General features: G+C 66.5%; 195 protein-coding genes, 1 other RNA gene, 1 pseudogene and 3 riboswitches (2 of these 200 cut by a window edge). Of the genes and pseudogenes, 70 read left to right on the top strand and 127 right to left on the bottom strand.

The window, feature by feature from the left end:
* Both dusB and AC13F7_RS16480 read left to right on the top strand, forming a co-directional pair.
* Positions 1-325, top strand: partial view of a tRNA dihydrouridine synthase DusB gene (gene dusB, locus AC13F7_RS16485; protein ID WP_481468715.1) — the final stretch only. 668 nt of this gene lie to the left of the window's left edge; 325 of the gene's 993 nt are visible here — the last part of the coding sequence; the start codon falls outside the window, past its left edge; the stop codon is at positions 323-325.
* A 9-nt stretch (positions 326-334) separates the two neighbouring features.
* The gene (locus AC13F7_RS16480; RefSeq protein WP_481468713.1) at positions 335-1,162 is read left to right on the top strand and encodes a methyltransferase domain-containing protein; all 828 of its coding nucleotides are present in this window, start codon (positions 335-337) and stop codon (positions 1,160-1,162) included.
* A 13-nt stretch (positions 1,163-1,175) separates the two neighbouring features.
* Here the strand turns inward: AC13F7_RS16480 and AC13F7_RS16475 are convergent, their stop codons facing one another.
* From AC13F7_RS16475 to AC13F7_RS16465, 3 genes are read right to left on the bottom strand one after another with little or no spacing between them, the layout of a single operon-like run.
* Positions 1,176-1,616 carry a hypothetical protein gene (locus AC13F7_RS16475; RefSeq protein ID WP_483002188.1) on the bottom strand — a complete coding sequence of 147 codons (441 nt, stop codon included), beginning with the start codon at positions 1,614-1,616 and terminating at the stop codon, positions 1,176-1,178.
* Entirely contained in the window at positions 1,613-2,689 is a 1,077-nt protein-coding gene (locus tag AC13F7_RS16470; RefSeq protein ID WP_483002186.1) for a metal-dependent hydrolase, read from the bottom strand. The genes AC13F7_RS16475 and AC13F7_RS16470 overlap by 4 nt, the downstream gene beginning before the upstream one ends.
* Before the next feature lie 47 nt (positions 2,690-2,736).
* A complete protein-coding gene (locus tag AC13F7_RS16465; RefSeq protein ID WP_483002184.1) occupies positions 2,737-3,579 on the bottom strand; it encodes a UDP-2,3-diacylglucosamine diphosphatase in 843 nt (280 codons plus the stop codon).
* A 357-nt stretch (positions 3,580-3,936) separates the two neighbouring features.
* On the opposite strand from AC13F7_RS16465, the gene metK reads away from it, so the two are divergent.
* The 3 genes from metK (at position 3,937) to AC13F7_RS16450 (ending at position 7,095) form a co-directional block, all read left to right on the top strand.
* Positions 3,937-5,148 (top strand): methionine adenosyltransferase, encoded by a 1,212-nt coding sequence (gene metK, locus AC13F7_RS16460; RefSeq protein WP_019182462.1) that lies wholly within the window; start codon positions 3,937-3,939, stop codon positions 5,146-5,148.
* Positions 5,149-5,300: 152 nt separating this feature from the next.
* Positions 5,301-6,515, top strand: coding sequence for a DUF1444 domain-containing protein (locus AC13F7_RS16455; protein ID WP_483002182.1), 1,215 nt, complete (start codon positions 5,301-5,303; stop codon positions 6,513-6,515).
* 61 nt (positions 6,516-6,576) lie between these two features.
* Positions 6,577-7,095 (top strand): acyl-CoA thioesterase, encoded by a 519-nt coding sequence (locus AC13F7_RS16450; protein ID WP_481468705.1) that lies wholly within the window; start codon positions 6,577-6,579, stop codon positions 7,093-7,095.
* A gap of 42 nt (positions 7,096-7,137) precedes the next feature.
* On the opposite strand, the gene ppc is transcribed toward AC13F7_RS16450, so the two are convergent.
* A complete protein-coding gene (ppc, locus tag AC13F7_RS16445; RefSeq protein WP_483002180.1) occupies positions 7,138-9,849 on the bottom strand; it encodes a phosphoenolpyruvate carboxylase in 2,712 nt (903 codons plus the stop codon).
* 191 nt (positions 9,850-10,040) lie between these two features.
* Positions 10,041-12,575, bottom strand: coding sequence for a S9 family peptidase (locus AC13F7_RS16440; RefSeq protein WP_483002178.1), 2,535 nt, complete (start codon positions 12,573-12,575; stop codon positions 10,041-10,043).
* A 126-nt stretch (positions 12,576-12,701) separates the two neighbouring features.
* Positions 12,702-12,791, top strand: a riboswitch (S-adenosyl-L-homocysteine riboswitch).
* 35 nt (positions 12,792-12,826) lie between these two features.
* Between AC13F7_RS16440 and ahcY the strand changes: the two genes are divergently transcribed.
* Positions 12,827-14,272: an adenosylhomocysteinase gene (ahcY, locus tag AC13F7_RS16435; protein WP_483002176.1), complete on the top strand. Its 1,446-nt coding sequence runs from the start codon at positions 12,827-12,829 to the stop codon at positions 14,270-14,272.
* A 75-nt stretch (positions 14,273-14,347) separates the two neighbouring features.
* Here ahcY and AC13F7_RS16430 read toward each other — a convergent pair whose 3' ends face one another.
* Positions 14,348-15,175, bottom strand: a complete 828-nt coding sequence (locus tag AC13F7_RS16430; protein WP_483002174.1) for a tetratricopeptide repeat protein — start codon at positions 15,173-15,175, stop codon at positions 14,348-14,350.
* Positions 15,176-15,267: 92 nt separating this feature from the next.
* Between AC13F7_RS16430 and ybaK the strand changes: the two genes are divergently transcribed.
* On the top strand, positions 15,268-15,741 hold the full coding sequence (gene ybaK / locus AC13F7_RS16425) for a Cys-tRNA(Pro) deacylase (RefSeq protein WP_483002172.1): 474 nt from the start codon (positions 15,268-15,270) through the stop codon (positions 15,739-15,741).
* Positions 15,741-16,256, top strand: a complete 516-nt coding sequence (locus AC13F7_RS16420; RefSeq protein WP_483002170.1) for a hypothetical protein — start codon at positions 15,741-15,743, stop codon at positions 16,254-16,256. Before ybaK ends, AC13F7_RS16420 begins: the two co-directional genes overlap by 1 nt.
* Before the next feature lie 19 nt (positions 16,257-16,275).
* On the opposite strand, the gene AC13F7_RS16415 is transcribed toward AC13F7_RS16420, so the two are convergent.
* From AC13F7_RS16415 to AC13F7_RS16395, 5 genes are all read right to left on the bottom strand, one after another.
* The gene (locus tag AC13F7_RS16415; RefSeq protein WP_481468691.1) at positions 16,276-16,833 is read right to left on the bottom strand and encodes a DUF3228 family protein; all 558 of its coding nucleotides are present in this window, start codon (positions 16,831-16,833) and stop codon (positions 16,276-16,278) included.
* A 54-nt stretch (positions 16,834-16,887) separates the two neighbouring features.
* Positions 16,888-17,637, bottom strand: coding sequence for a LytR/AlgR family response regulator transcription factor (locus tag AC13F7_RS16410; protein WP_483002168.1), 750 nt, complete (start codon positions 17,635-17,637; stop codon positions 16,888-16,890).
* Entirely contained in the window at positions 17,634-18,704 is a 1,071-nt protein-coding gene (locus AC13F7_RS16405; protein WP_483002166.1) for a sensor histidine kinase, read from the bottom strand. Before AC13F7_RS16405 ends, AC13F7_RS16410 begins: the two co-directional genes overlap by 4 nt.
* Positions 18,705-18,724: 20 nt before the next feature.
* Positions 18,725-19,645, bottom strand: a complete 921-nt coding sequence (locus AC13F7_RS16400) for an alpha/beta fold hydrolase (RefSeq protein ID WP_483002164.1) — start codon at positions 19,643-19,645, stop codon at positions 18,725-18,727.
* A gap of 121 nt (positions 19,646-19,766) precedes the next feature.
* Positions 19,767-20,657, bottom strand: coding sequence for a TIGR01777 family oxidoreductase (locus AC13F7_RS16395; protein WP_483002162.1), 891 nt, complete (start codon positions 20,655-20,657; stop codon positions 19,767-19,769).
* 124 nt (positions 20,658-20,781) lie between these two features.
* Here AC13F7_RS16395 and metF point away from each other — a divergent pair, with 124 nt between their 5' ends.
* Both metF and AC13F7_RS16385 read left to right on the top strand, forming a co-directional pair.
* Entirely contained in the window at positions 20,782-21,609 is an 828-nt protein-coding gene (gene metF / locus AC13F7_RS16390) for a methylenetetrahydrofolate reductase [NAD(P)H] (protein ID WP_483002160.1), read from the top strand.
* A gap of 50 nt (positions 21,610-21,659) precedes the next feature.
* Positions 21,660-22,226: a hypothetical protein gene (locus AC13F7_RS16385; RefSeq protein ID WP_483002158.1), complete on the top strand. Its 567-nt coding sequence runs from the start codon at positions 21,660-21,662 to the stop codon at positions 22,224-22,226.
* Here AC13F7_RS16385 and AC13F7_RS16380 read toward each other — a convergent pair.
* From AC13F7_RS16380 to AC13F7_RS16370, 3 genes are all read right to left on the bottom strand, one after another.
* Entirely contained in the window at positions 22,216-23,175 is a 960-nt protein-coding gene (locus AC13F7_RS16380) for a Nudix family hydrolase (protein WP_483002156.1), read from the bottom strand. The genes AC13F7_RS16385 and AC13F7_RS16380 overlap by 11 nt on opposite strands.
* A 499-nt stretch (positions 23,176-23,674) precedes the next feature.
* Positions 23,675-26,407 carry a preprotein translocase subunit SecA gene (gene secA / locus AC13F7_RS16375; RefSeq protein WP_481468678.1) on the bottom strand — a complete coding sequence of 911 codons (2,733 nt, stop codon included), beginning with the start codon at positions 26,405-26,407 and terminating at the stop codon, positions 23,675-23,677.
* A 168-nt stretch (positions 26,408-26,575) separates the two neighbouring features.
* The gene (locus tag AC13F7_RS16370; RefSeq protein ID WP_019182479.1) at positions 26,576-27,526 is read right to left on the bottom strand and encodes a M23 family metallopeptidase; all 951 of its coding nucleotides are present in this window, start codon (positions 27,524-27,526) and stop codon (positions 26,576-26,578) included.
* Between the two features lie 12 nt (positions 27,527-27,538).
* On the opposite strand from AC13F7_RS16370, the gene AC13F7_RS16365 reads away from it, so the two are divergent.
* A complete protein-coding gene (locus AC13F7_RS16365; protein WP_026069663.1) occupies positions 27,539-27,979 on the top strand; it encodes a DciA family protein in 441 nt (146 codons plus the stop codon).
* A gap of 296 nt (positions 27,980-28,275) precedes the next feature.
* Here AC13F7_RS16365 and lpxC read toward each other — a convergent pair whose 3' ends face one another.
* The 15 genes from lpxC to mraZ all read right to left on the bottom strand — a co-directional run bounded on the left by lpxC (position 28,276) and on the right by mraZ (position 45,265).
* Positions 28,276-29,187, bottom strand: coding sequence for a UDP-3-O-acyl-N-acetylglucosamine deacetylase (lpxC, locus tag AC13F7_RS16360; protein WP_123728351.1), 912 nt, complete (start codon positions 29,185-29,187; stop codon positions 28,276-28,278).
* A 216-nt stretch (positions 29,188-29,403) separates the two neighbouring features.
* Positions 29,404-30,636, bottom strand: a complete 1,233-nt coding sequence (ftsZ, locus tag AC13F7_RS16355) for a cell division protein FtsZ (protein WP_481468676.1) — start codon at positions 30,634-30,636, stop codon at positions 29,404-29,406.
* A 291-nt stretch (positions 30,637-30,927) separates the two neighbouring features.
* A complete protein-coding gene (gene ftsA, locus AC13F7_RS16350) occupies positions 30,928-32,163 on the bottom strand; it encodes a cell division protein FtsA (RefSeq protein ID WP_481468675.1) in 1,236 nt (411 codons plus the stop codon).
* A complete protein-coding gene (locus AC13F7_RS16345) occupies positions 32,160-32,921 on the bottom strand; it encodes a cell division protein FtsQ/DivIB (RefSeq protein ID WP_481468674.1) in 762 nt (253 codons plus the stop codon). The genes ftsA and AC13F7_RS16345 overlap by 4 nt, the downstream gene beginning before the upstream one ends.
* Positions 32,918-33,901 (bottom strand): D-alanine--D-alanine ligase, encoded by a 984-nt coding sequence (locus AC13F7_RS16340; protein WP_483002152.1) that lies wholly within the window; start codon positions 33,899-33,901, stop codon positions 32,918-32,920. The genes AC13F7_RS16345 and AC13F7_RS16340 overlap by 4 nt, the downstream gene beginning before the upstream one ends.
* Positions 33,898-35,334, bottom strand: a complete 1,437-nt coding sequence (gene murC, locus AC13F7_RS16335; RefSeq protein ID WP_481468671.1) for a UDP-N-acetylmuramate--L-alanine ligase — start codon at positions 35,332-35,334, stop codon at positions 33,898-33,900. The genes AC13F7_RS16340 and murC overlap by 4 nt, the downstream gene beginning before the upstream one ends.
* Positions 35,335-35,371: 37 nt before the next feature.
* Positions 35,372-36,466: an undecaprenyldiphospho-muramoylpentapeptide beta-N-acetylglucosaminyltransferase gene (murG, locus tag AC13F7_RS16330; RefSeq protein ID WP_483002150.1), complete on the bottom strand. Its 1,095-nt coding sequence runs from the start codon at positions 36,464-36,466 to the stop codon at positions 35,372-35,374.
* A complete protein-coding gene (gene ftsW, locus AC13F7_RS16325; protein ID WP_483002148.1) occupies positions 36,463-37,791 on the bottom strand; it encodes a putative lipid II flippase FtsW in 1,329 nt (442 codons plus the stop codon). The genes murG and ftsW overlap by 4 nt, the downstream gene beginning before the upstream one ends.
* A complete protein-coding gene (mraY, locus tag AC13F7_RS16320; RefSeq protein WP_088433957.1) occupies positions 37,791-38,876 on the bottom strand; it encodes a phospho-N-acetylmuramoyl-pentapeptide-transferase in 1,086 nt (361 codons plus the stop codon). The genes ftsW and mraY overlap by 1 nt, the downstream gene beginning before the upstream one ends.
* A complete protein-coding gene (locus AC13F7_RS16315; protein ID WP_483002146.1) occupies positions 38,866-40,260 on the bottom strand; it encodes a UDP-N-acetylmuramoyl-tripeptide--D-alanyl-D-alanine ligase in 1,395 nt (464 codons plus the stop codon). Before AC13F7_RS16315 ends, mraY begins: the two co-directional genes overlap by 11 nt.
* The gene (locus AC13F7_RS16310) at positions 40,257-41,738 is read right to left on the bottom strand and encodes a UDP-N-acetylmuramoyl-L-alanyl-D-glutamate--2,6-diaminopimelate ligase (RefSeq protein ID WP_483002144.1); all 1,482 of its coding nucleotides are present in this window, start codon (positions 41,736-41,738) and stop codon (positions 40,257-40,259) included. Before AC13F7_RS16310 ends, AC13F7_RS16315 begins: the two co-directional genes overlap by 4 nt.
* Positions 41,735-43,579 (bottom strand): peptidoglycan D,D-transpeptidase FtsI family protein, encoded by a 1,845-nt coding sequence (locus tag AC13F7_RS16305; protein ID WP_481468663.1) that lies wholly within the window; start codon positions 43,577-43,579, stop codon positions 41,735-41,737. Before AC13F7_RS16305 ends, AC13F7_RS16310 begins: the two co-directional genes overlap by 4 nt.
* On the bottom strand, positions 43,576-43,839 hold the full coding sequence (gene ftsL, locus AC13F7_RS16300) for a cell division protein FtsL (protein ID WP_019182492.1): 264 nt from the start codon (positions 43,837-43,839) through the stop codon (positions 43,576-43,578). Before ftsL ends, AC13F7_RS16305 begins: the two co-directional genes overlap by 4 nt.
* On the bottom strand, positions 43,836-44,804 hold the full coding sequence (rsmH, locus tag AC13F7_RS16295) for a 16S rRNA (cytosine(1402)-N(4))-methyltransferase RsmH (RefSeq protein WP_265309631.1): 969 nt from the start codon (positions 44,802-44,804) through the stop codon (positions 43,836-43,838). Before rsmH ends, ftsL begins: the two co-directional genes overlap by 4 nt.
* 14 nt (positions 44,805-44,818) lie before the next feature.
* A complete protein-coding gene (mraZ, locus tag AC13F7_RS16290; protein WP_019182494.1) occupies positions 44,819-45,265 on the bottom strand; it encodes a division/cell wall cluster transcriptional repressor MraZ in 447 nt (148 codons plus the stop codon).
* 324 nt (positions 45,266-45,589) lie between these two features.
* Here mraZ and AC13F7_RS16285 point away from each other — a divergent pair, with 324 nt between their 5' ends.
* Positions 45,590-46,351: an NRDE family protein gene (locus AC13F7_RS16285; protein WP_483002141.1), complete on the top strand. Its 762-nt coding sequence runs from the start codon at positions 45,590-45,592 to the stop codon at positions 46,349-46,351.
* A gap of 178 nt (positions 46,352-46,529) precedes the next feature.
* Here AC13F7_RS16285 and rnpB read toward each other — a convergent pair.
* Positions 46,530-46,880, bottom strand: an RNA gene (gene rnpB, locus AC13F7_RS16280) — RNase P RNA component class A.
* Between the two features lie 38 nt (positions 46,881-46,918).
* Complete coding sequence (rsmI, locus tag AC13F7_RS16275) at positions 46,919-47,740, bottom strand: 16S rRNA (cytidine(1402)-2'-O)-methyltransferase (protein WP_483002139.1); 822 nt, start codon at positions 47,738-47,740, stop codon at positions 46,919-46,921.
* Positions 47,741-47,819: 79 nt separating this feature from the next.
* On the opposite strand from rsmI, the gene AC13F7_RS16270 reads away from it, so the two are divergent.
* The 4 genes from AC13F7_RS16270 to AC13F7_RS16255 are packed head-to-tail and all read left to right on the top strand — an operon-like array spanning position 47,820 to position 51,839.
* Complete coding sequence (locus AC13F7_RS16270) at positions 47,820-49,541, top strand: penicillin-binding protein activator (RefSeq protein WP_483002137.1); 1,722 nt, start codon at positions 47,820-47,822, stop codon at positions 49,539-49,541.
* The gene (locus tag AC13F7_RS16265) at positions 49,490-49,915 is read left to right on the top strand and encodes a YraN family protein (protein ID WP_483002135.1); all 426 of its coding nucleotides are present in this window, start codon (positions 49,490-49,492) and stop codon (positions 49,913-49,915) included. The genes AC13F7_RS16270 and AC13F7_RS16265 overlap by 52 nt, the downstream gene beginning before the upstream one ends.
* Complete coding sequence (locus AC13F7_RS16260; protein ID WP_483002133.1) at positions 49,915-50,451, top strand: metal-dependent hydrolase; 537 nt, start codon at positions 49,915-49,917, stop codon at positions 50,449-50,451. Before AC13F7_RS16265 ends, AC13F7_RS16260 begins: the two co-directional genes overlap by 1 nt.
* A 2-nt stretch (positions 50,452-50,453) precedes the next feature.
* Positions 50,454-51,839, top strand: a complete 1,386-nt coding sequence (locus AC13F7_RS16255; RefSeq protein WP_483002131.1) for an FAD-binding oxidoreductase — start codon at positions 50,454-50,456, stop codon at positions 51,837-51,839.
* A gap of 6 nt (positions 51,840-51,845) precedes the next feature.
* Here the strand turns inward: AC13F7_RS16255 and thiL are convergent, their stop codons facing one another.
* The 10 genes from thiL to glyA form a co-directional block, all read right to left on the bottom strand.
* The gene (gene thiL / locus AC13F7_RS16250; protein ID WP_483002129.1) at positions 51,846-52,820 is read right to left on the bottom strand and encodes a thiamine-phosphate kinase; all 975 of its coding nucleotides are present in this window, start codon (positions 52,818-52,820) and stop codon (positions 51,846-51,848) included.
* 8 nt (positions 52,821-52,828) lie between these two features.
* Positions 52,829-53,308 (bottom strand): transcription antitermination factor NusB, encoded by a 480-nt coding sequence (gene nusB, locus AC13F7_RS16245; RefSeq protein WP_481468653.1) that lies wholly within the window; start codon positions 53,306-53,308, stop codon positions 52,829-52,831.
* A complete protein-coding gene (ribH, locus tag AC13F7_RS16240; protein ID WP_483002127.1) occupies positions 53,305-53,772 on the bottom strand; it encodes a 6,7-dimethyl-8-ribityllumazine synthase in 468 nt (155 codons plus the stop codon). The genes nusB and ribH overlap by 4 nt, the downstream gene beginning before the upstream one ends.
* A 132-nt stretch (positions 53,773-53,904) precedes the next feature.
* Complete coding sequence (ribB, locus tag AC13F7_RS16235; RefSeq protein WP_481468650.1) at positions 53,905-55,002, bottom strand: 3,4-dihydroxy-2-butanone-4-phosphate synthase; 1,098 nt, start codon at positions 55,000-55,002, stop codon at positions 53,905-53,907.
* Positions 54,999-55,601 (bottom strand): riboflavin synthase, encoded by a 603-nt coding sequence (locus AC13F7_RS16230; protein ID WP_483002125.1) that lies wholly within the window; start codon positions 55,599-55,601, stop codon positions 54,999-55,001. The genes ribB and AC13F7_RS16230 overlap by 4 nt, the downstream gene beginning before the upstream one ends.
* 75 nt (positions 55,602-55,676) lie before the next feature.
* Positions 55,677-55,821, bottom strand: a riboswitch (FMN riboswitch).
* A 189-nt stretch (positions 55,822-56,010) separates the two neighbouring features.
* Positions 56,011-57,093, bottom strand: coding sequence for a bifunctional diaminohydroxyphosphoribosylaminopyrimidine deaminase/5-amino-6-(5-phosphoribosylamino)uracil reductase RibD (gene ribD, locus AC13F7_RS16225; protein WP_483002123.1), 1,083 nt, complete (start codon positions 57,091-57,093; stop codon positions 56,011-56,013).
* Positions 57,094-57,163: 70 nt separating this feature from the next.
* Complete coding sequence (nrdR, locus tag AC13F7_RS16220; protein WP_019182518.1) at positions 57,164-57,685, bottom strand: transcriptional regulator NrdR; 522 nt, start codon at positions 57,683-57,685, stop codon at positions 57,164-57,166.
* Between the two features lie 107 nt (positions 57,686-57,792).
* Entirely contained in the window at positions 57,793-58,236 is a 444-nt protein-coding gene (locus tag AC13F7_RS16215; RefSeq protein ID WP_483002121.1) for a hypothetical protein, read from the bottom strand.
* 4 nt (positions 58,237-58,240) lie between these two features.
* Positions 58,241-58,666, bottom strand: coding sequence for a hypothetical protein (locus AC13F7_RS16210; RefSeq protein WP_481468642.1), 426 nt, complete (start codon positions 58,664-58,666; stop codon positions 58,241-58,243).
* A gap of 1 nt (position 58,667) precedes the next feature.
* Positions 58,668-59,921 carry a serine hydroxymethyltransferase gene (gene glyA / locus AC13F7_RS16205; RefSeq protein WP_481468641.1) on the bottom strand — a complete coding sequence of 418 codons (1,254 nt, stop codon included), beginning with the start codon at positions 59,919-59,921 and terminating at the stop codon, positions 58,668-58,670.
* 235 nt (positions 59,922-60,156) lie between these two features.
* Here glyA and AC13F7_RS16200 point away from each other — a divergent pair, with 235 nt between their 5' ends.
* On the top strand, positions 60,157-63,687 hold the full coding sequence (locus AC13F7_RS16200) for an autotransporter domain-containing protein (protein ID WP_483002119.1): 3,531 nt from the start codon (positions 60,157-60,159) through the stop codon (positions 63,685-63,687).
* Positions 63,688-63,827: 140 nt separating this feature from the next.
* On the opposite strand, the gene AC13F7_RS16195 is transcribed toward AC13F7_RS16200, so the two are convergent.
* Positions 63,828-64,304, bottom strand: coding sequence for an RcnB family protein (locus AC13F7_RS16195; protein WP_121042664.1), 477 nt, complete (start codon positions 64,302-64,304; stop codon positions 63,828-63,830).
* 235 nt (positions 64,305-64,539) lie between these two features.
* Between AC13F7_RS16195 and ettA the strand changes: the two genes are divergently transcribed.
* Positions 64,540-66,204 (top strand): energy-dependent translational throttle protein EttA, encoded by a 1,665-nt coding sequence (gene ettA, locus AC13F7_RS16190; protein WP_088433936.1) that lies wholly within the window; start codon positions 64,540-64,542, stop codon positions 66,202-66,204.
* 92 nt (positions 66,205-66,296) lie between these two features.
* On the top strand, positions 66,297-67,613 hold the full coding sequence (locus tag AC13F7_RS16185; protein WP_483002116.1) for an NCS2 family permease: 1,317 nt from the start codon (positions 66,297-66,299) through the stop codon (positions 67,611-67,613).
* Positions 67,614-67,650: 37 nt separating this feature from the next.
* On the opposite strand, the gene bcsZ (AC13F7_RS16180) is transcribed toward AC13F7_RS16185, so the two are convergent.
* The 24 genes from bcsZ (AC13F7_RS16180) to purL all read right to left on the bottom strand — a co-directional run bounded on the left by bcsZ (AC13F7_RS16180) (position 67,651) and on the right by purL (position 108,143).
* Positions 67,651-68,769 carry a cellulose synthase complex periplasmic endoglucanase BcsZ gene (bcsZ, locus tag AC13F7_RS16180; protein WP_481468771.1) on the bottom strand — a complete coding sequence of 373 codons (1,119 nt, stop codon included), beginning with the start codon at positions 68,767-68,769 and terminating at the stop codon, positions 67,651-67,653.
* 127 nt (positions 68,770-68,896) lie between these two features.
* Positions 68,897-73,378 (bottom strand): cellulose biosynthesis protein BcsC, encoded by a 4,482-nt coding sequence (locus tag AC13F7_RS16175; protein ID WP_483002114.1) that lies wholly within the window; start codon positions 73,376-73,378, stop codon positions 68,897-68,899.
* The gene (bcsZ, locus tag AC13F7_RS16170; RefSeq protein ID WP_481468632.1) at positions 73,360-74,523 is read right to left on the bottom strand and encodes a cellulose synthase complex periplasmic endoglucanase BcsZ; all 1,164 of its coding nucleotides are present in this window, start codon (positions 74,521-74,523) and stop codon (positions 73,360-73,362) included. Before bcsZ (AC13F7_RS16170) ends, AC13F7_RS16175 begins: the two co-directional genes overlap by 19 nt.
* 2 nt (positions 74,524-74,525) lie before the next feature.
* A complete protein-coding gene (bcsB, locus tag AC13F7_RS16165; protein ID WP_483002112.1) occupies positions 74,526-76,865 on the bottom strand; it encodes a cellulose biosynthesis cyclic di-GMP-binding regulatory protein BcsB in 2,340 nt (779 codons plus the stop codon).
* Positions 76,862-79,012: a UDP-forming cellulose synthase catalytic subunit gene (gene bcsA / locus AC13F7_RS16160; RefSeq protein ID WP_483002110.1), complete on the bottom strand. Its 2,151-nt coding sequence runs from the start codon at positions 79,010-79,012 to the stop codon at positions 76,862-76,864. The genes bcsB and bcsA overlap by 4 nt, the downstream gene beginning before the upstream one ends.
* A 99-nt stretch (positions 79,013-79,111) precedes the next feature.
* Positions 79,112-79,486: a hypothetical protein gene (locus tag AC13F7_RS16155; protein ID WP_483002108.1), complete on the bottom strand. Its 375-nt coding sequence runs from the start codon at positions 79,484-79,486 to the stop codon at positions 79,112-79,114.
* A gap of 26 nt (positions 79,487-79,512) precedes the next feature.
* Positions 79,513-79,971: a cellulose biosynthesis protein BcsD gene (gene bcsD, locus AC13F7_RS16150; RefSeq protein WP_483002106.1), complete on the bottom strand. Its 459-nt coding sequence runs from the start codon at positions 79,969-79,971 to the stop codon at positions 79,513-79,515.
* 233 nt (positions 79,972-80,204) lie between these two features.
* Positions 80,205-81,383, bottom strand: coding sequence for a nicotinate phosphoribosyltransferase (pncB, locus tag AC13F7_RS16145; RefSeq protein WP_483002104.1), 1,179 nt, complete (start codon positions 81,381-81,383; stop codon positions 80,205-80,207).
* A 111-nt stretch (positions 81,384-81,494) separates the two neighbouring features.
* Positions 81,495-82,331 (bottom strand): glycosyltransferase family 2 protein, encoded by an 837-nt coding sequence (locus AC13F7_RS16140; RefSeq protein WP_483002102.1) that lies wholly within the window; start codon positions 82,329-82,331, stop codon positions 81,495-81,497.
* Positions 82,328-83,194: a glycosyltransferase family 2 protein gene (locus tag AC13F7_RS16135; protein WP_483002100.1), complete on the bottom strand. Its 867-nt coding sequence runs from the start codon at positions 83,192-83,194 to the stop codon at positions 82,328-82,330. The genes AC13F7_RS16140 and AC13F7_RS16135 overlap by 4 nt, the downstream gene beginning before the upstream one ends.
* Before the next feature lie 112 nt (positions 83,195-83,306).
* Positions 83,307-85,508 (bottom strand): type II secretion system secretin GspD, encoded by a 2,202-nt coding sequence (gene gspD, locus AC13F7_RS16130; protein ID WP_483002098.1) that lies wholly within the window; start codon positions 85,506-85,508, stop codon positions 83,307-83,309.
* 9 nt (positions 85,509-85,517) lie between these two features.
* Positions 85,518-86,309 (bottom strand): hypothetical protein, encoded by a 792-nt coding sequence (locus AC13F7_RS16125; protein WP_483002096.1) that lies wholly within the window; start codon positions 86,307-86,309, stop codon positions 85,518-85,520.
* Positions 86,299-87,042 (bottom strand): type II secretion system protein GspM, encoded by a 744-nt coding sequence (gene gspM / locus AC13F7_RS16120; protein WP_483002094.1) that lies wholly within the window; start codon positions 87,040-87,042, stop codon positions 86,299-86,301. Before gspM ends, AC13F7_RS16125 begins: the two co-directional genes overlap by 11 nt.
* A complete protein-coding gene (locus AC13F7_RS16115; RefSeq protein WP_483002092.1) occupies positions 87,017-88,165 on the bottom strand; it encodes a PilN domain-containing protein in 1,149 nt (382 codons plus the stop codon). The genes gspM and AC13F7_RS16115 overlap by 26 nt, the downstream gene beginning before the upstream one ends.
* Positions 88,162-89,025: a type II secretion system minor pseudopilin gene (locus tag AC13F7_RS16110; RefSeq protein WP_483002090.1), complete on the bottom strand. Its 864-nt coding sequence runs from the start codon at positions 89,023-89,025 to the stop codon at positions 88,162-88,164. The genes AC13F7_RS16115 and AC13F7_RS16110 overlap by 4 nt, the downstream gene beginning before the upstream one ends.
* Positions 89,022-89,660, bottom strand: coding sequence for a type II secretion system protein J (locus AC13F7_RS16105; RefSeq protein WP_483002088.1), 639 nt, complete (start codon positions 89,658-89,660; stop codon positions 89,022-89,024). The genes AC13F7_RS16110 and AC13F7_RS16105 overlap by 4 nt, the downstream gene beginning before the upstream one ends.
* The gene (gene xpsI, locus AC13F7_RS16100) at positions 89,657-90,073 is read right to left on the bottom strand and encodes a type II secretion system protein XpsI (RefSeq protein ID WP_483002086.1); all 417 of its coding nucleotides are present in this window, start codon (positions 90,071-90,073) and stop codon (positions 89,657-89,659) included. The genes AC13F7_RS16105 and xpsI overlap by 4 nt, the downstream gene beginning before the upstream one ends.
* Complete coding sequence (gene xpsH / locus AC13F7_RS16095) at positions 90,070-90,531, bottom strand: type II secretion system protein XpsH (protein WP_483002084.1); 462 nt, start codon at positions 90,529-90,531, stop codon at positions 90,070-90,072. Before xpsH ends, xpsI begins: the two co-directional genes overlap by 4 nt.
* 48 nt (positions 90,532-90,579) lie before the next feature.
* A complete protein-coding gene (gspG, locus tag AC13F7_RS16090) occupies positions 90,580-91,011 on the bottom strand; it encodes a type II secretion system major pseudopilin GspG (RefSeq protein ID WP_313209244.1) in 432 nt (143 codons plus the stop codon).
* Between the two features lie 48 nt (positions 91,012-91,059).
* Positions 91,060-92,280, bottom strand: a complete 1,221-nt coding sequence (gene xpsF / locus AC13F7_RS16085) for a type II secretion system protein XpsF (protein WP_483002082.1) — start codon at positions 92,278-92,280, stop codon at positions 91,060-91,062.
* A gap of 37 nt (positions 92,281-92,317) precedes the next feature.
* Positions 92,318-94,045: a type II secretion system ATPase GspE gene (gene gspE, locus AC13F7_RS16080; RefSeq protein WP_481468609.1), complete on the bottom strand. Its 1,728-nt coding sequence runs from the start codon at positions 94,043-94,045 to the stop codon at positions 92,318-92,320.
* Between the two features lie 126 nt (positions 94,046-94,171).
* On the bottom strand, positions 94,172-96,025 hold the full coding sequence (locus AC13F7_RS16075; RefSeq protein ID WP_483002080.1) for a S8 family peptidase: 1,854 nt from the start codon (positions 96,023-96,025) through the stop codon (positions 94,172-94,174).
* Between the two features lie 157 nt (positions 96,026-96,182).
* On the bottom strand, positions 96,183-103,808 hold the full coding sequence (locus AC13F7_RS16070) for an ESPR-type extended signal peptide-containing protein (protein ID WP_483002078.1): 7,626 nt from the start codon (positions 103,806-103,808) through the stop codon (positions 96,183-96,185).
* 450 nt (positions 103,809-104,258) lie between these two features.
* A complete protein-coding gene (purL, locus tag AC13F7_RS16065) occupies positions 104,259-108,143 on the bottom strand; it encodes a phosphoribosylformylglycinamidine synthase (protein WP_483002076.1) in 3,885 nt (1,294 codons plus the stop codon).
* Between the two features lie 293 nt (positions 108,144-108,436).
* Between purL and AC13F7_RS16060 the strand changes: the two genes are divergently transcribed.
* The gene (locus AC13F7_RS16060) at positions 108,437-110,545 is read left to right on the top strand and encodes a glycosyl hydrolase family 18 protein (RefSeq protein ID WP_483002074.1); all 2,109 of its coding nucleotides are present in this window, start codon (positions 108,437-108,439) and stop codon (positions 110,543-110,545) included.
* 100 nt (positions 110,546-110,645) lie between these two features.
* Here AC13F7_RS16060 and AC13F7_RS16055 read toward each other — a convergent pair whose 3' ends face one another.
* Positions 110,646-111,425: a thioredoxin fold domain-containing protein gene (locus tag AC13F7_RS16055; protein ID WP_483002072.1), complete on the bottom strand. Its 780-nt coding sequence runs from the start codon at positions 111,423-111,425 to the stop codon at positions 110,646-110,648.
* 105 nt (positions 111,426-111,530) lie between these two features.
* Positions 111,531-112,508 (bottom strand): site-specific tyrosine recombinase XerD, encoded by a 978-nt coding sequence (xerD, locus tag AC13F7_RS16050; protein WP_483002070.1) that lies wholly within the window; start codon positions 112,506-112,508, stop codon positions 111,531-111,533.
* A 70-nt stretch (positions 112,509-112,578) separates the two neighbouring features.
* Between xerD and AC13F7_RS16045 the strand changes: the two genes are divergently transcribed.
* The gene (locus AC13F7_RS16045) at positions 112,579-113,055 is read left to right on the top strand and encodes an RDD family protein (RefSeq protein WP_483002069.1); all 477 of its coding nucleotides are present in this window, start codon (positions 112,579-112,581) and stop codon (positions 113,053-113,055) included.
* Between the two features lie 685 nt (positions 113,056-113,740).
* On the opposite strand, the gene lptG is transcribed toward AC13F7_RS16045, so the two are convergent.
* Entirely contained in the window at positions 113,741-114,850 is a 1,110-nt protein-coding gene (gene lptG, locus AC13F7_RS16040; RefSeq protein WP_481470292.1) for an LPS export ABC transporter permease LptG, read from the bottom strand.
* The gene (lptF, locus tag AC13F7_RS16035) at positions 114,847-115,926 is read right to left on the bottom strand and encodes an LPS export ABC transporter permease LptF (protein ID WP_483002067.1); all 1,080 of its coding nucleotides are present in this window, start codon (positions 115,924-115,926) and stop codon (positions 114,847-114,849) included. Before lptF ends, lptG begins: the two co-directional genes overlap by 4 nt.
* Before the next feature lie 104 nt (positions 115,927-116,030).
* Between lptF and AC13F7_RS16030 the strand changes: the two genes are divergently transcribed.
* The 5 genes from AC13F7_RS16030 (at position 116,031) to AC13F7_RS16010 (ending at position 121,987) form a co-directional block, all read left to right on the top strand.
* On the top strand, positions 116,031-117,509 hold the full coding sequence (locus AC13F7_RS16030) for a leucyl aminopeptidase (RefSeq protein WP_481470290.1): 1,479 nt from the start codon (positions 116,031-116,033) through the stop codon (positions 117,507-117,509).
* 85 nt (positions 117,510-117,594) lie between these two features.
* Positions 117,595-118,020, top strand: a complete 426-nt coding sequence (locus tag AC13F7_RS16025; RefSeq protein WP_019182556.1) for a DNA polymerase III subunit chi — start codon at positions 117,595-117,597, stop codon at positions 118,018-118,020.
* A 45-nt stretch (positions 118,021-118,065) separates the two neighbouring features.
* Positions 118,066-118,254 (top strand): YqaE/Pmp3 family membrane protein, encoded by a 189-nt coding sequence (locus AC13F7_RS16020; RefSeq protein WP_088432079.1) that lies wholly within the window; start codon positions 118,066-118,068, stop codon positions 118,252-118,254.
* Between the two features lie 43 nt (positions 118,255-118,297).
* Entirely contained in the window at positions 118,298-121,066 is a 2,769-nt protein-coding gene (locus AC13F7_RS16015) for a valine--tRNA ligase (protein ID WP_483002064.1), read from the top strand.
* 96 nt (positions 121,067-121,162) lie between these two features.
* Positions 121,163-121,987, top strand: coding sequence for an EamA family transporter (locus AC13F7_RS16010; protein ID WP_483002062.1), 825 nt, complete (start codon positions 121,163-121,165; stop codon positions 121,985-121,987).
* A 69-nt stretch (positions 121,988-122,056) separates the two neighbouring features.
* Here AC13F7_RS16010 and rimI read toward each other — a convergent pair whose 3' ends face one another.
* From rimI to pssA, 3 genes are read right to left on the bottom strand one after another with little or no spacing between them, the layout of a single operon-like run.
* A complete protein-coding gene (rimI, locus tag AC13F7_RS16005) occupies positions 122,057-122,554 on the bottom strand; it encodes a ribosomal protein S18-alanine N-acetyltransferase (RefSeq protein WP_481470287.1) in 498 nt (165 codons plus the stop codon).
* The gene (locus tag AC13F7_RS16000; RefSeq protein ID WP_483002059.1) at positions 122,551-123,033 is read right to left on the bottom strand and encodes a hypothetical protein; all 483 of its coding nucleotides are present in this window, start codon (positions 123,031-123,033) and stop codon (positions 122,551-122,553) included. The genes rimI and AC13F7_RS16000 overlap by 4 nt, the downstream gene beginning before the upstream one ends.
* Positions 123,030-123,809 carry a CDP-diacylglycerol--serine O-phosphatidyltransferase gene (pssA, locus tag AC13F7_RS15995; protein ID WP_123731220.1) on the bottom strand — a complete coding sequence of 260 codons (780 nt, stop codon included), beginning with the start codon at positions 123,807-123,809 and terminating at the stop codon, positions 123,030-123,032. Before pssA ends, AC13F7_RS16000 begins: the two co-directional genes overlap by 4 nt.
* Before the next feature lie 73 nt (positions 123,810-123,882).
* On the opposite strand from pssA, the gene AC13F7_RS15990 reads away from it, so the two are divergent.
* The 3 genes and pseudogenes from AC13F7_RS15990 to AC13F7_RS15980 all read left to right on the top strand — a co-directional run.
* Complete coding sequence (locus AC13F7_RS15990; protein ID WP_483002057.1) at positions 123,883-124,257, top strand: DUF4124 domain-containing protein; 375 nt, start codon at positions 123,883-123,885, stop codon at positions 124,255-124,257.
* Positions 124,258-124,355: 98 nt separating this feature from the next.
* Entirely contained in the window at positions 124,356-126,047 is a 1,692-nt protein-coding gene (locus tag AC13F7_RS15985; protein WP_481470284.1) for a proline--tRNA ligase, read from the top strand.
* A 152-nt stretch (positions 126,048-126,199) separates the two neighbouring features.
* Positions 126,200-126,574: pseudogene (locus AC13F7_RS15980) on the top strand (H-NS histone family protein); the annotation flags it as partial.
* 90 nt (positions 126,575-126,664) lie between these two features.
* Here the strand turns inward: AC13F7_RS15980 and AC13F7_RS15975 are convergent.
* Positions 126,665-127,924 carry a threonine/serine exporter family protein gene (locus tag AC13F7_RS15975; protein ID WP_481470283.1) on the bottom strand — a complete coding sequence of 420 codons (1,260 nt, stop codon included), beginning with the start codon at positions 127,922-127,924 and terminating at the stop codon, positions 126,665-126,667.
* A gap of 121 nt (positions 127,925-128,045) precedes the next feature.
* On the opposite strand from AC13F7_RS15975, the gene AC13F7_RS15970 reads away from it, so the two are divergent.
* From AC13F7_RS15970 to AC13F7_RS15955, 4 genes are read left to right on the top strand one after another with little or no spacing between them, the layout of a single operon-like run.
* A complete protein-coding gene (locus tag AC13F7_RS15970) occupies positions 128,046-129,197 on the top strand; it encodes an ABC transporter permease (protein ID WP_481470282.1) in 1,152 nt (383 codons plus the stop codon).
* Positions 129,198-129,200: 3 nt separating this feature from the next.
* On the top strand, positions 129,201-130,031 hold the full coding sequence (locus tag AC13F7_RS15965; protein WP_481470281.1) for an ABC transporter ATP-binding protein: 831 nt from the start codon (positions 129,201-129,203) through the stop codon (positions 130,029-130,031).
* 3 nt (positions 130,032-130,034) lie between these two features.
* The gene (locus AC13F7_RS15960) at positions 130,035-130,961 is read left to right on the top strand and encodes an MlaD family protein (RefSeq protein WP_019182569.1); all 927 of its coding nucleotides are present in this window, start codon (positions 130,035-130,037) and stop codon (positions 130,959-130,961) included.
* The gene (locus tag AC13F7_RS15955; protein ID WP_483002054.1) at positions 130,958-131,617 is read left to right on the top strand and encodes an ABC-type transport auxiliary lipoprotein family protein; all 660 of its coding nucleotides are present in this window, start codon (positions 130,958-130,960) and stop codon (positions 131,615-131,617) included. The genes AC13F7_RS15960 and AC13F7_RS15955 overlap by 4 nt, the downstream gene beginning before the upstream one ends.
* Here AC13F7_RS15955 and AC13F7_RS15950 read toward each other — a convergent pair.
* The 9 genes from AC13F7_RS15950 to AC13F7_RS15910 all read right to left on the bottom strand — a co-directional run bounded on the left by AC13F7_RS15950 (position 131,595) and on the right by AC13F7_RS15910 (position 138,476).
* Positions 131,595-132,185 (bottom strand): alpha-ketoglutarate-dependent dioxygenase AlkB family protein, encoded by a 591-nt coding sequence (locus AC13F7_RS15950; protein WP_483002052.1) that lies wholly within the window; start codon positions 132,183-132,185, stop codon positions 131,595-131,597. The genes AC13F7_RS15955 and AC13F7_RS15950 overlap by 23 nt on opposite strands.
* A 60-nt stretch (positions 132,186-132,245) precedes the next feature.
* On the bottom strand, positions 132,246-132,878 hold the full coding sequence (locus tag AC13F7_RS15945; RefSeq protein ID WP_483002050.1) for a CoA transferase subunit B: 633 nt from the start codon (positions 132,876-132,878) through the stop codon (positions 132,246-132,248).
* Position 132,879: 1 nt separating this feature from the next.
* A complete protein-coding gene (locus AC13F7_RS15940) occupies positions 132,880-133,602 on the bottom strand; it encodes a CoA transferase subunit A (protein WP_483002048.1) in 723 nt (240 codons plus the stop codon).
* A gap of 130 nt (positions 133,603-133,732) precedes the next feature.
* Positions 133,733-134,941 carry a hypothetical protein gene (locus tag AC13F7_RS15935; protein WP_483002046.1) on the bottom strand — a complete coding sequence of 403 codons (1,209 nt, stop codon included), beginning with the start codon at positions 134,939-134,941 and terminating at the stop codon, positions 133,733-133,735.
* Positions 134,916-135,281, bottom strand: a complete 366-nt coding sequence (locus tag AC13F7_RS15930) for a hypothetical protein (protein WP_483002044.1) — start codon at positions 135,279-135,281, stop codon at positions 134,916-134,918. The genes AC13F7_RS15935 and AC13F7_RS15930 overlap by 26 nt, the downstream gene beginning before the upstream one ends.
* Positions 135,282-135,574: 293 nt before the next feature.
* Positions 135,575-136,174: a hypothetical protein gene (locus AC13F7_RS15925; RefSeq protein WP_483002042.1), complete on the bottom strand. Its 600-nt coding sequence runs from the start codon at positions 136,172-136,174 to the stop codon at positions 135,575-135,577.
* Complete coding sequence (locus tag AC13F7_RS15920; protein ID WP_259261773.1) at positions 136,171-136,572, bottom strand: GtrA family protein; 402 nt, start codon at positions 136,570-136,572, stop codon at positions 136,171-136,173. The genes AC13F7_RS15925 and AC13F7_RS15920 overlap by 4 nt, the downstream gene beginning before the upstream one ends.
* Positions 136,550-137,494, bottom strand: a complete 945-nt coding sequence (locus tag AC13F7_RS15915; RefSeq protein WP_483002040.1) for a glycosyltransferase — start codon at positions 137,492-137,494, stop codon at positions 136,550-136,552. The genes AC13F7_RS15920 and AC13F7_RS15915 overlap by 23 nt, the downstream gene beginning before the upstream one ends.
* A gap of 10 nt (positions 137,495-137,504) precedes the next feature.
* On the bottom strand, positions 137,505-138,476 hold the full coding sequence (locus AC13F7_RS15910) for a UDP-glucuronic acid decarboxylase family protein (RefSeq protein ID WP_483002038.1): 972 nt from the start codon (positions 138,474-138,476) through the stop codon (positions 137,505-137,507).
* A gap of 219 nt (positions 138,477-138,695) precedes the next feature.
* Between AC13F7_RS15910 and AC13F7_RS15905 the strand changes: the two genes are divergently transcribed.
* Positions 138,696-139,007: a hypothetical protein gene (locus AC13F7_RS15905; protein WP_483002036.1), complete on the top strand. Its 312-nt coding sequence runs from the start codon at positions 138,696-138,698 to the stop codon at positions 139,005-139,007.
* A 31-nt stretch (positions 139,008-139,038) separates the two neighbouring features.
* The gene (locus AC13F7_RS15900) at positions 139,039-140,388 is read left to right on the top strand and encodes a phosphohexomutase domain-containing protein (RefSeq protein WP_483002034.1); all 1,350 of its coding nucleotides are present in this window, start codon (positions 139,039-139,041) and stop codon (positions 140,386-140,388) included.
* Between the two features lie 79 nt (positions 140,389-140,467).
* On the opposite strand, the gene AC13F7_RS15895 is transcribed toward AC13F7_RS15900, so the two are convergent.
* The 5 genes from AC13F7_RS15895 to rfbB all read right to left on the bottom strand — a co-directional run bounded on the left by AC13F7_RS15895 (position 140,468) and on the right by rfbB (position 145,557).
* Positions 140,468-141,925, bottom strand: coding sequence for a hypothetical protein (locus tag AC13F7_RS15895; protein ID WP_483002032.1), 1,458 nt, complete (start codon positions 141,923-141,925; stop codon positions 140,468-140,470).
* A gap of 195 nt (positions 141,926-142,120) precedes the next feature.
* Complete coding sequence (rfbD, locus tag AC13F7_RS15890) at positions 142,121-143,032, bottom strand: dTDP-4-dehydrorhamnose reductase (protein WP_483002030.1); 912 nt, start codon at positions 143,030-143,032, stop codon at positions 142,121-142,123.
* Positions 143,029-143,586 carry a dTDP-4-dehydrorhamnose 3,5-epimerase gene (rfbC, locus tag AC13F7_RS15885; protein WP_483002028.1) on the bottom strand — a complete coding sequence of 186 codons (558 nt, stop codon included), beginning with the start codon at positions 143,584-143,586 and terminating at the stop codon, positions 143,029-143,031. The genes rfbD and rfbC overlap by 4 nt, the downstream gene beginning before the upstream one ends.
* Complete coding sequence (gene rfbA / locus AC13F7_RS15880; protein ID WP_259261766.1) at positions 143,583-144,470, bottom strand: glucose-1-phosphate thymidylyltransferase RfbA; 888 nt, start codon at positions 144,468-144,470, stop codon at positions 143,583-143,585. The genes rfbC and rfbA overlap by 4 nt, the downstream gene beginning before the upstream one ends.
* Before the next feature lie 31 nt (positions 144,471-144,501).
* Complete coding sequence (rfbB, locus tag AC13F7_RS15875; RefSeq protein WP_483002026.1) at positions 144,502-145,557, bottom strand: dTDP-glucose 4,6-dehydratase; 1,056 nt, start codon at positions 145,555-145,557, stop codon at positions 144,502-144,504.
* A 260-nt stretch (positions 145,558-145,817) separates the two neighbouring features.
* Between rfbB and AC13F7_RS15870 the strand changes: the two genes are divergently transcribed.
* From AC13F7_RS15870 to AC13F7_RS15830, 9 genes are all read left to right on the top strand, one after another.
* Positions 145,818-146,564: an electron transfer flavoprotein subunit beta/FixA family protein gene (locus tag AC13F7_RS15870; protein ID WP_353086853.1), complete on the top strand. Its 747-nt coding sequence runs from the start codon at positions 145,818-145,820 to the stop codon at positions 146,562-146,564.
* A complete protein-coding gene (locus AC13F7_RS15865; RefSeq protein WP_483002024.1) occupies positions 146,564-147,502 on the top strand; it encodes an electron transfer flavoprotein subunit alpha/FixB family protein in 939 nt (312 codons plus the stop codon). The genes AC13F7_RS15870 and AC13F7_RS15865 overlap by 1 nt, the downstream gene beginning before the upstream one ends.
* 139 nt (positions 147,503-147,641) lie before the next feature.
* Complete coding sequence (locus AC13F7_RS15860) at positions 147,642-149,000, top strand: phosphohexomutase domain-containing protein (RefSeq protein WP_483002022.1); 1,359 nt, start codon at positions 147,642-147,644, stop codon at positions 148,998-149,000.
* 14 nt (positions 149,001-149,014) lie between these two features.
* Entirely contained in the window at positions 149,015-150,424 is a 1,410-nt protein-coding gene (locus AC13F7_RS15855; RefSeq protein WP_483002020.1) for a mannose-1-phosphate guanylyltransferase/mannose-6-phosphate isomerase, read from the top strand.
* 37 nt (positions 150,425-150,461) lie between these two features.
* Entirely contained in the window at positions 150,462-151,565 is a 1,104-nt protein-coding gene (locus AC13F7_RS15850; protein ID WP_483002018.1) for a DegT/DnrJ/EryC1/StrS family aminotransferase, read from the top strand.
* On the top strand, positions 151,550-152,518 hold the full coding sequence (locus tag AC13F7_RS15845) for a glycosyltransferase family 2 protein (protein ID WP_483002016.1): 969 nt from the start codon (positions 151,550-151,552) through the stop codon (positions 152,516-152,518). The genes AC13F7_RS15850 and AC13F7_RS15845 overlap by 16 nt, the downstream gene beginning before the upstream one ends.
* Complete coding sequence (locus AC13F7_RS15840; protein ID WP_483002329.1) at positions 152,515-153,444, top strand: WxcM-like domain-containing protein; 930 nt, start codon at positions 152,515-152,517, stop codon at positions 153,442-153,444. Before AC13F7_RS15845 ends, AC13F7_RS15840 begins: the two co-directional genes overlap by 4 nt.
* A 49-nt stretch (positions 153,445-153,493) precedes the next feature.
* Positions 153,494-153,856, top strand: coding sequence for a GtrA family protein (locus tag AC13F7_RS15835; protein ID WP_483002014.1), 363 nt, complete (start codon positions 153,494-153,496; stop codon positions 153,854-153,856).
* On the top strand, positions 153,853-155,682 hold the full coding sequence (locus AC13F7_RS15830; protein ID WP_483002012.1) for a sugar translocase: 1,830 nt from the start codon (positions 153,853-153,855) through the stop codon (positions 155,680-155,682). The genes AC13F7_RS15835 and AC13F7_RS15830 overlap by 4 nt, the downstream gene beginning before the upstream one ends.
* A 47-nt stretch (positions 155,683-155,729) precedes the next feature.
* Here AC13F7_RS15830 and AC13F7_RS15825 read toward each other — a convergent pair whose 3' ends face one another.
* The 12 genes from AC13F7_RS15825 to AC13F7_RS15770 form a co-directional block, all read right to left on the bottom strand.
* Positions 155,730-156,665 carry an NAD-dependent epimerase/dehydratase family protein gene (locus AC13F7_RS15825; protein ID WP_483002010.1) on the bottom strand — a complete coding sequence of 312 codons (936 nt, stop codon included), beginning with the start codon at positions 156,663-156,665 and terminating at the stop codon, positions 155,730-155,732.
* Positions 156,649-157,689 (bottom strand): GDP-mannose 4,6-dehydratase, encoded by a 1,041-nt coding sequence (gmd, locus tag AC13F7_RS15820; RefSeq protein WP_483002008.1) that lies wholly within the window; start codon positions 157,687-157,689, stop codon positions 156,649-156,651. The genes AC13F7_RS15825 and gmd overlap by 17 nt, the downstream gene beginning before the upstream one ends.
* A 95-nt stretch (positions 157,690-157,784) precedes the next feature.
* The gene (locus AC13F7_RS15815; RefSeq protein ID WP_483002006.1) at positions 157,785-160,301 is read right to left on the bottom strand and encodes a glycosyltransferase family 4 protein; all 2,517 of its coding nucleotides are present in this window, start codon (positions 160,299-160,301) and stop codon (positions 157,785-157,787) included.
* The gene (locus tag AC13F7_RS15810) at positions 160,301-162,472 is read right to left on the bottom strand and encodes a methyltransferase domain-containing protein (protein ID WP_483002004.1); all 2,172 of its coding nucleotides are present in this window, start codon (positions 162,470-162,472) and stop codon (positions 160,301-160,303) included. The genes AC13F7_RS15815 and AC13F7_RS15810 overlap by 1 nt, the downstream gene beginning before the upstream one ends.
* Before the next feature lie 8 nt (positions 162,473-162,480).
* Entirely contained in the window at positions 162,481-163,809 is a 1,329-nt protein-coding gene (locus tag AC13F7_RS15805; RefSeq protein ID WP_483002002.1) for an ABC transporter ATP-binding protein, read from the bottom strand.
* Positions 163,806-164,591, bottom strand: a complete 786-nt coding sequence (locus AC13F7_RS15800) for an ABC transporter permease (RefSeq protein WP_429000580.1) — start codon at positions 164,589-164,591, stop codon at positions 163,806-163,808. The genes AC13F7_RS15805 and AC13F7_RS15800 overlap by 4 nt, the downstream gene beginning before the upstream one ends.
* Before the next feature lies 1 nt (position 164,592).
* Positions 164,593-166,002: a glycosyltransferase family 4 protein gene (locus tag AC13F7_RS15795; RefSeq protein WP_483002000.1), complete on the bottom strand. Its 1,410-nt coding sequence runs from the start codon at positions 166,000-166,002 to the stop codon at positions 164,593-164,595.
* 15 nt (positions 166,003-166,017) lie between these two features.
* Positions 166,018-167,199 carry a cystathionine gamma-synthase gene (locus AC13F7_RS15790; protein ID WP_483001998.1) on the bottom strand — a complete coding sequence of 394 codons (1,182 nt, stop codon included), beginning with the start codon at positions 167,197-167,199 and terminating at the stop codon, positions 166,018-166,020.
* A 119-nt stretch (positions 167,200-167,318) separates the two neighbouring features.
* Positions 167,319-168,689, bottom strand: coding sequence for a pyridoxal-phosphate dependent enzyme (locus AC13F7_RS15785; protein ID WP_102788976.1), 1,371 nt, complete (start codon positions 168,687-168,689; stop codon positions 167,319-167,321).
* Positions 168,690-168,840: 151 nt separating this feature from the next.
* Positions 168,841-169,059 (bottom strand): HP1242/YdcH family protein, encoded by a 219-nt coding sequence (locus AC13F7_RS15780; protein ID WP_123731256.1) that lies wholly within the window; start codon positions 169,057-169,059, stop codon positions 168,841-168,843.
* A 367-nt stretch (positions 169,060-169,426) separates the two neighbouring features.
* Positions 169,427-170,308, bottom strand: coding sequence for a hypothetical protein (locus tag AC13F7_RS15775; RefSeq protein WP_483002327.1), 882 nt, complete (start codon positions 170,306-170,308; stop codon positions 169,427-169,429).
* A 14-nt stretch (positions 170,309-170,322) separates the two neighbouring features.
* The gene (locus AC13F7_RS15770; protein ID WP_183073797.1) at positions 170,323-170,706 is read right to left on the bottom strand and encodes a DUF4398 domain-containing protein; all 384 of its coding nucleotides are present in this window, start codon (positions 170,704-170,706) and stop codon (positions 170,323-170,325) included.
* Positions 170,707-170,803: 97 nt separating this feature from the next.
* Between AC13F7_RS15770 and AC13F7_RS15765 the strand changes: the two genes are divergently transcribed.
* Positions 170,804-171,931: a PilT/PilU family type 4a pilus ATPase gene (locus AC13F7_RS15765; protein WP_123731257.1), complete on the top strand. Its 1,128-nt coding sequence runs from the start codon at positions 170,804-170,806 to the stop codon at positions 171,929-171,931.
* A 68-nt stretch (positions 171,932-171,999) separates the two neighbouring features.
* Here AC13F7_RS15765 and maiA read toward each other — a convergent pair whose 3' ends face one another.
* Both maiA and AC13F7_RS15755 read right to left on the bottom strand, forming a co-directional pair.
* Positions 172,000-172,653, bottom strand: coding sequence for a maleylacetoacetate isomerase (gene maiA / locus AC13F7_RS15760; RefSeq protein ID WP_483001995.1), 654 nt, complete (start codon positions 172,651-172,653; stop codon positions 172,000-172,002).
* Between the two features lie 20 nt (positions 172,654-172,673).
* Complete coding sequence (locus AC13F7_RS15755) at positions 172,674-173,663, bottom strand: fumarylacetoacetate hydrolase family protein (protein ID WP_483001993.1); 990 nt, start codon at positions 173,661-173,663, stop codon at positions 172,674-172,676.
* 445 nt (positions 173,664-174,108) lie between these two features.
* On the opposite strand from AC13F7_RS15755, the gene AC13F7_RS15750 reads away from it, so the two are divergent.
* On the top strand, positions 174,109-175,509 hold the full coding sequence (locus AC13F7_RS15750; protein ID WP_481470251.1) for a DEAD/DEAH box helicase: 1,401 nt from the start codon (positions 174,109-174,111) through the stop codon (positions 175,507-175,509).
* A 121-nt stretch (positions 175,510-175,630) separates the two neighbouring features.
* On the opposite strand, the gene AC13F7_RS15745 is transcribed toward AC13F7_RS15750, so the two are convergent.
* From AC13F7_RS15745 to AC13F7_RS15730, 4 genes are all read right to left on the bottom strand, one after another.
* Entirely contained in the window at positions 175,631-177,937 is a 2,307-nt protein-coding gene (locus AC13F7_RS15745) for a TonB-dependent hemoglobin/transferrin/lactoferrin family receptor (protein WP_483001991.1), read from the bottom strand.
* Between the two features lie 177 nt (positions 177,938-178,114).
* The gene (locus AC13F7_RS15740) at positions 178,115-178,966 is read right to left on the bottom strand and encodes an EF-hand domain-containing protein (RefSeq protein WP_483001989.1); all 852 of its coding nucleotides are present in this window, start codon (positions 178,964-178,966) and stop codon (positions 178,115-178,117) included.
* Between the two features lie 226 nt (positions 178,967-179,192).
* On the bottom strand, positions 179,193-181,775 hold the full coding sequence (locus tag AC13F7_RS15735) for a M14 family zinc carboxypeptidase (RefSeq protein ID WP_483001987.1): 2,583 nt from the start codon (positions 181,773-181,775) through the stop codon (positions 179,193-179,195).
* Positions 181,776-181,847: 72 nt separating this feature from the next.
* On the bottom strand, positions 181,848-184,493 hold the full coding sequence (locus tag AC13F7_RS15730) for a TonB-dependent receptor (protein ID WP_483002325.1): 2,646 nt from the start codon (positions 184,491-184,493) through the stop codon (positions 181,848-181,850).
* Between the two features lie 187 nt (positions 184,494-184,680).
* Between AC13F7_RS15730 and queD the strand changes: the two genes are divergently transcribed.
* A complete protein-coding gene (queD, locus tag AC13F7_RS15725) occupies positions 184,681-185,034 on the top strand; it encodes a 6-carboxytetrahydropterin synthase QueD (protein ID WP_483001985.1) in 354 nt (117 codons plus the stop codon).
* 198 nt (positions 185,035-185,232) lie between these two features.
* Complete coding sequence (locus tag AC13F7_RS15720; protein ID WP_483001983.1) at positions 185,233-185,598, top strand: phasin family protein; 366 nt, start codon at positions 185,233-185,235, stop codon at positions 185,596-185,598.
* Between the two features lie 93 nt (positions 185,599-185,691).
* Here the strand turns inward: AC13F7_RS15720 and AC13F7_RS15715 are convergent, their stop codons facing one another.
* Positions 185,692-187,158 (bottom strand): sensor histidine kinase, encoded by a 1,467-nt coding sequence (locus AC13F7_RS15715; RefSeq protein ID WP_481468572.1) that lies wholly within the window; start codon positions 187,156-187,158, stop codon positions 185,692-185,694.
* Positions 187,155-187,877: a response regulator transcription factor gene (locus tag AC13F7_RS15710; RefSeq protein ID WP_481468570.1), complete on the bottom strand. Its 723-nt coding sequence runs from the start codon at positions 187,875-187,877 to the stop codon at positions 187,155-187,157. The genes AC13F7_RS15715 and AC13F7_RS15710 overlap by 4 nt, the downstream gene beginning before the upstream one ends.
* Before the next feature lie 146 nt (positions 187,878-188,023).
* On the opposite strand from AC13F7_RS15710, the gene msrB (AC13F7_RS15705) reads away from it, so the two are divergent.
* The 4 genes from msrB (AC13F7_RS15705) to AC13F7_RS15690 all read left to right on the top strand — a co-directional run bounded on the left by msrB (AC13F7_RS15705) (position 188,024) and on the right by AC13F7_RS15690 (position 192,668).
* Positions 188,024-188,530, top strand: a complete 507-nt coding sequence (gene msrB, locus AC13F7_RS15705; protein WP_481468568.1) for a peptide-methionine (R)-S-oxide reductase MsrB — start codon at positions 188,024-188,026, stop codon at positions 188,528-188,530.
* A 36-nt stretch (positions 188,531-188,566) separates the two neighbouring features.
* Complete coding sequence (locus AC13F7_RS15700) at positions 188,567-190,327, top strand: cytochrome c biogenesis protein DipZ (protein ID WP_483001980.1); 1,761 nt, start codon at positions 188,567-188,569, stop codon at positions 190,325-190,327.
* Positions 190,328-190,338: 11 nt separating this feature from the next.
* On the top strand, positions 190,339-191,082 hold the full coding sequence (msrA, locus tag AC13F7_RS15695) for a peptide-methionine (S)-S-oxide reductase MsrA (RefSeq protein ID WP_483001978.1): 744 nt from the start codon (positions 190,339-190,341) through the stop codon (positions 191,080-191,082).
* Positions 191,083-191,237: 155 nt separating this feature from the next.
* Positions 191,238-192,668: an aminotransferase-like domain-containing protein gene (locus tag AC13F7_RS15690; protein ID WP_483001976.1), complete on the top strand. Its 1,431-nt coding sequence runs from the start codon at positions 191,238-191,240 to the stop codon at positions 192,666-192,668.
* A 3-nt stretch (positions 192,669-192,671) separates the two neighbouring features.
* Here the strand turns inward: AC13F7_RS15690 and bioD are convergent, their stop codons facing one another.
* Positions 192,672-193,355: a dethiobiotin synthase gene (bioD, locus tag AC13F7_RS15685; RefSeq protein ID WP_483001974.1), complete on the bottom strand. Its 684-nt coding sequence runs from the start codon at positions 193,353-193,355 to the stop codon at positions 192,672-192,674.
* A 121-nt stretch (positions 193,356-193,476) separates the two neighbouring features.
* On the opposite strand from bioD, the gene AC13F7_RS15680 reads away from it, so the two are divergent.
* Both AC13F7_RS15680 and AC13F7_RS15675 read left to right on the top strand, forming a co-directional pair.
* Positions 193,477-193,959 (top strand): GAF domain-containing protein, encoded by a 483-nt coding sequence (locus AC13F7_RS15680; RefSeq protein ID WP_259261731.1) that lies wholly within the window; start codon positions 193,477-193,479, stop codon positions 193,957-193,959.
* Entirely contained in the window at positions 193,956-194,327 is a 372-nt protein-coding gene (locus AC13F7_RS15675) for a TfoX/Sxy family protein (protein WP_481468559.1), read from the top strand. Before AC13F7_RS15680 ends, AC13F7_RS15675 begins: the two co-directional genes overlap by 4 nt.
* Before the next feature lie 37 nt (positions 194,328-194,364).
* Here the strand turns inward: AC13F7_RS15675 and AC13F7_RS15670 are convergent, their stop codons facing one another.
* On the bottom strand, positions 194,365-194,943 hold the full coding sequence (locus AC13F7_RS15670) for a histidine phosphatase family protein (protein WP_483001971.1): 579 nt from the start codon (positions 194,941-194,943) through the stop codon (positions 194,365-194,367).
* Between the two features lie 152 nt (positions 194,944-195,095).
* Positions 195,096-195,327: riboswitch (cobalamin riboswitch) on the top strand.
* Between the two features lie 124 nt (positions 195,328-195,451).
* Here AC13F7_RS15670 and btuB point away from each other — a divergent pair.
* Entirely contained in the window at positions 195,452-197,293 is a 1,842-nt protein-coding gene (gene btuB / locus AC13F7_RS15665; RefSeq protein ID WP_483001969.1) for a TonB-dependent vitamin B12 receptor, read from the top strand.
* Positions 197,294-197,402: 109 nt separating this feature from the next.
* Here btuB and gph read toward each other — a convergent pair whose 3' ends face one another.
* A complete protein-coding gene (gene gph / locus AC13F7_RS15660) occupies positions 197,403-198,053 on the bottom strand; it encodes a phosphoglycolate phosphatase (RefSeq protein ID WP_483002323.1) in 651 nt (216 codons plus the stop codon).
* Positions 198,054-198,137: 84 nt separating this feature from the next.
* Positions 198,138-199,040 (bottom strand): LysR family transcriptional regulator, encoded by a 903-nt coding sequence (locus AC13F7_RS15655; RefSeq protein ID WP_481468551.1) that lies wholly within the window; start codon positions 199,038-199,040, stop codon positions 198,138-198,140.
* Positions 199,041-199,135: 95 nt separating this feature from the next.
* On the opposite strand from AC13F7_RS15655, the gene AC13F7_RS15650 reads away from it, so the two are divergent.
* Together AC13F7_RS15650 and AC13F7_RS15645 are read left to right on the top strand one after the other, a co-directional pair.
* On the top strand, positions 199,136-199,774 hold the full coding sequence (locus tag AC13F7_RS15650) for an NAD(P)-dependent oxidoreductase (protein WP_483001967.1): 639 nt from the start codon (positions 199,136-199,138) through the stop codon (positions 199,772-199,774).
* A gap of 51 nt (positions 199,775-199,825) precedes the next feature.
* Positions 199,826-200,749: an MBL fold metallo-hydrolase gene (locus AC13F7_RS15645; protein WP_483001965.1), complete on the top strand. Its 924-nt coding sequence runs from the start codon at positions 199,826-199,828 to the stop codon at positions 200,747-200,749.
* A 296-nt stretch (positions 200,750-201,045) separates the two neighbouring features.
* Here AC13F7_RS15645 and dinB read toward each other — a convergent pair whose 3' ends face one another.
* On the bottom strand, positions 201,046-202,128 hold the full coding sequence (dinB, locus tag AC13F7_RS15640; RefSeq protein WP_483001963.1) for a DNA polymerase IV: 1,083 nt from the start codon (positions 202,126-202,128) through the stop codon (positions 201,046-201,048).
* Positions 202,129-202,358: 230 nt separating this feature from the next.
* Here dinB and fabA point away from each other — a divergent pair, with 230 nt between their 5' ends.
* Both fabA and fabB read left to right on the top strand, forming a co-directional pair.
* The gene (gene fabA / locus AC13F7_RS15635; protein ID WP_070471641.1) at positions 202,359-202,874 is read left to right on the top strand and encodes a 3-hydroxyacyl-[acyl-carrier-protein] dehydratase FabA; all 516 of its coding nucleotides are present in this window, start codon (positions 202,359-202,361) and stop codon (positions 202,872-202,874) included.
* Positions 202,874-204,082, top strand: coding sequence for a beta-ketoacyl-ACP synthase I (gene fabB, locus AC13F7_RS15630; protein ID WP_481468543.1), 1,209 nt, complete (start codon positions 202,874-202,876; stop codon positions 204,080-204,082). The genes fabA and fabB overlap by 1 nt, the downstream gene beginning before the upstream one ends.
* 79 nt (positions 204,083-204,161) lie before the next feature.
* Here the strand turns inward: fabB and AC13F7_RS15625 are convergent, their stop codons facing one another.
* From AC13F7_RS15625 to AC13F7_RS15615, 3 genes are read right to left on the bottom strand one after another with little or no spacing between them, the layout of a single operon-like run.
* Entirely contained in the window at positions 204,162-204,854 is a 693-nt protein-coding gene (locus tag AC13F7_RS15625) for an HAD family hydrolase (protein ID WP_483001960.1), read from the bottom strand.
* Positions 204,851-205,555, bottom strand: coding sequence for a pseudouridine synthase (locus AC13F7_RS15620; protein ID WP_483001958.1), 705 nt, complete (start codon positions 205,553-205,555; stop codon positions 204,851-204,853). Before AC13F7_RS15620 ends, AC13F7_RS15625 begins: the two co-directional genes overlap by 4 nt.
* Positions 205,552-206,673 carry a class I SAM-dependent methyltransferase gene (locus tag AC13F7_RS15615; protein WP_483001956.1) on the bottom strand — a complete coding sequence of 374 codons (1,122 nt, stop codon included), beginning with the start codon at positions 206,671-206,673 and terminating at the stop codon, positions 205,552-205,554. The genes AC13F7_RS15620 and AC13F7_RS15615 overlap by 4 nt, the downstream gene beginning before the upstream one ends.
* A gap of 143 nt (positions 206,674-206,816) precedes the next feature.
* Between AC13F7_RS15615 and AC13F7_RS15610 the strand changes: the two genes are divergently transcribed.
* On the top strand, positions 206,817-207,080 hold the full coding sequence (locus AC13F7_RS15610) for a hypothetical protein (protein ID WP_483001954.1): 264 nt from the start codon (positions 206,817-206,819) through the stop codon (positions 207,078-207,080).
* An 18-nt stretch (positions 207,081-207,098) separates the two neighbouring features.
* Here the strand turns inward: AC13F7_RS15610 and AC13F7_RS15605 are convergent, their stop codons facing one another.
* A complete protein-coding gene (locus tag AC13F7_RS15605) occupies positions 207,099-207,389 on the bottom strand; it encodes a DUF3247 family protein (RefSeq protein WP_483001952.1) in 291 nt (96 codons plus the stop codon).
* A gap of 68 nt (positions 207,390-207,457) precedes the next feature.
* A complete protein-coding gene (locus AC13F7_RS15600) occupies positions 207,458-209,446 on the bottom strand; it encodes a hybrid sensor histidine kinase/response regulator (RefSeq protein WP_481468597.1) in 1,989 nt (662 codons plus the stop codon).
* A gap of 237 nt (positions 209,447-209,683) precedes the next feature.
* Between AC13F7_RS15600 and AC13F7_RS15595 the strand changes: the two genes are divergently transcribed.
* A complete protein-coding gene (locus tag AC13F7_RS15595) occupies positions 209,684-210,250 on the top strand; it encodes a DUF3016 domain-containing protein (RefSeq protein WP_483001949.1) in 567 nt (188 codons plus the stop codon).
* Between the two features lie 8 nt (positions 210,251-210,258).
* On the opposite strand, the gene alr is transcribed toward AC13F7_RS15595, so the two are convergent.
* On the bottom strand, positions 210,259-211,332 hold the full coding sequence (gene alr, locus AC13F7_RS15590; protein WP_483001947.1) for an alanine racemase: 1,074 nt from the start codon (positions 211,330-211,332) through the stop codon (positions 210,259-210,261).
* Positions 211,311-212,621, bottom strand: a complete 1,311-nt coding sequence (locus AC13F7_RS15585) for a D-amino acid dehydrogenase (protein ID WP_481468527.1) — start codon at positions 212,619-212,621, stop codon at positions 211,311-211,313. The genes alr and AC13F7_RS15585 overlap by 22 nt, the downstream gene beginning before the upstream one ends.
* Positions 212,622-212,770: 149 nt before the next feature.
* On the opposite strand from AC13F7_RS15585, the gene AC13F7_RS15580 reads away from it, so the two are divergent.
* Complete coding sequence (locus AC13F7_RS15580) at positions 212,771-213,250, top strand: Lrp/AsnC ligand binding domain-containing protein (RefSeq protein WP_123731291.1); 480 nt, start codon at positions 212,771-212,773, stop codon at positions 213,248-213,250.
* Between the two features lie 72 nt (positions 213,251-213,322).
* Here the strand turns inward: AC13F7_RS15580 and AC13F7_RS15575 are convergent, their stop codons facing one another.
* Both AC13F7_RS15575 and AC13F7_RS15570 read right to left on the bottom strand, forming a co-directional pair.
* A complete protein-coding gene (locus AC13F7_RS15575) occupies positions 213,323-213,493 on the bottom strand; it encodes a lana protein (protein WP_481468525.1) in 171 nt (56 codons plus the stop codon).
* Positions 213,494-213,664: 171 nt separating this feature from the next.
* A complete protein-coding gene (locus tag AC13F7_RS15570) occupies positions 213,665-214,087 on the bottom strand; it encodes a classical arabinogalactan protein 4 (RefSeq protein ID WP_483001945.1) in 423 nt (140 codons plus the stop codon).
* Positions 214,088-214,214: 127 nt separating this feature from the next.
* Here AC13F7_RS15570 and msrB (AC13F7_RS15565) point away from each other — a divergent pair, with 127 nt between their 5' ends.
* The 5 genes from msrB (AC13F7_RS15565) (at position 214,215) to AC13F7_RS15545 (ending at position 217,484) form a co-directional block, all read left to right on the top strand.
* Positions 214,215-214,682: a peptide-methionine (R)-S-oxide reductase MsrB gene (gene msrB / locus AC13F7_RS15565; protein ID WP_483001943.1), complete on the top strand. Its 468-nt coding sequence runs from the start codon at positions 214,215-214,217 to the stop codon at positions 214,680-214,682.
* Between the two features lie 91 nt (positions 214,683-214,773).
* Positions 214,774-215,628, top strand: a complete 855-nt coding sequence (motA, locus tag AC13F7_RS15560; RefSeq protein ID WP_346473149.1) for a flagellar motor stator protein MotA — start codon at positions 214,774-214,776, stop codon at positions 215,626-215,628.
* 9 nt (positions 215,629-215,637) lie between these two features.
* Positions 215,638-216,582, top strand: a complete 945-nt coding sequence (gene motB, locus AC13F7_RS15555; RefSeq protein WP_481468519.1) for a flagellar motor protein MotB — start codon at positions 215,638-215,640, stop codon at positions 216,580-216,582.
* Between the two features lie 102 nt (positions 216,583-216,684).
* A complete protein-coding gene (locus AC13F7_RS15550) occupies positions 216,685-217,194 on the top strand; it encodes a hypothetical protein (RefSeq protein WP_483001941.1) in 510 nt (169 codons plus the stop codon).
* Between the two features lie 14 nt (positions 217,195-217,208).
* Positions 217,209-217,484 (top strand): DUF4031 domain-containing protein, encoded by a 276-nt coding sequence (locus AC13F7_RS15545; protein WP_259261711.1) that lies wholly within the window; start codon positions 217,209-217,211, stop codon positions 217,482-217,484.
* Between the two features lie 48 nt (positions 217,485-217,532).
* On the opposite strand, the gene AC13F7_RS15540 is transcribed toward AC13F7_RS15545, so the two are convergent.
* Positions 217,533-218,075 carry a DUF6630 family protein gene (locus AC13F7_RS15540; protein ID WP_346473153.1) on the bottom strand — a complete coding sequence of 181 codons (543 nt, stop codon included), beginning with the start codon at positions 218,073-218,075 and terminating at the stop codon, positions 217,533-217,535.
* Between the two features lie 136 nt (positions 218,076-218,211).
* Here AC13F7_RS15540 and AC13F7_RS15535 point away from each other — a divergent pair, with 136 nt between their 5' ends.
* On the top strand, positions 218,212-218,463 hold the full coding sequence (locus tag AC13F7_RS15535; protein WP_483001939.1) for a DUF3297 family protein: 252 nt from the start codon (positions 218,212-218,214) through the stop codon (positions 218,461-218,463).
* Positions 218,464-218,548: 85 nt separating this feature from the next.
* On the opposite strand, the gene AC13F7_RS15530 is transcribed toward AC13F7_RS15535, so the two are convergent.
* Both AC13F7_RS15530 and AC13F7_RS15525 read right to left on the bottom strand, forming a co-directional pair.
* Positions 218,549-220,192, bottom strand: a complete 1,644-nt coding sequence (locus AC13F7_RS15530; protein ID WP_481468511.1) for a Na+/H+ antiporter — start codon at positions 220,190-220,192, stop codon at positions 218,549-218,551.
* Positions 220,193-220,323: 131 nt separating this feature from the next.
* Positions 220,324-221,133: a dioxygenase family protein gene (locus AC13F7_RS15525; RefSeq protein ID WP_481468510.1), complete on the bottom strand. Its 810-nt coding sequence runs from the start codon at positions 221,131-221,133 to the stop codon at positions 220,324-220,326.
* A gap of 99 nt (positions 221,134-221,232) precedes the next feature.
* On the opposite strand from AC13F7_RS15525, the gene AC13F7_RS15520 reads away from it, so the two are divergent.
* Entirely contained in the window at positions 221,233-222,117 is an 885-nt protein-coding gene (locus tag AC13F7_RS15520; protein WP_346473156.1) for a LysR family transcriptional regulator, read from the top strand.
* A gap of 19 nt (positions 222,118-222,136) precedes the next feature.
* Here AC13F7_RS15520 and AC13F7_RS15515 read toward each other — a convergent pair whose 3' ends face one another.
* On the bottom strand, positions 222,137-225,061 hold the full coding sequence (locus tag AC13F7_RS15515; RefSeq protein ID WP_483001936.1) for a bifunctional diguanylate cyclase/phosphodiesterase: 2,925 nt from the start codon (positions 225,059-225,061) through the stop codon (positions 222,137-222,139).
* A gap of 325 nt (positions 225,062-225,386) precedes the next feature.
* On the opposite strand from AC13F7_RS15515, the gene AC13F7_RS15510 reads away from it, so the two are divergent.
* Positions 225,387-227,507, top strand: coding sequence for a M13 family metallopeptidase (locus AC13F7_RS15510; protein ID WP_483001934.1), 2,121 nt, complete (start codon positions 225,387-225,389; stop codon positions 227,505-227,507).
* An 884-nt stretch (positions 227,508-228,391) separates the two neighbouring features.
* On the opposite strand, the gene AC13F7_RS15505 is transcribed toward AC13F7_RS15510, so the two are convergent.
* Positions 228,392-228,775, bottom strand: partial view of an oxygenase MpaB family protein gene (locus AC13F7_RS15505; RefSeq protein WP_483001932.1) — the 3' portion only. 534 nt of this gene lie beyond the right edge of the window; only the last 384 of its 918 coding nucleotides appear in the window; its start codon lies beyond the right edge, outside the window — the gene reads right to left on this strand; the stop codon is at positions 228,392-228,394.

Below are 228,775 nucleotides of genomic sequence, written 5' to 3'. Positions count from 1 at the left end.
TGGTCGCGCCGCCCAGGGCCGCCCGTGGATCTTCCGCGAGGTGGCGCATTACCTTGCCACCGGCGAGCTGCTGGCGCCGCCGTCGGTCGCCGAGGTACGCGACCTGCTGCTGGGCCACCTGCATGCGCTGCATGATTTCTATGGCGAACAGCAGGGCGTGCGCATCGCGCGCAAGCACCTGGGCTGGTACGCCAAGGATCGGCCGGAAAACGCGGCCTTCCGTGCGGTGGTCAACCGCGCCGAGGATGCCGCCAGCCAGGTCGCCCTGACCACCGAATATTTCGACGCCCTCGCCGCCGGCGAGTCGTTGTCGTCCGCTGCCTGAGCCTGCGCCATGACCCCACCCATCACTGCACCGACCTATCTCCACGGCTTCTCCGATACCGAGCAGCACCGCCTGGTCACCCAGTCGCGCCTGTTTGAATCGAGCATCTTCAGCGGTATCGACTACGGCGGCGCCAAGCGGCTGCTGGAAGTTGGCAGCGGCGTCGGTGCGCAGACGGACATCCTGCTGCGGCGGTTCCCGGAACTGCACGTCACCGGCGTGGACCTGAGCGAGGCACAGCTGGCCACCGCTGCCACCAACCTGGCCAAGACCCCGTGGTGCCGCGAGCGCTACACGCTGCTGCAGGCCGATGCCGGCAACCTGCCGTTCGGCGCGCGCGAGTTCGACTCGGCCTTTCTGTGCTGGGTGCTGGAGCATGTGCCCTCACCGGCGCGGGTGCTCAACGAAGTGCGCCGCGTGCTGGTGCCGGGCTCGCCGGTGTACGTCACCGAAGTGATGAACGCCTCGTTCCTGCTCGATCCGTACTCGCCGCATATCTGGCGCTACTGGATGGCCTTCAACGATTTCCAGTACGACCACGGGGGCGATCCGTTCGTCGGCGCCAAGCTCGGCAACCTGCTGCTGGCCGGCGGCTTCCGCGACGTGCACACCGAGATCAAGACCATCCATCTGGACAACCGCGAACCGGCGCGCCGCAAGACGATGATCGCGTTCTGGGAGCAGTTGCTGTTGTCGGCCGCCGATCCGCTGCTGGAGGCCGGCCTGGTCGACCAGGAGACGGTGGACGGCATGCGCCGCGAGTTCAGTCTGGTCCAGAATGACCCGAATGCGGTGTTCTTCTTCTCCTTCGTGCAGGCACGCGCGACGGTGTATTGATCGCGGCGCGGCGCTAGCGCGTCGCCCAGGCGATCACGGTCACCACGACCGCTGCCGCGAGCAACAGCCAGATGCCCAGTCCGCCCCGGTCCCCCGGGGCCACCGTGCTGCCACCGGCGGTGTTGCGGGCCCCTTCGCGCGGGCGTGCGGTGGGTGTGGTGCCCACTTCCAGGGTACCGGTGGCCGGCCGCTGACTGCGCTCGGTGAGCTTGTTCTGCATGCGTCGCGCGCGCTCGGGGTCGACCTTGCGCAGCTCGTCCAACAGCACCTGCTGCTGGCGTTCGCGGTCCGGCTGCGCCTTGGCCTTGCGCAGGATCTCGCGCAGCGGCACCGCCGGCTGCTCGGCGGAGCGGCCCGGGGTCACATCCAGCAACAGCGCGCGGTACTCCGGCGGCACATCGGCCAGCCGCGTGTAGCGCGTGCCATTGATCTCCATTTCAAACCGTTCGGTCACGGTGCCTCCGTCCAACCTGCCTTCGGTGCGATCACGTCGGTGCTCGGCGGCGCATGCCAGATGCGCTGCCACAGGGCCGCGAACCGGCGCTTCAGGATCGTCCTGCCCTGCTCCCCTTCATACGCCGGGCGCAGCTGTCGCGGCGTGATCGCAGCCCAGCCCTCGCCCTCGGCCCGCGCAACCGCGAAGGTGAAGGTGTAGTCCGGCTCCAGGCCCATGCGCAGATCGCTGAGCCGCAGTTCGCCATCCACTACCTGGGCGCGCATGAAGCCCCGGTTGAACCAGTTCAGGCGCTGCACGGCCGGCAGCGCCGCCGCCTGGCGCAGGGCCTGTACGTTGGAAGGATGACCTTCAAAGGTCATCGGGCCATGGTCGGCGATCAGCGAGCGTTCGCCGATCACGTAGCCGTTGGGCGTCATCGCCACCACCTGCCAGAGCAGTGTGTTGAACGGCATCGCCACCGAGAAGCGCGGCGCATCGTCCAGCCCCATCGCCGCCAGCGCGCGGTCGGCTTCGCGATCGACGGTGTGCTTGGCCAGCAACGACCAGCCCAGGTAACCACTGCTTAGCACCAGCCCGGCCACCAGCGCCTTCTGCGCCAACGGGCGCGCCCGCGCAAACCACGCCACCACGCAGGCGAGCAGCAGCCACACGGTGTACAGCGGGTCGATGATGAAGACGCTGGCCCACATCGTGGGATGCGGGGTGAACGGCCACCACAGCTGGGTACCGTAAACGGTGAAAGCATCCAGCAGCGGATGGGTGATCAGCGCCAGCAGGATCGCCCAGAACCAGCGCCCCGGTGCCTGCGCCACGCGGCCGTGGCCGAACCGCTTGAAGAGCCACCAGATCAGTGCGGCCACCCACGGCAGCACCAGCAGCGAATGGCTGTAGCTGCGGTGTTCGACCATCAGCGCCACGGGATCGGCAGCAGTGAAGGCCAGCACCAGCGCATCCAGGTCCGGCAGGGTGCCGAGCGCGGCACCGGCCAACAGGGCAGCGCGGCGATGGCCGGCCGGGGCGATGGCGGCGGCCACTGCGCCGCCGAGAACGATCTGGGTAAAGGAGTCCATCGGCCGATGCTAGCAGCCGGGACTGGCCCTGCGCCCATGCCGTTTGCTCAGGCCGCTCTGGCCAGTGCGGCGTTGCCGGACAGCACCACCAGGGTCTGCCCGGTGTGGTCCAGCAGCCTCAGGCTGCCGTCCGGATCCTCGGCCAGCACGGTCAGGCTTTCCACCCAGTCGCCGTCGTTGGCATAGATCAGCCCGTCACGTTCGACCAGCGCGGCACGGTGGATATGCCCGCAGACGATGCCATCCAGGCCGCGCCGGCGCACATCCTCAAGCCCGGCCTGGACAAAGCGTTCGATGTAGCGCTCGGCCGCGCCGCTGCGCTTCTTGAGGAACTCCGACAGCGACCAGTAGCGCTGGCCGAGCCGCCGCCGCGCGGCATTGAGCAGGTGGTTGCCGGTGAGGATGCGGTAGTACAGCCAGTCCCCGAACTTCTCCTGCAGACCTCCGAAGTGGGTGACACCGTCGTAGTCATCGCCATGCACGACCAGCAGCCGCCGCCCGTCCGCGGTCACATGGATCGCCCGCCGGCGCACCTGCATGGCCGGCAGCATCAGCCCGCAGACCTTGCGCAGCGAGGCATCGTGGTTGCCCGGGATGTAGATGATCTCGGTGCCGGTGCGCTGCAGCGCATGCAGCGCCTGGATCACCTCGCTGTGGGCCGGCCGCCACGCGGCCCGGCGGTGTGCCATCCACCACAGGTCGATGATGTCGCCCACCAGATACAGGCGTTCGCAACGCAGCCCGGTCAGGAAACGAGCCAGTTCGGCGGCATGGCAGTGGCGCGAGCCCAGGTGGACATCGGAAAGGAAGACCGCCCGCCGATGGGGCGCCAGGGTGGTCACGGGCCGCGTGGCGGCCTCCCGCGCGTCGCGCTGCTCGAATGCGTGCATGGCGTGCTCCTCAGGTCCGGCGGCCGGATGCGCCGAAGCCTGCACGGTCTTGGCGACAGTCCGATGGCGATTTGACGACGGGGCGGTGACGCTCGCCGACCGGGAGGCCCCCCCCGACCCGCGTGAGCGTGCGCACGGCGCGCGCCTGTCGGAACCTTGTGCGTTGCGGGCGTCCATTTGTCACGCTGGTGGAACACTGGGCGGCGACGCTGCGGCGCAATCCCGTCACACAGGGCCCTGCGACGGGCACGCGAGCTTAACCACCGGCAACCCGTGCTGACGCACAATGCAAGCGCGTGACTTGCCGTGTATCATTCGCGGCCATCTTTCCATCCGAATCAAAGGATATTACGCCTGATGTCCAGCTACCTGTTCACCTCCGAATCGGTCTCCGAAGGCCATCCGGACAAGATTGCCGACCAGATCTCCGATGCGGTGCTGGACGCGATCCTGACCCAGGACAAGCGTGCGCGCGTGGCCTGCGAAACCATGGTCAAGACTGGCGTGGCCATCGTCGCCGGTGAAATCACCACCAGCGCCTGGATCGACCTGGAAGCCTTGACCCGCAAGGTGATCCTGGACATCGGCTACGACAGCTCCGACGTCGGCTTCGACGGCGCGACCTGCGGCGTGCTGAACCTGATCGGCAAGCAGTCGCCGCACATCGCCCAGGGCGTGGACCGCAAGAAGCCCGAAGAAATGGGCGCTGGCGACCAGGGCCTGATGTTCGGCTATGCCACCAACGAGACCGACAGCTACATGCCGGCCGCGATCCACCTGTCGCACCGCCTGGTCGAGCAGCAGGCCAAGATCCGCAAGAAGAAGAACTCCCCGCTGTCCTGGCTGCGCCCGGATGCCAAGAGCCAGGTCACCCTGCGCTATGAGAACGGCGCCGTCTCGGCCATCGACGCGGTGGTGCTGTCGACCCAGCACGCCCCGGGCGTGAAGCAGAAGGACCTCATCGAGGCCGTCCGCGAAGAGATCATCAAGCCGGTGCTGCCGGCCAAGTGGCTGCACAAGGGCACCAAGTTCCACATCAACCCGACCGGCAAGTTCGAGATCGGCGGCCCGGTGGGCGACTGTGGCCTGACCGGCCGCAAGATCATCGTCGACACCTACGGCGGCTGGGCCCGTCACGGTGGTGGTGCGTTCTCGGGCAAGGATCCGTCCAAGGTCGACCGTTCGGCGGCTTACGCGGCCCGTTACGTCGCCAAGAACGTCGTTGCCGCCGGCCTGGCCGACCGTTGCGAAGTGCAGGTCTCCTACGCCATCGGCGTGGCCGAGCCGACCTCGATCTCGGTCACCACCTTCGGCACCGGCAAGATCAGCGATGACAAGATCGAGAAGCTGATCCGCAAGCATTTCGACCTGCGCCCGTACGGCATCATCCAGATGCTGGACCTGATCCACCCGATGTACCAGCAGACCGCGGCGTACGGCCACTTCGGCCGCAAGGCCAAGGAGTTCAGCTACACCAACGGTGCTGGCGAACAGGTCAACGCGACCGCCTTCTCCTGGGAGAAGACCGATCGCGCCGCCGCCCTGCGCGCGGATGCGAAGTTGAAGTAAGCGGTCGCATCGGGCTCCGCCCGACGTCGATTGGAGAACGGGCCGCACCAGCGGCCCGTTTTCTTTTTTGGACTGCGGAAATGTCAGGTCACGGGTTGCCTGTACTGCCCCGGCGGGCGAGGATGCACGAACACAGGACAAGGAAGGTCACGATGTTTTCAGCACTGATGGACAGGCTGTTCAAGGACAAACCCGGCAACGAAGCATTTGCCGAGCGTTTCATTGCTACCGCACACCGCCATGGCATGACGGCCCCCATGACCTATGAGGCGGATCTGTTCCGCATCCGCGTGGGTGACGGCTCGTATTTTCACCTCTTCAACGCCCACCGCGCCTATCTTGATGCGAAGCGCGGCAAGCAGCAGGAGGCGCTGGACATGTTCGTGCGCAGCCTGCGTCCCGTGGACGACGGTGACGCAGGGTGGAATGCGCTGCGTCCACAGCTCCGCCCGATCCTCCGCAGCATCTCCCAGCTGGAGCAGGTGCGGTTGCACGCAATCGAAACGACGGGCTGGGAGGCCCCGAACACCCTCCAGTTCCGCAGGATCACGGAGGAATGCGTGGAACTGCTTGCGGTGGATCATCCCGAGCACACCCTGACCAAACAGGATGGCCCTGACCCCGCTTGGGGGGTGTCTCTGCATGAGGCGCTCGATACCGCACGCAGCAACCTGCGCGGCATTGAACAGGTGCCCTTCCTGCCACTGGCCCCGGGCCTGTTCCACGCCGCCTGGCAAGACGGCTACGACAGCAGTCGCGCCCTGCTGCCCGAACTGGTCAACCGGATCCCGATCACGGGGCGACCGGTGTTCATGCTACCCACACGCGATCTGTTCATGGTCGCCGGAGAACGGGATCTGGACGCGCAGGCCCGGATGTTCGACCTGGCCAGCGATGCAGTGGCGGCAGGGCGCGCCATTTCATGGGAACTGCTCTGCTACGACGATGAAGGCCGCATCCAGGCATTCACGCCGGCGTCGGACCTGCTCCGCGCCAAGCAGGCCCGCCTGCGGTACGCATTCCGGCAGGATGCCTACCAGATGCAGCAGCAGCTCCTGCGACGTGTGCATGAGGCACAGGACGAAGATGTGCACGTTGCCAGTTATCTGGTGAAAGAGCAGGACGGCGAGCTCACGTCTTTCTGCAGTTGGGGAAACGTGGCGCTCGCATCACTCCCGCAGACTGACATGATCGGATTCGTAATACCCGACGCGGAATCCCCCCGGGTCATGTTCGTCGCATGGGAAGCTGCCATGCCGGTGATTGGCCACCTGCTGGAGCCGGATCTCCGGCACCTGCATCCGCCACGCTACCTCACCCTCGGCTACCCTTCGGCAGACCTCCTGGAGCGCCTTGCCGTCCAATAGCAACCGACAGGGGGGCAGCCCCTCGCTGACGCTGTTCCAGTCGTGGGGATACACTCCAGCCATGCCCGAATTCAAATCCAACCAGCTCTCCATGACGGTGCTGATGTCACCGGACATGGCCAATTTCTCCGGCAAGGTGCACGGCGGTGCGGTGTTGCGCCTGCTGGACCAGGTCGCCTACGCGTGCGCCAGCCGCTATGCCGGCAGCTACGTGGTCACCCTGTCGGTGGACCAGGTGATGTTCCGCCAGCCGATCGCGGTCGGCGAGCTGGTCACCTTCCTGGCCTCGGTGAACTACACCGGCACCTCCTCGATGGAGATCGGCGTGAAGGTGGTGGCCGAGGACATCCTCAAGCGCAGCGTGCGCCACGCCAACAGCTGCTTCTTCACCATGGTCGCGGTGGATGACGATGGCAAACCGACGCCGGTGCCGCCGCTGGTGCTGGAGACCGCCGACGAACGCCGCCGGCATGCCGCCGCGTTGATCCGCCGCCAGCTGCGCGAGGAGATGGAGCAGCGCCATCTGGAGCTGCTGGCATCCAATCCGCCCGCACCGGGTGATCTGGTCGAGCGGATCTGAGCCCTGCGCCATGACCCACGGTCATGGCCTACCCGTGATGGCCTATCCGGTGTTCTGTACGCCCTGCGACACACCGTTCACGCACGCCACCAGCGCGCGCAGCACATCGTCGTCTTCGCCCCCGCTCTCCCGCCAGCGGCGCAGCAGGTCCACCTGCAGCACGCTGATCGGATCGATGTAGGGATTGCGCAGGCGGATCGACAGCGCCAGGCGCTGGTCGTGCTGCAGCAGTGTGTCCTGCCCGGTGAGTGCCAGAATCCACTGTGAGGTGAGCTCAAGCTCGCCCTGGATCTGCGGGAAGAAGCGCCCGTGCAACGCACCGGACAGCTGCGAGAACTGTTCGGCGATGGTCAGGTCGCCCTTGGACAGCACCATGGCGATGTCGTCCAGGAACGTGCTGAAGAACGGCCAGTCGCGCGCCATCTCCTTCAGGAGGCCTTCGTGACCGGCATCGACCGCCGCCTGGAGGCCACTGCCGACACCATACCAGCCCGGAATCACGGCACGCGCCTGGCTCCACGCGAACACCCACGGGATCGCGCGCAGGTTGGTCAGTGCGGCATCTTCGCCCAGCCGACGCGAAGGGCGTGAACCCAAGGTCATCCGCTCGATCACGTCGATCGGCGTGGCCAGGCGGAAGTACTGCATGAAGTCTTTCTGGCCGACGAAAGCGCGGTACGCCTCCGCACTCTTCTGCGCGATCAGGTCCATCACCGGGCGCCACTGTTCCTCGCGCGGTTCCGCTGGGCGCGGGCGCAGGCTGGAGCGCAGCACCGCACCGGTGGACTGCTCCAGCGAACGCAGCGCCAGTGCACGGATGCCGTACTTGCGATGGATCACTTCACCCTGCTCGGTCACGCGCAGACGGCCATCGATGCTGCCACGCGGCGAGGCATCCACCGCGTGCGTGGTCTTGCCACCCCCGCGGCTGATCGAGCCACCACGGCCGTGGAAGAAGGTCAGCCGGATGTCGTTCTCGGCAGCGACGTCCAGCAGTTCCACCTGGGCGCGCTGCAGGCCCCAGCGCGAGGCCGCGATACCGCCGTCCTTCCCGCTGTCCGAATAGCCGAGCATCACCATCTGCACATCACCGCGCGAGGCCAGGTGCGTGCGGTAGACCGGGTCGGCCAGCAGATCGCGCAGGGTGTCGGTACCGCGCTTGAGGTCATCCACGGTTTCGAACAACGGCGCGATGTCCAGCGGCACCGCGCCGGCGTCATCCACCAGGCCGCCGCGACGCGCCAGCGCGAGCACGGCGAGCACATCGCTGCGGTCGTGCGCCATTGAAATGATGTAACTGCCCAGCGCGTCGGCACCGTGCCGGTGGCGTGCATCGGCCAGCGCCGCGAACACCGCGTCCAGGCGCTCACCGCCTTCTTCGTTGCTCGCCGGCAGCCCCTGCTCGCCACTGGCGAACGGGGCCAGGCGCGCGGCGCGGGTGACCGCATCGGCGCCGTCCCAGGCATCCTGTCCATCCAGCACGCTGGCCAACGCCCGGCCGTGCACGCTCGATTCCTGACGTACATCCAACCTCGCCAGATGGAAGCCAAAGGTACGCACCCGCCACAGCAGGCGACGCACCGCGAAGCCGCCGGCGTGGTCGCCCTTGTTGTCGTGCAGGCTGCGCAGGATCAGCTCGATGTCGTCGGTGAGTTCCTGCGGCGACGCGTAGGCACCTTCCGCATCGTCCATCGTCGCCTGCACGCGTGCGCGCATGCGGTCGTTGAGCAGGCGGTACGGCATGTCGGCATGTCGCGGCCGCGAGGTGACGTTGGGCAGCAGCACCTTGTACTGCTCCACACGTGCCTGCAGCGCATCGCTGACCGCCACCCGCTCGGTGGACTGGCTGAGCAGGCTGGCCAGCTGCAGCAGGTCTTTCTGGTAGCGGCCGAGTACGGCCTGGCGCTGCGCATCGAGCGTGTTGCGGATGGTGTTGGCGTCCACGTTCGGATTGCCATCCATGTCACCGCCCACCCACGTGCCGAAGCGCAGCAGGCGCGGCAGCGGCAGTTCCTCGCCGTAGGTATCCAGCAGCGCCTGCTGCAGCGATTCGTACAGCACCGGAATCACCCGGTACAGCACCTGCACCAGATAGAAGCCGACGTGCTCCCGCTCGTCGTCCACGGTCGGGCGTACGGGCGAGGAATCGGTGGTCTGCCACGACGCCGTCAGAGCCATGCGGAAACGGGCAGCGTCGGCGGCGGCTTCACCCGGCGTGCGCTGGCCGTCGAGGTTGTCGACCAGGCTGGCAACCATCAACTGTTCTTTTTCCAGCAGCGCGCGGCGGACGGCTTCGGTCGGATGCGCGGTGAACACCGGCTCGATATCGATGCGCGGCAGCCACTCGGCAAGCTCGGCCAGGGTTACGCCCTGCGCTTTGAGATTGACCAGTGCATCCTGCAGGCCATCCGGCTGCGGCGTGGCCGTACCGGCACGCTGGTAGTCACGGCGACGGCGAATGCGGTGCACGCGCTCGGCGATGTTCACCACCTGGAAGTAGGTGCTGAAGGCACGCACCATCGCTTCGGCGCGCGCCGGCGGCAGGCCGGTCAGGACGTCGTTGAGATCGGACAGCGGGGCGTCGCTTTCGCGGCGGGCGATGGCGCGCGTGCGCACCTGTTCCACATCGTCGAAAAACTGCGTGGAGACCTGCTCGGCGAGCAGGTCGCCGACCAGTGCGCCGAGTCGGCGTACATCGTCACGCAGGGGAATATCGGGAGTGGCAAAAACGATGCTGCTACGGTACTCGTTCATCTGCGACGCACTGGCCTCGGGAACGGAATCCGCTCAAGCCTAACCCACAATCGCGTCGTTGCTGCGTCGCGCAAATAGTTACATCTGGTAATGCCGGCAAGGGGCCGGCATTACCGATTGTTCCGTACCGGCCAACGGCCGTTACCTACCGGGTGTTGTCAGGTGCCGGCCAGCGGCCAGCACCTGCAGGCTCAGCGCTTCTGCTTGACCGGCTTACCCTCGCCCACGGTCTGTTCCAGCCAGCGCTCGCTCTCGGCCAGCATGGTCATGATCGATTCGCGTGCACGGTAAGCGTGCGATTCGTTGGGCAGCATCACCAGGCGCGAGGTGCCGCCCAGTCCCTTCACCGCGGCGAACATGCGCTCGCTCTGGATGGGGAACGTACCGGAGTTGTTGTCGTCCACGCCGTGGATGAAGAGGATCGGGTCCTTGATCTTGTCGGCGTAGTTGAACGGCGACATCTTCTGGTAGACGTCCTGCGCCTGCCAGTAGTTGCGCTCTTCGGCCTGGAAGCCGAACGGGGTCAGCGTGCGGTTGTACGCACCGCTGCGCGCGATGCCGGCCTTGAACAGGCGGGTATGCGCGAGCAGGTTGGCGGTCATGAACGCACCGTAGGAGTGGCCACCGATCGCGATGTGCTCACGATCGGTCACACCACGCCGCACCACTTCATTCACGGCCGCCTCGGCATTGGCGATCAGCTGCGGCAGGTAGGTGTCGTTCGGTTCCTTGTCGCCCTCCCCGATGATCGGCATCGAGGGGCTGACCAGCACTGCGTAGCCCTTGGCCAGGAACGCCTGCGGCCCCCAGTAGCTGATCGCGTTGAAACGATACGGCGAATCCGTCACCTGGCTGGCGGCCTCGGCGGTCTTGAACTCGCCCGGATAGGCCCACATCAGCAGCGGCAACGGACCGTCCTTCTTCGCGTTGTAGCCCGGCGGCAGCATCAGCGTGGCGGTCAGGTCAACGCCATCGTTGCGCTTGTAGCGGATCTGCTCCTTGCTCACCCCACGCAGCTGCGGCAGCGGGTGCTGGAAGTGGGTCAACGCCTTCGGTGCCGCGGAGGCATCGGCCAGCGACTGCACGTAGAAGTTGGCCGGCTCGTCGGGCGATTCACGGGTCAGCAGCAGCGAGGTGCCTTCCTGGTCGAGCAGCGCCACCGGCGCGGCGTAGGACGGCGCCTGCGAGTGGAACAGGCGGGTGGTCTGCTTGCTGTCCAGATCGAAGCGATCCACGAACGGACGGTCGCCTTCCGGCGAGGCGCCTGCCCCGTACAGGAAGATGCTGCGGCCATCGGCGCTGACCTGTAGGCGCGAGCGACCGTTGACGTCGCGCACCAGGCCCGGGCGGCCCGGGTCGTTGTAACGGTCCTGGGAGGAGCGCGCCGACAACAGCTCGGCTGCCTTCTCCGGCTGGTCCGGCGCGATCCGCCACTGTTTGACCTCGCGGTTCTTCCACCACGATTCGTTGAGCAGCGCCAGATCGCCACGGCCCCACTGGATGCCCGCATAACGGCTGCCCAGCTGCGCCAGCGTCACTGGCGGCTTATCGAAGGGCGCCGCCTGCATCAGCACCGCATCGCGCACCTTGGCCTCGCGGTTCGGGTCGCCGCCGTCCTGCGCTTCGGCCCAGACCAGGGTCGCCGGCGCATCGGCGCGCCAGTCGATCCGGCGCACGCCGGTGGCCACCGCATCGTTGCCGGTCGGCAGGCCTTCCTTCAACGGCAGGTCGGCGACGGTGTGTTCGAGCCTGCCGTCTAGCGCGGACAGCACTTCGATGCGACGCGCGAACGCGCTGGCCGGCACCAGATAGGAGTACGGACGCACAACGCGCTCGCTCAGCAGGTAGCGCCCATCCGGCGAGAGCGTCATATCCCAGTACACCCCACTGGTGGACAGCGGCGTGTTCACGCCGTTGAGGGCGACCTTGGCCGGCTGCGCGCTGGCGTAGTAATCGAAGAGGCGGGCATCGGCCTCGTTCTTGAGCATGTCCTGGTAGGTACGGATCGTGCGCACACCGGCGTCGGCCTCGGTCTGCTGGATCGCCGGACCGGTCGGAATGCCGCCGGCGGCCGGTGCCGCGCCCTGGCCCTTGAGCTGCTGCATCACCAGCAGCCCCCGGCTGTCGGGCTGCCAGCTGTAGCCGTCGCCCATCACCGTGTTCAGATCACCGACCAGGCGGCGCGCCGAGCCGGCGTCGACATCGACGATCCACAGTTCATTGGTCCCGGTGGCGGCGTGCACCTGGTTGAAGGCGATGTACTTCTGGTCCGGCGACCAGGCAAAGGTGGCGATCGACAACGGCTGCGGCAGCCCGCTGATCTGGCGCTCCTTGCCGTCGGCCACGCTCATCAGCCACAGCTTGTCGGCGAAGCTGAAACGGCTGGCCGAATGCGTGGCCGGGTTGATGCGCAGGCCGGCCAGCTTCAGTTCGGGCTGGGCGACGTCGTTGATCGACGGCAGCGGCGGCGTCTGCAGCAGCGCGGCCAGGTCACGGCGCGGGGACAGGCTCAGGGTCGGGGCACGCGGCGCATCGACCACGGCCTGCAGGGCGGGCGATGGCAGCTGGTAGCCGCCCTGGTCGCCCTTGGCGGCGGCCACGGTCTGCGCGTTGGTCTTGGCGGCCGGGGCGGCGGCCAGCGCCAACGGCGGCACCGCCAGCAGGGCCAGACCGAGGATCAGGGTATGGCGCCACTGTGGAGCGCGTCGACCGGGGGTGCGTGTCATGTTCTGTGCCTGTGCGGATACAAACCCCCGACCTTAACAGCCGAGCGCCGATCGCCCCCCTGCCGATGGTTGGGGGCAGGCACCGATTCATGCCAATGCAACTGGCCGCGATATAATGGGTCACCCTCCACCGAGGGGCGCTGCGACCGTTCCGGATCTTGTCCGGGGGCGGCCAGGCTCGGTGGCCAGGATTGGTTCCAACGGCGCCCGGCGAACACGAGTATCGACTCGTCATTACACCGGAGCTTTGAATGAACGCTGTTGCCAAGACCTTCTCCACCGAAGGCGATTACAAGATTGCCGACATCTCCCTGGCCGATTGGGGCCGCAAGGAGCTGGACATCGCCGAGCATGAAATGCCGGGCCTGATGTCGATCCGCCGCAAGCATGCCGCCACCCTGCCGCTGAAGGGCGTGCGCGTGACCGGCTCGCTGCACATGACCATCCAGACCGCGGTGCTGATCGAGACCCTGAAGGACATCGGCGCCGACGTGCGCTGGGCCTCGTGCAACATCTTCTCGACCCAGGACCATGCCGCCGCGGCGATCGCCGCATCGGGCACCCCGGTGTTTGCCTGGAAGGGTGAAACCCTGGAAGAGTACTGGGACTGCACCCTGGACGCGCTGACCTTCACCCTGCCCGACGGCACCCTGACCGGCCCGGAGCTGGTGGTGGACGACGGCGGCGATGTCACCCTGCTGATCCACAAGGGCTATGAGCTCGAAAACGGCAGCACCTGGGTCGATGAAAAGGCCGCCTCGCACGAAGAGCAGGTCATCAAGAACCTGCTCAAGCGCGTGGCCAAGGAGCGCCCGGGCTACTGGGGCCGCGTGGTCAAGGATTGGAAGGGCGTCTCCGAAGAGACCACCACCGGCGTGCACCGCCTGTACCAGCTGGCCCAGGCCGGCACCCTGCTGATCCCGGCGATCAACGTCAACGACTCGGTCACCAAGAGCAAGTTCGACAACCTGTACGGTTGCCGCGAGTCGCTGGCCGACGGCCTCAAGCGCGCGATGGACGTGATGCTGGCCGGCAAGGTCGCCGTGGTCTGCGGCTACGGCGACGTGGGCAAGGGCTGCGCCGCTTCGCTGCGTGCCTACGGCGCGCGCGTGGTGGTCACCGAGATCGATCCGATCTGCGCCCTGCAGGCGGCGATGGAAGGCTTCGAGGTCAACACCATCGAATCCACCCTGGGCCGTGGCGACATCTACGTCACCACCACCGGCAACAAGGACATCATCCGCATCGAGCACCTGAGCGCGATGAAGGACCAGGCCATCGTCTGCAACATCGGCCACTTCGACAACGAGATCCAGGTCGATGCGCTGAACGCACTGGCCGGCGTGCAGAAGATCAACATCAAGCCGCAGGTCGACAAGTACATCTTCGACAACGGCAATGCGATCTTCCTGCTGGCTGACGGCCGCCTGGTGAACCTGGGCTGCGCCACCGGCCACCCGAGCTTCGTGATGTCCAACTCGTTCGCCAACCAGACGCTCGCGCAGATCGACCTGTGGGCGAACAAGGACAGCTACGAGAAGAAGGTGTACCTGCTGCCGAAGAAGCTGGACGAGGAAGTGGCGCGTCTGCATCTGGAAAAGATCGGCGTGAAGCTGACCACCCTGAGCCAGGAGCAGGCCGACTACATTGGCGTGGCGGTGGACGGCCCGTTCAAGCCGGAGCATTACCGCTACTGATCGGCATGCCGGTCCAGTTGCGTTGAAAACAGACGGGCGCCGGAAGGCGCCCGTTTTTTTGTGGCGCGATGCCCTTCAGTCCTGGCTGAAACCCCTGCGGTCGTCGTTGAGGACGGCCTGGCACTGCCCGGCGAAGTCCGCTTGCCAGCGCGACAGCATGAACCCGTCGCGTTCCTGAAAAGAGACCGTTTCGCCAGCCAGCACGTAGCAGCGGTTCTGCGACAGTCGCAGCGCCGTCAGGGTGTCACCGGCAGCCCAGCATTCATCGATGCAGGCCTGCATCAGCGCGTAATCCGGATTGGTCTTGGCGCCGCCGAAGGCGAAGCCCATCCGCTGCACCATCGCGATCACCGGGTCAGTGCTGGCCGGGGCAGCGCGCAGGATGCGCAGCACGCCGGCCTCGGGAATGCCAAACGCCCAGTTGGCCAGCACCGCCGAACGTGCCGCATCGATCGCCGCATCGCGCTGCCCCTGCCGCATGTACTGGCTTGCCAGCAGCGCCCAGCCCTGCTGAAGCTCCGGGAACGCGGTGCAGGCTGCGCGCAGCAGTTCAATGGCCTGCTCGACCTCCGCTGCCAGCACCTGCGCGCGCGCCTGCTCCAACCGCTCGGTGGGCGAACCGGGATCTTCGACCTCATGCTCGCCATACTCGCCTTCGTTCAGCTCCAGCCAGCGAGAGAACACCTGCACCGAGGAATGACGCAGTTCCATACGCCATTCGTCATGGAACATCTCGCAGACGAAGGGCGCATCTCCCTCGCGCCCCAACGGCCAATACAGCCCGAAACAATCGCCATTGCCGAGCGCGCCTTCCGCGATCGACACAAACCCCTGAGGAGGATACGGTCCGCGCGCCACATCACCATCGAAGCTGAGCGCGTTGAATTGGCCAGAGAGGCGCATGGGAACTTTCCAGACGGGAACGCCGCCATTATCGCAGCGACCGCAGTAGCTTCGGTCAAGGCAGCGGGTCCGCACCGCGCTAGGATGCCCCCATGACCCCCGCCATCAACCTGCTGAAGAAGTCCGGCATCGCGCACAGCGTGCTGTCCTATCACCATGACGCCGCCTCCGAATCCTACGGTGGCGAAGCGGTGCAGCAGCTCGGGCTGGATCCGGCGCAGGTGTTCAAGACGCTGCTGGCAAGCACCGAGACGCACGAGTTGCTGGTGGCGATCGTCCCGGTGAGCGGCACCCTGGACCTCAAGGCACTCGCCGCAGCGGCCGGCTGCCGGAAGTGCGGGATGGCCAACGCCCAGGCGGCGCAGCGCGCGACCGGGTACCTGGTCGGGGGCATCAGCCCGCTGGGGCAGAAGAAAAAACACCGCACCTTCCTGGATGCGAGCGCGCGGACACTGCCGATCGTGCACGTCAGTGCCGGGCGTCGTGGACTGGAGGTGGCGCTGGCACCGGCCGATCTGCTGCAGCTTACTGGCGGATGCTATGCCGCCATCGGCAAGGCACGGTGATGCGCTGGCCTTTCAACCGGGACCCATCCGTCCCCACCGAGGGACCTGGCGCGCAGCACCTGCAGGCGCTGCTGTCTTCAGCGCCTGACCGCATCTACAGCGCGGCCTGCGCCATCGCCCAGCTCCGTGATCCGGCCGAACTGGACGCGCTTTCGCCGTGGGTCGAGCGGATCGAGCGCGCCACCGCGCACATCGCGCTGGGTGGCGCTCTGTTCGCCAATAACCATCACCTGCAGTTCGCCCTGCGCCGGCTGCGCTTCTGGCGGGAGCGGGCCGGCTGCCTGTGTGCGCTTTACCCGCACTACCCGTTCTTCGATCCGCGTCGGGAAGCCACGCGCGGGCATGTGGTCATCGATGCCGTGGGGGAAGCCGAGGACGGCTGGGGCGAGGCGCATGCCGTCACCTGCGTGGACTGTGCAACGCACTGGTTGGCCACCGACCGCGAGTATCACTACCCTTGGTGGGAGTGGAAACTGGGGACTTCAACCTTTGAGGCAACCCCAACGCATGCGTGATTTCATCGCCGCTGCACGCTCAGGGACGCCAGTTGGCGTTGCTGTCCCAGAACACCACCGCACGCTGATACGCTTCGCGATCCAGCGGCACACCCGAGCCCCCCTCTTCCACGCCCAGCGCGTTGCGCATCATGGTGATCGGCGCCATCGGCACTTCCTCCGGTTCGGCGGTGTAGATGCAGCCCACGATACCCCAGTCCGCCTTGATGGGTGAGCCTTCCCTGGCCAACTGCTCAGCGCTGTACAGGATCACCACCAGGTAGTTCGCGCGCGGTGATTCCACGCCTTCGAACCAGCGCACCAGCACCGGCAATTCATCGCGGTTGCGCGCCTCGTAGCCGCTGCGCAGCTGATGGCGGTTGGCCTCGGTGATCGGCACGGTCAGGCAGCGCGTAGAGGTCCAGTTTTCGTACACATGCAGCTTGCAGAACGGCGCGTAGCCATCGAGCACCTTGAACGGCGCGTGCGTATTGAGGTGCTGCTCGAACTGTTCGGCGCTGCAGTCCTGGATGGTGTTGCCGCGCGGCACGCGCGGGAACAGGCGGGGCCGAGCGAACGCAGTGAGGACGATGGACATGGGCACAATCAGGCGGTGGAGATCGTGCACAGGGTAACGCGTGCGGCGCGTGCCCTACAGCGCCAGCCGCTCACGCAACTCACGGGCCTGCCGCCGGGACACCTCCACCCGGCTGCCGTCATCGAGGGTCAAGTCATAGCCGTCACTCATCGAGGGCTCGATCGCACGCACGCGGCGCAGGTTGACCAGGGTGTTGCGGTTGGCGCGGAAGAACAGCGCCGGCGACAGGCGGGCTTCCATCGTGCTCAGGCTGCGCGCCAGCACCGCGTTCTGGTCGCGGAACCACAGCCGTGCGTAGTTGCCGTCGACCACCACCTTGCGGATCTCACCCAGCGCCACGAACCAGCAACGCTCGCCATCGCGCAGGAACACCTGATCCTCCGTGCCCAGCGGATCGCGTGGGCCGCTCGCCGTTGCGGCCGTCGCGACTGCGGCCCGGGGAGAGAGTCGTTCTCGACCGCGTTCGAGCGCGGCCCGCAGACGGTCCGCTTCCACCGGCTTGACCAGGTAGTCAAGTGCATTGGTTTCAAAGGCACGCACCGCGTATTGATCGTAGGCGGTGACGAACACCACCATCGGCACCGTGTCCAGTCCCTCAAGCACATCGAAGCCCTCGCCCGAGGGCATCTGGACATCGAGCAACACCAGATCGGGCTGCTCGCGCAGGATCGCCTCGCGTGCAGCGGGCACGTCGTCAGCCTCGCCGACACACGCCACCCACGGAATCGCTGCCAGCAGGGTGCGCAGCTCACTGCGTGCCAGCCGCGCATCGTCCACGATCAACACGCGTAGTGAAGCGCTCATTGCTGTACCTCCAGGTGGGCCAGCATGCGCTCGCCCTGTCGCTCCAGCCGGAACGTGCCCCGGCTGGATGAGGAGGGCGCCGCGTCGATGCCCAGCTGCGCCCGCAGATAGGCCAGCCCGATGCCATGGCCTTCGGTCGTGGTCTGAGGCGCGGCCGGATTGCCCACTTCCAGCCGCAGCACGCCGCACTCGCACTGCGCGCGCACCTGCAGCTCGCCGCCGCCGGGGTAAACCGCGATGCCATGCTTGATCGCATTCTCCACCAGCAACTGCAGCGCCATCGGCGGCAGCCGCGCGGACAGCGCGGCCGGATCGATGTCGGTGTGTACCCGCAGGCGGCCCTCGTAGTGGATCGCTTCCACCGCCAGGTAGTCCTGCACTACGCGCCATTCCTCGGCCAGGGTGACCCAGCCCCCGTCGGTATGCACCAGGGCGTGGCGCAGCGTGCTGGACAGATGGGTGACCATGTCGCGTGCACGCGCCGGGTCTTCATTGATCAGCGCACGCAGGTTGTTGAGCGCATTGAACACAAAGTGGGGATTGAGCCGCGCACGCAGCGCCTGGTGCTCCAGCGTCGCCCGCTGCGCTTCGGCGCGCAGCTGGGCCATCTCGCTGTGCCGGGCACGCTGCAGCGCGCGGCGGCCGGTCCACAGCGCGCACCACACGCTCAGCACGATGGCGGTATTGAACCAGTAGCCGAAGACAGCGGCCGGGCGATAGTTCGCACGCTGTCCCGGCAGCTGCACCCAGTCCCAGGCCAACGCGGGCAACAGCGCGGCAGCGGTGAGCACTTGGGCGACCGCCGCCACGATCACCACCGCGAGCAGCAGCCGCCACGTCAATCCCAGCAGATCGCGCTGCAACCAGTCATGCCGCAACGCATAGCCGCGGATGAATGCGCTGCCCACCCACAGGGAAAGCGTCACCATCACAGAGATCAGGACGATGCCGGACCAGTGCCCTCCGTAGGTGAACCCGAGCAGCAGGCTCACGCCAAGGTAGACCAACCACACCGCGCTGTTGCGCCACCAGAAACCGGTATCGCGTGCTGCCCGCTTCTCGCTCATCGTCTCCACGCCGGTCTCGATCAGGGCGCTGCAGGCAGATCAAGGAAGCCCCGGATCTGCGACTGCAGCCAGCGCGGATCATCCCACATCAGGAAGTGGTGGCCGGCGCGGCTCATCTCGATCCGCACGCCGGGCAGCGCGGCGTACTGCGTGGCGAATACCTGCCGCGTGCTGGCTTCGGTAGCGCCGAAGGGTTGATAGGCCGCCCACGCGCCCAGCACCAGCACCGGCGAGGTGATGCCGGCGATCGGTTGGCGCAGGTCGGTCATCGTCATGGAATACATCGCGTTCGCGGTGGTGGCACGGTCACTGTCGCGTCCCCACTGCTTCAAGGTCGCCACATGCTCGGGGGCGTGCGCCATGTTGGCGACCGCAGCGTCGGTCTGCGCCGCGTACTGCGTGGCGTCGGCGGCGAGCATGCCGGCCCGCATCTGCTCGGCCATCGGCTTGAGCGTGGGCGGCGTCGCGGCCGGATTCTGCACGGCACCGAAGTACGGCAAGGCATCCACGATCACCAGGGGCCCGATCTTGTGCGGCGCCGCGATCGCCATCTGCAGCGCCAGCACACCACCGAGGCTGTGGCCGATCACGGCCGGATGATCGAGCTTGCGGTCCGCGCTGTAGGCCAGCAGGCGATCGCGCATCGCGCTCAGAAAATCATCGCTGGCCACCGCAGGCGCACCGGCAAAGCCCGGCAGCTGGATCAGGTGGCATTGCACCTGCGGCTGCAGCGCGGCGCAGGTCTCGCGCCAGACGTCGGCACCGCTGTTGAGGCCCGGGATCATCAGTACCGGCCGGCCGCTGCCGATCACCTCGACCTGCAGATCCTGGAAACGCACGGTGGCCGCATGGGCCGGGCTGACCAAGGTGGCCCATGCGGTCAGCGCGAGCGCAGCCAACGGGGCGATGGAGTAGATGCGGCGGGGACGGGCGGTCGACATGGCAGGCTCCTTCTGGGTGAGCATGGAGACTGCCGCAGGGTGTCGTCGCCGGGGCGATTACATGAGCAGCGGCCGCAGACCGGCAATGAGCGGTCGGCAGCGGCGGATCAACATCCGCGCCTCAGCGATCCGGCGCGCTCACGATGGCCTGCAAGGCCGCCGGCAGCGATGGATACTGGAAAACAAACCCCTCCGCCAGGGCGTGCACCGGCTGCACGTTCTGCCCGGTCAGCAGCAGCCCGCTCATTTCCCCGAAGCCCAGCTTCAACGCGAACGCCGGAGTGGTCAGCCGAGCCGGACGGTGGAGCACCTCGCCCAACGTGGTGGCGAAGGTGCGGTTGGTGACCGTGCCGGGTGCCGTGCCGTTGTAGGCGCCGCGTGCCTGATCGCGAGTGAGCAGCCACAGAATCATGCCGACCAGATCCTCGCGATGGATCCAGCTCATCCACTGCCGACCATCGCCCATCGGCCCGCCGAGCCCCATCCGGAACGGCGGCAGCATCTTCTGCAGTGCGCCGCCCTCACGTTCGAGCACGATGCCGGTCCGCAGCACGCAGGTGCGCACGCCGAGGTCCTCGGCCTTGAGCGCTTCGGCCTCCCAGTGCCGGCACAGCATCGCCGCGAAGTCGTGCCCCGGGGAGGCCGTCTCATCCAACGGCGCGCTGTCGCGCGGGCCGTACCAGCCGATCGCCGAGCCGGACACCAGCACCCGGGGGCGCTCAGGCAACCCGACCATCCAGGCCAGCAGCGCCTGCGTGGTGCCGATCCGGGAATCGCGCAATGCCTGCTTGCGTTCATCGGTCCAGCGGCCGTCCATCAACGGCTCGCCGGCCAGGTTGACCACCGCCTGGACCGGGCCAACCTCGTCCAGCGCCGCAACGCTGCGTACGCCCGGCTGCGGGTTCCGGCCGGGCCGACGGGTCAGGACGATGGGGTCGTGGCCCTCGGCCAGCAGGCGCGTGCACAGGCTGCGCCCGATGAAGCCGGTGCCACCGGTGACGAGAATCTGCATGGCGGTTGCTCCTTGAGGTAGCCATCACTGTAAGCCCGGGGATGTGCACGGCGCATGCGACGCACTTCACATTCATCGCGATGAAGAGATATGATTGAGCCACACCCGCCGACGCGCCCCGCCCATGACCGCCATCAGCTTCGAGTTCTATCCGCCCAAGACCGACGAGCAGCGCGCCCAGCTGGACCGGACCGCGGCCAGGCTGAAGGTGTTCGCGCCGGAGTACGTGTCATGTACGTTCGGTGCCGGCGGCTCCACGCTCAGCTACACCTCCGAGACCGTCCGTCACCTCAAGCAGCACCATGGCTTCGATGCGGCCCCGCACCTGTCCTGCGTCGGTGGCAGCCGCGAGGAGATCCGCGAACTGCTCAAGCTGTACCGCGCGATCGGTTGCCGCCGCATCGTCGCCCTGCGCGGTGACCTGCCCTCGGGCATGGGCCACCCCGGTGACCTGCGGTATGCCTCCGACCTGATCAGCTTCATCCGCGCCGAGCATGGCGATGCGTTCCGCATCGAGGTGGGCGCGTATCCGGAGACCCATCCGCAGGCCAACGACGCGCTGCTGGACCTGAAGCACTTCAAGACCAAGATCGACGCCGGCGCCGATGCGGCGATCACCCAGTACTTCTTCAACGCCGACGCCTACTTCCACTTCGTGGATGCGGTACGCAAGCTGGGCGTCACCGTACCGATTGTGCCGGGCATCATGCCGATCTCCAATTTCAGCCAGCTGCGGCGCTTCTCCGAGCAGTGCGGTGCCGAGATACCGCGCTGGATCGGCAAGCGCATGCAGGCCTACGGTGACGATGCCGAATCGGTCCGCGCGTTCGGTGCCGAGGTGGTGGCCAGCCTGTGCGAACGCCTGGTCGCGGGCGGTGCGCCGGGCCTGCACTTCTACACCCTCAACCTGGCCAAGCCCACCACCCAGGTGCTGAAACTGCTGCGCGGCTGAGGCCGCCACGCATCGCTTGCAGATAACGCCCACGCCGCTACGCTGCTGCGATGAAACCGCTCGTGTGGCTCCTGCTGTGTGCGCTGTGCCTGCCCTCGCCGCCCGCGCTGGCGCAGGCGCCGCAGCGCGTGAACCGCTGCACCACTGCCCAGGGCGAAACCGTCTTCACCGACCGCCGCTGCGATGCACTGGGTGCCACCGCGCGATTGCCCCCGCGCACCGCGAGCGTCGGCAACACCGGCATCTACCGCGCCGGCTGCGCGCGCCGGCTCAGTGAACTGACCGGGCAGATCCGCGACGCGGTCAGCGCACAGGACGTCAACCGGCTGTCCTCGATCTACCTCTGGAGCAATGTCTCCAACGCCACCGCCAACCACATCATCGGCCGCCTGGAATCGGTGGTTCAGCGCCCGCTGATCGACATCGCGCCGGTCTACCCGGACAGCGCGCCTGTGATGGAGGACCCGGCGCTTGCCGCTGCAGGTACCGTGGAGGCCCCCCCGCGACCCCGCCCGATCGGCCTGCGCATCGAGCAGACCCTCGGCAGCACCGCCACCCCGGCCAGGACCGTATTCGGCCTGCGCCGTCAGTACGGCTGCTTCTGGATCACGCTGTAGCGGGCCACAGCGACCGGATCGCCGCGATGCCCTGCGCGCCGTGGCGACGCGCCTGCGCGATATCAGCGGGCGCCATGCCGCCGAGCGCATACAGCGGCAACGACACCTGCTCGCGCAGCGCCTCGAACGCCTCCCAGCCCAGCGGTGCCGCTCCGGGATGGCTGGCCGTCGCCTGCACCGGCCCCAGCACGGCGAAATCGCAGCCCAATCGCTGCGCCGCCTGCAGCTGTTCCAGATCGTGGCAGGAGGCCGCGACCAGCTGACCGGCGGCCAGCGGCCGCGCATCCAGCCCCAGCAGCTGCTCACTGCCCAGATGCACGCCGACCCCCAACCGAGCGGCCAGCTCGATATCCCGATTCACCAGCCACTGCGTGCGCGGCCCGTGCTGCTGGATCACCCGCTCGGCCAGCGCCACCCGTGCCGGGCTGGACGGCGTGCGCAGCTGTACCCGGCGCACCCCGCTTTCCAGTGCCTGCGCCAGGCGCCCCAACCAGGCCTGGTGGACGCGGTCCTCCTCACCCTCCGGCTCCGGCGTGATCAGATACCGGTCCGGCTGCCGCAGCGCCGCCACCACCGGCAGATCGGCCGGCGGCATCGAATACCGGTGCAGCTTGTCCGGTGCTACCCAGGTGATGGCCTGTCCCTCACGGCCCCGCGGCGAGCCCTTCCAGCTCTGGATCCGGCGCACCTCCAGCCGGAGCCGCTTGTCCGGGTAGATCTGCGGGACGTCCATGATCCACTCACCGATCTCCGCCTCGATCCCCAGCTCTTCGCGCAGCTCCCGCACCAGCGCCTCTTCGGAGGTCTCGCCGGGCTCCCGCTTGCCGCCCGGGAATTCCCACAGGCCGGCCATATCGCGGTTCTCGGTACGACGGTTGAGCAGAATGCGGCCACGGGCATCGGTGATGACGCCGGCCACGACATGGATCGAACGAAGGGGAGATGACATACCCGGAGGATGCCCAAAGCGGGCCGGGTGACGCAATGCCCCTGCCGGTAGTTGTGGAGGCGCAGTGCGGACCGTGGTGTGTCTCCGTTCGCGTCTGCCGCGAGCGTGAGGGCCCCGCAGCGACCGATAGGCCCCTCGGCAAATGTCCCCCGGCCGCCGCCTGGCGGCGACGGCCTCCTCCTTGATTTTGCCCAGGGGCCTATCGGTCGCTACGGCGCTCGCGCGTGGTGGGTTCGCAAAGCGGCCCTTGATCTGCCCACCGCTACCGCAACCTGCTGCCACGAGGCGACCGGGCTGCTCCGGGAAGGACCGTCACCCGCATGGATGCGGGTGTCGAGCCTACAAGGAGGTATTTACGGCGCGTCCTGGACGGGGCTGCCCGGTCGCCTCACGCCATGAACATTCGAGGCGCCACGCCGTTGGCGAAGAACCAAAAAAAGCCCCGCACAGGGCGGGGCTTTTTCAGCACTTCCAATCACTCGATCAGTCGATCAACTAATCAGCTCAGCTGACCATGGCAGTGCTTGTACTTCTTGCCGCTGCCGCACGGGCACGGATCGTTGCGGCCGACCTTCGGCTCATCGCGGCTGACCTGCGGCACGCCATTCTGCGCCGCCTCCACCTGCGCGGCCTCTTCGTCCGCACCGTAACCGCCCGCGTCCTGGTGCTGGAACTGCGACTGCAGCAGACGCGCTTCGGCCTGCTGGCGCTCGGCCTGCTCCAGGGCAGCCACTTCCTCTTCGCTGCGGATGCGCACGCGCGCCAGCAAGGTCACCACTTCGCGCTTCACGTTCTCCAGCATCTCCGAGAACAGCTCGAACGCTTCCTTCTTGTATTCCTGCTTCGGCTGCTTCTGCGCATAACCACGCAGGTAGATGCCCTGGCGCAGGTAATCCATGCGCGCCAGATGCTCCTTCCAGCTCTGATCCAGCACGGTCAGCATCACGTGCTTCTCCAGCGCGCGCATGGTCTCGTCGCCCACGCCGGCTTCCTTCGCCGCGAAGTGCTCGTCCACCTTGGCCTGCACCTTCTCGGCGATGCCCTCGGCGTCCAGCTCCTCGTGCGACTTGACCAGCTCGGTCAGCGACATGTCGATGCCGAAGTCCGAGGCCAGCGTGGCTTCCAGACCCTGCAGGTCCCACTGCTCGTCGATCGAGTTCGGCGGCACGAAGCGCGCCACCACGTCGAAGATCACATCGCCACGGATGCCATCCACGTTGTCCTTCACCGACTCGGCGTCCAGCAGCTCATCGCGCTGGCTGTAGATCACCTTGCGCTGATCGTTGTTGACGTCGTCGAAGTCCAGCAGGTTCTTGCGGATATCGAAGTTGTGCGCTTCGACCTTGCGCTGCGCCTTCTCGATCTGGCGGCTGACCAGACGATCTTCGATGACGTCGTCTTCCTTCATGCCCATCATGCGCATCGCCTTCTGGACCCAGTCCGAGGCGAAGATGCGCATCAGGTTGTCTTCCAGCGACAGGTAGAAACGGGACGAACCCGGATCGCCCTGGCGGCCCGAGCGGCCACGCAGCTGGTTATCGATACGGCGCGACTCATGGCGCTCGGTGCCGACGATGTGCAGGCCACCGGCTGCCTTGACTGCATCATGGCGGACCTGCCACTCGGCCTTGACCTGGGCGCGCTGTTCCGGCGTCGCCTCTTCGCCCAGCTCGTGCAGCTGCGCTTCCAGCGAACCGCCCAGCACGATGTCGGTACCACGACCGGCCATGTTGGTGGCGATGGTCACCGCGCCCGGCATGCCGGCGTTGGCGATGATGGTCGCTTCGCGGTCATGCTGCTTGGCGTTGAGCACTTCGTGGTGCACACCGGCCTTGGTCAGGTGCTCGGACAGCATTTCCGAGGTTTCGATCGAGGTGGTACCCACCAGCACCGGCTGGCCGCGCTCGTTGCAGGCCTGGATATCGGCCAGCACCGCGTTGAACTTGCCGTTGCGGTTGAGGAACACCTGGTCCGAACCGTCCTTGCGGATGGTCGGGCGGTTGGTCGGGATCACCACCACTTCCAGGTTGTAGATGCTCTGGAATTCGTAGGCTTCCGTATCGGCCGTACCGGTCATGCCGGACAGCTTCTTGTACATGCGGAACAGGTTCTGGAAGGTGATGCTGGCCAGCGTCTGGTTCTCGCGCTGGACCGGCACGCCTTCCTTCGCTTCCACGGCCTGGTGCAGGCCATCGGACCAGCGGCGGCCGGCCAGGGTGCGGCCGGTGAATTCATCGACGATCACCACTTCGCCATCGCGCACGATGTAATCCACGTCGCGCTGGTAGATGGCATGCGCGCGCAGGGCGGCGTTGAGGTGATGCACCACGGTCAGGTTCTGCGCGGCGTACAGGCCTTCGGTCTCGGCATTGAGGATGCCGGCTTCGACCAGCAGCGCCTCGGCATGCTCCATGCCCGCCTCGGACAGATGGACCTGCTTGCCCTTCTCGTCGACCCAGAAATCGCCCTCGCCTTCCTCGGCTTCCTGCTTGATCAGGTGCGGGACAATGCGGTTGACGCGGATGTACAGCTCCGGGGAATCATCGGCCGGGCCGGAAATGATCAGCGGCGTACGGGCTTCATCGATCAGGATCGAGTCGACTTCATCGACGATGGCGTAGTGCAGGCCGCGCTGGTGGCGATCTGCGCGCGACAGCGCCATGTTGTCGCGCAGGTAATCGAAGCCGAATTCGTTGTTGGTGCCGTAGGTGATGTCGCTGGCATATGCCTCGCGCTTGTCGCCGTGCGGCATGCCCGGGTAAACCACGCCCACGCTCAGGCCCAGCCAGTTGTAGAGCTTGCCCATCTGCGCCGAGTCACGGCGGGCCAGGTAGTCATTCACGGTGACCACGTGGACGCCCTTGCCTTCCAGCGCATTGAGGTAGACCGGCAGCGTGGCGACCAGGGTCTTGCCTTCACCGGTGCGCATTTCGGCGATCTTGCCCAGGTGCAGGACCATGCCACCGATCAGCTGCACGTCGTAGTGGCGCATGCCCAGAACGCGGCGGCTGGCTTCGCGGCAGACCGCGAAGGCTTCCGGCAGCACCTTGTCCAGGGCTTCACCGTCAGCGATGCGCTGCTTGAATTCCGGGGTCTTGGCCTTGAGCTGCTCGTCGGAGAGCTTTTCGATTTCCGGCTCCAACGCATTGACCTTGGCGACGATGCGGTTGAGCTGGCGCAGCTGTCGTTCATTACGACTGCCGAAGACGCGGGTAAGCAGGCTGTTGATCATTGAAGGAACCGGTTGGAATGAGACGCCCCAACGGCGGCGCTTTCCCCGGGGGATGCGCACGCCGCAAACGAAACAGGGCGCACCGCGCCCTGTCTATGGCAACACCCATTGTAGCTTGGGACGGGGGTCCGGCGTTTCAAGCACCCCCGTTCAAGTTCGTTACCGTGATCAGCCCCGCGAAACGCGGCCGACCGGGGTGTTGCCGCCATCACCAAGGAACTTGCGCGGATTGACCACCTGGCCGCGTTCCCAGACCTCGAAGTGCACGTGGGCACCGGTGGAACGGCCCGTGGAACCGGCCTTGGCCACTTCCTGGCCGGCCCGGACCAGATCGCCCGGCTTCACCACCAAGCGCGAATTGTGCGCATAGCGGGTCACATAGCCGTTGCCATGGTCCACATCGACCACGTTGCCGTACCCGCCCTTCACGCCGGCGAAGCTGACCACGCCGTCGGCCACCGACATCACCGGGTCACCGACCTTGGCGTGGAAATCCATGCCCTTGTGGGTGGCCGCACCGCGACCGAACGGATCGCTGCGGGTGCCGAAGTTGGAGGTGATGTAGGTGTTGCGGATCGGCATGCGCGAAGGCACGGCGTTCTGTTCGAGCTGGTGGTCGAACATCAGCGATTCCATCACCGACAGCTGGCGGCCTGAAGCAGCAAAGCGCTGCTCCAGCACCTGTAAGTCGGCGTTGACCGCACTGACCGGGATGTCCTGGGTCGGGCCGGGCTCGCCTTCACCGAGGCCGGGGGTCTCGTTGAAGTCGAATTCGCCGTCTTCCAGCTTGCCCATCTGGGTGAGTCGTTCGCCCAGGGCATTGAGACGGGTCGCCTGTGCCTGCAGCTCGCCCATCCGCGCTGCCAGCGCGTTGACCTGGGTCTGAGCGTCCTTCTGGGCCTGCGCCAGCTCGCGTTCCTGCTGTGCGACCTTGGCGTGGAGCCGGGAATCGTTGAACATGCTGCCACCGATACCGGCACCGAAGCCGATCAGGCAGCCCACCCCCAGCACACTGCCCAGCAGGGCACGGGGGGAATCTTCGAAGTAGAAACGCAAACGCGCCAGCGGCGTCTTGGCCTGTCCTTCACGCGTTTTGATTACGATCTTTTTGAATGCCATCAGTGAGTTTTCATGTCTGAGCCGAAATCCAGTGCCCGTTCCCCATCCACACCGAAGCCGGCGCTGGATGCGGTCATGGCGGACAAAGCCGGTAACCCGCTGCGTCGTGCCTTGTGGCTCGACGCGCTGGACCGTCAATTGCGCCCCCATTTGCCGCCTGCACTGGCCACCCGTTGCCGGCTGGCGAATGTAAACGGCGAGCACCTCGTTTTTCTCGTCGAATCTCCCGTGTGGCACGCCAAGGTCCGGCTTGCCGAAGCACAGTTGATCGACGCGGCCCGGTCCATCGGGCTGAAGGTCACCAAGGTGACCGTCAAAACAGCATCTGCCCCTCCCCCACGCTCCCCAGCGATCGATAACAGGAATGGCCCCCACGCTGTTTCAGCCGCCACGCACAAAGGGCTACGCGACGCGTTGGCCTGTCTCCGCGATGTGGATTCGTCCAAATCGTGAAGCCATCGGGGCATCCCGCCCCTTCCCGGCCGCGTCACGATCACGTGAACTTTGGCTGGGAGCCGGTCTGCACTGTAGCGGCGGAACCGCCGCCAGTCGTTAGTGTTTTATTAAATTAACGTTAAATCCGGCAGAAACCTTGATGAGGTTCACAAATCTGTGCGCTGTGCACCCCCACGGTTCATTGACGTCAAGATCACATGGCTCTCAGCGCGTCTAAACCCCAGAAAACAGAAACGGCGCCATGGGCGCCGTTCTATTTTGTTTAAAATCAATTACTTGCGCAATTACAGGGCTCAGGCGTACGCCGGCAGACCGTAGACGACCGGTGCCTCGACCGCGGGCGAGTCATAGCTGACCCACTCCCAGGCACTGGCATCGGCCAGCAGCGCGCGCACCAGCTTGTTGTTGAGCGCGTGGCCCGACTTGAAGCCCTCATACGCGCCCAGCACCTGGCCGCCGGCCAGATACAGATCGCCGATCGCATCGAGGATCTTGTGGCGCACGAACTCATCGGCGTAGCGCAGGCCGTCGTCGTTGAGCACGCGGAACTCGTCGAGCACGATGGCGTTGTCCATCGAGCCGCCCAGGCCGAGGTTGCGCTCGCGCATGTACTCCAGATCCCGCATGAAGCCGAAGGTCCGGGCACGCGAGATTTCCCGGGTGTAGGCCTGGGTCGAGAATTCGATCTCGGCCCGCGATTGCTTGGCCGGGATCATCGGGTGGTTGAACTGGATGGTGAAACCGAGCTTGTAGCCTTCGTACGGTTCGAAGCGGGCGACCTTGTCGCCATCGGTGACTTCCACCGTCTTGAGAATGCGGATGAAGCGTTTCGGCGCGTCCTGCTCGGCGATGCCTGCCGACTGCAGCAGGAAGACGAACGGGCCGGAGGAACCGTCCATGATCGGCAGCTCGGCCGAGGACAGTTCCACGATGATGTTGTCCACACCCAGGCCGGCCAGAGCCGACATCAGGTGTTCGACGGTCTGGATCTTCGCCTCGTGATAGGTCAAGCCGGTGCACAGGGTGACTTCGGTGACCAGGTCCGCACGCGCAGGCACTTCCACCACCGGGTCCAGATCGACGCGACGGAAGACGATGCCGTGGTTGACCGGGGCCGGGCGCAGGGTCATGTAGACCTTGTCACCGCTGTGAAGGCCGACGCCGGTGGCGCGGATCGTGTTCTTGAGGGTGCGTTGCGGAATCATCGGGGGGCAGGACCAGAAAGCGCGCGGTCAGCGCGACTGTGACAAACAAGAATAACACGCACTACCGCTGTCCCTTCCGTGAACCGTGGTGCGTCGACAGCACTGCCCGGACGTGCGCGATGCACGACGGCGGTCAGACTGCCGGGCCGATCCTGGCCCGGCAGCATGGGACATGGAGGTGCTTACCGGGGAGGACAAGGCCCCGGCACGCGTTGCTCAGTCCGCCTGGCGGCGCAGGAACGCCGGGATGTCCAGGTAGTCGTTCGGCAGTTCAGCAGCAGCCGGGCCCGATGCGCTGGGGGCGGTCGGCGCCACGGTGTCGGCGCTCGGACGACGCAGGCCCATGCCCATGCCCATCCCGCCCACGGCCTTGGAGACCGCATCGCCGCCATTGTCGAACTCGCCGAACTCCGGCTGGCCGGTGGTGGCATTGCGGACCAGCTTGATCGGTGCGCGCTCGCCCGGACGCTGGGTCTTGGCGGCCACGGCACGGTTCAGGCCGGTGGCGACCACGGTCACGCGGACTTCGTCCTGCATGTCCGGATCCAGCACGGTGCCCACGACCACGGTGGCATCTTCGGAGGCGAAGCCATCGATGGTGCGGCCGATCTCGTCGAACTCGGCCATCGTGAAGTCGGCGCCGGCGGTGATGTTGACCAGGATGCCGTTGGCACCGGCCAGGTTCACATCGTCCAGCAGCGGGTTCTGGATGGCCGCTTCGGCCGCGGCCTGGGCGCGGTCATCGCCACGCGCGGTGCCGGTGCCCATCATTGCCAGGCCCATTTCGGACATGACGGTGCGCACGTCGGCGAAGTCGACGTTGATCAGGCCCGGGCGCACGATCAGGTCGGCGATGCCCTGCACGGCGCCCTGGAGGACGTCGTTGGCGGCACGGAAGGCCTGGATCATGGTGGCGTTGCGGCCCAGCACGGTGATCAGCTTTTCGTTCGGGATGGTGATCAGCGAGTCGCAGTGCTGGCTCAGTTCTTCGATGCCCTTCAGCGCGACCTGCATGCGGCGACGGCCTTCGAACGGGAACGGCTTGGTGACCACGGCGACGGTCAGAATGCCCATCTCCTTGGCCAGCTGCGCCACGACCGGGGCTGCACCGGTGCCGGTGCCACCGCCCATGCCGGCGGTGATGAACACCATGTCCGCACCCTGCAGGGCGTCCATGATGCGCTCGCGGTCTTCCAGCGCGGCCTGGCGGCCGACTTCCGGATTCGCGCCTGCGCCCAGGCCCTTGGTGACGTTGGTGCCCAGCTGCAGCTGCAGCTTGGCACCGCAATTCTTGATGGCCTGCGAGTCGGTGTTGGCGGTGATGAATTCCACGCCGTCCACACTGGTGCTGACCATGTGCGCCACGGCGTTACCGCCGCCGCCGCCCACGCCGATCACCTTGATCACCGCATTGGGTGCCATCTTTTCAATCAGTTCGAAATGCGCCATGTCCGTGTCCTCGTGTTGCCGTTTACGCGGGACGGGGGCTTCGGAGAATCCTTCTCCTGTCCTCCCCACCCGTCGTGCCGGCGAGTTGTAGTTGGTATGTCGGGCTGGATAGAGCCAACCGCGACGGTGGTGCCTGCTTCAATGGTCGGCCAGGTGGCCGGGTAACGCGGTTGCTGTGTACGTCGTGATGCGGTCTGTTGCGGTGTGCTGCGGTGTTGCGTGGACGGTGTGTGGATTTTTCGGGAACTGCTTATCGCTTATTGCATGTGTACTGCGTGTTGCGGTCCGCGATCAGAACTCGCCGCGGAACCAGGTTCTGAGTTTCTTGAACATGCTGCCGGCGCGGCCGGTGGGCAGCGACGGGCGACGCGGGTGTTCGATCTGGCTGCCCATCAGCAGCAGGCCCACGCCGGTGGCATGCACCGGATTGCCGACCACTTCGCCCAGCCCGGTGACGTGCTGCGGAATGCCCACGCGTACCGGCATCTGCAGCATTTCCTCGGCCAGTTCGACCACGCCTTCCATCTTCGAGGCGCCACCGGTGAGCACCATGCCGGCGCGCACCAGTTCTTCGAAACCCGAGCGGCGCAGTTCGGCCTGCACCATCTCGAAGATCTCTTCGTAGCGGCCCTGCACTGCCTGGGCGAGTGCGTGGCGCGGCATCCGGCGCGGCGGACGATCGCCGACGCTGGGCACCTGGATGCTTTCCTCGGCGGTGGCCAGCTGGGCCAGCGCGCAGGCATAGCGCACCTTGATCTGCTCGGCTTCCGGCGTCGGCGTGCGCAGCATGTGCGCGATGTCGTTGGTGACGTGGTCACCGGCGATCGGCAGCGAGGCGGTGTGGCAGATCGCGCCCTGCACGAACACGGCCAGGTCGGTGGTTCCGGCGCCCATGTCAACCAGCACCACGCCCAGCTCGCGCTCGTCGGCGGTCAGCACCGCCACGCTGGAGGCCAGCGAGGACAGCACCAGATCATCGACCTGCAGGCCGCAGCGCTGCACGCACTTGGAGATGTTGGCCGCCGCCGACTGTGCGCACACCACCAGGTGGGCATGCACCTCCAGGCGCACGCCGGTCATGCCGACCGGATTGCGGATGCCTTCCTGCGAATCGTCCAGCACGTACTCGCGCGGGATCGCATGCAGGATCTTCTGGTCGGCCGGAATCGCCACCGCCTTGGCCGCATCCAGCACGCGATCCAGATCGCCCCAGGTCACCTCGCCGTCGCGGATCGGTACGATGCCGGGCGAGTTCTTGCACTGCACATGGTTGCCGGAGATCGAGGCGTACACCGAGCGGATCTCGCAGCCGGCCATCAGCTCGGCCTCTTCGACGGCGCGCTGGATGGACTGCACGGTCGATTCGATATCCACCACCACGCCCCGCTTGAGACCGCGCGATTCGTGCGAGCCGATGCCGATGACCTCGATCGGATTGCCCGGCGAGTATTCGCCGACCAGCGCCACCACCTTGGAGGTGCCGATATCCAGACCGACGATCAGTGATTTGTCACCCTTGCGATTCATGTCCTTTCCTGCGTCCTGTGCGCCACATTGGCCGTTTCGGCCGGGGCGGCCGGCGCGGCCGGAGCCGGGGTACCCCAGCTCAGCGTGAAACCATTGGTGTATCGGAGGTCGGCGCGCTCGATCGGCGCCGCTTGATTGGCCAGCTGCGGCAGTACGCGCACGAAGCGCTGCAGGCGCGAGCGGGCATCATCGCGGCCAACGACCACTTCGGTGCCGTTGCTCAGCACCAGCGACCAGCTGCCGCGTGCATCCATGGTGACCCGCTTGACGTCTACCCCGGCCGGCGCGAACAGCGCGCGCGCATCGTTGTAGAGCGCCACCACTTCTTCGGTCTGGCTGTCAGGACCATCCAGGTCGGGCAGCTCCAGGTCCTGCAGCTTCTTCGGCGTAGCGAACAGCTTGCCCTGCTCGGAGAGCAGGCGGTCGTTGCCCCAGCGCGCGAACGGCTTGTGCTCGACCAGGGTGATTTCCAGCACGTCCGGCCACTGCTTGCGGACCTGCGCGCTTTCCACCCACGGCAGTGTTTCGATGGCGTCCTGTGCATCCTGCAGCTTGACCGCGAAGAAGCCGGACTTCGCATACGGCAGCACGACCTGCTGCAGCTGCTCGGCCGGCACCCGCTTGAACTCACCGTGCACACGCAGCTTGGCCAACGGCCACCGCTCGGCACCGACCCAGCCGTTGAGCACCGCCACCACGGGCAGTGCCACGACCGACAGGGCCAGCAACCAGACGAAGATGCGCAGCACCGCGTTCATGCGTGACGGTTCTCCTGCGCTGCGTGCGCCGGCAGGGTCTGTTCCAGCACGCGCCAGACCAGCTCTTCAAAGCCGATTCCGGCCTGGCTGGCCGACTTGGGCACCAGCGAATGGCTGGTCATGCCCGGTGCGGTGTTCACTTCCAGCAGATAGAAACGGCCGGTGCTGCGGTCACGCATCACGTCCACCCGACCCCAACCACGGCAACCGGCGGCGCGGAACGCAGCCAGTGCGAGGCGGCGGATCTCGATTTCATCCTCGCCCTCCAGGCCCGGGCACAGGTACTGGGTGTCCTCGGCGATGTACTTGGCGTTGTAGTCGTACCACTGGCCCTTGGGCACGATGCGGATCGACGGCAGCGCCTGGTCACCCAGGATCGCCACGGTCAACTCGTCGCCGACCACCATCTGCTCCATCAGCAGCTGGCCGTCGTAACGCACCGCCAGCGCGACCGCGTCATCCAGGTCGGCCTCTTCGGTGACGCGGCTGATGCCAACGCTGGAGCCTTCATTGGCCGGCTTGACCACCACCGGCAGGCCGAGCCCGGCCGCGGCGGCGTGGACATCGGAGGCCTGGTCCAGCGCGATGAAGCGCGGGGTCGGCAGGCCGTGCGACAGCCACACCTGCTTGGTGCGGATCTTGTCCATGCTCAGCGCCGAGCCGAGCACGTCCGAGCCGGTGTACGGCACACCGAAGGCTTCCATCAAGCCCTGCACGATGCCATCTTCGCCACCGCCGTTATGGCCGTGGAGGATGTTGAAGACGCGATCGAAGCGCTTCTCGACCAGCGCCAGCGCCAGGGCCGGGATGCCGTCGACCGCGATCGCATCGACGCCGCGCGCGCGCAGCGCTTCGATCACGTTGCGGCCCGAATCCAGCGAGACGTTGCGCTCGCTGGAGGTACCGCCGAGCAGCACGGCGACGCGGCCGAACATGGCCGGATCGGTGAGGCGCAGCGGGGGGAAGGTCAGCGTGTTCATGCGGCCGGCGTCTCCTGGAAACCTTCGCCGGCAATCTGCTGGGCGATGTAGCCGATGTCGCCGGCGCCCATCATCAGCAGCAGGTCACCGTCCTGCAGGACATCGGGCAGCACGTGGGCCAGTTCGCCGGCATTGCCGACCACCACCGGCTCGCTGCGGCCGCGCGCGCGGATGGCACGGGCCAGCGAACGCGAATCGGCACCCGGGATCGGCGCTTCGCCGGCCGGGTAGACCTCGCTCAGCACCAGCGCGTCCACTTCGGAGAGGACCGCGGCGAAGGCATCGAACTGATCACGGGTACGGCTGTAACGGTGCGGCTGGAAGGCCACCACCAGGCGCTGGCTCGGCCAGCCACCGCGGGCGGCGGCGAACACGGCCGCCAGCTCACGCGGGTGGTGACCGTAGTCGTCGATCACGCGGACCTTGGCACCGGTATGCGTGGTGACGATGCCCAGGTCGTTGAAGCGGCGGCCGATACCGGCAAAGCTCTCCAGCGCACGCGCGATCGCGTCCGGGGCCACGCCCAGCTGCCAGCCCACGGCCGCGGCGGCCAGTGCGTTGAGCACGTTGTGCGCACCGGGCAGGGCCAGCGTCACCGGGTGGCTGCTGCCTTCGGGCAGGCGCAGGGTGAAGCGCATGCGCGGGCCATCCTGGACCACATCCTCGGCACGCACGTCGGCGTTGCTGCTCATGCCATAGCTCATGACATGGCGCGGCGTCTGCGCGGCCAGCGCGGCCACTTCCGGATCGTCGATGCACAGCACCGCCAGGCCATAGAACGGCAGGCGCTGCAGGAACTCGGCGAACGCAGCCTGGACACGGGCGAAATCGTTGCCGTAGTTCTCAAGGTGGTCCGAATCGATATTGGTGATCACCGACACCAGCGGGTTCAGGCGCAGGAAGCTGCCATCGCTCTCGTCGGCTTCAGCCACCAGCCACTGGCCACCGCCGAGCTTGGCGTTGGCACCGGCGGCGAGCAGCTGGCCACCGATCACGAAGGTCGGGTCCAGCCCACCTTCGCTCAGCACGGCAGCGGTCAGGCTGGTGGTGGTGGTCTTGCCGTGCGTGCCGGCCACGGCGATGCCGCGGCGGAAGCGCATCAGTTCGGCGAGCATCGCCGCGCGCGGCATGATCGGGATGCGCTGGCTGCGCGCTTCCATCAATTCCGGGTTGTCATCCCGGATCGCGCTGGAGACGACCACGCAATCGGTGCCGAGCACGTTGGCGGCCGAGTGGCCGCGCATCACGCGCGCACCCAGGCCGGCCAGGCGACGGGTCGCGGTGTTGTCGGCGTTGTCCGAACCGGACACTTCATAGCCCAGCGTCAGCATCACTTCGGCGATGCCGCTCATGCCAGTGCCGCCGATGCCGACGAAGTGCACGCGCGGGAACGCGCGTACCAGGTCGTTGGTGTCGTGGAGGCGGCGGATCATGCGTGGCCTCGCGCCAGGCTGGCGCGCGTAGCGGTGTTCATTTGGATTCCTCGAGAATGATGTCGGCGATGCGCTCGGCGGCATCGACCTTGGCCAGGGCACGCGCGGCCTTGGCCATCTGCATGCGTCGGGCGGAATGTTCGGACAAATCGCGCAATACGCCTTCCACCTGTGTCGCCAGCGTTTCATCCTGCTTCAGCAACACAGCGGCGCCGCGTTCGACCAGATACTGCGCATTGCGGGTCTGGTGATCGTCGACGGCGGCTGCGAACGGCACCAGCACGCTGCCCACGCCGACCGCGCACAGCTCGGCCAGGGTGGAGGCGCCGGAGCGGCACACCACCAGATCAGCCCAGGCGAAGGCCTCGGCCATATCGGCAATGAAGGGTTCCACGCTGGCCTGCACGCCGGCATCGGCATACGCCTGCAGCGCTTCGGCGTGCAGCTTCTCGCCACTCTGGTGGCGTACCTGCACGGGCATCCCGGTGCCCAGCGCAGCCAGTGCCTTGGGCACCGCGTTGTTGAGCGCGCGCGCGCCCTGGCTGCCACCGAGCACCAGCAGGCGCAACGGGCCCTGACGGTTGGCCAGGCGCAGCTCCGGCGGGGTGATCGCGGCGATCTCGGCACGGACCGGATTGCCGACCGCTTCCTCGCGCTGGGCGAAGCTGCCCGGGAACCCGGTCAGGACGCGGCGTGCGAAGGGCGACAGCACGCGATTGGTCATGCCCGGCGCGCGGTTCTGTTCGTGCACCAGCAACGGCAATCCATGCAGGCGCGCGGCGATACCGCCCGGGCCGGAGGCGAAGCCACCAAAGGCGATCACCGCACGCGGCTGACGATCGCGGATCAGGAAACCGGCCGCACGGATCGCACGCAGCAGCCGCAGCGGCGCGCCGATCAGGGCCAGCTTGCCCTTGCCGCGCAGGCCGCTGATGGCCAGCGTATCGATGTGGATATCGTGCTGCGGCACCAGCCGCGTTTCCATCGCGCCGTCGGCACCGAGCCAGGTGACCGGCACGCCGCGCTCGCGCAGCACCTTGGCCACGGCCAGGCCGGGGAAGATGTGCCCGCCGGTGCCGCCGGCCATGATCATGACCGGGCGCTGGGACGGATCGAGGCGAGGTGTGCTCATCCCATCCTCCCCAGCGTCGGTTCAATGCGCTGCTGCATGCGGCTGGTGCCACGGGTGGCGCTGTTACGCGGGGCGGTATCGCGGGCAGCGCCGTCCTGCATGGCCGCGGCGATGGCACTGGCGGTGTCGGCCCTGGGGACATCACCCGGCAGCGGCCCATCCTGGTCGGCGCCCATGCGCACGGCCTGGCGGCGCTCGGCGCGGTCCAGTTCGTAGGAGACGCGCAGCAGCAGGCCCATTGCCACGCAGGTCATCAGCACGCTCGAGCCGCCCGAGGAAATCAGCGGCAGGGTCAGGCCCTTGGTCGGCAGGATGCCGAGGTTGACCCCGATCGAGACGAAGCTCTGCATGCTGATCCACAGGCCGATGCCGAAGGCGATGTAGCCGGAGAAGTGGCGCTTCATTTCCACGCAGCGCATGCCCAGCCAGAAGGTGCGGCCGACCAGCAGCGCATACAGCGAAATGATCAGGCAGGTGCCAAGGAAGCCCAGCTCCTCGGCGGTGACCGAGAAGATGAAGTCGGTATGCGCTTCTGGCAGGTAATACAGCTTCTGCACCGAATTGCCCAGGCCCACGCCGGTCCACTCGCCGCGGCCCACGGCCATCAGCGCGTTGGACAGCTGGTAGCCGTCGCCCTGCTGATCGGCCCACGGATCCAGGAAGGAGGTGATGCGGCGCATCCGGTACGGCTCGATGATCGCCAGCGCGCTCATACCGACCATGCCGATGATCACCGGCATGGACATGCGCGGCATGTTGACCCCGCCCAACACCAGCATGCCGGCAGTGATCGCCAGCAGCAGGGTGGAGGAGCCGAAGTCCGGCTGCAGCAGCAGCAGCACCACCAGCGCGCCAGCCACGCCGAGCGGCTTGAGCATTGCCGGCCAAGTGGCATTGACCTCATCGCGGAAGCGGACCAGATAGCTGGACAGCCACACGATGTAGAGCACCTTGACCGCTTCGACGGTCTGGAACTTGGAGATCCCCAGATTGATCCAGCGGCGGGCACCGTTGACGCTGCTGCCCAGGCCGGGGATGAACACCACCACCAGCAGCGCAAAGCAGCCCAGCAGCAGGATCTGGTTGTACTGCTCGATGCTCTTGAGCTCGGTGCGCATGGCGATGATCGCCAGCCCGATGCCCACCGCCAGGAAGATCAGGTGGCGGTTGAGGTAGTAGAACGGGCTGCTCATCAACGCGATTGAGCTCGACGCGACCATCACCACGCCCAGCCCGGTGAGCGTGATGATCGCGCCCAGCAGCCACTTGTCGAAGTGGCCTCCGATGGCTTCCAGGCGGGTGGCTTGGCGCGACAGGTCGTTCATCAGCGGACCTTCAACGTGGCCAGGCCGATCAGGACCAGCACGACCGAGATGATCCAGAAGCGCACGATCACGCGCGGCTCCGGCCAGCCCTTCAATTCGAAGTGGTGGTGGATCGGTGCCATGCGGAACACGCGCTTGCCGGTCAGCTTGAACGAAGCGACCTGGATCATCACCGACAGCGTCTCGATCACGAACACACCGCCCATCACCACCAGCACCAGTTCCTGCCGGGTGATCACCGCGATCGTGCCCAGCACCGCACCCAGCGCAAGCGCGCCGATGTCGCCCATGAAGACCATGGCCGGATAGGTGTTGAACCAGAGGAAGCCCAGGCCTGCACCGGCGATCGCCGCGCAGATGATGACCAGCTCACCGGCACCTGGGATCTGCGGGATCTGCAGGTAGCTGGAGAACACCACGTTGCCCGAGGCATAGGCGAACACGCCCAGCGCGCAGGCGACCAGCACGGTCGGCATGATCGCCAGCCCGTCCAGGCCGTCGGTCAGGTTGACCGCGTTGGAGAAGCCGACGATCCAGAAGTACGCGATGGCCACGAAGCTGATGCCGGCCAGCGGCAGCGCGATGGACTTGAACATCGGGATGTAGAACGTCATCGCCGCCGGGACATCGGCGGTGTAGAACAGGAACAGACCGGCAGCCAGACCAAAGATCGACTGCAGCAGGTACTTCCAGCGCGACTTCAGGCCGTTCGGATCACGCCGGACGATCTTGATCCAGTCGTCGTACCAGCCGATCGCGCCGAAGCACAGCATCACCGCCAGCACCAGCCAGACATAACGATTGCGCAGGTCGGCCCACAGCAGCACCGACAGCGTGATCGTCAGCAGGATCAGCGAGCCGCCCATGGTCGGCGTGCCGGCCTTGGCGAAATGGGTCTGCGGGCCATCCGTACGGATCGGCTGGCCGCCCTTGAACTGGGCCAGCTTGCGGATCATCGCCGGGCCGAGCCACAGCGACAGGAACAGGGCGGTGAGCGCCGCGAGGATGCCGCGCAGGGTCAGATAGCCGAACAGCCCGAACAGGCTCTCCAACTGCTGCAGCCATCGGGCCAGTTCAAGCAACATGGGGGGTTTCCTCTCCTTGCGCGAGCAGCGCTTTGACGATCGTGTCCATGGCGCTGCCACGTGAGCCCTTGACCAGGCAGCGCACGCCGGCATGCAGTTCGCTGGCGAGCGCGGCGGCCAGCGCCTGGTGACTCTGGAACGCCTGGCCGCCTTCACCGAAGGCGGTCGAAGCGGCGGCGCTCAGCGGGCCGAGCGTGTACAGCCGCTTCAGGCCGGCCTCGCGAGCGCGGCGGCCGGCCTGGGCATGCAGGGCTTCACCGTCCGGGCCGAGCTCTCGCATGTCACCCAGCACCAGCCAGCCTTCTTCCTTCGTGCCGGCCAAGGCATCGATGGCAGCGGCCAGCGAACCTGGGTTGGCGTTGTAACTGTCATCGATCAGCACCGCGCCGTTGGGCAGCTGGTGCGCGATCTGGCGGCCCGGGACCGGCTCGGCGCGGGCCAGGCCGGCGGCGATCTGCGCCACCGCAATGCCCGCCGCCAGCGCCAGCGAGGCAGCGGCCAGCGCGTTGCTGATGTTGTGCCGGCCCGGCAGGCCCAGCGTGATCTCGGCATCGCCCGCGGGCGTGGACAGCACGAACTGGCTGCCTTGCGCGGCCGGACGGATTGCGCGCGCGGTGACGTCGGCGGTGTGCTCCAGGCCGTAACGCAGCACGCGGCAGCGCGGCGGCTGGCCGACGATGTGCTGTTCAAACCAGATCCCGAAGGCGTCATCGGCATTGATCACGGCCACGCCATCGGAAGGCAGCGCCGCGTAGATCGCGCCCTTGGTGGTGGCCACGCCCTGCAGGCTGCCCATGCGCTCCAGATGCGCCGGCGCGATGTTGTTCACCAGCGCGTAGTGCGGGCGCACGATCTCGGTGAGGTAGGCGATGTCGCCCGGCTTGCCGGCGCCCATCTCGTAGACGGCGTAGTCGGCATCTTCCGGCGCGTCGAGCACCGCCAGCGGCAGGCCGATCTCGTTGTTGCGGTTGCCCGGGTTGGCATAGACCACCTTGCCGTTATCACGTGCCACCTGTTCCAGGATCGCCAGCAGCAGGCTCTTGACGCTGGTCTTGCCGTTGCTGCCGGTGATCGCGAAGACCGCGGTATCGCGGTCGCGCTGCATGCCGGCGGCGATGCGACCGAGGGCGTGTTCGCTGTCGGCGACGACGATCTGTGGCAGCGCCACATCCAGCAGGCGCTCGACCAGCATCGCCGAGGCACCGCGCGCCAAGGCGTCGGCGGCGAAGTCATGGCCATCGAAGCGCTCGCCACGCAGGGCCACGTACAGGCTGCCCGGGGCCAGCGTGCGGGTGTCATTGCTGATGGCATCGATGGCGGTGTCTTCGCCATGGATCTCGCCACCGGCCCAGTGGGCGATCAGCGACAGCGGGGTGCGCTTCATGGTGCATCCTCCGCGCGCGCGGCCAGCACACGGCCAGCGACTTCAGTGTCGTCGAACGCGTGCTTGACCCCGTGGATCTCCTGGTAGGGCTCGTGGCCCTTGCCGGCGATCAACACGATGTCGCCCGCGCCGGCCTGGCCGATCGCGGTGGCGATTGCGGCGGCGCGGTCGCGCTGCACGGTGACGGCAGCGGGTGCCGCGAATCCCTTGAGGATGTCGGCCACGATCACGTCGCCGTCTTCGCCGCGCGGATTGTCGTCGGTGACGATGATCACGTCGGCATGGCGTTCTGCGATGGCGGCCATCTGCGGGCGCTTGCCGGTGTCGCGCTCGCCACCACAGCCGAACACGCAGACCAGGCGCCCGGCCAGATGGCCCTGCACGCTGGTCAACGCCTGTTCCAGCGCATCCGGGGTGTGGGCGTAATCGACCACGACGGTGGGCAGGCCACTCTCGCCGCCCAGGCGGTTCATGCGCCCGGCGATCGGCTGCAGCTGCGAGAGCAGCGCGGCGATCGCGGCCGGGGTGTGATCCAGCGCATAGAGCGCACCGGCCACGGCCAGCAGGTTGTCCACGTTGAAGCGGCCGAGCAGCGGCGACTGCACCGGATGGCGCTGACCGTCCACGACCAGATCGAAGGCGATGCCGCGGCCGTCCAGGGTGAGCGAATCGGCGCGCAGGGTGGCCTGTGCGGCACCGCGCGAACTCACACCGATCGGGCGCACGGTCTCGCCGACGGTGCGCAGCAGTTCACTGCCGAAGCTGTCATCGAGATTGACCACGGCGGCCTTGAGCCCGTCGCGGTGGAACAGCTTGGCCTTGGCCGCGCCGTACTGCGCCATGTCGCCGTGATAGTCGAGATGGTCGCGGGTGAGATTGGTGAACACCGCCACGTCGTAATGGACCGCGTCCACGCGGCCCTGGTCGAGCGCGTGCGAGCTGACTTCCATCGCCACGGCCTGGGCACCGCCGTCGCGCAGCTGTGCCAGCACCTCATGCATCTGCAGCACCAGGGGTGTGGTGAAGCCGGTCGGCACGACATCGCCATAAAGTCCGACGCCCAGCGTGCCGATACTTCCACTGCGGGTGCCGAGCAGGTGCCAGGCCTGGGCCAGCAACTGCACGGTGGAGGTTTTGCCGTTGGTGCCTGTCACGCCCACCATGGTCATCGCGCGCGAGGGGTGGCCGTGGAACTGGTCGGCCATCGCACCCAAGCGGTGGCGCAGGCCGGGCACGGCAATCGCATCGGCCGGCGCCGGCAACTCGGCCGGGGCCGGCGGGTCGAACAGGATTGCCCCGGCGCCATTGGCGCGGGCCTGATCGACAAAGCCCAGCCCGTGCGCGCCGAAGCCGGCGATCGCCACGAAGGCATTGCCCGGGCGCACCGCGCGGCTGTCCAGCACCAGGCCGGTGATGGTCGGGTCGTGGCTCAGCGCCATATCGGGAAGCAACTGCGACAGCAACATCATCTGGCTCATTGCGTGCCTCCCTGCGCGGGCGGCACTGTGGCGTGCGCGCTGGGCAGCGCGGCATCGAATTCTGCGGCGGCATCGGGCGCGATCACCGTTTCCGGCGGCGGCGTCGGCAACGACGAGGCGGTATGCCCCAGCTTTCCGGACTGCTGGGCGGCCAGCCACGACTCGATGTCATCCGGCGGCACGTCCATCAGGCGCAGCGCGCCCTCCATGACGTTGTGGAACACCGGTGCGGACACCAGGCCGCCGTAGTACTTGCCGGCCTGCGGGTCGTTGATGACGATCACCGTGGCAAAGCGCGGGTTGGTGGCCGGCACCACGCCGGCGAACAGCGCGTTGTAATGCCCGCGCTCGTACCCGCCCGGCCCGGCCTTGCGGGCGGTACCGGTCTTGCCGGCCACGTGATAGCCCAACACGGCTGCCTGCTTGGCGCCGCCCTGGGTGACCACGGTTTCCATCATCGCCACCACTTCCTTGGCGATGTTCTCATCGATGATCTGCTTGCCTTCGTTGCGCTGGCCCTTGACGAAGGTCGGCGCGATCAGCTTGCCGCCGTTGCCCAGCGCCGAGTAGGCGGTCGCGATCTGCAGCGGCGTGACATTCAGGCCGTAGCCGTAGGACATGGTGGTCTTGGACGAACCGCTCCAGCGCGCCGGGCGCGGCAGCACGCCGGCCGATTCACCGGGGAAGCCACTGTGCGGGGCGACGCCATAGCCGAAGCTGTGGATGTGGTCGTAGAAGACCTGGTCCGGCATCTTGGCCGCGATCTTGGCCGCGCCGATGTTCGAGCTGCGGGTGATTACGCCGGTGACGTTGAGCACGCCGTTGTTGCGCGGCACATCCTTGATGGTGAACCGGCCCACGGCCATGTAGCCCGGGTTGGTATCCACCGTGGTGTCCTTGGTGACCACGCCGGACTGCAGCGCCGAGGCGATGGTCAACGGCTTCATGGTCGAGCCGGGCTCGACCAGGTCGGTCACCGCGCGGTTGCGGCGGGTATCCGGTGCGGCGCCACCGACGGCGTTGGGGTTGTAGGTGGGCAGGTTGACCATGGCGAGCACTTCGCCGGTCGCCACATCCATGATCACCATCGAACCGCCGGCCGCCTTGTTGGCGATCAGCGCGTTGCGCAGCTCCTTGAACGCCAGGAACTGGATGCGGCGGTCGATGCTGAGGGTGAGGTCCTTGCCCGGCTCGGCGGCGCGCAGCAGATCGCTCTCCACCGTGTCGCCCTTGCGGTTGCGGATCACGCGCTTGGCGCCGGCCTTGCCGCGCAGCCATTCGTCGAAGGCCAGCTCCAGCCCCTCCTGGCCGCGGTCGTCGATGTTGGTGAAGCCGAGCACGTGCGCCATCGCCTCACCCTGCGGGTAGAAGCGGCGGAACTCGCGCTGCGAGGCCACGCCCGGAATCTTCAACGCGACCACTTTTTCCGCGTCGTCCGGATTGATCCGGCGGCGCAGGTACATGAATTCCTTGTCGGCCTTCTGCGAGAGCTTGGAGGTCAGCTCATCCAGCGGCATGCCCAGCGCGGTCGCCAGCTCGGGGATGCGGTCCGGCGAACGCAGCAGTTCCTGCGGGTTGACCCAGATCGAGGCGACCGGGGTGGACACCGCCACCGGTTCGCCATTGCGGTCGGTGATCATGCCGCGCGAGGTATTGATCGGCAGTTCGCGCAGGTAACGCGCTTCGCCCTGGCGCTGGTAGAACTCGCTGTTGATGATCTGCACATATGCAGCGCGACCGACCAGCGAGACCGAGCACAGGCCGAGCGCCAGCCCCACCCACTTCAGGCGCTGGCGGAGGTTGAAGCTGTTGCGCGCACGGTTGCGACCGGACTTGTTCATGGCCGGATCACCACGACATCGGCCGCTTCCGGGAACTTCATACCCAGGCGCTCGCGGGCGACGCGGTCGACCCGGGTTGCCTCGGCGAGGGTGGCCTGCTCAAGCTGCAGGCGACCGAACTCGATGTTGATCTCATCGCGCGCACGCTCGACCCGGGACAGCTCCACGAAGGTCTGGCGGTGGCGATGGCGCATGAACACCACCCCGATCGCCGAGGCGACGGTGCAGGCCAGCAGCACGATCAACAGCAGGCGGCTCATCCAGCCACCTCACGTTTTTCGGCGACACGCAGCACGGCGCTGCGCGAGCGCGGATTGACCGCCAGCTCGTCGTCGTCGGCCTTGATGGCGCCGCCGTGCAGGTCCAGCGTCGGCACGAACGCGGCCAGCTCGGGCAACCGGCGGTTGCTCGGCGGTGCCTTGGCGTAGCGGTTCATGAACTGTTTGACGATGCGGTCTTCCAGCGAATGGAAGCTGATCACCGCCAGCCGGCCACCGGGCTTGAGGCGTGCCAGTGCCGCGTCCAGGCCGGCTTCGAGATCGGCCAGTTCACGGTTGATATGGATGCGGATCGCCTGGAAGCTGCGCGTGGCCGGGTGGATCTTGTCCTTGCCACGCGGCATCACCGAGGCGATCAACTCGGCCAGTTCGGCGGTGCGGGTGAAGGGCTGCTTGTCGCGGCGGGCGACGATGGCCTTGGCGATGCGACGGCCCTGGCGCTCTTCGCCATAGGTCCACAGTACGTCCATCAGCTCGCGCTCTTCAACGCGGTTGAGCCACTGGGCAGCGCTTTCGCCGCTGTCCGGATCCATGCGCATGTCCAGCGGGCCATCCTTGCCGAAGCTGAAACCGCGCTCGGCGACATCCAGCTGGGGCGAGGACACACCCAGATCGAACAGCACGCCATCCAGGCCCTCGGCGGTGGCCTCCCAGTGCAGCAGATCGGCGAAGCTGCCGCGGAAAATCGAGACGCGCGGGTCCGGCGCGAAATCGCGCTCGGCTACCGCAATCGCCTCCGGATCCTTGTCCATGACCAGCAGCCGGCCTCCAGGACCGAGTTGCTCGAGCACGCCGCGGGCGTGACCGCCACGACCGAACGTGCCATCGAGATACACGCCGTTTTCGATCACCTTCAGGCCATCCAGGACCTGCGTGTACAGGACCGGCAGGTGGCCTGCCGGCGACTGCGACACCGGAAGGTGACCGGTCTGCGCTGCTCCGCGCATCCGGGCACCCCGGCTCACAACTTCAGGTCGAGCAACCCATCGCCGAGATCCTCGTCAGACAACGTCTGCTGGATCAACGCGCGATGAGCCTGCTCGCTCCACAATTCGAATTTGTCGCCCATACCGAGCAGCACCGCCTTCTTTTCAATGCCAACGGCACCACGGTGGCTGGCGGGAATACTGATGCGGCCGTTGCCGTCCAGCTCCAGATGCGCGGCCGAACCGACCAGCTTCTGTTGCAGGAGGCGCACGACGCGCTGTGTGTTGGGCTTGGACATGACGTCGTCACGGACGCGTTCCCATTCCTGTTCGGCGTACAGCCACAGACAGCCGGACTCGAACGGGTTGTAGGTCAGGACCAGACGGTTGTTGCTCACACGCGCGACAAGGTCGCGATGCGCGGTCGGAACCGCCATGCGCCCTTTGTCGTCAACAGTGATGGCCGTCTCGCCTTGAAACACGACGTTTTCACCTTTCCTTCGCTTGGTGAAACATTGAACCACGAAAAACCACAAAAAACCCGGTTTCCCCTCTGATGCCCACCTTAGCAGTGCCGATTGGGTTGTCAACAACTTTGCGAAGAGGAAATCACTTTGAACATCAAGGGCTTGCAGCAATGTTTAGAGACTTGTTCAAGGCTTATCCACAAGTTGCTGTTTCGTCTCATTTTTTGAGATTTCGCCGAAGTTCAGGCCTGTGGAGGCCGCGTGAAACATCGCCCCGTATTCAGTCCGGACCGGGCCGCCATCGCCTCCGCCCTGCGCAGAACCGGCACAATGTGAGGCATGTGTCTGCTCGCCCTCGCCTGGAAAACCCACCCCCGCTGGCAGTTGGTGATGGCCGGTAACCGCGATGAGTTCCACATGCGGCCCACGGCTGCGCTCAGCCGCTGGCCCGCGCCTGAGGACGGCATCGCCGCCGGCCGTGACCTGCGCTCGGGCGGAACCTGGGCCGGGATCGGCCCGGACGGGCGGATGGCGGTGGTGACCAATGTGCGCGACCCGCAAGCCCGGCAGACCGGCCCCTCCCGCGGGGCGCTGGTAGCCGACTATCTGCGTGAGGCCGCGCCGGCCGCACTGTTCGCGGACGAGCTCGCTCGGCGGGCAGTGGAATTCGCCCCCTTCAATCTATTACTGGCCGATCGCGACAGTTGCCAGTTCCTGGGCAACCACCCCCTGCACCGCCAGTCACTGGCGCCGGGCATCCATGGCATGTCCAACGGTCCGCTGGATGCGCCGTGGCCGAAAACCGTGGCATTGAACGCCGCCCTGCGCACATGGGTGGACCTCGGCAATGACGACCTGGCTCCGCTATGGGACGCCCTGCGCGACGAGACCCGCGCCGACGATAGCGCGCTGCCGGAGACCGGCATCGGCTTGGCGCGCGAGCGCTGGCTGTCATCCGCCTTCATCCGCAGCCCCGAGTACGGCACCCGCGCCAGCACGATCATCGCGCTGGACGCCAACGGCCACGGCTTCATCACCGAGCGGCGGTTCGATGCGGAGGGTGTCTGTGTGGGTGAAACGACGTTGACGGCGCAAGGCTGAGCCGCCCCGGGACAGCACCGTGATCACCGGGCACCCAAAGCCCAGAACAATCAGGCGGAGTAACAGCCCCTTCAGTAAGCGGGCGCACCGTCAGGCGCGGGGAATTGGAGGCTGGTAGCCGGGGCCCCAAGGTTTGCGCTGCAAACCTTGGGGCTTTTTTCGCGAATCGCGAAAAAAGCGGCGGAGCCGGCCGATAAGCCGGGTTTTGTCGTGGACAGTCATTCTTCTAGGCGATGCGTCACCGCAGCGCTCAAGCAACCTACCCGGACCCGACGCGGGCCACGCCATTAGGTCCCTATTTGGTCTTGCTCCAGGTGGGGTTTGCCGTGCCGGTCTGTTACCAGACTCGCGGTGCGCTCTTACCGCACCATTTCACCCTTACCGGCTTCCCGAAGGAAACGTAGGCGGTATCTTTCTGTTGCACTTTCCGTCGGCTTGCGCCGCCCAGGCGTTACCTGGCACCTTGCCCTGTGGAGCCCGGACTTTCCTCGGCATCCGCAAGGGATGACGCGACTGTCTGGCCGACTCCGCCACGCGCATTGTCCCACAAAACAAGGACCATCGCGGTTACCCGCCGTACAACGCCTTGCGCGGGGCACCGGTGATTTCCGCCGCCAGCTTGGCCGCGGTCGAGGGCGGCAGGTGCTCGCTCAGCTTGGCGTACAGACGCCGGCCCTGGACCAACTGAGCCTCCTCATCGTCGGCCGCGCCCTGCACCATCACCACGAACTCGCCCTTGCGCTGGTTGTCGTCCGCCTCGACCTGCTGCAGCAGCGAGGCCAGGTCGCCATCCAGCACGGTCTCGAACAGCTTGGTCAGCTCGCGCGCCAGCACCGCGGGGCGCTCCGGCCCGAAGGCCGCGATCATGTCCGCCAGCGAGTCGGTGATCCGGTGCGAGGATTCATAGAACACCAGCGTGCGGGTTTCACCGGCCAGCGCGTTGAGGCGCTCACGGCGACCGGAGGCCTTGGCCGGCAGGAAGCCTTCGAAGGTGAAGCGGTCGCTGGGCAGGCCGGCCACGCTGAGCGCGGCGATCGCGGCACAGGCACCGGGGATCGGGCTGACCTTGATCCCGGCGTCGCGCGCCGCGCGCACCAGGCGATAGCCCGGGTCGCTGACCAGCGGCGTACCGGCATCACTGACCAGGGCCAGCGATTCGCCCGCCAGCAGGCGCGCCACGATCCGCTTCGACAACGCTTCTTCATTGTGGTCATGCAGCGCCACCAACGGCTGCTGGATGCCGAAGTGGGCCAGCAGCTGGCCGCTGCGGCGGGTGTCCTCGGCGCAGATCGCGGCCACCGAACGCAGCACGTCCTGCGCGCGCGGGGTCAGATCGGCGAGGTTGCCGATCGGGGTGGCAACGACATACAGCGTGGGGACAGCACTCATCAGCGGCTCTTCCGTGGTCAAGGGTAGAATCGTACCGTTCCCCGGCCACGGCCGCTGCCCCCATCGAATGGACCTGATCATGAACAAGCCCGTCGTACGGATCTCCGCCCTTTCGTTGTCGCTGATGCTGCTTGCCGGCTGCGCCACGACCAGCTTCACCACTGCGCCGGAATCACCGGCCCAGAGCCAGGCCCTGGCGCTGATCGAGCAGGGCAAGCCGCGCGATGCGGCGGTCCAGCTGGAAGCGCTGGCCAACACCCTGCGCGGCAGCGCCCGCAGCGCCGCGCTGGCCGATGCCGCCTTCGCCTGGCACGAAGCCGGCGATGCCACCCGCGCCCGCACGCTGCTGGCCCAGGTCACTGCGCGCCAGCTCAGCGGCGCCAGCCTGCAGCGGTATCAGCTGACCACCGCCGAGCTGGCCTTGGCCGACAAGCAGCCGGCGCAGGCGCTGGCCGCGCTGAAAGAACCGGCCGACGCGGTCATCCCGTCATTGCGCACCCGCTGGCAGCTGGCGCGCGCCAACGCATTGCAGGCCACCGGCGACAATCTCGGGGCCGCGCTGGAGCGCGCCCGTGCGCACGCCGCGCTGACCGGCAAGGCGCGTACCGACAATCAGCAGGCCATCGCCGGCCTGCTCGGCACGCTGGACGACACCACCCTGCGCACCCGCGCGGCGGCGCTGCCGGCCAACGAGCCCCTGTACAACTTCGCCGGCCGTGCGCTGATCGCCCGTGGCCTGCCGCTGCCGCGTCCGTTTGATCGCGAAGGCGCCTCACAGTTCGATACCAGCAAGCGCCCGCCGGCGATGAGCGATGGCTATCGTCCACCCGTGAAGATGGCCGTGCTGCTGCCGCTCAGTGGCCGCCTGGCCACCGCTGCGCAGCCGGTCCGCGATGGTCTGCTCAGCGGCTACTACGGTGAAACCCGCCGTCGCCCGGACATCCAGTTCATCGATACCGCCGGCACCGCGGCCGGTGCCGTGGCCGCCTACGACAAGGCAGTCACCGCCGGTGCCGACTTCATCGTCGGCCCGCTGGGGCGCGACGAAGTGGATGCCGTGTTCGGCCGCCGCGAGCTGCCGGTGCCGGTGCTCGCCCTGAACCGCGGCAAGGACACCCCACCGGCCGGCAGCGCCGGTTTCTCGCTGGCTCCGGAAGACGACGGCATCATCGCCGCCGAATACCTGCGCGGCCGCGAGCGCAGCAAGGTGCTGGTGATCCACAGCAACGACGACAACGGTCGCCGCGCCGCCGCCGCTTTCCGCGAGCGCTTCGCGCAGCGCGGTGGCCAGGTGGTGGCGACGATCGGCGTGAGCGATACGGTCGGCGACATCGGCGCGCAGGTGCGTGCGGCCGGCGCCATCGACGGTGTGTTGCTGGCAGTGAAGGCACCGCAGGCGCGTGCACTGACCCCGCAGCTGGCGCTGGCCGGTGCCGGTGGCGCGAGCCGCGTCGGCACCTCGCAGCTGACCGTCGGTACCGGCAAGCCGGAAGAGGACATGGCGCTGGACGGCATCGTCTACCCGAACGAAGCGTGGAACGTGCGCGGCGTGCCCGGCCTGCCGGCCGCTTCCACCGCCGGGCAGATGCTGCCCTCGGCGCGTGGCGCCTCCGGTCGCCTGTTCGCGTTCGGCTTCGATGCGTGGAAGATCAGCGCCTACCTGGACAAAGTTGCGACCGAAGGCGGCCTGGCCGGCGCTACCGGCACCCTGTTCCTGGACAGCAACGGCAATGTGCTGCGGGTGCCGGCATGGTCGACCTTCAGCGGTGGCCGGCCGATGCCCATCGCCACCAGCAATTAAGTCGCGTGCCGACCGGGCGCGCGGTGCGTGGCGCGGCGGTGGAAGCCGCCGCGCAGCAACACCTCCGGGAGGCCGGGCTGCGCCCGGTCACCACCAATGCGCGTTATCGCCGCGGTGAGATCGACCTGATCATGCGCGACGGCGATGTCGTCGTGTTCGTGGAAGTCCGCTACCGCGCGGACGCCCGCTTCGGCGGCGGCGCGGCCTCGGTGGACCGCCGCAAGCGACGCAAGCTGGTGATCGCCGCGCAGCTGTTCCTGCAATCGCATCCCTGGCTGGCCGAGCAGCCATGCCGCTTCGATGTCGTCGAAGCCGCCGGCGAGCCCCCGCAGCTGAACTGGCTGCGCGACGCGTTCCGGCTGGAAGACTGCTGATGCCTTCCATCTTCACCCACGCGGCCATTCCGCTGGCGCTGTGGTGCGCCGCGGATCGCGGCCGGATCTCCACGCCATTGCTGGCCGCCGGGGTGGTCGCGGCCATGCTGCCGGATGCGGACGTACTCGCGTTCGCATTGCACATTCCGTATGCCGACAGCTTCGGCCATCGGGGCGCCAGTCATTCGATGGTGTTCGCCGTACTGATGGCAGTGGTCGCCGCGCTGCTGCATCGGCGCCTGCGCGCCACGGCGGTGCAGGCGGCCGCGTTCGTCGGTCTTTGCGCGCTGTCGCATCCACTGCTGGATGCGCTCACCTCCGGCGGGCTTGGCGTCGCGTTGTGGTGGCCATGGAGCGGCGAACGCTACTTCGCCCCGTGGCGCCCGATCCGCGTCTCGCCCTTCGCGCCGCAGTTCTTCAGCGCACGCGGGATGGCGACCGTCCTTTCCGAACTGCGTTGGGTCTGGCTGCCACTGGCGCTGGCTGTGGTCGGCTGGCGAGCGATCCAACGTGCCCCTGCTGATTCCCGGACCTGATGATGACCCCTGCCCTGCCCCCTGCGTTCATTGCCACCCTGCATGCCCTGCTCGGCGAAGACGGTTGGCGAACGGATGACAGCGCACGCAACGCGCATGCCCAGGACAACTCGTGGCGGCACACGCTGCCGGCCGGTGTCGCCTTCCCGCGCGATCGCGAGCAGGTCGTCGCCCTGGTCCGCGCCTGCCGCGAGCACCGCATCGCGTTGGTCGCGCGTGGCGCAGGCACCGGCACCACGGGTGCGGCAGTGCCGATCGAAGGCAGCATCGTGCTCTCGTTCGCGCGGATGAACCGCATCCTTGCCATCCAGCCCGGCGACCGCTGCGCGGTGGTCGAGCCGGGCGTGCTCAATGGCGACCTGCAGCAGGCACTGATGCCACATGGCCTGTTCTGGCCACCGGACCCTTCCAGCGCGGAGATCTGCAGCATCGGCGGCAACCTGGCCTGCAATGCCGGCGGCCCGCGCGCGGTGAAGTACGGCACCAGCCGCGACAACGTGCTTGGCCTGGTGGCGGTCACCGGTGCCGGTGAACTGATCACCTGCGGCGGCCCATACACCAAGGACGCCACCGGCTACGACCTGACCCATCTACTGGTCGGCAGCGAAGGGACGCTGGCGCTGATCGTGGAAGCAACGTTGAAGCTGACCCCGCTGCCGGTGACGCAGGCGGGGCTGCGCGTGCTGTACCGCGATGCGGATGCTGCCGCGCAGGCGGTGTCGCGCCTGATGGCCCAGCCGGTGGTGCCCACCCGCCTGGAATTCATGGATGCGCGCAGCCTGGAGCTGCTGCGCCGCAATGGCGCCGAGGTGCCCGAGGCCGGCGCGATGCTGCTGGTGGAGGCTGATGGCGACCACGATACCCTGCCCTACCTGCTGCAGGCCCTGGCGGCGGCCGCCGAAGGCGACGGTCTGATCGCACTGGATGTGGCGATGGAAGGCAGCGCGCGCGAAACCCTGTGGGCCGCGCGCAAGGCGCTGTCACCGGCGCTGCGCAGCATCGCCCCGGGCAAGATCAACGAAGACGTGGTGGTGCCGGTCTCGCGCATTCCCGCGCTGGTCGCCGGGGTGCAGGCACTATCGGCGGAGTTCGATCTGCCCATCGTCACTTTCGGCCATGCCGGCAACGGCAACCTGCACGTCAACATCCTCTACCACCCGGACGATGCCGGCGAGAACGCACGCGCGCATGCGGCGCTGCCGCGCGTGTTCGCGCTGACGCTGGCACTGGGCGGCACACTGTCCGGCGAACACGGCATCGGCCTGGCCAAGCGCGATTTCATGGCACAGGCATTCACCCCGGCCACGCTGGCGGCGATGCGCGCGATCAAGGCCGCGCTGGATCCGGACGGGATTCTCAACCCGGGCAAGGTACTGCCGCCGGGGTGATGAGCGTCAGCGACGTTCGGAGAAGTGCTCGTAACCACCGTCGGTGGCGTCCGCATCGGCGCAGTGCACGCCCTCCCCTTCGACGATCCGGCCGATCCGGGTCAGCGGCAAACCCAGTGACGCCGACAAGGCATGGATCGCCTCGCGCTGCGACGGCGCGACGGTGAAGCACAGCTCGTAATCGTCGCCGCCACGCAGCGCGCAGTCGCGGGCACCCTCGCGCCCCAGCTGCTCGCGCAGCGCCGACGAGATCGGCAATGCATCGGCCTCGACTTCCGCGCGCACACCGCTGCGTGCCGCGATGTGGCCCAGGTCGGACAGCAGGCCATCGGAGATATCCACGGCCGCATGCGCGTAGGCCCGCAGGCGCAGGCCGAGCGTGACCCGCGGGATCGGACGCAGCAGGCGCTCGCGCAGCGTTTCGTCATCGCTGAGCAGCGTGGCCACCGCCACTTTCAAGCGGTTCTGCTGCCACAGGCGCAGCGCACCGGCGGCATCGCCCAGGGTGCCACTGACCCAGATGTCATCCCCGACCTGCGCACGATCGCGACGCAGGGCCTGGCCAGGCGCCACCTGCCCCATCGCGGTGACCGACAGCGACAGCGGACCGCGTGTGGTGTCGCCGCCAACCAGCACGATGTCGTGTTCGTCGGCCAGGGCGAAGAAGCCATCGGCGAAGGCTTCGATCCAGTCCGGGTCGGCCGTGGGCAGCGACAGCGCCAACGTGCACCACGCCGGACGGGCACCCATCGCGGCGAGATCGGAGAGGTTGACCGCGAGGGTTTTCCAGCCGATGTCGTAGGCCGGGGTTTCGGCCGGGAAATGCACGCCGCTGTTGAGCGTATCGGCGGTGATCACCAGCTGTTCGCCTGCACGCGGCTGCAACAACGCGGCGTCATCGCCGATGCCGAGCACGACATCGGCGCGCGCGGTGGTGCGCGCGCGGATGCGATCGATCAGATCAAATTCGGCAAGGGACATGGGGCGGATCAGCCCCCGTTTTCGACCTTGCGCCACTCGGCCGAAGCACGGTCCAGCACGCCATTGACGTAGGTGTGGCCATGCTCGGAGCCGAAGCGCTTGGCCGACTCGATCGCTTCGTTGATCACGACGCGGTACGGCACGTCCAGGCGGTAACGCATTTCGTAGGCGGCCACGCGCAGCGCGGCGCGTTCGATCGCGTCCACTTCTTCGATGCCGCGGTCCAGGTACGGGTCCAGCGCCGCGTCCAGGTCCTTGCGGTTGTCCAGCACGCCATGCACCAGCGCTTCGAAATAGGCCAGATCGGCAATTTCGCGGGCCTGTTCGTGGGCGAACTGGGCGATCACGCTCTGCGCGTTACCACCGGAGATCTGCCACGCATAGATCGCCTGCAGGGCACGACGACGCGCGCGCGAGCGCAGCACGGGGTCGACGCCATCACGGCGGACGGGTTTACCGGAGGGCTTGCCCGGGTTTGACTTGTTCATGGCAGCTGCTCCAGAAGATTGACCATTTCCAACGCCGACAGTGCGGCTTCCTCACCCTTGTTGCCGTGGCTGCCACCGGCGCGGGCCTCGGCATCCTCGACCCGTTCCACCGCCAGCACGCCATTGAGCACCGGCACGCCGAAGTCCAGCTGCACACGCATCAGGCCTTCGGCGCAGCGGTCGGCCACGTGTTCGTAATGGCGGGTATCGCCGCGGATCACACAGCCCAGGGTGATGATCGCGGCATGCTGATGGGCGGCGGCCAGGCGTGCAGCGACCAGCGGCAGTTCCCACGCGCCAGGCACGCGGATCACATCGATGGCGGACTCGTCGATCCCGTTGCCGGCCAGGCTCTTGCGCGCGCCGGCCACCAGCACGTCGGTGATGCGGGCATTCCAGCGGCTGGCGAGGATGGCGAAACGGGCCGTTTCGGGGGTGCGAAGGTCGCCTTCGTAGTGACTCATGTTCGGCGGGGGATCCAAAAGGTTGATTAGTTTAACGCGCGCGGGCGCCCTACGCGGTCCACGCGGCCTCAATGAGGGCTGGGAACGCCGCGTGATCGCCGGGCAGTGCCCGGCGCCACGCGGCGGATCCGGTCACGGCGTGACCGTCTCGACCACTTCCAGGCCATACCCGGCCAGGCCTACCTGGCGGCGGGGGGTGCCCAGCACGCGCAGCTTGCCCAGGCCCAGGTCGGACAGGATCTGCGCCCCGGCACCATTGCGGCGCCACTGCCCTACATCCTTGTCCTTGCCGGGGGTGACCGGGGCCGGCTGCTGGCGCAGGCGGGCCAGCAGGCTGTTGGTGTCGCGCGGCGCGGACAGCACCACCATCACGCCCCGCTCGGCGGCGGCGATCGCGCGCAGGGCATCGGTGGAGGCCACGCCGAAATCATCGCGGCGCCAGTGCAGCAGATCGGCCAGCGGGTTCTCGACCTGCACGCGGACCAGGGTCGGCTCGGCATCCGGGGTGCCGCGGACCAGCGCGAAGTGCAGGTCGTGGGCGATCCGGTCGCGGTAGGTGACCAGCGTGAACGGGCCGAACTCGGTCTCGATCTCGCGTTCGTCCACGCGCTCGACGGTTTTTTCAGTCGCCAGGCGATAGGCGATCAGGTCGGCGATCGAGCCCATCTTCAATCCGTGCTCGCGGGCGAACACTTCCAGCTCCGGCCGGCGCGCCATGCTGCCGTCCGGGTTGAGGATCTCCACCAGTACGCCGGCCGGCTCCAGGCCCGCCAGCATCGCCAGATCGACACCGGCCTCGGTATGCCCGGCGCGGGTCAGCACGCCGCCCGGCTGGGCGATCAGCGGGAAGATGTGGCCCGGCTGATGCAGGTCGGCCGGCTTGGCATCGGGCTTCACCGCGGTGCGGATGGTGTGCGCACGGTCGTAGGCCGAGATGCCGGTGGTGACGCCTTCGGCGGCCTCGATGCTGACCGTGAAGTTGGTCTGGAACTGCGCGGTATTGGCCTGCACCATCGGCGCCAGGCCCAGATCGGCGGCGCGCTCGCGGGTGAGCGGCAGGCACACCAGGCCACGGCCATGGGTGACCATGAAGTTGATGTCCGAGGGCTTGACCAGCTCGGCGGCCATGATCAGGTCGCCTTCGTTCTCGCGGTCTTCGTCATCGACGATGACAACCATGCGGCCGAGGCGGATGTCCTCGAGGATCTCCGGAATGGGGGCGAAATTCATGCGCGTGCTCCTGCACCCAACAAACGTTCGACGTAACGGGCGACCAGATCAATTTCAAGATTGACCGCACTGCCCACGGCCGTCGCAGCGAAGGCGGTGTTGGCGACGGTATGCGGGATGAGGGCGACTTCGAAGCCCTGCTCGTCCACCTCGTTGACGGTCAGGCTGACCCCATCCACGCAGATCGAGCCCTTCTTGGCGATGTAGCGCAGCAGCGCCGTCGGCGCGGCGAAGCGCCAGCGCTGGGCGCGGGCGTCGTCGTGCACCGACAGCACCTGCCCGAGGCCGTCAACATGGCCGCTGACCAGATGGCCGCCAAGGCGGTCGGTCGGGCGCATCGCGCGTTCAAGATTGATGACCGCGCCGTCGGTCAGTTGACCCAGCGTGGTCAGGCCCAGCGTCTCGGTGGAGGCGTCGGCCTGGAAGCTCGTCGCGTCATAGGCGATGACAGTGAGGCAGACCCCGTTGATGGCGATGCTCTCGCCCATCTGCACGTTCTCGAACGGCAGGGTGCCCACGTCAAAGGTAAAGCGGACATCGCCGCCAAGGGGGTCGCGTGCGGCCAGACGGCCGACGCCTTCGATGATTCCAGTAAACAAGGAACGTTCTCCGCGGAAAGTGAGCGAAAAACGCCGCAAGGCATATAGGTGCACGCCGAGCGCAAGGCCCGGCCGCACCGTCTTCTTTCATCCGGACTATACCGTCGGCTCCGGCATCGGACCGGATCTGCTGACCTTCCCGGGGACCGGGAAGCGCTCGCGGGCTCGTGCTTGCGCACCTACCGCCGGTGGGGAATCGCACCCCGCCCTGAAGACGTTTGTGTACCGGCGAACCGGCCCGGCTAGTGTAACAGGGCACCCTGACTGGGGGCTTTAAGTTAAATAAGTGTTAAGCTTCACCCCTCAGCACCATTCCCATGAACGGTGGGGAGATGCACATCGCTTACTGATCGGGCTGCGGCGTCCGCGCTGCGCCCTGATCGAACGGGTCCCGCAAGGGACCCGTTTTTTATAGGCGCAGCAGCGAACGCAGGTCGCTGCCCACGTGCCGCTGGTCTACCACGCGCATGCGGCGCTGCTGGTCCATCGCATGGATACCCAGCCCAGACAGCAGCGGCAGGCCGTGTTCACCGAGCAGCGTCGGAGCCTGATAGAGCAGCAGTTCGTCGACCCAGCCACCGGCCAGCAGCGCGCCGGCCAAGGTCGCGCCGGCCTCGGTATGCACTTCATTGATGCCGCGCTCGGCCAGCAGGGCCAGCACTGCGCCCAGATCCAGCCGACCGTCATGGCTGGGTACGCTGGCGAACTCGGCATCGGCGGCATCCGGCGGGCTGACCGCGGCGTCATGCACGTACAGGGTAGGCGCCCCGCCCTCGCGCACCCGCGCACATTCAAGCGAGCGCAGCCGCGCATCGAGTACCACCCGCAACGGCGGCAATACCTCGGTATCGGCCAGCCGCACGGTCAACATCGGGTCATCGGCCGACACGGTCGCCGCGCCGGTGAGAATCGCACCCGCACGCGCACGCCAGTGCTGCACATCTTCGCGGGCGGCCGCACCGGTGATCCACTTGGAGCTGCCATCGGCCATCGCGGTACGGCCGTCCAGACTGGCCGCAAGCTTCACCCGCACCCAGGGGCGCCCGCGTTCGATGCGTGACAGGAACCCGTGGTTGAGTTCGCGTGCCTGGGCGGCCATCAGGCCTTCGGCCACCTCGATACCCGCCTCGCGCAGCAGCACGAAACCGCCGCCGTCGACCTTCGGGAAGGGATCGCGCATCGCCGCGACCACACGGCTCACGCCGGCATCGATCAGGGCCAGGGCGCATGGCGGTGTCCGGCCATGATGCGCGCAGGGTTCCAGGGTGACGTAGGCGGTGGCATCGCGCGCCTGTTCACCGGCCTGGCGCAGTGCGAAGACTTCCGCATGCGGACCGCCGGTACGCTGGTGCCAGCCCTCGCCGACCACCACCTCGTCGCGTGCGATGACACAACCCACCATCGGGTTGGGCCGCGCGGTGTACGCGGCGCGCTCGGCCAGGCGCAGCGCATGCGCCATGTGCTGGTGGTCGAGAGCGGTAAATTCGGTCATGGCGGTGAGCATCTGGCGGCAGGCAGCCGCGATGGTAGCTCAGCCGTGGTGGCCGCGATGCGGCGCAGGCTCAGCCTTTCTTTTTCTTGGTCAGCGCGATCACATCGCCGAGCAGCTGCAGCTGTTCAGTGCTGGACGGCAGCTCGCGCTCCAGCTTCTCGATTTCCTCGCGGAAATCGGCAACGTCTTCGAAGCTGCGGTATACCGAGGCAAACCGCACGTAGCCGACATGGTCGAGCTTGCGCAGCTCGTTCATCACGAACTCGCCGACCTTGATCGACGGAATCTCGCGCTCACCGCAGATACGCGCCTGCTGCATCACCGCGCGCACCGCCAACTCGATCTTGTCTTCGGGCACCGGGCGCTTCTGCAGCGCGCGATCGAAGCCGCTACGGACCTTGCGAGCGTCGAAGGCCTCGCGGCTGCCGTCGCTTTTCACGATCGCCGGCAGTTTCAGTTCGATGGTTTCCAGGGTGCTGAAGCGCTCGTTGCAGGCCTCGCACTCGCGGCGACGCCGGATCGTCGCGCCGTCTTCGGAGACGCGCGAGTCGATTACACGGGTGTCGGCATGCTGGCAGAACGGACAGTACATGGAACGCCTTACATCGGGAAAACGTCATGCCGTGGTCACGGCAGCGTCGCAACGGTACCTGAGAGGGACCGGCTACAGCAAATGGACGGGGGAGAGTCCAGCCCTGTCTAGGCGGACTGCCGACGCAACCACAGCAGGTGCGCCGCACAGGAGAACAGCGGGAGGCCTGCCATCACGAGCAGGGCGGCCGCTGGCGCGGGCCCATCGGACAGATGAATGTGGAAGATCGACCGCACCAGACCCGCCCAGGCAATGCCGGTTGCCACGAGCGCGGCCAGCAGACCAGCCCACCACATCGGTGATGCCGCCCGGAGTGCGTCCGCGCCGCCCTGCCACCAGCGCCGGGCAAGGGCGAGCCATATCATGATGATGAGACTTGCCGTGCCAAACCAGGCCGCTGCCCAGCCCGGCGCGTCGCCCGGCCCGCCGTACTGGTGGAGGACGTCACGCAGGCACAGCCCCACCCCCACAAACACCGCCACGGCATGAGGCAGTCCAAACACGCCCACGTGCAGCAGCATCCCTCGCCGCTGTCTGCGATGGATCTCCATCCGGTCAGGTGCCTTGGGTACGCCGCAGCTGCAGCAGCATGACGGCAGGCAGCAACAGCGGCGGCCCCGCCAGCAGCAGCACCAGCGCCGTTGGACTGGCGGCGGCCTGCCAGACCGCCATACCGACGACTGCCACGGCGGCCAGTGCTCCAAGACCCAATGCCGCCCACGGCCAAGGCCCGCTGTCGCGCAGGCCGGTGCGTCCCGCTCGAAGATAACGGCCGCTCAACCACAGCCAGCCGATGACCCCGATCAGGCCCGCACTGCCCCAGCCCCCGATCAACAGGCGCGAGGCGCGATCGAGATAGGCCGGTTCGACGAACGCGACCCAGACCCCGATGGCGGCGAAGGTGCCGCCGCCGGCCATCCCTACGATGCCGCAGATCAGGGCCAGCACGGCGTAGGTACGCCGTTGCCGGCCCTCGTCCATATCAGCCGTAGACCGGGTACTTGCGGCACTGCGCGCTGACCGCGTCGCGGACGCGGGCGATCACCGCCTCGTCAGCCGGGGCGTCGAGCACATCGGCGATCCAGTTGGCCAGGTCCACGCAGTCCTGTTCCAAGTAACCGCGCGTGGTCACCGCCGGGGTGCCCAGGCGCAGGCCCGAGGTCACGAACGGCGAACGCGGGTCGTTCGGCACGGAGTTCTTGTTGACGGTGATGTGGGCCAGGCCGAGCGCGGCTTCGGCGTCCTTGCCCGAGACATCCTTGCCGATCATGTCGACCAGCATCAGGTGGTTCTGGGTGCCGCCGGAGACGATCTTGTAGCCACGCGCGATCAGCGTGTTGGCCATCGCCTGGGCGTTCTTGACCACCTGCTGCTGGTAGGCCTTGAAGCCCGGCTCCAGCGCTTCCTTGAAGGCCACGGCCTTGCCGGCGATGACGTGCATCAGCGGACCGCCCTGGATGCCCGGGAACACGATGGACTGCAGCTTCTTCTGCAGTTCTTCGCTGGCCCCCTTGGCGATGATGATGCCGCCGCGCGGGCCGCGCAGGGTCTTGTGGGTGGTGGAGGTGACCACGTGGGCGTGCGGCAGCGGGCTCGGGTAGACGCCGGCGGCGACCAGGCCGGCCACGTGTGCCATGTCCACGAACAGGTAGGCACCGACCTTGTCGGCGATCGCGCGGAAACGCGCCCAGTCGATGACCTGCGAGTAGGCCGAGAAGCCGGCGACGACCATCTTCGGCTTGTGCTCCAGCGCCAGACGCTCGACCTCGTCATAGTCGATCAGGCCCGCTTCGTCCACGCCGTACTGGATGGCGTTGAACAGCTTGCCCGAGGCGTTGACCTTGGCGCCGTGGGTGAGGTGACCACCATGGGCCAGGCTCATGCCCAGAATGGTGTCGCCCGGCTGCAGCAGCGCGAAGTAGACGGCCTGGTTGGCCTGCGAGCCGCTATGCGGCTGCACGTTGGCGTAGTCGGCGTCGAACAGCTGCTTGAGGCGGTCGATGGCCAGCTGCTCGGCGATGTCCACGTATTCGCAGCCACCGTAGTAGCGCTTGCCCGGGTAGCCCTCGGCGTACTTGTTGGTCAGCTGGCTGCCCTGGGCTTCCATCACCGCCGGGCTGGTGTAGTTCTCGCTGGCAATCAGCTCGACATGGTCTTCCTGGCGCTGGGTTTCGGCGGCAATGGCCTTGGCCAGTTCGGGATCGTAGGTTTCGATGCGGACGTCACGCGGGAACATCGCTTACTCCAGGACAGGGGATGAGGGAACGACAGCCCTTCATTGTAAGGCCGAGATCGGCGGCTGGCCCCTGCCGAAGGCGGGGTGGATCCATTCTCCAATGACGGCCAACAAGCTGAACTGCGACCGCGTTCCTTGAATTGTTCATTTTTTGTGATTTCAGACCCTAAAGACGTTCAGCCAGCGGCCGTTATTCCCAATTCAGGGAATCGTCTCACTCAAACAGGGGTTGGCTGTGAATCATGTGTATCGCGTGGTCTTCAATCACGCGCTGAAGTGCGTGCAGGTGGTGTCCGAATTCGCCCGTGGCGGCCGCAGCAGCGCGGGCACCGACCGCCGCCGCGCACCGCGCCTGGCCCCGCTGTTCACCGGTATCGCGCTGGCCTGCATGGCGCCGGCGGCACTGGCGATCAATTCGATCTGGATAGGTCCGCCGGGCAGCGAGTGGAACGTCGGCAGCAGTTGGATCAACGGCGTCCCGATCGACCGCGGCATCGATACGCCCAACGACACAGCCTACGTCAACAGTGGCGGCGTGCGGATCACCGGCACCCTTGTGCCCGATGCCGACGAAGTGCACATCGGCAACACCGGCGCCGGGCGGCTGGATATCTTCGCGGGCGGCAGACTGGACACCAACACCCTGTACATGGGCACCGAGGTGGGCTCGCTGGGCGTGGCGACGATCAATGGCGTGGGCTCGCAGTGGAACGCCCGCTACAGCATCGGCGTGGGCCACTACGGCACGGGCGAGCTGTCGATCCTCAATGGCGGCAGCATGACCATCGACCGCGAAAGCTACATCGCCTCGATGGGCGGCAGCACCGGCTTGGTACGGATCGTAGGGGCTGGCAGCACGTGGAACACCGGCGACACCCTGTACGCCGGCCAGGCCGGCACTGGCACCGTGGAAGTCACGGCGGGCGGCCTGCTCAACGCACGCGGCACCCTGGTCGGCAACCTGTTCGGCAGCGTGGGCCAGGTCACGGTGAGCGGCACCGGCAGCCACTGGGAGAACGCCGGTCTGCTCTACATCGGTCAACTGGGCAAGGGCACGGTCACCGTCTCTGACGGCGCCACGGTGGAAACGCACGGTCTAACGATCCTGGGCAACCAGGCCCTGTCGGCCAGCAATCGTTCGCGCGGCGACCTGATCGTGACCGGCAGCGGCTCCACCTTCAACACCAGCAGCGGCGCGATAATGGTCGGCAACGCCGGTGTAGGCGCCATCGAGATCCGGGACGGAGGCGCGGGCCAGTTCGGTGGGGTGACCTTCGGCCAGACCTCGTCGGGTGTCGGAACGGCCTTGATCACCGATGCGGGGTCGACTTGGGAAAGTGGGTCACTGGTTCTGGGCATGAACGGTTACGGCCGTTTCGACCTGCGCGATGTTGCCACTGCAACGGTGCGCGGCAACATCTCGCTGGGTGAGGGCAACTTCGGTGCCGGCTATCTGCTGGTGGGTACGGACGCCACGCTGGACATGACCAGCGCCACGCCGGCCACCATCACCACCGGCAGCAACGGCACCGGGTGGGTGGAACTCAACGGCGGGACGCTTCGCGCCAGCACCGCGCTGCGCGTGGACAGCGCAGTGCAGATCGGTGCAGATTCTGTCCTGGATGCCCGCCAGGCGGTGCTGGTGCGGGGCACGATCAGCGGCAGCGGCCGGCTGCGCAAGGACGGCGGCGGCACGTTGAATCTGGCCAACGTCGACAACAGCGCGTGGACCGGTGGCCTGCAGGTCGACAACGGCACGGTCTGGGCGGCCGGCAGCCAGTCGCTGGGTCGTGGCTGGCTGGGCATGGCCGATGGCACCTCGCTGGGCCTGTTCGATGGCATAAACCTTACCAACGCGGTGCAGATGCTGGGCGACGTCACGGTGATGGTCGCCAGCGGTGAGAGCGCCACCCTGTCCGGCGGCGTGAGCGGCGACGCCACCACCCAGCTGATAAAGCGCGATGCGGGCACCTTGACCCTAGGCGGCGGTACGGTCGGGCTGACCCGCGTCGAAGCGGGCACCCTGCGCGTCACCGGCAATGCCTTGAACGGCGGCAACGTCGAGATCGGTAGCGCCGGTACGTTCGCCATCGATACCACCCGCGTGCTGCAGTACGCCGGCCAGTTCAGCGGCGGCGGCACCCTGCGCCAGGGTCGTCACTTCCTGACCTTGACCGGCGACAGCAGCGCCTTCATCGGCAACACGGTGGTTGATGGCGGCATGCTGGCGGTTGAAGGTGCACTGGGTGGCCAGCTGCAGATGACCAACAACGCCCTGCTGGCCGGCAACGGCAGCCTGGGCAGCGTGCAGCTGCTGGGCGGCAGCGTGCTGTCGCCGGGCAGCCGCGTGGCCGGCAGCATCGGCCGGTTGTCGATCAGCGGCGACCTGCTGTTCGATGCGAGCGCCACCTTCCAGGTGGATGTGGCCGCCAATGGCAGCAGTGACTACGTCGGTGTAGGCGGCAAGGCCACGCTGGGTAACGCCGGCACGGTCGCCGTCGCGGCCGCAGGCGACTGGGCACCGTCCACCCGCTACACCCTGATGACCGCCGATGCCGGCGTGGTGGGCACGTTCGCGGGGGTGACCAGCAATCTCGCCTTCCTCGACCCGGCGCTGAGCTACGACGCCAATCATGTGTACCTGACCATGGCGCGCAACGACATCGCCCTGCCAGAGGTGGAGCTCGCGTTCCCGGAGGTGGTGCTCAACACCAACCAGAAGCAGGTGGCCGGCGCGGTGGAAGCGCTGGGCGATGGCAATGCCGTGTACGACGCAGTGGTGCGCCTGGAAGTACCGCAGGTGGTGCCGGCCTTCGACAGCCTGTCCGGTGAAGTGCATGCGGCCACCCGTGGCGCGCTGCTGCAGAACCGCTTCCTGCACGATGGCATCGACCGCCACCTGGATGGCCGCGCGATGAGCGGCGACATCGCCCCGGGCGTCAGCGTGTGGCTGGCCGGTAGCGGTGGCCAGCTGCGCACCGACGCGTCGGCCGAAAACGCGGCATCGCGCGTCCAGCAGCAAGGGCTGATGGCCGGTGCCGGCTGGCAGGTGGGCGAAGCGCTGGAACTGGGTGTGGCCGCTGGTCAGCAGCAGTTGGACAACCGCCTGCGCGAGCGTGCGGCCGTGGCCGAGACCGACGCCACCGAGTACGGCGTGTACGCCCACTACCGCTGGCAGGGCCTGAGCCTGCGCGGCGGCGTCACCCGCGCCGACTACCGCACCGACACCACCCGCACCGCGCAGATCGGCACGGCCTTCAGCGAGCAGCTGCTGGCCCGCGAAGATGCCACCGGCACCACCGCGTTCGTGCGTGCCGGCTGGAGCTTCGGTGGTCCGCGCCTGCAGCTGACCCCGGAAATCGAGCTGGCCCAGGTGCGGCTGAAGAGCGATGGCAGCCAGGAACGCGGTGGCGACAGTGCACTGCGCCTGGCCTCGGGCGACAGCGACTACCGCACCGGGCTTGCCGCGTTGAAGGCGGACTGGGACATCAGCGGTGGCCTGCAGGACCGCGCGGTACTCAGCGCACGCGTGGGCTGGCAGTACGCCGACGGTGACCGCCTGCCGACCACCACCGCCCGCTTCGTCGGTGGATCGCAGGACTTCACCATCGCCGGTGCGCCGTTGGCACGCAGCAGTGTGCTGGCGCAGCTGGGGGTGGCGGTGAGCCCGAGCGCCAACAGCCGCGTGTCGCTGCAGGTACAGGGCCGTGACGGTGATGGCCAGCGTGATGTGGGGGCGCAGCTGGACTGGTCGGTGGCGTTCTAAACGCCCTCTTCGGAAAATGGTGCAGCCACCCATGGGGTGGCTCTACCGGATCCAACGAAGAAGCGCGCCCTGGGGCGCGCTTCTTCGTTTGGGCCGCGTCAGCCACGCAGGGCGTGGCTCTACCGCATTGTTCCGGGCCCTTACCGGTTGATTACGTAGTCCGCAATGATCCCGGTGGCGATTGCCACCAGCAGCAGGTTGCCGCGATCATCGCGGATCCACTGGTGGTCCCGCGGCGGGCGGCGCACCGAGTAGCGGCTGTAGTCATTGACCACGTAGACCGGGCCGCCATAGTACTCACGGTAGCGGTGACCACGCGCCCAGCCGTAGGAGCCATACCCCGGCGCCGGACGATAGACCACACGCGGCGGCGGCGGGCCCGGACGGTAGTAACCACGGTTGTCGTAGCGATGATCGTAACGGCGGTCGTGGCGAACCTCGCGACGGTCATGACGATCGTGACGGTCATGGCGATCGTGGCGGTTGTCGCGGCGGTCATCACGCCACTCGCGGCGGTCGTGACCGCGGCCACGATGGTCATCGGCGAAGGCCGGAGCCACGGTGCCCAAGGCCAGCAGCGAGGCAACGGCCCCGACCACAAATCGATTCATGCGCATGACTGGCCTCGCTTGGTGGGTTGATGTCTCCATGATGCGCACCGCGTCTGAACGGTCTCCGGCTGGAAACGGTTTCCAATTCAAGGGCTTTGACCCCGCATTCAGGCGGCGGCAAGGCCCAGACCCGGGGTCTCCCGGCGGCCCTGATCGCTTCCGGCTATAATTGCCCCATCCTTTTCTTCTTCTGTTCCTGTTCCGTCCGGAACGGGCGCAGGGTTGCGCCTTCGGAGAGCTCATGTCCTCGCAATACATCTACACCATGAACCGCGTCAGCAAGGTGGTCCCGCCCAAGCGGCAGATCATCAAGGACATCTCGCTGTCGTTCTTCCCCGGTGCCAAGATCGGCCTGCTGGGCCTGAACGGCGCCGGCAAGTCCACGGTGCTCAAGATCATGGCCGGCGTGGATACCGATTTCGAGGGCGAAGCCCGCCCGCAGGCCGGCATCAAGGTCGGCTACCTGGCCCAGGAACCGGAGCTGGACCCGACCAAGACCGTGCGTGAAGCGGTCGAGGAAGGCGTCGGCGAAGTGCTGCAGGCGCAGGCGCAGTTGGACGCCGTCTACCTGGCCTATGCCGAGGAAGGCGCCGACTTCGACAAGCTGGCCAAGGAACAGGAGCGCCTGGAGGCGATCCTGGCCGCCGGCGATGCACATACCCTGGAAAATCAGCTGGACGTGGCCGCCGATGCGCTGCGCCTGCCGCCGTGGGATGCGGTGATCGGCAAGCTGTCCGGTGGTGAAAAGCGCCGCGTGGCGCTGTGCCGCCTGCTGCTGCAGAAGCCGGACATGCTGCTGCTCGACGAACCGACCAACCATCTGGACGCCGAGTCCGTGGAATGGCTGGAACAGTTCCTGGCGCGCTACACCGGCACCGTCGTGGCGGTCACCCATGATCGCTACTTCCTGGACAACGCCGCCGAGTGGATCCTGGAACTGGATCGCGGCCGCGGCATTCCGTGGAAGGGCAACTACACCGACTGGCTGATGCAGAAGGACGAGCGCCTGAAGCAGGAAGACAACCAGGAAAAGTCCCGCCAGAAGGCGATCCAGAAGGAACTGGAGTGGTCGCGCCAGAACGCCAAGGGTGGCCGCACCAAGGGCAAGGCCCGTCTGGCCCGCCTGGAAGAGCTGCAGTCGGTGGATTACCAGAAGCGCAACGAAACCAATGAAATCTTCATCCCGCCGGGCGAGCGCCTGGGCGCCTCGGTGATGGAGTTCAAGAACGTCTCCAAGAAGTTCGGCGATCGTCTGCTGTTCGACGAGCTCAGCTTCCTGGTGCCGGGCGGCGCGATCGTCGGCATCATCGGCCCCAACGGTGCCGGTAAGTCGACCCTGTTCAAGATGATCACCGGCCAGGAAAAGCCGGATTCGGGCGAGATCACCGTCGGCCCGACCGTCAAGCTGTCCTATGTGGATCAGAGCCGCGACGCGCTGGAAGGCAACCACAACGTCTTCCAGGAAATCGCCGGCGGCCTGGACATCCTCAACATCAACGGCATCGAGATCCAGTCGCGCGCCTACATCGGCCGCTTCAACTTCAAGGGCCAGGATCAGCAGAAGCTGGTCGGTTCGCTGTCCGGTGGTGAGCGTGGCCGCCTGCACATGGCCAAGACCCTGCTGCAGGGTGGCAACGTGCTGCTGCTCGATGAACCGTCCAACGATCTGGACATCGAAACCCTGCGTGCGCTGGAAGATGCGCTGCTGGAGTTCCCGGGCAACACCTTCGTGATTTCGCATGACCGCTGGTTCCTGGATCGCATCGCGACCCACATCCTGGCGTTCGAAGGCAACTCGCACGTGGAGTTCTTCCAGGGCAACTACCGCGAGTACGAAGAAGACAAGCGCCGCCGCATGGGCGACGACGCCGCGCCGAAGCGCCTGCGCTTCAAGGCGCTGAAATAAGAAAGGAAAAACGGCCGCGCACTGCGCGGCCGTTTTGCATTCCGCTAGGTCACGACCGTTGGTCGTGACACCTTTCGCCACGAGATTCCCCCATGTCCCTCCCCGAGCGCCTTTTCCAGCTGCAGCAGCACGGCACCTCCGTGCGCACCGAAGTGCTGGCCGGCCTGACCACCTTCCTGACGATGTCCTACATCGTCTTCGTCAACCCGGACATTCTGGGTACCACCGGCATGGACCCGGGTGCCGTGTTCGTCGCCACCTGCCTGGCCGCCGCACTGGGCTCGCTGGTGATGGCGTTCGCGGCCAACTTCCCGGTCGGCATGGCCCCGGGCATGGGCTTGAATGCGTTCTTCGCCTTCACCGTGGTCGGTGCCGCCGGCCTGCCCTGGCAGCAGGCGCTGGCCGCCGTCTTCATTTCCGGGCTGGTGTTCCTGGTGCTGTCGCTGACCGGCGTGCGCGCGTGGCTGGTGGCGGGCATCCCGCCCTCGCTGCGTGCGGCGATCGTGGCCGGCATCGGCCTGTTCCTGGCGATCATCGCGCTGCAGAAATCCGGCGTGATCATCGCCAATACCGACACCTTGGTCGCACTGGGGCCGCTCAACACGGCGCCGCCGCTGTTGGCGCTGGCCGGCTTCCTGTTGATCGCCATTCTGGAAGCCCGCAAGGTGCGCGGCGCGATCCTGATCGGGATCCTGGCCGTGACCGGTGCCGCCTGGCTGCTTGGTGATGTGCAGTTCCACGGCCTGATCTCGCTGCCCCCGAGTCTGGCGCCGACCTTCCTGCAGTTGGACCTGCCCGGCCTGCTGCACCACGACGGCGGCGCGCCGATCGCGGTGTTGCTGCAGGTGGTGCTGGTGTTCGTGCTGGTGGAGGTGTTCGATGCCACCGGCACGTTGTATGGCGTGGTCGGGCGTGCGGGACTGCTGAAACTGCCCGGCGCGCAGAAGCGCTTCGGGCGCGCGTTGCTGGCCGACAGCACGGCAATCGTGGCCGGCTCGCTGCTCGGCACCAGCAGCACCACCGCCTTCGCTGAAAGCGCGTCGGGCGTGCAGGCCGGTGGCCGCACCGGCCTGACCGCGTTGGTCGTGGCCGCGCTGTTCCTGGCCGCCCTGTTGTTCTCGCCGCTGGCGGCGATGGTGCCCGGCTACGCCACCGCCCCTGCCCTGCTCTTCGTGGCCGGGCTGATGCTGCGTGAGCTGGTCGATGTGGACTGGGGCGATCTGACCGAATCGGTGCCGGCCGCGCTGTGTGCGTTGGCGATGCCGTTCACCTATTCCATTGCCAATGGCCTGGCCTTCGGCTTCATCGCCTACGCGGTGCTCAAGGCCGGCACCGGGCGCTGGCGCGAGGTGCACCCGGCGGTGTGGCTGGTGGCCGGGCTGTTCGTGCTGCGTTACGCACTGGAATGAGGGTGCGCCTACCGACGCGCGGTCGCCAGGCGGCGGATCAGGCCCAGGCCGGCCGCAATTGGCCGTCGGCGGCGAAGCGGTAGCGACCCTCGTACCAGCCCAGCGCAAACAGGCTGAGCACCTGCTCGTAGTAGCGCGGCGGTGCGGCACGCTGCTGCTCCGGTGTGGGCAGGGCAGCCGCCATCGCCTTTGCCCGGTCCGCTTCGCCCTGCGCCTGCAGGTACGGCACCAACGCCGCCTCGAAACCGTAATTGCCCGTGCCTTCGCGCGTCCCGGTCAGCGTGTTGACCTTCTCCGGGATCGGCTGCCCTTCGCGCAGCGCGCTCAGCGGTCCGTGCAGCGCCTCCAGCACCGGGCGGAAGCTGGGATCGTTCACCGCGGTCATGCCGGCCCACAGATAGCAGCGGATGGCGTCGTAGCTGCCGACCGGCCCCTTGTCCGGGTCGGCGATGAAACCGCCGTTGCGCCACGCCGTCCAGTCCGGCGCGAAGCCGTGCGGCGCCGTGTCGCGCAGCAGTCGCACACTGTTGCCGATCACGGTGGTCCACGGCCCGGTCGGGTCCAGTGCAGCGAACCGGCGCAGCAGCGGCAACGGGACGTAGCTGGGATTGAAACGCCAGGTGTCTTCGGTCGCAAAGCCGTTCGGCCCCGGCATCAGCATCGTGCCCAGGCCCGGCACATTCACCACTTCCTGCGCCAGGATCGCGGCCAGCATCGCCTCGGCGGTCTGCCGCAGCGCGGGCCGTTTCCACAACCGGGCCGCTTCGTGCAGGGTGTAGGCGAGCCACACATCCGAGTCGCTGGCCGGGTTGTCGTCCAGCACCTTCCAGGCGCCGGCAGCATCGCGCCCCCACAGCCAGGCCGGCAGGCGCTGGGCCATGCTGCCGCCGGCGAGGTTGTCCTCGGTCCAGCGCAGGAGGCGATCGAACAGCGGCTGATCGTTGTCCACCAGCGCAAAGAACAGCGCGTAGGACTGGCCTTCGGAGGTCGAGCGCTGGTCGGCGTTGTTGTGGTCGACCATGCGCCCGTCCGGGGTCACGCTGGAGGCGCGCATCACCTGCCACGCCGTCCACGGGCCGGGGCCACGTGCCGGACCATTGGCCGAACAGGCCAGCAGCGGGGTCACGGCCAGCGCCTGCAGCAGGCGGCGGCGCATCGGGTGGAACGCTCGGGAATCAGTCACGGCACATCAGCCTCTTCGCAGCAGGAACCCGCCAAGCCTGCGGGACGCCCGCGGCCAGGTAAAGCCTGGCAGCGGGCCGGTCATCAGCGCATGACGGCGATCATTCACCCGAGGCGTACGGCGAGCGCAGCGGCTGCGGCTGCTTGCCCAGCCCGGCACCGAGGCGGTCGAGCAGGAAACGCAGGTACAGGCTGGTGCCGAACTGCCGGTAGTCACGCGCGTTGTTGAACTCCATCCGCCCGCCCAGGAACAGCTGCGAAGACAGCTGCCATTCGGCGGCGGCGCTGAGGTTGTAGGACACGCCGGTCTTGGTCTGGCCGGTGTAGACCGGATCGACATACTCCGTGGTCAGCCCCAGCAGCGCGGCCATCGAGGCGGCCTCGTAGGCAGCCTGCTGCATGGCCGGATCGGTCGGGAAGTACGGCGCGGCCTCTTCCTTGAAGTGCTGCACACCGACGCTGGTATCCAGCTGCCAGGCCACGCGGCCGCTGGAAGTACGACCGTTCCAGTGCACCGGGAAGCCGACATCCACGTAGCGCTGCGGGCTGAAGTAGCCACCATGGCCGTAGGTGAAGCCGCTGAGGTTGCGGTCGTATTGCATCGCGGTCAGGTTCAGGCCGGCGGTCAGCGACTGGTTGGTGGTTTCCAGCGCGTGTACGTACACGCCCACGCCGACTTCCTGGCGATCGTTGTCGGCCACGTTCTCGCCTTCCAGGCGGTGCCACGACGCACTGGCGTAGCCGCCCAACTGACCGTTGTCGACGGTCGCGGCGAGCTTGGCGCCGCTGGCGGTCACCCCGCCCCAGCGCAGCCCGTTGCGCCCGTCTTCCACACCGGCGAACGACAGCAGGCTGTCGGTCACGGCGCGGCGCGATGCTTCGCCGGACCAGGTCAGCGCATCGCCGATCTGACCGCGGTAGCCGATGCCACCGACGATCTGGGTGTCATCGAAGCCGATCGGCGTGCTGCCGACATCGGCGCGGAAGCCACCACGTTCGTAACCCACCGAGACGCCGGCACCGCTGGCATCCTGCGAACTCATGCGGCGCGCACCGGCAGCGTTGGCCACCATCGCGTACAGGGTGTCCTGGAAGGCTTGCGGGGTCTGTGATCCACCCCCGCCCTGGGACAGGGTCTTGAGCTGGGCCTGCTCGGCCGCCGTCAGGCCGCGCACGAGGCCGGCGTTGCCCAGCACCTGGGTGGCAATGTCGCTGATCGGCGTGTTGGCCAGATCGCGGCTGAGGATGTAGCTGGGCAGCGGATCGGCGAACAGCAGCGCGCGCGCAGCCGCCGCACGTTCGGCCTGGGTAAGCGAACCATCGGTCTGGTTGAACAGCTCCTGGTAACGGCCGTTGTCCAGGGCGCGGTCGTAGATCAGATTGCGGGTGGCATTGCTCTCGCCACGCGTCAGCAGCGTCTGGTACAGCGACGAGCCGACCAGGTCATCGACCGGTGTGCGGTCGGCGGCCAATGCCCCGGCCAAGGCGGCCTGCGGGCCACCGCCGAAGCGGCTGGCACTGGTGTATTCGGGATCCGGGCGACCGGCATCGAGCACGGTCGGGGTGACCGTGACCTTGAGCTTGCCATCGCCGACCGCGAACTGCCCTTCCAGCGGCACCTGCAGATCATCGAGCTGGCCCATGCCGGCTTCACCCGCGCGGGTGCGGTACGCCGCGCCGACCGCCAGGCTGCTGCTGTTCTCGGCCTTGAGCGCACGCAGCTCATCGAGCACACCGTTGCCCGTGGTGGCCGGCGGCAGCGGGCCAAGCGCGGTGTTGCGCGAGGCGCGCGGCGCGCTTGCCTGGCTGGGCACCTGGCGCGAGCCGGGCACCGGCAACGGCAGGGCGACGCCGCCACTGGCCGCGGCGGTGGCCATGACCGGCTCCGGCAGGCCATCGGCATCGATCACCGGGGTCACGCTGGCCGGGCCCAGGCTCATGCCCATCGCCGGCCCGGCGTCCATCGGCAGCGGTTCGGCAGCCAGGCGTGCGGTGGCGGCCGGCAACGGCAGGCCACCGTCGCGCAGCGCCGCGGTACGGGTGACACCGCCACGGTTGAGCCCGGCGAACGGGTTGAAACTGCCACCGCCTGCCAGCATCGCGGTGCTGGCCTGCGGATAGCCATTGTCGAGCTGGCCACTGCCCTTCGCGGCGGCGGCCAGCGATGCGCGGAAGTAGCTTTCGGCGCGGCGGTTCTTGCCGGCCGCGCGATACACGCGCCCTGCCGCCGCCAACACATCCGGCGATTCCGGCGCCTGCTTCAGCGCGCGCTCCAGATACTGTTCGGCCAGGTCCATATCGCGCATCGCCGCGGCACTGCCAGCCGCGGCGACCATCGCATCCAGATCGCCCGGCGCCAACTGCAGCTGCTGCTGATACAGCGCCAAGGCCTGGCCGTTGTCGCCCGCGGCGGCATACAGCCGTGCCAGCGCAGCGATGTTGCGCGGGTCCTGCGGGCGCTCGGCCAAGGCCGGGGCGAGCACCGCATAAGCACCTTCCAGATTGCCCAGCTCACGCAGCGCATCGACCTGGCGCAGCACGTAACCGCTGCGCAGATCGTTCAAGCGGGTCTGCTGGCTGGCCGAGAGTGGCACATCGGCGAGCTGGCGCAGGATCGCGGCGACTTCGCCATCGCGCCCGGCGCGCAGCAGCACCGAGGCATATTCCAGGCGGTTGTCGACGCTGGGCGAACCGCCTTCGATCAGACGCTGGGCGAGCACGAGGGCGCGTTGCTGGCTGCCGATGTCGGCGTAGGCACCGGCCAACGCGGCCACGATGGATGGATTCTTGACCCGGTCGCCGAGTGCAGCTTCGGCGCGGGCCAGCAACAGCTGCGCCTCGCCGCTGCGCTGGCGCTGCATGAGCGAACGCGCCTGGGCAGCCTGCACCTGCACCCACGCGGTGTCGTGCAACGCGGTCATTTCCGAATCACGCGACGCGGTGGGAATGCGTTCGAGCAACGCGTAGGCACGCGGCCAGTCACTGTTTTCCTGGGCGAACAGGGCCTGCGCATACAGCGAGGTCGCCGAGCTGTCGTCCAGCGCGCGCAGGCCTTCGATCACCCCGTTGGCCTGGTCCGGACGACCCGCGCGCGTGTACAGGCGCGCCAGCTCCAGCCGCAGCCACGGATCGCGCGGCTGCACCAACAAGGCGTCTTCGAGTTCGATCTGCGCCATCTCGATGCTGCCTTCGGCCAAGGCCTGCTGCGCACGGGCGCGGGCCAGGTTGGCACGCAGCACGGACTGGCCGCCGGCGCTTTCCTGCTGGGCCGGGGTCAGCCGGTCGAACAGTGCGGCCGCTTCATCGGCGCGGCCAAGACGGCCAAGCAGGCCGACCAGGCCCTGCAACGCACCGGCATTGCCGGCATCCAGCTCCAGTGCCTTGCGGTAGCTGCGTTCGGCCGCAGCCGGATCGCTCCCGCTCTGCAGATCGGCAAGCGCAACGTAACCCGCAGGCTCCTTCGGCTGCAGCGCGATCACCTGCTGCACACGGGCGATGGCATCGCTGCTGGGCTGGCGACGCACGTCCTGCAGGGTCAGCCAGTAGCGCGCGGCATCGGCCGCGCTGCGCCACTTGCCGTTGATCGCAGCGGCCGGACGCAGCAGTTCATTGGCTTCGCCGAAACGTTCCTGACGCAGACGTACCGAACCCAGCCCACCGAGTGCCTCGGCATCGCGTGGCCGCGCGCGCAGTACCTGCGCAAAGCGTGCTTCGGCCTGGGCCAGATTGTTGCTGTCCAGCGCGCGGAAGCCTTCGCCGAGCAGGCGCTGGTTCGGGTCCTGCGGCACGGGACGGTTGGCCACGGCCTGCTCGCGCAGCTGCGCCTGCTTGGCCGCCACTTCACGATCATTCGGCACCACGTCCAGGAAGGCCTGGTACAGCCCGGCATCGGCGGTGGTGGCGTTGAGCCACAGCAACGCCTGGCGCCAGGCTGCACGCGCGGGGCCGGCGGTGTCGGTGGCCTGGCTGAGTGTCCGCAGCTGGGCGATGCCCTCGCGGCGGGTCGGCTCGCGGTAGGTCAGCACCTGGGCCAGCGCGAGCTTGGCCGGGTTGTTGTTGCCGGTGGCGATACGGCGCAGGCCATCGCGCGCGCGCGTCCAGCCTTCCGGCGTACCGGCCAGTACCTGGTAGTACTCCAGCGCCAGATCATTGGGCGGACCGCCCGCACCGAAGGCCTCGTCATAGGCACGTACCGCTTCGACATAGCGACCGGCCGCCGCCGCGCGCCGTGCGGTCTGCAGCTGGTTGCCACCGCCGCCACCGCCGAGCGCCATGCGCAGGCGCGTGGTCTGCGCCGAGGATGGGTGGCGTGCCTGCAGCTGCTGCAGCCGCTTCTGCGCCTCGGCGCGGCGGCCCTGGTTGAGGTCGATCAGGCCCAGGCCCAGCAAGGCGTCGGCCTGGTTGGGGTCGGTCGCCAGCAGCTTGCGCCATGCATCGGCGGCCAGATCCTCACGGCCCTGGTCCTGCCAGTAGTTGCCCTGGCTGACCAGTTGCTGCGTCGAGGACGCGTTCTGCGCGAAGGCCGGCACGGTCAACACACACAGGCCAACCAGGCAAAGAGGTGTCAGGGTCTTGCGGAACATGGCGAACTCCACGCGGGCAGCAGTCGCCCATCGGCAGAAAAACGGTAGCGGCGATCCATCCAGCCCTTGCCGAACAGCACCAGGGCACGATCGTAATAATTGAGGGTGCCGGCGGCGGGAATCCGCGCCAACTGTGCCTTGGCCAATGCAGGTTGGCCAAGCGCGCTGAGATACGGCAGCAAGGCGGCAGCAAAGCCGGGCGACGGCGCCCCGCTGCCCACGCCCAGGCGCGTGTCGATCTTCTCGGCGAAGCCGGTCTGCGCGCGCAGCATCGACACCGGGCCGGACAGGCCATCGAGCAGCGTGCGGCGCAGCGGGTCGGCCGGATCGGTCATGCCCGCCCAGAGGTAGCAGCGGATCGCATCGTAGCTGCCCGTGCCGCCCTTGGCCGGGTCGACCACGAAGGCCTTGCCGTTCCAGGCGATCCAGTCCGGCGCGAACCCGACCGGCGCGCTGGCGCGCATCATCGCCACGCTGCGCTCTGCCAGTCGCGCCCACGGACCGCGCGCATCGACGGCGGCGAAGCGGCGCAGCACGAACAGCGGCAGGTAACTGGGATTGAGCGTCCAGCGGTCGGCCTGGACGAAGCCGCGGTTGCCCGGCAGCAGCATCGGCCCGAAGCCGGGCAGCTCGACGATTTCGGCCGTGCGCATCAGCGCGAGCGTCTGCCGCCCGGCCTCGACCAGGCCCGGACGCTTCCACAGGCGGCCGGCTTCCAGCAGCGCATAGGCGATCCACAACTCACCATCGGAGGCGGTGTTGGGGTCGAGCACGCGGAACTGTCCATCGGCCGCCTTGCCCCACAACCAGGCCGGCAGATTGAGATCGGCGCGGCCGCGGCAGAGGTGGCGGCGGGTCCAGGCAAGAATGCGGTCGAACAGTACCGGATCGTTGTCGACCAGCGCGAAGAACAACCCGTAGGACTGCGATTCGGAGGTGCTGCGCAGGTCCGTATTGAGGTGATCGACCACGCGCCCATCCGGCTCGACATGCCGATCGACGAACGCACGCCACTCGCGCCACGGCGTACCGCAGGCCTGCGCCAGCGCATCCAGCGGCAGCACGGCGGCCGCACCTGCCGCCGCGAGCACCTGCAGGAAGCGGCGGCGGGTGGGCGCCACCGCTGGGACGGACAGGTCGCGCATGTTCAGCCGGACACCTTGACGCGTGCGTTGGCATTGCGCTTGAGCAGCCAGCGCGCGATCAGCGCCAGCAACAGGCAGGCCAGGCCCACGAAGCCAGCCAGCAACAGCGGGCTCTGCGAGAAGTACCAGCGCAGCCAGGTCAGCGGCGGCAGGTGGCCGACGTAGTAACTCTGGTTGCCGGCCAGGCTGCGTACCTTGTCTTTCTGCAGCAGCACCACGCTGCCCTGGAAATCGCGCAGACGGTCCGGATCGAACCACGCTTCGAACAGGCGATTGACCTGGGCCGGATCATCGGCCATCACCGCGATCACGCTGCGGCCCTTGCGCAAGGGGGACTCAAAGCCCATCAGCACCACATCGCCGGCATCCGGGCGCACCGACACTTCGGCCGTGGTCGGCAGGTCGGTACGGCGTGCATCCGGAGACAGGAACGAGGGCATGCGCTCGAACACCCAATCCGAGAGCTGGAAGCGGCGCGACTGCCCCGCCTCGCCAATCGGCAGGTGCGCGGCCCATTCGCCGAACAGCGGCTGGCTGCGGCGCGAGCCCAGCACGACCAGATCCTGGTCGGCATGTTCGCCCACTTGGCCCGCCGCGATGATGCGGTTGCGCAGTGCCGGGTAGCCGGTCGAGGCCCCCATGCGGCCGAGCAGCGTCAACACATTGCCGACGTCATCGGCGGTGGGGTTGTCGGGCAGCACCAGCACGGTCTCGGACAGATCGGCCAGGCGCGTGAACGGATAGCCGGCGTTGCCGAAGGCCGCCAGGTTGGGCATCGCCATGTAATGGTCGAAGCCGCTCAGGTCGATGCTGGTGTCGCCATCGATGGCCGCGGAGACGTCCGGGAACGTGTTCTTGCACTCGGCCGCCTGCGGGCGATCGAAGAAGAAGTGGAAGCGCAGCTGGCTGTTGGACGAGAACGGGCCGGTCGGCAGCATCACTTTCTGCTGGATCGGCATCACGCCCGGCGCCTTGATCTTGTTCCACAGCATATCCGACACCGAGCGCGGTGCCGGGCGGCCGTTCAAGGGCAGCGTGGTGACGAAGGCATCGTTGATGCTGATGTTCAGCGCCGACTTGTTCGCCCCTTCCGGCAGCGTGTAGCGGTAACGCAGGTCCAGCGGGATGCCGTCACGACGCCACACGAACAGATCCGGCGGCAACTGCAGGCCGATGCGGATCAGGTCCGGGTGGTAGCCGACCACGTTCAATTCGCTGGTCTGCTGGACCAGCTCGGACACGCGTACCGGGCGATCGCTGGGGATCCAGTTCGGCGCGTCGTACGGCTTGCGCGGCGCGATTTCCTTGAAATCCCCGATGCTGGCGGTCGGACCGGACAGCGGGGTGCCCAGGGTGAGCGCGGTGGCAGCGATGCGCAGTTCACCATCATCGCGACCGAGCACCAGCAGCAGCTTGCCGTTGGCATCGTTCGGGTTGGCGATCACGGCCAGGGTCGGCCCGCTGATGTCGGGCAGCACCAAGCCGGCCGGCGGGTTGCGCGGGGTGGCCACCACCACCGCGTTGCCTTCCAGCGGTACGGTGTCGATCGAAGCCGGGAACAGCGCACCGCGATAGCCGGCCAGCGCACCGAACCACGAGGAGACAATGCCGGCCGACTGCAGCAGCCCCTGCCCCGGCTGACCGGTGAACACGAACGGCAGCTCCAGCCGGTTGGTATCGCGTGCATCGAAGAACGGCACCGGCAGCAGCGACAGATCATTGGTCAGCTGCAGCGGCGCCCAGCCCAGTTCCAGGTAGCTGCCGGCGTCGATGTTGGCCCACAGACTGGTGTGGTCCGGGTCCTCGCATTCGCGCGTGTAGTGGCCGATCAACTGCAGGTTGATGCGGTTGTAGTCGATGATCATGCGCGGATCGATATCGATGTCGCGCTCGATCATCCGCCCGGCCTGCTCGACCGGGGTCGGCAGGGTTGCCACGGTCACGTCGTTGACGGTGACCTTCAGGTGCGACAGGTCGGGCAGCAGCGCTGGCGAATAGCTGTACTTCAAATGCAGCGAGGCGCGATCGACCACCTGGTCGTTGCGGACCGAAAACGGCACGCCCGCGGTGCCCTGGATGCCACGCAGGGTGATCTCGTAATCGATGCCCAGCTGCTTGAGCGTGGAGCGGCTCTGCCGCGAACCGGCGGCCGGCGCAGCGGGCGGCACGGGCACTGCCGGGGCGGCATCGGCGGGTGCGGCGACCGGTGCGGCCGTTGCCGGTACCGGCGGATCCTGCGCGTAGACCGCGCCACACAGCAGGGTCAGGGTGAACGCCACCGCTGCGGCGGACGGACGCGGCATGCGCACCGGGCGGAACAGGGAACGGTGACGACGGGTCATGCGGAATCTCCGGTGCGCGGCGGGGTGGGGCCATCCTTGCGGCCTCCCGCAAGAACGAAACTGCCCAGGCGGTGGAAGCCGCGCATGCTGGCCTTGAGGACGTCGGTGGTGGAACGCAGGAACGTGTCGCGGTCATGCCGACCCCACAGCTTCACCCAGATGTCGGCACGAGCGAAGGTGGAGGTGACCAGCCAGCGTTCCTGCTCCAGGGTCAGCTCGCCGAACTGGATGCTGATGCCCTGGTCGTCGCGATCGTGCCGCACTTCGGCCGGCAGACGCTCGCTGCGCTGGCGGTGAGCCAGTTCGACCTCGACCTGCGTGCCCGGCTGCACCGGCTGGGACTGGTCCAGCCGCAGCGCCATGCCCCCGGTGGAGAAGTTCAGCGTGCGGCACGGCAGCGCCTGGCCATCGGGCAGGTGCAGCACGGCCCGCATGTTCAGCGGCACGCGGTGCGAGCGGCGGATCTGGCGCTGTTCGCTGGAGGTGGCGATGACCGCGCCCAGCATGATCATGTTGTAGACGGTCCAGCCCAGGTTCAACCAGATCGTATTGACCTCGCCACTGGTATCGGCCATCACCATCCGCACGATGCCGGCGACCACGCCCAGCAGGTTCAGCAACAGCAGCAGCAGATACGGGCGGGCGATCTGCGCATCGAAGTAGCTGCGCTGGACCAGGCCGCCCTTGGCGGTCACGTTGAACTTGCCCAGCTTGGGATTGATCACCGCCATCAGCGTCGGGCGCAGGATGTACCAGGCCAGCGTGGTCTCGTAGACCTCGTTCCACAGCAGATGGCGATGCTTGCCCTGCACGCGCAGGTTGGTCATGTTGGCCATCACGATGTGGGGCAGCGCGTAGGCCAGGATCATCAGCGCCGAGGCGTGGATGACGTGGGCGCCGAAGAACAGGAAGGCCAGCGGTGCGGTCAGGAAGATGATCCGCGGCAGGCCGTAGAAGAAGTGCAGCATCGCATTGGTGTAGCAGATGCGCTGCATCAGGCTCAGCCCCTTGGCGAACATGGGGTTGTCCACCCGCAGGATCTGCGCCATGCCACGGGCCCAGCGGATGCGCTGGCCGACGTGCGCCGACAGGCTCTCGGTGGCCAGGCCGGCCGCCTGCGGCACCGGGATGTAGGCACTGCGATAGCCGGCGCGGTGCAGACGGATCGCGGTGTGCGCATCCTCGGTGACGGTTTCGATGGCCACGCCCCCCACTTCCTCCAGCGGGCCGCGCTTGATCACGGCGCAGGAACCGCAGAAGAAGGTCGCGTTCCACTGGTCGTTGCCATCCTGCAGCAGGCCGTAGAACAGCTCACCCTCATTGGGCACGCGCCCGAAGTTGCCCAGGTTGCGCTCGAACGGATCGGCCGAGAAGAAATAGTGGGGCGTCTGCACCACAGCCATCTTCTCGTCGAACAGGAACCAGCCCATCGACATCTGCAGGAACGAGCGGGTCGGCATGTGGTCGCAATCGAAGATCGCGACGTACTCGCCGCTGGTCTTCTTCAAGGCCGCATTGATGTTGCCGGCCTTGGCGTGGTTGTTGTTGGTGCGGGTGATGTACTTCACCCCGACCTCTTCGCAGAATTCGCGGAATTCCTCGCGGCGGCCGTCATCGAGCAGGTAGATGTTGAGCTTGTCGGCCGGCCAGTCCAGCACGGTGGCGGCCAGCACGGTGGTGCGCACCACCGACAGCGGCTCGTTGTAGGTCGGGATGAGCACATCCACGGTCGGCCACAGCGACTGGTCTTCGGGCAACGGCATCGGTTTGCGATGCAACGGCCAGGCCACCTGGAAGTAGCCGAGCACCAGCACGATGAACGAGTACACCTCCGCTGCCACCAGGCCCAGGCCCAGGGTGAGGTCGACGAAGCTGCTCATGCCCATGGTGTCGGTCAGGCGCCAGTACATGTAGCGCGTGGACATCACCAGCGACAGGCCCATCAACACCAGCGGGATCAACCGGCTCTCGCGATCGCGCAGGCACAGGGCGATCAGGAACACCACGGCCGAGAACAGGAACTGCTGACCGATCTCCATGGGTACGGTGATCACGAAGGCCAGCAGCATGGCGCCGCCGACCACCAGCGCAAGCAGCGCCAAGCGGGCCAGAACGGCATCCCCTCTCGGGGTGGAAGTTTTGCTCATGATGTTCCCCAACACGGCCGCACGCAGCGGCATCCCCTTGCATCAGCCGGCACTCCCGCCCCACCCTGAAGGGCGCGGCGAACGATCACCGGCTACGTTTCACGCCCCGCGCAGCCGGCTCAGCGGACTGTGCCCCGGCGAAGCACTGCGGGCGCCGGCCAGACGCTGGAACAGCTGCTCAAGCGGTGTGCTCTGGGCCGGTGTGCTCTGGGACGGTGTGGCCACGACCGGTGTTTCGACCGCGGTGGTCTCGACCGGCGCGAACACCGGTGCGGCGCTGACCACCGGCGTCAGGGTGGCAGCCGGAATCGGCGGCACCTCGGCGCGCGGTCGTGCCGGCGCACTGACCCGGGTCTGGCTGTGGGAAAAATCCTGGTAGGCGCGCGTGTCATCGCGTCCGCCGAGGCGGTTGAACAGGCCAGCCACGTCGTCGTCGTGGCTCTCCGTATCGGCAGGTTTCAGAAGCTTGCTCATGGCACCATCGAAAAGGGGAGAGAGATTCAGAACACACGCGACAGCGTGTAGGTCGCTACATCCGGGGTGTCGCTCTGCAGGTACCGGACATCCAGTACCGATACCATCCCGGCGGCACGGAACCATTGCCGGTACACACCTTCCAGAAAACCAGTATCCCACCCGACGCGGCCGCCGAGTAACGCCGACAACGGCGAGGCGGCATGGTGAATGTGAACCTGTTCTGGCAATTCCTCAAACGCCACCTGCCCCCACTCGGCAGAGGACCAGACCGCGTTGGCGGCACCCTGCAGTTCCTCCAGGGTCGCTACCGCCGGCAGCGCATGGGCACGGCCGAAGCGCTCACCAATCCGCGCCATCAACCGCGCAAGTTCGGCATCGGGCAACGCACTGTCGAACTCTTCGCAGAGCGCCAGCAGGAAGCCGCGCCACTGCCGGGAGCAGGCATGGGTGCGGTAGTAATCGAGTGGTGCTGATGAATTCATCCGGGAAGCCTAGACGAACCACGATGCGGAGGCGTTATACGGGACAATTACCGGCATCGATGTCGGTCAAAAGTGTGAACTGCGCCTCATATTATTGTGGCACATCTGGCTTTCCTGCATAGCGAGCGCGCCGCGTCGCTTCCTGACGCGCAGCGTCACCTGTCCCGGCCGGGCTGAACGGAATCGGGGTTGACGGGTGTCCGGCGGCAGCCATTGCCGCGCCGGTGCACTGCTCAGCCCTCGGCGGGCAGCTCGAAGACCTGGCGCAGATACGCCAGATAGCCCGGGTCGTCGCACATGCTCTTGCCGGGTGAATCACTCAGTTTGGCGACCGGCTGGCCGTTGCAGCGGACCATCTTGATGACGATGTTGAGCGGGGTCGGGCCCAGATCATTGGTCAGGTGCGTGCCGACCCCGAAGGCCACCTGGCAGCGGCCGCGGAAGTAATCGAACAGCTGCATCACCTTTTCGATGTTCAGCCCGTCACTGAAGACCAGCACCTTGCTGCGTGGATCCACCCGGCGGCTTTCGAAGTGCGCCAGCATGCGGTCGCCCCAGCTGAAGGGATCACCGGAATCGTGGCGGACACCATCGAACAGCTTGCAGAAGTACATGTCGAAGTCGCGCAGGAAGGCCTCCAACCCAACCACATCCGACAGCGCGATGCCCAGATCGCCGCGGTACTCGCGCGCCCAGGATTCAAGCGCGGCCACCTGCGAATCGCGCAGCCGGGGCCCCAGCGCCTGGAACGCCTGCAGGTACTCATGGGCCATCGTGCCGTGCGGGGTCATGCCGTACAGCCGGGCGAAGTGCACGTTGCTGGTGCCCACGAACTGCGCACCCAGCGCATCGCGCAGCATCGGCAGCATCCGCCCATGCCACTCGCGCGAATACCGGCGGCGGCTGCCGTAGTCGGCGATCCGGCACAGCTCGAAGCCAGGGGTATCGCGCAGCAGCGCGGTCTTGGCCTGCAGGCGGCGCTCGCCCTCGCTGAAATCCGAGTCGGTGGTGTTGCGGAACCAGACTTCGTTGATGATCGCCAGCAGCGGCACTTCGAACAGGATGGTGTGCAGCCACGGCCCTGTGATGTCCAGATCGACCTCACCGGGCACGGTGGTCGAGGGGCGCAGCGCGATGTACTTGCGGTCCAGGTGGAACAGACCGAGGAAATCGGCGAAGTCCGGTTTGACGAAGCGCAGGCCGCGCACGTAGTCCAGCTCTTCGGCACTGAAGCGCAGGCTGCACAGGTGATCGATCTCAGCGTTGATCTGGTCGATGAACTGCGCCAGGTCGATGCCCGGGGTCCGGCACTTGAACCGGTACTGCACCTGCGCGCCGGGGTACTGATGCAGCACCGCCTGCATCATGGTGAACTTGTACAGGTCGGTGTCGAGCAGGGACTGGATGATCATGCCGACGATTATGCGCCTGACGTCGTGTACCGACCAACGTCGCGCACCTGCGCAGGCAGTGAGCGTTCACGGCGTCTGTTGGCCGCCGCGGGAGAATCGGCGTCGAGGCACTTACCGGCGACGCAGCAGGCGCGGCACCTGCACCAGGGCATGCGCCCAGATCGCCCCCCACACCGCGCAGCGCACCGGAAAGGCACGTTGCGGGGCCTCGAACTTCCGGAAGTAACGCCACAGACCGCGATGCTTGTGCCATTCCACGAAGAACGGCCGCGAGCGGCTGGAGACACCGCGCACGTGGGTGACCTGCAGGTCGTTGGCGATCGCGATGACTGCGCCGGCCTCGCGCGCACGGCGGCACAGGTCCAGATCCTCGGCGTGCAGGCGATAGCCGGCATCCCAGCCACCGATCCGGTCGAACAGGGCGCGCGGCATCAGCAGCAGCGCACCGGACAGGGCCGGCACGCTCTGCAGCGGCTGGCTGCGGTCGGCCGGGATGGCCAGCTTGCCGCCCTGGCCCGGGTTGCGCAGCATCGCGGCGAAGTCCGGATCGCGGCGGCGCACCGCATCGTCTGGCCGGCCATCCTCATCCACCTGCTCGACCCCCAGCAGGCAGTCGCCGAGCGGCAGCGCGCGTTCGCGCAGCAGGGCCAGGGTCTCGGGGCCAACCATCAGGTCCGGGTTGATGAAGGCCAGCCACGGCGCCTGGCTGTCGGCCACGCCCTGGTTGTTGGCCGCAGCGAAGCCGGGGTTGTCCGGGTTGGCGATGAAGCGCACCCGCGGATCGGCGCTGGCATGGCGCTGCACGATCTCCAGGGTGCCGTCGGTGGAGTCGTTGTCGACCACCCGGATCTCGGCGATGTCGCGCGCCTCGCGCAGGCGCAGCAGGCAGGCGTCCAGCGTGCTGGCGCTCTGGTAGCTGACGATGATGGCGGCGATGGCAGGGCTCAAACGGGCGACTCCGGGGCGGCAATGACAGGCGGCGCGAACAGATCGCCCTGCGCCCTGGGCATTATCGCCTGCCGGTGATGCTGCTGCAGGTCGTGGCGCGCCTGCTGCAGTGGATCGGCCATCAGGAAACCCGCCAAGCGCGGGGGCCAGGCCGGCCAGCGCGTCGCCAACGCCTCCATGTCACCCTCGCCGGTCACGCCTTCAGCCACGCGGGCGACGAAGGCGGTCTCGCACAGCGCGTTGCGCCAACCGAGCCCGGCCATGCGCAGGCTGAGGTCGATCAGCGCCGCATTCCACGACGCGTAGCTGTGCATGTCCAGCCCGCCGGCCTTGCGCCGGGCATTGCCGCGCAACAGCACCGCATGGGTCACCGCCGAGGGCAGTTCGGGATGCAACGGCGGCATCACCGCGCAGGCCTGTGCCAGCGGGGCCAGATCAAGGTCGTCGGGCAGCGGATTGATCTCGCCCAGGCGCGGCCAGGCGGCCGTCTCACCAGCATTGCACCACGGGGTGGCCGAGCCGATCGAGGCATCGCGGGCCAGGCAGGCCTCCAGCTGCTGCAACCAGCCCGGTGCGGGGATCGCATCCGGGGCAAGCACCACGACGTCGGCGCCGGTACACGCTGCAAGCATTTCATCCAGATGCGCGACTTCGCCGATCGCCCGGGCGCGGCGGGTGTACTCGGCCTGCAGTGGGGTCTGTGCGAGCCAGTGCTCGATCACGGCCTGGGCACGCGGCCCGGCCTGGCCATCGTCGGCCAGCCAGATCGCCGTTCCCGGCGTGGTGCCGGCATCGAGCGCGGCCAGGCAGCGGTCCAGCGCGGCATCGTCGACCCCGATCGGCAGCAGGATGACCGTGCTCATGCGGACCTCTGCGTGTCGTCTTGGCCGTGTCGCTGTCTCATCGCGGGCTCCCCTGGGCGCGGCCAGCGTAACAAGATCGGCCCCCGCGGTGACAGCGCGGGCCTGGCATCGCTCAGCGCTTGGCCTTGGGCTCGGGGAACGGCTCCATCGCACGGAACCGGCTGCTGTATTCGTCGGTCAGGTTCCGCGACTCCTGCGCATTGCGCACGATGGTCGGGGTGAGCAGCACGATCACTTCGGAGCGTTCCGAGCGCTTGGTCTTGCTGCCGAACAGCGCACCGATCACCGGAATCCTGCTGAGCCCGGGAACACCGCTGGCGCCATCGTCGTCGGAGTTGGTGATCAGCCCGGCCAACATGATGGTGTCACCGCTCTGCACCGCCGCTTCGGTGGAAATCTTGCGGGTATTGATCGGCGGGTTGCAGGTGGTGCGGGTCGGGTCGCAGCCGCTCGGAATCGCCCCGGCCGAACTGACCTCCTGGACGATGTCCAGGAACACCACGCCATCGCGGGTGATGCGCGGCCGCACCTTGAGGATCACGCCGGTATCCAGGTACTGGACCTGGCTGTAGGTGTTGTCGCCGCCGACGCCGGTGTTGACCGAGACCGAGTTGATCGGAATCTGGGTACCGACGTTGAGGGTGGCTTCGGCGTTGTTACGCACGAACAACGACGGGGTCTGCAGCAGGCGCAGGTTGCTGACCTTGTCCAGCGCGCTGACCACCGCAGCGGCGTTCTTGCCGAGGAAGGTCCAGCCCACGCCACCATCGCCGACCGTGCCGGAGATGCTGCCCCAGATCGAGCGGCCAAGCGCGCTGGGCAGGTCGATGCCGCTCTCGGTCTTGCCGGTGGCCACCGCCTGCTCGAAGAACCAGTTCACGCCATAGCTGAGATCGCCGGTCAGCGCGACCTCGGCCACCTGCGCTTCGATGTGGACCTGCATCGGCATTACGTCGAGCTTTTCGATCACTTCGCGGATCGAGCGCCAGGCCTGCGGGGTGGAGCGCACCAGCAAAGTGTTGGTTTCCTCCACCGCCGAAACGCCGACGGTATCGCCCTGCACTTCCAGGCTGAAACTGGCGTTGCCGGACTGACGCTGCGGCAGGTTCATCGTGCCATCGCCCAACCCACCGCGGTTGCTGCCGTTGCTGCTGCCGGTGTTGGAGAAATTGCTGTTGTTGTTGCTGTTGCCATCGCGGCTGCCGAGGTCCATCGGCGACGCGCCCGGCGCCAGCGAGCTGCTGCCGCGACCGCTGCGGCCATTCTCGTTGGCGAATGCTTCGGCCAAGCGCTCGGCCAGGTCCTTGGCCTTGACGTAGCGCAGCTCGTAGGAGAACAGCCGCGCATTGCCACCGGCGGTATCGATGCGGTCCAGCCACTGCTGGATCTGGTCGAGGTAACGCGCCTGCGGGGTGATCACCAGTACCGCGTTGGCATTCTCCAGCGGCAGGAAGCGGAACATGCCGGCACTGGGGGTCTTGCTCTCCTCGCCGAACACCTTCTCCAGATCGGCGGCCACCTGCTCGGCCTTGCCCGACTGGATCGGGAACACGCCCACGGACATGCCCGAGAGCCAGTCCACGTCAAATATCTCGACAGTGCGCAGGTAGTTCTCCAGTTCGCTGCGGGTGCCGCCAAGGGTGATCACGTTGCGGCCGTTGTCGACGTTGACGATGGCGTTCGGGCGCGCGTACGGCTCCAGCACTTTCTTCATCTCGGTGGCCGAGATGTACTGCAGCGGTACCACGCGCACTTCGAAGCCGCGCGCATTGGCCGGCGAAGCGGTGCTCGGCGAGACCGTGCCGGCCAGCGCCTGATCGGCGGCCACGATGTTGTAGCGGCCCGCGCTGTAGACCATGCGCGCGTTGTTCCAGCCCAGCACCATTTCCAGCAGGTTCAAGGCCTGCGCAGAGGACACCGGCTTGGGTGTGGCCAGGGTCACGGTGCCCTGCACGCCCGGCGCGATCACGTAGTTCTGCCCGAGGAAATCGCCCAGGATCGCCTTGACCACCGCATGCACCGATTCGCCTTCGAAATTGAAGGTGGCGTTGCCGGTGGAGGCATTGCCCAGCGAGGGCTGCGGCGCGGCGGCGGCGCTGCGGTTGATCATGGTGCCGGTGCCACGGCGGATCACGGCTTGTGGGGCGCCGGTGCCGGCCAACGGTTCGGCATCGACCCCATCGCGGGACCCATCACCGGCGACCACCTGATGACTGTCGAGCACCGCATCGCGGCGTACCTCCGGCGCGGGCACGGTGGTGCAGCCCACCAACAGGGCGACGAGGAAAGACACGGGGAAAAGGCGCAGGGTCATGCTGTCACTCTAAGGGTTGTGGCCGGAGCCGCCCGCGGGCGGTTGCTGCGACTGCTGTTGCTGTTGCTGCTGCAATTGCTGGCGGCGCGCCTGGATGCGCTCGCGGATCGCCTTCATCTGGTCCTCGCTGGGCCCCTGCGCGTTCTGTGCGGGGGCGGCCGCGTTCAACGATGTGCCGGACGGCGGCGCAGCCGTTGCATTCGGCAGCTGCGGCGCCGGCATCGGTGCCACCACGCCATTGTTCGGCCGCGCAGCAGCGCCGGCAGGCGGAACCGTCGTGAGCTGCGTAGTGCCCAGCACGGTGGGCGGTTCGCCACCCTGCCCGTTGAACACCTGCAGTTCCAGTGTCTGGGTCCCGCCTGGGCCACTGACGGTGGCGCGGCGCGGTTCCAGCGCGAGCAGTTGCCAGCCGTTCACCGCCTCACCGTTCAAGCGCAGCCGCAGCGACTGGCGCTGGTCGGTGGTCAGGATCGCCATGGCGAACTCAGACGTGAGCAGCACGCCGGTCAGCGATACGCTGCTGGCGGTGCCCTGTTCGGTGCCGCCGAGCAGATACGGACGCGGTTGGCGGTCTTCGGCGAACAGCGGCCGCGCGCCGATCTGTGCGTAGGTACTGGCCGAGGCCATGCGCTCCGGCGCGGCAGGCGCCAGGCCGGGCAACGGCGCGGAGCCGATATCGCCATCGGTCGCCAGCGCGATGCGGCCGCCCAGCCCGAACAGCGTCGCGATCCAGATCGCCAGCGCCCACAGCGCGATGCCCCCCAGCCACCAGGTGCGCAGGCCGGCTGCCTCAAGCTTCATGCTCGACCTCCTCGGCCGCGTCCGGTGCCGGCGCGGGTTCTGCTGCATCGATAGGCGCGGCCTCACCTGGGTCGCCGTTCTGACCAGCGTCCTGTCCCGCCGGCAGCGGAAGAGCGGGGGGCACCGCCGCACCGGGCTCCAGCGCGGCGCCCGGGCGCAGATAGCCGACCAGTTCGAACGACACGTCCAGCCCGGTGCCGGTTTCACTCGGCGATTGCTGGAAGCGCTGCGCCAGCAGATTGAGGTTGTCCACGAACAAGCGCGGCGTGCCGGTCTCCAGCGTGTGCAGCACCGCGGCCATCTCCGGCACACCGCAGCGCAGCCGCACCTGCAGCGCCACGCGCGGGAACGCTGGTTCGCGGCTGGCATCGGGCAGCGGGGTGCGGTTGCTGATCGTGCAGCTGCGGTTGCCCGGGCTGGCCGACGCCACGGCATCCTGCAGGCGGCTGGACAGCGCCGCGGCGGCAGATTCGGCGGTGGCCTCGCGCAGGAAGCCGGGGCGGCCCTCGAGCGCGGTCTGGACCTCGCCCAGTCGGGTGGCGATCTGGCCGCGCTGCGCCAATTGCGCCTCTACGCGCTGCTGGCGTTCCTGCACGGCGGCGATGTCGGCGTTGATCGCCAGCAGTGGACGGGTCAACCACGGATGCACCAGCAGCAGGTAGGCCACGGCGATCACCGCCAGCAGCAGACCCAGCGCCAGCCAGCGATCACGGCGTGTCGGCTGTGCTGCCATCGGCAACCTCCTTCGCAGGCGGCGTCGCGCCGGGCAGCGGCTGCAGTTCGGCCGTCAGCGTGAACCGGTCGCGGCCGCTGGTTGCCCCATCAGCCTGCAGCACGCCGGTCAGGTTGACCTTGCGCCACAGCGGCGAGTCCTGCAGCAACGGCACCAGTTGCGAGGCTTCGCGGCTGAGCCCGATCAGCTGCAGCGTATTGCCTTCGATCGACATTTTTTCCAGATAGGTGCCATCGGGCAACAGGCGGGTGAGTTCGTTCCAGATCTCCACCGTGCTGGCATGCTCGGCGCGCTTGCCCTCCAGGAATGCGGCGCCCTCCACCAGGCTCTGAAGCTGTTGCCGCTCGGCGGCGACCTGGCGGGCGTCACGCGCGGCGGCATCGACCTGCTCGCGCAGCGCATCCGCTGCCGCCTGCCGATTCTCAAGCACCTGATGCCCGGCCAGCGCGAGCAACACCACCGCGCTGATCGCCAGGATCCAGTTCCAGCGTGCCATGGGATCGCGATACGGCTGACGCTGTGCGACCGGCAGCAGATTGACGTCCAGCGGCTGGCCCTCGGCGTCGACGGCATCCACGCCGGCCACGGCCTGGGCCCATGGCCCGGCCTGCTGCGCCCAGTGCTCCAGTTGCTGGCGGGGGATCACCACCAGTTCCACCTGCAGCTGGCCATCCGGCAACGCGCCCAGATCACGCACGTCATAGCTGACCTGGCTGGCATCGAACGGGGTTTGCCGATCGATTTCGAAGCCGACCACATCGCGCAGTCGCTCGGCCGCCGCCGCCGGCAACCGCAGCGGGCGACGCAACACGCTGCCGGCAGGCAGCAGCCAATGCCGCGGCAGGCTGCGCAGACGTGCATCCAACAGCTTGTCCAGCGCGGCCGGCGACACCGGCCACGGCAGTTCGGCAATCGCCTCGAGCTGTTCGCCGGTCTGGCGCTGAACGTGCAGCACCTCACCCTCGCGCTTGAGCAGCAGCCGTGAGCGGGACCAGCCCATCGCCCATTGCCAACGCACCGGCAGCCAGGCCAGCAAGGATTGCCGCCACCAGCGCAGGCTGCTGCCCACGCCAGGCGACAAACGCCCGCGGGCCCGCACCAGACTGTCACGCCATGCCGTCATCTTGCTGCCATTCCCTGTTCCCAGCGAAGTACTGTGTATGCCGTTCCCGGCGTGCCTGCCGAGCCCATCCTCACCACGGCGCGCAGTACCGATATCCGGCCGCGTTCGTCCGTGGCGCGACTCTCGATACTATAGGTGCCGCTACCACCTGCAAGCGGTGCGACCGGTAATCCCGCGTCATCTGCGGTCGCCGCACGCTCGCGCTCGGCCAGCAGACGCTCCGCATCCAGCCCCAGCGCGGTCAACACCGGTCCGGCGGCAAAGCGCGGGTCGGGCCGCGCCTGGCGGCTGTACAGGGTCAGCATCGGCTCGATCCGCGCATACAGCTCGGCCTCCATGCCGAGCACGCGCTGCAGCTCGCCGACCGTCTCAAAGCGCGCGTTGCGTGCGCCATACGGCAGGCCAGCGGCGATGTAATCGGGCGTCTCGGCGCCCCCCCCGGGCTGTTTGAGGCTGTCGGCGTCGCGCCAGTCGACGATGGCGCCGGCCAGCTGCTGGGCGTGCCCAGGCTCTTCCCCCATCGCGCGCAGGAACGCAGTGAGGAAGTTGGCATCGGCCAGGTTCAGATTCACTTTGCCGTTCTCATCGAGGATCGCCAGATCGATCCGGCGGTCATCGAAGGTCCAACGGTAGCGGCGGCCGTCGGCCACCCAGGCCGGCTGGCTGGCGCGCGGCTGCAGACGATGCAGGGCGTACTCCAGGCCCGCGCGCGCGTACTCCTGGCCGATGGCATCGTCGCCGATCACCCGCTGCTGCATGTGCTCCACGCGCGCGCTCAGCGCGAATGCACCGATCACCGCCGTGAGCAGAGCGATCAACCATAGCACCAGCACCAGCGCCGCACCGCGCGCGCGCCTCATGGGCGATCTCCGCGCGGCGGCGGCAATGCCGCGATCATCGGCGGCCATGCTGGCCCCTGCAGCGGGATGATCTCGATCGAGACCAGCAGTGGCAGTCGGCGGGTGTCATCCCAGCGGTCCAGCCAGTCGGTCAACTGGCCCGTGCGCGGATCGGTGCCGCGATAGCGGAAGCGCACCTCGCGCAGTTGGTCGGCCAGCATCTCCGGCGGTCGCGGCGGGTCTTCTTCAATTGCGTCACCGTTCTGCAGCAGGGTCAGTTCCACCTCCAACTGTTCTTCCCCACCCGCGCGACGGACCTGCAGCTCATGCGCATAGGGCCCCCCGCGGCCCAGGTACCCCGGCAGATCGGAGACGAACAGCATCCGCTGCGGCTCGCCGACGAAATACACCGGGTCGCGGGTGGGATCGGGGGGGGAGGTGGCGATGACCAATGCGGTGGACAGGCGACGGCGCAGGAAGCCCTCGACCGCGCGCATGCGTTCGTTCTGGGCAGCCATGCGCTCGCCGCGCTGGCTGATCGCCATCGCCGAGCGCACGGTGGCGAAGGCCAGTGCCAGCCCGCCGACCAGCAGCGCGGTCGCCAGCAGGATCTCGATCAGCGTGAAGCCGCCGGCGCGGCGTGGGCGCAGCGTCATCGCGGTGCGCCCGCTACCGGCGGCAACAAGCGCAGGCTGCGCCACTGCAGCTGCTCGCCATTGCCTTCGCCCCAGCGCACCTGCAGCGTGATCTGCGCCAGGATCGGGCCGCCAACGTCGGTGGTCACCGGCGCGGTGGTGGTACGCGGCTCCGCGTAAGGCTCCACCTGCAATCGCCAGCGGTACTTGCCCTGCTCCCACTCGCCCTGGGTGCTGCCTTCCTGCAGCGGCGTCTCCACCCCGGTACTGGCCAGCAGCGACTGCGCATACAGCGTGGCCCGGCTGCGCACATCGGCCTGGCCGACCTGACGCGCGGCTCCGGACAGACTGCCCAGCAGCAGCGTCAACGCCAACGCCAGCAGCGCGAACGCGATGATCACCTCCAGCAGCGAATAGCCACGCTGACGCCTCATCGGCCCTCCCGGCGCGGCCCGGCACGGACTTCACCGGTGATCCAGCCGACGTGGATCTCCCACACCGCACCGCGCGTGCTCAGGTCAATGCTGCCGCCACTGGCCGCGCCGTCGGCGAAGAAGGCAATGCTGCCCTGCCCCGGCGCGGTGCTGAGCTGGCTCGCACCGCGGAACTGGACGTCAAGCGTGGCGGGAATCTGCCCGTGGCGACCATTGGCGGCCTGCCACGTCCGCGCACGCGGGTCGATCACGAAGCGCTGCGTCTGCCCGGTAGCAATGGCCTGCGTGCGCGTGTAGCGCAGCTGGGTGGCGATTTCCTTGCCGGTGTTGCGCAGGCGCATGCCATCGATGCCGCCGTTCATCGCGGTGGCGGTCACCACGCCGATGATGGCGATCAGGGCGACCACCAGCAGCATCTCCAGCAACGACAGACCGCGTGCATGGGTGCCCGTGGGCACGCGATGCGGCGGTCTGCTCGGCACGGGCCACAGCGCTCCCAATGCCGATTACTCGTACCGGATGTCCGCGTCGTAGCTGCTGCCACCCACCTTGCCGTCCTTGCCCAGGCTGATCAGGTCATACGGCTGGCTTTCGCCGGGCACGCGGTACTCCAGCGCGTGGCCCCAGGGATCATTGAGGTCGGCCGGCTTGGCGTACGGGCCGAGCCAGCCCGCGCTGCCGCTGGGCTGGGTGACCAGATCATCCAGCTTGGCCGGCAGCTTGCCGGTGTCCAGCTGATAGTTGTCGATCTTGCCGGCCATGGTCTGCACCTGCGCCTTGGCGATGTTGGCCTTGCCGCGGTCGGCACCGCCGAGCACACGGCTGCCGACCAGGGTCAGCACCGCGCCGATCAGCACGATCACGATGATGATTTCCAGCAGGCTCATGCCGGACTGGTGGCGTGCGGAAGAAAAGCGGGTCAGGCGACGGCGTTGCATATGGCAGGCTCCTTGCATCGAATCGTTGGGGTACTCACCAGCGGCCGGTCAGCCGATGGCATTGGTCAGGTCGTACAGCGGTACCAGCACGGCCACGATCACCAGGCCGACCACCGAGGCCAGCACGAGGGTGATCACCGGCACCAGCGCCGACAGCAACCGGTCGATCGCCCGCGCGCTTTCCTGCTCGAACGTATCGGCGGTCTTGAGCAGCATCGTATCCAGCGCGCCGGATTCCTCGCCGACCTGGATCATCTGCAGCGCCAGGCGTGGGAAACGCTTGCCGCGCGCCAACGACGCCGACAGGCCGTTGCCGTTCTTGACCTCGTCACTGGCGGCATCGACATCCGCAGCCAGCGCGCGGTTGCTGAGCACATTGCGCGCGATGCCCAGGCCGGACAGCAGCGGCACGCCGTTGCGCAGCAAGGTGCCCAGGGTACGGGCCAGGCGCGCGGTTTCCAGCTTGGCCAGCAGCGGGCCGATGCCCTTGCGCTGCAGCAGCCAGCCGTCCATGGCCAGGCGCGTGGCCGGTTGCCGCAGCCGCCGTTCCACCACCAGCGCGATCACCGCCGGCACCACGATCATGATGATCCAGCCTTCGCGCACGACCAGGCCGGCGGTAAGCACCCACTGGGTGAACCACGGCAGGGCGACATCCAGGCTTTCGTACATCAGCGCGAACTGCGGCACCACGTAGCCGAGCAGGAACAACAGCGCGCCGCCGACCACCGCCAGCAGGATCGCCGGGTAGATCAGCGCATTGATGACGCGCCCTTTCAACTCTGCGCTGCGCTCCAGGTAATCCGACAATCGCTGCAGGGTGTCATGCAGGCTGCCCCCGGCTTCACCAGCGCGCACCATGTTGATGTACAGCCGCGAGAACAGCCCGTGCTGGCGTTCCAGCGCGGTGGAAAGCGGCGCGCCGCCGCGCACGATGTCGCGGATGTCGGTGACCACCCGGCGCGTGCGCTCGTCTTCGGGCAGCTCCAGCAGGATGCTCAGCGCGCGGTCCAGCGGCTGCCCGGCACCGAGAAGCGTCGCCAGCTGCTGGGTGAACTGCACCAGCCCGCCGCCGTCGAACGGTTTGCGGCGCAGCAGCGCCGCCCAGGACGAGGCACCGGCCACGCCCTCGCTGGCCAACCGCGCTTCCATCGGCATGTGGCCCTGGTCCTGCAGGCGCGCCGCCACCTCGGCTTCGCTGGCCGCCTCCATGTGCCCGTCGAACAACTCGCCATGCGCGTTGAGCGCCTTGTAGCGGTACTGGGCCATGCTCAGCCGCCCACCCGGTGCCGACCGCGCGCGCGCATCAGGAATCCTCCGTCACGCGCAGTACTTCTTCCAGCGTGGTGTGGCCCTGCAGCGCTTTGGACAGGCCATCCTCATACATGGTGCGCATGCCGGCCGCACGCGCGATCTGTTCGATCTCGCCCATCCCGGCCCGCCGCATCACCGCACTGCGCAGCGCATCGTTCATCACCAGGAACTCGACGATGGTGGTCCGGCCGAGATACCCGGTCGGCGCGATCGCCGAGGGCTGCGCGCGGTACAGGAAGATCTCGCCTTCCGGCTGCAGCCGGCGCAGGCCGAACTTCTCGATCTCCTCCGGCGAGGCGGGATAGCGCTGTGCGTGCTGCGGCTCCAGGCGGCGCACCAGGCGCTGGGCGAGGATGCCGTTGATGGTGGACGTCAGCAGATAATCTTCCACACCCATGTCCAGCAGGCGGGTAATGCCGCCAGCGGCGTTGTTGGTGTGCAGCGTAGAGAGCACCAGATGACCGGTGAGCGCGGACTGGATCGCGATGCGCGCGGTTTCCAGATCGCGCATTTCGCCGATCATGATGATGTCCGGATCCTGGCGCACGATGCTGCGCAGCGCATTGGCGAAATCCAGCCCGATCTGCGGCTTGGCCTGGATCTGGTTGATGCCTTCGATCTGGTACTCGACCGGATCTTCGACGGTGATGATCTTCACGTCAGCGGTGTTGAGCTGGCTCAGTGCCGTGTAGAGCGTGGTGGTCTTGCCCGAGCCGGTCGGGCCGGTGACCAGCAGGATCCCGTGCGGCTGCTCGAGCACCTTGCGGAACTGCGGCAGGAATGCATCGGTAAAGCCCAGCCGGTGGAAATCGAACACGACCGTATCGCGGTCGAGCAGGCGCATCACCACGCTTTCGCCGTGCGCGGTCGGCACACTGCTCACGCGCAGATCCAGTTCCTTGCCCTGCACGCGCAGCATGATGCGGCCATCCTGCGGCAGGCGACGTTCGGCGATGTTGAGCCGCGCCATGATCTTGATGCGGCTGATCACCGCGGCGGTGAGATTGACCGGCGGGCTTTCGCCCTCAATCAGCACACCGTCCACGCGGTAACGCACCTTCAGGCGGTTTTCGAACGGCTCGATATGGATATCCGAGGCGCGCAGTTCCACCGCCCGCTGGATGATGAGATTGACCAGGCGGATGACCGGCGCTTCGGAGGCCAGATCACGCAGGTGTTCGATGTCGTCAACGGCGGCGCCTTCCCCGTCGGCGGTTTCGATGATCGCGCCCATTGCGCTGCGGCCCTGACCGAACCAGCGCTCGATCACATCATCGATCTCCGAGCGCAGGCCCACGTACAGGCGTACCGGCAGCCCCATCGCAAGCTGCACCGCATCGGCCGCATACGGGTCCTGCGGATCGGACAACCACAGGTCGAGCACGCCGTCATGAAGTGCCAGCGGACAGGCATGGAATTGTTTGAGGAACCGCAGCGTCAACGGCAGACCGTCGAGCACTGCTTCGGGCGGCGCTTCCGGCACGGCTTTGGCATCAAGCAGGGGAAGGCCAAGGACCTCGGCGCAGGTCTGCGCGTGATCGCGTTCGGAGACCAGGCCCAGGCGCACCAGCAGACCCAACAGGCTGCCACCGGATTCGCGGTGCAGCGGGCGCGCGCGAGCCAGGTCGCCGTCCTTGAGCCGACCTTTCTCCAGCAATACCGCCACGATGCGCGATTCAGCTGTAGATGCTGCAGTGGGATCCTGGGCAACCGCGTTCAAGAACATTCTCCTGGCAACCGCTGCGACTTTAGCAGTTCACCGCGATCCTACGCGGGATTGCACGCCGTCCAGATGTAAAAACGGGAGCCCGTCACATGACGGACTCCCGTTCGGGGTGGTGCGGGATTACTGGTTGGCGAGAATGCTCACGCCGCTGAACGCGGACTCGCCGACGACCTTGATGTAGTACGTGCCGGCTACCGGCGCGGTGAAGCGCACGGTTTCACTGTTGCCCGGACGCGTGGACTTGGCATCGAACGCGGTGGCGGTCGGCTCCTTGCCCTGGCTCACGTAAACCGACACATTGCCGCTGCCGCCGTAGGTAAGCAGGCTCAGCACCTTGCCCGCCTGCGCCTCGAAGCTGTACAGCACTTCGCTGCCACCGGCGCCGCTCAGGCCACCGACGGCGACCTTGTTGGTCAGCGGCGTGGCCACCGGGCCGCAGTTTTCGGTGCACTCTTCTTCCAGCGCCTTGTCCAGCGCGGCCTTGGCATCGACGATGCCAGTGCCGATCGGGGTGGCGGTCGGGATGGTCACCGGGAAGGCCCGGGCGGTCTGCTTGAGCAGCGCTTCCAGTGCAGCCGGGGTGAGCGGATCCTTGCCGGCCGCAGCCACCGCGCCCTGCACCAGGGCCGCCACCGCCGCCACGTGCGGGGACGCCATCGAGGTACCGGCCATGCCCATGTAGCTGTAGGCACCCGAGGTCGGCGTGGTCAGGCCGTTGTAGCCGGACTGCCACACATAACCACCCGGATTGCCGTCCACGCTGCCACCGCCGCCCGGACCGGACAGATCAACCGCCGTGCCGAAGTTGGAGTAGTAGGCGATGCCACCGGTGATGCGGGTCGCACCGACGGCCACTACGTTGGCGCAACTGGCCGGACGGAAGTTGGCCGCGTTGGAGGCCGAGTTGCCGGCCGCGACCACCACAGTGGTACCACGCGACACGGCGCCGTTGATGGCGTCCTGGTAGAGCGCATCACACGCGCCGCCGCCGCCCAGGCTCATGTTGATGACCTCGGCCGGATTGGCATTGGCCGGCACACCGGCAACCGTGCCACCGGAGGCCCAGGTAATCGCGTCGGCGATGTCGGACAGGTAGCCACCGCACTTGCCGAGCACGCGCACCGGCAGCACGCGCGCCTTGTAGGCGACACCGGCCATGCCGACGCCGTTGTTGGTGGACTCGGCGATCGTGCCGGCCACGTGGGTACCGTGCCAGGAGCTGTCATCGGCCAGCGAACCGGCATAGCACTCGTTGTCGTTCTCCACCCAATCGCCGTAATCCAGCGCCCCCGGGACGCGCTCATCGGTCGGGCGGCGCGACGTTTCGGCATCGCTGATGAAGTCGTAACCGGCCAGCAGATTGCCGGAGAAGTCCGGATGCTGCGGCAGGATGCCGGTATCGAGCACCGCCACCACCACACCTTCGCCCTGGGCGATATCCCATGCGGCCGGTGCATTGATGCCGCCGGTGGCGCTGTTCAGATGCCACTGGTACTGCGCGTAGTAGGGATCGTTCGGCACCAGTTGCGGGGTGGCGTCACGCGGGCGCACATCGGTGCGCTGCAGTTTCACGTCCACTTCGGCGTACTGCACGGAGGGATCGGCCTTGATCTCGGCCAGCACCTTCTGCAGTTCGGCCGGGCTCAAACGGCCCTGCAGGCGGATCAGATCGGCGCCGACGCCGAGCTTGCGCACGATCTGCGGATTCACCGCACTGGCACGCCCCGCGGCGGAGCCACCAACACTGGCGCGTGCGACCGCCGACTGCACGGCCGTCAGCTTGGCCGAGCGATCCGTGGCCGCAGCCGTGCCCGTGCGGTACTTGACGATGATGCGCTCTGCGCCCTGGGCGGCAGCCGGCTGGCGCACCGGTTCCTTGGCCGGCAGGCCCGCTGCATAGGCGCTGGCGCCTGCGGACAACGACAGCACGGCGGCTGCCAGCACATTGATGCGAAGGTTCTGCTTACTGGTCACGTTGACGTCCTCTTCAAGGTCATGGATCAAACGACTGTTCAGGCCAACACTCCATGCGAGCTCCCTGGCCGGCCCTGGCCAAGGTTCCCGTGACCCGCCCCCTCAGGCCTTGCATTGCGTTGCCGCGGGGCCGAATCCGGCCCCGCGTTGGAACGACTTACCAGCCGAAGCCGGCACCCACGCCGACCGAGCTGTCATCACTGCTGAAGGCACCGCCCAGGGTCACCGTGGCGCGCTCGCTGAGCGCCCGCTGGTAGCCAAGCGACAGCGCCGATTCGCCGCCCTGGAAGCCCACGCCGACACCGACGCGGTTCTGGGTACGCACGCCGGCGGCGCTGGTGGCCATGTTGAGCATGGCCGCACTCATCGCGCCCTGGCGATCAATGCGACGGTCCTGGTGACGCAGGCGCTGGTCGATCTCGCCCTTGTAGATGTCGAAGCTGTCGGCCATCGAGGTAAAACGCTGGTCGGTGTAGCTGTTGGCGGTCGCGATGCCACCATCCAGCTGACCCTTGTTGACCGCATCGGTGGCCTGGGTACCGGCGGCGACGTTGGCGACCTGGCGCTCGTTGCCGGCACTGCCGACCGAGACCGTGTCGGCGCGGTCGGCGACCGAGCCCTGGCCCAGCGCGACCGAGTTGGCGGCCGACGCGGTCGCGCCCTGGCCGATCGCCGTGGCTGACGCGCCGCTGGCCACGGCTCCCTCGCCCATCACCACCGCGTTCACCGCCGCAGGTGTTGCCGCCGGCGCGTTGATCGGCTGACTGCTGCCGATAGTCGCCGCGGTCGGCGTGCCTTGCACGGTGGCGACGGCGATGTCGCTGGCGGCAGTGACGACGCTGGCCTCCGGCGCAGCGCTGCCATCCAGCGCCGCGCTGGTGTCCGAGGCTGCGCTGGTGTCCGCTGCCACTCTGGCGGTCGACAGCGAGGCAGTGCGTGCACGTGCACTGCCACTGCTGCCACCGGCAACCCGCTGATCGAGATCGCTGACCTTGCGGTCAAGCGCGCCGAGTGCATCGCCGACGTTGCTGTACGTCGCGCCCTGGATCACATAGTTCGGCGCCACGAACACGCCCTGCATGCCCACACTGGCGCCGCCGCCGAGGAAGGTGGCGACATCGGTCAACGACTGGAACAGCTGACCACCATTGATCGCCTGGCGGCTGCCGGAGGCGATGGAACCGCTGCCGACATTGTCCAGTGTGGTGCCCTGCAGCCCGGACAAGGTCAGCGTGTCGCGGCTGCTGTCGTCGTAGGTCAGCGCATTGGCGGTGACGTTCTCGACCGAGCCGATGCGGGTATCGATGTCACCGACCTGCGTCTCCACCGCCCCCACACGCTGGTTGGTGGTATTGAGCTGACCGCCGGTCACCGCGTCGGTGCTGCCCGCGGCAATGCGACCGGCCCCGACGTTGACGATGCGGCGCGTGGCCGGACCGTCGGTGCCGTTGCCACCGCCGACCGACACCACATTGGCTTCGACCGCCCGTGAGCCGGCACCCAGCGCCACCGCGTTGGCGCCGGAGACGCCCGCCGCCGAACCGATCGCGATGCTGTTGGCCCCGTTGCTGGCGAACGCGCCGTTGCCGATGGCTACACCGTTGGTGGCGTTGGTGGAGGCTTGGCGACCGAGCACGGTGCTGTTGGCACCGCGTGCCGAGGCATCGGCGCCGACGGCCGTGGCCCCGCTCGCCGAGGCGACGGCCGCAGTCCCCAGCGCGCTGCTGCGGGTTGCGCTGGCGGTAGCGCCGGAGCCGGCGGCGAGGGCATCACTGCCGCTGGCCGTGGCCACGCCGCTGCCGCTGGCCTGGAAGTGCTTGCCGACCGCGTCGGCGGTGGCCGCGACCGAATCAAGCTGCGACTTGGTCACCGCATCACTGGCATTGACCGCGTCACCGACATTGGTGATGCGGCGCGTTACCGGGCCGGTGGTGCCGTTGCCGCCACCGACCGAGACCACATTGGCCTCGCTGGTGCGGGCACCGGCGCCGAGCGCGACGCTGCCTGCGCCACTGGCCGACGAGCTGGTGCCCAAGGCCGTGGCATTGATGCCGTTGTAGGCGTAGCTGTCCTGGCCGATGGCGGTCGCGCCCTGCGAGGTTGCCCACGCCAGCTGCCCTACCGCGGTGGTGCGTGCAGCGGTGGCCCAGGCATTGGAACCGGCCGCGACGCTGTTCTCGCCACTGGCCTGCGATGCATAACCGATCGCATTGGCGTAGCTGCCCGACGCGGCGCTGCCCCAGCCCAGTGCGGAGGCGTAATCACCGCTGGCCTCGGCCCCGTAACCCAACGCCGTGGTGCGTACGCCACTGGCCGCGCTGAAGGTACCGACGGCGGTGCTGTAGTCACTGCCAGCCTCGGCGCTGTAGCCGAAGGCCGAAGACTGCAGCCCCGTTGCAGTGGACCCGGCACCGGTGGCGGTACTGAAGCTGCCGTCGGCCTGCGCGCCAGCGCCGAGTGCGGTGGCGCCGACGCCGTTGGCGCTGGTGGCCTTGTCGAGCAGCACGTTGCCAGCGTCATCTTCGTAGTACAGCGCACCGCCGATCGCCGTGGCCGAATCCGCCGTCGCGGAGGCATTGAAGCCCGAGGCAGAGGCATTGCGGCCGGAGGCCAACGCGCCGCTGCCATAGGCCGAGGCGCCGGTGCCGAACGCGTTGGCGGCCTCGCCCGCCGCAGTGGCATACGCTCCATCGACATAGCTGCCAACGTCATCGCCATTGCCGCTGCCCGAGGCCTGGAAGAAGCGGCTGGTGGTTCCCGCCACATCGGCGACCGCGTTCAGCTGATCGACATTCACCGCATCGGTGCCTTCGGTGCCGGCGGCGACGTTGGTGATCTGGCGTTGGGCTGTCGCCGTACCGACCGAGACCGCGTTGTCACGGTCGGCGATTGAACCGGCGCCGAGCGCGACACTGTTCACGCCTTCCGCGCTGGCACTGGCGCCCAAGGCAGTGGCATTGCCTGCATCGGCCCACGAGTTCCAGCCGATCGCGGTGGCGTAATCATCAGTCGCCCAAGCGCCCGCACCGAAGGCGGAGGCACCGGTGCCCGAGGCGCGCGATGGCAGCAGACCGAAGAAGGTCGTGCCACCGATCGCCACGCTCTCATCGCCGGTGGCTTCGGAGTATTCACCGACCGCCACCGCACCCGAGCCGGATGCGGTCGAGGCCGCACCAACCGCGACGGCGTAAGCGTTGGAGGCTACCGCCCCATAGCCCAGCGCGGAGGACAGCTGTCCGGTCGCTTCGCTGTAGCTGCCGAAAGCCGAGGCGCCGGCTTCGGACGCACTGGCGCGGAAGCCATTGGCGGTCGCCTGCTGGCCCGCTGCCGTGGACTGGCTGCCGGTAGCCGTGGCGTAGGCACCTGCGGCCTGTGCGCCGGCACCGGTCGCGCTCGCGCCGATCTCGCTGGCACTGGCGCCGTTGCCGATGGCGACGCTGTCTTCGCCGGTGGCCTGCGCGTCACTGCCCAGTGCTGCGGCACCATCAGCGCTCGCCAAGGCGTTGAAGCCAACGGCGGTGGCGTTGTCGGCGATGGCGGTGGCGCCACTGCCCAGCGCGCTGGCGCCGTTGCCGATGGCATTGGAAGCCTCACCGGCAGCAAGCGCATTGTCGCCTTCCACGTAGGCACCGGCGTCGCTGTCATCGCTGCCGCTGGCCTGGAAGTACTTGCTGGTCGTCGCGGCCGCATCGGCTACTGCATTCAACTGATTCACGTTCACCGCATCGGTGCCATCGGTACCGGCCGCGACGTTGGTGATCTGGCGCTGGGCATCGGCACTGCCGACCGAGACGCTGTCATCGCGGTCGGCGATCGAGTCGGCACCGAGTGCAACGCTGTTCGCGCCGCTGGAGGTCGCCGCATTGCCCAGCGCCGTGCTGTTCACGCCCGGCGACCATGCACCCCCGCCAACGGCCGTGGAATAGTTGCCCGAGGCCTCGGTGGGCAGCAGCCCGAACAGCGCACCACCGACGGCCACACTGTTGGTACCGCTGGCCAGGCTGCCTTGGCCGGTCGCGGTGCTGTACGCACCCGAGGCCTCAGCATCACCGCCGACCGCCACGCTGTTGGAGCCGGTCGCCTGGGCGAAGCTGCCCAGCGCGGTCGCGTTGAAGGCCGAGGCCACCGCGTATCCACCGATCGCAGTGGTGTAGCTGGCGGTCGCTTCCGAGGCGAACCCGTAACCCGCGGAGAGCGTCCCGCTCACCACGCTTTCCGCGCCGACGGCCGTCGCGCCATCACCGCTGGCGCTGCTGAAGTAACCCAGGGCCACCGACTCCTCACCGGCCGCATCGGACAGCGCGCCACCGGCCAGGCTGCCGGCGCCGGAGGCGACGCTGGCCGCACCGGTCGCGGTGCTCTGCTCGCCGGAAGCCAGACTCTCTGCACCAGTCGCCGTTGCGTACTCGGCGGTCGACTGCGCGTTGGCGCCCGTGGCGCTTGCATTGGCACCACTGGCGACGGCATTGAAGCCTATTGCACTGGCGTTGTCGGCCAGCGCAAACGCGCCGCTGCCGATCGCCGATGCACCGGTGCCGGCTGCGAAGCTGCTCGAACCGACCGCAGTGGCGTAATCGCCGTCGGTCGCCGCGTTTGCACCGGCGGCCACGCTCTCCTCGCCACCTGCGATGGCCGCACCGTCACCGCTGGCCTGGAACTGATCCGTCGCTGCGGTCAGCTGATCCAGATTGACGGCATCGCTGCCCTGGGTACCAGCGGCAACCTGCGTGATCTGGCGCTGCCGGTCATCGTTGCCGACCGAGACGGTGTAGGCACGGTCGGCGACCGACCCGGCGCCGAGCGCCACGGTGTTGGACGCACTGGCATTGCTGCCCGCACCGATACCGATCGCACTTTCACCGCCGGCCACCACGTTCGTGCCGATGGCGATGCTGTTGATGCTGTTGCCTAGCGCCTGGAAACCGACGGCGACGCTGTTGTCGCCGTAGCCGAAGGCACCGCGGCCAAGCGCGGTGGAACTGGTGCCGCGCGCCCAGCTGTTGTAGCCGATCGACGTGGCGCCGGTGCCACTGGCCCAGGCCGACTGACCGACGGCGGTGGCGTTGGCTTCGGTCGCCCATGCACTGGAACCGAACGCGGTGGCGCCATCGGCGGTGGCCCAGGCATACGCGCCGGTCGCCGTGGTTTCTTCACCGCTGGCGAAGGCATTGTCGCCCTGCGCCACGCTGTAGTCGCCGGTCGCGCGCGCCTTGTAGCCGCTGGCGAGACTGTTGCTGCCGGTGGCCTGTGCGCCACTGCCGAATGCATTGCTGGTGGTGCCGGTCGCCTGCGCGCCAGCACCGACGGCCACGCTGTCCGGTGCCGCGGTGGCACCGATCAGGATCGCATTGCCCTGGTCATCGATCAGCGGCTGGTTGTATTCGTCGTACGCCTGGCCGAGGCCACCAATGGCGACACTGCCGGTGCCGGTGGCGCTGCTGTTGCGGCCCAGGGCCACCGTGTCATCTCCGACCGCGGTCGCACCACCGCCCACAGCCGTTGCACCGGCGCCCAGCGCATTGCTCGCTTCACCGGCTGCCAATGCATCCTCGCCATCGGCGAACGCACCGACCGCACCGCTGGCCGCGCCGTTCGACTTGAATTGCGCCGAGGTTGCCGATGCCGACGTCGCAACCGCATCGAGCTGCGCCTTGTTGACCGCATCAGTGGCTTCGGTACCCGCGGCGACGCTGGTGATCTGGCGCTCGTTGCCAACGTCACCCACCGAGACCGTGTTGGCACGAGTGGCGGTGGAATTGGCGCCCAGGGCGACACTGTTGGCGCCGCGTGCGGTGCTGTAGAAACCGACCGCTGTGCTCAGTTCACCGCTGGCCCAGGTTTCCGCGCCGAGCGCCGTGGCACCTTCGCCCGGCGCGTAGGCGAAGTAGCCCACGGCCGTGGCTTCCGTGCCGGAAGCTTCGCTCAACGTGCCGTTGGCCACGGCGTAATCGCCACTGGCGATCGCGCCGGCACCGACCGCGGTGGCGGCTTCGCCACTGGCCTGGGTCTGCACGAAGAAGCCCAGTCCCGGCAGCAGATCCGCCGGACCGCCAATGGCGGTACTGCTGTTGCCGGTCGCCACGCTCTGCGTACCGACCGCCGTGGAATAGTCGCCGGTGGCATTGGAGACCGCGCCGAAGGCCGACGCCTGTGCACCGGAGGCATACGCACCTACGCCGTACGAGGACGATGCGAAGCCTGCGGCTTCCGCACTCGCGCCGACCGCCGTGCCGCCCACGCCGGCGCTGGTTGCGCCGGTATCCACCGGCACGCCGCCGTTGGTGATCAGCGGGTTGCCATCGGCATCGACTGCTGCACCGCCGACCGCGACGCTGCCCGGCCCGTTGGCCTGCGCGTTGGTGCCGAAGGCCGCACTGTTCTGACCGGTGGCGCTGGCGTTGTAGCCGACGGCCGTCGCGTTCTGCGCGGTGACCGTGGCGCCGCTGCCGAGCGCGGTCGCGCCGTTGGCCAGCGCATTGGACGCCTCGCCGATCGCAGTCGCGTTATCGCCTGCCGCAAAGGCGCCGGCATCGCTGTCGCTGCTGCCGGTGGCCTGGAAATGCTTGTCCGTGTTGGCGGCAACCGCGCCAACCGCGTCCAGCTGCGCCTTGTTCACCGCATCGCTGTCTTCGGTGCCATCGGCAAGGTTGGTGATCTGGCGACGCAGGCCGTTTTCCGCATTGCCGACAGATACCGTGTCGACGCGATCCGCATACGATCCGGCACCGAGCGCCACGCTGCCCACCGCGACGGCCGCCGAATTCGCGCCGAGCGTTGCGCTGAAATCCGCGACCGCGACGCTGAACGCGCCGACCGCCACGGAGGCTTCGCCAGCACTGGCCGCACCGCGGCCCAGCGAGGTGCTGCCTGGCCCGATGGCCAGTGCGCCACCGCCGATCGCGGTCGCGCCATCGGCGCTGGCTTCGGCCAGACCACCAATCGCGGTGGCGGCGCCGTTTTCACTGGCCGCCAAAGCAGAAGCACCGAGGGCGACATCGCCCAGACCGAACGCCGCCGCGCTCTGGCCGAGCGCGATGCTGGCATCACCGAAGGCCATGCTGCCCTGACCGAATGAACTCGCCCCAAGGCCAACCGCGAGTGCCTGGTTGCCGACGGCAGTGGTGGCATTGCCGATCGCCTGGCTGCTGTTGCCCAGTGCCGTTGCGCCGTCGCCATCGGCGTTGGCGCTGGCACCTGCGGCCAGTGCACCCTCGCCATCGATCGTCGCCGCATCGGCGCCGGTGCCGTCACCATCAGCCTTGAAATAGCGGGTCGCGCCTTCGGCGGCGACCGCCACCTTGTCCAGCTGCGCCTTGTTCACCGCATCGGTAGCCGCCGTGCCGGCGGCCACGTTGGTGACCTGGCGCTCCTTGCCGGCGTCACCGACGGACACCGTGTTGGCGCGGTTGGTCTTCGAGCCAGCGCCGAGCGCCACGCTGTTGGCGCCCGAGGCGGTGCTGTTGCTACCGATCGCCACCGCATTGGCGCCCGAAGCCGTGGCGTTGCCGTCGACCACGCAGCTATCGACGATGTTGCTGTTGAGCACCAGGCAGTTGGCATTGCCGCCGACTTCGACCGACTGCGCGTGGGCGGTCTGCGACGCGCCTGCCACGCCTAATCCAAGCGTCAACGCGATGGCGGCCGAGAGCACTGCAGTGCTGCATCCGCCAGCGGTTCGGCGTTGATCGATGACGACACCCGAGGACTGGCTGCTGGCCAATTCCGAGGCGACGACCATCTGCCCCAGTGCTTTGTTCCAGACCTTGCGATAAATCCGATTCATCGATGTGGCTCCTGATTAGGCTGGTTTTAGGCAAAGCGACGCCAACGCCGGACCGCGTGGTCCAACGTCCCCTGGGGGCGTTTTTTCGCTTGATTTACTGCGTTGTGCGCAATGGCTGGCAGATACCTACAGCGTGCTCGCCATCCATGCGGTTACTGTGGAACTGAACGCTGTCGAAATGAGGATGCAGTGTTAACGTACAGTTTCAATGACGTCAAGACTTTGACGTTGATTTTCATATGACCGTGCCGCGCGTCACAAAACCGCCGCGTTATTGCCCATTTTTGTTAGCGGTATGTGAGCAAACGAGATGACGCATTTTCACGTTGTAACGCTGTGTAACTCATTGCTCCCGATCAGTTTGTGTTCCACACAAAAGAAAACCGCCGGACAGGCCGGCGGTTTCTTCACGCGATTTTCACTGCATCAGATCTGACGCGGTGCGCAGTATCAGCCGCACCATACTCTTGCGTTGCGGAACATCCGCAGCCACGGCGAATCGCCGTTCCAGTCGTCCGGATGCCAACTGTGGTTGATCGCGCGCGGGGTACGTTCCGGGTGCGGCATCATGATCGTGGTGCGGCCATCGGTGGTCGTCAGGCCGGTGATGCCATCGGGCGAGCCGTTGGGATTGAGCGGGTACTGGCTGGCCACGGTGCCGTCGCCATCGATGTAGCGCAGCGACACGCGCGCGGCGGCCTGATCGACCGCAGTGGCGAACACGGCCTGGCCTTCGCCATGCGCCACCGCGACCGGCAGGCGCGAGCCGGCCATGCCACGCAGCAGGATCGAGGGCGATTCCACCACTTCCAGCAACGCCGTGCGGGCCTCGAACTGCTCGCTGCGGTTGCGGCGGAACTGCGGCCAGTGCTCGGCACCGGGAATGATGTCCTTGAGCTGGCTCATCATCTGGCAGCCGTTGCACACACCCAGCGCGAAACTGTCCTCGCGGGCGAAGAACGCCGCGAAGGCATCGCGCAGCGCGCTGCGCTCCAGCACCGAGGTGGCCCAGCCGCGGCCGGCACCGAGCACGTCGCCGTAGCTGAAGCCGCCACAGGCGACCAGGCCGGTGAAATCGGACAGCGCGACACGGCCTTCAATGAGGTCGCTCATGTGCACGTCGAACGAGCTGAAGCCGGCACGTTCGAAGATGTTCGCCATTTCGATCTGGCCGTTGACGCCCTGCTCGCGCAGCACCGCCACGCGTGGGCGCGCACCGGTGTTGATGAAGGGCATCGCCACGTCTTCGTTGATATCGAAGGTCAGCTTCGGCTTCAGGCCCGGCGCGTTGAAGTTGCGCGCGATCGCACGCTCCTGGTCGGCGTTGTCCGGGTTGTCGCGCAGCTTCTGCATGGCATGGGTCACCGACCACCAGGCATCGAACAGCGCTTCCCAGCGCCACTCGACCAGGCTCTCGCCCTGCAGCGAGACACGCACCACCGGGGCGGTGGTCGGGCGTGCGATGCGCTGCGCGCATTCGGTCAGTGCATGACGTTCGACCAGATCAGCAAACGCGGCGCGGTCTTCCTTGGCGATCTGCACCACCGCACCCAGCTCTTCATTGAACAGGCTGCGGAACGGATCATCGCCCCAGGCATCCAGCGTGATGTCCAGACCAAGACGCGAGGCGAAGGCCATCTCGCACAGCGCGGCGAACGCACCGCCATCGCTGCGGTCGTGGTAGGCCAACAGCAGGCCGGCCTGGCGCGCATCGCGGATCAGTTCGAAGAAGGCGCGCAGGCGCTGCGCATCGTCCAGATCCGGCACGGCACCGGCGAAGGCCGGCAGTGCGGAATGGTCGGCGTGCACCTGGGCCAGGATCGAGCCACCAAGACGCTGCTTGCCGGCACCCAGGCCGATCAGCCACAGCTCGCTGTCGGCATCACGGTCGAGCAGCGGGGTCAGCTGGCCGGTGGCATCGGCAACCGGTGCGAACGCCGAGATCACCAGCGACACCGGCGACACCGACTTGTGGGCCTGGCCGTTGTCCTGCCACTGCGCCTGCATGGACAGCGAGTCCTTGCCGACCGGAATGCTCAGGTCCAGCTGCGGGCACAGCTCCATGCCAACCGCACGCACCGCGTCATACAGCAGCGCGTCTTCGCCGTGATGGCCAGCTGCGGCCATCCAGTTGGCCGACAGCTTCACCGTTTCCAGCGCATCGACCGGGGCCGCGCACAGGTTGGTGATCGCTTCACCGACCGCCATGCGCGCCGACGCGGCCGCATCCAGCAGGGCCAGTGGGGTACGCTCGCCGATCGCCATCGCTTCACCGGCCACGGTATCGAAACCGGCCAGGGTGATGGCGACGTTGGCCAGCGGCAGCTGCCACGGGCCGATCATCTGTTCGCGTGCGGTCAAGCCGCCGACGCTGCGGTCGCCGATGGTGACCAGGAAGTTCTTCGAGGCCACCGAGGGATGCGCCAGCACGCGCAGACCCGCTTCGTGCAGATCCAGCCCGGCGGTCTTCAGCGCCGGCCAGCGCGGTGCCGCCGGGTGCACGGTGTCGCGGTGCATCTTCGGCGCCTTGCCGAACAGCACGTCCATCGGCAGATCGATCGGGGCATCCGCCGGCGTGTTGCCCACGGTGGCGCCATAGGCCACCACCAGACGCTCTTCTGCGGTCGCGACGCCAACGGCGGCGAACGGGCAACGTTCACGCGCGCACAGCGCGGCGAACTCGGCCAGGCGCGCCTGCGGCACACCGAGCACATAGCGCTCCTGCGATTCGTTGCACCACAGCTGCATCGGCGACAGCGACGGGTCATCGGCGGGCACCTTGCCCAGATCGATCACACCGCCCACGCCGGAGTCATGCAGCAGCTCGGGAATCGCGTTGGACAGGCCACCTGCGCCCACGTCATGGAACCAGCGGATCGGGTTGTCCAGGCCGAGTGCGACGCAGCGGTCGATCACTTCCTGGCAGCGACGCTCCATTTCCGGGTTGTCGCGCTGCACGCTGGCGAAATCGAGGTCTTCGGCGCTCTCACCGGAGGCCACCGAGCTGGCGGCACCGCCACCCAGGCCGATCAGCATCGCCGGGCCACCCAGCACGATCACCGCATCGCCGGGCTGCAGGCGCAGCTTCTCGACCTGGTTCTGGTCGATGGCGCCGAGGCCACCGGCCAGCATGATCGGCTTGTCGTAGGCGCGGGTCAGGCCCTCGCCTTCGGGCAGTTCGAAGCTGCGGAAGTAGCCGAGCAGGTTCGGCCGGCCAAACTCGTTGTTGAACGCGGCGCCGCCAAGCGGGCCGTCCAGCATGATGTCCAGCGCCGGGGCCATGCGCGGGTTCAGCGCGCGCGGCGCCTCCCACGGCTGCGGCAAGGTCGGGATGCGCAGGTGCGAGACCGAGAAACCGGTCAGGCCGGCCTTGGGCTTGCCGCCGCGGCCGGTCGCGCCTTCATCGCGGATTTCACCGCCGGCACCGGTGGCCGCACCCGGGAACGGGGCGATCGCGGTCGGGTGGTTGTGCGTTTCCACCTTGATGCAGAACGCCGAATCCACCACGGCTTCGCTGCGGTACTGGCCGGTGGCCGGGTCCGGGCGATAGCGCGCGGCCGGGAAGCCGGCAACCACGGCGGCGTTGTCGCTGTAGGCGCTCAACGTGTGCTGCGGGGTCTGCTGGTGGGTGTTCTTGATCATCCGGAACAGCGAGTGCGACTGGTCGGCACCGTCGATGGTCCAGCTGGCATTGAAGATCTTGTGGCGGCAGTGCTCGGAGTTGGCCTGCGCGAACATCATCAGTTCCACGTCCGACGGCGTGCGGCCCAGGTCGCCGAAGCGCTGGCGCAGGTAGTCGATCTCGTCCTGGGCCATGGCCAGGCCGAGGCGGCTGTTGGCCGCTTCCAGGTCATCCAGCGCGATGCGTTCCAGCTCGCCGCGCGCCGGGGCGCTGAACAGCGCCTGCGCCTGGGCGGTCTCGGCCAGCACGGATTGGGTCATCGGGTCGTGCAGCGCGCGGATCACCGCTTCCTGCGCGGCGGCATCGGCCGGCCAGCCGGCCAGGTCGATGCGCAGGCCACGTTCCACGCGACGAATCGGCTGCCCAGCACCGCGGACCAGCTCGGTGGCCTTGCTCGACCACGGTGACAGGGTGCCCAACCGCGGCACCACGAAGCGCGAGACCGCCCCGTCTTCACGCCCGGCCAGCGTCGGCTGGGCTTCCAGGATCCGGCTCAGGATCGCCGGGTCCGGGGCCGCATCGCCCTCGGTCTGGATGAAATAGACGTGCCAGGCACCGGTGATGCGCAGATCGGCGGCCAGGGACTGCAGGCGGGATTCAAGACGTTCGCGGCGGAACGGCGAAAGGGCGGATGCGCCCTCGAGGACCATCATGTCCGGGGAACCGTGGTTGGGAACGGGGCCCACTATTGTACCCAAGTCCGCCGCCTCGGCCCGACGGCCGGGTTCGGCCGGCCGGGGCCGGGGGCAATCGTGTTCACACCCGAACCATGCACTGGTTCACGGATTGCGCCCCGATTACATGACAACGTTATCACCACCTGGCCCAGCGCCAGGTGCTGTCCGTCCCCCATGTCGTTGCCGGCCTCTCTCACCGGCGCCCGGACCTGCTGCCCGCATGCCGCCATCCCGGCGGCATGCGCACACCACCTGATCGGAGACAGACCATGCCAGACCCGATTGCGCGCCGTGCAGTGACATCGTTTTCCTCCCCCGCCCCCATCCTGCGCCGACGGCGTTGGCTGCTGGCGCTGGCCCTGGCCGCTGCCGCCGGCACGCCCACGCTGGTGCAGGCCGCGAACTGTACCGGGGCACCCGAATGGAACGGCGCCGCCATCTACCTGGCTGGCCAGACCCTGCAGAAAGGCGGCGTGCTCTACCGCGCCAACCAGGACATCTGGAATGCCCCGCCCGACCACCCGGCCGGCGCCCCCTACTACACCAACCTCGGTGCCTGCGATGGCAGCGGCAGCAACCAGCCGCCCAGCGTCGCACTGACCTCCCCGGCCGCCGGCGCCAGCTTCACCGCTGGCAGCAGCATCACGGTCAGCGCCACTGCCAGCGATACCGACGGCAGCATCAGCAAGGTCGAGTTCTTCCGCGGCGGTACCTCGCTGGGCATCGACACCAGCGCGCCCTACAGCGTGGTCTGGAGCAATGCCGCGGCCGGCAGCCACACCTTCAAGGCGGTGGCCACCGACAACAACAACGCCGTGACCTCGTCGGCCACGGTCAATGTGACCGTCACCGCGGCCAGCAACGACACCACGCCCCCCAGCGTCCCGGGCGGACTGGCTTCTCCGTCCAGGACCGCGACGACGGTCAATCTGGCTTGGAACGCGGCCACCGACAACAGTGGCGGCAGCGGCGTGGCCGGCTACGACGTGTACCGCAACGGCAGCCTGGTCGGCTCGCCCAGCGCCACCCAGTACACCGATGGCGGCCTTGCCGCGAGCACGGCCTATACCTACACAGTGCGAGCACGCGACAACGCCGGCAATGCCTCGGCGCAGAGCGGCTCGATCAGCGTGACCACGGCTGCCGGTGGCGGCGGAGGGGGTACCAAGCGGGTGATCGGCTACTTCACCCAGTGGGGCATCTATGGCCGCAACTACCAGGTCAAGAACATCGACACGAGTGGTTCGGCAGCCAAGCTGACCCATATCAATTACGCCTTCGGCAATGTGCGCAACAACCGCTGCGAAGTCGGGGTGACCCAGGCGTCCGACCCGAACACCGGCGTGGGCGGCGATGCGTACGCCGACTACGGCAAGTCCTTCGCGGCCGGTGCCAGCGTGAGCGGCGTCGCCGATACCTGGGACCAGCCGCTGCGCGGCAACTGGAACCAGCTCAAGCAGCTCAAGGCCAAGCACCCGAACATCAAGGTGCTGATCTCGCTCGGCGGCTGGACCTGGTCGCGCGGGTTCTCCAGCGCGGCGCAGCCGGCCAACCGGCAGGCGTTCGTGGCCTCGTGCATCGATGCCTACATCAAGGGCAACCTGCCGGTCGCCGACGGTGCGGGCGGCGCGGGTGCGGCGCTCGGCGTGTTCGATGGCATCGACATCGACTGGGAGTACCCGGTGGCCTGCGGGCTGAGCTGCGGCACCCCAGCCGACAATGCCAACTTCACTGCATTGCTGGCCGAGTTCCGCCGCCAGCTGGATGCGGTGCGCCCGGGTCTGTTGCTGACGGTCGCCGTGGGCGCAGGCGTGGACAAGATCCGCGTGACCGATCCGGCCAGCTACCACCCGTACTTGGATTTCATCAACGTGATGACCTACGACTTCCACGGCGCGTGGGATCCGCAGACCAACCATCACTCGGCGCTGTTCGATTCACCGGCCGACCCTTCCACCGGCGACCAGAAGTTCTACAACAGCAATGATGCGATGGAGGCCTTCCTCAGCCGCGGCGTGCCGGCCAGCAAGTTGAACCTGGGCATCGGTTACTACGGGCGCGGCTGGACCGGCGTGGCCAGCGGCAACAACGGGCTCTACAAGAGCGCCAGCGGCGCCGCACCCGGCACGTACGAAGCCGGTATCGAAGATTGGAAGGTCCTGAAAAACCTCAACTGGCCGGTCTACACCGACAACGTCGCCAAGGCCACGTGGATCTCCAACGGCACCACGTTCTGGAGTCTGGACACGCCAGCCATGGTCACCGAGAAGATGGGCTATGTGAAAACACAGGGCCTGGGCGGTGCGTTCTTCTGGGAGTTCAGCGGCGATGATGCACAGGGCACCCTGACCAAGGCGATCAGTGACGGTTTGAAGTAATCCCGCCTGGCGCGGGGCGCTGCCACGCTGACCCAGCAGGGGACGCGCCGCGTTGATCGCAACAACCAAAACGCCCCGGCCTGGCCGGGGCGTTCCGTTTTCAACGGCTGCCGCCTGCCGAGACGCGCTCCAGCGCGGCCTTGAGCTGCGCCGGCGGCAGGTAGCCGCCGAGCTGGGTGCCGTCGGCGGCGAAGATCGCCGGAGTGCCGTTGACGCCCATCTGCTGGCCGAGCTTGTACTGCATCGCCACCGGGTTGGTGCAGTTCTTCGGGGTGACGGCCTTGCCGGTCTTGGCCGCGGTCAGGGCCTGCTTGCGATCGGCCGCGCACCAGACCGAAATCATGTCGGTGTAGTCCTGGCTGCCCAGGCCCATGCGCGGAAATGCCAGGTATTCCACGGTGATGCCATTGCGGTTGAGCTCGGCGATGTCCTGGTGCAGCTTGCGGCAGTAACCGCACTCGATGTCGGTGAAGACGCTGACGGTGTACTTGGCATTGGGCGCGGCAAACACGATGCGCTCGTTGTGGGGCACGCCATCGAGCAGCTTGCGGCGGTAGCTGAGCAGGCCCTGGCTGCTGACCGGCGCCTTGTTCTGGATATCGTACGGCTGGGACTGCATCAGGTAGCGGCCGTCATCGGACACGTACAGCACCTGGCCGCCGACCAGCACTTCACGGAAGCCCGGGAATGGCGCCGCGCCGATGAAGTCGGGCTTGAAGTTGGGGTCCAGCTGCTGGAGCGCGGTGCGCACGCGCTGATCGGCGTCGCCGGCAGCAGCCGGCGCCGGGGCAGTGGATTTAGCCGCCGGGGCGGACGGTTGCTGCGCGCAGGCAGTCAGGCTGAGCGCGCCGAAGAGCGCCGCAATGGCAACACGGAGCATCGAGCATTCCGGTGTGAGGAGTCAGGCTGGATTCTCGCACAGCTGCCTGCTCACACAGCTGGACCGCAGTGGAACGGTGAGGCGCGGCCCGGTTTGGCCCCCGCCTCAGCCGCGCGGGTGGTGCTTGGCGTGCAGCTTCTGCAGGTGCTCGCGGGCCACCAGCGTGTAGATCTGGGTAGTGGACAGCGAGCTGTGGCCGAGCAGCATCTGCAGGGCGCGCAGATCGGCGCCCCGGTTGAGCAGGTGCGTGGCGAAGCTGTGGCGCAGGCCGTGGGGGCTGATCCGGGCGGGATCGATCCCGGCCAGCACGGCGTACTTTTTCACCAGGCCCCAGAACTGCTGGCGGCTGAGCGGGTGCAGTGAGGGGTCGAGGAACATCGGCACCGCGCCATCCTGCGGGGTGGGCACAGTACGTTTGCCGGTGAGCTGGGGCCGCGATTCGGCCAGATAGCGTTCGAGCCAGTGCTGCGACTCTTCGCCGAGCGGAACCAGCCGTTCCTTGCTGCCCTTGCCGGTGACGCGCAGGACGCCCTGGCGCAGGTTGACGGCATTGGCCGGCAGATTGACCAGTTCGCTGACACGCAGGCCCGCGGCATACATCAGTTCCAACATGGCGCGGTCGCGCAGCCCGAGCGGCGTCTCGACGTCGGGGCTGGCCAACAGCGCATCGATCTGGCTTTCGGCCAACGCCTTGGGCAGCAGGCGCGGCAACTTGGGCGGATCGAGCAGCGCACTGGGGTCATCACTGCGCTCGCCGCGGCGGACGGCATCGGCAAAGAACGCCCGCAGCGCGGAGAGCAGGCGGGCGTTGCTGCGCGGCGACCAGCCGTGGCGCGAGCGCCAGGCCAGGTAGTCGAACAGCCCGGCGCGATCGAGACCGGCCAGCCCCCCAGCGACGCCGTCACGCCAGCGCGCAAGACCTTCCAGATCGCGCCGGTAACTGTCCAGACTGGCACGCGCCAGGCCGTGTTCGGCCCAGGCGGTGTCAAGGAAGCGCTGGATGCGCACGTTGTCGTCATCGCGCAGCTCGGGCAGGTGCTGGATGATCTGGCGGCGCAGTGCAGGGGTGGTGGCATCGGACATGGGCACAGCATACGGAGCAGCGGGTGCATGGGCCATCGAACGCGGACGGCGGGCCGGGTATGCTCCGGACATGACCGATACCGCGCTGTCGTCCCCTGCTGCCGATCGTCCTGCATCGTTGCTGCTGTGGCGGCTGTTGTCACTGTTATACGACTTCTTCCCCGCGCTGGCGCTATGGATGCTGCTCGGCGCTGTGTTCGTGGCGGTCTATACGTTGAGCGGTCACGCAGAGCGGGAGAACATCGCGCCGTTCAGTGCGTGGCAGTGGGCGTTGTGGGCGTGCTGCTGGGTGGTGACGGGGCTGTACGCGACGATGAGTTGGCGCCGCGGCGGGCAGACGCTGGGGATGCGACCCTGGCGGTTGCGGGTGGTGTCGCTGGACGGTGCGCTGGCCACGCGCGGGCAGTTGTGGCGGCGGTACGCGGTGGGGACGCTGTCGGTGTTGGCTGCCGGCCTGGGGTTCTGGTGGGCGCTGGTGGATCGGCAGCGGTTGACCTGGCATGACCGGGCCAGCGGGACGCGGGTTGTTCGGCTGCCGAAGCCGTGAAGCAAACAGCAAACAGCAGCGTCTGTTTTTCTCTGGGTTTGCGGAGAGGCGCAACCCATTTCTGGACCCGCCGCAAGTACGTCCATGTAGGCTCGTAGTGCGCCATCCATGGCGCACTACGGTCCTGAAATGGGTTGCGCCTCTCCGCATTGACAGGTTGCGAAATGCGGCTGGTCAAAGCGGATTTGCTGCGCAGCGGATGTTTTTCGCTTGGAGCACCAGCCCTCGCGCACGAGGCGCCTAGTGAGCGCAATCTTCATAGCGAAGTCGTACCTTCGCTCAATCGATCAAGCCTTCGTTGATCAGTCGCTCAGTCGCTCAGTCGCCAAGATTGAACACGAACCGCGGCACTGCGCCAATCCACCAGACCGCGAAGAGCCGCGCCATGCCGGCATGCTTCTGCTCCTGCTCTCCCTACCCCAACCAGAACATTGTCGGAGGCGCGGCGGGATTGCCAGGCCGGGACCGTGTGCTGCCATGGATGGCAGCACACGAGCCTACATGGGTGAAGGCGCATTGCTTGCGAGGCACTGCCTCGCATGCGACTGAACGCACAGCCGCCAGCGGCTGGGCCGGGCCGCGGAGCGGGACTTGCGGCGGGTCCCGGAATGGCGAGCCCGTCGCGCCTGGCTCGAGAGCACAGGGTGGCCGCTTTGGCTTTGCCCTTGGCGTTTGGGCGTATGAATCAGCCCGACTTGCGTCGGAACAACAACCCGGAAACCACCATCATCACAATCGGCGGCAACGCATACGCAATCCGATAGTCGAACTTCAACGCACCCGCCATACGCCCGAAGAACAACTGCAACAACCAGAAGCCCAACGCGAACAGAATGCCCAGGAACAACCGCTTGCCCATCCCACCACTGCGCAACGAACCGAACGCGAACGGCACCGCCGCCAGACACAGCGCCAGCACATTGAGCGGATAGAACCACCGGCTCCAGTACACATCCTCGTAATCGCGCGAATCCAGACCATTGCGCTTGCGATACTCGATACTGGTCCGCAGATCCGACGCCTTCAGGTTACGCGGCTTGGAAATGCCGCTCGCCAACGCCGCCGCATCCAGACGCGACGCCCACGGCTCGGACTCGACGTTCTCGCGTGTGGCCGAACGCTCACCAAACGTATCGCGGCGGACCTTGTTCAACACCCAGCCATCCTGTCCATGCTCGGCAGTGGCGGCGTAGGTCAGCGACGCCAAGCGACCATCGTCGGCGATCTTGTACAGGCGCACATCATGCAGGACCAGGCGCGTGCCGCCAGCGGCCTCCAACTGCTCGTCGCCGCTGAGCGCATTGAGGAACGTATCGCCTTCGCGTGCCCACACCCCCGAATACCGGGCCGTGCTCAAGCTGTTGCCCCACTTGGCACTGGCCTTGATCTCGTCCGCCTTGCTCTGCCCCCAGGGGCCGAGCGTTTCACCACTGAACACCATCACCGCGGTCATCAGCGACAGCGCGATCGCCACCGAGGCACTCAGCCGCTTGCGCGACAGCCCCAGCGCGCGCAGCGCGGTCAGCTCGGAGGTGGCGGCCAACTGACCCAGGCCCATCAGCGCACCGATCACGGCGGCCGTGGGGAAGAAGGTATAGGCGCGGCGGGGCACGGTGTAGAGCACCCAGGCGGCGGCATGGCCCAGGGTGTAACTGCCCTTGCCGACGTCCTTGAACTCGCCGGAGAAGGCCATCACCACGTCCAGGCCGACCAGCACGGCCCAGGTCAACAGGACAGTGCCGAACACGGCGCGGCCCAGGTACAGATCAAACCGCATGGGGCGGAACAGGGTCATGCGGTCCTCCGGGGACGCGACAGTTTGCCGTCGCGGAAATACATCCACAGCGCGAGCGCCAGCAGCGGCAGGGTCAGCCACCACAGGCCGGCCGCGCCGGGCAGCTTGCCATCGGCGATCCAGCGGGTGCCGATGAACATCAGGTTCATGCCCACCATGTAGGCCAGGAAGGCCAGCATCATCCGGCCGTAGCGCTGCTGGCGCGGCGAGCTGCGGGCCAGCGGCAGGGTCATCAGGGCGAAGGCCAGCGCGATCAGCGGCGGTGCGATGCGCGAGTGCAGCTGGGCCTGGGCCTCGGGGCGCTCATCGCCGAACAGCTGCGTGGTCGGCAGCAGCTCGGGATCGTCGTCCTTGCGGGTCTCGGCACCGTCGGGCATGGCCACGTCGTTGCGGGCGAAGGTCATCAGCTTGTAGTCCAGCGCACCATTCGCCGGGCCCTGCACCTGATGGCCCTGATCAAGCTCCAGGTAGCGCTGCTTGGCCCCTTCGAAGTACATCCGGCCACGATCGGCGGAGATCACCTCGATGGTGTCCTCTTTCTGGCGCTGCATGAAGACCTTGCCCAGCTGGGTACCGTCGGGCGAGACCGAGGACAGGTAGACCACGCCGCCATTGGGCAGGGAGGTGAACTTGCCTGCCTCCAGGCCGGCCATGACCACGCTGCGGTTGGCCTCGTCGATCATTTTCTCACCGGTGCGGTCGGCCCAGGGGCCCAGCCAGAGCGAGCACAGGGCGATCAGGCCGACCACCGGCACCACCAGCATCAGCAGGGGGCGCAGCAGGCGCTTGGGGCCGACGCCGATGGCGGTGATGACCGCCATTTCCGAATCCCGGTAGAGCCGGGCCGTGGCCAGCAGCAGGCCCAGCATCAGCGCCAGCGGCAGGATCAGCGGCATATAGACGATGAACTGCAGGCCCAGCTGGGAGAACAGCAGGCGGGCGGGCAAGCGGCCGTCGGCGATGTTGCCGAGGATGTCCACCAGGACACCGCCGACACTCACCACCAGCAACACGATGAGGGTGGCCAGGAAACTCTGGACGAAATCACGCAGGAGATAGCGATCGAGCTTCGACATGGGGCGGTGGTTTAAACTCTCGGATTCGTTCGCGATGCTGCCCAGTCTACCGACGGGACGTAAACAGCTCGCGATTGTACGGATTTGCCAACGGAATCTGATCAATGGCCCTGGAATTCACCCTGAACCACGCAGCGCCGGCCTCGGCCGAGTGCGATTGCGTCATCGTCGGCGCCTATGCCGACCAGACCCTGAGCCCGGCGGCACAGGCCCTGGACACCGCGTCCGGCGGCCGCCTGTCGTCCCTGATCGCCCGCGGCGACGTGGGCGGCAAGACCGGCAACACGACCCTGCTGCACGATCTGCCCGGCGTCACCGCCGCACGCGTGCTGGTGGTCGGGCTGGGCGAGCCGGCCAAGTTCGGCGTGCCGCAGTACCTCAAGGCAGTCGGCGATGCCAGCCGCGCTCTGAAGAGCGGGGTCAACCACCACGCGCTGTTCACCCTGACCGAGATCGAGGTCAAGGGCCGCGACGCCGCCTGGAACATCCGCCAGGCCATCATCACCGCCGACCACGCCGCGTACCGCTACAGCGCCACGCTGGGCAAGAAGAAGGCCGACGAGCCGGGCCTGACCACGCTGGCCATCGCCGGCACCGACACCCAGGCGCTGGCCCAGGGCCAGGCCATCGCCGCCGGTGTGGAGTACGCCCGCGAGCTGGGCAACCTGCCACCGAATTTCTGCACCCCGGCCTACCTGGCCGAGTCCTCGGTCGCGTTCGCCCAGGCCCATGACGGCGCCGAGGCGGAGATCCTGGACGAGCAGCAGATGGAAGCGCTGGGCATGGGCTCGCTGCTGGCCGTGGCACGCGGCTCGGCCAACCGCCCGCGCCTGGTCGTGCTGAAGTGGACCAACGGCGGCGACGCCAAGCCCTACGTGCTGGTCGGCAAGGGCATCACCTTCGATACCGGTGGCGTCAACCTGAAGACCCAGGGCGGCATCGAAGAGATGAAGTACGACATGTGCGGTGGCGCCAACGTCATCGGCACCTTCGTCGCGGCCGTGACGGCCAAGCTGCCGCTGAACCTGGTGGTGGTGGTGCCGGCGGTCGAGAACGCCATCGACGGCAACGCCTACCGCCCGTCGGACGTGATCACCTCGATGTCGGGAAAGACCATCGAAGTCGGCAATACCGACGCCGAAGGTCGCCTGATCCTGTGCGACGCCCTGACCTACGCGCAGCGCTTCGAGCCGGCCGCGCTGATCGACGTGGCCACGCTGACCGGTGCCTGCCTGGTCGCCCTGGGCCACCAGACCGCCGGCCTGATGACCAAGCACGACGATCTGGCCAACGAACTGCTGGCCGCCGGTGAGCACGTGTTCGACCGCGCCTGGCGCCTGCCGCTGTGGGACGAGTACCAGCCCATGCTGGATTCCAGCTTCGCCGATATCTACAACATCGGCGGCCGCTGGGCCGGGGCGATCACCGCTGGCTGCTTCCTGTCGCGCTTCGCCGAAGGCCAGCGCTGGGCCCATCTGGACATCGCCGGCGTGGCCAGCGACGAAGGCAAGCGCGGCATGGCCACCGGCCGTCCGGTCGGCCTGCTGAGCCAGTGGCTGCTGGACCAGGTCGCCCGCGCCTGATGCCCTGCCCGATCGCGGCCGCCTGCGGGTGGCCGCGATCCCGCCCGGCCTGGCGCCGGGTTCTCCCTCCGCTCCAGGCCCTGCCATGTCCCGTGCTGATTTCTACCTGATCGCCAAGCCCCGCTTCCTGACCGAGCCGTTGCGCCTGGTCTGCGAACTGGCTCGCAAGGCCAACGACGCCGGGCTGTTCACCCTGGTGCTGGCGCGCGACCAGGCCCAGGCCGAAGAGCTGGACGAGCTGCTGTGGGCGTTCGACAACGATGCCTACATCCCGCACCAGATCGCCGGCGAAGACATGGACGAGGAAGAGGCGCTGGTGCTGATCGCCGTGCCCGGCACCGAGGCCCCGGCCCGGCCGCTGGTGATCAACCTGCGCGACGATCCCTATCTGGCGGCGTGCGACCGCGTGCTGGAAGTGGTGCCGGCTGACCCGGAGGCGCGCGAACCGCTGCGCGAACGCTGGCGCCAGTACAAGGCACTGGGCTTTGACCTGAACAAGTACGACATGTAACCCGCGCGGCGCCCGTCCGGTCGCCGCCGTCCCCGGAGACCCTTGATGCGCCTGTTGATCGCCCTGATCTTTCCCTGGTTCGCCTTCTTCACCATCGGCCGCCCGATCGCAGGCATCCTCTGCCTGATCCTGCAGATCACGCTGATCGGCTGGCTGCCCGCCGCGATCTGGGCCGCCTACGCGGTCTCACAGTTCCATACCGACCAGAAGATCCGTCGCGCCTTAGGGCGCTGAGCTTCCGGCACCCCCACCTTCCGTATTCGATCCTGGTTCCCGCATGACCCAACTCGCCTCCAGCTACGACCCGAAAACCTTTGAAACCGCGCTGTACGACGCGTGGGAGAAGGCCGGCCATTTCAAGCCGTCCGGCAAGGGCGAGCCGTACACCATCCTGCTGCCGCCGCCGAACGTGACCGGCACGCTGCACATGGGCCATGCCTTCCAGCAGACCCTGATGGATGCGCTGGTGCGCTACCACCGGATGCGCGGCTACGACACGTTGTGGCAGGTGGGTACCGACCATGCCGGCATCGCCACCGAGATGGTGGTGTCGCGCAATCTGGCGCTGGCCGGCAATGGCGAGACCCGCGATTCGCTGGGCCGCGACGGCTTCATCGAAAAAGTGTGGGAGTGGAAGGGGCAGTCCGGTGACACCATCGAGCGCCAGATGCGCCGGCTGGGCACCTCCAGCGACTGGTCGCGCAGCACCTTCACCATGGACCCGCAGCCGTCCGAGGCGGTGGTCGAGGCCTTCGTGCGCTGGCACGAGCAGGGCCTGATCTACCGTGGCCAGCGCCTGGTCAACTGGGACCCGGTGCTGAAGACGGCCATCTCCGATCTGGAAGTGGAGAGCGTGGAGGAAGACGGTTTCCTGTGGTCGATCAGCTATCCGCTGGCCGATGGCAGCGGCACCCTGACCGTGGCCACCACCCGCCCGGAAACCATGCTCGGCGACACCGCCGTAATGGTCCACCCGGAAGACGAGCGCTATGCGCACCTGATCGGCAAAATGGTGAAGCTGCCGCTGACCGATCGGGAAATCCCGGTGATCGCCGATGATTACGTCGACCGCGAGTTCGGTACCGGCGTGGTCAAGGTCACCCCCGCGCACGATTTCAACGATTACCAGGTCGGCCTGCGCCACAACCTGCCGATGATCAACCTGTTCACCCCGGTGGCGGCGATCAACGACAACGCCCCCGAGAAGTACCGCGGGCTGGACCGTTACGAAGCGCGCAAGGTGATCCTGGCCGAGCTGGAAGATCTGGGCATCCTGGTCGAGACCAAAGCGCACAAGCTGCAGGTGCCGCGTGGCGATCGCACCCAGCAGGTGATCGAGCCGTACCTGACCGACCAGTGGTTCGTGAAGATGGACGTGCTGGCCAAGCGCGGCCTGGAGCTGGTCGAGAACGGCTCGATCCAGTTCGTCCCGGCCAACTGGATCAACACCTACCGCCACTGGATGGAGAACATCCAGGATTGGTGCATCAGCCGCCAGCTGTGGTGGGGCCACCGCATTCCGGCGTGGTTCGACGATGCCGGCAACTGCTATGTCGGCCGTGATGAGGCCGAGGCCCGCGCGAAGAACAACCTCGCTGCCGACCTTGCCCTGCACCAGGACAGCGACGTGCTGGAGACCTGGTTCTCTTCGCAGCTGTGGCCGTTCTCCACCCTGGGCTGGCCGAACGAGCAGGCGATGGCCGCGCGCGGTTTCGAGCGCTACCTGCCGTCGTCGGTGCTGATCACCGGGTTCGACATCATCTTCTTCTGGGTGGCCCGCATGATCATGGCCACCGACAGCTTCACCGGGAAGATTCCGTTCAAGGATGTCTACATCACCGGCCTGATCCGCGATGCGCAGGGCCAGAAGATGTCCAAGTCCAAGGGCAACGTGCTCGACCCGCTGGACATCATCGATGGCATCTCCATCGAGGACCTGGTCGCCAAGCGCACCACCGGGCTGATGAAGCCCAAGGATGCGCCGAAGATCGAGAAGGCGACGCGCCGCGAATTCCCGGAGGGCATCATCGCCCATGGTGCCGATGCGCTGCGCTTCACCATCGCCGCGCTGGCCACCCACGGCCGCGATATCAAGTTCGACATGAACCGCGCCGAGGGCTACAAGAACTTCTGCAACAAGCTGTGGAACGCCAGCCGCTTCACCCTGATGAACACCGAGGGCAGCAGCTTCACCGGCGTGCCGCAGCCGCGTACCGATGCCGAGCGCTGGATTCTGGCGCGCCTGGCCGCGGTCTCGGCCGAAGCGCAGACGTATTACGCCAACTACCGCTTCGACCTGCTGGCGCAGTGCCTGTACGAATTCGCCTGGAACGAATTCTGCGATTGGTTCCTGGAACTGACCAAGCCGGCGCTCAACGGTGCCGTCGCCGAGGATGCCAACAGCACCCGCCACACCCTGCTGTACGTGCTCGAAGCGCTGCTGCGCCTGCTGCACCCGCTGACCCCGTTCGTCACCGAGCAGCTGTGGAGTCAGGTCGCCCCGCGCCTGGGCCTCACCGACGACACCATCTCGCTGCGTCCCTACCCGACCGCCGAGGAGTTCGCGGGTGATTTCGCCCGCGCCGAGGCCGACGTGGAATGGCTGAAGTCGATGGTCAATGCCCTGCGCCGCGTGCGCAGCGAGTTGAACGTGCCGCCGTCCAAGCTGGTGCCGCTGCTGCTGCAGGGCGGCAGCGACGATGACCGCGCGCGCATGACCCGCTTCACCTCCTCGCTGTCGTTCCTGCTCAAGCTGGAACGCATCGAATGGCTGGCCAACGGCAGCGACACGCCGCCAGCCGCCGCGGCGATCGTGGGCGATCTCACTCTGCTGGTGCCGCTGGAGGGCCTGGTCGATCTGGGCGCCGAACGCGCGCGCCTGGACAAGGAAATCGCCCGGGTGGAATCGGAGAAGGAAAAGAGCGAGACCAAGCTGGCCAAGTTCACCGACAAGGTGCCGGCAGCCGTGGTCGAGCAGGAACGCGTGCGCCTGGTCGAGTGGACCGCCCAGCTGGATGGCCTGCGTTCGCAGCGCGCGAAGCTGTAAGCGCTTGGGGGGAGGTAGTGCCACGCCATGCGTGGCTGCCTTCCGGGGCGGGATGACGTGCAGCCACCCATCGGGTGGCTCTACCCTGGGCCGATGATGTCGCTGTCCCTGTTCTGCATCGTGCTGTTCGCCGCCCTGCTGCATGCCAGCTGGAACGCGATCGTCAAACGCGGCACCGACACGCTGTTGACCACGATCCTGGTCACCGGCTCGGCGGCGCTGATCGCCGCGATCGCGCTGCCGTTCGTGCCCGCCCCCGCACCACAGAGCTGGCCATGGCTGGCCGCTTCGACCCTGCTCCAGGTCGGGTATTACGTGCTCGTCGCACGTACCTATCAAGTGACCGACATGAGCGCGTCCTACCCGCTGATGCGCGGCTGCGCGCCGATCCTGGTCGCGTTGATCAGTACGCTGTTTCTGGGTGAACGGCTGGCGTGGATCGCGTGGGGCGGCATCGCGCTGATCTGCCTGGGCATCCTGTGCATGACCCGCGGCACCCCGCGCCAGCATCTGTGGCTGCCGCTGCTCAATGCCGGCGTCATCGCCACCTACACCCTGGTCGATGGATGGGGCGCACGGCACTCAGGCGCTGCGGTGAGCTACACGCTGTGGCTGTTCCTGCTCTCCGGCCTGCCCCTGCCGCTGTGGGCGTTGTGCACCCGTGCGGCCGCGCTGCGTGACTATGCACGTCGCAACTGGGGCTACGGCATCGTCGGCGGCGGCGGCACGCTGGTCTCCTACGGGCTGGCGCTCTGGGCCATGACGGTCGCGCCGATCGCCATGATCGCCGCGCTGCGCGAAACCTCGATCCTGTTCGGCATCCTGATCTCGGCCTGGGTACTGCGCGAGCGCGTCACCCGCCAACGCTGGATCGCTGCAGGCCTGATCGTGCTCGGGGCAGTGGTGCTGCGGATGGCGTAGCGCCACGCCATGGGTGGCTGCACGCCAACCCGTGGACGGTAGTGCCGGCCGCTGGCCGGCCACCCAACATCAGAGCGGCGGCATTACCTGGATGTCGTCGTCGACCAGCTCGATGGCCATCACCAGCGCATCCTCGCGCCCGTCGCGGGCGGGGTAATAACGCGGGCGGCGGCCGATCTCATTGAATCCCTCGCTGTGGTACAGCGCCACCGCCGAGGTATTGGACGGGCGCACTTCGAGGAAGACGCGGTGCGCGCCATGGTCGCGCGCCAGCTTCACCAGCGCGCGCAGCAGGTAGCGGCCGTGACCACGCGACTGGCACAGCGGGTCCACGCAGATATTGAGGAGATGGGCTTCGTCGGCGGCGATGCTGAGCAGTCCGTAGCCCATCAGCAGGCCATCCTCTTCCATCGCCAGGCCGGGATAACCGGCACGCAGGCAGTCCTGGAAGATGCCGCGGGTCCACGGGTACGGGTAACCGCGCACCTCGATCGCCATCACGGCATTGAGGTCGCTTTCGCGCAGCGCGCGCAACGACAACGGCCGTGGCGAGCTCACCGCGCTCACGGGCGGCCCCGCTTGCGCAGGGCGCGCAGCTGCGGCCACAACGCGCGCTTGGCGGCGGCGCTACTGCGCAGTTCGTCCAGGTTCCAGCTGGCCATCAAAGCCTGGGTGTCCGGCTCGGCCGGGTTGCAGCCGGAGGCGCGCAGCAGCGCGATCTGCAGGCGATCGGGCATCCGCACCGCGGCGCGGCGGCCTCCGCCTGCGCGTGCCGGCGTGGCCGCCGGGCCGGGCGGCGGCGCGCCTTCTTCGACCGTGCGCGGCGGGCTTCGGCGTACCGGTGCGGGCGCATCCACCGCCGGTGCCGGCCGCGATTGGCGCACGGGCGCAGCCGACTCGGCGAGCGGCGCCGCGCTGAGCTGGACATCAGGTACCGCAGCGGCCTCCGGCTCGACACTGCCGTCGACGAACACCGTGTAGCCCATCGCCTGCAGCCAGGACTGCTGCGCCGGCGACCACAATGGCGGCAGCGCCTGCCCGCTCACGCGTTCGGCTCGACCGTCTTGCGGGTGCGCTGCCACACCCAGTAACACGGGCCGGACAAGGCATACACCACGCCCACCGCGAACAGCACGCGCGGCAGATCAATGACCATGATCGCGATGGCGATCGGCACCAGGGCCAGCGCCAGGAACGGCACGCGGTCCGCGCGCGGCCCCCGCTCGCCACTGCCCTTGAAGCTCCAGAAGCGGATCCGGCTGACCATCAGCAGCGCCGCCACCAGGGTTACGCCCAGCGCGACATAGCGCAGCTGGTTGCCGTCCCAGCCCAGGTTGCCATCGGCGAAGGCCCAGACGAAGGACATCATCAGGCCCGCAGCGGCCGGGCTGGCCAGACCGATGAACCAGCGTTTATCGACCACGCTGACCTGGGTATTGAAACGGGCCAGGCGCAGTGCAGCGCAGGCGGCATACAGGAAGGCGACCGCCCAGCCGACGCGGCCCATCACCGGGTCGTCGAACTTCAGCCAGGACAGCGACCAGTGGTACATCACCAGGGCCGGGGCCATGCCGAAGCTGACCAGATCGGCCAAGGAGTCGTACTGAACGCCGAATTCGCTGCTGGTGCCGGTCAGGCGGGCCACGCGGCCGTCCAGGCCATCCATGACCGCCGCGACGAACACGGCGACGGCGGCATTGACGAAGTCGCCATTGGCCGCGGCGATGATCGCGTAGAAGCCAGCGAACAGGCCTGCGGTGGTGAACAGGTTGGGCAGCAGGTAAATGCTGCGCGAGCGCGGCGGGGGTTTCATCTGATCCATGTGGGGAGTTTAGCTTGCCAGCACCGGCCCCGGGGTGCTGCAATCGCGCTTCTGCCCCGTTCCCGGAGTTGCCATGCGTGCCCTGTCCCGTCTGAGCGCCCTGCTGCTGCTCGCCAGCGCCACGGCCAGCGCCGGCAACGTCTATAAGTGGAAAGACGCCAATGGCGTGACCCAGTACTCGGAGAAGCCGCCGGCCGGGCAGGCATACGAGGCCCGCCAGGTCGAGCACCGCGACCCACCCCCGCGCGAGACGGCGGCCGCCCCGGCGGAAAACAAGGAGTGCACCAGCGCCCGCAGCAACCTCACCCTGCTCAACGGGCCGGGCAAGGTGATGCAGGACACCGATGGTGACGGCAAGCCCGATGCCACCTTGACCGACGCGCAACGCAGCGCCCAGAAAACGCTGGCCGAGGCCGCCATCCAGGCCTACTGCACGCCCAAGGCCTGAGCCAGGCAGCCCGGCTGAGGGGCTAAAACCGCCCCCAGCACCCATCGTGGCGGCCGGACTGGCAGAATATCGGCTTCTGCCGTTCAGCGAAGCCGACGATGCGCCTCTCCCAGTTCCACCTGCACACCACCAAGGAAACCCCCAGCGACGCGGAGCTGACCAGCCACCGCTTGATGCTGCGCGCGGGCATGATCCGCAAGCTGGCCTCGGGGCTGTACACCTGGTCGCCGCTGGGCCTGCGCGTGCTGCGCAAGGTCGAGCGCATCGTGCGTGAGGAAATGGAGCGTGCCGGTGCGGTGGAATTCCAGATCCCGACCATCCAGCCCAAGGAACTGTGGGAAGCCACCGGCCGCTGGGAGAAGTTCGGTCCGCAGCTGCTGAAGATCAAGGATCGCAAGGAGCAGGTGTTCTGCTACAGCCCGACCGCTGAAGAGGCCGCCGCCGACTTCGCGCGCCAGGAACTGTCCAGCTACAAGCAGCTGCCGGTCAACTTCTTCCAGATCCAGACCAAGTTCCGCGATGAGATCCGCCCGCGCTTCGGCGTGATGCGCTCACGCGAATTCCTCATGAAGGATGCGTATTCCTTCCACCTGCACGATGAGTGCCTGGTGCGCGAATACGAGAATATGAAATCGGCCTACAGCCGTATCTTCACCCGCCTGGGTCTGGATTTCCGCATGGTGCAGGCCGACTCCGGTGCGATCGGTGGCGATGCGTCACAGGAGTTCCACGTGATCGCCGATTCGGGCGAAGACGCCCTGGTGTTTTCCACCGGCTCGGATTACGCGGCCAATATGGAAGCGGCCATCGCCGCGGCTCCGGGCGAGCGCCCGGCCGCCAGCGAAGCGCTGCGCAGAATCGATACGCCCACGCAGAAAACCTGTGAAGCCGTGGCCGCTCTGCTCGGCCTGGGGCTGGAGCGCACGGTCAAGTCGATCGCGATCATGAGCGAAGCCGGTTTCGTGCTGGCGCTGGTGCGCGGCGATCACGACGTCAATGAAATCAAACTCGGCAAGGTCGCGGGTCTGCAGGGCTACCGCATGGCCAGCGAGGCGGAAATCGCCACGCACCTCGGCAGCGAGCCGGGCTTCCTCGGCCCGCTCAACCCGGCACAGCCGATCCGCATCGTGGCCGACCGCGACGTCGCCGCGCTGGCCGATTTCGTCATCGGTGCCAATGAAGCCGGTTTCCATATCGCCGGCGTCAACTGGGGCCGTGACCTGCCCGAGCCGGAAGTGGCGGACATCCGCAACGCCAAGGCCGGTGATCGCGCCGCCGATGGTGGTGAACTGAAAATCGCGCGCGGCATCGAAGTCGGCCACGTGTTCCAGCTCGGCCGCCAGTATGCGCAGGCGTTGAATGCGACCGTGCTCGACGAAAACGGCAAGGCCGCGGTATTGGCGATGGGCTGCTACGGCATCGGCATTTCGCGCATCGTCGCCGCGGCGATCGAACAGAATCACGACGACGCCGGCATTATCTGGCCCGATGCGATGGCACCGTGGCAGGTCGTGGTCTGCATGATCAACCCCAAGCAGGACGAGACCGTGTCGGCCACCGCCGCCGAACTGCTCGCGCAGCTGCAGGCTGCCGGCCTGGATGTGGCGCTGGATGATCGTGGCCTGCGCCCGGGTGCGATGTTCGCCGACATGGAATTGATCGGCGTACCCCATCGGATCGTGGTGTCCGAGCGCGGCGTCGCTGCCGGCACATTCGAGTACCGCGCGCGCAGCGCGGCCGAAGCGGAGGTCCTGGATCGGGACGCACTGCTGGCCAGATTGACGAAGTAATGACAGGGCCGGGTGCAATATCCCGGCCTTTTCAATGGTGCCGCCGGTTTCAATATGTCCGGCTTGTTTGTGTATTTCGCAAAAGAGAATGTATGCTGTTTCCGATGCCAAGGACCGGCTCACCCTGTCCTTAATATATTGCGGAGTAGTAGATGAGTATCGACCTGAGCGGCCTGTCCGCCAAAGAGCTGGGCGCGCTGATCAAGAACGCCAAGAAGCAGCAGACCATCGTCGCCAAGCGTCCGGCGATCACCAAGGTCCGCGCACAGCTCACCAAGCTGGCCAAGGCCCAAGGCTATTCGGTGGAAGAGCTGTTCGGCGGCGCCGCCCCGGCCGCACGTGGCCGTGCCGCGAGCAAGGCCACCAAGGCGCCGGCCAAGGCCGTTCGCAAGCTTGGCAAGGTAGCCCCGAAGTACCGCAACCCTGCCAACCCCAAGGAAACCTGGACCGGCCGTGGCAAGCAGCCGCGCTGGCTGGCTGCGCATACCGCCAAGGGCAAGAAGGTCGAAGAGTTCCTGATCAAGAAGTAAGCCGGTGAGTCACTGCTGCACATGAAAACGCCGGCCTCGCGCCGGCGTTTTCGTCCCCGTTGATCGAGCGCGCGGTGACCGGGGTGGTCAGAGATTCTTGCGTGCCGGGATCAGCAGATTGCCGAACAGCAGACCGGCCACCAGTGCCATCACTACGTTGAGCACGGTCATGAGCACGGTCTGGCCGGCGCTCATGTCCTGCTGCTGGACCAGGGTCAGCACGCCGCGCAGGCTGGTGCTGCCGGGCACCAGCATGATGATGCCGGGCAGGCGGATGATCGCGCCCGGGCGCTGCGCCAACCGACCAAACAGATTGCCGGCGGCGGTCAGCAGCATCGCGGACATGAAAATGCCGGCCGGGATGCCCCACGCCTGTCCGGCGAATTTCGAGATCGCATAACCGGCAACGGCCGCCGCCATCACCCAGGGGAAATCGCGGCGGTTGGCCTTGAACAACATCGCGAACGCGAACGCCGCCAGCAGCAACGCGCCCCATTCCACCCAATCGGCCTGCGGCCGCGAGGCGCGGACCAGCGGCTCCAGCCCGACGATGCCCGACAGCGTCACCGCGATCACTGCGCCCACCGTCAGTTTCAGGATCGTGGTCACCGCACCGGCAAACCGCGCCGTGCCGGAGACCCAATGCTGGCTGGCCAGCTCGTTGACCGCGTTGGTCAGCGACATCCCGGGCAGCAGCACCACCAGCGAGGCAATGATCACCGTGTTGAGGTTGAGCGCCCCGACGAAGGAAGCCACCAGCGTCGCCACCGAGCCGGCCAGCAGCGCCGCCAGTGCTTCATTGGCCTCGCGCGTGGCCGGGCGGCGGTCGGTATACATGCCCATGACGCCGATCAGCAGGCCGATCACGCCAGCGGTGGCGATGTCCAGCCACGGCAGCTTCCACAGACCGGCCACGCCTGCCGCGCCCAGGCTGTAAGAAAGAATGGTGCGGATCTTGCCCCAGCGGCCCGGATCCTTGTCCAGCTGGCGCAACGCGGTATGGCCCTGCGCGATGCTCATGGTGCCGTTGGCCACCGCATCGGTGATCTGGTCGGCGATGCTGAGTTTATGCAGGTCGTTCTCGCCCGGTGCCAGTCGGATCACGCGGGTGATGTCCGACGAACCGATCGCCTTGGTGGGGTCGCTGAAACTCAGGATCAGGCCGGTCGGGTTCGACCACGGCTCGCAATCCAGGTCCAGGCGTTGCGCCAGCGCGACCACGGCCGCTTCCAGCCGCTGTGCGGTGGTGCCATAGCTGTGCAGGCGCCCGGCCATTTCCGAAACGAAGGCCACGCGCTGTGCGTAGGTGGCCGGTGGTGCAACGATGGTGGGGGCGTCGGCAGACATGCGGCGTAGTATTACCCGAACACGCCCCGGCCTGAAGAATCCCGGTGTCATCGCATCGCGGCCTGGTGGCCCGGGTGTTGCCGAGCGACGCGGTCAGCCCCATCCGGCGCATACGCGAGCCATGCACCCGGACAGGGTATGCTGCGCGCAGGACGCCTACATGACCTCAGACCAAGCCCCCCATCTCGAGCAGGATGCCCAGGACCCCGGCCTGATCCGGTTGTCTGGCCATTGGACATTACGCACCGCGCTGGACGCGGCCGAAGTGCTGCGCGGGCTTCCGGAAAAGGTGACCGGTCTGGACGCCAGCGGGATCACCGCGCTGGACTCGGCCGGCGTGCTGCAACTGCTGCGTGTAGCGCATCGCGCCGATCTGGGCGAGGACGCGGTGACGTTCCGCGAGGAGCATCGCGCGCTGGTTTCCACCATCGAGGAAGTCGCTGACGACCGGCCCAAGGCCAAGCGCGATTTCGGCGTGCTGGCCGCGCTGGAACGGCTCGGTGTCAGCGTGCACGGCATGGGCCACAACATCGTGGCGCTGGCCAGTTTCCTGGGCGAGAACCTGGTCAAGGGTGCGCGGTTGATCAAGGAACCGCGCCGATTCCGTCTCACCGCCACCGTCGCCCAGATGGAACAGGTCGGCCTGGATGCGGTGCCGCTGGTCGCCCTGCTGTCCTACCTGGTGGGCGCGGTGATTGCCTTCCTCGGCTCCACGATCCTGCGCGACTTCGGCGCGGAGATCTATGTGGTCGAGCTGGTCAGCATCGCCTTCCTGCGCGAGTTCGCGGTGCTGTTGACCGCGATCGTGCTGGCCGGCCGCACCGCCAGTGCGTTCACCGCGCAGATTGGTGCGATGAAGGCCCGCGAAGAAATCGACGCCATGAAGACCCTGGGGCTGGACCCCGTCGATCTGCTGGTGCTGCCGCGGCTGACCGCCCTGTTGATTACCCTGCCGCTGCTGACCTTCATTGCGATGATCGCCGGTCTGGCCGGTGGCATCACCGTCGGCGCGTTCGATCTGGATATCCCGCCGCAGATGTATATCGCGCGGATGCACGACACCATGGAAGTGCGCAACATGCTGGTGGGTCTGGCCAAAGCCCCGGTGTTCGCCTTGGTGATCGGCCTGATCGGCTGCCTGGAAGGTCTGAAGGTGGAAGGCACCGCACAGTCGGTCGGCGAGCGCACCACCTCCAGTGTGGTGCAGGCCATTTCGCTGGTGATCATCCTCGACGCGTTCGCCGCGCTGTGGTTCATGAAGATGGGCTGGTAACCGATGATCACCGATACCGCCCCCACCCCGGACCGCGACGCCGCCGCCACCGATGACGGTGAACTGCTGATCCGCGTGCGCGGGCTGACCAACCGTTTCGGCGCGCAGGTCGTGCACGACGGCTTGGACCTGGACGTGCGTCGCGGCGAGATCCTCGGTGTGGTCGGCGGCTCGGGCACCGGCAAGTCGGTGTTGATGCGCAGCATCCTGGGCCTGCGCACGCCGGATGATGGCCAGATCGAGGTGCTGGGCGTCGATGCCCGCTCCGGCGACCCGGCCAACCGCCTGCATATCGAGCGCAACACCGGCGTGCTGTTCCAGGATGGTGCGCTGTTCTCCTCGCTGACCGTGGGCGAGAACGTGCAGGTGCCGCTGAAGGAACATCACGGCGAGCTGCCCGAGCGCTGGCATTACGAACTGGCCCTGCTCAAGGTGAAGCTGGCCGGCCTGCCCGCCGATGCGATCAACAAGCTGCCCTCGCAGCTGTCCGGCGGCATGCGCAAGCGCGCCGGCCTGGCCCGGGCGCTGGCGCTGGACCCGCCGCTGCTGTTCCTGGATGAGCCCACCGCCGGTCTGGACCCGATCGGCGCGGCCGCCTTCGACCGCCTGATCAAGACCCTGCAGGAAGCGCTGGGCCTGACTGTCTTCCTGATCACACACGATCTGGACACGCTGTATGCGATCTGTGACCGGGTGGCGGTGCTGGCCGACAAGAAAGTCATCGCCAATGCCCCGCTGCACGAGATCGAACAACTGGACCACCCGTGGATCCAGGAGTACTTCCACGGACCGCGCGCGCGTGCTGCGCGCGATGCAAAGCACGAGAGCGAGTAAGCCATGGAAACCAAAGCCAATTACGTCCTGATCGGCGCCTTCACCCTGATAGTGGGCCTGGCGCTGCTGGCCTTCGGCCTGTGGGCCGCCAAGTACTCCTCCGACCGCACCTGGACCGAGTACCGCGTGGTCTTCCGCGAGGCCGTCACCGGCCTGTCGGTGGGCAGCCCGGTGCAGTACAACGGCATCGCGGTCGGCTCGATCACCGAGTTGAACCTGGTGCCGGACGATCCGCGCCAGGTCGTCGCGCGGATCCGCCTGAACTCCAATACCCCGGTCAAGACCGACACCCGCGCCAAGCTCGCGATCACCAGCCTGACCGGCCCCTCGATCATCCAGCTCAGCGGCGGTACGCCCCAGTCGCCCGCGCTGACTGCGGTCAACAAGGATCCGGCCCCGATCATCCCGACCACCCCGTCAGCGCTGCAGAACATCACCGATGTAGCCAACCGCATCGTCGAGCGCATGGACCAGGTGCTCAGCGACCGCAACGTGGCCAGCATCAACGCGACCCTGGCCAACCTGGAAACCATCAGCGGCGGCCTAGCCGACCGTGACCAGGGCACCCAGGCGCTGCTGCTCAGCGCGCGCGATGCCGCGCGCAGCCTGGATGTCACCCTGAAGAGCACCAACGGCACCATCCAGCGCCTGGACAAGAATCTGGTGCAGCAGTTGCCGCCGATCCTGGACAAGCTGGAGACCACGCTGAGCAAGCTGGACTCGGCCGCCGGCAACGCCGACTCGATCCTTGGCGAGAACCGCGCTGCGATCAACAGCTTCGCCAACGATGGCCTGGCCCAGCTCGGCCCGACCCTGACCGAGCTGCGCGGCCTGATCCGCGACCTGCGCCGGGTCAGCGACCGCCTGGACAACAACCCGGCACGCTACCTGCTCGGCCGTGACGCACCCAAGGAGTTCGAACCCAAATGAGCCGCCCGACCTTCTTCCGGCCCCTGCTGCCGATCGCCCTGATCGCCGCGCTTGGCGGCTGCTCGCTGCTGGGCAGCAACGAACGCAGTGCGGTGACCATCTATTCGCCCGTGGTCCGCATCCAGGCTGACCCGAGCTGGCCGACCGTCGACTGGCAGCTGGTACTGGTCAAGCCCAGCGCCGCGCGCGTGGTCGACAGCCCGCGCATCAACGTGCGCCCGACCCCCTCCGAGCTGGAGGTCTACAAGGGCGTGAGCTGGGCCCAGCCAGCCACCGACATGCTCGATGACGCGCTGGTGCGCGGCTTCGAGGACTCGCGCCGCATCAACGGGGTGGCCCGCGTCACTACCGGCATCCGCGCCGACTACAAACTGGCGATGGACGTGCGTCGCTTCGAAGCCGATTACCGTGGCCAGGCCACGCCGACCGCGCTGATCGAGGTCAACGCCAAGCTGATTCACGTGATCGACCAGCGCGTGGTTGCCGATCGCACCTTCCGCCAGGAAAACCCGGTGGGCAGCACCGACGTCGCGCAGGTCACCGCCGCGCTGGAACAGGGGCTGCAGACGCTGACCACGAACGTGGTGGGCTGGACGCTGGTCACCGGCGAGCAGGACCACGCCCGCAGCGCGGTCACCCCTGCCCGGGTGCGTTGATCCAGCGGAAGGTCAGATTGAGGCGCTCGGCCAGCGGCCGGGCGCTCTTCGGCAGGGAATGCTGGTAAAGGCGCTGGGTCTGCCCGCCCATCACCAGCAGATCGCCGTGGTCCAGCAGCACCTCGGCCTTCTTCGCATGGTCGTCCCGACGCCTTAGCAGGAACCGCCGCGGCGCGCCCAGACTCACTGACGCGATCACCGGGGCCGGCCCCAGTTCGGGCTCGTTGTCGCTGTGCCAGCCCATCCCGTCATCGCCATCGCGGTAGCGATTGAGCAGCACACTGTTGAACGCGTGGCCGCAGAAGGCCGCCAGCTGATCGCGCAGCGGCAGCAACGCCGGATGCCAGGGCTGCGGCACGAACTCAGTGCCGGAATAGCGATAGCGCGCGGCCGGGTCGCCCATCCAGCAGCTCAGGCGCGGGGAATCGACCTGGCGGCCGAACATGCGGATCTTGTGCACCTCCCATGGGACGTCGTCGCGGAGCGTGCGCTGGAGGGTGTCGGCGGCGTCACGGGGCAGCCAGTGGCGGTGCCAACTCACTTCAGTGTCGCGCAGATGCAGGTCCATGGCCTTCCCTAAGGAGCCACCGTGGTGCCCGATGGACGGACACCACGGTGGCGACAGCGATCAGGCATTGTCGAACGCCACGCCCGTTTTTTCCTTCAACTCCTCGATACCCACGCCCGGGGCCGCCTCGACCAGGACCAATCCCTTGTCGGTGACATCGAACACGGCCAGCTCGGTGATGATGCGATCGACCACGCCCACACCGGTCAGCGGCAGAGTGCACTCGGGCAGAATCTTGTGCTCGCCGCTCTTGGCGGTGTGCTCCATCAGCACCACCACGCGCTGCACGCCGGCAACCAGATCCATCGCCCCGCCCATGCCCTTGACCATCTTGCCAGGCACCATCCAGTTGGCCAGGTCGCCCTTGTCGGTCACCTGCATCGCGCCGAGGATGGCCAGGTTGATGTGGCCGCCGCGGATCATCGCGAAGCTGTCGTGGCTCCCGAAGTAGCTGGCACCCGCACGCGCGGTCACCGTCTGCTTGCCGGCATTGATCAGGTCTGCATCCACCTCGACCTCGGTCGGGAACGGGCCGATGCCCAGCAGGCCATTCTCGGACTGCAGCCACACATCCACGCCGTCGGGAATGTGGTTGGCGACCAAGGTCGGCAGGCCGATGCCCAGGTTCACGTACGCGCCGTCGGTCAGTTCGCGCGCGGCGCGTTTTGCCATTTCATCGCGGGTCCAGGCCATCTCAGTTCGCCTCCTGGCGCACGGTTCGCTGTTCGATACGCTTTTCAGGATGCGGGTTGTGCACGATGCGGTGCACGTAGATGCCCGGCAGGTGCACCTGGTCCGGATCGATGCTGCCTACCGGCACCACCTCCTCCACTTCCACGATGCACAGCTTGCCGGCCATCGCACAGGCCGGGCTGAAGTTGCGCGCGGTCTTGCGGAACACCAGGTTGCCGGCCTCGTCGGCCTTCCAGGCCTTGACGAGTGCGATGTCCGCGCGCAGCGCGGTCTCCATCACATAGTGCTTGCCGTCGAACTCGCGGGTCTCCTTGCCCTCGGCCACCACCGTGCCGTAGCCGGTGGCGGTGAAGAAGGCCGGGATGCCGGCGCCGCCGGCACGCAGCCGTTCGGCCAGGGTGCCCTGCGGGTTGAACTCCAGCTCCAGCTCACCGGCCAGGTACTGGCGTTCGAATTCCTTGTTCTCCCCCACATAGGACGAGATCATTTTCCGGATCTGGCGGGTGGTCAGCAGCTGGCCGAGGCCAAAGCCATCCACGCCCGCATTGTTGGAGATCACGGTCAGATCCTTGGCACCGGTATCGCGCAGCGCGGCGATCAGTGCCTCGGGGATACCGCACAGGCCGAACCCGCCGACCGCCAGGGTCTGACCATCGGCGACAGCGCCCTGCAGCGCCTCGGCGGCGCTGCCATAACGCTTGCCGCCCGAACTGGACTTGTGCATTGCTCTGCTACCCAAACGATAAAGGTACCCGCATTCTAGCGGCACGTTGGACATCCGCTGGGATGCGGCGCAGCATCACGCTTCAGCAGTGCAGTGACGGCCTGTAGCACAAGGCCGTCATCGCGCCCGATCAGGCCACTGACGTCGACCTGTTCTGGGCCGTGCGCCGGTCCATCAGCACGACCAAGGCATACACCAGCAACATCATCACCGGCATCAGGGTACGGCTGACACTGGTGCGCAGGTGCCAGTTCAGGTCATGCGGCGTGCCCAGATACACCAAGTACAGAACGATGCCATAGGCCAGCGCCGCCAGGATCGCAACGACCACGGTCGGCTGCCGGACGCTGCGCCGCCACATCACGGCCATCACGAGCAACGGCAGCAACACCCACTCAGGTACCAGCAGCCGCTTGAGAATCAGCGCGCTCCCCCCCTGCTCGCTCAGCCGAGCCCAGGCCTGCGCCTTCATGTCGGTCGTGGCCAGATCGTTGCCGACCCCGGCGCTGCTGACAGCAAACATCCATGCCAGCAGCGGCAGCACCGCAACGCCGAAAGCAAGTGCCACCTTCCAGTACAGACGCCGCTCCCGCACCAGCCCTTCAAACAACACAACGCCCACCACAACGCCTGCGACGACCACGCCCTCGTTCTTCAGCAGCGACAGCACTGCGATCACCAGCGCGAAAGCAAGCAGGTCGACCCCGCGCGGTGCGCCTCGCGCCTCGCGCAACCGCATGGCGGTGGCCAGCGCGGCAACCGCATACACTGCGACCGCGACGTCCAGGTAACCGTTGACAAGCATCTCCCCGCCCATCAACAGCAGACCCAGCACAAACAGCGCGAGCCACTGCCGCGAACGCAGGCTTGACCCGATCAGGAGCAGTGCCGGCAACAGCAACAGGGGAGCAATGGCCTTGGGGAACAACTCATTCCACTGTCCGACCAGTTTCGCCGCTGATGCCATGAGAAGCGGAACCAGCACCGGATAGTCATTGTGGCTCCACGGCGCATAGTCATCCAGCTGGGCATACAGTGTGCCCTCCAGATAGATGCGCTTGGCATGGAACAGCCAGATCGAGCGCGGGTCCCAGTCATCCCCGGGGCTGCCCAATGAGATCACCACCAACACGGCAACGATCGACACGACAATGGCGACGCGTCCATCACGCAGGGCAGCAAGGGAAAGCAGTCCACAGCCGAGGAAGGCCGCGAACAGGACCACCAACGGCCAGCCCATCAAGCCCAGCGCTCCGGCGCCATAGCACAGCAGCGCGCTGGCAAGCATGCCAAGTGCCGCACGGCCAGCAAGATCAGGCGCAGTCGCCAAGGATGACATCCCCACTCCTTTCGATGAGCGTGCAGGTCGCTGCCACAGGATCGGCTGCCCTCAGAATCCGCATACGGGCGTCGGCATCGCTGAACCGTTGGGGGAACAGCGCTTCCCACATGCGCTGTTGCAGCAACGTATCGTCCCTCAGCCCCTGTCCCAGTGAAAGCACACTTCCTTCGTCCAGCGGATGCCTCTGCAGCAGTGCACGGGCGTCAACCACCTCCTGCGGCAGCGACGCATTGATGCCGGCATCGGCGACGAAGGCATCGCGCAGCAACGCGACATCGAAATCAGACTTACGCGCTGCATTGGCCAGCGTTCCGGCGATGAGCAGTGCGATAAGCACTGCACCTATCAGGCGACCGCGGGAAAACCGGGTGACGGGAGGTGAGGGAGTCATGTCCATGAGGGGCAGCAGGCAGAGGGAGCGGAGCGACGGGAGCCGCACGCAGCGCGCATCTGCCCTCCGTGGCGGATCAGTAGAATACCGGACACCGAACGAATCTGCGCTGCCGCCGACGGCACCAGCCAGACACCTATCACAGCAGCACAGTCTCCATCCAACCCCATACACGGTCTTCATGAGGCGCAGGGTTTGCCGCCCGCGGTCTACTACTGCTCATCGCCTATCCCGACGTGTCACTGGCAGCGATAGTCGTAAGGCATTTGGCTACCGCGGAACGGATCAGTCAACGCATCGGTGTACTGCCCCATCAACAGCCGGTGGGTCGGCAGCAGGTTCTGTCGGTAAAAACGGCTGAACGAAGCAAGCCACTCTCCCCGGGCCGTCAGCTTTACGCAGCCATCTTTGATCTCAATGGTGCCCGACTGCAGCTGCTCGGTCAGGCGAACCTCAACCAGATGGTGCTCGCGCACATACTCGTCAGTAAACACTTGGCGAAACGCATCATCGCGGATACCCCCTCCACGTTGCTGGAGCTTCTCCAGGATGTAGAACGACAGCGAACGATCAATCACGGTCGGCACCGAGATCGCGAACACATACCCTCCCAGCAACCAGATCAGCGCCAGTTGAATCAACTCGAGCCTGCTGAAGTCGCGGAACCATCCCAGTACATAGATGCCACCCAGGACGACCACCAAAGCGACACCTGCATCAAAGATGCTGGCATAAAGCACCACGTCCACGCGGAAGTAGCGCATGTGCAGGTAGTAGATCAGCAGAAGTCCGGCGATGAACGCCAACGTGGCAAGGAAGGCTCGCAGGTATTTGTTCACTTGAACACCAGGAATTTGTTGGCGAGGAAACTGAAGGCCATCTGCAGTGCTGTGGCCAGCAGAAAACCAACGCGGTAGTCGTGGCCAAGACGGTCGGTCCAGGCATACATGACCAGGGCGTGCAGCATGGCGATGCCGACATACACCATCAGAAATAAGGCACCCTGCCTGGTGACACTGCCTTCGCTGCCCCGGAACACGAAGTAACGGCTGCCCAAGAACGAAACGGCGATACCGAAGACCGCTGCGATCGCGTTCGCCACGCCCGCCAACGGCAAATGCAACACCTCGATGTTGAACCACAGAACGCCATAGTGGATGGCCGTGGCGACCAGGCCGTTGATCAGGTAGCGGAGCAGCTGACCGCCGAGCGCATCACGCGCTGCGGAGGGCGGCATGCTGGACATCTTCAACGTACTCACGATAACTACCCAAGCCAAGTACGCCGCCACCGCGCATCATGCCCGATAGCATCAGGATGATCAGCGTGAGCGCAGCGGTCTGAAGGAACACCAGCACCAGGATGCCGAATGCCAGCGAAAACCAACCTGGCGTGGCAAATCCGAGCATCTTCAATGCGATGGCAATAAAGCCACCCGTCACCGAAAGTACTGCGACGATCGTGCAGGCGATGCCGACACGTACCAGGACGTCTTCAGCGAAAACCATAAGGGCACGGAAACCATGAAGTGCCAGACCGACGAAGTTCATCTTGCTGCGACCGGCGTACCGCGGCCCGCGATCAAGCGCGCAGCTCTGCACACGCAGCTTGGACGCCAGCACACTGGCAGCCACGTGAATCCACATTTCAGGCATCGCGGCCATCCGCCGCACCCCCGACATCTTGGCTGCCATGAAGTTTCCGAAACTGATCCTGCGACCGCTCAGCACCGAAAAAAGGAGCTTGTAAACGATGTAGAAGCTCTTGAAACGCAGCGACTCGACACGGCTACGACGCGCTGCAACGACCACGTCGACATCGTCAGCGTCCAGACCAGCCACGAGCTCGGCAATGGTCTGCGGCATGTCTTCACCGTCGGAGTCCATTACGACCACGATGACGTCGTTACCGAAGTGCTCGGCGGCGTAACTCAAGCCGATGGCAATGGCCCGCTGATGGCCCACATTACGGCGCAGCTTGATGACAACACCCTCCAAACCGGACGCCTCGATGGCTGAGGCGGTCAGCGGTTGCCGAACGGAGCCATCATCGACGGCGATGACATAGGTATCCGCCGCTTGGGTACGCGCGAGTTCCATGAAAAGCCGCGAGGAGGCTTCCAGGTCCTCATATACCGGCATGACCACTACCGTTCGCATCATCCCCACCTCACGCCCTTAACCGATGACGGAAATAGGCAATGGTCTCCTGCAGACCATCGTCCAGGGAAACCGTGGGTTCCCAGTCCAGGTGGGTCTTGGCCAAGCTGATGTCTGGTTGGCGTTGACGTGGATCGTCAGATGGCAGCGGCTGGAAGATGATCTTCGAGTTCCCGCCTACCAGTCGCAATACGGTCTCGGCCAACTGCAGCATGGTGTACTCGGCCGGATTGCCGATATTGATCGGGCCGGTGAACTCCGCTGGCGTCTCCATCAGCCTCAGCATGCCTTCAATGAGATCGTCCACGTAGCAGAAGCTACGGGTCTGGCTGCCATCACCATAGATGGTCAGCGGGTCGCCCTGGAGCGCCTGTACGATGAAATTGCTGACCACGCGCCCATCGTTGGGGTGCATGCGCGGGCCATAGGTATTGAAGATGCGCATGACCTTGATCTCCAGCTGATGCTGGCGCCAATAATCGAAGAAGAGCGTCTCCGCACAGCGCTTGCCCTCGTCATAGCAGCTGCGGATCCCGATCGGGTTGACGCGCCCCCAGTAGCCTTCGACCTGCGGATGGATCTCCGGATCACCATAGACCTCGCTGGTGCTGGCCTGGAGGATACGCGCTCGCACCCGCTTGGCCAGACCCAACATATTGATTGCGCCATGCACGCTGGTCTTGGTGGTCTGTACGGGATCTTGCTGGTAATGGATGGGCGAAGCCGGACATGCCAGATTGAAGATTCGGTCCACTTCCACATAAAGCGGGAAGGTCACGTCATGGCGCATCAACTCAAAACGTGGGTGCCCCAGCAGAACTTCGACGTTCGCTTTGCTACCGGTATAGAAATTATCAAGGCAAAGCACATCATGGCCCGCCTCGACAAGGCGATCGCACAGATGCGAACCCAGAAATCCGGCACCGCCGGTCACCAGTACGCGTTGCTGGTCGTGAGCGAATTTCAATGCAGTTCTCGCCATTCGGGACAGTAACGGGCTGGGCATTCACCCTTGGCAAGACGCGGCCCCGTACCGGCGTCTTCCTCCAATAGAGCGCGATTGTATGCGAAGAACTCCATCCACAGCAGACGGACGATCACGTGATGGGGATCTGCGCCATGACGCTGGACAGCCCTTCCTGCCAGGCAGGCAGCGCAATACCGAAATCGTGTTGTAGTTTGACGTTGTCCAGCACCGACCATGCCGGGCGGCGGACAGGGTCGGATATTCGGCACTCGATACCGGAATGACGGCCTGATTGCCGCCGGCAGCATCGAGGAGCGGATTGCCGAGCTGCAGCAACGCAAGGCGGCGCTGGCCGACGCCATCCTGGAGGGTGGCGGAAGCAGCGGACCACGCTTCAACGACGCGGATCTGGACGCGCTGCTGGCATCGTTGCCGGGCGTGGCGCCCAAGCGGGCCAGGACGAGGCGTGCTGCCGGAAATGGGTGCTTGCCGCCGGTCATTAGGCATTGCGGCATGAAAACGAATCCCATACATGGCAGCCGCTAGACTAGGACGCTGACTTCCTGAAGGACTGACGATGACCCTCCCCGCATTCAAGGCATACGACATCCGCGGCCGGGTGCCGGACGAGCTGAACGAAGACCTGGCGCGCCGGATCGGCGTGGCGCTGGCGGCGCAGCTGGAACCGGGCACCGTAGTCGTTGGCCATGACGTGCGCCTGACCAGCCCCGCCCTGCAGGACGCACTGGCCGCCGGGCTGCGCGGTGCCGGCCGCGAGGTGCTGGACATCGGGCTGTGCGGCACAGAAGAGGTCTACTTCCAGGTGGACCACCTCAACGCCGCCGGTGGCGTGATGGTCACGGCCAGTCACAACCCGATGGACTACAACGGCATGAAGCTGGTCAAGCAGAAGGCCCGTCCGATCAGCTCGGACACCGGCCTGTTCGCCATCTCCGACGCCGTGGAGGCCGACACCGCGCCTGCCGCAGAGCCGCGCGCCGGCATCCAGTCACACCCGGACAAGAGCGCCTACATCGAGCACCTGCTGGGCTATGTCGACCGCGCCGCATTGAAGCCGCTGAAACTGGTGGTCAACGCCGGCAACGGCGGCGCCGGCACCATCGTGGACCTGCTGGCGCCACACCTGCCGTTCGAGTTCATACGCATCGCGCATGAGCCGGATGGCAGCTTCCCAAACGGCATTCCCAATCCGCTGCTGCAGGAAAACCGCGAACTCACCGCACAGGCCGTGCGCGAGCATGGCGCGGACTTCGGCATCGCCTGGGACGGCGACTTCGACCGCTGCTTCTTCTTCGACCACAATGGCCGTTTCATCGAGGGCTATTATCTGGTGGGCCTGCTGGCGCAGGCAGCCCTGGCGCGCAACCCGGGCGGCAAGATCGTGCACGACCCGCGCCTGACCTGGAATACCGTGGAGATGGTCGAGCAGGCCGGCGGCCAGCCGGTGCTGTGCAAGAGCGGCCATGCCTTCATCAAGGAGAAGATGCGAAGCGAAAACGCCGTGTATGGCGGCGAGATGAGCGCGCACCATTACTTCCGCGAGTTCGCCTACGCCGACTCGGGCATGATCCCCTGGTTGTTGATCGCCGCGCTGGTCTCCGAATCCGGCCGTTCGCTGGCCGATCTGGTCGAGGCGCGCATGAAGAAGTTCCCGTGCAGCGGCGAGATCAACTTCAAGGTGAGCGACGCCAAGCTCGCCGTCGCGCGGGTGATGGAGCGCTTCGCCTCGCACAGCCCGAGCCTTGATCATACCGACGGCATCAGCGCCGACTTCGGCCAGTGGCGCTTTAACCTGCGCAGTTCCAACACCGAGCCGCTGTTGCGCCTGAACGTCGAAACGCGTGGCGACCACGAACTGCTGCAGGCGCGCACCGCCGAACTGTCTCGCCTGCTGCAGGGCGAATGAGGCCCAGCCAGCCCGCTAATGTTTCCCCCTGCAAGGAGCCCCGGCAATGCTGGGGTTCTTTGCATCGGCGACGGCCCTCCTAGTCGCGCACGCGGCGGGACAGGCGGGACAGGCGGGGCAGTACTTCAATCAGATAGAGGGCAATCATCATCAGCGTCGCCAGCACGAGCCAGTAACGATAGACCCCCATGGTCATCCAAGGACCGACTCGCCCCATGTAACTGTTCCAGAGCGAATGCTGCAGGCCTACATTGGTTACCACCGCCTGCGTGACCTCGTCGTTGAGTGTCCAGACGCCCCAGAACATGCAGACCGAGAACAGCATCAAGGCAAGGCGGGTACGCATGGACAGCGGAAGGAAACACAGCGCAAGCATCACCACGGGCAGCACGGCGATCCACTGTCGCGTTTCCGACCCCAATGCGAGCAGAGGCATGAAGCCAACCAGGCACAACAACACAGGTGCCGGCAGCACGGTCCTGCGGAACGCGACAAAGTAGTACGTCACCAGCACCGCCGGACCGAAATACGCTGCGTGCGCTGCCCATGTCTTGAGCGGCGCTGACAGCGCCTGCTTGGTCATGTTGTTGAACAGCTGGCCCGCGGAGAAGCCTTTGTCGAAATCGATGAGCAGGCGCATGACGGCGAATGATGCCAGTGCGACCAGCAAACCGATCACGACGCGCTTGGCATCCACATGCCTGATGTGGCTTGTCAGGAACAGCACCGCTGAACGCACGCAGAGAAACACCATGGCAATCACCACGATGATGCTTACCGGCAGCAATCGCAGGCTGCCGGTCAACTCCCCGTCCGGGTTCCTCGGAAAATCGAATACATGGGTATCCACGCCTTCCAGCAACGCGGGCCCCTTCCACATATAGACCGCAGCACAAATGGCGAGGGATGCAAGAAGGCAGGCCACGTTGATGCGCACCGGCACACGCGGCCACCGCGTATCGCCCGCCTCGTCCTTCATGGCCAGCAATGCCAACGGAATCAGTGCCGCAGACGGCATCACCCAGACGCAGGCCAGCACGATCACGTAGAGCCCGCGCTTGCGGTCGGCAGCCCACAGCAGCAACGAGAGGCTGGAGGTGAAGATCGCCAGATGGTCGGTCAGTACCGGCGTAAACACCGGAACAACGAGCACACACCACGCGGCGAGGAACGTGGCAACCGTCACCACCGCAGTGCCGCGTGCAACGCTTTTCAGGCGCGCCGAGGTGTAAAGCATGCAGACTGAAGCAACCATCGACAGAATATTGACGTTGCGCTGCGCGTTGACAATGTTCGCTTCCGGACGGAAGTATTCAACGTAATAGATGGCCGGAAACGCCACCGTACGAATCGCACGATACGGATCGGAATTGCTGTAGGTGCCGGTCACAATCTCGTGGATGACGCGAACGAATACCGACCCATCCCATCCCTGCCCACCGGCAACGGCGATGACCCCTACCGTGTGCTGGACCCAGCCGAGCAGCAGGCATGTCACCAGTGCAATACCAGTAACCATGGCGAAATCACGATCCAAACACCTTTCCATCAACGGCTTCCCCTGTACTCGCTGCGGTGCACTCCCTAGCAGCGGTCCCTCCAGGTCGGCATATCCGTCTGGATTCAGGGACTTGAGTGACACGACGCTATAGGCCTAGTGTATCGGGGCTGAAAGCCAATTGCGACAAAGGGGACTGCCGGCATGCGCCTGATTGCCGTTACTGCAGCGCGGTCATCTTTGGATGGCCAGGCGCCGCAGCTCTGCCAAGACATGGCGCATGCCCTCTTTCCAGTCAGGCAGTTGCACATTGAAATCGCGCTGCAGCTTTTCCGTATCCAATACAGACCAGGCAGGGCGCCGGGCTGCGGTGGCGAAGGCCGAACTGGTCACCGGGGTGACAACTGGCAGTTGGGCGAGGAGGCCGATGGCCTTTGCCTCGGCGAAAATCGCCTCGGCAAAGCCATACCACGATGTCTGCCCCGACGAAGCAAGATGCCATGTACCGGCATGCCGGCCTGGATGCTGCAGGGCGCGGGCAGTGATGTCAGCCACCAGCGCGGCAGGGGTCGGCGCACCGACCTGGTCGGAAACAACCGTCAGGACCTCCTGGCGTGCCGCAAGCCAAAGCATGGTACGCAGAAAATTGTTTCCGTGGGCCGAATGTACCCACGCGGTGCGGAAGATGAGATGGCGGCCGCCTGCCGCGCGAACGGCGTTCTCGCCATCACGCTTGCTGGCTCCATAGACGCCCAGAGGCGCGGTCGGCGCATCTTCACGGTACGGCGTCGTGGCCTGCCCGCCGAAAACGTAGTCGGTGGAGTAGTGAACGAACGGTACGTCCCGCACCCCGCACCAACGGGCCATGACGCCAGGCGCCTCCGCGTTGACCCGGAAGGCCGCCTCGGGCTCTTCCTCGGCACGATCGACGGCCGTATACGCAGCCGCGTTGACCACGATGCCAGGTTGGCACCGGTCAAGCAGGGCACTCACTACCGCTGGCGCATCGAGATCAACGGCCTCGCAGCTGCGTCCGTCGTACAGCGTGCCGGTACGGGTGGCGGCAATCACGTCGCCCATGGCAGAAAGCGAGCGCAGCAGTTCGCGTCCAAGCTGGCCATTGGCCCCCAGCAGCAGGATTGTCACGGTGTATAGACCGGCAGACGGGCCTCGGGAACATCGGCAAGGAAAGGCGCTCGCTCGTCCTTCGCCGACAGGATCGGAGCGCCCACCGGCCAGTCAACCGCCACGTCGGCATCATCCCAGCGAATCCCGGCATCGTCTTCCTGGACATAGACGTCCGTGCACAGGTAGTTGAACAGCGCACTGTCGGACAGCACGGCGAAACCGTGCGCGAAGCCAGGCGGCAACCAGAGTTGACGACGATTGGCACTGCTGAGAATGAATGCCTCCCAGCGACCGAAGGTCGGCGAGCCGCGCCGTATGTCGACCGCCACGTCATATACTTCGCCTTCGAGCACGCTGACGAGCTTGCCCTGCGGCCGCGGCCACTGGTAGTGAAGCCCTCTCAGCACGCCTCGACTGGACCGCGATAGGTTGTTCTGCACGAACCGGCCCGGCAGCCCCATCCGCTCGAAGCGCTCGGCGTTCCAGGTTTCATAGAAAAAGCCGCGCCCGTCCTCGAAGACAGTTGGTTCGATGACCACGCATCCGGGGAGGCCTGTCTCCGTTATCTTCACTGCACCACGCCTCGCTCCAGCAGCTTCTGTAGATACTGCCCATAGCCATTCTTCAGCAACGGCGCAGCCAACGCTTCGAACTGGTCGGCACGGATCCAACCTTTGGCGAACGCGATTTCCTCAGGGCAGCAGACCTGCAGGCCCTGGCGTGTCTGGATCGTTTCGATGAAGTTGGACGCTTCGAGCAGGGACTGGTGCGTGCCGGTATCGAGCCAAGCATAGCCGCGGCCCAGCGCCTCAAGGTGCAGACTCCCTTCATCGAGGTAGCGCTGGTTGAGATCGGTGATCTCAAGCTCGCCTCGCGGCGAGGGCTTGAGCTCGGCAGCGTAGTCACTGGCGTTGCCGTCATAGAAGTAGAGACCCGTCACGGCGTAATTCGAACGCGGCTGCGCTGGCTTCTCCACCAGGCCGACAACCCGTCCGTCCTTGTCGAATTCGGCCACGCCGTATCGCTCGGGGTCATTGACCCAGTAACCGAAGACCGTGGCGCCGGCGTCCCGTGAATCGGCGCGCTTCAATACATCCTGGAATCCGGTGCCATGGAAAATGTTGTCACCCAGCACCAGACAGCTCGGCTTGCCACCCACGAAGTCGCGACCGATCAGATAGGCCTGCGCCAGGCCATCGGGACTGGGCTGCACGGCATACTGGATGTCCATGCCCCACTGAGAGCCGTCGCCCAGCAATTGCTGGAACAGCGCCTGTTCGTGCGGGGTATTGATGATCAGGACTTCGCGGATCCCGGCCAGCATCAGCACGCTGAGCGGGTAATAGATCATAGGCTTGTCGTACACGGGCAGCAGCTGCTTGCTGACGCCCTTGGTGATCGGATACAGGCGCGTACCCGAACCACCCGCGAGGATGATGCCCTTGCGTTGAGTCATGCGGTTGTCCTCAGTCTGGTGATCACCGCCTTCAGGCGGTGGTGCCGATACGCTGCAGGCGGTAGCTGCCGTCAAGCACGCCGTTGACCCATTCCTGGTTGTCCAGGTACCAGTCCACGGTGAAGCCGATGCCCTGCTCGAAGGTGTACTTCGGTTCCCAGCCCAGCTGATCCTTCAACTTGGAGGCGTCGATCGCGTAGCGACGGTCATGGCCAGGGCGGTCGGTCACATAAGTGATCTGACTGCTGCGCGGCTGGCCATCCTCACGCGGGCGACGGGCATCGAGCAGCGCGCAGATGGCGTGCACCACTTCAATGTTTTCTTTTTCGGAATTGCCGCCGACGTTGTAGGTCTCGCCGACCTGCCCCTTGGCCAGCACAGTGCGGATCGCTTCGCAGTGGTCGCTCACAAACAGCCAATCACGCACCTGCTTGCCATCGCCATAGACCGGCAGCGGTTCGCCGGCAAGGGCCTTGGCGATCACCAGCGGGATCAGCTTCTCGGGGAAGTGATACGGGCCGTAGTTGTTGGAGCAGTTGGTGGTCAGCACCGGCAGCCCGTAGGTGTGGTGGAACGCGCGCACCAGATGGTCGGAGGCCGCCTTGGACGCCGAGTACGGCGAGTTGGGCGCGTACGGCGTGGTCTCGCTGAACTTGCCGGTCTCACCGAGGGTGCCGTACACCTCATCGGTGGACACGTGCAGGAAGCGGAACGCCTGACCCTTGTCGGCCGGCAGCACTTTCCAGTAGTCGCGCACGGCTTCCAGAAGCGCCAAGGTGCCGACCACGTTGGTCTGGATGAACGCGCCGGGGCCATCGATGGAGCGGTCCACGTGGCTTTCGGCGGCGAAGTTCAGCACGGCGTCCGGCTGATGCTCGGCAAGCAGACGGGAAACAAGCGCCTGGTCACCGATGTCGCCCTCGACGAACACATGGTCCGGATTGCTGGCCAGCGTGGCCAGGGTCTTCAGATTGCCCGCGTAGGTCAGCGCATCCAGGTTGATGACGCGCACGCCTTTGGCGACTGCTTCGAGGACAAAGTTACCGCCAATGAATCCGGCTCCGCCGGTGACAAGCCATGTGGGCACTACCCGTTCTCCTGTTCGATATGCGTGCAGGGGGCCTGCTGGCGCCCTCGCTCAGCGCAACAGGATACATGCCGGCCGTCGTCACGACTGCCCGTCCAGTGTGAACAGCAGACGTCCTCTATCGATTTCATGACGCACTGCAGCACAACCATACGCATTCGCATGGTGCCCTTGCGCCAGTTAGAATCGCTGTCCCACCCCCGAACCGGTTGCTGAGTAAGAACCGGACGTTCCCCCGTTATTGAAGGATCCAGCTCCAGATGAAAATCCTCGTCGCGTACAAGCGCGTGGTGGACTACAACGTCCGCATTCAGGTCAAGCCGGACGGTTCCGGCGTGGTCACCGACGGCGTCAAGCTGTCCCCCAATCCGTTCGATGAAATCGCGCTGGAAGAAGCGCTGCGCCTGCGTGACAAAGGCATCGCCACCGAGGTCGTGGTTGCCACGATCGCACCGGCAGATGCCCAGGCCCACCTGCGCAACGGCCTGGCCATGGGCGCCAACCGCGCCATCCATGTCGTGACCGACCAGGCCATCCAGCCGCTCACCGCCGCGCGCACCCTGCTCAAGCTGGTCGAGAAGGAACAGCCGGACCTGGTGATCCTCGGCAAGCAGGCCATCGACGACGACGCCAACCAGACCGGCCAGATGCTGGCCACGCTGTGGGGCCGCCCGCAGGCGACCTTCGCCAGCAAGCTGGAGATCGCGGACGGCAAGGCTACGGTCACCCGTGAAGTCGACGCCGGCCTGGAAACGCTGGAAGTCGATCTGCCGGCCGTGGTCACCACCGATTTGCGCCTGAACGAGCCGCGCTTCATCAAGCTGCCGGACATCATGAAGGCCAAGGCCAAGCCGCTGGAGACTCTGCAGCTGGCCGACCTCGGCGTGGATGCCGCTGATACCTTCAAAACCACCCAGTACGCCGCGCCGGTCAAGCGCAGCAAGGGCGTGATGGTCAAGGACGCGGCCGAACTGGTCGCCGCACTCAAGCAGAAGGGGTTGCTGTAATGACCAAGATCCTCGTTGTTGCTGAACACCACGACGGCAAGCTCAATGCCGCCACCGCCAAGACCGTGAGCGCGGCCGCCGCCATCAGTGGCGCCAACATCGACGTGCTGGTGCTGGCCGCCGATCCGACTGCCGTGGCCGCTGAGGCCGCTCAGCTGGCCGGCGTGACCAAGGTGCTGACCGTGACCAACGCCGCCAACGCCCAGGCGCTGGCCCAGGTGCTGGCCCCGCAGATCGCGCAGCTGGCCACCGGCTACACCCACGTGTTCGGCCCATCGACCACCTTCGGCAAGGACCTCATGCCCTGCGTGGCCGCCCTGCTTGGGGTCAACCAGGTCTCGGACCTGATGACCGTCGAGGGCAGCTACAGCTTCAAGCGCCCGATCTACGCGGGCAACGCGATCATCACCGTGGAAGTGCCTGCCGACCAGATCGTGATCGCCACCGTGCGTGCGGCCTCCTGGCCGGAAGCCGCCAAGGGCGGCAGCGCTGCCGTGGAAGCGGCCAGCGTCGATGCGACCCTGCCGAGCCACACCCGCTTTGTCGGTCTGGCTGCCGGGGCAACCGACCGCCCGGACCTCCAGAGCGCCAAGCGCGTGGTCTCCGGCGGCCGTGGCGTGGGCTCGGAAGAGAACTTCAAGGTGATTTTCCAGCTGGCCGACAAGCTCGGCGCCGCCGTCGGTGCCTCGCGCGCCGCGGTCGACGCCGGCTACGTGCCGAGTGATCTGCAGGTCGGCCAGACCGGCAAGATCATCTCCCCGGAGCTGTATGTGGCCGTGGGCATCAGCGGCGCGATCCAGCACCTGACCGGGATCAAGGACGCTGGCACCATCGTGGCGATCAACAAGGACCCGGACTCGCCGATCTTCGAGATCGCCGATATCGGGCTGGTCGGGGATCTGTTTACGTTGCTTCCCGCGCTGGAAGCGGCGCTATAACGACGGACGCCCTGCTGCGCGCCCACCGGCGCGCAGCGGTGCAGACATTGTCGGCGGGGTTCAGGATCCCGCATTCATACGTCATCGCCTGGGGGTACTGTCGCTATAATCCAACGTCGTCCCAACAAGGAATGCATTGATGACGCTTCCCTGCTTCAAGGCTTATGACATCCGCGGCCGGGTGCCGGAAGAACTGAATCCGGCCCTTGCCACGCGCATTGGTGCGGGTACCGCAGCCCTGTTGGGCGCTGGTCCCGTTGTGCTGGGATACGACATTCGCCTGAGCAGCCCCGAACTTCACACCGCACTGACAGCAGGCTTCCATGCTGCCGGCCGCGACGTCATCGACATTGGGTTGTGCGGTACTGAGGAGGTCTACTTCCAGACCTTCCACCGGAACGCCGCTGGCGGGGTGATGGTGACCGCCAGCCACAACCCGATGGATTACAACGGGATGAAACTTGTCCGTGCACAGTCGCGTCCGATCAGTGGAGACACGGGTCTGTTCGACGTGCGGGAGTTTGCAGCCGGCGATGCGCCCCTGCCCCATGGGCACGGCCAGGTGCAGCACTCTGCCGACAAGAGCGCCTATATCAATCACCTCCTGGGCTACGTTGAACACAGCGTACTCAAGCCGCTCAGGATAGTCGTCAACGCGGGAAACGGGGGCGCCGGCATGGTAATCGATCAGCTGGCTCCGCACCTGCCGTTCGAGTTCATCCGAATCCAACACCAGCCCGACGGCACCTTCCCCAACGGCATTCCCAACCCGCTGCTGCCAGAGAACCGCGACGCGACGGCCAATGCGGTGCGCGAGCATCGCGCCGATTTCGGGATCGCATGGGATGGTGACTTCGACCGATGCTTTTTCTTCGACTCACAGGGAGATTTCATCGAGGGTTACTACCTTGTGGGCCTGCTCGCCACCGCCCTGCTGAAGCGCCACCCCGGCGGGAAGATCATTCACGACCCCCGCCTGACCTGGAACACCGTTGAAATGGTGGAACAGGCCGGTGGCATACCTGTGATGAGCAAGACCGGCCATGCCTTCATCAAGGAACGCATGCGTGCGGAGGATGCCGTTTACGGCGGCGAGATGAGTGCGCATCACTACTTCCGCGACTTCGCCTACTGCGATTCAGGGATGATTCCCTGGCTTCTGATCGCCGAACTTGTGTCGCAGCGCGGCGTCTCCCTGGGCGACCTGGTCGCCGACCGGATGCGGGCCTTCCCGTGCAGCGGCGAAATCAACTTCCGGGTTGAAGATGCCAAGGAGGCCACGGCCCGTGTCATGGCCCATTATGAGGCGCAGTCGCCGCGGTTGGACCATACGGACGGCGTAAGCGCCGAGTTCGCGGACTGGCGCTTCAATCTGCGCAGTTCCAATACCGAACCGCTGCTGCGCCTCAACGTTGAAACCCGCTGCGATGCAGCGCTGTTACGCACCCGCACCGACGAACTGACCGCCCTGATCGGCGGCAGTACCGCCCAACACTGATTCAGGACGCCCCCATGCTGCCCATCGTTCCCGTCATCCTTTCCGGTGGCTCAGGCACCCGCCTGTGGCCCGTGTCGCGCGAAGCCTACCCGAAGCAGTTTCTTCCGCTTGTCGGCAACGACACGATGCTGCAGGCCACGTGGAAGCGCGTCGCGCCGATTGCCGGTGCCGCCCCCATCGTGGTGGCCAACCAGGAGCACCGCTTCATGGCCGCCGAGCAGTTGCGCGAGTGCAACGCGGCCCCGCAGGCGCTGATACTGGAGCCGATGGGCCGCAACACCGCCCCCGCGATTGCCATTGCTGCATTGCAGGCTTTGACCACCAGTGAAGACGCACTGCTGCTGGTTCTGCCGTCCGACCATGTCGTTCGCCATGAGCAGGCCTTCCATGAGGCGGTGAAGCTGGCGGCGGTGGCGGCGCAAATCGGGCAGCTGGTGACGTTCGGCATCGTGCCGACCGCCCCTGAGACGGGCTACGGCTATATCAAGGCTGCAAAGGGCGATGGTGTTCGTCCGGTGGAACGTTTCGTCGAGAAGCCGGACGCGGAAACCGCTGAAGAATATGTTCGATCCGGCGAGTATTTCTGGAACAGCGGCATGTTCCTGTTCAAGGCCTCCCGTTACCTCAAGGAACTGGAGACCCTGCAGCCCGCCATTCTTGCGGCCAGCCGTGCGGCGTTGGACAAGGCTACGCGTGACAGCGATTTCATCCGTCTGGACGCGGAGGCGTTCGCCGCGTGCCCGAACGATTCGATCGACTATGCCGTAATGGAAAAAACCGCAGATGCCGCTGTGGTCCCGCTGGATGCCGGATGGAACGACGTCGGCTCCTGGTCCGCGCTGTGGGAGGTATCGGACAAGGATGTCTCCGGCAACGCCTGCCACGGCGACGTGATCGCCGTTGACTGCCGCAACAGCTACGCATATGGCAGCCGTCTGATCGCCATGGTCGGCCTGGACGACATGGTGGTGGTGGAGACCGATGACGCTGTGTTCGTGGGACGCAAGGACCGCGTGCAGGACGTCAAGGAGATCGTGGCACAGATCAAGCGCGATGGTCGTAGCGAAGCGGCCGCACACCGAAAGGTGTACCGTCCCTGGGGTGCCTACGACTCCATCGACAACGGCGCCCGATTCCAGGTCAAACGCATCACCGTCAAGCCCGGCGCCACGCTGAGCCTGCAGATGCACCACCATCGTGCCGAGCACTGGATCGTCGTCAGCGGCACCGCCGAAGTCACCCGCGGCGAGGAGGTGATTCTGCTCAGCGAGAACCAGAGCACGTACATCCCGCTCGGTGTGACCCACCGTCTGAAGAACCCCGGCAAGCTGCCGTTGGAGCTTATCGAGGTGCAGTCCGGCAGCTACCTCGGTGAAGACGACATCGTTCGATTCGAAGACCAGTACGGTCGCGCACCGCAGTGATCTGCGGCAACCTAATCCCAAAGACAGCACCCAAGACATGACGTCCACGATCCCGGTCAACTCCCTTTCCCGCCACATTGCGCCGTTGCAGGATGCACTGTCGGATATCGCAGCTGCCATCATTGCCAGCGGCTATTACGTGCTGGGCCCGAATGTGAAAGCATTCGAGCAGGCGTTTGCCGGCTATTGCGGTGCGGCCCACTGCATCAGCGTTGCCAACGGGACCGATGCGCTCGAGCTTTCGCTTCGCGCACTTGGCGTGACCGAAGGTGACCAGGTCGCCGTCGTGGCCAACGCCGCGATGTACGGTACGTCTGCGGTGCTGGCCTGCAACGCGACGCCGGTGTTCATCGACACGAACGTCGATGATGGATTGATGTCCATCCAATCGCTGCAGGCCGCCCTCGACTCGGGCGCTGCACCGAAAGCGGTCATCGTCACCCACCTTTACGGCAAGCTGGCCGATATCGAGGCGATCGTCACCCTCTGCCATGGCCGCGGCATCACCGTCCTGGAAGACTGCGCGCAGTCCCACGGCGCTACCCGCAATGGCAAGCGCGCCGGCAGCTTCGGCGACATCGCCTCGTTCAGCTTCTACCCCACCAAGAACCTGGGTGCACTGGGCGACGGCGGCGCCATCGTCACCAACGACGCGCAGCTGGCTGAAACTACCACGCGCCTGCGTCAGTACGGCTGGTCCGCCAAGTACACCAACAGTCTCCGTGGTGGCCGTAACAGTCGTCTGGATGAGCTGCAGGCGGCGATGCTGCTGCACATGCTGCCTCTGCTGGATGGCTGGAACACGCGTCGGCGCGAGATCGCCAACCGCTACGCAGCCGGCATTCGCAATCCTCGCATCGTGGTGAGCGGCCCCGCTGGTGCTGATCACGTGGGCCATCTGTATGTCGTTCGCAGCAGCGCTCGCGACGCGCTGCGTGAGTACCTGCAGGCCGAAGGCGTCCAGACTGAAGTGCATTACCCGGTCTGCGATCACCGCCAACCGTGCCATGCGGGTGCGTTCGATGGCGTGCGGCTGCCGAACACCGAGGCTGATGCAGTCAGCGTCCTGACGCTGCCCTGCTTCCCCGAACTGACCGACGCTGAAGCCGACCAGGTCATTGCCGCATGCAATCGGTTCTGAGCATGTCCACGCCCTCTCTCGCGGTGGTCGTCCCGATCTACCGCAACGAGGGGTCGATCGATGATCTGTTGCTGGCACTGGAACACATCCGGCAGTCGGTGCAGGCGCCGTTCGAGGCCATCTTCGTGGTGGATGGCAGTCCTGACCGCAGCCACCAGGTGCTTCGAGAGAAGCTTCCCGGCTGTGCGTTCCCGGCCCAGCTGGTGGCATTGACCCGGAATTTCGGCGCCTTTCCGGCCATTCGTGCGGGACTGGAGCTGAGCAGTGCCGACGTCACCGCTGTCATGGCAGCCGACCTGCAGGAACCGCCGGAGCTGGTCATCAGCTTCTATCAGCGGTTTGTCGCTGCACAGTACGATGTTGCCTTCGGCGTTCGCGAGGCGCGCAAGGACCCGATGGGCTCCAAGTTTGCCTCTACGTTGTTCTGGGCCATCTATCGACGCCTGGTGATCAAGGACATCCCGAAAGGTGGCGTGGACATCTTCGCCGTCAGCAGGGAATTCCGCGAGCGGTTGTTGATGCTCAATGAATCGCACTCCAGTTTGCTGGCCCAGCTGTTCTGGCTGGGGGGCACGCGCGAGTTCGTGACCTACCAGCGCCGCGAACGCCAGCATGGCAAAAGCGCATGGACGCTGAGCAAGAAGCTTCGCTACCTGTCCGACAGCGTCTTCGCCTTCACAGACCTGCCAGTGCGGATGCTGACCGCGCTGGGGCTGGTCTCGCTGGCATTCACCGCGCTTCTGGGTGTACTGGTCATTGCGGCCAAAATTTCGGGTCTCGTCCAGGTGCCGGGCTACGCAGGCACCATGCTGACCATCCTGTTCTTCGGCGCACTCAATTCCCTCGGGCTGGGCATCGTGGGCACATACGCATGGCACGCCTTCGAAAATACCAAGGCAAGGCCCCTTTCGATCAAACAATCGGTCGAGCTTTTCGGAAAGGAGATCACGTGAGTCATTTCGTCCATCCCAACGCCCTGTGTGAAAGCGACCAGATTGGCGAAGGCACGCGCATCTGGGCATTCGCCCACTTACTCCCGAACGCGCGCCTCGGCCGAGAGTGCAACATCTGCGATGGCGTGTTCATCGAATCCGATGTAGTCATTGGCGACCGCGTCACGGTGAAGTGCGGGGTTCAGCTCTGGGACGGCGTGCGTATCGGCGATGATGTGTTCATCGGGCCCAATGCGACGTTCACCAACGACCTGTTTCCGCGCAGCAAGGTGTATCCCGAAAAGTTCCTTGGCACCGTTGTCGAGGCGGGCGCTTCGATCGGCGCGAACGCCACGATTCTCGCGGGCACCACGATCGGCAGCGGCGCGATGATCGGCGCAGGTGCCGTGGTGACCCGTTCGGTCCCGCCCAACGCCATCGTCGTCGGCAATCCGGCCCGTATCGTCGGCTATGTCTCGGACAAGGACGACGCGTCCCAAGCGCCCGAGGCAGGAAGTCAGGGCGTGAGCGAAACCACCGTGCCGGGCGTCAAGCTGTACCGCATGCCGAGCTTCGCCGACATGCGCGGCTCATTGTCGGTGGGCGACTTCGACGGTTTCCTTCCGTTCCAGGCCAAGCGATATTTCCTGGTCTATGGCGTACCCACCCAGGAAACCCGAGGTGAGCACGCGCACAAGCGCTGCCATCAATTCCTGGTCTGCGTGGCGGGCTCCGTGCGGGTGCTGGCCGATGACGGGCGGCGCCGGATCGATGTGGAACTCAATTCCCCCGACCAGGGCATCCATCTGCCGCCAATGATCTGGGGCACGCAGTACCGGTATTCCAAGGATGCGGTACTGCTTGTGTTCGCATCGGAGTCCTATGACTCCGATGAGTACATCCGCGATTACGGCACCTTCAAAACGCTGGCCAACGCGGGTGCCTGATCAGCAGCCTCCCCGGCGGCTCCCGGATCTCCGCCCCCATCTCCCGGTAATGATCAGGTTCCTGATCGGGGGCGGCATCAACACCTTGGCCACGCTGGCGCTGTACTGGCTGCTCCAGCGTGTCATGCATTACCAGCTGGCCTATCTTGTCAGCTACTGCGCCGGAATCGCGATCAGCTACTCGGTGAATACCCGGTTTGTGTTCCGCGCGCGCCACACTTGGCTCAAGTTTGCTGTATTTCCCTTGATTTACCTCATCACCTATGTGATTGGCGCGCTGGTGCTGAGGCTCTCGGTACATCAGCTTGGGGTGCCGGTTTCGATTGCCCCGCTGGTATCGATAGTGGCTACGCTGCCCGTCTCATTCCTGCTTACCCGCTTCCTGCTCTTACGCGACCACGTCTCTGAATGAACACCACTTTCAAGTCCTGCCCGGTTTCACCGTTGACCTTGGCCGCACCGGCTCCCTTAACCCGGTTGGCCGTGGATGATCGGCTGCTGCTGCTGATAGGTTCAGTCGTGGCGATCCTGATCGGTAGCATCGCGATGAGCGGGTGGCCGGCAGGTCTGCTTCCCGATATCCAGATGCCTTATCAGTACAGTGGCGATGCGCTCAGCAGCATGTGGTTGACCGAGCGGGCCATGGAAGGCTGGGTCTTCGACAATCCACGCAGCGGCTTCCCGTTTGGATCATCGTTTCTCGATTATCCCGGCGCCGACAATGGCAGTTTCCTGATCCTCAAACTGCTGGGCTGGCTGGGCGGCACCAGCGCCGCTGCGATGAACCTGTTCTATCTGCTTGGGTTCGCCGTCAATTTCGCCATCGCGCATCTGGTGATCCGCAGTGTCTCTGTGTCCCGGCCGATGGCGTTCACCGCAGCGATGGTGTTTGCCATCGCACCGTTCCACTTCCTGCGGCTCGGTCACATTTTCTACACGTGGTATTTCGTCATTCCGCTGTACTTCTATGTCGCCTTCGCAGTCGTCTCACAGGCCCGCCACTTCGACTTCTTCGAGGCCAGCAACAAGCGTCGGGCGGGCTTGGCGCTGTTGTACCTGGCGATGTCCTGTTTCGGGGTGTATTACACCGCCTTCGGCATGATCGTGATAGGCACGGCGGCTGGGTTGATGCTGCTGCGCGGCTGCCTGCCCCCCCTCCGAGGCATCGTCGCACCTGCCCTGTTCTTCCTGGCATTGGGCTCGCTGGCAAACGTCCTGCCCAATATCGTCCACGAACGGACCCATGGGAAGAATGCCGAGGTTGCCGCACGTTCGCCTGTTGAATCGGAGATCTATGCAACCAAGCCGCTTCAGCTGGTCCTTCCCCAAGGAGCGCACCGCTCTGAGAAGTTGGCCGCCATTGCCCAGCATTACAACAGCTCCACGCCACTGATCAACGAGAACGTAACGGCTGCATTGGGCTTCCTTGGCGCAGCGGGCCTGGGCATTCTTGTACTGGTTCTCTTTACACGCTTCGCCGGCGTGACTATTGACGAGCGACTCAATCTGCTCAGCGCGACGACAATCATGCTCCTCGCCTTCATGATCGTTGGCGGGCTGGGCTCGTTGTTTGCCAATCTGGTCAGTCCCTCCATCAGAGGCTGGAACCGCGCGAGCATCTTCGTATCCTTCAGTACCATCCTGGCACTCGTCGTGGTCGTTGAGTATGGATTGGCACGTGTGCGTGCTTCTCAACGCCGCTATGTCGCCGGTATCACAGCAATGGCCCTTCTTGCGTTCGGCTTCTGGGACCAGACGCCCAATGCCTGTCGCGGCTGTGACCCGGCGACACGGGCGGCCTATACGATGGACAAGTCGTTCGTCGCCGACATCGAGCGCGCCCTGCCCGAGGGTGCCGCGGTGTATCAGCTTCCCTATATGCCGTTTCCGGAAGTGCCGCCGCTGCATGAGCTGCAGACCTATGGCCTCGCAGCCGGCTTCATCCATTCAACGCAGCTGAAGTGGAGCTACGCAGGCATGAAGGGGCGCGAAGGTGACCTGTATTTCCGACAGCTTTCAACACAGCCGGTCGACGCGCAACTCGCCGAAATCCGCAGGAAAGGGTTCTGTGGGGTCTACATAGATACGCGTGGCTATCCCGATTCCGGTGCCGCAGAGGTGGCCGCGTGGAGTGCCGCACTCGGACACGGCCCGAATATCGAGCGCGAAGATGGCAAGGTCGTATTCTTCGACATTTCCGCCACTCCCGGAACCCCTGCAGGAACGCCGGCCAACTGACCTCTCGCCGGGCTGATTTCCGCCTGCGGGCAGGCGGAAACGCAAGGCTATTCCCCGCCCAACATCCACGCGATGGTGTGTTCCAGCGTGGGGGCCTGCCAGTCGCCGATCAACTCAAGCAACTGCGTGTTGTCGCCCAGCAGGACCTTTACTTCGTTGGCACGGACAAAGGCAGGGTTTACCCGCACCGTCATGGAATGACCGGTCAGACGCGTGCAGATCGAGATGATCTCCTGCAGTGAATGGCCCACACCCGTGCAGACATTGACCGTACGGCCGACCGCAGCGGGTGATTGCAGCAGGAACCGATAGGCCCGTGCCACAGCGCGTACGTCGCCAAAATCCCGCGACACGTCGAGGTTTCCGAGTTCGATCTCGTCCTTGCGCTGCGCGAAGTGCGAAACGATCTTGGGTATCAGGAAATTCCCGCTCTGCCCGACACCGGTATAGTTGAACGGCCGGACCACGGTGATCGGCAGCTTTCCCGTCCACAGGCTGGCCATGTACTCCATCGCCAGCTTGCTCACGGCATAGTCGTTCGCCGGTGCAGGCCGAGACCGCTCGTCGAGCTTCCCTTCCGACAGGTTGCCATACACATTTGCGCTACTCGCCAGCAGCACGCGTTCGACGCCCGGCGCGTGTTCGGCGATGGCCTGGAGAAGATTGCGCGAACCCAGCAGGTTGACGTTGTAGAAGTCATCGGCTGCGCCATGCGCGATGAACGCAATGGCGGCGAGATGGACAACAATGTCCGGCCGGCTCTCGGCCACCGCCCGTGTAACGGACTGCTCATCGCGAAGATCGGCTTGGACGTAAGCGGACAGTCCGGAGGATTGCCCGCCATGCTCCATCGCAGGTCCTGCCCCCATCCCAATGAGGTGACAGCCCTGGTCCAGCAGTTCGCGGCTGACGTAGCGACCGGTAAACCCGGCCGCTCCAGTGATCAGGACCCGCTTACCGGCAAGGTCAGAACGAGAAACCACGTTCGTTCCTCTTTAGATCGGCCTCGACCATCATCTGGCAGAGCTGCTCGAGCGTGGTCTGCGGCTTCCAGCCAAGCACTCGTTCCGCCTTTTCCGGGTTGCCGATAAGCAGGTCGACCTCGGCCGGACGGTGGAACTTGGCGTTGATACGCATGACGGTCTTGCCGGTAGCGGAATCCACGGCGGTCTCGTCCTGGTCCTTGCCGCGGAACTCAACATTGATGCCCGCACCCTTGAACGCCATCTGCACGAAGTCGCGCACGGTTTCAGTCCGGTTGGTAGCCAGCACGAAGGTGTCGGGCTGCTCGACCTGCAGCATGCGCCACATACCTTCCACATATTCCTTGGCAAAACCCCAGTCGCGCTTGGCATCGAGATTGCCAAGCTCCAGGCAGTCCAGCTGGCCCAACTTGATCTTGGCCACCGAGTCGGTGATCTTGCGAGTCACGAACTCGCGACCGCGCAGCGGGCTTTCGTGGTTGAACAGAATGCCACTGGAGCCAAAGATGTCGTAGCTTTCGCGGTAGTTGACCGTGATCCAATGTGCGTAGAGCTTGGCGACGCCGTACGGGCTGCGCGGATAGAACGGCGTGTCCTCGATCTGCGGAATGGCCTGCACCTTGCCGAACATCTCCGAGGTCGACGCCTGGTAGAAGCGGATCTTCGGGTTGATCAGGCGGATGGCCTCCAGCAGATGCAGGGCACCAACGCCGGTAATCTGGGCGGTCGTGGTGGGCTGCTCGAAGCTCACACCCACAAAACTCTGCGCGGCCAGGTTGTAGATTTCTTCCGGCTGGATCTTCTGGACCATGGAGATCGTGGTCCCCAGATCGGTCAGGTCGTATTCCACCAGATGCAGGTTCGGGTGCTTGGTCACGCCAAGCTCGTCAAGGCGCCAGAAATTGACCGAGCTGGTGCGGCGATACGTGCCGTACACCTCATAACCCTTGCCCAGCAGCAGCTCGGTCAGGTAAGCGCCGTCCTGGCCGGTGACGCCGGTGATAATCGCCTTCTTCTTGCTCATTCCGATCTCTCTTCAAAAGTCTGGTGTGGCGGGTTCCGCCAGATCGGGGGGGCCAGCTAAGGACCGCGCCCGTGGTTTCAGCTACGGATCATAGCTCAGGAGGGCCGCAGGGCAGGCCGATCGTCGGCGGTTTCGCCCCTCAACAGCACCTGCTCCAGTTGCGCGGCGCTCTGCGTCCAGGTCAGCCAGGGCATTCCATCCGAGGGGGGGTGCTCATTCCGTGCATGCAGATTCAGCCACTCCTTGACTGCGTTCACAACAGGCACAGCGCCCTCACCGCAGAAGTAATGCGCTCCCGTGCCCGCCACTTCCCTGAACACGGGAATGTCACGCGCGATGATGGGCAGGCCGCGCTGGGCCGCCTCGATCAGCGGCAGACCGAAGCCTTCACCCTCGGACGCCGCCATCAGGCAGCTCGATTTCTCATACACCAGGTCGAGGTACTCGTCGCTGGCGCCTTCGAACCAGAACAGGTGCTTCCCAAGCTGCTCGTGTCCGGCCAGCTTCCTGCACAGCGCGTCGACCAGCCACCCCTTGCGGCCGATAATCACCAGGTTGATCTGGTGACCGTCGGCCCATAGCGCCTCGAATGCGGTCAGGACCGCCTCGTGTCCCTTGCGCGGCTCGATGGTTCCGACCATCAGGAAACTGGGCACGGCCGACAGAAGCGCCAGAACCTGTTCCGCATCGTCGGGCAGGCCCCTCGACGGCATGCTGCCATCAAGGTCCGCACCGAGGTGGAACCAGTCGATCGTGGCCGTACTATCTATCTGGTTCTCATCCATCCAGGCGCTGACGTCATCGGCCACCGCCTGGGAAATGCAGACGAGTTGGTCGGCGCAGGCAAGGATATTGCGCAGCCATGCCTCATGGTGTTGTCCGCCGCCACCTGGCCACCATTCGGGGTGCCTGACGGGCAGGATGTCATAGACGACGAAACTGACCTTGACGCCGTTGCGCTGTAATGCGGCGAACCACGCGCTCCCCGCCTGCACGGCGGACCCCACCAGGTCCAGACCAAGGAAGACGTCACCGGGATGGGCGACAACAGGAACGTCCGGATGGGATTCCACTCCGAGCAATGTGGCGGCATACCGGTTTGCGCAGACATACGTCCCCACACTCCGGTCCATCCGCACCAGCTGCAGGGTGTACCCGGCGGGCGGCACGCGCCCCCACTCGGCCAGCACCGCGCGCGTCACACGCTGGATGCCGGAACGAAGATCCTTTTCGGCCAGCTCGGTCACATCCACCAGCAACTGCGGGGGCGCAGCACAGCTTCGGTCCAGCGCGTCGGCGGCCGCCAGCATTTCGCTGTGGTGTTGCCCCCGTAGCGCGCCAAGCCTGGCGATCGCGTCGTCGATGGCGGCCGCGGCCGAGGTGCGCTCGATGCCCATCGCTGCCACACGTTCACAGGCGTCGAGGAAGTGTCCGGCGACCCTGTCCCACGAAAACACCTTCGCGCGCTCCAGCGAGTACGCCCGCAGGCGCCTGACTTCTTCCGGGTTTGCCAGGAAATGCGCCATGCGTTCGCGAATGGACTCCGCGTCGTTTGGGTCGAACAGCGCCGTCTTCTCGGTCGCGATTTCCCGAATACTGGACGCATCCGATGCGATGACCGCTGCGCCGCAGGCCATGGCCTCCAGCACGGGTAGACCGAACCCTTCGTGCCAGGACGGGAAAACGAACAGGCTGCATTCGTTGTATAAGGCAATCAACTGTTCGTCAGAGATGTATCCGGTAAAGACGAGATCGCGCTCGCCCAGCCCCTTCTCGAGCGCCAGGGACTGCAACTCGGCAACTTGCGGTCCCGGCATGTGTCCCGCCAGGACCAGCTGCACATGTGCGCCGGTGTGCGCGTCCAAGCCGGCATACGCTTCGATCAGGCGGCCCAGGTTCTTTCGCCGATCCGCACCACCGGTATACAGCACGAACCCGCCGTGCAAGCCGAACGCCGCCCGTGTAGCGCCGCGCAGCGGATCGGCTTCCTTCAACGGCCGGAACACACGATCGCAAGCTGCAGAGATGTTGAATATCCGATCGGCAGGGAAGCCCGCTACATCGTGTCCTTCCGCCGCCGAACTCTGAGAGATGGCCACGAGGGCATCGGCACGCCCCAGGTTGCCCAGCTTTCCGAGATAGAAGCTCTTGTAGGTCGGATCGGGATCAAGATACAACTTGGCATTCATCAGCGGGATCAGATCGTAAAGCGTCACGATCGTAGGGACGCGGCAGTGTTGGTTGATACTGCAGACGGCATTGTCAGCAAATCCCTCGAAGAGACTGGAGACGTGCACGACGTCCGGGTTCACCGAGGCGATCGCAGCTTCCCGGATGATCTCTGCCTGGCTTCTGCGACGGTCGTTGCCCGCGTCGCGCTCGAATACCGGAAGCGGAACATGCATCACATGGATCTTGTGTCTCGGCACGAGGCCCGTGAATGCGTCCCGAATCTGATCGATGGTCTCCGGGAAGGCGCCATTCAACAGGAGGTGCAGATCATGCCCCCGCTTCGACCGCGCTGCAGCGATAGCGAGCGACAAGGAGTATCGGCCGATGCCGCGGCGCCGGCTTTCGCCTTGCGCACCCTGCAGGTCCAAAAGAACTCGCATCAACGGGCCTCCTTGCGATTGCCGTTTGCAATGCCTTGGTAAAACGCCTTGCCGCGGATGGACAGGCGGTCCAGGCCGTCGCGCTCGGTCAGGCCGGTAAATGAGCTTACGCCACCGACGATCCCTTCCTGCTCGATTGGAGCGGGAACGTCGGCGATGATTCGATTGTTCACGGCCACCGAGATCAGCTTGGCGTGCAGCGGCGGGAACAACTGGGCCAGCGAATTGAGCCGCCGCGCCATCACCGGATAACGCACCACGCGTCGCATGCCGGCCAGGACGATCCGCCGGGTGAAGGCGGTCGGCTGCCGAACCAGGAGCTTGAGGCCCCGCAGCGGGGCGGTCAACTTCCAGGACCAGCTGCCGCGAACGAGAAGCAACAGGTGATTCAGTTCGTCTGCACGCGCCTGCCACTCCTGCACGGACTTTCCGAGCGCGGCATTGTCCTCACCAACCCTGCGCGCCTCCGCCTCCTGGACCGCCAGCTGGGCCAGCAAGCCTTCCATTCGCCGCTGCAGGGCACCGTGGCTGACCGTCGTGGACACCGTGCGGTCATTCAAGGCGGCGATCTCGTCGTCCCGTTGCGCAGCAAGCAGGTGCCAACGATGGGCATCCTCACGGGAACTTGTCAGCTCCGCGCGCGCCCCTTCGAGCGAGCGTGTCAGCTCCGTGCGAGCCTCGTCCAACGAGCGTGCAAGGTTCTCGCGGGCAACCCTGCCCTCATGCCTCTCAGCCGCAAGCGTCCCTTCAAGGCTCAACATCCCTCGTTCGGCGGCGGAAATCGCCGCGACGTATCCGGGGAACTCAATCGACTCACCGGCCCATGCCTTGATGCCGTCCGACAGTTCGCGGAAGCTCCAAGCGTCACGCGGCTTGGCGAGCGCGTTGGCGAACGCAGTCTGGTAGCGCATAGGCAGCATGCTGATATCCAACAAGCCACGCCGCACCGGCAGCACCGGCCCGACGTGCGCCATGAAGATTTCGCGCACGGTGATCAGCAGCGACACCAGCAGATCGACCGGCCACACGCAGTCGCTTCGCGTCTTTGAGATCGCGCCGAAATCGATCAGGTATGGCTCCGAATCGCCATCGATCATCAGATTCCAGCAGCGCACGTCATTGTGATAAAGGCCACACTCCTCCAGCAGCACCAGCTGGCGGATCAACCCATCCACCACGCGCTCGGCTGCATAGGGCACATGCTCGTCCATCAGCTTCAACAGCAGCCGGCCCGGCAACATCTCTCTGGCAAGCCAGCAGTCCTGGCGATCCACCACCGCTTCAATCATGGCAGGGGTGCGCATCTGCGGCGGCGGTACAGCTAGGAACCCGGCTTCGTTTTCGTACTCCTCGCGATTGAACTCACGTCGGGCCGGATTCACCAGTGAGTACTGCTTGAGCAGGGCATGCTTGCTGAAGAAATAGCGTCGGGATTGCTGGTGACTGCTCATGTCCATCGAATGCGACTGGAAGCGCCACGAATCGAATGCACGGAAATCATCACCCACGTACCAGTATTTCTGGCTGGCGAAATACAGCGGGCGCTCAACGCCTGACAGGTGCGTCGGCTGCCAGGACATGACCCGCAGGAACGCGTAGGGTGCGAGCAGCTCACTGGCGTGCTTCGGCTGGGAAGGCCCCCAATACAGCGGCTCCTCGCGCACCGCGACCTCGTAGATACCGCAGCCGATCTTGTCCGCGATGCCGGCGATGATCTCAACGATGGGGGGCAGGCCGTGCTCGTGCACCAGATGATGGAAGACACTGAGGCCGAGGACCAGATCATAGGTGTCGGCCTGCAATGCGGCAGCGACGTCCTCGATGCGAGCGCACCGGAAGGTCGCCTTGGCCAGCCCGGCTTCCGCGGCGAGCGCAGCGCAGACATCAACGTTTCGATCAAGGAAATCCGCACCGTGAACGGAATGACCCGCTGCCGCCAGGTTCAGCGAGAAGAAGCCTTGGGCACAGCCGAGGTCGAGCACGCGCAGCGGCCGCCCCAATGCGCCCTGCAATCGCTGGGCCGCTGCAAGAATGAGCGCCAATCGATCTTCGCACCCTCGGGAACTTCCATCCGACAGTTCCGGGTGACCGAAGATGGGCTGGTACTTCTCCGGCAACGCAGCTACCAGCGCTTTGATCGAGCCATCGGCACGGGGGGGGGCATCATTCATAAGCATCGTCATCCAATTCTCGGTACCACATACGTTTCTGCGCCTGCTGAAGCCGCCTGCACGCTGAAGTCAGCGTGGAGGTCCACAATTCCCCAGAACTGCATCGGCCGGCTCACATCAAGCAGGATGGAGTCGTACCGGCGATCCAGCGGTACCAATTCGGAAAGAGGATCCCCCGACGAGATGCCCAGCGACACCATGTAGTGCCCTTCATTGACGTTCATGGGCACCTGGAAGCTGCAGACCACTATGTCACCCGCCTTCGCGGAGATAGCTGCGGCCCCGTTGCTGGCCAGGAACGAGTTGGTCCCGTACAGGAACAGGCCTTCCAAGGTCTTGATCAGAATACCGGGCACTGCATTGTCGACATCCTGCTCGAACAGCACCTTCATCACGAACTCGGTACGTGCGCCGCTGTCAATGCGCGCCGGATGTTCCTCGCCTCCGCTCACGATGGCGTAGTCGATGATCCTGGCTCCGCCCTGGCCCCATCGATGTTCGGCTTTGTTGTAGCCGCGCCGCGTGTGGAACAGGTCGTCTCTCCCACCTTCCATCACCGCGCTCGTCGGTGCGACGCTGGCAGCCGACGCGGTCGCTCTTGCAGGCTTGCGGCCAAACAACTCGTCAAGATACAGGTTGGACACTTCGCGTGACGGTCCATCAGCGTGAACACCGCCATCCTTGATGAAGATCACACGATCGCAATGCTTGACGATATCGGCGACGGAGTGGCTCACCAAGATGAGCGTTGTGCCCAGCTCCTTGAACTCCTGCACGCGTTTGAAGCACTTTGCCTGGAAATAGGCATCGCCGACCGAGAGCGCCTCATCGACGATGAGAATATCCGGGCGGAACGCAGTTGCGACAGCAAACGCCACACGCACCTGCATGCCGCTAGAGTAGGTGCGAACAGGCTCATCAAAATACTCGCCTACCTCGGCGAACGCTTCGATGAAGGTGATCATCGCTTCGATCTGGTGCTGCGTGTACCCCATCAGACCCGCGGCGTGGAAGGCATTCTGGCGGCCGGTGAGGTCCGGATTGAAGCCCATGCCTAACTCGAGGATGGCCGCGATGCGCCCACCGCGCATGATGCTGCCTTCGGTGGGCTGGGTGGTGCCGGTGATCAGCTTCAGCAGGGTGCTTTTGCCTGCACCGTTGCGGCCCACCACACCTACCGCCTCGCCCGGCGAGATGGTCAGGGACACATTGCGGAGGATCCAGTGCTCCTCCTTGGGACGCACCGGCAGGCCGAACCAGCTGGCTGCACGAAGCCATTCGCTACCCCAATGCCGGTAGGCCTTGCCTACCCCCGTGAGCTTCAGCAGACCACTCATAGCGCGTCCACCATTTCCGGACTGGCCTTGCGGAACACCACCAGCGACGCAAGCAGCAATATCAACGTCACCACTGCCATCGGCAACAGATCCATCCACACGGGCGGCTGGTTGTACAGGAGCACCTGTTGATAGCTGGTCACCAACGGGTACAACGGGTTGAGCTTGAATGCCTCGCGAGCCGCTTCCGGCAGGATGCTCACGTTGTAGACAATCGGCGTCAGCCAGAACAGCGCCTGCAGGACAACCGGAACCACCTGACTGATGTCCCGCATGAATACATTGAATACGCCGAGCAGGAGACCGATCGACATTGCGAAACCGAGCGTCAGCAGGATCAGTGCCGGCAGCCACAGCACCTGCACGCCAGGATAGTGTCCCATCACAGCGAACACGGCAAAGATCGCCGCCAGCAGCAGCAGGTTGTTTGCCAGCATGGTTCCGGCTGCAATAAACGGAAGGCAGATCCGCGGGAACGCCATTTTCTTCATTAGGTTGCCGCTATCCACGAACAGATTGACGCACTTGGATACCGTCTCCGAGAACATGCTCCAACAGAGCGTTCCCGCCATCAGATACAAGGCGTATCCATACTTGTTCTCCACGCCAGGCATTTTTGCCGACAAAACCTCGGAGAGGATGGTGGCGAAGATGAGAACCTGCATCAGCGGATGAATGATCATCCACAGCGCACCCAGTTTGCTTCGAATGAAGCGCATCCTCAGGTCGTTCTTGATCGAGGAGAGAATAAAGTAGCGATATGCCCAAAGGGACCGCAGCATGTCAATCACGGCTTGTTTCGCCCTCTTCCAGTAGTTCTTTCATGCATTGCTGCGTGGAAATCCGCCCAGCCTCGATTTCACCTGTACGGATGACGATCTGTCGCGCGGCGTGCCTGCCGGACAAAACCTCGTCGACATGCTGCCTGCCCCGCTCGCCCAGGCCAGGTGCCAGCCCGGGTTCGTCAACCAGCCTTCGCATCCAGGCGGAGGCCTGTTCTATATTGGGATCAGCCCAACGCAGGCCTTCGCCTCCGGGGTATTCACCAGCGCGAATCGGAATGAGGGAGTAATCGACCAGCGCCGCGCACCCTGCGTCCATGAACTCCATGTTGCCCGACCAGGCCGTGGCGATGACTGGCTTCCCCATCGCCATGCATTCGGCCATTCCCAGCCCGAATCCCTCTGCGCGATGCAGCGATACATAGGCGTTCGAACACCGTTGCAAGGCGGTGAGATGTTCACGTTCAATGACGTCGTCCCGAATCAGAATTCGATCATCGCCCGCAACAAGGGCCAGCAGGTGCTTGAGCCAATGCGGGAATCGATGCCCATTGCTGCTCTTGACCACCAGGCGCACGTCACGGCGCGTTGATGGGAATGCCGCCAGAAATGCACGGATGGCCGCCTCCGGATTCTTGCGCTCCATCCTGGAGCTGAAGTCGAAGGTCGTCAGAAATACAAAGACGTCTGCCGGCAGGCCGAAATCGTCGCGCTGCAATCCGCTGTCCGCAGGCACCGTAACGGGCATCGGTACCCGCAGCACCGGCGTGTCGGTCACCCGCGCAAGGGCCTGCTCGACGAACGCGCTGGCGACCATGACTTCGTCCACCAAGCCGAGTGATGGCAGCCAAGCATCCGGAATCCGCTCCAATTCCCAGAACCAGCACGCGATGAGATGCCGCCCCTTGAGATGCGCTTTGCCGATCTTCGCCAATGCCTGTGGAAGATAATCTGGATTGACGAATATGATGCTGACCTGATGCGGCATCGTGTCATCGATATGAGCATCGAGCGCGCTTTTGGCACGCACGTTGGGGAGGCCCAGATTGATATCGTGCAGCGCAACCGGTACCCCCTGCTCTATGAGCGCGCGCGCATAGCTGCGTGCCGCTTCCGCCAATCCAAACTGGCCATTGACGTAACCGATGATGTTGACGCCGGATCGCTCCGGCCGCACGCCCGGCGCGCGGACGAGCGGCGCGCCTAGATGTGCCGGCCTATTCCATTCCCGCCAGGCGGGGGTACGTGCAAAACGCGCACGCGCACGCAGGCGATGGGTGAGGAGCTGCAAAGCGCCCTCACGCAGCGGGCGTGGAATGACGTGATAGACGCTGCGCAGCCAACCTTGGCTGCGCAACCACGCCAGCAGGCGCACTTGGGCAGACGGTCGGGGGGGCTCGATTGCGTTCATCGGGATCGGCTGCGATCAGCCCAACGCCCGCTCAAGATCCACCTGCAGATCCCCCAACTCCTCAACCCCCACACTCAGCCGCACCAGCGCATCGCTGATGCCCAGCTGTTCCCGGCGTTCCACCGGAATCGAGGCATGCGTCATCACCGCAGGATGATTCACCAGGCTTTCCACGCCACCCAGCGACTCGGCCAGCGTGAACAGTTCGGTTTTCTCGCAGAAGCGCTTGGCCGCCGCGAAACCGCCCTTGAGCACGATCGAGACGATGCCGCCGTAGCCGTTCATCTGGCGCGTCGCCAGCTCGTGCTGCGGGTGCGAGGTCAGGCCGGGATAGATGACCTTTTCCACGGCCGGCTGCTTTTCCAGCCACTGGGCCAGGGCCAGCGCGTTGGCGCAGTGCGCCTTCATGCGCAGCGGCAGGGTCTTCAGGCCACGCAGGGCCAGGAAGCTGTCGAACGGCCCCTGCACGGCACCGATGGAGTTCTGCAGGAAGGCCATCTGCTCGGCCAGCTCGGCGTTGTCGCCGACCACGACCATACCGCCGACCATGTCCGAGTGCCCGTTGAGGTACTTGGTGGCCGAGTGCAGGACCAGGTCCGCGCCCTGCTCCAGCGGGCGCTGCAGCATCGGCGAGGCGAAGGTGTTGTCGACCACCACCAGCAGCTGGTGGCGCTTGGCGATCGCAGCGACCGCGGCGATGTCGACGATCTTCAGCATCGGGTTGGTCGGCGTCTCGATCCAGACCATCTTGGTCTGCGGGGTGATCGAGGCCTCGAACGCGGCCAGGTCGGTCAGGTCGACGAAGCTGAACTGCAGGCCGGCGGTGCGCTTACGCACGCGCTCGAACAAGCGGAAGGTGCCGCCATAGATGTCATCCATCGCCACCACGTGGCTGCCGGCGTCCAGCAGTTCCATCACGGTGGAGCTGGCGGCCATGCCCGAGGCGAACGCGTAACCGCGGCTGCCGCCTTCCAGGGAGGCCACGCACCGCTCGTAGGCGAAGCGGGTGGGATTGTGGGTGCGCGAGTACTCGAAACCCTGGTGTTCACCGGGGCTGGACTGGGCGTAGGTGGAGGTCGCGTAGATCGGCGGCATCACCGCGCCGGTGCTCGGATCCGGCGACTGGCCGCCATGGATGGCCAGCGTGGCCAGGGCGAGCGAGCGGTCGCCGTGCCCGGAGGAAGCGTGATCGGACATGTTGTTTCCCAGCAAGAGGAGCCCCCACAGGGGCCCCCGCAAAAGGAGCGGAAGTCTATCAGCGGTGGCTTAATCGGCCGTTGACGCGGATAAACATGGGTTCATTGCGACTCAGCCGCTTACTGTACCCGGCGGCGCAGGTAGTTCAGCAGGTCGATGCGGGTGATCAGGCCGAGGAAGTTGGCGCCGTCCATCACGATGGCGACCTGGCCGCGGTCGAACACCGGCAGCAGGGCCTCGATCGGCGATTTCACGTCCAGGCGGTCCAGCTTGCTGACCATCGCGGTGGCGACCGGGTCGCGGAAGCGGGCTTCGTCGCCATAGACATGCAGCAGGACGTCGCTTTCATCCACGATGCCGACCAGCTGGTCGCCGTCCATCACCGGCAGCTGCGAGACGTCATACAGCTTCATGCGCTGATAGGCGGTGGTCAGCAGATCGTTCGGACCGATCACGACGGTGTCGCGCTGGCCGTACGGGCGCAGGATCAGGTCGCGCAGATCGCCGGACTGCGGGCGCTCCAGGAAGCCGTTGTCCAGCATCCAGTAGTCGTTGTACATCTTGGACAGGTACTTGTTGCCGGTGTCGCAGACCAGCACCAGCACCTTCTTCGGGGTGGTCTGCTCTTTGCAGTACTTCAGCGCCGCGGCCAGCAGGGTGCCGGTCGAGGAACCACCGAGGATGCCTTCCTTGCCCAGCAGCTCGCGCGCGGTGTGGAAGCTCTCGGCATCGCTGATCGCGTAAGCCTTGGTGACGCGGCTGAAATCGGCGATCGAGGGCAGGAAGTCCTCGCCGATGCCTTCCACCAGCCAGCTGCCCGACTTGTCGTTGAGCACGCCGTCATTGATGTACTCGGCCAGGATGGAGCCGACCGGGTCAGCCAGGACCAGCTCGGTCTTCGGCGAGAGGGTGGAGAAGGCGCGAGACAGGCCGGTCATGGTGCCGGAGCTGCCACAGCCGAACACGATCGCATCCAGGTCGCCGTCCATCTGCGCCAGGATTTCCGGGCCGGTGCCGAATTCATGGGCGGCCGGGTTGTCCGGGTTGCCGAACTGGTTGATGAAGTACGCGCCGGGGGTTTCCTCGGCCACGCGCTTGGCCATGTCCTGGTAGTACTCCGGGTGGCCCTTGGCCACGTCCGACCGGGTCAGGCGCACTTCGGCACCCATCGCCTTGAGGTTGAAGATCTTCTCGCGGCTCATCTTGTCCGGCACGACCAGGATCAGCTTGTAGCCCTTCTGCTGGGCGACCAGCGCCAGGCCCAGGCCGGTGTTGCCGGCGGTGCCCTCGACCAGGGTCGCGCCCGGCTTGAGGTCGCCACGCTGCTCGGCGGCTTCGATCATCGACAGCCCGATGCGGTCCTTGATCGATCCTCCCGGATTGGCACTCTCGAGCTTCAGGTAAAGCTCGCAGACGCCGGTATCCAGGCGCTGGGCCTTGACGATCGGGGTCTGGCCAATGAGTTCGAGTACGGAGGAGTGGATTGCCATCGGTTCACATCGATTCGCGCCGCTGGGCGGCCGGACCGGTGATTATCCGACGGTTGGCGGCGAAAGTCAGGTTGCCGTGTTCATAAGCGGCGCGGACGGCACCGGTCGACGAGGAGACCGGAACCGCCCGCGACGTAGGGTGGTAAAGGGGTTAATGCATGGGGGAGGCGTACAACCGTTCCAGCTTCTGCTTGGCCAGCAGCTTTTCTCGTTTCATCTGTCCCAGGGTGAGACGGTCTATCGGAAGTACGCCCAGCTCGGCATCCATGCACTTTTTGTTCAACTTCTGGTGCCGTTCGTACAACGCCTTGAATTCCGGATCCTGCTGGCGCCGTGCGTCGATATCGCTCTGGGGCTGACCTTCAAACATGATGAACCTCCTATCGCTTCTGCTGAAACAAGAACGCCCCGGCCTGACGGCACGGGGCGCTGCTTGGGGCGGAGTACCGCGCATCCGTGGCCTGCGAACCCGCAGCGCCCTCCAGCACATCGTGCCGGATCGGGGACTGCGGTGATTCGTGGCGCTCGTGCATTGCCGGCCCTCCAATCGTCCGGGCCGCGGAAGGCGACCCGGACAACTGACCCTACGCTTGCTTCGAGGGCGGTTCAACCCTTTCAAACGATATCGTTGGCGCTGCCTAGGCGGGGTTCAGCCTGAACACGCAGAACAACGAAAATTAAACAAAAACAAGGATTTGCGTCACAGCCCGCGGTCATGAGCGCCTCCAGATCCGGCATCAGGGCGCGATGATGACCTCGGCCGAACGCGCCTTGGTCGCCGCCGCCTTCTTGCCGCTCACCTGCAGCCGGCTGCTGCTCACACCGGCCGCGACCAGGGCATCACGCAGGGCCTCGGCACGCTGCTGACCGACCCCGGCTGCGGCGTCGTACGCCTCGATCCGGACCCGGCCCTTCTTGCCGATGTTCAGGTACTCGGCCAAGGCCTTGGCCTGGCCCTTGGCACCGCCGGACAGGCTGCCCTTGCCGGCGGCGAAGGCGTCGCCATTGAAGGTGAACACTTCGCCGCGGCTGTCGAACTTGGAGCCTGGCAGCTTGCTGCCCGCCACCAGCTCGGCTTCCTCACGGGCCAGCTTGGCCGCGTTCTGCTGGGCCGCGCTCAGACGGGCGGTCTGCTTGCCGGCCACGCTGGTCAGCGCGGTTTCGGCATCCTGGCGGGCCAGCGCTTCCTGCTCGGCCGCCTGGCGCAGGCGTTCGCTTTCCTCGGCCTGGATCTGGGCCTGCACGCGCAGGCGCTCGGCCTCCTGGCGGGCACGCTGGGCATCGCGGCGGCTGGCTTCGATCAGCAGCTCGCTGCGGGTGCGCTCGAGCTGATCGACCTCACGCTGGGCCAGCGCGGCACGCACGCTGGTCTCGGCGATCTCGACCCGGCGCTCGGCCAGGTAGCGGGCCTGGTCCAGATCCCGGCGCTTGGCCTTGGCCAGATCGGCCACGGCCTGCTGGGCCTGCAGGCGCTCGAAGGCGGCCAGCTGGGCGGCATCCGGGTTGGCCTGGATGGCCATCAGGCGCTGGGTCAGCTGGGCCACGGCCGGGTCATCGGCGGCGTGGGCCATCAACGGCAGGCTGAGGCTGGCGGCCAGGAGCAGGCAGGGCATGCGCATCTTCGTGGACATCATCAGCGGTCTTCCCCGGTGGCGAGCTGGCGCTGCAGCTGGCTGACTTCGTTGCGGCGCAGTTGCAGCTGCGCGGTGGCGGTGGCTTCTTCGCTGCGCGCGCGGGCCAGGTCGGCATCGACCGTGGCGCGAACGGCCAGCATCGGCGCGTTCTTGCGCTCGCGGCGGTCGCCGGCGGCGCGCTGGGCCTGCTCCAGCCCTTGGCGGGCCACGGCGATCAGGTCCGGGGCGTACTGGTCGGCATCGGCCTGGGTGGCCTTGTCGACCGCCTGTCGGGCCTGCATCAGTTCCAGGGCGCCATCCTGCGCCTGTGCGGCACCAGAGAGCGCGAATGCGCACACCGTCACATACAGGGCCCGTCGTATTTGTGCGAAGCTAGGTTTCATTGGGGGTGCCGTCGCCAGAGTTGTGTGCGCGGCCATTGTCGGAAGCCTGCGGTGCGCTTGCAATGGCACGCCGCTGATTGTTGGGGAAACATTTCGCATGGATATCGGCTATTTCCTGAAGCTGATGACCGAAAAGAACGCGTCGGACATGTTCTTGACGACGGGAGCACCGGTATACATCAAGATCGAGGGGAAACTCTATCCGCTCGGCAATACCGGGTTGCCGCCCGGAATGGTCAAGAAGATCGCCTACTCGCTGATGGATGAGGGCCAGGCCCCGCAGTTCGAGCGCGAGCTCGAGCTCAACATGGCCATTGCCCTGCCCGACGCCGGGCGCTTCCGCGTGAACGTGTTCAAGCAGCGCGGCGAGGTCGGCATGGTGATCCGTGCGATCCGCAGCAAGATCCCCAGCATCGAAGAGCTCAACCTGCCGCAGGTGCTCAAGGACGTCATCATGACCCCGCGCGGGCTGGTGCTGGTGGTCGGCTCGACCGGCTCGGGCAAGTCGACCTCGCTGGCCTCGATGATCGACCACCGCAACAGCACCACGACCGGGCACATCCTCACCATCGAGGACCCGATCGAGTACCTGCACAAGCATAAGATGTCGATCGTGAACCAGCGCGAGGTCGGGCTGGACACCCACACCTTCCACCACGCGTTGAAGAACGCGATGCGTGAAGCGCCCGATGTGATCCTGATCGGCGAAATCCTGGATGCGGAAACCATGGAGGCGGCGATCGCCTTCGCCGAAACCGGGCACCTGTGCCTGGCCACCCTGCACTCCAACAACGCCGACCAGACCATCGAGCGCATCCTCAACTTCTTCCCCGAGAGCGCGCATCGCAACGTGCTGATGAACCTCTCGCTGAACCTGCGTGCGGTGGTCTCCCAGCGCCTGGTCAAGGGCAAGGACGGGCGCCGCCTGCCGGCCACCGAAGTGCTGATCAACACGCCGATGATCCGCGACCTGCTGCGCCGCGGTCAGGTGCACGAGATCAAGGCGGCGATGGAAGCCTCGCTGGAAGAAGGCATGGAGAGCTTCGACCAGTGCCTGTTCCGGATGGCCAAGAACGGCATCATCGAGCAAGAAGAGGCGCTGCGCGCAGCCGATTCGCGCGATGGTCTGGCGCTGAAGTTCCGCCTGTCCGAGGGCGGCAACGAGCACGATCCGTACGCGGATTACTCGGCCGCCTCGGCACCGGCGATCACGCACGGGTTCTGACGGGTAGGTCCCCACCGTTGGTGGGGGCAATGGGCCAGGCGCATCGACCAACGGTCGATGCTTACCTGTCACCCTGCGTCGATCTGATTCTCCGGCCGCGCCGCATCGAACGCCGGGAGTGCCAGGCACGCCGCCTCGATCCGCTGCAGGGTCGGGTACGGCGCCAGATCCAGGCCGAACCGGTTCGCGTTGTACAGCTGCGGGACCAGGCACGCATCGGCCAGACCCGGCTGCTCGCCGTGGCAGAACGTGCCGGTCGCCGCATGGCCGGCCAGCAGCGTTTCCATCGCCACCAACCCCTCCGCCATCCAGTGCAGCGTCCACTGCGTGCGCGCCTCGGCGCTGGCCTGCAGCGTGCGCTCCAGATACTGCATGACCCGCAGGTTGTTCAGCGGGTGGATGTCGCAAGCGACCAGCTGGGCCAGTGCACGCACGCGCGCCCTGCCCTGCGCATCGCCGGGCAGCAACGGCGTGGCCGGGAAGACCTCGTCGAGGTACTCCAGGATCGCCATCGACTGCTGGAGCACGCGATCACCATGGCGCAGGGTAGGCACCAGTTCCTGCGGGTTGAGCGCGGCGTAGGCCGCGCTGTGCTGTTCCCCGCCTTCGCGGACCAGGTGCACCGGGGTGATCTGGTGCGGCAGGCCCTTGAGGTTCAGCCCGATGCGCACGCGGTAGGCCGCGCTGGACCGCCAGTAACTGAAGAGTTCAATCGGTTCCATGACGATCTCCGCCCCCGCGATCAGGGCTTGGCTGCCTGCTCGATGCGCTGCTCGATCGCCCCGAAGACGCTCTCGCCCGCCGCATCGAACATCTCGATCCGCACCACATCACCGAAGGACATGAAGGGCGTGCTCGGCTTGCCGTCGCGCAGGGTTTCCACCGTGCGCTGTTCGGCGAAGCAGGAGGCGCCCTTGCTGGTGTCTTCGTTGGCGATGGTGCCCGAGCCGACGATCGCGCCCGCGCCCAGCGGACGGGTCTTGGCCGCGTGCGCGACCAGTTGGGCGAAGTTGAACTGCATGTCCACGCCGGCTTCCGGCGCGCCGAACCAGGTGCCATTGATGTGGGTGACCAGCGGCAGGTGGACCTTGCTGTCCTGCCAGGCCTCGCCCAGCTCATCCGGGGTGACGAACACCGGCGACAGCGCCGAGCGCGGTTTGGACTGCAGGAAGCCGAAGCCCTTGGCCAGTTCGCCCGGGATCAGGTTGCGCAGCGAGACATCGTTGACCAGGCCGATCAGCTGGATGTGGCCGGCGGCCTGCTCCGGAGTCACCGCCATCGGCACGTCGTCGGTGATCACCACCAGTTCGGCTTCCAGATCGATGCCGTACTCCTCGCTGACCACCTTGACCGCATCGCGCGGGCCGTAAAAGCCGGCGCTGGTGGCCTGGTACATCAGCGGATCGGTGTAGAAGCTCTCCGGCACCTCGGCGCCACGCGCGCGGCGCACACGGGCCACATGCGGCAGGTAGGCGCTGCCGTCGACGAACTCATACGAACGCGGCAACGGGGCGGCCAGTGCCTGCAGGTCGATATCGAACACGCCGTCGGCGTCGCCGTCGTTCAGCGATTCGTACAGGGCGTTCAGGCGCGGCGCCAGGTGGCTCCAGTCTTCCAGTGCCTGCTGCAGCGTCGTGGCGATGCCGGTGGCGCGCACGCCCTGGCGCAGATCGCGCGAGACCACGATCAGGGTGCCGTCGCGGCCGCCTTCCTTCAAAGAGCCAAGCTTCATGGGTGGGTATCCGGGATCGCGAAAATAGGTTTCAAGTGTAATCAAATGGTTGGCGGGCCTACCAGCTGCATTGCCGCATTGCCTTACCGTAATGCATTGCCTAAGCGCAGGCGCAGCCACGCATGGCGTGGCGTTACCGTTGCGTCCCTCTCCTGCCAAGCTGAACAGGGCGATTTGGTATGGGTCTCAAACATCCGTTAGACTATCCGGGTCTGCAGCGGCCGTCCGTTTCCCTTCGGGATCGCCGGCGATATGGATCAAACGATCCGTCGCCCGCCCCCACTCCGACGCCATTCGTCATGCATTCCAGTCTGCGCACCGCGTCGACTGCACCCAATTCTCGCAGCGCGGTTTACGGGAACGCTCCGAGTCAGCCGATCACATTGATCTGCCTCGCGTCCGGCCATTCGGCCTGGCGTTACTTTGTCTTTGGAGCTTCCACCCGATGTCTTTTGAATCCTTGGGCCTTGCCCCGTTCCTGCTGCGCGCGTTGGCCGAGCAGGGCTACGATACCCCCACCCCGATCCAGCAGCAGGCCATCCCGCTCGCCCTGGAAGGCCGCGACCTGCTGGCCGGCGCACAGACCGGTACCGGCAAGACCGCCGCGTTCGGCCTGCCGCTGCTGCAGCACCTGGGCACCAACCCGCAGGCCGTCGATGGCCCGCGCCGTCCGCGTGCACTGGTGCTGACCCCGACCCGCGAGCTGGCCACCCAGGTGCATGACAGCCTGCGCGGCTACAGCAAGTACCTGCGCATCCCGAGCGCCTGCATCTACGGCGGCGTCGGCATGGGCAACCAGTTCGATGTGCTGCGCCGTGGCGTGGACCTGCTGGTCGCCTGCCCGGGCCGCCTGATCGATCACATCGAGCGTCGCAGCGTCGACCTCTCCGGCATCGAAATCCTGGTGCTGGACGAAGCCGACCGCATGCTCGACATGGGCTTCCTGCCGTCGATCAAGAAGATCCTCGCCAAGCTGCCGCGCCAGAACCGCCAGACCCTGCTGTTCTCGGCGACCTTCGAAGAGAGCATCAAGCAGCTGGCGCTGGAGTTCATGCGCAACCCGGAGCAGATCCAGGTCACGCCGAAGAACACCGTTGCCGAGAACATCAGCCACCGCGTGCACCCGGTCGATGGCCCGCGCAAGCGCGAGCTGCTGCTGCATCTTCTGGCCCAGGACAGCCGTGAGCAGACCCTGGTGTTCGGCCGTACCAAGCACGGCTGCGACAAGCTGGCCATGTTCCTGGACAAGTCCGGCATCAAGACCGCGGCGATCCACGGCAACAAGAGCCAGGGTCAGCGCCTGCGTGCGCTGGGTGACTTCAAGGCTGGCCGCGTGACCGTGCTGGTCGCCACCGATATCGCCGCGCGTGGCATCGACATCAACGAGCTGCCGAAGGTCATCAACTATGACCTGCCGATGGTGGCCGAGGATTACGTGCACCGCATCGGCCGTACCGGCCGTAACGGCTCGACCGGCCAGGCGATCTCGCTGGTGGCGCAGGACGAAGCCAAGCTGCTGCGCCAGATCGTGCGCCTGCTCGACAAGGACATGGACATCCGCGACGTGCCGGGCTTCGAGCCGCAGACCCCGATCCGCTGGGGCAACAGCGCGCCGGGCAAGGCCGAACTGCCGGGTGGCGATCGTTCGCCGCGCAAGCATGCACGTCGCCCGCACGCCGAGGCCCCGCGCCACGCCCATGCCGGCCCGAAGAAGGCCGGTGGCGGTCAGCGTGATGGCGCCGGCCGCGGTGCACCGCGCGGTGGCCAGCCGCAGGGCCAGCGCCGTGGCGGTGGCAATGCCGGCGGCGGTCGCAGCCAGGGCGGCGGTGGCGGTCGCGCCAGCTGATTCCTTCGGGCATCGCTGAAACATGAAAAGGGCGACGCATCTGCGTCGCCCTTTTCGTTTGTCGGGAGCCGGCCAGCGGCCAGCGCTACCGGCGGCTCGGCCCAGGGTCGGTGCAGCGGCTTCAGAAGCTGTAGGCCACCGTGATGCGTGCATTGCGGCCCGGCTCGCTGTAGCGGCCGATGCCTTCATCGTTGACGTAGCCGTACAGCGTGTTGCTCCCCTTGTTGATGTTGCGTACGCGCTGCCAGAGGTAGTACTCCTCGTTGGTCAGGTTGTAGAGGCCGGCACTGAGCTTCCACTGCGGGGTGACGTTCCAGGTGCCGTACAGATCCAGCACGGTGTAGCCGTCGGCCTTGTCGACGAAGTCCGGCGTGGTGACCCTGCCGGTGGTGGCATCGGTGGTGTAGGCATCCTTGGCCTTCTTGGCCACGGCATGAGTCACGCTGGCGGTGAGGTTCCACACCGGCGACGGGGCATAGCGCACCCCCAGCACGGCACTGGCCGGCACGATGCTCTCCAGCGGATCGCCGTTGCGCTTCTCGCCTTCGCTGTACGAGGCAGCCAGGCGCGAGGACCATGCGTCGCTGATCTGCCAGCGTCCTTCCAGTTCCACACCCTTGACCGTCACTTCGCCCGCGTTGGTCGGCATCGTGTAGTTGCGCGAGTACAGCACTGGACCGGTCGCCGTCGTGCGGAACCCGCCCGGCACCGACTGCGCCAGGTTGGTGTACTCGATGAAGTTCTCGTAGCGGTCGCGGAACACCGACAGGCCCAGCTTCGCCCGATCCGTGCTCCAGCGGTAGCCGAACTCGAGATTCAGGCTCTTCTCTGCGTCCAGGTCCGGATTGGACACGGTGTCGTTGAGCAGCAGCGGCTGGCCATTCTGCGCATTGATCACCTGGGTGGCGCTGGTCGGCGAATACATGTCCGCCACGGTCGGCGCACGGAAGCCGCGACCCACCTGCGCCCACAGCGCGTGGTCGGGCAGGAAGCGATATTCGACACCGGCCTGCCAGCTCGGCGAGGCGAAGCTCACATCACGCACGGTACCGGTACGGTCCACGAAGGTGGCATCTACCTGCGGCGAATAGTCGTAGCGGTCATAGCGCGCGCCGGCACTGAGGGTCAGGCGCTCGTCCAGCAGCTGCACGCTGTCGCGCAGGTACAGGTTCCAGGCGGTCACATCGGTTTTGGGGACCTGGCGCGGATCGATTTCGACCGAGGCCACGGCGCCCGCCGCATTCCAGCGCGTATCAACCGCGGTGAAGTCGATGTCGCGCTGCTGCCAGGCCAGGCCGTAGACGACGTCATGGCGCGCGCCGGCGGTGGCGAACACCTTGCTGAAATCGGCCGCGGCACGATCCAGGGTCTGCTTGGTCGAACGGTTCTCGCTGCGCAGGCAGGGCGTGGTGCGCCCCGGGCAACCACTGCCGGCCAGAATGGTAGTGATGCCACGGCTGTCGGTGACCTGGCGGTCCACCTGCGCATCCAGCGTATCGAACAGCGCGTTGTCGGCCCGCCACTGGTAGTTCACGCCGTAGCGGTCACGGTCGTTGGTGTCATGGCCTTTGCGCGACAGGTATCCCGGGGCATAGACGCGCGACAGGTTGTCCACGTCGTTGGTGGCGCGGCCACGCTCGTACAGGAAGCCCAGCGTGTTGGCCTCGTCGAGCTGCAGGTCGAGCTTGCCGAGCAGGTTGTCGCGGGTGCTGTCGACCGGATCGGGCGTGCGGCGACCGACCCCGATGCGATCGTTCGTGGTGTCGTACCACGACTCGGATTCGTGGCCTTCGCGACGGGTGTAGACCAGCATCGATTCGACGATGCCGGTGCGGTTGGCGACGGTCAGCGTGCCCATGGTTTCGTCATTGGCGCCTGAGTAGCCCGCCTTGAAACCCAGGTGGGTATCGTTGCCGCTCGCCTTGAGATAGTCGGCCGGGTCCTTGGTGGTGAACACCACCGCGCCGCCCAGTGCGCCGCTGCCGGCGCTGATCGAATCGGCGCCCTTGATCACGGCCAGGCTCTTGAGCGTATCGATGTCCACATCGCCGCGGCCGCTGCGGAAGAACTCGTAGGAGCGCGCGCTCTCCACCGATTCGCCCAGGCTCAGGCCATCGACGGTGATCGCCACGCGGTCGCTTTCCAGACCGCGGATGTTGAACCCGTTGTCGCCGAAACGGCCCATGTCCACGATGCTGACACCGGGGATGTAGCGGATCGCTTCTTCCATCGTGTTGGCCATCTCGCTGTCGAGATCGGCTGCAGTGAGCACGGTGACGTTCTGGTTGGCCGAACGCGTTTTCTTCGCGCGCTCGGCCTGGACACGCACGGTGTCGAGCGTACTGGCATCGTTGACGGTCTCAGCGTGCACGGTGACGGACAGGCTGGCGGCGACCGCCATGGCCAGCAGGGTGAGGGACGACTTCATGATCAAGCTCCGCAGGAGGGGTAGGGAATGGCGTGAGCGCCGCGGTGGCGGCGGGCCGTTCCTGGCTGCGGCGATCGGTGGATCGAGCGGGGCTGGGAGGCACAGGGGCGCGCGGGAATTCGCGCGCTGGATTCATCGTTGGCGGACGCGTGGGACGTGCGCGGCACGTCCGGGTCGCTAGCGGTTGCCGTTGGCCGAGTGCGCGCCGGCGACCGGCTCGGGATCACGCGCATCGACGACGCCGTCGCCATTGCTGTCGGCGCGATCGAACATGCGCTTGCCGGAGAGCTGGTACTCGGCGAAGGTCATGCGGCCGTCCTTGTCCTTGTCCAGCGAGGCGAAGCGCACGCGGGCCTGGCGTTCGGCATCGGCGCGGACACGCTGGCGCTGCTGGTCCAGGCGGCCTTCGAACTCGGCGGTGTACTCGACCGGCGACAAGGTGCCGTTGCCGTCGGTATCGGTAGCGGCGAAGCTCGCAGCACGCACCGCATCGAATTCCTCACGGTCCACCGCGCCATCCTTGTTGCGGTCGTACAGCTCCAGCATGCCGTTGGCGGTATGCGAGGTCGGCATCTTCAGCGGATCGCGCGACGACGCCGCGGCGGTCTCCTGCGTGGCGTTCTGCGACGTCTCGTAGCCAGCCCAGGTGCGTCCGCCCGCCGCATCGTACTCGGCACGGCTGATCACGCCGTTCTTGTCGCGATCCAGCGCTTTGAAACGGGTGTCGGTCTGGCGCAGGTGTCCGGCGCGCGCGTCGGCCAGACGCACATCGAACCGCTGCAGGTACTCGTCCACGTATTCCTGCTCGTCGACATGACCGTCGTGGTTGCGGTCGGTCTGGGCATAACGCTGTTTGCGGAAAGCCTCGAACTGGGCCCAGCTGACGCTGTCGGTGCCCTCGGCATCGAACTGGGCGAGGAAGGCAGCGGCGGTCGGCGAGGCGGTGGCGGCCTGGGTAGCCGGCTGCGCGAGGACAGCCGGGGCCAGCACCAGTGCCATCAGGGCAGCGGTGAGCGGGACGATCTTCATGGTAGTTCCCTGGAAGGACGGCTGCGGGTCGAGCCGGCGGGCGCCATCGTAGGTCTATTGCGAATGATTCGCAATACGGAAATTTCACGTGCGATGTGATGGGTGTCTGACAAACGGAAACAGCCGACCTTTGTCGGCTGTTCCGGCACGTGGTCCGGCAGACCCGCGGGCCGCGGTGAGAACGGTCGGGAGCCGGCCGGCGGCCGGCATGACCGAGGCGGATGCGTCAGCCGCGCGGCTTGGTCGGGTTGAGCTGGTTGCCGAAGAAGATCGCGTTCAACAGCAGGCGCTCGGTGCCATGCCAGTACTTGCGGTGCGCCGGATCATCGGCGAACAGCACCACATTGCCCTGCCCCTGCGGCGACACCACCAGCCACGCGGCACCGGCGACGCGGCTGCGGTTGCGTTCGGACAGGTAGCCGTTGACCTTGGGCGCGTCGTCGATGCGCACCACGGTGGAGAACGGGTTGCGGCTGGGCTGGAAGCTCAGGCCGTTTTCCTTGTTCACCGCCAGCTGCCGGCGCGGTACGCCGAAGCCCAATGGGTGGGTGTTGTCCACGTCTGCGCTGAGGATGTTGCCGCTCACCCGCTCGATCGCCGCGATGTCACGCTGATCGCCGAACGCACGCCGTGCGGTGTCCGGCTCCTTCTCCTCCGGCCCCAGCACCTCATCGCTGAGTTTCTGCTCGATCGCCCAGCGCGCGGCCGTGCCGTAGGTGATCAACGAGCCACCGGCGTTGATCCAGCGCTTGAGCGCCGCCACTGCGGTGGCGTCCACGCCGGTATAGGTACCGCCGGCCAGGACAATGGTGGTGTAGCGGTCCAGCGTGATCTTGCCCAGCTGGGCCGGATCGATCTTGCTGGCCGGTAGCTGCAGGTGCTGGTCCAGCAGGAACCACGCTGAGCCGATCTCGGTGGCGCTGACGCCCTCGCCCATCACCAGCGCCACCGCCGGCTTGCGCAGCGCCTTGACGCTGTCACTGCCCAGATCGATGCCACCACGGCTCTGCCCGCTGGACAGCGCCTGGATGTGCACGCCACTGCTGCGTGCGACCGCATCGACCGCAGCAAGCAGCTCGGCACCGGCCAGCGGCTGGCCCGCAACCGGCACCACTACGCTGCCATAGCCAAACGACTGCTCGCCCTGCGCGGTGGCCGCGGTGAACGGCTGGAAGGCCGCGCGGGTCACCACGCCCTTGGCCTGCAGCGCATACAGCGCGCGGCTGGCGTTGTAATCGCGCCAATCGAACACGTAGGCGTAGCCCGCCTGACCGCCGACCACGCCACCGTTGGCGGCCGGTACGCTGGCCACGCGCTCGCCACCGGCAATCCGGCTGCGGCTCGCGGCGAAGGCGATGCCGTAGGCCGGCGCGATCGCATAGGAGGTGCTGCCGTAGAACACATCGCCCTTGATCGGCGGGGTGTCGGCGAAGATCGAATGCACCAGGCGGAACTGCGGTTGCGCGGCCTGGACGACGTACGCGCTGCCCGGCTCGAAGCGCTGCCCATCCACGGTGACCGGTGCGCTCAACGCCTGCACCGTGATCTGGTGCTGCAGCAGCAGATCCAACAGCCGCTGGGTCAGGCCCGGATCGGCCGCGTCGCCGAACACGAAGGACGTCACCGGCTGCTGGTTGGCCTGCTTCAGCGCGGACTGGAAGAACTCCTTCTGCAGCTTCAGCAGCCCATCGCGCTCGGTCACCGCGCCGCGCACGGTGCCCAGACCGGTCGCCACCTGGTTGCGGATGGTGAAGCCGAAGGTCAGCAGGCCGTTGACCGACTCCTGTACGCGGCCGCGCGAGCTGGCCTGCTCCACGGTCACGCCCACCGCGCCGTGGAAGTCCGGGTAGGTCGAGCCGTACACCGGCGAGAAGTTGTCGAAGTTCTCCCCGGTGTAATACAGCGAGCCCAGCGCATCCAGCGACTGCGCGTGGTATTTGGCGAGGGTTTTGTTGAACTCATACGACGACGCCGGAATCAGCGGGCTGTGCATGCTCGCCGGCGACGGCTCGAAGTAGTAGGTGCTGTCCTTGCCCATCTCATGGAAGTCGATCTGGACGTTGGGATACCACTGGTGGAAATAGGCGATCTTCGGCCGCGTGTCCTGCTGGGTCAGCGCCAGCCAGTCGCGGTTGAGGTCGGTGAAGTAGTGATTGGTACGGCCCTGCGGGAAGGGTTCGACATGCTCCTTGTCGGCCGGATCCGCCGACGCCGGCGAGGAGGCATACGCGTTGTGCCAGCTCGCTGCGCGGTCGCGCCCATCCGGGTTCTGGGCCGGATCGAACAGCACCACCGCCTGCTGCAGCCACTGCGCGGTCTCCGCGCTGCGGTTGGCGACCAGGTAGTAAGCGGTGAGCATCGCCGCTTCGCCGCTGGAGGTTTCATTGCCGTGCACGCTGTAACCCAGCCACACCACCACCGGGCTGCTGCCGGCGGCCGAGAGCGGCTGCGCCGGGTCGGCCAGGGTGACGTGCTGGCGGCGCAGCGTGTCCAGGTTCTGCAGGTTCTGCGCCGAGGTCACCGTGGCGATCAGCAGCGGACGGCCCTCATAACTGCGGCCGATTTCTTCCACCTTGATCTTGTCGGAGTGTTTCGCCAGTTCGTTGAAGTAGGCCACCAGCTGATCGTGCCGCGTGTACCGGCTGCCGATCTCATAGCCGAGAAACTGCTGGGGCGTGGGCACGGCCGGATCGAAATCACCGCCGGCCGGGAAGAAGTACGCGCTCTGCGCGGAGGCAGGCGCAGCGAACACAGACAGCACCAGCGCCAACCAGGCGATGGGAGACAGCAGACGACGTTGCAAAGACACAGCGATTCCCCGAAAGACGGGCCGGTTCCTTCCGGCCCTGTGGATACACACACTCCGGTGCAGTGGATGAGGTCAGAAGCGGTAGTCGAAGCCGACCGTGAAGTAGCGGCCGCGCAGGTCGTACTGACTGAAGTCGTACGGCGCGCGGATGCCCGGGAAGGAGGCGTCGTACGGCGGTTCCTCATCGGCCAGGTTCTGGATCTTCGCGTACACGGTCAGCTTGTCGATACCGGTGTAGCCCAGGTACAGATCGAACTGGTTGTAGGCATCGACCCGATCCTGCACGGCAGTGGCCGCGGCGCTGGCCTTCTGGTCATAGCCACTGGTGTAGTACCAGGTGAGCGCGGTGCGGAAGTCGCCGTAGCTCCAGTCGAAGGTGGTGGTGGCCTTGTTCTTGGGCAGGGTGGCACCGAGATTGCTGCCGGCGTAGTCCACCAGCGGACCACCAACCACGGTGGGTCGGCTGTAGTTGCGCACGTGGGTGAAGGCGGTGCTCAGGCCGAAGTCGCCGGCCTGCGTGGTCGGGAACCGCTGGCGCAGTTCGACATCGAAGCCGGAGGTCTTCAGCTCACTGAGGTTCTGGTAGCGGTTGAACACCGCCAGCAGCTTGCCGCGCTCATCACGGCTGACCGCACCCGGCACGTCATTGGTGACCAGCGTCTGGGTGTTGTTGGTGCCGACCAGGTTTTCCAGCTCGATGCGGTAGTAATCCACGCTCAGGCTGGTGTTGGACCACGGCGAGAGCACGATGCCGGCATTGAAGCTCTTGGTGCGCTCGGGCTTCAGATCGTTGTTGCCGACAGTGAAGAAGGTCGGGTTCTGCCGCGAGCCCGGCACGTCCGGGTCGCGCGGATCGATCACGCTGCCGTAGGCGATGCTGGTGCTGTTGGAGTTCTCCGACAGCGACGGCGCGCGGAAGCCCTTGGAGGCGGCGGCGCGCACCAGCAGGATGTCCCACGGCTGCCAGCGCAGGCTCAGCTTGGGCGAAAACGCATCGCCGAAATCGCTGTAATGATCGGCGCGCGCCGCCGCCTGCAGTTCCAGGCGCTCGGCCAGCGGCACGTTCACTTCGGCATAGGCCGCGGTGACCTTGCGCTCACCATGTACCTCGGCGATCGCCGGGCGGATCTGCAGGCCCGCATCGATCTGCCAGGGGTTGTTGGAATCAAGCTTCTCGCGGCGCCATTCGGCACCGGCGGCGAAACCGATCTCGCCGGCCCAGGTGTGGCCGATCGCCCCGGAGATCTTGGCATCCACGCCCTGCAGCACCGACTCGGCCGGGCGCAGGGTGCTGATGTTGATCGCGTTGAGCACGTCCTGCGAGGTCGCCGACGGATCGAGCAGGTTGTAGCTGCCGGTGGCCAGCGCATTGGCCAGTGCATAGCGATTGGCGAATCCGCCGGAGACGGTCTCCCGCTCGCTGCTGCGCGCGCCGAACGCCCCCACTTCCCAGTCCCAGTTCTGCAGGCTGCCGCGCAGCCCGACCAGGCCGCGGTAGGCCTGCGAACGGTTGGTCTTGATCGTGCCGCCCAGGTTGAAGAACGTGTACTCGATCGGCACCGCGCGGCCGTAGGGGTTGTACGGGCTGCTGGCGGGCAGGTTGGACGACACCGGTTCGGCCAGCCCGGTATCGGCGTTGAGCGCGAAGCGGCCGCTTTCCAGGGTGAAGAACGGGCTGCTGCCGAACCAGGACACGCCCTTGATGTCGCTGTAGAGCACTTCGCCGAAGGCTTCGACGTTGTCGTTCACCCGGAAGGTGCCGTTGACGTAGGCCTGGTAGCGCTTGGTCGACGGGATCAGGGTGGTGTAAGGCGCCTGGTTGAAGCCGCAGGTGTTGCCGGCCAGGCCGTCGATCGGCGCACTGGCGACCAGCGTGGTGCCGTCCGGGCAGTTGCCGTTGGCATCGAGCATCGGCACCGAGGTGCCGTTGACCAGATAGCGTGCGCCCTTGGCCGACCAGCCGTTCCAGCGGCCGCCGGGCTTGTCGGTGTAGATGCCGGATTTGGTCAGGTCGCGCTCGTCCTGGTCCAGGCGCTCTCGGTTGTAGCCTTCCAGGCTGACCAGGATGTTGTAGCCGTCCGTGTCCAGATCACCGATGCCGCCGATGAACTTCAGGTTCTGCTCGTCCAGCCCGCCCTGGTCGGCGGTGCCCAGGCTGCCACCGAGTTCGGCACCTTCGAAATTCTGCCGGGTGATGATGTTGACCACACCGGCCACCGCATCCGAACCGTACACGGCCGAGGCGCCGTCCTTGAGCACTTCGATGCGCTCCACGGCAACCAGCGGCAGCGCGTTGAGGTTGACGAAGGTGTCCGACAGGCCGCCGGCCGGGAAGCCGTAGTTGGCCAGGCGACGGCCGTTGAGCAGCACCAGCGTGTTCTTCTGCGACAGGCCGCGCAGGCCGATGCCGGCCGAACCGGAGGCCCAGCCGTTGTTGGTGGTTTCGTTGGCGGCGTTGCCGGTGTTGGCCGAGATCGATCGCAGCAGGTCGGCGACGGTGGCCTTGCCGGTCTCCTCCAGCTGCTGGCGCTCGATCACCTGCACCGGGTTGGCCGACTCGGTATCCGTGCGCTTGATGTTGGACCCGGTGACCCGCACGGCGGCGAGGGTCTTGCTGTCGCCGGGGGCGGCGGCATCGGGGGCGGCGTCGGCGAGCGCGGTCAAAGGCGTTGCCAGAGCGACGGACAACGCCGCTACAAGAAGAGTGTGCTTGGGCATGAACTTCAGTGGGGTGGTGGACGACAAGTTCCGCAGTAGTCCATGCCTGGCTCCTAACGAGCCAATAACATCGCTTCATGCGGATATAAGAAAACATAACATCGCTCCATCCGGATGGACATGTTTTCTTTAGCAAAAATTAACGCCACAGCCCTCTCACAGCTTTAGGCGCCGCTACAATGCGGCCATGGAAATCTTCAAAGTCTTTACCCTCGAGGCCGCTCACCACCTCCCCAACGTGCCGCCGGGCCACAAGTGCTCGCGCCTGCACGGCCACTCGTTCCGCGTGGAACTCAAAGTGGAAGGCGAGCCCGGCGAGCAGACCGGCTGGATCATGGATTTCGGCGACGTCAAAGCCGCTTTCCAGCCGATCTACGACCGTCTGGACCACCACTACCTCAACGACATCCCCGGCCTGGAGAACCCGACCAGCGAGCGCCTGGCGATGTGGATCTGGGACGAACTCAAGCCGGCCCTGCCCGAGCTGAGCGAAGTCACCGTGCACGAGACCTGCACCTCCGGCTGCCGCTACCGCGGATGATCGGCGGCGCGAGGTCACGGCGCGGTAGTGCCGACCGCTGGCCGGCTCCCGGCCTATCACCACCGCCCGCACCCTGCCGTAACCTATTGATCTGTAAACGATCAAGATAAACCCGGACCATCACTGGCGACGAAATGTTGCAATGCAATATTTTCGGCGTATGCTGCATTGCACCAACGTTCTCGAGCCGTCCTGACCATGGCGTCCGCGTTCACCGATTCCTTCAGCGACTACACCCGCCAGCTGGCCACCACGGCCACGCGTGCCAACCGGCTCGCACTGGAAAATGCCGAAAGCATGTTCGGGGTGCAGTTGAAGACGCTGGAGAAGACCATCACCGCCACCAGCGGGTTCTTCGGTGAAATCGTGCAGTCACAGGAATCCGGCACGCTGCAGTCGCTGCTGCCCAAAGGCGCGCAACTGGCACGTGACAACCTCGCCCGTTGGACCAGCGCCACCCAGGAAGTGGCCGGCCTGGGACTGAAGGCCTCCGAAGCCTTCAGCGAACTTGCCCGGCAGCCGTTCGCGGCCGCTACGCCCAGCGCAGGCAAGACGCGCGGCTGAGGCAGACAACATCGAATTTGCGTGGGTCCCTCCCCCCACGCAATCCCAGACCCGACAGAACCCTCCCTCTGTCGGGTCTTTTTTTGGGCGGTGTTACCGCGTGGCCGGCAGCGAGAACACGAACAACGCCCCCTCGCGGCTCTCCAGCAGGCGAATGTCACGCCCATGCAGCTGCAGGATGCGATGCACGATCAACAGCCCCAGCCCGCCGCTGTCCGGTCGCTGGCTGCTCAGTGCCGGCATGGCCGTGAACAGGGCATCGCGCCGCGCCGGGGGAATCCCGGGGCCGCTGTCGGCCACGCTGATCTGCACCTCGCCATCGGCCGCGCGCAGGGTCACTGCGATACGCCCGCCTTCGGGCGTATGCCGGATCGCGTTGTCGAGCAGGTTGGTCAACACACGTTCGATCAGGGCCAAGTCCGCGATCACCGGCGGCAAGCCCGGGGGAATGTCGGCGCTCAACGTCTGCCGGCGTGACTCGGCGGCCAGTTCGAACTTCTGGAACACATCCTGGACCAGATCCGGCAGGGAGAACGCCTGGCGGTCCAGCACCACACCGCCATGCTCCAGCCGGGCCAGCTCGAACAGCGCCTGGGCCAGCCGGCCGACCTTGTGGCTCTGCGACAGGGCGATCGACAGGTAGCGCTGGCGCTCCTCGGCACTGAGCGAGGCGTCCTTGAGCGCGAGCGTTTCCAGATACCCATGCAACGACGACAACGGCGTGCGCAGGTCGTGGGAGATGTTGGCGACCAGCTCGCGCCGCTGCAGGTCCTGCTGGCGCAGCTGCTGCCACTGCTCGCCCAGGCGCTGGGCCATGTGCCCGAAGCTGTGCTGCAGGATGGCCAGCTCGTCGCGCTCGCCCGGACGCAGCGGCGCCGGTGGCGGCGCGGCATCCGGGGTGGCGCTATCGACGTCGAAGGACTGGATGCGCCGGGTCAGCTGGCGTAGCGGGCGGGTCACCCAGCGGAACGCGACCAGGCCGGCCAGCAGCCCCACCACCGCGACGATCGCCAGCGACCACAGGGTGGTGCGCAGCGTGCTGTTGGCGGCGATGTTGGCGGCCAGTGCCTCGCGCTCCTCGCCGACCAAGACAACGTAGATGTACCCCGCCTGCCGGCCCTGCACCCACAGCGGTGCCGCATTGAATACCTTGCGGCCGGTGGCACTGCGCGGGTCATCGCCAAGGATCGGCAGCGGCTCATCGCGCAGCAGCGCCTGCACCGGCCCCAGATCGACCTGGGCCCGCTTGAGATGCCCCTCCGGTGCGTCGTGGCCGAGAATGCGCCCCTGGTCGTCGAGCAGGTACACCTCCACGCTTGGGTTGACCGCCATCAGCTTGCCGAACAGCGCGCGCACTTCGCCGTTGCGCATGCCACGGCCATCCATCAACTCACCACTGCGCGCGATGTGCTCGGCCAAGCCGCGCGAGAGGCGCTGCACGGTTTCCTGCTCATGCACGGTGGTGCTGCGCATCTGGATCCAGAGCAGCGCACCACCACACAGCAACAGCAGCGCGAAAAACACCGCGGACAGGCGCTGGGACAAGGTGAGGCGGATCATGTGTCTGCCCCCTCGTGGCCATCGACCAGTTTGTAGCCGCGCCCCCACACCGTCTGGATGCGCTGCGGGTTGGCGGCATCGCGCTCGATCTTGTTGCGCAGCCGGTTGATGTGGGTATTGACGGTGTGTTCGTAGCCGTCGTGCTGGTAGCCCCACACCTGGTTGAGCAGGTCCATGCGCGAATACACCTGGCCGGGATGACGGGCAAAGAAATAGAGGAGGTCGAACTCGCGCGGGGTCAGTTCCAAGGGTCGGCCGTCGACCAGTGCCGTGCGTGCGACCGGGTCGATGCGCAGCCCGGCCACCTCGATCTCACCGGCATCGATGCGCGCGTTCTGGGCCATTGCTTCCACCCGGCGCAGCAGCGCTTTCACGCGGGCGACCAGTTCCAGCATCGAAAAGGGTTTGGCCAGGTAATCGTCCGCCCCCAGCTCCAGGCCGAGAATGCGATGCACTTCGCTGGCGCGTGCACTGGTGATGATGATGGGGGTGTAGCGCGTCATCGCGCGGGCACGCTTGCAGATCTCCAGACCGTCCACGCCGGGCAGCATCAGGTCCAGCACCAGCGCGCTCCACGGCTGCGCCTCCAGCAGGGCCAGGCCCTCGTCGCCGGTGGCGGCATGGGTGACCTCATAGCCTTCATCACGCAGGTGCATGCGCAGCAGGTTGGCGATGTGGACATCGTCTTCGACGATCAGGACGCGCTTGGCACTGCTCATCGGCTCAGGGGGCGGCAGGAGGGCATGGCGGCATTGTCGACGGATCGCGACCTGAATGTGTCACGGAAAATTTAACCCTGCGTGAGGATTCGTTGACCGGGCCGGGCGCAGCATGGCCGCATCGTCCCCGTGCCCGGAGATCGGCCATGCGTTACACACGTCGCAATGTGCTTGGAATGGGGGGCATGGCCGCCGCGGCCGGCCTGTTCGGGTTGACCGCCTGCAGCGGCCCCGCCCCCGCAGCCCCCGCTGCGCCTGCGCGCCAGTTCGAGGTCATGCGCAGCGATGCGCAGTGGCGCGAACAGCTCACCCCTGCCCAGTACAGCGTGCTGCGCCGGCAAAGCACCGAACGACCGTTCAGCAGCCCGCTCAACAAGGAGCATCGGCGTGGCACCTTCACCTGCGCCGGCTGCGCGTTGCCGCTGTTCTCGTCCTCCACCAAGTTCGACAGCGGCACCGGCTGGCCCAGCTTCTGGGCGCCACTGCACGATGCCGTTGGCGAAGACCGCGACACCACGCTGGGCATGGTGCGCGTTGAAGCGCACTGCAAGCGCTGCGGCGGCCATCTCGGCCACGTGTTCGATGACGGCCCACGCCCCACCGGCCTGCGCTACTGCATGAACGGCGTGGCCATGAACTTCGTCGCGGCCTGAGCGCCGCACTTCCCTGCGTCATAGAAGGACCTCTCCATGCTTCTGCTCGTGCTGGCCTACCTCGGTGGCGTGCTCACCATCCTCAGCCCCTGCATCCTGCCGGTGCTGCCGTTCGTGTTCGCCCGCTCGGACCGCCCCTTCCTGCGCAGCGGCCTGCCACTGCTGATCGGTATGGCGCTGATGTTCGCGGTGGTCGCCAGCCTGGCAGCGGTGAGCAGCCAATGGGTGGCGCAGGCCAACCAGATCGGGCGCTGGATCGCGCTGGTGGTGATGGCGGTGTTCGCGCTGGCACTGCTGTGGCCGGCGCTGGCCGACCGCCTGCTGTCACCCTTCCAGCGGCTGGGCGCGCGGCTGAGCGCCTCGGCCGATGCGGCCAGTGACGCGGGGCGTGGGGGCGTTGGCACCTCGCTGCTGATCGGCATCGCCACCGGCCTGCTGTGGGCGCCGTGCGCGGGGCCGATCCTCGGCCTGATCCTCACCGGCGCGGCACTGCAGGGCGCCAGTGTCGGTACCAGCGGGCTGCTGCTGGCCTATGCGTTGGGTGCGGCCACCTCGCTGGCGCTGGCGATCTGGATCGGCGGGCGCGTGTTCGCCGCGCTCAAGCGCCGCCTCGGGGTGGGCGAGTGGGTGCGCCGTGGGCTGGGCGTCGCCGCGTTGCTGGCGGTGGTCGCCATCGCGATGGGCTGGGATACCGGTGTGCTGACCCGGCTCTCCACGGTCAGCACCGCCAAGCTGGAACAGGGCCTGCTCGACGTGCTGCCAGCCCAGGCGCCGGCCACCGGCGCAGCAATGATGCGCGCCGCCGCGAGCACGCCCGGGCAGCCGCTGCCGGTGGAAGGCACCCTGCCCTCCCTGGCCGGCGCGACCGGCTGGCTCAACAGCCCGCCATTGGATGCACCGGCGCTGCGCGGCAAGGTGGTGCTGGTGGATTTCTGGACCTACTCCTGCATCAACTGCCTGCGCGCGATGCCCTACGTGCGTGAGTGGGCCGAGCGCTATCGCGACCACGGGCTGGTGGTGATCGGCGTGCACGCGCCGGAGTTCGCCTTCGAGCGCAATCTGGCCAACGTGCAGCGCGCGGTGAAGGACTTGAAGGTGACCTACCCGGTGGCCATCGACAACGACTTCGCCATCTGGCGCGGCTTCAACAACAAATACTGGCCAGCGCACTACTTCATCGATGCGCAGGGCCAGATCCGTGCGCATCACTTCGGTGAAGGCAACTATGCGCAGTCCGAGCAGATCATCCGCCAGCTGCTGCGCGAGGCCGGCAATACCCTTCCCGGTGATGACGCACCGGTGGCGATGGCACTGGATGGCGTGGCGCGCCAGGCCGACATGGACAACCTCAAATCGCCGGAGACCTACCTGGGTCACGCACGCGCCGAGAACTTCGCCTCGCCCGGTGGCCAGCGCCAGGACCAGCCTGCCGACTACACCGTGCCTGCCACGCTGCAACACAACCAGTGGGCCTTGGCCGGACGCTGGACCGTGGGCAACGAAGATGCCCGGCTGGAGACACGCGGCGGCCGTATCGCCTTCCGCTTCCATGCACGCGACCTGCACCTGGTGCTGGCGCCGGGCGAGGACGGCAAGCCGGTCCGGTTCCGCGTGCGCATCGACGGGCAGCCGCCCGGCGCAGCAGCCGGTGGCGACATCTCCGCCGACGGTGACGGCCGCGTGGATGAAAACCGTCTGTATCAGCTGATCCGCCAGTCCGGCGCCGTGCAGGAGCGCACCTTCGAGATCGAATTCCTCGATCCGGGCGTGCACGCCTATGCCTTTACGTTTGGTTGAGGAGCCATCGCATGAAGATCGCGTTCGACAAACTCGTGGCCGGCGGTATCGCCGTCGCCATCGCGGCACTCACCGCCAGCGTGGTGGTGGGTCTTGATCGGCCGGCCCATGCTGCCGGGGTCGTGACGACCGTCGCCTTGCCCGCCCCTGCCGGCAAGGCAGACCTGCGCCAACCGGGCGTGAAGCGTGCCACGGTCGTGTTCGCCGGCGGCTGCTTCTGGGGCGTGCAGGGCGTGTTCCAGCACATCAAGGGCGTGGACAGCGCGCTATCGGGTTACATCGGCGGCAGCGCAGCAAACGCGACCTACCCGCGCGTGGGCAGTGGCAGCACCGGCCATGCCGAGGCGGTGCAGGTCACCTACGATCCCGCGCAGGTCAGCTATGGCCAGCTGATGCAGGTGTTCTTCTCGGTGGCGCACGACCCGACCCAGCTCAACCGGCAGGGTCCGGACCGCGGCACCCAGTACCGCTCGGCGGTGTATGCCGACGGCGCGGCCCAACGCGATGCCACCCGCGCGTACATCGCCCAGCTGCAGCAGGCGAAGACCTACGCTGCGCCCGTGGTGACCCAGGTCGATGGCGGCAAGCCGTTCTTTGCCGCCGAGGGCTATCACCAGAACTACCTCACCCTGCATCCGGAATCGCTGTACATCCGGATCAACGACCTGCCCAAGGTGGCCGCGCTGAAACAGCAGTATCCGGCGCTGTACCGCGAGCAGCCGCGCTTGGTGAGCACCACCATTTCGGCACGCTGATCCGGCGGCAGGGAAAAGAAAAAACGCACGGCACACACTGCCCTGCCGTGCGTGGGGGAAGTCATCAAGCACCATGGTAGGCTGGCGACGGAAGCGGATACAGATGCAGATGGCAGGTATCCGCACGGTTACAGATTCCGTGGATGCAGCTACCGATGGCCACCAACCTCTATCAATCCCTGGCCGATGAAATGGCCGATGCGATCCGCAGCGGGCGACTGCCGGTGGGCACCCGACTGCCGTCGCTGCGCGGGCTGGCCACACAGCGAAAGCTCAGCCTCAACACGGTGATCGCCGCCTATCGGCAGCTGGAGGATGCCGGGCTGGTGCTGCCACGGCCCAAGGCCGGCTTCGTGGTCAGCCCCCGCCTGCCCGAACCGACCCAGTCGCTGCGGCAGGCGCCCTCACCACCGACCGCACCGGCGCAGCACGCGATGATGGCGCGCGTGCTGGCCGCGCAGCAGCAGCCCGGCATCGTGGATCTGGCGTTTGCCGGGCCGCGCGGCAAGCGCTTCTATCCCGGCGCGCAGCTGGCGCGCATCACCGCGCAGGTGCTGCGCCGGGCGGGCACCACGGTGGAGACCTACGCACGCCCCAACGGTGCGGCACGGCTGCTGACCCAGATCGTGCAGCGTGGCCCGCGGCTGGGGCTGCACACCACCACGGACCGGCTGGTGCTCACGCATGGCGCGATGGAAGCCCTGCAGCTGGCATTGCGCGTGGTGACCCAACCCGGCGATGCGGTCGCGATCGAAGCGCCCTCGTACTTCAACATCTACCCGCTGCTGCGCAGCCTGGGCCTGCGCGCGATCGAGCTGCCGACCCATCCACGCGACGGGCTCGATCTGGATGCGCTGGAAGCCCTGCTCGAGGCCGGGGGTATTGCCGCGATCATGGCCATGCCGACGGTGCACAATCCGCTCGGCGGCAGCATGCCGGTGCCGAACAAGCAGCGCCTGGCCGCGCTGGTGAACCATTACCAGGTGCCGTTGATCGAGGACGCGGTCTACGCCGAGCTGCAGTTCAAGGAACCGCTGGAGCCGTTGGCCAAGAGCTTTGATCGCGATGGCTGGATCATGGTCTGCAGCGGCTTCTCCAAGACGCTGGCACCGGACTACCGCATCGGCTGGCTCGACGGTGGTCGCTTCGCCGCCGATATCCAGCTGCTGAAATTCCATTCTTCCGGGGCCGAATCACGCCTGCTCGGGGACGCGGTTGCCGCGTTCCTGGAAGCCGGCAACTACGAGCATCATCTGCGGGGGTTGCGTCGGCTCTACAGCGATCAGGTCAGCCACGTGCGTGGCCTGATCGCGCAGCACTTCCCGCCCGGCACGTCGGCCACCCAGCCGACCGGCGGGTTCCTGCTGTGGGTGGAACTGCCCGCCGCGATCGATGTCGCGGAGCTGTTCGAGCAGGCCTTGGCCGAGGGCGTGGTGTTCATGCCCGGCCAGGTCTACTCGCGCGGTGCACGCTATCGGCATTGCCTGCGCCTGTCGTGCTGCCAGGAACTCGACGCGCGTTTCCTCGGCGCGATCGCCACGGTCGGCCGGCTCGCCAGCGCGCTGCGGACGCGCGCAGGCAGCTGACGCTCAGAACACCAGCCGGTCCGCCAGGCGGGCCGGGTCCGCGCCCGGCGCATACGGCAGGCGCCCCCAGCACGGCATCGGCAGCCGCGCGGTGAGCAGTGCGACGTTCTCGTCGCGGCGTGCCATGCTCGGATCCACCTCGTTGGCGATCCAGCCGATGCAGCGCGCGCCACGGGCCGCAATCGCCTCGGCAGTCAGCCGCGCATGGTTGAGGCAGCCCAGCCGCAGCCCGACCACCATCACCACCGGCAGCGCCAGCCCGTGCACGAGATCACTCTGGTCCAGCGTGCCCGACAGCGGCGCCAGCCAGCCGCCGACGCCCTCGACCACGACCGTATCGGCGCTGGCGCGCAGGCGTGCGAACGCCGCTTCTATCGGGGCCAGCGACAGCTGCACGCCCGCCTCGGCGGCAGCGATCTCCGGGGCCAGTGGCTGCTCCAGCGCGAACGGGTTGAGGTCGGCATACGCGGGCAGCGGCAGGCTGGCGGCCATCAGCGCGGTGGCATCCTCGTTGCGCAGGCCCTCGGGCGTACGTTCGCAGCCACTGGCGACCGGCTTCATGCCCACAGCGGTGCCGCCGTGGCGGCGCAGGGCATGCAGCAGCACACAGCTGCTGAAGGTCTTGCCGATGCCAGTGTCGGTACCGGTGACGAACAGGGCGGCAGGGCGCGGCGCAGGCAAGGACATGGGGAGACGACCGGGAGCGGAAACGCGCCATTATCCGCGCACCCAGTCGAGCTGCGGTGCAGTCCGCTGCGTTCCGCCAGCCCCGGGGGCAACCAACCGCCGCGCTTGGTAGACTGCGGCCATGTTCGATACCTCCACGCTCACCGGCAGCAAGCCGGAACAGTACGGCCAGCTGCTGGCCCAGGCCCGCGCCCTGGTGCACGGCGAGCGCGACCGCATCGCCAATGCGGCCAACCTGTCGGCGCTGGTCTACCACGCCCTGCCGCACCTGAACTGGGTCGGCTTCTACTTCTTCGATGGCAAGGAGCTCGTCGTCGGCCCGTTCCAGGGCCTGCCCGCCTGCGTGCGCATCCCGCTCGACAAGGGCGTGTGTGGCGCCGCGGCTTCGCAGCGGGTGACCCAGCGCATCGAAGATGTCGATGCGTTCCCGGGGCACATCGCCTGCGACTCGGCCTCGCGTTCGGAACTGGTGGTGCCGCTGGTCCACAACGGCGAGCTGGTCGGCGTGTTCGATCTGGACAGCCCCTCGCTGGCGCGCTTCGATGCCGAGGACCAGGCCGGGCTGGAAGCGATTGCGGCCGTGTTCGTCGAGGCACTGGGATGAGTGGCGCCAAGCTGCGCAACATCGGCCCGAAGAGCGCAGCATGGCTGCGCCAGGTCGGTCTGCGTACGCCGGAAGATCTGGTGGCGGTCGGCGCGGTCGGCGCCTTCGTCAAAGTGCGCCGCGCCGGCTTCAAGCCGAGCTTGAACCTGCTCTACTCGCTGGAAGGTGCGCTGCAGGACTGCCACTGGCAGGAGCTGCCGGAGGCGCGCCGCACCGTGCTGGTAGCCGAGTACGAAGCGATCATCGCCGACCAGCCGCTGAAGAAGGCGCCGCCCGCTTCCGGTCCGGTCTACGACCGCACCGTGGAGCATCGCGACGACGACGGCGACCAAGCACCGCCGTTCGAGATGGACGACGACGAGCGCTGATACGTGGGTACCGACACACCGTCGGTACCGCCGCGTTTCATACCTGCTGCAGCTCCAGCAGTTCGCCCCACAGCCGGTCGTCCTCGCGCTCCACGCGCAGGCGCAACCGCGTGCCGTGATCGATGCGCAGTGCCCAGCACATCGCCATCGGCAGGCCGCACACCTGCGACAGCACCATCCGCAGCGGTCCGCCATGGCTGACGATCAGCGTTGGTACCGGCTCGGGTTCGTCCAGCAGCCGATGCAGGCCGCGCGCGATGCGGCGCTCGAAGTGGCCCCAGCTTTCGCCATGCGGCGGCGGGTTGGCGTGCGGATCCAGATGGAAAGCTGACAGCGCATCCATCGGCAGCGCCTCCAGCGCGAGCCCGTCCCAGTCGCCGAAATCGAGTTCCTCCCATTCCTCATCGGCCTCCACGTCCACTGCGTGGGGCAAGGCCAATGCCTCGGCGGTCAACAGCGCTCGCCGCCGTGGCGAGGACAGCACACGCTGCCAGGGCAGCCCGGCATAGCGCGCGCACAAGGCGTCGGTCGCGCCCTCGTGCAGCGGCGGATCGGTGCGGCCATCGAGATGATCGTCGCGGCCGGTGCTGGCGTGGCGGATCAGATCCAGGATCATGCCGCGCCCCGTCTGCTGCTCGCTGCGGCCGGCCGGTGCGGGTCACGGGCGTCGGTGCCGGGGTGCTGCAACCACGTTGGGGCCATGGAGATCACATCGAAAAAGCGAGGCGCATTCTAACCGGTGCGCTCCATGGGCCCGGCCGATGGCTTAGACTGCGCCCACTTTCAGGTGACCTGGGGCTGCAATGCCGCCAGGTTGAAACGGGAAGCCGGTGACGCGTCAGGCCCTGTGCCACGCCGCCACTCCGGCGCTGCCCCCGCAACGGTAAGCGTGGAAACACCAGGCAACACGCCACTGTGCTCCGGCATGGGAAGGCGCCTGGCACGATGGCAGCGCCATCGACCCGCGAGCCCGGAGACCGGCCTGGAAGACGACTGGTTGCGATGCGGCGGGCATGGCGGCGGCAAGCAGGCGCCTGCGTGCGTCCGCCCACCGTCGAACACCCCTGCAGCGCAATCATCCCTACCCCTTGCCGCGCGGGCGTGCGCGGTGCATGGAGTCATCGATGAAGCTGCAAACCCGCGTTCTTTCTCTGGCCGTGCTGTCGGCCCTGCCCCTGCTGGCCTCCGCACAGGACGACGCCACCGCACTGGACCAGGTGCTGGTCACCGCCACGCGCACCCCGATCGCCCTGCAGGACAGCATCTCACCGGCGCAGGTGATCGACCGCGCCGAGATCGAGCGCAGCCAGGCACCGTCGCTGCAGGATCTGCTGCGCGGCCGTGCCGGCATCAACCTCAACAACAGCGGCGGCCTGGGCAAGCAGAGCTCGCTGTTCCTGCGTGGCACCAACTCGGCCCACACCCTGGTGCTGGTCGATGGCGTGCGCATCAACACCGGCGACCTCGGCCTGGCCATGATCCAGGACCTGCCGCTGGCGCAGATCGAACGCATCGAAATCGTGCGTGGCCCGCAGTCCAGCCTGTACGGCGCCGATGCGATCGGTGGCGTGATCCAGATCTTCACCCGCCGCAACGCCGGCCAGTTCGCACCGCACCTGCAGCTTGGTGGCGGCAGCAACGGACTGCGCGAGGCCAGCGGTGGCTTCGGTGGCAGCGGTGAGCGTGGCTGGTTCGGTACCGACATCGCCTATCAGCACACCGATGGCATCAACGCCTGTCGTGGCGACGCGGCCACGTTTGCCGGCTGCGGTGCCGATGAGCCCGACCGCGACGGCTACCGCAACCTGTCGATGAGCCTGCGCGGCGGCTATGCGCTGACCGACACGCTGAGCCTGGAAGGCACCGCGCTGCGCGCCGAAGGCGAGAACCACTACGACGGCTACTACAACTACTCCGAGACCCTGCAGCAGGTGCTCGGCGGCAAGTTGCGCTACACGCCGAGCGAGCGCTTCAACCTGACCGTGAACGTCGGCCGCGCCGACAACGAATCGGACAACTACAACGGTGATACCTGGCTGGGCAACGCCCAGACCCACCGCGACAGCGCCTCGGTGCAGGCCGATATCGGCATCGCCGATGGCCAGCTGCTGAGCGCCGGTGTGGACTGGAGCCAGGACAACCTGGACGGCAGCAGCGCCGGCTATCTGGTGGACAGCCGCGACAACACCGGCGTGTTCGTGCAGTACCAGGGCCGCTTCGGCGCGCACCACCTGCAGGCCAGCGTGCGCAACGACGACAACGAGCAGTTCGGCAACCACACCACCGGCAGCCTCGGCTGGGGCCTGGAACTGGGCAGCGGGTTCCGCCTCAACGCCAGCTACGGCACCGCGTTCAAGGCCCCGACCTTCAGCGACCTTTACGACCCGTGGAGCGGCGTGCCGACCCTGGATCCGGAGAAATCCAAGAGCGCGAACATCGGCATCGCCCAGCAGGGTGATGGCTGGCGCTGGGGCCTGGACGTATACGAAACGCGCATCGATGACCTGATCACCTACGACGCGACCACGTTCATGATGTCGCAGGTCGAGAAGGCCCGCATCCGCGGTGCCGAACTGACCGGTGCGATCACCGTCGCCGGGTTCGACCTCAACGCACAACTCAGCCACACCGACCCGCGCAACCGTACCGACGGCAGCGCGCAGTTCGACAACTGGCTGGCTCGACGCGCACAGAACACCGCACGTCTGGATGTCGATCGCCGCTTCGGTTACTTCCGCGCCGGCCTCACCGCCAACGGCGCCGGCAAGCGGTATGACAATGCCGCCAATACCGTGCGCCTGGGCGGCTACGGCACCGTGGATCTGCGCCTGGAGTACGCGCTGACCCGTGATTGGTCCGTACTGGGCCGGGTCAGCAACGTGTTCGACCGCGACTACGAAACCGTCGCCTGGTACAACCAGCCCGGCCGCGAGTACCGCCTGAGCGTGCGTTACCAGCCGAAATAAGGGATCTGGACGGCGGCACTGCCGCCGTCCCACCCTCGGTAGGTGCCTCGGTCGGCACACTTCATTTCCCCGGTAGTGCCGACCGTTGGTCGGCACGCGCCTCAACGCGTTACAGCCTCAGCAATTCCCGCAGATCATCCACCACGGCCACCGCCTGGACGTTGTCCAGATCCAGCCCACGCGGATACCCATAGCGCACCAGCGCCACCGGCATGCCTGCATCCACGGCCGCCCGGTAATCCGTGATCGAATCACCCACCATCAACGCTGCCCCGACGGCCACCTCGAAGTGCGCCGCGATGTAGCGCAGTGGCGCACCGTTCGGCTTGCGCTCCGAAAGGGAATCCCCACCCAGCACCAGTGCGAACACATCCTGCAGACCGAAATGCTGCAGCAGCGGCGCCACCAGCGCGGACGGCTTGTTGGTGCAGATCGCCAGCGTCACCGACTGTTCGCGCAAGGCGGCCAACGTCTCGCTCACCCCATCGAACAAGCGCGGGCTGCGCAACAGGCACGCTTCGTAGTGCCGCATGAACCCCGGCATCACCTTGTCCAGATCGATATCGCTGCCGGCTGCGGTAAACGCCTGCTCGACCAACCGTCGCACGCCATCACCGATCCACGTCAGTACGGTCGTCTCCGGCACGCGCGGCAGTTGCCAGTCTTCCAGCGTGCGGTTCAGCGCCTCGGCGATATCGGCCGCGCTGTCCACCAGCGTGCCATCCAGATCGAACACCACCAACGGATACGGATACGACAAGGCAACACTCACTTCAACGACGTGGGTGCCCATTGTACGGCGGCGCCAGGCCGTCTCCGCTCATGCACCGTTGACGCCAGACGGTCAGAGCAGCGCCAGGAACTGCGGGCTGCTGAAACGCTCCACCAGGAAATCCAGGAAGCTGCGCATGATCGTCGGCAGCTGCCGGCGCGAGGCGTACACCGCGTACAGACCCAGTAACTCCACCTCATGGTCCGGCAGCACGGCAACCAGTTCCCCCGTGCGCAGCAGCGGGGCGATCTGATACATCGGCAGCATCGCGATGCCCGCACCGGCACGCACCGCTTCGAGCAGCAGCGATGCCTCATTGGCACTGATGTTGCCTCCCACCGCCACCGCGATCTTCCGCCCCTCGCGCTGCAGGTGCCACACGCTCTTGCCGACGTAGTGGTGGGTCAGGCAGTTGTGCGTGGCCAGCGCATCGGCCGTGGTCGGCGTACCGCGCTCGGCCAGGTACGCCGGTGCCGCGCACAGCACCGAGCGGCACTGCGCCAGCGGACGCGCGATCAGGCTCGGGTCGATCGCGCGCGAGATGCGCACGGCGATGTCCACGCGCTCCTCCACCAGGTTGACCACCCGATCCACCAGCAGCAGTTCAACGCGTGTGAGCGGATGCCGTTTGACGAACTCGGCCACCGCCGCCGCCAGATGGCTCTGCCCGAACGAGACGCTCGCGGTGACCCGCAGCAGGCCATGCGGCTCGGGATTGTCCGTGGCCAGCTCCCCGCGCAGCTCATCGCCGATGGCCAGCATCTGCCGGAAGCGCAGCAGCGCCGCTTCTCCCGGCCCGGTCAGGCTGATCCGGCGCGTGGTCCGGTGCAGCAGACGCGCGCCCAGCCAGCGCTCCACCTCGGCCAGATAGCGCGTCACCATCGCCCGCGACATCTCCAGCGCGTCGGCGGCGGCCGTCAGACTGCCGCGCTCAGCCACCTCGACGAACACGTTCATGGCGGTCATCCGGTCCATTTGATCGATCCGTGCAACAAATTAGGCCGTTATACGCGGTTTTTCGTTCGATTCCAGAAGCATACGCTGGCCTTCCTTCCTCAACGGATCTCCCCATGAAAATCGCTCTCGTTGGTGCCACCGGCAACATCGGTCGTGAAATCACCCGCCAGGCCCTCGCCCGCGGCCACCAGGTCACCGCCATCGTCCGCCGTGAGACTGACCTCCCGTCCGAACTGGACGGCGCCCAGCTGGCCGTGGCCGCGCTGGACGACACCGACGCGCTGGCCGCCGTGATCGCCGGCCATGACGTCCTGGCCAGCGCCTTCGGCCCGCGCCCGGGCGATGCCGCCACCACGGTGACCACCACCAGTGCCGCTCTGGTGAAGGCCGCGCGCCAGGCCGGCGTGCCCCGCTTCATCATGGTCGGTGGCGCCGGCAGCCTGGAAGTCGCCCCCGGCGTGCAGCTGGTGGACACCGAGGGCTTCCCGGACGCCTACAAGCCGGTCGCCCTGGCCGCCCGCGAGACGCTCAAGCAGCTCCGCGCCGTTGACGACCTCGACTGGACGTTCTACTCCCCCGCCGCCGAAATCGGCCCCGGCCCGCAGCGCGGCGGCTTCCGCACCCAGGCGAAGAACTTCCTGGTCGGCGATGACGGCCACAGCCGGATCAGCTACGCCGACTACGCCGACGCCTTCGTCAGCGAAATCGAAACCCCGCAGTACCTGCGCCAGATCGCCACCGTCGCGTACTGAGCCCTGCCCGCCCCGGCGATCCCCGCCGGGGCCCTGGATGGAACCGCCCCCATGCCCACGCGCTCCCGCACCACCCTGGCCCTCAGCCTGGCCCTGATCACCGGCCTCACTGCCCTCACCCCGGCCACCAGCCACGCCCGCCCCGCCGCGAACGCGCCCGCGCAGGCCGCCCCCCTCGCGGTGCAGCCCTACCACCCCGGCGACGACGCCCTCTTCGCGGTCTCCTCGACCCTGATCACCGGCCGCCACGACGCCATCCTCGTGGATGCCCAGTTCGCCGCCACCGATGCCGCGCAGCTGGTCCAACGCATCCGTGACTCGGGCAAACGCCTGACCACGATCTACATCAGCCACGGCGATCCCGACTACTACTTCGGCCTGGCCACCCTGCAGGACGCCTTCCCCGACGCCCGCATCCTCGCCACGCCCGCTACCGTCGCCCACATCACCGCCACCCAGGCCGCCAAACTCGCGTTCTGGGGCCCCCAGATGGGCGCAGGCAAGCCGAGCCGCATCGTCATCCCCGCCCCACTGGACGGCGACACCCTCACCCTGGAAGGCCAACCGATCAAGATCATCGGCCTCACCGGCCCCACCCCGGACCGCACGGTCCTGTGGATCCCCGCCCAGCGCACCGTCCTCGGCGGCATCCCCATCGTCGCCGGCGAACACGTCTGGATGGCAGACACCCAAAGCGCGCAATCACACGCGCACTGGCTGCAGACCCTCGCCACCATCAAGGCCCTGAACCCCACCCGCGTCATCCCCGGCCACTACGCAGCCGATGCCGCCCTGGACATCAGCGCCGTGGATTTCACCGCCAACTACATCCGCGCGTTCGACGAAGAAACCGCACGCAGCAAAGACGCCAACGCACTCATCGCCGCAATGAAAAAGCGCTATCCGAACCTGGCCGGCGAGAGTTCACTGGAACTGAGCGCGAAAGTAGCCAAGGGTGAAATGCAGTGGCCGTAATGACGCAGAAATAGCGCGCAGCGCGAATTTTCCATGCGCACCGACCCAGTGTCGGAGGGACGGCGCGGGTGGGGTATCGGGACCGTGTGTTGCCATGGATGGCAACACACGAGCTTACAGGGACGTACTTGCAGCGGGTCCCGATACCCCACCCGCGTCGTCCCAAACTCTCACCACGCAGATACCAGCGCCTTAGCAGTTGATCTTGATGTCGCCGTTGCCGTTGCCGTTGCCGTTGCCGTCAACACTTGAACAGATCAAGAAAACGGCAAGAAACGCGGACGAATACCGCCCAGCTACACATCACCAAGATGATCAAACAACCCCGGCTGGCGAACCACCTCCCGCTCCCGGAAGCCCCCCAACCCCACCCCCACCAACCGATACCGCGTCTCCAACGGCAACAACACCCGCTCCCGCAACCCCAACGCAATATCCCGCAGTTCCTCCACCGAATCCGGCGGCGACTCCGGCGTAAAACTGCGCGTAATGATCCGGAACTGCGACGTCTTCAACTTCAACACCACCGTATGCCCCACCCGGTCCGTCTTGCGCGTCGCCTGCCACGTCTTCTCCGCCAACTGCACGATCGCCGGCGCCAGATTCTCCAACAACAGATCCTCCGCGAACGTATCCTCCGACGAAATCGACTGCACCGGCTGATCCGGCTCCACCGGCCGCTCATCCACACCGCGCGCACGATTGAACAAGCGTCCACCAAACGTCCCGAACCGCGCCTCCAGTTCCTCCAGCGGCAACGCACGCAGATCGCCGACCGTCGCAATCCCGAGCTCGGCCAGTTTCGCCGCCATCACCTTGCCCACGCCCGGCACCCGGTTCACCGGCAACGGCGTCAGGAACTGCTCGATGCGATGCGGCGGCACCACGAACTGCCCATCCGGCTTGCGCCAATCCGAGGCAATCTTCGCCAGGAACTTGTTCGGCGCGATCCCCGCCGAGGCCGTCAGCTGCGTCTCTTCGCGGATCTGCGCGCGGATGATCTGCGCGATCTCCGTCGCCACCGTCATCCCGCCCTTGTGCTCGGTCACGTCCAGATACGCCTCATCCAGCGACAACGGCTCCACCAGGTCCGTATGCCGCAGGAAAATCTCGCGGACCTGGCGTGACACCGCCTTGTAACGCACGAAATCCGGCGGCACGAAGACCGCATCCGGACACAGCCGCTCCGCACGCAGCGCCGGCATCGCCGAACGCACCCCGAACACCCGCGCCTCGTAGGACGCCGCGCACACCACCGAGCGCATTCCCCGCCACGCCACCACCACCGGCTTGCCCCGCAGAGAAGGGTCGTCACGCTGCTCCACGGACGCGTAAAACGCATCCATGTCGACGTGAATGATCTTGCGGGGGCGGGACACGGGCGTGGGCACTCGGAGTCAGATGAACAAGATTACAGCCACACGCCGCAGTATGGTTGTTGGATAACAACAACATGCGTTTTTGAACCTGAAAACACTACGGCGGCGTACGGTTAAAACGTTTGATTGAATCACTTTTTCTCATGCACTCTTGAGCACTTGCTTCATGCAAGAGCAGTCGGCCTGTGGTCGGCTCACCCGATGACAACTTCCTCAGGATTGCGTTTTCCATGACTCGTCTCAACGCGTTCTCGCGCGACCAGCTGCTGGCCAGCGCCCGCGGTGAACTGTTCGGCCCGGGCAGCGGCCGCCTGCCCAATGATCCGATGCTGATGTTCGATCGCATCACCGATATCCGCGAGGACGGCGGTCCCCATGGCAAAGGCATGGTACGCGCGGAGCTGGATATCCGCCCTGACCTGTGGTTCTTCGACTGCCACTTCCTCGGCGACCCGGTCATGCCCGGCTGCCTCGGTCTGGATGCCATGTGGCAGCTGACCGGCTTCTTCCTGACCTGGATCGGTGCGCCCGGCCGTGGCCGCGCCCTGGGCTGCGGTGAAGTGAAGTTCACCGGCCAGGTGCTGCCGAGCGCCAAGCGCGTCACCTACGAAATCGACATCTCGCGCGTCATCAACCGCAAGCTGGTGATGGCCCAGTCCGACGCCCGCATGCTGGTGGACGGTCGCGAAATCTACTCTGCCAAAGACCTGCGTGTAGGTCTGTTCACTTCCACTGAGAACTTCTGATGCGTCGCGTCGTCATTACCGGAATGGGCATCACCTCGTGCCTGGGCAACGATCTGGACACCGTGTCCTCCGCACTGCGTGAAGGCCGTGCCGGCATCCGTCATCTGCCCGATCACGCCGAAGCAGGCCTGCGCAGCCATGTCGGCGGCAACATCGAGCTGGACCTGGATGCGCAGATCGACCGCAAGGTGAAGCGCTTCATGAGCGATGCGTCGGCGTATGCCTACATCGCCATGCGCGATGCGATCGCCGATGCCGGCCTGGACGAGGCGCAGGTCGCCAACCCGCGCACCGGCCTGATCGCCGGCTCCGGCGGCGGCTCCAGCCAGTGGCAGGTGGAATCGGCCGACATCCTGCGCGCGCGTGGCGTGCGCAAGGTCGGCCCGTACATGGTGCCGCGCACGATGTGCTCCACCGTATCGGCCTGTCTGGCGACCGCGTTCCAGATCAAGGGCCTGAGCTACTCGCTGTCGGCCGCCTGCGCCACCTCCGCGCATTGCATCGGCGCCGCTGCGGATCTGATCCGTCATGGCGCGCAGGACGTGATGTTTGCCGGTGGCGGTGAAGACCTGCACTGGTCGATGAGCGTGATGTTCGATGCAATGGGCGCGCTGTCGACCCGTTTCAACGATACGCCCGCCTCGGCCTCGCGCCCGTACGACAAGGACCGCGATGGCTTCGTCATCGCCGGTGGCGGCGGCATGCTGGTGCTGGAAGACTACGACCACGCCGTGGCCCGTGGTGCACGCATCTACGCCGAGCTGGTCGGTTACGGCGTCACCTCCGACGGTGCCGACATGGTTGCCCCGTCCGGTGAAGGCGCGGTGCGCTGCATGAACATGGCGATGGAGCACCTGACCGCCCCGATCGACTACCTCAACACGCACGGCACCTCGACCCCGCTGGGCGACGTCACCGAGCTGAAGGCCGTGCGTGAGGTGTTCGGCGAGAACATTCCGCCGCTGTCCTCGACCAAGGCGCTGTCCGGCCACTCGCTGGGCGCGGCAAGCGTGCACGAAGCGATCTACTGCCTGCTGATGATGCGCGACGGCTTCATCGCCGGCTCGGCCAACATCGGCGAGCTGGACCCGCTGGTGGAAGGCTTCCCGATCGTGCAGCAGACCCAGTCGGCACAGCTGGACACCGTCATGTCCAACAGCTTCGGCTTTGGCGGCACGAATGCGGCGCTGGTGTTCAGCCGCATCTGAGTGCAGCTGCGATGTACACGAAAAAGCCCGGCCATGTGCCGGGCTTTTTTGTATCGGCGCGCCGAGCCCCCGCGGGACATCACCGCGCGGCAGTCGCCGGCAACAGCGGCATCAACAATGCCCGTGCATCCAGCAGCGAATCCACGATGCGATGTCCCAGCGCACGCAGCTCCTCATCCGGATGCACCAGGTCCGGCACCTGGATCGCCGTCATGCCCGCGCTCACCGCCGCACGGATGCCTGCAGGAGAATCCTCCAGTGCCAGGCAGCGTGCCGGATCCTTGCCCAGCTTCTGCGCGGCCAGCAGGTAGATATCCGGGGCCGGCTTGGGATGCGACACATCGCTGCTGGTCACCACCACCTCGAAGAACGGCAGCAACCCGGCGGCGGCCAGCTTGCGTGATGCGCGTGGCTGACGTGTCGAGGTCGCCACCGCACGCGCAACGCCGTGATCGTGCAGCAGCTGCAGGATTTCCAGGATGCCGGGACGCAGCGGCAGGCCCTGCTGCGTGCGTGCTTCATACAGGTCATGGCAACGCGCGAACAACGCGGCCACCTGCTCGGCCGTCACCGTCTGCAGCAGCAGACGCTCGCAGTCACGATCACCAAGCCCGACCATGCGCAGCCAGAAGCCGTCCGGAAACGGCAGCCCCAGCTCCTGCGCCGCCTGCGACCAGCACGCGATCGACACCCGCTCGCTGTCGATCATCAGGCCGTCCATGTCGAAGATGACGGCGTCGGGCAGGAACGGCAGCGCAGGGAAAGCACTCATGGCACGTTGAACAGCGTCTCCAGATCAGCCGCATCGAGCATGCGCCACTCACCTTCCGGCAGTTCGCCCAGCGAGAGCCCGCCAATGCGGCTGCGGTGCAGCGCCTCGACGTGGTTGCCGACCGCCGCGAACATCCGGCGCGCCTGGTGGTAGCGACCCTCGTGCAGGACCAGTTGCGCCTGGCGCGGGCCGTTCACGTGCAGCTCGGCCGGCAGCAGCGGCTTGTCGTCCGATTCCAGCAGCAGCCCGCCGCTGGCGAAGCGCGCGGTTTCATCGCCGCGCAGGTCGTCGGCCAGGGTGACCTCGTAGGCCTTGTCCAGGCGCGACTTCGGCGACACGATCCGGTGCAGCAGCGCGCCGTCGTCGGTCATCAGCAGCAGGCCGCTGGTGTCGCGGTCCAGGCGGCCCACCGAAGACAACACCGGTGCACGCTCACGGTAACGCGGCGGCAACAGGTCGTAGATCAGCCGGCCCTTGTCCTTGGTCGAACAGGTGTAGCCGCGCGGCTTGTGCAGCATCAGGGTCAGGCCCTGGGGCGGGTCCAGCGGCTCGCCTTCGACCCGGATCGCGTCATGCGAAACCGCGTCATCGGCGTACAGTACCTCGCCCTCGGCATCGGTGATCAGGCCGGCGCGGAACATGCCCTGCACCTGCTTGCGGCTGCCATAGCCCAGGTTGGCCAACAGCTTGACCAGCTTCATGCGCGGCCTCCGCGGCCCCACTTCGGCTCGGTGCTGCGTGGCGTGCGGACCGGCGTGGCGCTCTTGCTGGCCTTGGTCGCTTCGATCAGCTTGAAGCCATCGCGCTCGGCCGCCACGCGGACCTGGCCGAAGCTCTCGTTGAGGATCTGCTCGTAGGGCAGATGGCGGTTGGCCACCAGCCACATCCGGCCGCCCGGGCGCAGCGCCTGCGCGGCCACGGCGATGAAGCGCTGGCCGATATCGGGGCGATCAGCGCGCGAGGGCGTATGGAACGGTGGATTGGTGACGATGAAGTCGTACTCGCCCTCGATCCCGGCAGTGACGTCCTGCCAGTGATAGGCCAGCGCCGCCGGCTTGCCGAGCGCGGCGAGGTTCTCGCGGGCCAGCGCCAGCGCGCGGCCTTCGGCCTCGTACAGGTCCAGCGCGGTCACGTTGGGGCAGCGTGCGAGCACCTCGGCGGACAGATAGCCGAAGCCAGCGCCCAGATCGGCACCCCGGCCGGCCAGATCGGCCGGCAGCTGCTCGACCAGCAGCGCCGAGGCCGGGTCGATGCGGTCCCAGGCGAAGATACCCGGGCGGCTCTGGAAGCGGCCGCCCAGGATCGCGCGCGGCGCATCCAGCGATGCCCAGCGCTGCGCCAGCGCGGCGTCGTGCTCGCCGTTGAGCGGTGCAGTCCAGTACGCACGGCAGTGGTTCTTGGTCAGCTTGCCACCGAGACCGGCCAGCTGCTGCAGATCGCCTTCGCCGGAGCGGGCGCCTTCGTTGTTGTGCTGGCAGGCCACCACGATCCCGCCCGGGGCGGTCAGGGCCAGCGCGCGCGCGAACAGGGCCTTGGCCTCCTCGCGCTGGCGCGGCGGCAGTACCAGCACCACGGCGTAGCGGGTGGCATCACCGGCCAGCTGCTGCTCGTCACGCACGGTCCAGCCGCTGGCTTCCAGGGCATCGGCAAACGGGCGGAAGCTCTGCTCGCAGACCAGCTGCGCCGGCTGGGCGTGCTCGCGCAGCGGCGCGCCATCGCGGGCGCGCAGGAACAGCACGGGGCCGGCTGGCCAGGACAGCACGCCACTGGCGAACGGCAGGAACAGGGTTTCCAGGGGAGCGTCGTGCTGGGCAGCCATGCGGAGGGCACATCTTGAAAAGAGGCCGCCATTCTACCGGTTCGCCCCGCCGGCCCCGGATTTGCGTTTATTCAACGTCCTGTTGATGCCCTGACAACATCCAAACCGGCAGGGTGGAGCCTCACTTCCCGTGGAGATGGCTCATGCGTGCATTGTTTGTCGGTGGCGTAGTCGACAACAGCGAGATGGACATGGAGGGCAGCCAGCCACCGGTGCACTATCCCGAAGACACCGGCGGTGGTCATTCGCGCTACCGCCTGCATCAGATCGGCAAAACCTCGGATGGCAACGTGGCGTATGCCGTCTATGGCGCCCCGGACCTGGCCGATGAAGAGGTGGCCCGGATTGCCGATGAACGGGCTTACGCACGCCGTTTCGAGGCCGAGCCCAGCGATTTCACCCACTGAGGTCCGTGCCCGCCGCGTTCACTCGCGGTAGGGCATCTGCCGGATGGCCTTGATCTGGTCCAGCCACACCAAGTGCTGCTGGACCGGGGTCTCCAGGTCATCCAAGCGCAGCTGACCATTGCTGCCTTCGTTCTCGTCGGCGTCGCGGTACTGCTGCAGCGTCGGCTGCACCGCCACGGTGCCAATCAGGCGGCTGCCATCCTCAAGCGTGAGTTCCACCTGGGTCTGCCCGTGCAGCTGCGGCAGCAGCGCTTCCAGGGCCGTGATAGCGTCCGGGTGGGTGTGGATGCGGGGGGCATAACGGGACATGGCAACTCCTGTGGCGTTCGCCCCAGTGTGCCGCGAGCGACGTCAACACGCCGCCAACGCAGGCGCCGTCAGTGCGGGCCGCCGAGCACGCCGCGTACCGCCGCCACCAGTTGCGCGACCGAATACGGTTTGGCCACGTGCTCCTGGAAGCCGGAGGACAGTGCCCGCTTGCGGTCATCGGCACGGGCCAGTGCGGTCACGGCGACGGCCGGCAGGGCGTTTGCTTCGACCCCCATGTTGTCGCGCAGCGTGCGCACCAGACCGTAACCATCCATGCCCGGCATGCCGATATCGGTCAGCAGCGCGTCGATGCCTTCGTGCCCTTTTTCGTTGAGCAGGGCCAGCGCCTCACCCGCCGAGGACGCGGTGGTGACCGAGGCGCCCTGCTCTTCCAGCAGGCGCCGAAGGTATTCCAGTACCTCGGGCTGATCTTCCACAGCCAACAGGTGCAGACCCTTGAGCGGATAGGGTTCGATGATCTGCTCGGTGATCGGGCCGCTGAACACTTCACGCAGCGGACGACCGTCGGCCTGCGGCTGGTAGCGCGGCAGGCGCACATTGAAGGTGGCGCCCTGACCGTGGCCATCACTGCTGGCCGCCACTGCGCCGCCATGCAGCTCCACCAGTTGCTGCACGATCGCCAGGCCCAGGCCCAGACCCCCATGCCGGCGCGTGGTGGTGCCATCGGCCTGGCGGAAGCGGCTGAACAGATGGCGCAGGAACTCTGGCGCGATGCCGTCACCGGAATCGGTGACACTGATCGACCAGTGGCCCCCATCAGCCACGAGGGTAAGCACCACACGGCCCTCGGCCGGGGTGAACTTGATCGCATTGGAGAGCAGGTTCCACAGCACCTGCTGCAGGCGCGTGGCATCGCCGAGGACCAGGCACGGTTCCTCCGGCATCACCAGCTCCATGGTCAGGGCCTTGCCTTCGGCCACCAGCTCCTGGGCACGCATCGCCTCTTCCAGCTGGGTGCGCAGATCGAGCATTTCCACTTCCAGCTGGACCTTGCCCAGCAGCATGCTGCTCAGGTCCAGCATGTCCGAGATGAGCCGCTTCTGCGCCATCGCGCTGTTGGCGATCACACCCAGCCCCTTGTACATCGGGCTGGTGCTGTCGATGCGCTGCAACAGCAGCTCGCTCCAGCCCAGAATGGTGGTCAGTGGCGTGCGCAACTCGTGCGAGAGCGTCGCCAGGAATTCGTCTTTCAGGCGCGCCATGTTCTCGGCGGCACTGCGCGCGGCACGCTCGGACTGCAGCAGCTCTTCGCGCGCCATTTCGATCTCGCGACGCTCGGTGACATCCGTGCTGCTGCCGGCCAGACCGATGAAGCGGCCCATACGCGAAAAGCGCGGCCGGGCGTTCATTTCCAGCCAACGCCATTGGCCGTCGGCGCGACGGCCGCGTACCAGTGCGTGCATGGAGCGCTGCGACTTCAAGGATTCCTGCAGCTCGTAATCGAAGACCGAGGCATCATCGGGATGCACCAGGCCGCGCCAGACATCGTCGGGCACGCGCTGCTCGTCACCGCCGAAGAACTCACTGAAGGCACTGTTGACGAAGCGCGAATGCCCGCGCTCGTCCAGCACCCAGACCGGCATGGGCAGGCCATCGGCCAGCGCGCTGAAACGCGCCTCACTCTCGGCCAGGTCCACTTCGATGTGCTTGCGGTGGGTGATGTCGAAGAACACCACGGCTACCAGGTGCTCGTCCGGCTCGCCGACGCTGACCGCTTCCACTGAGTACCAGCGGCCCAGCGCGCGCGCTTCCATTTCAAATTGTCTGGCCTGCCCGCTCAGCGCCACCTCGCCGTAAGTGCGGTACCAGTCCGTCTCATGCGCCGGCTGCAGACTGCTCATCCGCTGCCCGCAGGCATTGTCGAGCCCGGTGTTGCGCGCGAACGCCTCGTTCACCTCCACGAACCGGTAATCCACACCGACGCCGGCGTCGTCGAAGATCACCTCGATGATGCAGAACCCCGCATTCAGGCGCTCAAGTACCGTGCGATACAGGGCCGGATCCGGCGATGAGGCCAGGAAGGAGGCGCGTTCCAACGTTGTAGTAGGCAGGCTGGACAAGGGGGTCAATGGGGCAACTGGCGAAACAGAGGGACACAGGATCAGCCAACGCGCGTATTCGCAGTGTCAAGCGCGGACAGTCCCGGAAAGTGCGGCGTGGATGAATTGGCGCCAACCGCAGCAGCGGAGCATACACGCGTAGATTGTCGGCCACCCGGATCGGGATCACACTCAGGGCCTGATCCCACCCGTGATCGCGACGCAGGAGTTGTCATGAACCGTACCTCCCTGATCACCGGGGCCTTGGCCGGGCTGCTGCTGATGGGCAGTGCCGCGGGCGCCCCGCGCAATGTGACCGACCCGCAGGCACCCCGGGCCCTTGAGGCTGACGGCCCGGTCCAGGTCACGTGGACCGACCCGGCCCAGTTCACCGAGATCCGCCAGAGCAACAACCGCTTCGAGGCCGAGCGCGGCGACTGGGTGCAGCAGCTGGCCAAGTATGTGCGGACCACGGCCAGCAAGCAGCTGCAGCCCGGCCAGACGCTGCAGGTGACCTTCACCGACATCAAGCGCGCCGGGGATTACGAGCCGTGGCACGGCCCGCGGGCCAACGACATCCGGGTCATGCGCGATATCTATCCCCCGCGCGTGACCCTGACCTACACCCTGAAGGATGCGCAGGGCCAGGTGATCGGCGAAGGCGAGCGCAAGCTGCAGGACACCGGCTACCTGCACAACATCGGCCGGCAGAGCGACACCGATCCGCTGCGTTATGAGAAGCGCCTGCTGGACGATTGGATCCGGCGCGATCTGCGCAACGAGGCCACGGCCAGCAACTGAGGGATGCCTCAGCCGCCGGCATACTCACGCACGACCCGCTTCACGCCGCACGGCAGCTGATATGCGCTGACCCCGCACAACGGCGCCAGGGCTTCGATGCGCGGGGCATCGCCCCACAGCGTCACCGTGCTGCCGATGCCCGCCTGTGGCAGGTGGGTCAGGTCCACGGTGAGCATGTCCATCGAGACCCGGCCGATCACGATGCCCGGCTGACCATCAATACGGATCGGGGTGCCGTTCGGCGCGAACTGCGGGTAGCCATCGGCGTAACCGAGCGCGACCACCCCGACGCGGGTCGGCCGCTGCGCGACGAAGCGCGCGCCATAGCCGACCGGCTCGCCCACGGCGATATCGCGGACGGCGAAGATCTTCGAACGCATGGTCATCACCGGGCGCAGGCGCTCGGTCAGCGCGGTGTGCGCCGGCATCGGGTTGATCCCATACAGCATCAGCCCCGGGCGCACCCAGTCGCTGCGTACGTCCGGCCAGCCCAGCAGCGCCGGCGAATTGCACAGGCTGGTCTGCCCGGCCAGGCCATCGATGGCGGCGGCGAATACATCGGCCTGCTCGCGGGTACGCGGGCTGTCCAGCTCGTCGGCACGCGCCATGTGGGTCATCAGCACCATCGGCCCGACATGCGCCAACGCACTGAGCGTGGCATGCGCGGCGCGGAATTCGTCCGGCCACAGGCCCAGCCGGTGCATGCCGCTGTCCAGCTTCAACCACACGGTGAGCGTGGCGGTGGTCTGGAACGCGGCGACCGCCTCGACCTGCCACGGCGCGCCGACCGCGAACCACAGATCGTGCTCGACGATCAGCGGCAGTTCCTCGGCATCGAAGAAGCCTTCCAGCAGCAGGATCGGACCGGTGATGCCGGCCTGGCGCAGTTCCAGTGCTTCCTCGATGCAGGCCACGCCGAAGGCATCGGCCTCGGCCTGCAGCGCGCGCGCGCAGCGCACCGCACCGTGCCCGTAGGCATCGGCCTTGATCACTGCAACGGCCTTGCCGCCCCCCAGTTCGCGTGCCAGCCGGTAGTTGCTGCGCAGCGCGTCCAGATCAATCAACGCACGGGCTGGGCGCATGAACTCGGCTCACGGTGACGGACGGAGGCGGCCTGGTGGCTGTAGCGGAAGATATCCAGGCCTTCGGTGCTGATCTGCGGCTGGCGGGCATCCATCAAGTCGGCCAGGTAGCGGCCGGAGCCGCAGGCCATGGTCCAGCCCAGGGTGCCGTGGCCGGTATTGAGGAACAGGTTGCGGTACGGCGTGGCACCGACCACCGGGGTCCCATCCGGCGTGGCCGGGCGCAGGCCGGTCCAGAACTCGGCACGCGACAGATCACCGCCCTCCGGGTACAGATCGCGCACCACCTTCTCCAGCGTGGCGCGGCGGCGCGGCGAGAGGGACAGGTCAAAACCGCCCACTTCGGCCATGCCACCCACGCGGATGCGGTCGTCGAAGCGGGTCACGGCCACCTTGTAGCTTTCATCGAGGATGGTGGAGGTCGGGGCCATCGCCGGGTTGGTGATCGGCAGCGTCAGCGAGTAGCCCTTGAGCGGGTACACCGGCAGCTGCATGCCCAGCGGAGCGACCAGCGACGGCGAGTAGCTGCCCAGCGCGACCACATAGTGATCGGCGGTTTCCAGCTTGCCATCGATGCGCACACCGGTGATGCGGTCACCCTCGCTCTGCAGGCCGGCGATGTCCTGATCGAAGCGGAATTCGACCCCGGCATCGACGCACATCTGCGCCAGGCGACGGGTGAACAACTGGCAATCGCCGGTCTGGTCGCGCGGCAGGCGCAGCGCACCGACCAGCTTGTCGGCCACGCCGGCCAGCGCCGGTTCGTGGGCGATGATGCCGTCGCGGTCGAGCACTTCATACGGCACGCCGTACTGGGCCAGCACTTCGATGTCCTGCGCGGAGGCATCCAGCTGCTGCTGGGTACGGAACAGCTGGGTGGTCCCCAGGTCGCGGCCTTCGAATTCGATGCCGGTCTCGCGGCGCAGCTCGTTCAGGCAGTCGCGACTGTATTCGGACATGCGGACCATGCGCGCCTTGTTGATCGCATAGCGCTCATGGGTGCAGTTGCGCAGCATCTGCGCCAGCCAGCGGTACTGGTGCCAATCCAGGCCTGGGCGGATCGCCAGCGGCGCATGTTCGGAGAACAGCCACTTGACCGCCTTGAGCGGCACGCCCGGGGCGGCCCACGGCGAGGTATAGCCGAACGACAGCTGGCCGGCATTGGCGAAGCTGGTTTCCAGCGCCGGGCCCGGCTGACGGTCGACGACCGTGACTTCAAACCCGGCCTGCCGCAGATACCAGGCACTGGTCGTGCCGATCACACCGCTGCCAAGGACTAGAACGCGCATGACACCTCTCCAACCCGATCATTCCCTGCGCAGGAGCACGCCGGGACCATAATTGAGGAAGTATAGTCAGCCCAAACCAATCATTTCGCCTGTTTTTAGGCCATCAGGCAGGGTATTGTCCTGCAAACCCCCTTGAGAGGCTGACGCCGATGGCCGTGCGTGCCCGAGAACTGGACAAGATCGACCGCAAGATCCTGCGCATCCTGCAGGTGGAGGGTCGGATTTCCTTCACCGAACTCGGCGAGCGGGTCGGGCTGTCGACCACCCCCTGTACCGAGCGCGTGCGCCGGTTGGAGCGCGATGGGGCAATCACCGGCTACTACGCCAAGCTCGATCCGCATTACCTCAAGGCCAGCCTGCTGGTGTTCGTGGAGATCAGCCTGGCCTACAAGTCCGGCGACATCTTCGAGGAATTCCGGCGTGCGGCGCTGAAGCTGCCCAACGTGCTGGAGTGTCATCTGGTCTCGGGCGATTTCGACTACCTGCTCAAAGCGCGCATCAGCGAGATGGCCTCCTACCGCAAGCTGCTTGGCAGTACCCTGCTGACCTTGCCGCACGTGCGCGAATCCAAGAGTTACATCGTCATGGAAGAGGTCAAGGAGACCCTGACCCTGCCGATTCCGGATTGATGACGCTGCCAGGCTGAAACGCAAAAGGCGGCGCGCATCTGCGCACCGCCTTCGTTCATTGCGTCAAGCGCATCAGCGCTGCTGCTTCTGGTCCGGATGCTTCTGGTCCTGCTGCTTGCCGCCCTTCTGATTCTGCTGGTCCCACTGCTGCTGGTTCTGCTGGCCGGGCTTCTGGTTCTGCTGCTGACTGCCCTGCTGCTCCTGCGGCATTTTGCCGGGACTGCGGTTCTGCTGGTTAGCCATGATTGCACTCTTCTTGAAAACCTCGGGGATGCGCTGTGGTGCGGCGCGGGGACAGCGTCGCGCCGCCCCGGTTAATCACAGGCGAAAAATCGGTGAGGCGATGCGTTGACGGCGATGACTGCGGGTCCTGGATGTAAACCGTTCAGATGACCGACGCCGCCATGGCCGCGATCAGGGCTTGATCTGCTGTCCATCGCCGCTGGGAAGGGAGTCGTAGTAGCGGCCAGTGCGCGTATCGAGAATCCGGTTCGGACCGACCTGCCTGGCGCCCGGAATGATCCGGCCGTGGCGATCGTAGACCTTGCCCTGCACGGCTGGCCCCTGCATCGGCGCAGGCTGCGAAGGACCCTTGCTCTGGATCGGGTGCGTGCGCAACTGCTGCTGAGTCTGCGTGGACGACTTCACCGGCGCCATCTGGCCAGAGAGGCTGTCGGCCGGTGCCGGCTGCACCGGCGTGGGCAACGGTACCGGGGTCGGCTGGGGGGTGACGACCGGGCGCGTCGCGGTCGGCTTGGGCGGCGGACCGATCTGCGCACCCGCCACCAGGGGCAGCAGCGCCAGCAGGGCCGCGGCGAGGCGTCGTGAACGGTACATGGCGAGCTCCGGGCAGCGGTTCAGGCCTTCACCATGCACCGGCAGGGGTATCAGCAGGATGAACGATGCCGGGTTGGAACACGCCACGCCCGGCCCTATGTAGAGAGTCTCCACGCGAGGACTGCCCATGACCGCTTTCGACCTCTCCCCACCCAGTGATGCCCAGCGCCAGACCCTGATCGCCGGCCTCAGTGCCGATGAGCAGCGCGTGCTGCTGCACCACGGCACCGAGGCGCCGTTCTGCGGGGTATTCCTGGACAACAAGCAGGACGGGGTCTACGGCTGTCGGCTGTGCGGCCTGCCGCTGTTCCGTTCCAGCACCAAATTCGACTCCGGCACGGGCTGGCCGAGCTTCTTCGCGCCCTTCGATCCGGCCCATGTACGCGAGATCCGGGACGCCAGCCACGGCATGATCCGCACCGAGATCGTCTGCGCACGCTGTGACAGCCATCTCGGCCATGTGTTCCCGGACGGTCCCCCGCCGACCCACGAACGCCACTGCCTCAACTCGGTGTCACTGTCGTTCACGCCCAACGGTCAGCCCTACCCGGACCCGCTGCAGCGCGGGGGCGCCGAGGCTGAACCCGCTGCCTGAATTCGCAAAAGTGTGACATTGAGCGAACACCCCCCTTCAGAAAAAGGGTGAACGGGCCGACATGGAGGTATCCCCTCCCCGCGTCGGCCCCATGCTCATCATCGTTGGTTTCCTCGTCGTCATCCTCAGCGTGCTCGGCGGTTACGTGGGCGCGCACGGCAAACTCGGCGCGCTGTGGCAGCCGTACGAGCTGGTCATCATCGGCGGCGCGGCGCTGGGCGCGTTCCTGGTGGGCACGCCGATCAAAACCGTGAAGCAGACCCTGCAGGCCAGCGTCGGCGTGTTCAAGGGCCCGGCCTACAAGCAGCAGGACTACATCGACGTCCTGAGCCTGCTGTACGAACTGCTCAACAAGGCCCGCCGCGAAGGCTTCATGGCGCTGGAAGACCACGTCGAGCGCCCGGCCGAAAGCAGCATCTTCGCCAATTACCCCAAGGTGCAGGCCGACCACCACCTGGTCGACTTCATCACCGACTGCCTGCGCCTGATGATCGGCAGCAACATCGAGCCGCACGAGCTGGAGCCGCTGCTGGAGATGGAGCTGGAAAAGCACCATGCCGAAGCGATGCAGCCATCGGCTGTGCTCAACAAGGTCTCCGACGGCCTGCCCGGTTTCGGCATCGTGGCCGCGGTGCTGGGCATCGTGATCACCATGGGCTCGATCGGCGGCGAGATCGCCGAGATCGGTGCCCACGTGGCCGGCGCACTGGTCGGTACCTTCCTGGGCATCCTGCTGGCCTACGGCTTCGTCAGCCCGCTGGCGGCCGCAGTGGAAGCCCGCGCCGAGCAGGACAGCCGCATCTACGAGTCGGTCAAGACCGCGCTGCTGGCCTGCCTGCGGGGCTACAACCCGAAGATCGCGCTGGAATTCGCCCGCAAGACCCTGCCGTCGAACGTGCGCCCGGGCTTCAGCGAGTTCGAAGCGCACCTCAAGACGGTCAAGTAAGGCACCCCCATGGCCGAGAACAAACCCACCGTCATCGTCCGCCGGGTCAAGAAGGCCGGCCACGCCGCGCACCATGGCGGTGCCTGGAAGGTGGCCTACGCCGACTTCGTCACCGCGATGATGGCCTTCTTCCTGGTGCTGTGGCTGCTGGCCGCCACCACCAAGCCCGAACGGGCGGCCATTTCCGAGTATTTCCGCAACCCCAGCCCGCTGGTCGGGCAGAGTGCGACGCCGGCGCCGGGCATGGCCGGCCCGGGCGGCGCGAGCACCTCGATGATCAAGCTGGGCGGCGCCACCGATATCTCGCGCGGCAACAGCAACGACCCCTTCCAGAACCAGCAGGCCGCCAAGCCGGTGCCGCAGACCGATCGCGAGCGGGAGAAACAGCAGCTCGAAGCCCTCAAGCAGGAGCTGGAAGAAGCCATCAGCAAGAGCCAGGCACTGGAGCCGTTCAAGGACCAGCTGCTGTTGGACCTGACCCCGGAAGGCCTGCGCATCCAGATCGTGGACAAGCAGAACCGCCCGATGTTCGACATGGGCAGCGCCACGCTCAAGCCTTACACGCGAGAGATCCTGCGCGAGCTGTCGCAGTTCATCAACCACGTGCCGAACCGGATCAGCATCACCGGCCACACCGATACCACCGCGTACAACGCCGTGCATGGCTACAGCAACTGGGAGCTCAGCGCCGACCGCGCCAACGCTGCCCGCCGCGCCCTGCTCGACGGGGGCATGACCGAAGACAAGGTGACCCGCGTGGTCGGCCTGTCCTCCTCGGTATTGTTCGACAAGGCGCAGCCGGACAATCCAATCAATCGCCGGATCAGCATCGTGGTGATGACCAAAGCCGCTGAAGCCGCCGCGCTGGCCGGGGCAGGCCAGGAAGTAGCGCTGTCGCCGACCGCCGCCGATGCGGATATCCAGGCGGCACTGGTGCCGGCTGTCGCGCCTTGAGGGACGTGGCGGCAGGGCTGCAGGGGGAATTCAGGGAATCCGTGGAGCCGGCCAGCGGCCGGCACTACAATGGGTCTTCCCTTTTGTAGATAGACGGCACTCATGTCCAAGCAGTCCAAGGCCAAGCGCGACAAGCGCAAGAAGCAGCAGCCCAAGCGTCCGATCAACCGCCTCAACGCCCAGCAGCCGGTGCAGAACCATGCCGTGCTGACCAACGAAGAAGGCCAGGTCGTCGCTGCGATCGGCCTGCAGGGCACCGAGTGGCTGCTGGCCATCGGCGGCCAGACCATGGGCAACGCCGACAATCCGGTGCCGATGCTGGCCATGCTCAAGCACCTGTCCAACGTCCAGGAAAAGGAAGGCCGCAAGGTCAACCTGGAGTACTCGACCCAGCTGCAGCAGCTGATCGACGACCTGGCGGCCGACGAAGGCAAGACCGCCGACGAGTATCTGTCGCAGCTGGTCTCCGAGTTCGAAGGCGTGGAAGGCGAAGGTGACGACGAGGCCGAAGACGCCGGGATCGTGACCGATGCTGCCGCCGAAGCCACCGCCGATGCACCGGCCGATGCCGAGCCGGCCCCGGCTGCCAGCGACGACAAGCCGCAGGCCTGAGCCACGGCCACCCGGTGACGGTCTATATCGACGATGCGGTACACCCCTGGCGCGGCGAGCGCTGGGCGCATCTGATGGCCGACACCCTGCCCGAGCTGCACGCGATGGCGGCGCAGCTCGGGATTCCACGGCGGGCGTTCCAGAACCGCCGCAGCGGCGCGCACTACGACGTGCCCGCTCCGTTGCGCCTGCAGGCGATCGCCCTGGGCGCGCAGGCCATTTCACGGCATACGGACCGCGCGCTGGTCAAAGCGGTCATCGCCAACGCGCGTGGGCAGTACCTCCCATAGGCGCAGGTGCCGACCGTGGGTCGGCACACGCCGACGCCAATCACGCCGTCAGAACGGATCGCTGCCCGGCCGCACTTCCACGCCCAGCAGCGAGCACAGCGCCAGCATCGCATCGTCATCGCGGTTGAGCGCCATCCACCCGGCCAGGGTGTCATTGCCGGTATCCACGCTCCACAGCGCGTAGTTGTGCTCGCGCAGGCGGTCATGGGCGGTGGCCATCAGCATCGGGGCATCCACCTCGGCGGCGAAATCCTCATCGTCCAGGTCGCCGCCCCAGTCGATCTGCAGGTTCCAGCGCGCGGACAGCTCGTTGACGGCCGACATCAGCGCATCGGCATCGCCACGCTCCACCTCGAAGCCGGACTGCCAGGCGATCGCGGCCATCATCGGCGGCAGCCAGTCGGCGTCCTCATCAATGCCCTCGCCGCTCTCCAGCAGCGCCTCGCGCCAGCGGTTGAACTGCTGCAGGGCCAGTTCCTCATCGCCCGGGTTGATCAGCACGAACAGATTCCAGATCCGCGCCTCGAAATCGTCCTCGTCGAAATCGCGTTCCTCTTCTTCGAAGTCGAAATAATCGCTGTTGTCGGGCATGGCCGGTATTCCTGGAGACAGGGGCGCATTCTGCCGTGCAAGGGCGTTGGCAGGAAGCGAAATTCGGCGCAGGGCCCGCTGCGGTTTATCCTGTACGGCAGAAGGCGGCCTTGGTGGTCGTCAGCATCCTGTGACCATGAGCGATACCCCTCCCGATCACCTGGCGATCAATCCGACCAGCCCCTTCCACAATGCTGCTGCGCTGGAGCGCGGCGTGGGCATCCGTTTCAACGATGTCGAGCGCGACAATGTTGAAGAGTATTCGGTCAGCGAAGGCTGGATCCGGGTGCAGGCCGGCAAGGCCCGCGACCGTCGCGGCAACCCGATGACGATCAAGATCAAGGGCACCGTGGTGGCCTACTTCCTGGATCAGAAGCCGGAGGCCTGATACCACGTCTGCCGGAGACGCGTGATCTACGTGTGCCGGGGTAGAGCCACCCCATGGGTGGCTCTGCACGTGACACAGTGCGGCCTCAATCGCGTTGCCGCGTCTCCAGCAGGTCCAGATTGCGGATCAGCCTGCGCGAGATCTCATCGGAAATCTTGCCACGCCGGGTCAGCCGGAACAGCTCTTCGCGCTCGGCGGTGAGCCCGGCGGTGCGCAGTTGGCGGTAGCCCTGCTCCATCCGCTTGACCTTGTCCGGATCGGCATCCGGCCCCGCTTCCTTCTCCAGATTGCGCTGGTACAGCAGGCTCACCCGCGAGGCGGCGTCGTTGTAGAGCTGCACGTTCTCGGTGGTCTGGTTCTGCACCAGCTGCTGGCGCGTGCGCTCCACGCCGGCCAGCGCAGCCTTGGCAGCGAGCTTGCGGGCCAGATCTTCCTCCTTGCGCTGACCCGAATCGGCCGGCAGTTCCAGGCCCTTGAGCAGGCGCGGCAACGCGATGCTGGCGCCCACCAGCGAGAACAGGATCACCGCCGCGGCCAGGAAGATCACCAGATCGCGCGCCGGGAAGGCGCTGCCGTCGGGGAGGAACAGCGGCAGGGTCAGCACGCCGGCCAGGGTGATTGCCCCGCGCACCCCCGCCACCGAGGTCGCCACCACGATCCGCCACGACGTGCCCTGCCGGGCCTCGCCACGATGACGCGCGCGCAGCAGGCTCCAGCGCAGCGACAGCCACACCCAGGCCAGGCGCAGCAGCACCAGCGCCAGATTGATCACCACCACGTAGACCAGCAGCCACCAGGCACTGTGGTGCCCGCTCTCGCTGACCGTCTTGATCGCGCGCTCCACAATGCCCGGCAGCTGCTCGCCGAGCAGCACGAACATGATGCCGTTGAAGCTGAACTGCAGCATGTTCCACACGGCGGTGCGCTGCACGCGCATGCTGCCGGACACGCGGCCGCTCAGTTCCACATAGCTCATCGTGATGCCGGCGGCGACTGCCGAAAGGATGCCCGAGGCGTTGAACTCTTCGGCCAGCAGGTAGGCCGCGAAGGGAATCAGCAGGTTGACCAGCAGCGCCGCGCCCGGCTCCTCGCCGAAGCGACGCCACAGCCAGCGCTGGAAGGTGGAGACGCCCAGCGTGACCGCGACACCGATCGCCAGCCCGGCCACCGCCACCCACAGGAACGTCAGCGAGGCGGTCGCCAACGAGAACGAGCCCGTCATCACCGCCGCCACCGCAAAACGGAAGCAGACCAGGCCGGAGGCATCGTTGAGCAGCGACTCACCTTCCAGGATGTGCATCAGCCGCTTGGGGATCGGCGCGCGCGAGGCGATCGAACTGACCGCCACCGGATCGGTCGGCGAGATGATGGCGGCCAGTGCGAACGCCACCGCCAACGGCATCACCGGGATCATCCAGTGGATCAGGAAACCGGCCCCGATCACGGTGAACACCACCAGCCCGAAGGCCAGTTCCAGGATCACGCCTTTATCGCGGAACAGGCCCTGTTTGGGAATGCGCCAGCCATCCAGGAACAACAGCGGCGGCAGGAACAGCAGGAAGAACATCTCCGGCTCGAGCGCGTGGCCGCGGTTGAACACGCCGGCAATGACCGCGCCCAGCCCGATCTGCACCAACGGCAGCGGCAACGACAACGGCAATACGCGGACCAGGTAGCCGCTGGCGACCACCGCCACCAGCATCGCCAGGACGACTTCAATGGTATGCATGCATTTTCCAGTAAGCAGCGCGGGGGAGGCTGCAGACAGCCGGCGCCGGAAACAGGAAAAAACGTACCACACGTGCGCCGCCACGCGAACGCGTGGCGCACACCCGGCTCAGTCCGCGGACAGCACAACGCTCATGCGGCGCGCTGCTGCGCATCGGCGCCGTCGAAGCGATAGATGTCCATCGCCAGGAACCCGGCATCGATGCCGGCATCGATACGCTGCGCGCCCAGCGCATCGCCACCTGCCGCGCCCATTGCAAAGTGCAGCGGCTGCAGGTGCTCATCGCTGGGGTGCGCCTGCGCGGCGTGCGGGGCCTGGCGGCGATAGTCGAGCAAGGCGGCGCTGTCATCGGCCTGCAGCCTCTGCTCCACCCACTCGATGAAGGGCCGCACATACGGCGCTTCCTTGCCGTCCGGGTAGCTGCGCCAGTCGTGCAGGTTGTGGGTGATGCTGCCCGAGCCGATCAACAGCACGCCTTGCTCGCGCAGCGGTGCCAGCGCGCGGCCCAACGCGAACTGATGGGCCGGCCCGAGCAGTGGCTGGATCGCCAGCGGCACGACCGGGATCTCCGCCTGCGGATACAGGAACCGCAACGGCACCCAGGCACCGTGGTCGAGACCACGCTGCGGATCGATCGCGGTCGGTAGTCCGGCCGCGGTCAGGCGCTGTGCGATCTCCTGCGCCAGCGCAGGCTCGCCCGGTGCCGGGTACTGCAGATCGAACAGCGCCTGCGGGAATCCACCGAAATCATGGACGGTCGGCGGTCGCGCATGCCCGCCCACCACCGGCTGATGGGTCAGCCAGTGCGCGGAGGCCATCACGATCGCGCGCGGTCGCGGCAAACGCGCCGCCAGCGCCGCCAGGCGCTCGCCGACCAGACCCGGGTTGAGGGCGGTCATCGGCGAACCGTGGGAGATGTACAGCGAGGGCAAGCGGGACATCACGGACTCCAGTAACGCTACGACGGCCCTAAGCGTATTGCGTGCAGCTCTGCCAATAAATACGATGCATCGACGCTGTTTATTTCGGAAAGAGAAACAATGGACACTCTGGATGCCATGCGTGTGTTCGTCGCCGTGGTCGAGCGCAACGGCTTCAGCGCCGCCGCGCAGGCCCTGGACCTGTCCACGGCGGGAGTGACCCGGCAGATCGCGGCGCTGGAAAAGCGCCTGTCGACCCGACTGCTCAACCGTACGACCCGTCGCGTGAGCCCCACGAGCACGGGCGCGGCCTATTACGCCGAGTGCGTGCGGCTGCTGGCCGAGTTCGATGCGCTGGAGGCCGGCATCAGCGCGCAGGCATTGGAGCCCTCGGGGCGACTGCGCATCAACGCGCCGGTCAGCTACGGCATCGCCCGGCTGGGTCCGCTGCTGGCCGGGTATCGCGCACGCTACCCGCAGGTGGAGCTCGATCTGTCGCTGTCCGACCGCCTGGTGGACATGGTCGAAGAAGGTTACGACGTGGCAATCCGCATCACCCGTCAGCCCAACCCGGCACTGATCGCGCGCAAGCTGGCCGACGCGCAGATCAGCCTGTGCGCGGCACCGGCGTATCTGGATGCGCATGGCCGTCCGCAGCAGCCTGAAGATCTCTCGGCACACGAGTGCCTGAGCTACAGCTACTGGGCCGGTGGCGATGCGTGGCCGCTGCAGGGGCCGCGCGGGGAGGTCTCGGTCCCGGTGCGCGGCAGTGTCCGTGCCAACAATGGCGATGTGCTGCGCGAGGCGGCGATTGCCGGCATGGGCATCATCCTTCAGCCCGATTTCCTGGTCGCCGATGCGCTCGCTGATGGCCGGCTGGAACGCGTGCTGCCCGAGTGGGCGGTGCCGGGCATCGGCATCCATGCGGTGTACACCAGCCGCAGCCATCTGGCACCGAAAGTACGCAGTTTCATTGATTACCTGGTGGAGGCACTGGGCGGATGACGCCCGGCCGCGCCCGGCACTACGCCTCCACCGCATCCAGCTGCGCGATCACCTTGGCCAACGGCATCGGCCGGCCAAGCAGATAACCCTGCACCTGGTCACAGCCATGCGCGGCCAGCCACTGATGCTGACCGGGGGTCTCCACGCCTTCGGCGATGATGGTCAGCCCCATGCTGTGCCCCAGTGACAGCAGTGCACGGCAGATCGAGGCATTGCGCGGATTGGTTTCCACATCCGCCACGAAGCTGCGGTCGATCTTGAGGATGTCCAGCGGCAGATGCTGCAGGTAGGACATGTTCGAATAACCCGTGCCGAAGTCGTCCAGCGAGATGCAGATGCCCTGCTCATGCAGGCGCTGCATGGTCTGTTTGGCCTGGCCGGGCTTGCGCATCAGGCTGCTCTCGGTCAGCTCGACCTGCAGCGCGCCGCGGGCCAGCCCGAACTCCTGGCTGGCGCGGGTGAACTCGGCCACCAGGTCGCTGTTGAAGAACTGCACCGCCGAGACATTGACCGCGATCGGCAGGTCCCAGCCGGCATCGACCAGCTGCCGCTGTGCCTGCGCCGCGGAGCGGATCACCCAGCGGCCGAGCGCGAGGATCAGACCGGTGTCTTCGCACAGCTGGATGAACTCACCCGGCGGAATGAAGCTGCCATCGGCCTGCGGCCAGCGCAGCAGGGCCTCCAGCGCGGCCGGGGTGCTGTCGGCCGCATGGCAGATCGGCTGGTAGTACAGCTCGAACTCGGTATCGATGGCGCTGTGGATGCGTCCGGCCAGGCGCAGCCGTTCGGCCAGGCGCGAACTCACCGTGTTGTCGTACCACGCGATCACGTTACCCTCGTCGCGCGCGGCGTGGGCGGCCTGCGCAGCCATGCCGATCACCTGTTCGGCCGTATTGGCATCGCCATCGAACTTCACGGCCACGCCGATACGCGGTTCGAACTGATGCAGCCAATCCTGCCCGCGGACCGGCTCGGACACGGTCTGCACCAACGTATCCAGCGCCGTCTGACGTTGATGATCGTCGCGGATGGCAAAGATGAAATCCTCGGCCGGCTGGAAGGCCAGCAGGCCGTAGCGCACGCCGAGGCCGCCCAGCCGTTTGGCCATCGCCTGCAGCACCACATCGCCCACCTCGCGGCCCAGCGTATCGGAGACCAGTTGCAGGCCACGGAACTGCACGTAGGCAATGGTGTACGCGCCGCCCTCTTCGTCCAGCTGCGCGGCCAGTGCACGCGTGTTGAGCAGGCCGGTGGCCGGGTTGTGGGTGGCGTGGTACGCCAGGTCGCGCTCGTAGGCCAACCGCTCGCTGACGTCCTCGGCCAGCACCAGGCACGCCTGGCGGCCATCGAAATCCAGCCGCGCCAGATGCGCGCGGACCTCGAAGATCGTGCCGTCCTTGCGCTGGTGCAGGCGGACCTGCGCATCCACATCACCGATCCGCGCCAGTGCGATGGCGCCGCGGATTTCCTCCCAGCCTTCGCGCGGGCGGATGTCCAGGATGCTCATCGACAGGAATTCATCGCGGCTGTAGCCGTACTGACGCACGGCCGCTTCGTTGACCTCCAGGAAGCGCAGCGTGTCCGGATCGAACACCCAGAACGGCGCGGGATTGCGATCAAACAGCAGGCGGAACTGACGCTCGGCCTGCTGCGCACGGGCCAGCGCGTCCATCCGTTCGCTGACGTCGGTCAGTGCCCCCATCATGCGGCGTTCGCGATCCACCACAGCCACCCGCTGACCTCGCGCGGAGACCCAGCGAACCACACCGCCCGTCAGCACCAGACGGAACATTTCATCCAGCACGCTGTTGCCCGCGAACGCGGCATCGAAGGCCACCTGCATGCGCGCCACGTCTTCACGATGGATGCGGGCAAAGAAGTCGGCGACCGGCAGGCTGTCGATCTCCACATCGAAGATCTCCCGCGCCAGCGGCGACCAGCGCAGCAGGCAGGCATCCTCATCGACGTACCAGGTGCAGACCTTGCCCACCTGGTGGGCCATGCGCAGCTCGGCATGGCCGGTGCGCAGTTCCTCGGTCAAGCTGTCCTGATCGCGCGTGGCCCGGCGCAGGCTGACGTACACCGCCCCGAACAGCATCCAGTACAGCAGATACACCCCGACCGAGGCCTGCACGTAGGGCCACCAGGCCGCCAGCACGTCGCGGCGCCCCAGCCCCGCATAGACCGCAAGCGGGTACTGCGCCAGGGTGCTCAGGCTGGAAATGCGCTCCACGCCATCCACACCGCTGGTCTCGGTGCCGAGCGGCGTCAACGCGTCACGCCGCAACATGTCGCGCTTGGTCAGGCCGAAGCGCTGCCCCACCACCCCGACGGGGTCCGGGCTGCGTGCCAACACATAGCCGTAGCGGTCGGTGATCGAAACCACCCCGCTCTCGCCGGTGTCCATGCCGCTGATGATCGAATGCAGCTCGTCGGTGCGCAGGCGCGCCAGCAGCCAGCGGTCCTCGCCCATGCGTAGCGCCAGCGGGAGCACCCAGCGTGAGGCGTCCTGTGCCTGTGGCGGGCCGAGGTACAACTGGCTGCTGCTGCCACGATTGTCCTCCACCGCCCACAGCGGCAGCTGCAGATCGCCGCTGCCACTGGTCAGCGCGCGCCCGTGCTGGTCGGCCACCACGATGCTGTGCAGCTCGGCATGCCGCTGCAGCACGCCGCTGATGGCGTCGTCGAGCAGATCCGGCGCCTGCGCCGGTACCCGCCGGAACAGCAGCGCGCCGTCTTCTGCGATGCCCTGCATGGCCCGCTCCAGATTGCGCAGCTCCAGCCGCAGCAGGCGCTGGGCACCGGTCGCCAGCGCCGAGCTCTGCCGCTGCGCAGCCTCCTGCCGCCGCTGATAGTCGTTGGTCAACATGGCCACCAGCCCGATCGCCAGCAGCACGCCCAGGGAAACCCCCAGCCACACGATCGTCCGCAATGGACGTGCCATGGCACGGCTCAACGCGGGCACCGCAACGCTCTCGTACACCGACGGGCTGATTTCATCTGTAGCGCTTCCTGGCTTCCCCAAACCTGAGCGGCCGACACCCGGGATTCTTGACGCTTGGATCTTCACACGGTCGCCAGTGGCCCCCGTGCGAACCCCGGCCGGCCCAGCATGCACCAGCGCGCGCGGCACGGGAAGAGGACGCTGTGCCCGGCCGCGTTGACAAACCCGAGGCCCGCCACAACCGGCAGGCGAAGCCGCCGGAGCCGGCATAACCACGCGACCAGGACGGGATTAGACTTGGGCGTTTCCGTTGCCGAGAAGCCCCATGTCCAAGCTGCGTCGCCCCACCCTGATGCTCGCCATTGCCGCCAGCCTGTCGCTGGGCCTGGCCGCCTGCGACCGCGAGGCCACCGCGCCGGCCGCCGCCGCGCCCGAGACCGCCCCGGCCGAACCGGCCGCACCCAAGCCGCAGCTGGGCAGTTTCGGTTTCGACGCCGCCGGCATGGACCGCAGCGTTGCCGCCGGCGATGACTTCTTCGGCTTCGCCAACGGTACCTGGGTCAAGAACACCGAAATTCCGGCCGACCGCTCCAGCTACGGCAGCTTCAACGTCATCGCCGAGAAAACCCTGGCCGACACCCGCGCGATCCTCGAAGGTGCCGCCGCCGATACCAAGGCCGAGGGCGAGACCAAGCTGATCGGCGACTACTACGCCGCCTTCATGGATGAGGCGGGCATCGAGTCGCGCGGCGCCGCCCCGGTCAAGCCGGAGCTGGACGCCATCGCCGGGATTGGCGACAAGGCCGCGTTGGCCACCGCGCTGGGCGGCACCCTGCGTGCCGACGTGGACCTGCTCAACGCCACCAACTTCTACACCGACCGCCTGTTCGGCGTGTGGGTCTCGGTGGACCTGCTGCAGCCGGACCGCACCGCGCCGTACCTGGTGCAGGGTGGCCTGGGCCTGCCGGACCGCGACTTCTACCTGCAGGGCGGCCGCATGGCCGAGATCCGCAAGCAGTACCAGGCCTACATTGCCCAGGTGCTGCAGCTGGCCGGCGTCGCCGATCCCGCCGCCAAGGCGCAGCGCATCCTCGCGCTGGAGACCAAGATCGCCCAGGCGCATGCCACCCAGGAAGAGACCAACGACGTCGCCAAGGGCGCCAATGCCTGGAAGCAGGCCGATCTGAGCGCCAAGGCACCGGGCATGGACTGGAGCGCCTTCCTGGCGTCGGCCGGCCTGGATGCCCAGCAGGACTTCATCGTCTGGCAGCCCAAGGCCGTGGCCGGCATGTCGCGCTTGGTCGCGACCGAGCCGCTGGAGGTCTGGAAGGACTACCTGGCCTTCCATGCGCTGGACCGCGCCGCCCCGTACCTGCCCAAGTCGTTCGCCGATGCGCGCTTCGCTTTCCACGGCACCACGCTCAACGGCACGCCGCAGCAGAGTGAGCGCTGGAAGCGTGCGGTCGATGACAGCAACCATGCCGTCGGCGAAGCGATCGGCAAGCTGTACGTCGAGCGTCATTTCGACCCGGCCACCAAGGCGCGCGCGGATGAGATGGCCAAGAACATCATCGCTGCGTTCGCCAAGCGCATCGATGCATTGGCGTGGATGTCGCCGCAGACCAAGGCGCGCGCCAAGGCCAAGGTGGATGGCCTGACCGTCGGCATGGGTTATCCGGACAAGTGGCGCGATTACACCGGCCTTGAGATCAAGCGCGATGACGCGCTGGGCAATGCCGAGCGTGCCGAGCTGTTCGAGTACCGCCGCAACATCGCCAAGCTGGGCAAGCCGGTGGATCACAGCGAGTGGGCGATGCTGCCGCAGACCATCAATGCGATGAACGTGCCGTTGGAAAACCGTCTGGTGTTCCCGGCCGCGATCCTGCAGCCGCCGTTCTTCGACGGGGCGGCCGATGATGCGGTGAACTATGGTGCGATCGGTGCGGTGATCGGTCATGAGATCAGCCACGGCTTCGATAATGCGGGTGCGTTGTTCGATGAGACGGGCAAGCTGCAGAACTGGTGGACGGCGGAGGATCTGAAGAAGTTCGATGCGGCCGGTGATGCGCTGGCGGCGCAGTTCAGCAGCTACAGTCCGTTCCCGGGGGTGTCGGTGAATGGCCGTTTGACGCTGGGTGAGAACATTGCGGACGTGGCGGGTCTGTCGACGGCTTACGATGCGTATCAGTTGTCGTTGCAGGGCAAGCCGGGGCAGACGCTGGAGGGCTTTACGCCGGATCAGCGGTTCTTCCTGGGCTTTGCGCAGGCGTGGCGGAGCAAGGCGCGTGAGCAGGCGTTGCGTAATTCGCTGTTGACGAATGTGCATGCGCCGGGGCAGTTCCGTGCGTTGACGGTGCGCAATCTGGATGCGTGGTATCCGGCCTTCGAGGTGAAGGAAGGTCAGAAGCTGTATCTGGCGCCGGAGAAGCGGGTCAAGGTGTGGTGAGGCGTTTCATTGCGTTTTGCTGAGATGAAAGAACGGGCGCTTCGGCGCCCGTTTTTCTTTGCTGCAGAGCTGCAGAGCTGCAGAGCTGGAGCAGAGCAACGGCTGGGGTTTGCGGCTTCTCTGAACTGGGCGGGGCGGGGGGGGGGGGGGGGGGGGGGGGGGCGGGGCGACACGGGAAAGACGGGTGGGCCCACCCAAAGAGGGGCTCCTCCCCACGGGGGGGGGTGGGGGGCTCCTTTCACGGGGGGGGGCTGGGGGGGGGTGTCGGGACCCGCTGCAAGTACGTCCATGTAAGCTCGTATGCCGCCATCCATGGCGGCATACGGTCCCGCCACCCCACCCATGCCCACCCTTTGACAATGGGCTGGTCCGCAAGGGAAAAGCGGTCCCCGGCTCCGCGGCTGTGGCAGTGATTGGGTTTGTTTCGCTGGCCCGCTTCGATCTGTAGCTTTGCTACTCGGCTTCGTGGAGCAACACAGTGCCGCTCTGCTGCTGCGCTGTGCTCTGCCGCTCAGCTTTGCTGCTCGCGCTCTACTGCTCGCGCTTTGTTGCACCGCACTTCTGCAGTTCTGTGCTGCTTTGCTGTTTAGCATCGCCACTCTGATCCACTGGTTGGCACTGCTACTGAGTCTGCCTCTTACCGCTACTGCTCCGCGTTCCTGCAGCACTGCGATTCCGCGTTGCCGCTCAGCTCCGCTTACTGGCTTTTGACCTCAGCATGGCCGCCAGCCAATTGTCGGGGGGCGGGCATGTGCAGGCTGGAGGGACCGTATGCCGCCATGGATGGCGGCATTCGAGCTTACATGGACGTACTTGCAGCGGGTCCCGGAAGCCTGTGCGTGCCCGACCCAACCAGCGGGCACAGGCACTCGCGATTCACCGCTTCAAGGCCAATCAGCAAGCACGCTGGCAGGAACGCCCATCCGCGTGCACGCCCGCGTCGCCAGGCCATCCTGCAGTGCACGCCGGAACAGCGGTGCCATGCCCTTCAGCACCACGGCAGACGCCCGTGATTGCGCACGTTGCATCGGCGTGCGCTCGATCATCGTCGTCGCCCAGTCCGGCAACAACGCCGCGCCCGCACCGAGGAACAGCTCACGTGACAACCCCGCCATCGGCACCGGCAGGCGGATGCCGGACAGCACCTCCAGCACCTCGCGCGAGCGCGCATCGAACAGCAGCGCCGATTGCTGGTGTGCGAAATACGCGTCCACCTCCGTTTCCGACGCCGGTACATTGGTGGCGCCGAGTGCTTCGGCCACGCGCTT

It is taken from the genome of Stenotrophomonas sp. K-6 (genome assembly GCF_056861555.1).
Note: the sequence above shows the minus strand (reverse complement) of the source record. Positions and strands in the feature narration are given on the sequence as shown.

What these genes read in the sequence shown, in the direction of transcription:
- AC13F7_RS16030 (WP_481470290.1), top strand. Translation starts at nt 116,031, where the DNA reads ATGGCCCTGGAATTCACCCTGAACCACGCAGCGCCGGCCTCGGCCGAG.
- AC13F7_RS16420 (WP_483002170.1), top strand. Translation starts at nt 15,741, where the DNA reads ATGCGCTGGCCTTTCAACCGGGACCCATCCGTCCCCACCGAGGGACCT.
- msrB (WP_483001943.1), top strand. Translation starts at nt 214,215, where the DNA reads ATGACCGCTTTCGACCTCTCCCCACCCAGTGATGCCCAGCGCCAGACC.
- AC13F7_RS15580 (WP_123731291.1), top strand. Translation starts at nt 212,771, where the DNA reads ATGGCCGTGCGTGCCCGAGAACTGGACAAGATCGACCGCAAGATCCTG.
- lpxC (WP_123728351.1), bottom strand. Translation starts at nt 29,187, where the DNA reads ATGATTCCGCAACGCACCCTCAAGAACACGATCCGCGCCACCGGCGTC.
- xerD (WP_483002070.1), bottom strand. Translation starts at nt 112,508, where the DNA reads ATGTCCGATGCCACCACCCCTGCACTGCGCCGCCAGATCATCCAGCAC.
- AC13F7_RS15950 (WP_483002052.1), bottom strand. Translation starts at nt 132,185, where the DNA reads ATGGACCTGCATCTGCGCGACACTGAAGTGAGTTGGCACCGCCACTGG.
- AC13F7_RS16045 (WP_483002069.1), top strand. Translation starts at nt 112,579, where the DNA reads ATGACCGATACCGCGCTGTCGTCCCCTGCTGCCGATCGTCCTGCATCG.
- AC13F7_RS16465 (WP_483002184.1), bottom strand. Translation starts at nt 3,579, where the DNA reads ATGCACGCATTCGAGCAGCGCGACGCGCGGGAGGCCGCCACGCGGCCC.
- AC13F7_RS15620 (WP_483001958.1), bottom strand. Translation starts at nt 205,555, where the DNA reads ATGAAGCTGGTCAAGCTGTTGGCCAACCTGGGCTATGGCAGCCGCAAG.
- AC13F7_RS15745 (WP_483001991.1), bottom strand. Translation starts at nt 177,937, where the DNA reads ATGAAGTCGTCCCTCACCCTGCTGGCCATGGCGGTCGCCGCCAGCCTG.
- AC13F7_RS16450 (WP_481468705.1), top strand. Translation starts at nt 6,577, where the DNA reads ATGCCCGAATTCAAATCCAACCAGCTCTCCATGACGGTGCTGATGTCA.
- AC13F7_RS15520 (WP_346473156.1), top strand. Translation starts at nt 221,233, where the DNA reads ATGGACACTCTGGATGCCATGCGTGTGTTCGTCGCCGTGGTCGAGCGC.
- AC13F7_RS16105 (WP_483002088.1), bottom strand. Translation starts at nt 89,660, where the DNA reads ATGACGCTGCGCCCACGCCGCGCCGGCGGCTTCACGCTGATCGAGATC.
- AC13F7_RS15585 (WP_481468527.1), bottom strand. Translation starts at nt 212,621, where the DNA reads ATGCGCGTTCTAGTCCTTGGCAGCGGTGTGATCGGCACGACCAGTGCC.
- bioD (WP_483001974.1), bottom strand. Translation starts at nt 193,355, where the DNA reads ATGTCCTTGCCTGCGCCGCGCCCTGCCGCCCTGTTCGTCACCGGTACC.
- AC13F7_RS16345 (WP_481468674.1), bottom strand. Translation starts at nt 32,921, where the DNA reads ATGAACGCGGTGCTGCGCATCTTCGTCTGGTTGCTGGCCCTGTCGGTC.
- AC13F7_RS16185 (WP_483002116.1), top strand. Translation starts at nt 66,297, where the DNA reads ATGTCCCTCCCCGAGCGCCTTTTCCAGCTGCAGCAGCACGGCACCTCC.
- AC13F7_RS15960 (WP_019182569.1), top strand. Translation starts at nt 130,035, where the DNA reads ATGGAAACCAAAGCCAATTACGTCCTGATCGGCGCCTTCACCCTGATA.
- mraY (WP_088433957.1), bottom strand. Translation starts at nt 38,876, where the DNA reads ATGTTGCTTGAACTGGCCCGATGGCTGCAGCAGTTGGAGAGCCTGTTC.
- AC13F7_RS15970 (WP_481470282.1), top strand. Translation starts at nt 128,046, where the DNA reads ATGCACCCGGACAGGGTATGCTGCGCGCAGGACGCCTACATGACCTCA.
- motB (WP_481468519.1), top strand. Translation starts at nt 215,638, where the DNA reads ATGGCCGAGAACAAACCCACCGTCATCGTCCGCCGGGTCAAGAAGGCC.
- AC13F7_RS15990 (WP_483002057.1), top strand. Translation starts at nt 123,883, where the DNA reads ATGCGTGCCCTGTCCCGTCTGAGCGCCCTGCTGCTGCTCGCCAGCGCC.
- AC13F7_RS15715 (WP_481468572.1), bottom strand. Translation starts at nt 187,158, where the DNA reads ATGATCCGCCTCACCTTGTCCCAGCGCCTGTCCGCGGTGTTTTTCGCG.
- gmd (WP_483002008.1), bottom strand. Translation starts at nt 157,689, where the DNA reads ATGAGCAAGAAGAAGGCGATTATCACCGGCGTCACCGGCCAGGACGGC.
- bcsB (WP_483002112.1), bottom strand. Translation starts at nt 76,865, where the DNA reads ATGACCCGTCGTCACCGTTCCCTGTTCCGCCCGGTGCGCATGCCGCGT.
- AC13F7_RS15530 (WP_481468511.1), bottom strand. Translation starts at nt 220,192, where the DNA reads ATGCATACCATTGAAGTCGTCCTGGCGATGCTGGTGGCGGTGGTCGCC.
- motA (WP_346473149.1), top strand. Translation starts at nt 214,774, where the DNA reads ATGCTCATCATCGTTGGTTTCCTCGTCGTCATCCTCAGCGTGCTCGGC.
- AC13F7_RS16310 (WP_483002144.1), bottom strand. Translation starts at nt 41,738, where the DNA reads ATGAGCCAGATGATGTTGCTGTCGCAGTTGCTTCCCGATATGGCGCTG.
- AC13F7_RS15905 (WP_483002036.1), top strand. Translation starts at nt 138,696, where the DNA reads ATGCCGGGCGGCGGACAGGGTCGGATATTCGGCACTCGATACCGGAAT.
- AC13F7_RS15710 (WP_481468570.1), bottom strand. Translation starts at nt 187,877, where the DNA reads ATGAGCAGTGCCAAGCGCGTCCTGATCGTCGAAGACGATGTCCACATC.
- AC13F7_RS15945 (WP_483002050.1), bottom strand. Translation starts at nt 132,878, where the DNA reads ATGGCCTGGACCCGCGATGAAATGGCAAAACGCGCCGCGCGCGAACTG.
- ftsW (WP_483002148.1), bottom strand. Translation starts at nt 37,791, where the DNA reads ATGAACGACCTGTCGCGCCAAGCCACCCGCCTGGAAGCCATCGGAGGC.
- AC13F7_RS15510 (WP_483001934.1), top strand. Translation starts at nt 225,387, where the DNA reads ATGTCCAAGCTGCGTCGCCCCACCCTGATGCTCGCCATTGCCGCCAGC.
- AC13F7_RS15795 (WP_483002000.1), bottom strand. Translation starts at nt 166,002, where the DNA reads ATGAACGCAATCGAGCCCCCCCGACCGTCTGCCCAAGTGCGCCTGCTG.
- AC13F7_RS16400 (WP_483002164.1), bottom strand. Translation starts at nt 19,645, where the DNA reads ATGTCGACCGCCCGTCCCCGCCGCATCTACTCCATCGCCCCGTTGGCT.
- AC13F7_RS15675 (WP_481468559.1), top strand. Translation starts at nt 193,956, where the DNA reads ATGAGTGGCGCCAAGCTGCGCAACATCGGCCCGAAGAGCGCAGCATGG.
- AC13F7_RS16255 (WP_483002131.1), top strand. Translation starts at nt 50,454, where the DNA reads ATGACCCCTGCCCTGCCCCCTGCGTTCATTGCCACCCTGCATGCCCTG.
- AC13F7_RS15770 (WP_183073797.1), bottom strand. Translation starts at nt 170,706, where the DNA reads ATGAAACCTAGCTTCGCACAAATACGACGGGCCCTGTATGTGACGGTG.
- AC13F7_RS16020 (WP_088432079.1), top strand. Translation starts at nt 118,066, where the DNA reads ATGCGCCTGTTGATCGCCCTGATCTTTCCCTGGTTCGCCTTCTTCACC.
- AC13F7_RS15570 (WP_483001945.1), bottom strand. Translation starts at nt 214,087, where the DNA reads ATGTACCGTTCACGACGCCTCGCCGCGGCCCTGCTGGCGCTGCTGCCC.
- AC13F7_RS15595 (WP_483001949.1), top strand. Translation starts at nt 209,684, where the DNA reads ATGAACCGTACCTCCCTGATCACCGGGGCCTTGGCCGGGCTGCTGCTG.
- bcsA (WP_483002110.1), bottom strand. Translation starts at nt 79,012, where the DNA reads ATGAGCAAAACTTCCACCCCGAGAGGGGATGCCGTTCTGGCCCGCTTG.
- AC13F7_RS15910 (WP_483002038.1), bottom strand. Translation starts at nt 138,476, where the DNA reads ATGGCGAGAACTGCATTGAAATTCGCTCACGACCAGCAACGCGTACTG.
- metF (WP_483002160.1), top strand. Translation starts at nt 20,782, where the DNA reads ATGACCGCCATCAGCTTCGAGTTCTATCCGCCCAAGACCGACGAGCAG.
- AC13F7_RS16455 (WP_483002182.1), top strand. Translation starts at nt 5,301, where the DNA reads ATGTTTTCAGCACTGATGGACAGGCTGTTCAAGGACAAACCCGGCAAC.
- AC13F7_RS16260 (WP_483002133.1), top strand. Translation starts at nt 49,915, where the DNA reads ATGCCTTCCATCTTCACCCACGCGGCCATTCCGCTGGCGCTGTGGTGC.
- AC13F7_RS15835 (WP_483002014.1), top strand. Translation starts at nt 153,494, where the DNA reads ATGATCAGGTTCCTGATCGGGGGCGGCATCAACACCTTGGCCACGCTG.
- AC13F7_RS15740 (WP_483001989.1), bottom strand. Translation starts at nt 178,966, where the DNA reads ATGAAGATCGTCCCGCTCACCGCTGCCCTGATGGCACTGGTGCTGGCC.
- ettA (WP_088433936.1), top strand. Translation starts at nt 64,540, where the DNA reads ATGTCCTCGCAATACATCTACACCATGAACCGCGTCAGCAAGGTGGTC.
- AC13F7_RS16010 (WP_483002062.1), top strand. Translation starts at nt 121,163, where the DNA reads ATGTCGCTGTCCCTGTTCTGCATCGTGCTGTTCGCCGCCCTGCTGCAT.
- AC13F7_RS16410 (WP_483002168.1), bottom strand. Translation starts at nt 17,637, where the DNA reads ATGAGCGCTTCACTACGCGTGTTGATCGTGGACGATGCGCGGCTGGCA.
- AC13F7_RS15755 (WP_483001993.1), bottom strand. Translation starts at nt 173,663, where the DNA reads ATGAAGCTTGGCTCTTTGAAGGAAGGCGGCCGCGACGGCACCCTGATC.
- ribD (WP_483002123.1), bottom strand. Translation starts at nt 57,093, where the DNA reads ATGACCGAATTTACCGCTCTCGACCACCAGCACATGGCGCATGCGCTG.
- xpsF (WP_483002082.1), bottom strand. Translation starts at nt 92,280, where the DNA reads ATGGCCCAGTACCGCTACAAGGCGCTCAACGCGCATGGCGAGTTGTTC.
- bcsD (WP_483002106.1), bottom strand. Translation starts at nt 79,971, where the DNA reads ATGAATTCATCAGCACCACTCGATTACTACCGCACCCATGCCTGCTCC.
- secA (WP_481468678.1), bottom strand. Translation starts at nt 26,407, where the DNA reads ATGATCAACAGCCTGCTTACCCGCGTCTTCGGCAGTCGTAATGAACGA.
- msrB (WP_481468568.1), top strand. Translation starts at nt 188,024, where the DNA reads ATGCGTTACACACGTCGCAATGTGCTTGGAATGGGGGGCATGGCCGCC.
- AC13F7_RS16405 (WP_483002166.1), bottom strand. Translation starts at nt 18,704, where the DNA reads ATGAGCGAGAAGCGGGCAGCACGCGATACCGGTTTCTGGTGGCGCAAC.
- nusB (WP_481468653.1), bottom strand. Translation starts at nt 53,308, where the DNA reads ATGAACAAGTCAAACCCGGGCAAGCCCTCCGGTAAACCCGTCCGCCGT.
- AC13F7_RS16195 (WP_121042664.1), bottom strand. Translation starts at nt 64,304, where the DNA reads ATGCGCATGAATCGATTTGTGGTCGGGGCCGTTGCCTCGCTGCTGGCC.
- AC13F7_RS16365 (WP_026069663.1), top strand. Translation starts at nt 27,539, where the DNA reads ATGTCTGAGCCGAAATCCAGTGCCCGTTCCCCATCCACACCGAAGCCG.
- gspD (WP_483002098.1), bottom strand. Translation starts at nt 85,508, where the DNA reads ATGACCCTGCGCCTTTTCCCCGTGTCTTTCCTCGTCGCCCTGTTGGTG.
- pssA (WP_123731220.1), bottom strand. Translation starts at nt 123,809, where the DNA reads ATGGATCAGATGAAACCCCCGCCGCGCTCGCGCAGCATTTACCTGCTG.
- AC13F7_RS15865 (WP_483002024.1), top strand. Translation starts at nt 146,564, where the DNA reads ATGACCAAGATCCTCGTTGTTGCTGAACACCACGACGGCAAGCTCAAT.
- AC13F7_RS15800 (WP_429000580.1), bottom strand. Translation starts at nt 164,591, where the DNA reads ATGCTGCGGTCCCTTTGGGCATATCGCTACTTTATTCTCTCCTCGATC.
- thiL (WP_483002129.1), bottom strand. Translation starts at nt 52,820, where the DNA reads ATGTCCCTTGCCGAATTTGATCTGATCGATCGCATCCGCGCGCGCACC.
- nrdR (WP_019182518.1), bottom strand. Translation starts at nt 57,685, where the DNA reads ATGTACTGTCCGTTCTGCCAGCATGCCGACACCCGTGTAATCGACTCG.
- fabB (WP_481468543.1), top strand. Translation starts at nt 202,874, where the DNA reads ATGCGTCGCGTCGTCATTACCGGAATGGGCATCACCTCGTGCCTGGGC.
- AC13F7_RS15955 (WP_483002054.1), top strand. Translation starts at nt 130,958, where the DNA reads ATGAGCCGCCCGACCTTCTTCCGGCCCCTGCTGCCGATCGCCCTGATC.
- lptF (WP_483002067.1), bottom strand. Translation starts at nt 115,926, where the DNA reads ATGTCGAAGCTCGATCGCTATCTCCTGCGTGATTTCGTCCAGAGTTTC.
- gspM (WP_483002094.1), bottom strand. Translation starts at nt 87,042, where the DNA reads ATGGCAGCACAGCCGACACGCCGTGATCGCTGGCTGGCGCTGGGTCTG.
- glyA (WP_481468641.1), bottom strand. Translation starts at nt 59,921, where the DNA reads ATGTTCCCGCGTGACGTCCGCATCGAAACCTACGATCCCGAACTGGCC.
- AC13F7_RS15790 (WP_483001998.1), bottom strand. Translation starts at nt 167,199, where the DNA reads ATGTCCGATCACGCTTCCTCCGGGCACGGCGACCGCTCGCTCGCCCTG.
- AC13F7_RS16175 (WP_483002114.1), bottom strand. Translation starts at nt 73,378, where the DNA reads ATGTTCCGCAAGACCCTGACACCTCTTTGCCTGGTTGGCCTGTGTGTG.
- AC13F7_RS15860 (WP_483002022.1), top strand. Translation starts at nt 147,642, where the DNA reads ATGACGCTTCCCTGCTTCAAGGCTTATGACATCCGCGGCCGGGTGCCG.
- AC13F7_RS16210 (WP_481468642.1), bottom strand. Translation starts at nt 58,666, where the DNA reads ATGGACGAGGGCCGGCAACGGCGTACCTACGCCGTGCTGGCCCTGATC.
- xpsI (WP_483002086.1), bottom strand. Translation starts at nt 90,073, where the DNA reads ATGAGGCGTCAGCGTGGCTATTCGCTGCTGGAGGTGATCATCGCGTTC.
- alr (WP_483001947.1), bottom strand. Translation starts at nt 211,332, where the DNA reads ATGCGCCCAGCCCGTGCGTTGATTGATCTGGACGCGCTGCGCAGCAAC.
- AC13F7_RS15670 (WP_483001971.1), bottom strand. Translation starts at nt 194,943, where the DNA reads ATGATCCTGGATCTGATCCGCCACGCCAGCACCGGCCGCGACGATCAT.
- AC13F7_RS16440 (WP_483002178.1), bottom strand. Translation starts at nt 12,575, where the DNA reads ATGACACGCACCCCCGGTCGACGCGCTCCACAGTGGCGCCATACCCTG.
- AC13F7_RS15765 (WP_123731257.1), top strand. Translation starts at nt 170,804, where the DNA reads ATGGATATCGGCTATTTCCTGAAGCTGATGACCGAAAAGAACGCGTCG.
- bcsZ (WP_481468771.1), bottom strand. Translation starts at nt 68,769, where the DNA reads ATGCGCCGCCGCCTGCTGCAGGCGCTGGCCGTGACCCCGCTGCTGGCC.
- ppc (WP_483002180.1), bottom strand. Translation starts at nt 9,849, where the DNA reads ATGAACGAGTACCGTAGCAGCATCGTTTTTGCCACTCCCGATATTCCC.
- AC13F7_RS15805 (WP_483002002.1), bottom strand. Translation starts at nt 163,809, where the DNA reads ATGAGTGGTCTGCTGAAGCTCACGGGGGTAGGCAAGGCCTACCGGCAT.
- lptG (WP_481470292.1), bottom strand. Translation starts at nt 114,850, where the DNA reads ATGACCCTGTTCCGCCCCATGCGGTTTGATCTGTACCTGGGCCGCGCC.
- AC13F7_RS15575 (WP_481468525.1), bottom strand. Translation starts at nt 213,493, where the DNA reads ATGGCTAACCAGCAGAACCGCAGTCCCGGCAAAATGCCGCAGGAGCAG.
- AC13F7_RS16480 (WP_481468713.1), top strand. Translation starts at nt 335, where the DNA reads ATGACCCCACCCATCACTGCACCGACCTATCTCCACGGCTTCTCCGAT.
- AC13F7_RS15525 (WP_481468510.1), bottom strand. Translation starts at nt 221,133, where the DNA reads ATGTCCCGCTTGCCCTCGCTGTACATCTCCCACGGTTCGCCGATGACC.
- rsmI (WP_483002139.1), bottom strand. Translation starts at nt 47,740, where the DNA reads ATGAGTGCTGTCCCCACGCTGTATGTCGTTGCCACCCCGATCGGCAAC.
- AC13F7_RS15540 (WP_346473153.1), bottom strand. Translation starts at nt 218,075, where the DNA reads ATGCCCGACAACAGCGATTATTTCGACTTCGAAGAAGAGGAACGCGAT.
- AC13F7_RS16265 (WP_483002135.1), top strand. Translation starts at nt 49,490, where the DNA reads ATGGTCGACCTTCAGCGGTGGCCGGCCGATGCCCATCGCCACCAGCAA.
- AC13F7_RS15535 (WP_483001939.1), top strand. Translation starts at nt 218,212, where the DNA reads ATGAGCGATACCCCTCCCGATCACCTGGCGATCAATCCGACCAGCCCC.
- AC13F7_RS15815 (WP_483002006.1), bottom strand. Translation starts at nt 160,301, where the DNA reads ATGCGAGTTCTTTTGGACCTGCAGGGTGCGCAAGGCGAAAGCCGGCGC.
- AC13F7_RS15965 (WP_481470281.1), top strand. Translation starts at nt 129,201, where the DNA reads ATGATCACCGATACCGCCCCCACCCCGGACCGCGACGCCGCCGCCACC.
- AC13F7_RS15780 (WP_123731256.1), bottom strand. Translation starts at nt 169,059, where the DNA reads ATGTTTGAAGGTCAGCCCCAGAGCGATATCGACGCACGGCGCCAGCAG.
- AC13F7_RS15690 (WP_483001976.1), top strand. Translation starts at nt 191,238, where the DNA reads ATGGCCACCAACCTCTATCAATCCCTGGCCGATGAAATGGCCGATGCG.
- btuB (WP_483001969.1), top strand. Translation starts at nt 195,452, where the DNA reads ATGAAGCTGCAAACCCGCGTTCTTTCTCTGGCCGTGCTGTCGGCCCTG.
- AC13F7_RS15645 (WP_483001965.1), top strand. Translation starts at nt 199,826, where the DNA reads ATGCCCACGCGCTCCCGCACCACCCTGGCCCTCAGCCTGGCCCTGATC.
- gspG (WP_313209244.1), bottom strand. Translation starts at nt 91,011, where the DNA reads ATGCAACGCCGTCGCCTGACCCGCTTTTCTTCCGCACGCCACCAGTCC.
- AC13F7_RS15810 (WP_483002004.1), bottom strand. Translation starts at nt 162,472, where the DNA reads ATGAATGATGCCCCCCCCCGTGCCGATGGCTCGATCAAAGCGCTGGTA.
- ftsA (WP_481468675.1), bottom strand. Translation starts at nt 32,163, where the DNA reads ATGAATCGCAAGGGTGACAAATCACTGATCGTCGGTCTGGATATCGGC.
- ribB (WP_481468650.1), bottom strand. Translation starts at nt 55,002, where the DNA reads ATGAATTTCGCCCCCATTCCGGAGATCCTCGAGGACATCCGCCTCGGC.
- metK (WP_019182462.1), top strand. Translation starts at nt 3,937, where the DNA reads ATGTCCAGCTACCTGTTCACCTCCGAATCGGTCTCCGAAGGCCATCCG.
- AC13F7_RS16380 (WP_483002156.1), bottom strand. Translation starts at nt 23,175, where the DNA reads ATGTCATCTCCCCTTCGTTCGATCCATGTCGTGGCCGGCGTCATCACC.
- AC13F7_RS15900 (WP_483002034.1), top strand. Translation starts at nt 139,039, where the DNA reads ATGACCCTCCCCGCATTCAAGGCATACGACATCCGCGGCCGGGTGCCG.
- AC13F7_RS15605 (WP_483001952.1), bottom strand. Translation starts at nt 207,389, where the DNA reads ATGTCCCGTTATGCCCCCCGCATCCACACCCACCCGGACGCTATCACG.
- AC13F7_RS15845 (WP_483002016.1), top strand. Translation starts at nt 151,550, where the DNA reads ATGCAATCGGTTCTGAGCATGTCCACGCCCTCTCTCGCGGTGGTCGTC.
- AC13F7_RS16025 (WP_019182556.1), top strand. Translation starts at nt 117,595, where the DNA reads ATGTCCCGTGCTGATTTCTACCTGATCGCCAAGCCCCGCTTCCTGACC.
- ftsL (WP_019182492.1), bottom strand. Translation starts at nt 43,839, where the DNA reads ATGAGCCGCCTGCTGTTGATCGTGCTGCTGGCCTGCACCGTCGCCTCG.
- rsmH (WP_265309631.1), bottom strand. Translation starts at nt 44,804, where the DNA reads ATGCGCGGAGCAGCGCAGACCGGTCACCTTCCGGTGTCGCAGTCGCCG.
- purL (WP_483002076.1), bottom strand. Translation starts at nt 108,143, where the DNA reads ATGATGGTCCTCGAGGGCGCATCCGCCCTTTCGCCGTTCCGCCGCGAA.
- AC13F7_RS16385 (WP_483002158.1), top strand. Translation starts at nt 21,660, where the DNA reads ATGAAACCGCTCGTGTGGCTCCTGCTGTGTGCGCTGTGCCTGCCCTCG.
- AC13F7_RS16135 (WP_483002100.1), bottom strand. Translation starts at nt 83,194, where the DNA reads ATGAGCACGGTCATCCTGCTGCCGATCGGGGTCGACGATGCCGCGCTG.
- AC13F7_RS16470 (WP_483002186.1), bottom strand. Translation starts at nt 2,689, where the DNA reads ATGGACTCCTTTACCCAGATCGTTCTCGGCGGCGCAGTGGCCGCCGCC.
- bcsZ (WP_481468632.1), bottom strand. Translation starts at nt 74,523, where the DNA reads ATGCGCGACCTGTCCGTCCCAGCGGTGGCGCCCACCCGCCGCCGCTTC.
- AC13F7_RS15515 (WP_483001936.1), bottom strand. Translation starts at nt 225,061, where the DNA reads ATGGCACGTCCATTGCGGACGATCGTGTGGCTGGGGGTTTCCCTGGGC.
- AC13F7_RS16060 (WP_483002074.1), top strand. Translation starts at nt 108,437, where the DNA reads ATGCCAGACCCGATTGCGCGCCGTGCAGTGACATCGTTTTCCTCCCCC.
- AC13F7_RS15655 (WP_481468551.1), bottom strand. Translation starts at nt 199,040, where the DNA reads ATGGACCGGATGACCGCCATGAACGTGTTCGTCGAGGTGGCTGAGCGC.
- AC13F7_RS16415 (WP_481468691.1), bottom strand. Translation starts at nt 16,833, where the DNA reads ATGTCCATCGTCCTCACTGCGTTCGCTCGGCCCCGCCTGTTCCCGCGC.
- AC13F7_RS16155 (WP_483002108.1), bottom strand. Translation starts at nt 79,486, where the DNA reads ATGAGCAAGCTTCTGAAACCTGCCGATACGGAGAGCCACGACGACGAC.
- AC13F7_RS15720 (WP_483001983.1), top strand. Translation starts at nt 185,233, where the DNA reads ATGGCGTCCGCGTTCACCGATTCCTTCAGCGACTACACCCGCCAGCTG.
- AC13F7_RS15730 (WP_483002325.1), bottom strand. Translation starts at nt 184,493, where the DNA reads ATGCCCAAGCACACTCTTCTTGTAGCGGCGTTGTCCGTCGCTCTGGCA.
- AC13F7_RS16370 (WP_019182479.1), bottom strand. Translation starts at nt 27,526, where the DNA reads ATGGCATTCAAAAAGATCGTAATCAAAACGCGTGAAGGACAGGCCAAG.
- AC13F7_RS15785 (WP_102788976.1), bottom strand. Translation starts at nt 168,689, where the DNA reads ATGGCAATCCACTCCTCCGTACTCGAACTCATTGGCCAGACCCCGATC.
- AC13F7_RS15775 (WP_483002327.1), bottom strand. Translation starts at nt 170,308, where the DNA reads ATGCGCATGCCCTGCCTGCTCCTGGCCGCCAGCCTCAGCCTGCCGTTG.
- AC13F7_RS16115 (WP_483002092.1), bottom strand. Translation starts at nt 88,165, where the DNA reads ATGACGGCATGGCGTGACAGTCTGGTGCGGGCCCGCGGGCGTTTGTCG.
- AC13F7_RS15550 (WP_483001941.1), top strand. Translation starts at nt 216,685, where the DNA reads ATGTCCAAGCAGTCCAAGGCCAAGCGCGACAAGCGCAAGAAGCAGCAG.
- AC13F7_RS16315 (WP_483002146.1), bottom strand. Translation starts at nt 40,260, where the DNA reads ATGAAGCGCACCCCGCTGTCGCTGATCGCCCACTGGGCCGGTGGCGAG.
- AC13F7_RS15625 (WP_483001960.1), bottom strand. Translation starts at nt 204,854, where the DNA reads ATGAGTGCTTTCCCTGCGCTGCCGTTCCTGCCCGACGCCGTCATCTTC.
- AC13F7_RS15700 (WP_483001980.1), top strand. Translation starts at nt 188,567, where the DNA reads ATGCTTCTGCTCGTGCTGGCCTACCTCGGTGGCGTGCTCACCATCCTC.
- ftsZ (WP_481468676.1), bottom strand. Translation starts at nt 30,636, where the DNA reads ATGGCGCATTTCGAACTGATTGAAAAGATGGCACCCAATGCGGTGATC.
- ribH (WP_483002127.1), bottom strand. Translation starts at nt 53,772, where the DNA reads ATGAGTCACTACGAAGGCGACCTTCGCACCCCCGAAACGGCCCGTTTC.
- AC13F7_RS16270 (WP_483002137.1), top strand. Translation starts at nt 47,820, where the DNA reads ATGAACAAGCCCGTCGTACGGATCTCCGCCCTTTCGTTGTCGCTGATG.
- AC13F7_RS15650 (WP_483001967.1), top strand. Translation starts at nt 199,136, where the DNA reads ATGAAAATCGCTCTCGTTGGTGCCACCGGCAACATCGGTCGTGAAATC.
- fabA (WP_070471641.1), top strand. Translation starts at nt 202,359, where the DNA reads ATGACTCGTCTCAACGCGTTCTCGCGCGACCAGCTGCTGGCCAGCGCC.
- AC13F7_RS15850 (WP_483002018.1), top strand. Translation starts at nt 150,462, where the DNA reads ATGACGTCCACGATCCCGGTCAACTCCCTTTCCCGCCACATTGCGCCG.
- AC13F7_RS15920 (WP_259261773.1), bottom strand. Translation starts at nt 136,572, where the DNA reads ATGCCGCCCTCCGCAGCGCGTGATGCGCTCGGCGGTCAGCTGCTCCGC.
- AC13F7_RS15985 (WP_481470284.1), top strand. Translation starts at nt 124,356, where the DNA reads ATGCGCCTCTCCCAGTTCCACCTGCACACCACCAAGGAAACCCCCAGC.
- AC13F7_RS15750 (WP_481470251.1), top strand. Translation starts at nt 174,109, where the DNA reads ATGTCTTTTGAATCCTTGGGCCTTGCCCCGTTCCTGCTGCGCGCGTTG.
- maiA (WP_483001995.1), bottom strand. Translation starts at nt 172,653, where the DNA reads ATGGAACCGATTGAACTCTTCAGTTACTGGCGGTCCAGCGCGGCCTAC.
- AC13F7_RS15975 (WP_481470283.1), bottom strand. Translation starts at nt 127,924, where the DNA reads ATGTCTGCCGACGCCCCCACCATCGTTGCACCACCGGCCACCTACGCA.
- AC13F7_RS16395 (WP_483002162.1), bottom strand. Translation starts at nt 20,657, where the DNA reads ATGCAGATTCTCGTCACCGGTGGCACCGGCTTCATCGGGCGCAGCCTG.
- rfbA (WP_259261766.1), bottom strand. Translation starts at nt 144,470, where the DNA reads ATGACTCAACGCAAGGGCATCATCCTCGCGGGTGGTTCGGGTACGCGC.
- AC13F7_RS16430 (WP_483002174.1), bottom strand. Translation starts at nt 15,175, where the DNA reads ATGCGCCTCTCTGGCCAATTCAACGCGCTCAGCTTCGATGGTGATGTG.
- pncB (WP_483002104.1), bottom strand. Translation starts at nt 81,383, where the DNA reads ATGATCATCCAGTCCCTGCTCGACACCGACCTGTACAAGTTCACCATG.
- ybaK (WP_483002172.1), top strand. Translation starts at nt 15,268, where the DNA reads ATGACCCCCGCCATCAACCTGCTGAAGAAGTCCGGCATCGCGCACAGC.
- AC13F7_RS15940 (WP_483002048.1), bottom strand. Translation starts at nt 133,602, where the DNA reads ATGCACAAGTCCAGTTCGGGCGGCAAGCGTTATGGCAGCGCCGCCGAG.
- AC13F7_RS15915 (WP_483002040.1), bottom strand. Translation starts at nt 137,494, where the DNA reads ATGCGAACGGTAGTGGTCATGCCGGTATATGAGGACCTGGAAGCCTCC.
- AC13F7_RS16110 (WP_483002090.1), bottom strand. Translation starts at nt 89,025, where the DNA reads ATGAGGCGCGCGCGCGGTGCGGCGCTGGTGCTGGTGCTATGGTTGATC.
- queD (WP_483001985.1), top strand. Translation starts at nt 184,681, where the DNA reads ATGGAAATCTTCAAAGTCTTTACCCTCGAGGCCGCTCACCACCTCCCC.
- murG (WP_483002150.1), bottom strand. Translation starts at nt 36,466, where the DNA reads ATGAGCACACCTCGCCTCGATCCGTCCCAGCGCCCGGTCATGATCATG.
- ahcY (WP_483002176.1), top strand. Translation starts at nt 12,827, where the DNA reads ATGAACGCTGTTGCCAAGACCTTCTCCACCGAAGGCGATTACAAGATT.
- murC (WP_481468671.1), bottom strand. Translation starts at nt 35,334, where the DNA reads ATGATCCGCCGCCTCCACGACACCAACGACCTGGTACGCGCGTTCCCG.
- AC13F7_RS15680 (WP_259261731.1), top strand. Translation starts at nt 193,477, where the DNA reads ATGTTCGATACCTCCACGCTCACCGGCAGCAAGCCGGAACAGTACGGC.
- AC13F7_RS16015 (WP_483002064.1), top strand. Translation starts at nt 118,298, where the DNA reads ATGACCCAACTCGCCTCCAGCTACGACCCGAAAACCTTTGAAACCGCG.
- AC13F7_RS15935 (WP_483002046.1), bottom strand. Translation starts at nt 134,941, where the DNA reads ATGTCATCCTTGGCGACTGCGCCTGATCTTGCTGGCCGTGCGGCACTT.
- AC13F7_RS16215 (WP_483002121.1), bottom strand. Translation starts at nt 58,236, where the DNA reads ATGGAGATCCATCGCAGACAGCGGCGAGGGATGCTGCTGCACGTGGGC.
- AC13F7_RS15855 (WP_483002020.1), top strand. Translation starts at nt 149,015, where the DNA reads ATGCTGCCCATCGTTCCCGTCATCCTTTCCGGTGGCTCAGGCACCCGC.
- AC13F7_RS15610 (WP_483001954.1), top strand. Translation starts at nt 206,817, where the DNA reads ATGCGTGCATTGTTTGTCGGTGGCGTAGTCGACAACAGCGAGATGGAC.
- AC13F7_RS16285 (WP_483002141.1), top strand. Translation starts at nt 45,590, where the DNA reads ATGTGTCTGCTCGCCCTCGCCTGGAAAACCCACCCCCGCTGGCAGTTG.
- AC13F7_RS16125 (WP_483002096.1), bottom strand. Translation starts at nt 86,309, where the DNA reads ATGAAGCTTGAGGCAGCCGGCCTGCGCACCTGGTGGCTGGGGGGCATC.
- AC13F7_RS16070 (WP_483002078.1), bottom strand. Translation starts at nt 103,808, where the DNA reads ATGAATCGGATTTATCGCAAGGTCTGGAACAAAGCACTGGGGCAGATG.
- AC13F7_RS15830 (WP_483002012.1), top strand. Translation starts at nt 153,853, where the DNA reads ATGAACACCACTTTCAAGTCCTGCCCGGTTTCACCGTTGACCTTGGCC.
- msrA (WP_483001978.1), top strand. Translation starts at nt 190,339, where the DNA reads ATGAAGATCGCGTTCGACAAACTCGTGGCCGGCGGTATCGCCGTCGCC.
- AC13F7_RS16340 (WP_483002152.1), bottom strand. Translation starts at nt 33,901, where the DNA reads ATGAACACGCTGACCTTCCCCCCGCTGCGCCTCACCGATCCGGCCATG.
- AC13F7_RS15615 (WP_483001956.1), bottom strand. Translation starts at nt 206,673, where the DNA reads ATGGCTGCCCAGCACGACGCTCCCCTGGAAACCCTGTTCCTGCCGTTC.
- AC13F7_RS15870 (WP_353086853.1), top strand. Translation starts at nt 145,818, where the DNA reads ATGAAAATCCTCGTCGCGTACAAGCGCGTGGTGGACTACAACGTCCGC.
- AC13F7_RS16055 (WP_483002072.1), bottom strand. Translation starts at nt 111,425, where the DNA reads ATGCTCCGTGTTGCCATTGCGGCGCTCTTCGGCGCGCTCAGCCTGACT.
- AC13F7_RS16305 (WP_481468663.1), bottom strand. Translation starts at nt 43,579, where the DNA reads ATGAACAAGTCCGGTCGCAACCGTGCGCGCAACAGCTTCAACCTCCGC.